This is a genomic window from Pandoraea anhela (genome assembly GCF_902459655.1).
In the GTDB taxonomy this organism is placed as follows: Bacteria; Pseudomonadota; Gammaproteobacteria; order Burkholderiales; family Burkholderiaceae; genus Pandoraea; species Pandoraea anhela.
This window is the reverse complement of sequence record NZ_CABPSB010000008.1, coordinates 1-230,686: the sequence shown is the minus strand read 5'-3', so window position 1 is coordinate 230,686 and position 230,686 is coordinate 1. Positions and strand designations below refer to the sequence as shown.

Sequence of the window (230,686 nt, the reverse complement as noted above, 5' to 3'; positions counted from 1 at the left end):
CACGACTATCATCATGACGACCGTCACTACAGCAGTGGGTATCGCGACGGCGGATACGCGTACGGCCCACCACCCGTGGTGTACGCGCCTGAGGCGTCGCCCGGTATCAGCCTTTTTCTGCCGCTGGAGTTTCGATAATGCGCGAGTGAAGTGACTAGCCGAAGCTGACTGTCGTGCGGGCTTGCCGGTGAGGCCCGCTTGGACGGTGGCGGTGTTGCGTCGTCCAGCGCCTCATCGACGATGGCTTGTGCCTCGCTCAGCAGTTGCTGCAGGTGATGCTCGCCCTGGAAACTCTCGCCGTAGATCTTATAGATCGCTTCCGTGCCGGACGGTCGTGCAGCAAACCAGCCATGATCGGCAACCACTTTCAGGCCGCCGATTGGCGCATCGTTGCCAGGCGCCCGCGTCAGAATTGCGTTGATCGGCTCTCCGGCGAGCCGCTTAGATCGTACTTTGTCAGCAGAGAGGGCCGCGAGTGCAGCCTTCTGGGCAGGTGTTGCACTTGCCTCGTGCCGCGCTTGCACTGGGAAGCCCAATGCGTACGTCAGTGTCTGGTATCGCGCGCCGGGGTCCTGCCCGGTGCGCGCCAACATCTCCCCCGCCAGCAATGCAGGTATCAGACCGTCCTTGTCGGTTGTCCAGGTGGTGCCGTCGCGCCGCAAGAAGCCTGTGCCTGCGCTTTCCTCTCCGGCGACTGCCAATGAACCGTCGAGCAGCCCGGCAGCAAACCATTTGAACCCGACGGGAACCTCGTACAGGCGGCGCCCGAGCTTCGATGCCAGACGATCGATCAACTGGCTACCGACAACGGTCTTGCCAATCGCGGCGTCGAGTGGCCAATCGGGACGGTGCTCGAACAAGTACTCGACCGTCGCGGCGAAGTAATGATTGGGGGCAAGCAAGCCCGCGCGAGGCGTCACGATGCCGTGCCGGTCATGATCGGTGTCGCAGGCGAAGGCGACGTCGAAAGCATCCTTTTGCGCGATCAGGCCCTGCATGGCATAGGCCGATGACGGGTCCATGCGGATTCGGCCGTCCCAATCGGCGGTCATGAAACCGAACGTCGGGTCCACGGTTGTGCGCGTGACCGTCAGGTTGAGTCCGTACCGATCGGCAATCGCAGGCCAATAGTGAACACCGGCTCCCCCTAGCGGGTCGACGCCCATATGAATGCAGGAAGCGCGCAACACGTCCATGTCGATGACGTTCTGCAGGTCGTCGACATAGGCCTTCAGGAAGTCATAGGGATGCGTTGTGGAGGCTCGCATGGCCTGCTCGACGCTGATCCCCGGCATCGTCCGCAGTCCACTGCGCAATAGCTCGTTCGCTTGCATCTCGATCCAGCGGGTCACCACAGACTCCGCCGGCCCGCCGTGTGGCGGGTTGTACTTGATGCCGCCATTATCGGGAGGATTGTGCGACGGCGTGATGACCACACCGTCGGCGAATCTTTCCGTGCGCCTGCGGTTGTAACTGACGATGGCATGTGACACCGCAGGCGTTGGCGTGTACTCGCCGCCCGCTGAAATCATCACATCGAGGCCGTTGCCTGCGAACACCCTCATGACGGTCGCGAAGGCCGGCTCGGACAAGGCATGCGTGTCGATACCGACGAATATCGGCCCATCGATGCCATGCCTTTGGCGGTAGCGGCAGATGGCCTGACTGATCGCCAGGATGTGCGCTTCGTTAAACGTTGTCAGGAACGACGAACCGCGGTGGCCGGAGGTGCCGAACGCTACGCGTTGCGCCAGGATCTCAGGATCAGGGGTGTTGCAGTAGTAGGCCGTCACTAGCCGGGAGACATTCACCAGCTTGTCAGGCGAGAGCGGTTGTCCGGCGTATGGGCTAACCGACCCGAGCCCCGAGGCGAGCGTCCTGGACTCGTTCATGACGATTTCCCATGCGACTTGATACCGTAACGCATGAGTTGCGCCTTGGCGGCAGTGACGATATGCGCCACGTCGAAGCCGAAATGACGCGCCAGCGCCTCACGCGGGGCTGACTTGCCAAACGTGTGCAACCCGAGAATAGCGCCTTCATGCCCGGCATAGCGCTCCCATCCAAAGGTCGATGCCTCCTCTACGGCGACTCGCGCGATGACCGAGGGCGGCAGAATGTGGTCGCGATAGGCCAAGGACTGGCTCTCGAATATTTCCCACGAGGGCATGCTGATCACCCGGGCGAAAATATCTTCGCGCTTCAGTTCGTCGTACGCCGCAGTGCATAACGCCACTTCGCTTCCCGTGGCCAGCAGCAGCACGTCTGGGGAGCCGTCTTCAACGCCCATTTCCTCGCAGGCATCGATCAGGATGTAGGCCCCTCGGGCAACCCCGGCGGCACTCGCGTAACGGTCTCGATCAAGTATTGGCACGGCCTGGCGGGTGAGTACGAGGCAGACCGGCCCGCGCTTGCGTTCCATGATGACGCGCCAGGCCTCGACCACTTCTCCGGCGTCGGCCGGCCGCAGCACGGTCATGCCCGGCATGGCGCGCAACGACGCGAGTTGTTCGATGGGCTGATGCGTCGGTCCGTCTTCCCCCAGGCTGATGGAGTCATGCGTCCAGATCGTGATGAGCGGCAATTCCATCATGGCTCCCAGCCGTAGTGCCGCCCGACAATAATCGCTGAAGATGAGGAAGCTGGCGACGAACGGTCTTAGCGACGACAGGCTCATGCCGTTGGCGATGGCACACATGGCATGCTCGCGAACACCAAAATGAAAGTTCCGACCCCGATAACTGCCGTCGGCCTGCGCTGCGGTGTTCTGAAAATCGCCTACGAGATCGAACGTCAGGCGAGTCAGCGTCGAGGGCGACAGATCGGCAGCGCCCCCGATTAACCAGGGAACGCGCTCGGCAATGGCGTTGAGCACTTGCCCCGATGCTGCGCGGGTCGAAAGACCAGCCGTCGTCGGGGCAAAAGCGGGCAGGGAGACGTCCCACTCGGGGGGTAGCTCCCGCGCCTGCATTCTCTCCAACGCATCGGTCAAGTCGGGATATTGGGCCCGATAGTCCGCAAAAAGCTCGAGCCAACGGGTGTGGGCGTCGCGGCCCCGACGGCCGAGGCCTTCGTGAAGATGTGACGTTACGCCACCGGGCACGTCGAACTGCTTGTCGGGATCACTGCCGAAAAATTCCTTCGCCAGACGGACCTCGGCCGCGCCGAGCGGCTCGCCATGTGCCTCGCGCGTGTCCTGCCGGTGGGGCGCGCCATAGCCGATATGGCTTTGCACAATGATGAGGGTTGGGGCGTCGCCGGTATCGAGAAAGCCCTGATATGCACGTGACAATTGCGTCAGGTCGTTGGCATCGCTCACGCGCTCGACATGCCAGCCATACGCGGCAAAGCGCGCACCGACGTCTTCGGTGAACGCCAGACGGGTAGACCCTTCGATGGTGATGTGGTTGTCATCGTATATCCAGCACAGATTGGCCAGCTTCAGATGGCCGGCCAGCGACGCGGCTTCCGCACCGAGCCCCTCCATCATGTCGCCGTCGCTGCAAAGCGCGTAGATGTTGTAGCGAAATAGCGGAAATCCGGGGCGGTCGTAGGTCGCGCTCAGCCATTGCCGCGCGATCGCCATGCCCACACTCGTGGCAATGCCTTGCCCAAGCGGACCGGTCGTGGTCTCAACACCCGTCGTCCAACCATACTCGGGGTGCCCGGTGCATCGGCTTCCCGGCTGGCGGAACGACTTCAGGTCGTCCATCGTCACGGCCGGTTCGGCGGCTCCATCGTCGCTCTTGACATCGCAAACGTGCAGCAAGCTGTACAGCAACGCGCACGCATGCCCGTTCGACAAGACAAAGCGATCCCGGCCCGCCCAGTGCGGATTTTCAGGGTCGTATCGCAGGAACCGCTGCCACAGACAATAGACCGTCGGGGCGGCGTCCATCGGCGTGCCCGGATGCCCGGACTGCGCTTTTTGCACGGCGTCGATCGACAAGGTGCGCAGGGCGTTGATGCACAACTGATCACGATCACTGGGCTGCATCGCTGATAACTCCATCGAAATGTGAAACGGTTGGCGCCTACGCCCTCTGACTCGTGAACCCGGGTTCGGGGCACCTGTCAGGCGGCGAGAACGACGTGATGTTGCGCCTTCATCATTTGCCTCTTGGGGTAACGGGTCGCACCGTCGTGCTTTGCCGATCAGGCGTCGCGGGGTGTTGCAATGTCCAGGTGACCGCCGAACGCGTAGCGCATGGCCGACAAGAGTTTATCTGCGAAGACCGATTGTCCTCGCGAGGCAAAACGCGCATACAATGCCGCACTCAGAACGGGAGCAGGCACTCCCTCATCGATGGCCGCTTCTACGGACCATCGTCCTTCGCCCGAATCCGAGACACGACCGGCGAACTGCGCCAGCGTCGGGTCGGTGCGCAGCATCTCGGCAACTTTTCCAAGTAGCCAGGAGTCGATCACGCTCCCGTGCCGCCACACTTCGGCGATATCGGCCAGATCGAATGTGTACTGGTAATACTCGGGATGTCGCAATGGAGTGACTTCGGCGCCGACCTCTTGTTTCTGTGTGCCGACGTTCGCGCATCTCAGAATATTCAGTCCTTCCGCATAGGCGGCCATCATGCCGTACTCGATACCGTTGTGGATCATCTTCACGAAATGGCCAGCCCCGTGAAGACCGCAATAGAGATACCCGGACTGGGCAGTAGCCGCGCTGCTATCCGTGGCGAGTCCGATATCGTGCGTCGCATGCTTCCCCGCATCCTCCCTCGCGTCGTGCGCATCGCAGGCGAGGGCGGTGAAGAGCGGCGTGAGATACACCACGACGTCCTCTTCGCCGCCGATCATCAGGCAGTAACCGCGCGCCAGACCAGAGGTCCCCCCGCTGATGCCAACGTCGACGAAATGAATCCCCTTGCTACCCAGTTCGACACTGCGTTTCATGTCGTCCCGGCAATAGGAGTTACCACCGTCAATGACGATATCCCCTGGCGCGAGCCGAGACCAGAGGTCTGCGAGCGCCGCTTCGACTGCACCGGCGGGCACCATCAGCCAGAGAATTCTGGGGCCCTCCAGCAGCGACATCATCTCGTCGATCGAAGCGGCGCCGACCGCGCCCGCATTCTGAAGCACGTCGATTGCCGCTGGCTGAACGTCATGGACAACACACCGGTGACCGTGGCGCATCAGGCGACGCACCAGATCGGCGCCCATGCGCCCTAATCCAATCATGCCGAGTTGCATGGTCTGCTCCGTTTGGTCTGTGAGTGAGAGGGATACGATCGCGCAACATCGTTCACTCGACACTAGGAGCGTTTGCCCGTCAGTTCTGTCCACTACCGAACAAAAGTCTATTGCCGCAAGACCCCGCCACGGCGCTAAGCAGGTACTTTCGATACCGAACGCTTTTCATTCGCGGCCTTCGTACGGCACCGAACCGACATGCCGCTACGGTGCAACTACCCTTCGGGTGAGGGTCGAGAAATCCCCCTCTAACCAACGCGGGGAGTGAATCATGTCTTTAAGTATTGTGGTGCTGATTGTTCTGGCGCTTCTGTTGGTGGGAGCATTTCCAGCCTGGTCGTACAACTCGGGTTGGGGATATGCGCCGAGCGGCGCAGTGGGATTGCTGCTGGCAGTCGTGGTTGTTCTGCTCTTGATGGGGCGACTATGAGGCGCGCGACCCAGGATTTGCTCGAGGCCGTCAATCGGCGCCTGAGGCATGTCGCCACGAAGGTGCGCGACACCCGAGCCCCGGTTAAGGGGCTCAATTTTTCATCTACTGAGAATGCAAATCATCATGAACAAAGATCAAGTGAAAGGCAGGGTCAAGGAAGCCGCCGGCAAAATCAAAGAGGTCACCGGTAAGGTGGTCGGCAACACGAAAATGGAGATCGACGGCAAGATCGAGAAGAATGTCGGCAAGGTCCAGTCAGTCGTCGGCGACACACGCCACGATCTGAAGAAACACAGGTAACGGGATAGCCCGACCCCGTCACAGGTGGCCCGTCGACCGTCAAGGGGTTCAGGACGTATCGTGTGTCACTGGGGGCGGGTGCCAGTCAATGCCATTCAGGCATGCGCTTGCCGGCAATGATCTGCATGAGTTCAGCCCATGCCTGCCGAAACGACTCGACGCCTTCGCGCTGAAGGCGTGCGGCGAGCGCTGCGACGTCGACGCCGGCGTGAGCGAAGTCTGCGAGCACCGGATCGGCGTTGCCACCATCCTCTCGCATTACGCTGATCAACTCGCCTCGCGTTGCAAAGGCCAGCAGGGTCGCCTCCGGCACCGTGTCTATCGTATCCGGTGCGGCAAGTGCCTCAACGTAATAGCCGGGTGAGAGTTCCCGGCTCTTCGCGCCCGTACTGGCCCACAAGAGGCGCTGAGTGCTTGCCCCCGCGTCGGACAATTCGCGCCACATTGGGTGCGACATGCGCTCACGGTAGGCGCCGTAAGTTTGTTTGGCCACCGCCACGCCAAGACGGTTACGCAAACCGAACGGCACCTCGCCTGTGATAGCGGTGTCCCAACGGCTGACGAATAGCGATGCTACGGATGCCACGTGCAGATCCAGCCCGGCATCACGCCTGCGCGCCAGGCCTCTCCAGTAAGCATTTGCCGCCTCTACGTATTGCTCGCGGGAGAAGAGGAGCGTGACATTGATTGGTATGCCGGCAAAGATCGCCTCTTCGATGGCGACAAGACCGATTGTCGTGCCGGGGATCTTGATGAATAGATTGGGGCAATCGGCACTTGCATGCAGGCTTTTGGCGGCCGCTACCGTCCCGACAGCGTCCTCAGCGAGCCACGGCGATACTTCCAGCGAGACCCATCCATCGATACCCCCGGTTTTTTGGTGCACCGGCAGGAACAGCGCTGCCGCCTGTTTCAGGTCTCTGATCGCCAGCGAAAAGAACAGCGCTTCGTCGGTGAGCGTCGCATCGGCAGGTTTTGCGATATCCATGTCGTACGTCGCCGTATCGCGGATCGCCTTGAGGAAGATGCCAGGGTTCGACGTCAAACCTGTGACGTTGTATTCATCGCGATAACGGGCCAGTGTCCCGTCACCGAGCAAGCCTCGCGTGATGTTGTCGAGCCAGAGACTCTGCCCGAGCGCCTGCAATTTCTGAGTGGCTTTCATGGAACCTCGCCGAAGGCGTTTCGCAAGACCTCATTGGGCGCCGCTATCCGGGCGAATGCCGTGATTGAAGTTATCGGGACCAGAGAAACGTCCGATGCGCGTGGCCCCGACTTGAGACGTTGACCGCATGCTTTTCCATGATTCCCTCGTAGCTCGCGGTCACCGTGTAGCGCCCGTCAGGCAGCGACGCCAGCATGAAAGGCCCGTCGGACTGTGTCGACAGAATCATGTTCCCACGGCGATCGGAAATCGTGACGGGGATATCCGAGAGGTATTCGTTGCCATTGGTTGCCGTCCTGCTGACAAATGTCAGAACGAGAGGGTAGTTGTGCATCGCAGCCTTGATGGCCAGAGACTGTTCCAGGCCGATGCCGCCTGACAAGTAGGTCACGGGTCCGGACTGCTGTGTCGGCGGCAGCGTGACTTCCGCCGCCATTGCCGCGCCGGTGCAAAGGCAAGCCCGATGGCCGCGCACGATCGCAAGATGTGTTGACGCCTCATATCCATCTCCCATTGGGTCGATCATGCATTCGGTAACGCCGGCAGTACATGATTCGCATTTGCATGTCGCTTTGACGGCTTTCCGTTATCAATCTCACGTTACACGGTGAACCGACGCCGATGCGGTACGTCAGCGTACCAATCCCGCCGACACGACCGGGGCGGGGATGGCGTCTCGCGCGGCTAGATCGACCGGCTCGGTGTTTGTCATATTCCGCAGAAATTTCCTCGTCGTCATGTGCGATACCGGACGGACACCTCATATCCCCACGAGCAAAGTGATGCCGAGACATGGGCGAGGGCACGCACTTGAGTCTACGGAGAGGGTTATGACACCGAGTCAGGTCAGAGAGCGAATCAGAGAGTTGGAAGCGAAATTCTCGCGCATCAAAGAAGAGTTCTACCAGGTCGTACATAGCCAGGAGGATGCGCCCCGCGACAATGACGAGGCGACGGCGTCAGGCGAGGCAGGTGAAATCGGGGAGGATCTCACCGGGGACCGTTAGGACAATCAGACGGTTGACCATTTTTGTTGAGAGAAGTACGGAAGACGTATGTGCCGGGCATCTCGGCGCAAGACGCCGTTCCCGGAGGAGGGCGCCATGAAAGCGGTTCGAAGTTTGTTGTTGATGTTTGTCGTCGTCACATTGGGCGGATGTTGGTGGGGGCCCGGCCCCGGATACGATCACGGGGGAGGTGGATATGGCCACGGCGGCTACGATCGCGAGGGCGGCCCGGGGCGAGACAGATAAGGGGATATGGCATCCACGCGAGTGAGCATGGATGCCCGACGTCGGGCGAGAGCGGGGCGCTCCCCTGTGTGCGCCGTTGGGAGAATACAGTCAAGTCGGATCACTCGCCCAACCGGGTGTCCGATGCAGGGGAGACAACATGCGAAACCTACTCGTTGCAGCCACCGTGCTGCTTTGCCCGGTGATATCCGTTCACGCACAGGTCGGTGTCAGCATCGTGTCCCCAGGCGTCAGCATCGGCATTGATCTGCCCGCGTATCCCACGCTGATTCAAGTCCCCGACTATCCAGTCTATTACGCGCCTCAAGTCGATTCGAACTACTTCTTCTACGATGGGCAGTACTGGGTGTACCAAGGTGACAACTGGTACACAAGCGGGTGGTACAACGGGCCGTGGCAGGTGGTGTTACCCGCAGCCGTCCCCTTGTTCATTCTGCGCATTCCGGTGCGCTACTACCGGCGCCCCCCTCGCGACTTCCGCGGTTGGGCGACGGATGCGCCGCCGCGATGGGGGCAGCATTGGGGGCCGCAGTGGGAGACGCAGCGCCGCGGATGGGATCAATGGAATCATCGCGATGTGCCGCGTCCGGCGCCTTTGCCGACGTACCAGCAACAGTATTCCGGCGCCCACTATCCGCACTCCGTCGCGCAACAGGACACGCTGCGCACGCAAAACGGCGACGATCGTTCGCGAACAGGACAGCATTCCGGACTGGCTAACACCCGTGGTGAACGTCAGTCGGGAGCCAACGGACACCCGTCAATGCAAACGGATCAGGCGCCGCAAGGGCGTCAGCGCGCACAGCAACCTCAGCCGCAGACACAACCTTGGGGCACCATGCAAGCGCCCCGTTCCGAGCCCGCGCAATCGTCGCACGGACAGCGAACGCAATCCGCTCCGGAGCAAAGAGGACAAGGGCCTCGTGATGGGCAGCAAGGCGGAGCAGACGAGGGACGCGACGCCGGACATGGCGAATCGCGCCGTTGACTCGGCCCACGGCAGACAAATACACCGGGATATTCTCCGCCTACAGCGGGTCAGCGCGAACGAACTACCTTTGCGGTACTCCTCGGGTGAGAAGCTCGTTGACGCTCTCGCTGGCGGAGAGACGCTGTCAAATGGCCTGAATATCGGGCAGTAATCGATCAAACTCCCGTTTGACCACGCCATAGCATTCACAAACGCGCTTTTCGAGCCCGGTCCGATCCAGCACTTCGATATGCCCATGGCTGTAGCGGATGAGTCCGGCGGTTTGGAGCTTTAGCGCGGCTTCCGTGACGCCGGATCTACGGACACCCAGCATGTTAGCGATCAACTCCTGTGTCATCCGCAGCTCGTTCGACGGCAGGCGATCGAGACTCAGTAACAACCACCGGCATAGTTGCTGGTCGATCGAGTGGTGACGGTTACAGACTGCCGTTTGCGCCATTTGCGTAATCAATGCCTGGGTGTAGCGCAATAGCAACCGCTGCATAGGGCCGGCGCGCTTGAACTCTTCTTTGAGCAACCGGGCGTTCAACCGATAAGCGTACCCGGCGCTTTGCACGATCGCTCGGCTCGGCGTGGTCTCACCGCCCATGAACAGGGCAATGCCAATAACGCCTTCCTTACCCACAATAGCAATCTCGGCAGACGAGCCGTCTTCCATCACATAAAGCAATGAGACGATTGCCGTGGTAGGGAAATACACGTGATCCAGCCGGTCTCCCGACTCGTAGATGACCTTGCCAAGCGGCATTTCGATCAACGTCAACTCTGGGGCGATTCGCGCCCACTCGCCGTCCGGCAACACGGACAGCAGATCGTTGGCGCTTTTGTTCGGTTGCGCAAGCATGCCTTTTCCCCTTCATGCCCTGCGATCGGACACGTGCGCGTCAGAATCGCTGCGCAATAAGTGCATTGAGTGAATCGATGGCGCCACCATGATTGAACGAGACGCCGCGTGGCAGGGCTCCCCGGCGGTTGCTCTGAGCCATTGCCGTGCAACAGCTCACGTTCGAATTTTTTTCCGCCGCAATGAAAATGTCAATCATCCACTGTCTTGGAGCCGTCGCTAATTCGTTCACATGCGATTGGAAAAATCCAAGGTGCGTAGCCATCGGGACGATCGTCCGCCTTCCTCTTCCCAAACAAGAACTGCAGCCTGATACAGATCACGCTCCTGCTTGATGAGAGAAATCCGCGTCTCGCGGATTGCTAGATGCAGCGCGATCATACGCTTGCTTAATCGCTTGTGGCCTCTCACGATCACTTGTCCTCGCCCTCAACTTCGGCGCATTAGTTCGAGTGAACTCATATTCTGAGTTTTCGTCGCAATCTTAACGATAGTGTCAATGCCGACTATGGTCAGTACGTAAGCGTACGAACACTGACCTGATCGGGCGTTTCCTGCGTCTGCCATCGAGCAGATACAGACGTCGGTGCTCGGCAACCCTTTCGTTGAACGGCATTGCCATCACGTCGCGCGTCCGCATGCAAGCATCTCACCGCCCCCACGTGGCGAACATGGTGAGGACTGCGCAAGCCATGGTGCCGGTAGCTAGCCAGCCCAGCGCCTTCAGCCGCAGACTGATCGCAAATTTACCCATCACGTCGCGCCTTCCCGCCATCAACATCAGGATGATCATGATCGGGACAGCAATGACGCCATTGACCACGGCACTCCAGAAGAGCGCCTTGATCGGGTCGATGGCGGTGAAATTCAACGCTACACCTAGCAGAGTGGCGAGCGTCAATATCATGTAGAACCCGCGCGCCTGCAGGACTTCACGTCCCAGACCGATGCGCCATTGGAAAGCCTCGGCGACTGCATAGGCCGATGAGCCCGCCAACACCGGCACCGCTAACAGCCCGCACCCGATAATGCCCGCCGAGAACAGCAGGAATGCGAACTCTCCGGCGAGCGGCCGTAGCGCAGCGGCTGCCTGAGCCGAAGTCTGGATGTCTCTCACTCCGTGCTGATATAGCGTGACAGCCGCCGTCAATATGATGAAGAAGGCGATCACATTCGAGAAAGCCATGCCGATGTAGGTGTCGAGTCTGATGCGCCGCAAGTTTCGCCAGGCCTGCGAAGGGGCGCTAGTCAGCGGCTCCTGCCCCTGAGTGGCGCGTTGCACTTCCACTTCCTGAGACGCTTGCCAGAAGAACATATAGGGACTGATAGTCGTTCCGAACACCGCGACAACCGCGACGATGTAGCTGACGTTGAACGACAGATCGGGGATGACGGTCCGATACAGCACGGATCCCCACGAAATCTTGACACTGAAGACCGTGGCCACATAGGCGAGCAGGGCAAGCGTAAGTGCCTTGAGAATCGGGGCGTAACGTGGGAACGGGATGAAGACCTGCAACGTGAGCGACACCACGCCGAAAGCAACCGCGTACCAGACAGCCGGACCGCCGATCAGGAGTTTCAATGCCGCGCCCATTGCACCGACATCCGCCGCGATGTTGATCGTGTTGGCGACAAGCAAGAGCCCCACTAGGACATACAGTATCCAGGAAGGGTAGTGCTTGCGAATGTTCGCCGCGATGCCGTCCCCGGTGACGCGCCCGATTTGCGCGCTCACGACCTGAATCCCGATCATGAGCGGATATGTCGCCAACGCCGTCCACAGCAAACCGTAGCCGAATGCGGCGCCCACCTGAGAGTAGGTGGCAATGCCGCTCGGGTCATCGTCCGCGGCGCCGGCGATGAGACCCGGCCCCAGCGTCTCCCAGAGCGATTGATTCTTGTGGAGGGCAGTGCGATTGAGCGACACGATATCCGCCGTGAGAAAGACTGACCGGTTGTCTCGGTCACCATAGACGGATCTGGCGGTCTCGTCGGTACGCTATCGGACGTGGCGCAAGCTGACACTGCACCGCTGCGGCGGTTTTCTTGTGAGCGGCAAGCGTTATTTTCCGATCACATTGCCAACGACGCCACCGACGACGGCGCCCCCGACTGTGCCCACCGCACTCCCGCCAGTCAGCACTGCGCCAGCCACGCCCCCCACACCTGCGCCTACGGCGGTATCTGTGCCGCGCCGCGACATTCCCGCGCAGCCGCTCAAACTGGACGCAATCACAAGCACGGAGAATCCGAAAGACAGCATACATTTGACGTTTTTCATTTAACTAGCCTCCCGGCGCCATCGTCTGGATGACGAATACGGCCGATCTCTTTCGTCGCCCCCTCAAGGAGTCCGGACTGAGAAATGGTGAACTGTCATAGTGTCGACGGCGGCCTGGGGCGAGTCATCAGCACAGTGCTTTCGTGCATGGGTGGAACAGATAGGTCATCCCGCTGCCCGCAGGCACGTCTGCGAAGTTCTGTGCGCCATGGCGATCGTCGTGCCGTAGCACCGCCGGTTTGGTGTGCACACCAAACCGGCATGGTTAAGAGCTTCACAATGCGTCATTTAACGAGGGCAATCGGTCCGGTAGCCGACGCGTGAGGACGAAATACCGTGCTTCGATGGTCACTGACTCCCGACAGTCGTTGCGATGTTCATGAGAAGCCGTTCGGTACCGGCGTGAGACCAAAGCAAAACCCGTCGTGTCACATAAGACACAACCCCATGAATTGAATGAGATTTTCATTTTTAGATCGATTCATGGGGTGTTCCTATGCACGTCACATCACCTCATTTCCATGGCTGGCGACCCGTCTTCTAGAACTGCGCGCGACGGGCACTGTCGGAGACGTTATCGACCACCTCCATAACGAACGCAAACCCCGACTTCCCGACGTGATCGAAAAGCGTGAGCGTGACTTGCGTGATTTTTATCGAACAGCGGGGGAGGACATGCCGGAAATCGCTGCGCCGTTTATCGCCTTTGGTCGGTAATATAGTTGGCACGTGAGCGCACCGCACCCGCCTGATGATCGAACTGATTTCAACCGCATCTATCACAAATGATTCGGAACAAGTCTGGATCGTTTGGCGGCACGCCAACCATGATGCATCGGCCAATTTACCGTCGAACGGAGAACAAGATGCTCCTCCCCGATACCTCCTATCGAGGCCCTCGCAGCACCTGGAAGACGCGTTATTTCATCGATACAGAATTCACTGATTTCAGGCTTGAGACCCGAGAACTGATCAGCATAGCGATCGTCAGTGAAGACGGGCGGGAGTTCTATGGGGAACGTTCGGATTTTGACCGATCGCTATGCACTGCTTTTGTGAGCGACGTGGTGCTCCCGCAGCTTGGCAGAGTCCCGTGCCGCTCCATGCCATTGACAAAATTGCGCGAGGAACTTCTCGCTTGGTTGCGTGCGATTCCGATCAAACCGAAACCAGTGCTCAGCTACGATTCCGATTGTGACTACCAGTTGATCTTCCAACTGTTGGGAGAACCGCTGCCAAGCGGGTGGAAGCATGAAAACGTGTTTCTAAAAATCAATCCGATACGGTTTGCCGAGTACATCGCTGCGAACGGCGGTGAGCATCATGCACTACAGGACGCTCGCGCGAACGCCTTCGCGTTCATCTGAAACGAAAAAGGAGCGGAGCCACTGAGTGCACGGCAGGCGGGGCGTATGTTTGCGCTTTCGTGAAAGCGCAATCCGACCCTGCGTGGCATCACGTGTCCTCGGCACCCGGTCGACTGCTGACCGGCAACGCCTACGTGTCATTCGCAGTTCAACTTGAGACTGCAAATTTCTGTTTTTTCAATGGGTTACGAAAAATCTCGCAACCCTCCGTGGGCCGACTTTCGCCGGTCAAATCGAGAGGTTTCCGCGTTTTCGCGATCCAGAATGAGATTCATCCGGTGTCCGATACCAGGCGTTCGCCTCGGCTCGCAGCCACGCCAGGCGGGCTTCCAGCCGTATTGCAAGCCGCCCGCAGCTCGCGACGACACGATAAGAACGGGGCGATCCTCTCAGGTTGAAGTGCGAGACTCTCAAGTTGTGTTGCGAACGACACTACGCTTGCCTCGGATAGGCGATCAATACCGTGGAACTTGCTGGGCTCATGTAAGTGCATTGATGATTAGTGCCGCAAGCATAGACCTCGATTCTCCAAAACAAAAACACATACATGCACGGTGCCTCCCTCAAACCCTGATGACGCTGATTCGAGGGTTCTAAAATCCACATCTAGTGAAAACGTCGGTAGTGCTTTGAACACTTCGGCTCTCTCATAAAAACCGCTTGCCTTTTGACACTTACCGACCTATCGATTAAGAGTAGGGCGCACCGTAAGCTGCCAGGAGATTCGACGACGAGATATTGAAATGGAAAACGGGCCATGTCGCGCGAACGACATAGCCCGTCAAAACTTCAACCAGACCTTAAGCCCATGGGTCCTTCGCTTTGACAATAGGTCGTTGCTTCGACCTTGTCAAGGCGGAGGTGGCTTGCGCGCTGTCGCGGAGAGAGGTTCCCATTTTGTTGAGCTCGCATTCGACTCTACTGGCTTGCGTCTGCTCCTCAACATCGACGAGGGAACGTCGCCATGCCAACAGAAAAATCAAAAGTCACCTCAAGTCGCATCGGCACTCAGATGAGAGGGGCTCTTGCCGCCGCATACAAATCGCGCGGACGAGCAATCGCGAATCTCTACTACGTCTACAGCCCCAAGACCGACCAAGACTGGGTACTAAGCGGTCTGCACCAGTTCACATACTTCGTCTTGATTGAGTCAAATCCGCAAATTGTCCACGCAAATTACGCGCCAGCAACCCACGAACTCTATTGCGGCGGACGAGTGGAGCAACTCACGTGGACGGCTGAAGTTGAATATCGAGACGGCCATCGCGAGTGGCAATTGATCGTCGCAGAGCGTGATGCGGAAGAACATCCAATCGATAGCCAGCAAGCGCGCGTCGTAGCTGCAACTGCTGGCGGTGCGATGCACCGCTCTGTCACCGGAGCAGACCTTTATCGAAATCGAATTCAGATCCACAACTGGATCCAGATCATCCATCGCCTCTCCCTTTATCGCGGGTACGCACTTCGGGATGAACATATTGAAGTCTGCACGCTACTCGACAGCAAACGTCAAATTCTGCTTCGCGACGTTATACGGCTTGCAAGAGGAGGGGAGAGCGATGCGTACATTGGTGCTGCGCTACGCGTAGCTGCTCGTGGAGGATGCTCAAACGATTTCGATTCCAACCCACTAAGTCAAGATAGCGTGCTCGCCGCAATCGGGAAATCCGTATGAGCCGCTTCTACACTTTTCGCACCGTCCCGCCTGAGCTGCGCGATGCGAGCCAGTGGCGGAACGTTGACGTCAATCAGCTCGACGACCAGACGCGCCGACGATTTGAACGACTTCGCGTCGGCCTAACCCATTACCTCGAAACGGGCCACGTCTCGGAAGCTGCACGCCTAGCCAGCGTATCTCGCAACACGATCTGCCGGCAGTTTAACCGTTGCGTGGCGACCGCCGCAGATGGACAACCTTTCGGCTGGGCCGGCATATTGCCACACATGCGGACCCAAGCATACCGTCGGCGTGCACCTGTGAATGGGGATGTACGCGGGTTCAGCGGTGCTTTCCAAAATTTGTTGGACGCCTTTCCGGGGATTCGAACAGCGCTAGATGATTTGATCCTTGGAAGAAGGGCAAAGGGAAGTGCCGTGGAGGCCAATGCAGCAAGCAAGACAGTTTGGCGGCGATTCCAGGCGCTATGCAAAGAAGCCGGCATGTGTGCAAGTGATTACCCGTTCAACACGGCCGACCAGGGGCGCCGGTCCATTGCTCGATACGTAGCATTCGTGCTAAACGATAACGCCTCCGAGGCCGCCGCAAACCGGTTCGGCCGAAATGCAGCTTATAGACTCAGGTTCGGGACAGAAAGATCGTCCGTGTCGTTTGCCACGACTCCTTATGTGGTCGGCCAATGCGACGCGCACCTCACTAACTGCATTGGCAGTATGGTCTTAGATGGTCCGATCGGCCCACAAGCGGTAGCCATCCAACGACTCTGGTTCATTGCCTACCTTGACGCCGCTTCGCGGTGCATTCTTGGCTATTCGATTGGCTTCGGCACCCAGGTTTCCGCCCTGAAAATCCAGGAGGCTTTCATTGAGGCAAATCGCCCGTGGACGCCTATGACGTCGTTGGTACCAGGCGTAACCTATGACGAGGGAGCTGGCTTCCCGTCGGGCTTGATACCGGAACTGCGTGGGTGCTCTCACTGCATCATCAATCTCGATAATGCTGTCCAACATTACGCGCGCGCAATCAAAACGCATCTTCGACGTCGACACGGATGTCATTTGTCATACAGCGCATTGGCGGATTGGGGACATAACGACTTGGTTGAGCGGTGGTTTAAGACACTTGAGGGTTATGGATTCCATCGAATTCCATCAACCACCGGGGGATCGAGCATCGATGCGCGTCGTAAATCGCCTGTCGAGCAGGCTATACGGCAGCACATCACGTATAAGCAGTTAATCTATCTGGCCGACGTGATTTGCGCAAACTATAACGCGCACCCTCACCGCGCGCTGGGTGGCAGGTCCCCACTAGATCTGCTTCGCGAGTTCGCGGTGGGCGCATCGATTCCACCGCCTAAACTTCCGCCGCCGAACATAGCGAACCCTGAACTGGGGGTAGAGGTCGTCACATGCACGGTAAGGGGTTGTTTGAAGGACGGTCGCCGTCCGTACGTTCAATATCTGGATGCGAGATACACGAGCGCAGCACTATGTGGGGAATGGAGCCTGATCGGCAATAAAATCCAGCTACATATTCAGACCGACGCACGATACGCAGAGGCTTATTTGCCAAACGGCTGTTCGATCGGCCAAGTAAAAATCACAGAGGATTCCAAATGGGGAAAGCACTCCCACCCGCTCGAAACACGCCGCAAAATTCGACAAAACTACGACCTGAATGAAGCTGTTCGACACGCCCCTGACGCCATCGGAACTGCCGCGCAAACGCTGGCTAACCAAGCCTATGAGCAAGCTCGTAAGAAGAGGAACCGCGTTTCTCGCCACGCCACTCAGTTGGCGAAACTCATGCACGAAACCCAAGTAGCGCAGCCGACTGCCGAAGCCCCACAAAAAATGGCGAAAAAGCTCGAGGAGCCAGACCTTCACCCCCTGACTCACACGCTTCGCCCGGTCACGTGGAAGGCGTAAGTTGGAGCCCCTCATGAGGATCACCACATCCAACATTGCTGAAAGCGCGACTCCTTCCGAGATTCGGCAATTGCGTGATGACACGTTGTATGACCATCCGCTGACCAAAGACGTCGTTGTTGTTCCGACCAACGCCATTCAAGAGGCATTTTCGGTAGTACAAGATGCGCTGCTGCGTTACGAGTCAGGCGTGTGCTTTCTTGGAGAGTCCCGCTTCGGAAAAACATCCGCAATTCGCGCCATCAATGCCGCGATTAATCAGAATTTTGAGTCAGTTCCACGCATCTTGTTCAATGCAAAAGAGCACGATCATGCGACCGAACGGGCGCTTTACACGGACATGTTGGTGGATCTGAATTACAGGGAGGCCGATCGAGGCACAGCGGTTGCGCGCCGCATCCGTTTATTCACATTGCTCTTGGACGCGGCTCAGTGCAAACGGAGCGATCGCATCTTGATGCTGATCGACGAAGCCCAGAATTTGCGGCGCGACGACTTTACGCATCTCCGTGACCTCTCCAACGATTTGGCGAGACATGGCGTCAAGTTAGTCACGGTACTCTTCGCCCATCCGATGCTAAACCAGTTGAGAAACGAACTGGTGGGCGAAGGGCGTACGGACCTGATTGGTCGCTTCTTGCTCAAACCGTACGCATTTCATGGGATCCGTTCGTCAGCCGACTTGGCCGACACACTGAATTGTTACGACGACCCTAATACGTTCAGTTACCCACCGAGTTCCAGAATCTGCATATCTTCATTCTTTCTACCTGAAGCATTTGCAGGGGGCTGGCGATTGAAAGGAGAGGCCAAAGTCTGCTGGGACGAGTTCGTCAAGGTTCGGGGGCATAGAGTTGACGACGATGGTGATATTGGCATGAATTGGATTGGCCGAGCAATCTCCGACTTTCTGTCATCGAACATCGAGGGAGACTCCCCCCATTTCTCGTCGGACCGGAGTTCGTGGGCGATGTCAATCGCGCGGAGTAAGTACGCCGCCACCATGTCGAACTATGGAGTCGCGCGATGACGACTGAGTCAGTTTTCGGCGCGCCCTCACAATTGCCGCTCGTTGGGGGGCTAATTTGGACAAACGACTGGAGCGTGCGAGGAGAGAGTGCGTATTCATTCCTCGCAAAACTCGGCGTCAAGAACTACCTTACAGCGAGAGATCTGTGCAGGGCCGTTTTTGGCCTCCCACTTGCTTCCGGCAACTACAGCCACCGCCACCCTCGCGAACTCCTGCACGGACGCTGGATGCAGAACTGCCCAGGATCGGGCCCACTGTCCACACACGCTCTCACTGGCGTCATCTCCCAAAGAAACTCCGTTTTAAGCGGCGCCATCGCTAATTCCGACCATCTTCGCTATTGCGCCGCTTGCCTTGCCAGCGGTTTCCATCATCCGACTCATCAGATAGAGGCGTTGCAACGGTGCCCCTTTCACCACTTTGTCCTGCAAGAGGCCTGCGCAAAATGCGGCGCTAAGACGCCGCGTTACGCACTCACTCCCGCACTACTGGATACACCGTTCCAATGCCCGACCTGTGGTGCGTGGTATGCCGGCCATTTCCGCTTTTTGACAGAAACCGCGGACGAGATTAGACGGGAAGGGCCTGATCGGGGAGATCAAATCCTCCAATGGATCTCTAACGTCGAACGCATTGCTCCGAATTGGCCCAACCTTAACGGGTGGGTTTGTTCTAGTGAAGATGTCGAGAGGTATCGGCGCATTGCTGTAATCCAAACGCTCAGAAGCGTCGAACCGCTATTATTGCCAGACGATGCGACGGTCAATCTCAGACGCCACTGGGTCGTTGAGGGTAAGCTGGCTCAAACTACAGGCGCACAATGCAGCCCGCCCGAGCTGGCGCGGAGAGACCGACGACGCGCTGTCCTCTATAAGGCGTTCAGGCGATGGCTATGGGGGGCTCTCGGACTTAATCGCTTTCGATTCAATCGCGGTCACCTAGATCGCCTGATGACCACAGAACCTCCCCTGGGCGTCGGCGAGGAATTTGCAACGACTAGTGAAGTCAAGGCCTTCGCCGTGTGGCGAACTCGCTTCGAGAATCTTAGAGACATAATTCCTGGCGAGCGTGCACCCAAAACCGAACTTCGTCTTGAAGTGTCCCGTTGGCCTGTCGAAGCCGAGGTCACGGATGCCACGTGGCTCATGTTTTGCGCACTTTGCTTTCTGGCAGATCTAGATTCGGTGAATACATGGACCATGGGTATTCTCCGCATGGAGCCCAAGGGCCCAGAGAACCCCCACTGGATAGCGTTGCTGAACGAAATTCGTCCCCAAATTGTCCCGAAACTATTCCCGCTGCCCCCTCATCTTACTTACGCATTTACCCGTCCCGAGCACGCACATCGAGGAAGACTTTGGATTTCAATATGTTCTGACTCGTTTGCATGTCCAGACCCTGACTTCTGCACGAAGTTCATCTCATCGACATCGATGGCAGTCACGCGACTCGCTGCCTCTCAGCTAGCCGCGCTCGACGAAGCAGATCAAACTCAAGGGGCTATTTGCATGACTCCGACGGGGTCAGCCATATCAATTGCCGAGCCTGCGCGATTATACGAGTTGAATCCAAGCGCGACGCTTGATGGCAGTTCCGGAACCTACAGAATGCCGATGGCACCGCTAATAGCTGTGAATAATGATTTGCAGGCAATTCGAGTATGGTTGAGGTCATACGACGCCAATCCACAAACACAGAGGGCATTTACGAATGCCATCGAGAAACTCGTCAATTGGGCATACGTCGCTCGAGGTAAACCTGTTAGCTCGCTGGACAAGACAGATTTCTTTGCCTTTGAAGCATTTCTGTCGAATCCACAACCTACCGCCCTGTGGATAAGGCATCCAAACCAGCACGCATGGAGGCCGTTTCGGCAGCCGCAATCTCCGCAGAGCATCCGTTTCGTAATGGACGTCGTTCGCACGCTATTCGTTTGGCTTCATCGAGTGCAATATGCATCGGTGAGCCGCGAGTTGCAGACGTTTATGACAGAGCGCCCTAGAGCTTCGAGCGCTCAGACAGCAAGCGAATTCGAGCGGGGCCATGATTCGGAGACAATGAAACCTGATGAAATCGAGTATCTTTGGCGTGCAGTAGAGCGAAACCCAGAACAATGTCCAATGGAGCACGCGCTCATTGCGAAATTATCCTTTTACGGAATGCTTTCGATACCAGAGATCCAACAACTTCGCTGCTCTGACGTAGGTATTCATAAAGGGGCCATACTGCTGTTTGTCCGCAGGCGCCGCCCAGGTAGGCAGAGCGTTTACGCAGTACCGCCACTCGCCGCTGCGCTTTTGGAGTGGCTTAGGTACAGCAACATGCGCCCCGCGAAAATCGAGAAATTTGACCTTTTCTCTCAGAAGCCCGGCGCCGCGCTTTTGGGGCTTAGCCAAGCCACGGTACGTGTAAAGTTGCGACACGCCCTAAACGTCGCAGCGCGGGTCGCAGAATCGGAGGGCGACGCGCAGTCGGCAAAGCGTCTGCCAAAAATCGGTACACGGTCACTGAAGAGGACATTCGCCGCCCAACTGACAGCGGTGGGCGCGGACAAATGGGGACTGTTTGGAGACGTTACCGACATCTCAAATTCGCTGTTGAAACGTGTCCCTGAACGAGGATTTCTTTCCGAAGCAATGGTGGCAGACCGGCTTGCAAGTCTGTCGCATTTATGGCCAGAAGAGCAAACATACTCTTTGGATGACTTACTCACTGAATTCACAGAGAGACGTACTTCGGCAAACGCGCCGTCAGCCGTTTAGTAGAACCGTATCGGAATCTAAGGCTGTCCATCACGGGGCGCGGAGGCGCACCCAGTCAATCAGACGGCAAATCTATACATTAATCGCAACACTCGTTGCCGCTCCTCGAAACTCCGATCTTTGCGACCGCTATCGGCCAGAAGCCGTCAGTGAACAACCCGCACAGCCAACAGTGGAGCCGCTGCTTCGCACCGAAAGCTGTCAAAATGCCAGCTCATGCAACGCCGTGGAAAAGCAATGCAAGGGTCACTAGTCAAGCCGGCGGCCATTCCTCTCGACACGCTCAGAGAGCAGATCGCACAGGCCATCGCCGCAGCCAAGGCCTATGAAGTTCCAGACGCCTGTGTCCGCATGGGGATTCAGCAGGCCGTCGAGGAAGGCGATGCGCAGGAGGCTTTCAACAGCAAACGGTTGTACGTCCGGCGACGCATCCTCTCGTGGAGTGAGGCGGACCTTCTCGACTTGGCAGCCCAGGTGCTGCGCGAGTACCCATCGGAGGATCTCGCGGACACCGTGAGCGAGACGACAATCCACGCCGAGCATCGAGTGAGTGCGTTGGTTCGGCGTGACGTGCTCAAGGCCCTCAATCCTTTGGCATCCCTGTTCGGCGAGCTGTCGCTGGTTGACGGCCTCAGAGAGGTGTTCGGGGTCTCGGGCATCCAAGACGATGCGACTGGGTTGCTCGGCAGCACCAGTCTGCACGGGCAGATAGTCCAGCACTGTTTGCGCAACGACGACTGGTCGCACGAAGAGTTGCTGACTCAATGCGGCGCGCTAACGTGCAGCCAGACACGCTTCTTCGCGTTGCTGACCAAGCTTCTGCATCCTATGACACGCCGCGACGCAGAGCAGGCGGAGCTGGCCACCGCGATTGGCGCGATACTGAGGCGGGATGGCTTCACGGTTCGGCAGACCAGTGTAGAGTCCGGGTACGCCATCTACGGGGTGGTACGGGCTCAGGCTGGCGTCGCCGGAACGATGAAGAACCTGATTTTCGCCTCGATCGGCGAGAAGCCTGAGCTGGTCTTTCGCGATGCTGTGAACAACGACGTCGAGATCGTCAAGCATGCCGACAAGGTGCTGGTCTTCGATCGTCTCTTACCCAGTTCAGGACTGCTGCTCTGGAAGGACCTGCGGGACTGGTATGCCGAACTTCAGGGCATCAGCGACCCGAGCATCGCGAAGGAGCAGTTGTTTCGACGGCTGCGCCAAACGGTGCTTGGTACCCGCTCGGCGGGTGAGTTTGCAGTGTTCCAAGGTTACTACGAGCGCTTCGGGGGCTCGCTTGGCGACCGGTTGCCGGCGCTGATTCCGCAGGTCTATCTGCACTACGACCCCTACACCAGGCGCCAACGCGGCGACGAGCAGTTCCTGGCACGCCAGCGCATGGATTTTCTGCTGATGCTGGAACAGGGCGTGCGCATCGTGATCGAGGTCGATGGTCGCCACCACTATGCAGTACCAGATCCCCTCGAGCCGGATCGGTTCGTCGCGAACGCACAGCGCTACGCCGAGATGGTTGTGGAGGACCGTCGGCTGCGGCTGATGGGGTACGAGGTCTACCGCTTCGGCGGGCACGAGTTTTTGGATGTCGATATGGAACAGCGCAAGGTCGGCCCACACGCTCAACAATACGTTGCCGAGTTCTTCGACAGGCTGCTGGCGCGGCATTGTGTACGGTGACCGGAGAAAGCTATGGCGAGTTTTGATGAAGTCGGTTTCCTGTCCGACGATTTTACGGGCTGGCAGACAGCAGCTCGTGAACGGTATGCCGGGCCCTTCCAGTTCGCCGAACGCGCGAACGAAATGGGAATGCGAATGCGGAAAGCCTTTGCTCTGGATGGGCTCACCGAGGAGGCGAAGTGGGCCATTGCCGGGTTCGTGCGGGCGTTGGGGGCTTTCCAGGGGTGCATTCTGATGGCCGAGCGCGGAGCGCTACCAGAAGCCCGCGCATTGGCACGCTTGTGCACAGAGTCCGTCATCGTCACGGCCGGATTGGTGAAGGTCGTGGGAACGCTCGAGCGCCTGCGCGAGGACGATGCAGCGCACGATCTCGGCGTATGTAACCGGGTTCTCGAACTCAATGAAAATGACGCGAACGACGAGCGGCTGAAAGTTTTCAGGAGAAGGAAGGCTGAGATCGAAGCGCAGTACGAACGGCCGCGATCACTGAAACTTGCGACGCTTGCACACGCTTCGGATCTGACGCTGCTCTACGAGCTTTCGTACAGGTTCACGTCCGGGAACGGGGCACACGCGACGCTGGGTGCATTCGTTCGCCACATGAGAAAGGGTATCGATGGGGAGCCAGACGTCTACTTCTTCGGTCCCGACACGTCCGACATGGCTTCGACGCTTTTATGTGCAAATGCCGCTGCCATCCACTTGATCACCCTCGCAGTCGAAAACATGGGGCTGGTTGAATTCAACGCCGAACGGCTCGATCTCGCTTTGCACTGGAACATCCTCAAGCCGGAACTCGAAGCGGCGAGCGCCGTGGAGGGGCAGGACTGAACCCCGGCGATCATTTACCCGTGCCGCGCTACCTGCACGCGCACACGCCGGCCCTATTCCGGAACAGCGTTCCTTGTTCTGTTACGGGCGGACGTCGCCAAGCCGCGCATCCGGTGAGCTCCATGAATTCGTGTTCGGGATACCGGATCACCCGCCTGACGCAGTCTGCCGCGATGGGCTTCACGCCGCTGTTGTCTTCGTGCTCCACTGGTTCGTCCGTCTCGTAGCCGCGGCTAATAAGGTAGATGCAAACGAGCTTCATTGCAAGGCCGGCACCGGGGGTGAGTGAGGCAACGGGCACGTCTGCCTCGATCACACACGGTGTCCCGATCGCACGCAGAATCGGTGAGGTCACCGGGTCGTCCTCATGCGAGTTATAGAGCGCCTCGCCGCCCCAATGGTGGAAAAAGCGCCCAATGCCATGTTCGCCTGCCCGATGCGGCGGGAAAAAGCAGAACCACAGCCGGCCAGCGCGGTTGCTCTCGTCAGCCTGATTGGCCGCTGCGAGGCGGTCACCAATGTCGCTCGGCAACTGGCCTGACGCGACCAGCGCATCGATGCGACGGCGCAGCATCGCACCGTCGGGCAGCTGCATGCCAGATCGGACGATCTGCGTGATCTCGACATCTGTGATGCGGGTGCAGTGCCAGCCTGTGATCGAATACGGCCTGAGAACATCGCCCACGGCAATGATCGCTCGGTCATAGTCCTGCGGGCTCACCTTCCACGGGGCGATCTGCCAGTTTAGAAACAATTCGTGGTGACCGTCCAGGAGAGACAGCAATGGAGCGGGCCACGCCTCCGGTTGATCAAGCGGGAGTAACACGCGGGTCATCAGGCCTTCTCTGTGTTCGTCGCTGCCGATATGGCAGGTTGCCCGATGAGCTTACCATGCGCAAAGCCGCTAACGATTTGCCAGCCGACTCGGAAGTGTGGATGGCAGTTAAACAAATCGAAACAGCCGTAGAGCTGAGGCCAGGTTCAAGGTCCGGAGAGGGCCGAAAACGGTCACGCGGTTAAGGCGGCCGCCAAGATATCTGTGAGCGGGACGTCACAGGCGCATGTAGCCCGGCTTTAGAGGGCGGTCCTCACGCGAAAGCCGTTACTAAAATTTGGACACAAAAACAGATCTATTGTGATAACTTTTCTTATCACAATAGTTTGACCGAATGTCAAAACTCGCTCCGCAATGAATATGCATCAGCCCTCATCGGTCGAAAACGACTTGCACTCAGACTTTCCGACAGGAGACGAATTAGCGGCCGTTCGCGCTTGGTTTGCCGGCATGTCCGTACGTTCAGCGACGGCACGGTATCTGCCAGATCAATTAGGGGAGGGCAGGTCCGCTCGTGGCGCCGTTGGCCGTATTCGGCGTAAGCTCATGAAAATCGCGCGACGTGTCCATCGTAACGATCTAGCGGCCATCTTCGGCAGCACTGTGCGCGGAAATGAAGCGGGGAGGGCCGCTAGCAACGCCATTGAAACGTTGCGTCGTGCGCATGCCCCGGCTCCACAGATTGCGGATTCGATCGAGATGTGGCTCCCCCGACGAGCGGTCGCGGCTCTCCACCAAAACGGTGTAACAACGCTCGCCGACCTCACGGTGCGAATTCCGAGGCGACGCCAATGGTGGAAAGCGATCCCCGGGCTCGGCCCGGCAAGTGCCCGGGCCATCGAGACATTCTTCGCAGACAATAGATCATTGACCGATCGGGCGCACCAGTTGATTACCGCTGAGCCTAGAGATTCGGTCGTCCCCTGGGAGCGGCTTCGTTTGCCACACGAGGTCGACGGCTCCCGAGGAACGTTTCGCGCCCCGAGTGCAAGCTGCACGCTTGATGCCACCAACGATTACGAGGCAGTGCAAGCTTGGCTTTCCCTGCAAGAGTCCACAGCAACGCAGCGAGCATATAGAAAAGAGGCCGAGCGCTTAATTCTGTGGGCCATCGTCGAGCGCGGACGGGCGATTTCGTCGCTCACGGCAGAGGACGCGACCGCATACCGCGCCTTCCTGCGTCAGCCGACACCTCGGGACCGATGGGTGGGCGCGCCCAGCTTTCGAGATTCAAATTCATGGCGCCCGTTCACAGGCCCTCTGTCCTCTCGCTCGGCTGCGTACGCACTCTCGGTTATCGGCGCATTGTTTCGGTGGTTGATTGAGCAACGCTACGTATTAGCCAACCCATTCGCAGGGGTAAAAATCAGGGAAGCTCAGCGCTCCGCCGCTCTAGACACGTCTCGAGCGTTCACGGAGGGGGAGTGGATGCTAGTCCGTACCATCGCGAATGGCTTGGAATGGTCGTATGGATGGACGCACGAAGCTGCACAGCGCCTACGATTTATTCTCGACATCGCCTACGCTACCGGCCTGCGGGCAAGCGAATTGGTCGCCGCTACGCTCGGTGCTATCGAGTTTGACTCGCAAGGTGATCACTGGTTAAAGGTAAGCGGGAAGGGCGCGAAAGTGGCCAAGGTTTTCCTACCGCCTCTTGCGCGCTCAGCGTTAGAACGCTACTTAATAGAGCGAAAACTCCCCATCAGCCCCAATCACTGGAAATCCAAGGTATCGCTAATCGCCCATCTCGCGGATGACACCCCAGGTTCGATCACGACTGCCCGTCTTTGGAGCATCGTGCGACGCTTCTTCATAGATGCTGCTGAGACCTTGAAAACAGATCGCCCACAACTGGCCGAAAAGCTACTCAACGCAAGCCCACATTGGATGCGGCACACGCATGCAACTCATGCACTCATTCGTGGGGCGGAGCTAACCACTGTGCGGGACAATTTAAGGCACGCATCAATTTCGACGACGTCAATCTATCTGCATACTGACGACTCCCGCAGAGCTCGCCAAATCGGAGCAGCGTTTGATTGAGAGCGATCAACGGACCCCGGTGTGCCTCGCATGCTGTACGTTGACAAATTTGGTCTTGTCGTGGACCGTGAAAAGCAGAAAAAGCCGAGCCTCCGTGCGCCGAGGGCATCGGCGCTGTTAATATCAAATGGCAGTTCGCTCATAGAAGCCCAATCTGTTCGCCCCTCTCTGCGCGCTCTTCCAGCACGTTTAGTCGATCTTTGGCCACGTGGCCGATCCAGTGCACAAAATCCGCCCACGCAGTTGCAGTCATAGCCATGCCTGCTGCTTGGTTGCCTGGCTCGATCTCAATGAGATCGCAATCCGGGGAGTCGTGTTCGACGCGGGCAGGTTGAACCATTAACCACCTAGGGATTATTTCGGACCACTCGTAAGGAACCTTGTCTAGCGCTATATACGAGCGACCGTTGCGCTCGAATGTGCGGAAGCCCGCAGGCATGAACTGACTTAGGAGGCGGACTTTTTCGCTTATTGCCATGTGTGTACCCTGGCTGGCCAGGTCCATCGAAGTGACTGAGACTTCATGTTTGGTTACTGCACATCTCCACCAAATCTTATAGCAATCACTAAGAAGAAACGCGGGTATCGACGCGGGCTCGCGAAAATTCGCCCCTCTGGACAGTTATCTGTGGATACGGACGGAATTTAGGTCCAAAAGTGCGATGCCGTTGAGGCTCGACAGAATGTTGAGCCTATCCGAGCAAACACCGAAAGCGCCAACATTCTGTCGAGAGCAAACCGAAGGAACACCTATATCGTGTCCGGTTACTACAACGTTGCGCAAACCAACGGCGACGCCGTCCCGTCTCCGCCCAGCGATTACATTATTTAACATAATGTACATTATGCGAATAACAAATACGACTTTGGCGCGGCACGTTATCGCTGGCTTCGACTGGCGGGACGCGCAACGGCTCGTGCAGTTGGTGTGAGATCTGCCGCCCATCCGCCGCGAGGCGTTGGTTGGCATGCATCCCGATTCAGGCATCGTGTTCGAATGGCTGCCGATATGCAATGACAGGCAATGACAGCGGCGGTCCCGGGCGACGGACGCTGGTTCGCCGCGAAAAAACACAAACTCTCCGTGACTGATTGCATCCGAATCGGCGCTTCGCGTGTAGAGGGGATGATGCTCCCGAATCCGAGACATCAGACTCATCAAACCGACACAGGAGTTTTGCCATGAAGCGCATTGTCTTTGTCAGCTTGGTCGCCCCCGCCCTCCTCGGTGCTTGCGCCGCAAACACGTCGATGCAGGGTCCTTCAGCGCCGGTTGCCGATGCAGTGAAGGTGCCCGATGGCCATCGCATGACCATGCAAACCGTGGGTAAAGGAGAGATCCTCTATGAATGCCGCGAGAAAAAAGATGCCGCAGGCCAGTTCGAATGGACCTTCGTCGGCCCGGACGCCATTTTGAGCGACCGCTCCGGCAACGCCGTCGGAAAGTATTACGGCCCGCCCGCCACATGGGAATCCCGTGACGGCTCCAAGGTGACAGCGACTCAGGTGGCCGTCTCGCCCGCCGGCTCGGGCAACATCCCTCTGCAACTGGTAAAGGCAAATCCCGCCACAGGCTCGGGAGCGATGCAAGGCGTCACCTATATCCAGCGACTCGCCACTCAGGGCGGCACAGCCCCCACCTCGCAATGCAGTGCGGCCAACAAAGGCGCCAAACAAACCGTCAAATATCAGGCCGACTACATTTTCTGGAAAGCCTCTTGACAGGATGTGACGCCAAAGGCATTTTCCGGAAAACGTAGCCGATCTTCGGCGGCATGCGCCAACATGCCGCCGAACGCTTCCGAGAGGTGCCTGTGCACGAAAAGACGGACGAGTTTGACTACGAATCTTTGATTGCCGCATGCGCCCGGCACGACGCCAAGGCATTGCGGCAACTCTATGAGCGCGACGCAGGCTATCTGCTAGGCGTCGCCCAACGCATCGTTCGCGAGCGCCAACTGGCAGAAGATGTTTTGCACGATGCATTCGTGAGTGTCTGGACGCAAGCCGCGACCTTCGATGCCGCTCGCGGCTCCGGTCGAGGATGGATCTTCAGCATCGTCAGACATCAGGCGCTCAACACCGTCCGGCGTCGGAACAAAGAAGTCGAGGTTGACGAAGACACGCTTGACGCCCATATGAACGCCACCACATCGCATGTCCCCAATTCGTTCTCGCTCGAAGCCGACCCGCTGATGCTAGGACGTCTGGCCCAATGCCTGGAACGGCTCGATGCGCCTCGCCGTGCCAGTATCCTCTACGCCTATCTCGACGGCTGCTCGCACAGCGAAATCGCGGAGCGACTCCGATCGCCACTGGGCAGCGTCAAAGCATGGGTGCGCCGCGGCCTGCAATCCCTTCGTGAGTGCATGGAATGACGCCCGAGGAACTCAGCGCGCTCGACGACCTGGCTGGCGAGTACGTCCTCGGCACCTTGTCCTGGGAGCAAAGGCAAGCCGTTGCGGCTCGGCTACCGCATGAACCGGTCCTGGCCGCAAAGGTTGCGCAATGGGAATCCCGGCTTCAGCCGTTAGCCGATACCGTTGCCCCGCTTGCGCCGTCTGCAAAACTCTGGCAACGCGTCAGCCAGAGCATTTCGCCCGCACGAGACTCGGTGTGGCGTCGCTACTGGGACGATATCCGCTTTTGGCGCCTGGCCTCCGGCGCCGTGACTTGTGCGGCGCTGCTTCTCGCTGTCACGCTAGGGGTGAAGGTCAACACACCCACTCCCTCTCCCCGCTTCGTCGTCGTGCTCGCATCTCCGCTCGATAAAAGTCCTGGTTGGCTGGTACAGGTTGGCGCCGATCGGAAATTGCGCTTGATTCCGCTAAAGCCCGAGCCGACGCAGGCGGACAAGGCCCTACAGCTATGGACGAAAGCCGATGGATGGACCGGCCCCGTTTCGCTAGGCTTGTTACGGGCAGGAGAACCCGTCGAAGTCTCTATCGACAATCTCCCGCCGCTCCAGCCCAATCAGCTGTTTGAAATTACCCTTGAGCCGCCTCAAGGATCGCCGATTGGCAAGCCGACAGGGCCAATTCTGTCGATCGGGCGTGCCGTGGCGACGTAATGAACGCCCCACGGCGACGGGCGAGCGGAACGCCGCAACCAACCGACAACCCCACGCCCGGCGACAGCCGCTAACGCCCGTTATTGGCTCTAACCGACCGTCAGCGAGCGTCAATGACCGTCAGACCGTCAATGGCCGTGCGGTGAATCCACCGGCGGCGTGCCGTCGTGAAAAAGCGTCTTCAGTTGCGAGCGCAATTCCGGCGAGTCGGTGTGCTTGTGCACCGTGACGGCATGCTGCACAGCCGCTTCAAGCAACTCGCCTTCGGAATCTGCGCACAGCGCAACGGAACAGTGCATCTCGCTCGGAAACTCCCGGCAGTCGATGTATTTGCGGGCCATGATGTTCTCCTCACACGAAAAGAAACAAGGGCTTAGGGAAAGAAAAGCGCGGCCGGATCCGCGACGTCCGTTGGGCTCGATTCCGCCAACTTCTCGCAACCGAACTCACGCAAAAAGTATAGGCGACAGACCATTGCGCCGCCCTGCCCGCTCCGGTGTTTCACCGAATTTTGCAAACCGGGTCGAAAAACCAACCGTCAATCAGTTGTCCTCGCCCCTCGCCCCTCAACCCCTCAACCCCTATGCGGTCCCTATGCAGTCTTGCCACCGCAGATTAAATTCCCCTCGCGCCGTCTCGTCGTGTAAATCAAGCGCGAACGCTTCCGAACTTCACCTCCGCGATCGCGTACCCTTTTATCAGTCGATGCAACGACAGCCCCAATGTCGGGTGTCTCCAGCCACGCTTAATCAGGTCTGAAGGTCAGCATGCCCATCCCCGTATCGAGGTTGATCCTTTACGTTCGCGATGTCGAACGGCTCAAATCGTTCTATCAGCAGTATTTCGCGCTTGCCGTGGTCGAGGAAATCGCGGGCGAATGGGTTGTCCTCAACGCCGGGGCAATCGAGCTGGCGTTGCATCTCGTCCGCCAGCCGTACCGGCAACAACCGCCATCGATGCACCCCCGGTCAAACGCCAAGATCGTCTTTTCGGTGACGTCAGGGCTTACCGAAATGCGCGAGCGACTGCTCAGGGACGGCGTGCGCATGCGCGATCTCAAACGGTTCGACGGATTCCCTTTCCTGATGTGCGACGGCGAAGACCCGGAAGGCAACGTGTTTCAATTGGCCCAGGCCGACTGAAGCCCGCTTATCGTCAACGGAACGACAGCGAGATCGGGAGCACTTTCGTGCTTTTCGGTAAACTAGCGGTTTCGGGCAGGCCCGCCCTCCCGCTGCTCAGCCAGTTTTCCAAGTCGTTCCCATGTCGAATACCCACGAAATCCGCCCCGGCCAGTCCGTCGAACTGCTCAAGGAACTGCATATCCTGACGCGCGACGGCAAGATGAATCAGGACAGCCGGCGCAAACTGAAACAGGTCTATCACCTGTTTCAGTTCATCGAACCGCTGCTCCAGGAAGTCAAAACCGAGAACGGTCGGCTCACGCTCGTCGATCACGGCGCGGGCAAGTCTTATCTGGGCTTCATTCTCTACGACCTGTTCTTCAAAGCGCTGGCCGACGATTCCCACATCTTCGGCATCGAAACCCGGGAGGAACTCGTCAAGACGTCACGTGCGCTGGCCGACCGCCTGGGCTTTACCGGCATGTCGTTCCTGAACCTGTCCGTGGCCGATTCGATCACATCGCCCGCATTGCCTGAGACGGTCGACGTCGTCACCGCGCTGCACGCCTGCAATACCGCCACAGACGACGCCATCCGCTTCGCCCTCGCAAAACAGGCGCGGCACATCGTGCTCGTGCCGTGCTGCCAGGCGGAAGTCGCCGCCGTGCTGCGCAAGAACAAGGGCCAGCAATTGGGCAGCAACCCGCTGACGGAAATCTGGCGTCACCCGCTTCATACCCGCGAGTTCGGCAGTCAGGTCACGAACGTGCTGCGCTGCCTGCAACTCGAGGCCCATGGCTATCAGGTCAGCGTGACCGAACTCGTGGGCTGGGAACACTCGATGAAAAACGAGCTGATCATCGCCCAGTACAAGAATCTGCCACGCCGTCGGCCGGCGCAACGTCTGGAGAGCGTGCTGGCGTCGCTCGGGCTCGAAGCCATGCGCGAGCGCTTTTTCACCGCCCCCGCCGAAACGAACGCCGACGCTTAACGCATCACTGCCCTGAATGCCGGAACGGATGCGCCAGCGCGAATTCCGGCATGCGCCCACCCGGGCGCCGCACCCGGATGCATCCGAATGCCGTCGTCATCCGTATTGAGTGGCATGTCCTCCCGTCCGGATGCCCCGATATGACGACCGCGACCCCACTTTCATCACACGCCGTGCGCCGTGGCGCATCGGGGGTGTTATATTGCGCGGAACGTCAACGCTATGGCCCACACGGGGGCCTCGTCCGCATGAACGACATGCCCGAAAGCGAGCATAGGGAACGTCTCACCAGCCGTACAGGCTTCGGGGACGACAACGTCAACACGAACCGGTCCGCCACACAGGACCAGACGCTGAACCGCACGCTGGCCGCCGTCGGCCAGTCGGATCGCGAAGCGTTTGCCGAGTTGTACCGGGCAACCTCCTCCCGGCTGTTCGGCGTCATTCTGCGGATGGTCCGGGATCGGGCCGAAGCGGAAGACCTGCTCCAGGACGTCTTCGTCAACGTCTGGCGACGGGCGGACGCCTTCGATCCTGCGCGCGGCAACGCCATGACGTGGCTCATGACGATGGCGCGCAACCGAACCATCGACCGTCTGAGGGAACACAGGGAGACGGCGCTGGACGAAGCGGATGCCCTGGCGATCCCCTCGGAAGACCCGACCCCGGCCGCGCTGGCCGAAGCCAGCGAGGCGCGTCGGCGCCTGGAACAGTGCATGCAGGGGCTTGAGCCGCAGCAACGCGGCGTAGTGCGCGAAGCGTTCTTTAGCGGTGCGTCGTACAGCGAACTGGCGACCCGTCTGAGCGTCCCCTTAGGAACCTTGAAAAGCTGGATCCGGCGCAGCCTGATGCAGTTGAAGGGATGCCTGGATCGATGAATTCGATGAATTCGATGAATACGCCCGCTAACCAAGACGACGATCTGCGCTGCGCCGAGTATGCGCTCGGGGTGCTCGACGCCACCGAGCGCCGCGCACTCGAGCAATCCGCCAGCGCCGACCCGCACCTTCAGACGAGTCTCGACCAGTGGCAGCAACGCGTCGCCCCGCTTGTCGAGGACGTTACGCCAGTCGAGCCGGCACCACGGGTGTGGCAGCGGATCCAGCGCGATCTCGGCTTCCCTGTGAACGCAGGACCGAAACCTGCCGTTACCGCATCGCTCTGGGATAACCTGAGTTTGTGGCGCTGGCTGGGTATGGGTGCGAGCGTCGCAGCGCTCGTGCTGCTCGCCGTGAACGTCAACACCCTGACCCACCCGACCTCGCCGGCGCAGCCGGGCGGCCCGGTGCCGGCCGCGACCAGCGCCTATATGGTCGCGACCATCGCCCGGCAGGACGGTGTCGCCCACTGGACCGCGACAGTCGACACGCGCCGTTCCAGCATGATCGTCGTCCCGGCCGTCAGACCGACGATCGCCGCCGGCAAGGCCACTGAGCTTTGGCTGATCCCGAAGGACGCGAAGCCCATCGCGCTGGGCGTCTTCGCCGCGGACCAGCCCGCCTCGATGGCGCTGCCGGCCGAGATCCTCGCGCAAATCGACAGCAATGCCGTGCTGGCGGTGTCCATCGAACCCCCGGGCGGCTCACCGACCGGGCAACCGACCGGCCCCGTGGTGGCCACAGGCGCGGTGCGTCCGGCCTGACCCTCTGCTAACCGTCTGCTGACCGTCTGATGAAGGGCTGCCACCTCCCTGCCGCCTGACAGGGCTGTCCGTTTCCCGGACAGCCCTCCCCGCGTTTTTCTCCCCGTCAAAAATTTTTTCCGAATCGTGCATCCGGTGGCGCATGCCGTCCGTATACCGTGATATCGCCTCCCGAATCCGCTCACGGAGCCCGCATGACAGTCGCCGTCGCTATCGCGTTTGCCGGAATGAGCCTCGCCCTGAGTGCTGCCTGGGTTTATCAATGGCGAACACGGAACGCCGGAATGGTCGACCCGATCTGGGCAGGTGCGCTCGCCGGCGTTGCGGTGCTGGCCGCTTGCCTGGGCACCGGCGACGCCATCAATCGTGTTTTCGTCGGCGTAGCCGGCGGCGTGTGGGGATTGCGGCTTGCCGTGCATCTCTGGCGTCGGAACTACGGCATGCCGGAGGACGCACGCTACCGGAAATTCCGCGACCAATGGGGCGATGCCGCCGGACGCAACCTTTTCTGGTTCTTTCAGTTGCAAGGCGTGATCGCCATGCTGCTCGCGATCGCTTTCTTCGTGCCGGCGTTCAGCCCAAAGAGTCCGTCCCCCCTCGCCCTCGCCATCGCCTCGCTCATCTGGCTGGCCGCCGTCGCCGGTGAAGCGTCGGCCGATCGGCAACTGCGACGCTTCACCGCCGATAGCCGTCATCGCACCCAGGTCTGCCAGACGGGCTGGTGGCGGTACTCGCGTCACCCGAACTACTTTTTCGAGTGCGTGCACTGGTGCGCTTACACCGCGTTGTCCGTGGGCGCGCCCGGCGGATGGCTGACACTCTTCCCCCCGTTACTCATGGCGTGGCTACTGCTGAAAGTCTCGGGCATCCCGCTTCTCGAAGCCCATCTGATGCAGTCGCGCCCCACCTATCAGACGTACAGGCAAACCACCAGTGCCCTCATTCCATGGCCGCCCCGGAAGGCCACGTCATCGTCCTGATTTGTCCTGATCCTGATCACGCCCCACGCCCCAAGGAGCCCGACCTCATGACCGCCTCCCTCACGCAACCGCCGGCAACCCCTGCATCGGTCCCGCCCGTCCCGGAGGAAACCGGCCTGATCCGTCTGTGCGAACTGGGCTTCGTGCCGGACATTGCGTTGCGTGCGGGCATGCGTGCCCTCATGCGCCAGCGGCTGCGCGAGGCTCATGCGCACGACCCCGGACGAGCCACCGCATCGCTCGCCAGGCTAGTGGACGATCTGCGCGCCAGCCCGATAGCCGTCGAGACGCAAGCGGCCAACACGCAGCACTACGAAGTGCCGAGTGAATTTTTCGCGGGACACCTCGGCCCGGCGATGAAGTATTCGTGTTGCTATTACCCCACCGGGAACGAGACGTTGGCGCAAGCCGAGCAGGCCATGCTTGCGCTTTACGCGGAGCGGGCGGGTATCCGGGACGGTCAGCGCATTCTGGATCTCGGCTGCGGCTGGGGATCGCTCTCGCTCTGGCTCGCCGCACGCTTCCCGCGCGCGCAGATCGTGGGCCTGTCGAACTCCCATGGGCAACGCCGGTTCATCGAAGCGGCGGCGGCGCAGCGAGGACTTGAGAATCTGCGCATCGTGACGGGCAATGTTGCGGATTTCGACTTCGACGGCAGCGGTGACGTGACGGCGGGCTTCGACCGAGTCCTGTCCATCGAGATGTTCGAGCACATGAAGAACTACGGTGCGCTGCTGGCCAAGATCGCCCGATGGCTCAATGACGACGGCAAGCTGTTCGTCCATATCTTCGCGCACCGGCAAGTCGCCTATCACTTCCAGAACGAGGACGGGAGCGACTGGATGTCGCGCCACTTCTTCACCGGCGGCACCATGCCGAGCGCCGATCTGCTGCTGCACTTTCAGGACGATCTGCGCATTGCCAAGCGCTGGTGGCTCGACGGCCGCCATTACGCGCGCACGGCCAACGACTGGTTGCAGGCGCTCGACGCGTCGCGCCCCCGAACCCTGCCGCTCCTAGAGACCGGCTACGGCAGCAAGGCCCGCGTCCAGTTCCAGCGCTGGCGCATGTTCTACCTGGCCGTCGCCGAATTGTTCGGCTATGCGAAGGGGCGCGAATGGGGCGTAGGCCATTACCTGTTCGAAAAACGCCTCCCTCGCGCCCCATCCGCGCGTACCGACGCCCGCGACACCCTTGACGTCTCCCTCTCCGACGTGAGGTCGCAATGATCACGCCGATCACGCCGATCACGCCGATCACGCCCCTGGCGCCCGGACAGCGCGTCGCAGTCGTCGGCGCAGGCATCGCCGGACTCGCCAGCGCCTATTTCCTTGCCCGAAAGCATCGCGTGACGGTGTTCGAGTCGAACCGTTACGCCGGTGGGCATACCAATACCGTCGACGTCACGCTGGATGGGGTTACTGCCCCCGTCGATACCGGCTTTCTGGTGTTCAACGACCGGACATACCCGAATCTGATCGCCCTGTTCGAAGAACTCGGCGTGCGCGCCGTGGCGAGCGACATGTCGTTCTCGGTGTCGGTGGACGGCGGCATGCTGGAATGGGCCGGCACGAATCTGAACACCGTGTTCGCCCAGCGCCGCAATCTGTACTCACCAAGCTTTCTGGGCATGCTGCGCGACGTGCTGCGCTTTAACGCCAGCGCGGAGCAGCATCTGCAACGCGCCATGCAAGAGCGGCAGTCCGTCGGTGATTTGCTGGTGGCGAACGGCTACGGTCAGCCATTTCAGCATCACTACCTGCTGCCCATGGCCGCCGCCATCTGGTCGAGCCGGGCCGCGGACATCCTGCAATTTCCCGCCGCAACGTTCCTGCGGTTCTGCCTCAACCACGCGCTGCTTCAGATCCGTCATCGTCCGCAGTGGAAGACGGTCGAAGGCGGGGGCCGGGAATACGTGCGTCGCATGGTCGCCAAGCTCGACGACCTCCGCTTGCATACGCCCGTGCGGCAGGTCCGGCGCGAACGCGACGGCGTGATCGTGGTGTACGGCGACGGCTTGCAGGAACGATTCGACGCGATCGTGCTCGCCGGTCACGCCCCGGACAGCCTGCGGCTGCTCGGCGATGCCTCGCCCGCGGAGCGTAAGGTCCTCGGCGCGCTGCGCTATCAGCCGAACATGGCTGTCCTGCACACCGATCCGAAGCTGCTGCCCGTGCGACGCCGTGTCTGGTCGGCGTGGAACTACGTCAGTCAGACGCGCCACGCCCGACAAGACGACCGGCCGGTCTGCGTCAGCTATCTGATCAATCAGCTTCAGGCGTTGCCGTTCCGCTCGCCAGTGGTCGTCACGCTCAACCCGGTTGACGAACCGGCACCTCACACCGTACTGGGCCGCTACGCCTACGAGCATCCGCTGCTCGACCTTGCCGCCGTGGACGCGCAAGCGCATCTGCCCGAACTGCAAGGCCGTCAGCGCACCTGGTTCGCGGGTGCCTGGACAGGCTACGGGTTTCACGAGGACGGCCTCAAGTCGGCCCTGCGCGTGGCCGTCGCCTTCGGCGTGTTGCCGACGTGGGCGAAACCATGACGTCGGCCGTCGAAGCGGGAATCGCCCACCCGCCCGCCGTCTGGCTGCTACGCGGTCACGTGATGCATGAGCGCTTGCATCCCGTGCGTCACGCATTCGTTTATCCGATGTTTCAGGTCGCATGCGAACTCGGTCAAACGGAAACGATGGGCACCCCGTGGTTCGCCTGGGACAAACGGCGCGCGCTCAGCCTGAGATCGTCGGACTACGGCCCGCATGACGGCAGCGCGCTGTTGCCGTGGATTCGGGCGCGCCTCGCCGAGGCAGGCATGGCGGTAGACGGCGCCATCTGGTTGCAGACCGTGCCGCGCATGGCAGGCTATGCGTTCAACCCGGTGAGCTTCTGGTATTGCCACGACCGCGAAGGGCATTTGCGCGCGGTGTATGCCGATGTGCGCAACACGTTCGGCCAGCGTCACGGTTACTTGCTCAGTGCGCCCGGTCACGGGGCGATTCACGGCGACACCCGGCTCGTGTGCCGCAAGGTGTTTCATGTCTCGCCATTTTGCGACGTCGAAGGTCAGTACGAATTTCGCATCCGGCGCCAAGGGAAGTCGTGGACCGTCGCCATCGACTACCGGGTCGGGGACGCGCTGCGCCTGCGCACCGCCGTGGTCATGCAAGCCGAACCCTTCACCGGCAAACGCGTGTTGGGCGCCGTGCTCGCGCAACCGCTCAACGCGATCAATGTAGTACTCCGCATTCATTGGCAAGCCCTGCGCCTGTGGTGCAAGGGCGTGCCCTTCTTTGGCAAAACACCGCCCTCCTTGTCCGCAACCTCACCGGAAACCGCCGCCCCCTCCGATCGGGAGATTCGCTCATGATGCCGCTTCGTCTGCTCTCGCCACACACCTCCGTACCGATTTCGGCGCGATGGTTTTTCACGCTCCTGCGCCGCATTCACACGGGGCATCTGACCTTGATCTGCCCTGACGGCACGCGTCATGTCTTCGGCGATCCGCACGCTCAGCCCGGGGCCACCTTGCAGGTGCACGACTGGCGCGCCTGCCGCCGGATATTGCAGTCAGGCGATATCGGCTTCGCGGAGGCGTTTCGGGCCGGCTGGGTGGACTCGCCCGATATGGTGACGCTACTGCGTCTGGCGGTGCGCAATATGGCCTCGTTGTCCGACACCGTGACGGGGTCCGCGCTCGCACGCGCGTGGTACCACCTGCGCCAGCGTCTGCGTCGCAACACCCGAGCCGGGAGTCGTCGCAACATTCATGCGCATTACGATCTGGGCAACGACTTTTACGAGCTCTGGCTCGATTCGACGTGGACGTACTCCAGCGGTCTGTTCGAGGGCGATGCCAACCGCTCGCTCGTTGCGGCGCAACAAGCCAAGTACCAGCACATCATCGACACGCTGCAGCTACGCCCGGGCGACCGTGTTCTCGAAATCGGCTGCGGCTGGGGCGGCTTCGCGCTGCATGCGGCACGTAAGGGGATCGCGGTTCACGGCGTCACCATTTCGCGCGCGCAATATACCCTGGCGAAGGCGCGTATCGACGCGGCCGGACTCGGCCATCTCGCGCAGATATCGCTCACCGATTACCGGGACGTGCAGGGCCGGTTCAACGCCATCGTCTCCATCGAAATGTTCGAGGCGGTGGGCGAGACCTACTGGCCGACGTTCTTCGACACCCTCAAATATCGGCTGCTGCCGGGCGCCAGCGCGCTGATCCAGTCGATCACCATCGACGACGGTGCCTTTGACGCGTACCGCCTGTCGAGCGACTTCATCCGTGAATTCATCTTTCCGGGCGGCATGCTGCCGAGCGCCGAGCGATTCGTCAGCACCGCCCGAGACTGCGGCCTGAGCGTCACCGAGACACTGAGCTTCGGGCTCGACTACGCCAGAACGCTGCAACACTGGAATGCGGCCTTCGAAGCCCAACTCGACAAAGTCCGTGCACAAGGGTTCGACGACACCTTCATTCGCACCTGGAAGCTTTACCTTCAATACTGTGAGGCCGCATTTGCCGAGCAGCGTATCGGTGTAAAGCATTTCGTGGTGACGCACGCTCCCGACAATACAGCGAATTGACCGACATTTATCAGTTCGGGGAATGAATGACAAACCTGCATATTTAGGCCAGAATTTCCCCGGCTCGCCCGGTTGGGTTCGACGCGTTTTGGCGTGCCATCTCCCCGATGCACCGACTAATTCAGCTGAGGGCTCAAGAAATGTCACATCCTGTCTTTCTCGAGAGTCCGCCGTGGCCACGCATGCCGCAGGGCCGTAAAGGCGAATTAAAGGCCTACTTTTCCGCCGACGGCCCGTCGTTAGAGGCAAACGCTTATCTCCCGCTTTTCTGGCGGGTGCTGTTCGCCGCAGAAGACATTCACTTCGCCTATGTCATCGACGACTTCGATCCCGACGACGACGCCGACGAGATCGAGGCGATTCTCAAAGCCTCACCCCCTGAAGAAAAGGACGCCCGCTACCCCTACCTGGTAACGACCCGCGCATTGGCCCTGGAACGCGCAGCGAGGCGGCGCGATAACGTCCTGGAAATGCTCGGCGAGCGCTATCGCCCGATCTTCGATGCGTTCGTCGATCATGTCGCCACCGCTTACGGCGGGTTCATCCTCGTTCGCACGAGCGGCCTGCCCGACGTGACCGACGCCACCGGGTGGCTCACCAACGAACTCGAACAGGTGGCCGCACTCGATCACGGCACACATCTGTCCGAGGAATTGGCCAAGGAGATCAACGATCTGAAGCGTATCGCCGACGCCGACGCGGTCTGGCGAACGACCGGGACTGGCAACCCGCGCGCCGACGTCGACCCGTGGCCGAGCCACGCACTTGTCGCTGCATTTCCGGCGTGTGCGCCGCGCGCGCAAGCGACGACTTCGAATCGCCGGCCCATGGCCGACAGGCCTCGGCATCGAACGCCGAATGCGCTCGACAAGATACTCGAATGGGTTGCGATTTTCGTGTTCGCCGGCGTGGCCGTCGGGACTTGGGCCGCGACACGCTCCGTGTGGAAGGCGGTTGTGGCGACGGCGGTCGTCACCGCCCTCATGGTGTGGCTGCTGGTGCGGGTGCGTCGCACCGACTAAGGGCGCTTCCCGTCACTTACGGCCGCGTGCCAAGGCAAGCGGCATAAAGAGGCTATCGATCTCGCATCGGGCCACATCACAGGCGGACTACTCCGGCAGACCCGCAGGGCCGGCGAGGTCCGACCATTCGCCGGCGCTGCGCCGCCCGGGATGGCTGAGCGCTTCGGCCAACGCCACCCGGGCGGCCATCAGCATCGCGGTCAGGGTTTCGGCCCGAACCCGCAAAGCGCGATTCTCCCCTTCCAGACGCTGCAAACGACAATAGGCGTGCGCCGCATCGAACGGCAGCTCACCGGCGTGACTCGTCGACAGCGCGCCACCGCCCTCCGGACTGAGCAGCGCCATCGCCCATGCCACGTGCTGCGCCAACGCCTGCTGCGTTGCGTCGAGCGTCGTTGCGTGCCCGGCGGCCTTCGGATCGACAGCGCCGGCCTGCGCTGCGCCCGTCATGCCATTGCGGACCCGCGTGATGGCTCGCTGCACCGTCCCGGCACTCGGCAAGCGCTCGACGCCCGCCTCTGCGAGCAGCCGCAAATACGTCTGCGCACTATGCAACCGGCGCGTCGTGCTTAGCGCGTCGCGAATGAACTGCTCAAGAAACGCGGTTTTCGAATCGTGGTGGGTCGCGTGGGCTTGCCGGGCCGCTGCATGCAACAGGCCCAGCGTAACGCGGTCGAAGTGCGGGGAAGAACGTGGCATCGGGGCTCCTCTTCGCGATTGGGCCGGCTTCGTTTCGCCGCACGGCAGTTGCGGTATCGCCTCGCCCGCCTTGCGCCGCCGGATACGTCATGAGTATTTTTTGAACCATTCGATTGCAAATTCACGAGAATCGATAATTTAAATTACTTTAAAAACGATTCACCACCATTCGCAGCATCCCAATAGCAGAAAAACATTAAGCAAACAACACATTCGCGTCAAATATTAATTCGAATAAATCGCAAATTTCAATTGTGCGGAATCAAATTAAATAATAGTCTTGAAGCCAATTCTGAGGATGACGATTCGAATGACTTTGGTCTTCGAGCGGAATATGCCGGTGCCTATTGCAGGAGGCGGGAGTTTCGGGACATGTCACGACGCAAACGAATCACGCACCAAGACACTTCGACAGTCAGGCCGCAGGGCATTGCACAGTCGATGCCGACACGAGATCGGCGCAGATTCCTGCTGTGGGCCGGTGCCGCCCTCGGCGTCTCGGTCGCCGCCGGCGGGGCGATGTCGTGGGCAATGAGTCGCAACCGGGCGTCTGCCGCGCACGACGTCAAGATCGTCATCGGTGACGGCATTCGGGGCCCCGAAGGCATGGCCTGGATCCCCGGCGGGCAATTTCTGATGGGTAGCGACAGCCGCATGGCGCAGGCCAATGAGAAGCCTGCGCACCCGGCACGCGTGCATGGTTTCTGGATGGATGCCCATCACGTCACGAACGCCCAGTTCCGCCGCTTCGTCGACGAAACCGGCTATGTCACGACCGCAGAACGCAAACCCGAGTGGGAAACGCTGCGTGTTCAGTTGCCCCCGGGCACCCCACGCCCGCCCGATAGCGCAATGGTCGCCGGTGCGATGGTGTTCGTCGGTACCGACAAGCCGGTGCCCTTGCAGGATTACTCGCGTTGGTGGCGCTTCGTACCCGGCGCCGACTGGCGTCATCCCGGCGGGCCGGGCACCCATATCGCGGGCAAAGACGACCACCCGGTCGTTCAGGTCTCCTACGAAGACGCACAGGCCTACGCCCGATGGGCAGGCAAGCGGCTGCCGACCGAAGCCGAGTGGGAGTTCGCCGCACGCGGTGGTCTTGAGCAGGCGACGTACGCATGGGGGGAGACCTTCGCGCCAGACGGCAAGCAAATGGCCAATGTCTGGGAAGGCGGGCAGCCGCAGCCGTTCCCGGTCGTCAATCCGAAGGCAGGCGGCGCTGTGGGCACCAGTCCCGTGGGCACGTTCCCGCCGAACGGCTATGGCCTGTCGGATATGACCGGCAACGCATGGCAATGGGTCGCAGACTGGTATCGCGCCGATCAGTTCCGGCGCGAAGCCGCAGCAAGCAAGCTCGCCGACAACCCGACCGGACCATCCGACTCCTGGGATCCGGCCGACCCCGGCGTCCCGGTGCAGGCACCCAAGCGCGTCACGCGCGGCGGTTCGTTCCTGTGCAACGAGGCGTATTGCCTGAGCTACCGACCCAGTGCACGGCGCGGCACCGACCCCTACAACAGCATGTCGCATCTGGGTTTTCGTCTGGTCATGGACGAGAGCGCCTGGCAGGCGTCGCGGCGCGCTTCGCAAGACAAGCTCGCCGCCAACACGCCCGCACGCTGAGGCGTTGCTCATCGGCATCGATACCCAAGCACCATCACGACAAACGAGGATGAGGATGGAGAGATCCGCTTTGCGCGCAACGTTCGCCGCCATTGCCGCTGCGCTTGCCCTGTCGCTCACGGCATGCACCACCGCGCCGACCTCGAGCGCATCGCATCCGTCGACAGCACAGTCGGCGGCAAACCCGGCAGCCTCGCCCGCAACGGTTGCCGCAGCGCTACCGTCATGGCGCGACACTGCCGCGAAGCAAGCCATCGTGCGCTTCGTCTCCGAAGTGACCCGCGAGGGATCGACAACCTATGTGCCGCCCGTCGAGCGGATTGCCGTATTCGATAACGACGGCACGTTGTGGAGCGAACAACCGCTGTACTTCCAACTCGCCTTCATGATCGATCAGGTGAAGGCGCAAGCGGCTTCGCATCCCGAGTGGAAACAGAATCCGGCGTTTCGCGCCCTGATGGCAGGCGACACCGCGGCCCTGAGCGCGCAGAAGAAACCGCTGCTGCAATTGCTCGCGACGGCCAACAGCGGCATGAGCGTCGAGGCGTACGACCGGCGCATCGAGGCATGGCTGGCGTCCGCCCGTCACCCCACGCTGCATCGCCCCTATTCATCGCTGGTGTTCCAGCCGCAACTCGAATTGCTCGCGTATCTGCGACAACACGGCTTCAAGACGTACATTGTCTCCGGCGGCACGACGCAGTTCATGCGGGCCTGGGTCGAGCGCGTGTACGGCGTGCCGCCGGAGCAGGTCATCGGCACGGAGGAAAGCGTGAAGTACGAGAGCCGCGATGCACGGGGGCAACTCATTCGCCAACCCAAGATCGACTTCGTCGACGACGGTCCCGGCAAGCCCGTGGGCATTTATCGGCGTATCGGCCGCAAACCGATTCTCGCGTTCGGCAATTCCGACGGCGATCTCCAGATGCTCGAATATACGACCACCGGCAAAGGCCCTCATCTGGCCCTGCTCGTGCATCACGACGACGCCGTGCGGGAATTCGCTTACGACCGCAAGTCGAAGATCGGCAAGCTCGACCGGGCATGGGACGCCGCCCTCGCCCGGGGCTGGACGGTCGTGAGCATGAAGGACGACTGGGCCACCGTGTTCCCGCCCCCCCCAACCACTCCGGCCACCCCGACCACCCCGGCCGCATCGCAATGACGCGGAAAACCCTGGCATTGACCGGCGTTGCGCGCCCCTCGGCGGACAGGCAACATCGCCAGTCCACGGCGTACGCCAAGACCACCGCGCCCTCGCTCGCATGGCCCGCGTTGCTGCTGGTGCTCTCCGGGGCATCGGCCCTCGTCTTCCAGATGCTGTGGATCCGGCAACTCTCGCTCGTCGTGGGTGTGGAAGTCCATGCCGTGTCCATTGCCATCAGCGCCTTTTTCGGCGGACTGGCCTATGGCGGCTGGTATTTCGGACGTCGTGCCGACGCCGTGCGCAACCCGATGCGGCTCTACGCCGCGCTGGAAGTGGCCGTGGCGCTGAGCGCCGTCGTCAGCACCCTGATCCTTGCGCGGGCCGCCGCGCCGTTCGTCTGGCTCGAAGCGCATGTGGGCGTCGTCGCGTGGGCGCTGCCGTTTGTCCTCGTCGGTCTGCCCGCCGTCTTCATGGGCGGCACGCTACCCGTGCTCATGCGCTCGCGCGGCACGCTCGACGGGCATATCGGGCGCGTCGGCGCGCGACTTTATGCCGCCAACACGGTCGGGGCGGTCATCGGTGTGCTCGCCGTGCCGTTCTGGCTGATACCTTCGTTCGGCATTCAGGGCGCGGCCATTGCGGCGGCCGCCGTGAACGTGCTGCTCGCGCTCGGGGCGCTCGTCGCGGCGCGCAGCGCGACGGCCACATTGCCGTTCGCACCGGTCAGCATCGAGAGCGACGTGCTGCCCTCGGCCGGCGAAGCCTTGGCAGCACGGCGCCGCGGCGCGTTGGCCGTCTGGTTGTACGCAGCGGCGGGCGGCGTGGCGCTCGGTTACGAAGTCATGTGGTCGCAGGCCATCGTCCAGTTCATCAGCACGCGCGCGTTTGCCTTCGCCATCGTGCTCGCGACTTATCTGTGCGGCCTGACGCTGGGCAGTGCGCTCGTCTCGCGCCGGGTGGAGCGCTCGCGCGATCCGTGGGGCGTGTTCGCCACCCTCATCGCGAGCGCAGGCGTCGTCGCCGCGATCACGCTTTACGGGCTGGGCGACTGGATCTTTCTCGCGCAAGCCAAACTGGCGAGTGCCGCCTACGCCGCGACGCAGAGCCCCACGCTGGCCATGTGTGCACGCTTTCTGGTCGCAGGCCTCGGGATCGTCTTCCTGCCGACGCTGCTGCTCGGCGCGGCTTTCCCGTACGTGCTGCGTCTGGCTGTCGATGCCGGGTATGTCGGCAGTGGCGTCGGACGCGTCGTCGCGCTCAACACGGCGGGCGGCATCGTCGGCTCACTGATCACTGGCTTCTGGCTGGTGCCGTCGCTCGGTCTCGTACGCACACTGGGGGTGCTGGCAGGCGTGGCGTGCGTCGTGGCGCTGATCGCCGTCTGGCGCGGCGCCGGCGTGGGCCGCGCGACACGCGGCGCGGTCGTTGCGCTGCCCCTCCTGCTATGTGCGGCGGCCCTCGCGACGCCCCCACAACGGCTGGCCACCCTCCTCGCCGAGGCGCGCGGCGGGGAGCTGCGGTTCTACGAAGAGGGACGCGGGGCAACGGTTGCGGTGCTGCGTCAGTCTTCGGGCACCCACCGGTTCGACCGTCTCTATATTCAGGGCGTATCGAACTCGGGCGACGCCATGACGTCGTTGCGCTATATGCGGCTTCAGGCATTGCTGCCGCTCGTCGTCGGGCAGAGCCAGCCGAAAAGCGCACTCGTGATCGGCCTCGGCACCGGTATCACAGCCGGGGCGCTGTTGCAGTATCCGGGGCTGACGCAGCGCGTCACCGCCGAATTGCTGCCGGGCGTGGTGCGGGCGTCGTCCCATTTCAAGGGAAATTACGCCGTGGCCGACGACAAACGTATGGACATCCGGGTTCAGGACGGCCGCCGTGCGCTGCTGCGCAGCCCCGAGCGCTACGACCTGATCACGCTGGAGCCGCCGCCACCGAGCGCGGCGGGTGTGGCGAACCTCTATTCCACCGACTTCTACCGATTGGCCTCGTCACGGTTGCGTGAGGGCGGCGTGGTGGCGCAATGGCTGCCGCTGCCCACGCAAAACGAAGCCGAGACGAAGGCGCTGATCGCGAGCTTCATCACCGTCTTCCCGCATGCCAGCCTCTGGACCACCGAATTGCACGAGATGCTGCTCGTCGGCGGACAGACGCCATTGGTGCTCGACGCCGCCTCGATTCGTCAGCGCTTCGCGCAATCCGGCGTCGCTCAGGCACTCACGGAGGTCGGTATCGATTCGGCGGGGGCCTTACTGGCCACCTGGATCACCGATCGCCCGGGGCTTGCTTACTACGTGGAAGACACCCGCCCCGTTACCGACAACCGCCCGGGAATCGAATACGCGCCGTGGGTCGGACGTCAGGCCTTCGCACCGACGTTGCGCCATCTGCTCGCCTTGCAGAGCGATCCGCCCGTCGTGGGCGCAGACGAGGCGCTCATGACCGAACTCACCCGCTCACGCGACGCGTTGCGTGCGTTCTACGGCGCATCGCTGGCCGCGCTCGATGGCGACCGCGATACGTGGGCGCGTCAGATCCGTCTGGCCATGCAACTGGACGGCGACAATCCGTACTTCCGCTGGTTCGCCAGCGAGCGCGAAGATCGCGACGATCGCAGCCCCCCTTCCCGCCAATGATGTCCGAGACCATCGACATGCCGCTATCGCGCCGACCGTCTGAAGCGTCAACCACGAATTGCGGTGCAGCGCGCCCATGCGTGGGGGCGTCAGTGACGCGCCGCGCTGCGCTGCCGGCACTCCTGGCGCTCATGACAGTAATGCCGTGCGCTCACGCAACGGAGGGCGCACTCGGACGGCCGGTCAGCGGCACCGGCGTGCAGCCCAATGCGGGCGTGGTTTCCCCGGAGCCGATCTGGGCGGTCAACATCGCGGAGATCTACTTCGACGGCAACATCGGCGGCAGCCGTCAGGTGCCGATCGCGGGCAAAACGTCGCTGGGTCTGGACGGCGAACTGTCGTTCACGCTCGCCACGCTGATGAAGACATGGGACACCGGCACGGGCGCATGGAACTTCGCGTCGAGCTTTACGCTGCCGTATCTCTGGGCGAAAACGACGGCGACGCTAAGCGGCGGCAGAGGGGGAAGCGCAAGCACATCGCAGAACGCATCGAACCTGTTCGACATCACGTTCACCCCGATCATCGCCGGCTATCACTTCTCGAAGACGGACCACATGTCGTTCTCGGTCGCGATCTGGGCGCCGACCGGGCGCTACGATCCGAACGCGCTCGCAAACCCCAGCCTGAATAACTGGACGTTCATTCCACAGGTGGCGTACACCAGGTTCGTGCCCGCCTACGATCTGGAATTCGATGTGATCGCCGGCGTGCAGTTCTACACGCGCAACACCGCCACGGACTATCAGAACGCACCGCTATTCACGCTCGACGTCATGGGGTTGAAGAAATTTTCGAACGGGCTGGGTGTCGGGCTGGTCATGGGGACGACCCAGCAACTGGGCGGCGACAGCGGCCCCACGGCCGATCAATTGAACGGCTTCCGGGGGCACGACTTCTCGCTCGGGCCGATCGTGACTTACGACACGAAGCTCGACGGCAAACATCCGCTGTCGTTCTCGGCGCGCTGGGTGCCGACCATCACCGCGACGAATCGCCTGAAGAGTACGAAGACCTTCATGGCGACCGCCACCCTCGTGTTCTGAGCGAGGCGCCGCAACGGTGGCCGGTAGCCGCCATTGCGGGCACCTCATGTCCTCACGAGCCTGTCAGACGCGCGACGGCGCATCAACTGAATCGCAACGATTGCTCGCTCACGCGGTTTTCCACGTTGTGCGTAATGCCCAGCAACCCGTTGATCCCCTTCGTATCGCTCGTGGACTGCACGTTAGCATTGATGATGAAGCGCCCTTCGCGATAGGCCGGATCCTGGTGAATGCGCTGCATGTCGCGCTCGGCTTCGGCCGCACGTGGCGTGTCGTTGAGCTTGCGAGAGAGGTCTGCGTCCGCCGCGAGCAGGTTCACGGTGTCGACATGTGCGCCCCACTCCCAGTACAACTGCGGCGCGGCCGTGAGGTCGCGCTGCGCCAGGACTTCGCCGGCGAACTCCCCCAGCACCCGCTTTTCGATCTCCACGGACTCGTCGGCCGCCCTCGCGTGGCGCGCCCCGAAGAACTTCTTCGACTTGTCGTCCGCAAAACCGTGAAAGTCCTCGGACAACGCGCCGACGAACGACGCCGGATCGTTGTACGTCGTGACCGCACAACTCGTGGGCAACTGTTTGCCGTCCACCAGAATGCGGTTGGTCGAACGGGTCTCGCCGCACTTGAAGAAGTCCATCGAACCGGCGCCGACCCGGCCTGCCACCAACTGCGTAAATCCCGTCAGATGCGCCCCCACCGAATGCGACGCCGCCTCGGTGGCGGAATGCGTCAGGTGCTCGGTGATCAGACCGCTGAACGTCGCCACGGTGCCGTCCACACTCGCCTTGAACGTGTGTGCGTCGGCCGTCTTGACGGTCTTCAGCGTGCCGGAGAGGTCCTGATAGTTCGTCGCACCGATCTTCATCTGACCGGACAGACGAATATTGGGGCCGAGGTTGAAATGGCCAGCCGTAATGCCGATGCCGCCGTTCACGCTCCCGGTCGTGGTGTGCGTCGGGCCGGTGATCTCGAAGCGACCGACCGAGATCCGGTCGCCGAAGGCCTGATAGGCCGCCTTGACCAGCGACCCCTGATCCTCCTTGTTGCCGGGACGCTGCAACGTCTCGTCACCACGCCCATTCCCGCCGCCGGCCACGTCGAGCAACAGGGCCACGAGCTTGGCCTTCTGCTCGGCCAGATCGCGGTCGCCGCCGACGCCCCCCGAGAGATGTCGGGGGAAGCCGAACACGGCGCCCTCGTAGTGAACGTCTTCGTATGCCTGTTGAAGATCGGCGCCGGCAGAGGCCGACACCTTGAGATCATGAGAGGCGGCGATATGCGGGCCAATCGAGCCGCCCGCGCCGCCTTGGCCCTGCGCCACCGTGGCGACGCCCATGCGAATGTAGCTGCGATCGGTGCCGACACCCGATTCAAACGTGACGTAGCGCTTGCGTCCCCCGCCGAGGTCGATGCGCACCGATCCCGTGCCAACGGTGAGAATGCCGGAGATGATTTCGGAAACGCCGCGCGTGGTGCCTTGCGTGTATCCGCCGTTGGTCATCGAGAAGCCCGAACCGAGTTCTTCGCCGCGCACCATGTCGGCAAGCACGGTAGCGACGTCTTCACGCGTCGCGCCCTTGATCGAGGGGGTTTCGACCACCGGCCGCGCGTTGCTCGCGGCGAGGTCGAAGCCCTTCGCGAACATCGCCCAGTCGGGTTGCCCTTGCCGAGCGGCTTTGCCGACGTGTGTTGCGAGCGCAGCCTCGTCCGCAGGGCCGCCCGCGTCTGCCGCCCATTGCAACAACGCGGCAGGCGTCATGCGCCCGCTTTCCTCGTCGAGCATCTTGTCCACGCGCTGTGCGAGCGCATCTCCCGTCGTCGCGCTGCTGCTCGCCTCCTGACGGATCATGCCCAACACGCCCGCACGCGCGGCGTCGCGCATCTGGGGGGTGGGTTCGTCCCCGCGCGCATATCGCGGCAGCAACACCGTGTTCGCCTTGACGGCCTGCAACACGGCGAGCCGAACAAGGCTGCGTAACGTCGCGTCGTCGGGCGACGACGTCGCCGTCTTGCCGTCCGCCTCCAGCAGGGGCCGTTGCCCCGGACCGCCGCTTTGCTTCAGCGCGCCTTCAAGCACGTCCATCATGTCTTTGACGGCGCGCCCCTCATGGATGCCGCCCTTATGCGACAAGCCGAAACCGATGTTTTGGCCATCCGACGAGATGACAGCGTTGTAGGCGTGGTAAGGGCTCTTGCCCTGATGCAGCCCGAAGCGTTTGAGCAACGACGTCAGCACGTTGCTCGTGCCGCTGCGCAGCGCACGATCCACATGCTTGCCGCAACTCTTGGCCGCGCGCGATTCCACGCGATGAAACTCGCTGGGGGTGCCGTCGGCGCTGCGACGCGCATCGGTCACCATACCTCCGCGCACCATCTGGACCGCGAAGGCACAACCGTGGCGCGCCGTGATGGCCGGATCGAGTTCGTCGTGCACGGCGAGCAGCGCCTTTTCCGCCAACGTGAGGGTCACACCTGCCGGCGTGGCCGTGCCGGCGCGGCCCGGCCACGCTGCACCGCCGCCATCGCCGCTGCCCTTCACCGCACGCACGGCGGTGGCGATCGCTCCCTGTCCGTAGATTGCCGCCGGGTCTACACGGTCGCTGCCAGCCGCGCGCGCCACCTCGGATGCCGCGCGCAGATAGGCCAGCACCAAGCCGCCCTGCGCTTCGGTCATGGCGGCGGGCTTTCCGTCTGCGCCGCCGGCGTGGGACGACACCTTATGCAACAGCGACAGGCCGATACCGCCCTCGACGTCGGCCAGCTTTGCCGCGAACTGCCAGCCCGCCTTGTTCGCCGCCGAGGCGCCATGGAAGTCCGGCGACGGACGAAGAATATCGTCGACCACGTGCAAGTCGCGCAGTCCGGTCAGCGCGTCTACGGCCTTGTCTGCCGAAGGGAACGCAATCGCCAGCGATTTGGCCAGCAAGGCCGTTTCCGCATGACTGAGTTGCGCCGTCTCGCGAATGCCGCCGAGCGTGGCGGTGAGCCGCTGCTTCTCCGCCGGCGTTCCCTGAAAATGTCTGTCGAGCACACGCGACAGCTCCGCTGCGGAATCGAGCTTCCGGAGCGCACCGCTGGGCGTGGCGTCGGGACGCGCGCTCGCCAGGGCCGCGTCGGCCATCTGGGCGGCCAGCGTCTTGGGCACCGGAGGGGCGTCCTTGCCCTCGTTACGCACCACACTCTGCATCTTGGGCTTCGCGGACGACGTCAGGGTGTGGAACGGTGTTATCGATCGGCTAGTTTGCGAGATACCGAAACCGTGCTTGTACGCACCGCTCTGCATCTGCTCCTTGACACGGCTCAGTTGGGCGCGCATGCCGCTTTTGCCCTTGGCGGGCGTAGCGTCGTTCCCTTGGGTGGCCTGTCTGCGACCGTTCAGGCCGCTCAGACCGGACAGCGACGGCGAACTCTCGCGGGTGCTGCCCTCCACGGCAGGCGCCGGCTGAGATGAATTCTTGTTGTCGCCGGGTGCAGTGGCGTGGCCTGTCAAAAAGCTGCCCAGCTTCCTCAGTTCGAAACTCACAATTGCCTCCGTATGAGGTCGCGCTCCGCGACGCCGTGAAAGCGTCGCGGAGACTTCAGGGGAAAAACGATGTCAGATGAAACCACAACCCGACGCGATCACGCGGCGCGAGCGGCTTGCGCCTCGGCACGCACGGTGGCGGCGCTCAGGGGTTGCTCGGCGTTCGGATTGATGAGGTGCTTCTGGTAGAACTCCGGCGTGAGCACCTTCTCTTCGAAGTCGCGCACCTTGTCCCGCGCGCCCGAGATGACGTTCTCGTACGTGTGGTTCAGGATGTTTTCCTTCGCTTGCGGCGACAACTGGGCAAGCACCTCGGTATACATCTTCTTCGTCTCGTTCCATTTTTCGACGTTGGCCGGGGCAAGCGTGTCCGATCCGAAGCAAATGCGGGTGCTGTTGTTCTCCAGGAACTTGACCCACGCCGCCTTCGTCTCGGGGTTGTTGACCTGCTTTGCGACTTCGCTCCACGAGATGTCGAGGAACAAGTTCGGACACTGCTTCAACACCCCTTCGAGCAATTCGAGATGCTTGGGGCCCTGTTGCACGAAACGCCCCAGGCCGCCGCCATGCGCCCAGATGATGTTCGTGTCCTTCAGACGCGGATTGGAGAAGAGTTGGACCAACCCCTCGAAGTTCTCCGGCAGACGCTCCGGCAGGTGCTCGTGCTGCGCGTCGGCAATCTGGGCATGGAGATTATCGATATCGCAGTGCAGAACAACCGGCATGCCGACCACACCCGCCATCTCCAGCAGATTCACCAGCCCGTTCAGGCCGTTGCCACGATTTTGCGTTGCAGGCGCCTGAGGCTGTGAGTGAGGTGTGCTGGCCGATGTGGATCCCGTGTCGTGGCTAGGGGTGGCAAGGCTGGTACCGCGCGTGCTCAATGCCGTTTTTGTCATGGAATCTCTCGGTCACAGAATCTTATGGTTATTCATGCCTGCGAAACCAATGTATCGACTCTCAAATCTTGACCTCAACAGCAATCCGAAGCTTTTGCGCAGGACCCGAACACCGGTTGACAATGGGCCGAAATGCACCGATTGCGCCCCCTCAAAACGCCCTCACGACGCCCCCACGGCACCGAAGTGGTGCGCCATAGCGAATCCCACGCTTTCGGTAGAAGAAATCACGCGAAACACTGTCGGGTTGACGACAGATCGCACGGCGCGCCCGCGCCCACAATGGTTCTGTGACGTCTGTCAGGGCCGACCTTCCCTGCCCTCGCTGATCGCTTGCAACGTCTGCATGTCCAGCAACGTGATGCGCCCGTAATGCACACGGACGAGTTGCCGCTCGAGGAACCAGCGGAATTCCCGGTTCAGATATTGACGCGAAGCCATCAGCAAGGCGGCCAGATCCTCCTGAGACAGCCGCAGGCTCAGGGTGACGCCCTGCGCCTCGGGCACGCCGTATCGTCGTGCGAGGGCGAGCAGTTGGTACGCGAGACGGGCGCGAAACGGCGCGAGGCTATGACGGCCGAGGCGGTCGTGCAAGCCGCGTGCCCGGGCGGCGATCAGCCGCAGCAGCGATGCCGTGAGCGTGGGGTCGCGTGAGAACTGGGCGTTGAGCGCCCGGGCAGGAATATGAAACAACCGGGTGAGCCCCCGGGCACGCTGATGATGCACCGACGTCTCGCCGGTGAGCACCGCGATGAAGTTGGCGACTTCGCCGGGCGGAATGAAGTCTTCGACGGCGCGGCCGCCGTCGGGGCTGGTCCATTCCCATTCGAGCACGCCCGAGAGAATGACGTGGATGTCCGGACACGGGTCGCCCGCTGCGTAAATGAGCGCGCCGTCGGGGTACGTCTGTAAATGGCCCGCGTCGATTAACGCGCCGAGCACCTCGTCGGACCATGTTTGCAGGGCGGCATTGTTGCGAAACGCGGTCCAGACGATGCGGCGTTGCTGCGCGGAAAGATCGCGCCCATGGGAGCGCAACGGCAAATGGGAGGCCGCCTGAACGGCGATGTCCTGACCTGCGTTGGCATAGCTGGCAGGCGATGCGGGGGAAAGCGAGGAAGGTGACTGCATGACGCCGCGTATTGAGTTTTGGGGGAAGGCCGACGGGATCGTCCACCGTACCGCGTTTCGTCCCCCACGCTAGGAATGAATCGGCATATGGAAATTCGACTCAGGAGTGAATGGAAATGACGCAAAAAGCGACACGACGCAAGGCGACCGACGCCTTCGCAGGCAAGCGCCACGACGTCGACGTTCTGGTCATCGGCGGTGGTCCCGCCGGCACATGGGCCGCGATCAGTGCTGCCGCCAGGGGCGCCAGGGTCGTGTTGGCGGACAAAGGCTATTGCGGCACGTCCGGCGCGACGGCGCCTTCGGGTACCGCCGTCTGGTATGTGCCGGACGACGGCGAGGCGCGCGAGCGCGCCAAGGCGAGCCGCTTCGAAATGGGGGGCCGGCTCGCCGAACACGAATGGATGGATCGTGTACTCGATCAGACATGGGACAACATCCAGCAACTGGCCGACTGGGGCTATCCGTTCCCGGTCGACGAACTCGGGCAGTCGCAACGCACGTCCGTACAAGGGCCGGAGTACATGCGGCTCATGCGAAAGCGCGTGAAGGAGAGCGGCGCGCGCATTCTCGATCACAGCCCCGCGCTGGAACTGCTGGTCGACGATGAGGGAACGGTCGCCGGGGCGACCGGCGTCAATCGTCAGACCGGTGAAACCTGGCAGGTGCGCGCAGGCGCCGTGGTGATCGCGACCGGCGGCTGCGCCTTTCTGAGCCGCGCGCTCGGCTGCAATGTGCTCACCGGCGACGGTCAGTTAATGGCCGCCGAAGCCGGTGCCGAACTATCCGGCATGGAATTTTCGAACGCCTATGGTCTGGGTCCCGCCTTCGCGTCCGTCACCAAATCGATGTTCTACAAGTGGGCGACGTTCTACGACGAAGCCGGCCAGAAGATCGAAGGCGCCGGTTCGGCGCGCGGACGCGGCGTCATCGCCCGCGAGCTGTCCACAGGCAAAGTGTTCGGCTGTCTGGATCAGGCCGATGAACAGGTGCGCGCCTGGATGCGCACGGCCCAGCCGAACTTCTTCCTGCCGTTCGACCGGCTGGGCATCGACCCCTTCACGCAGCACTTCCCTGTGACGCTGCGACTGGAAGGCACGGTGCGCGGCACCGGCGGACTCCATGTCACCGGTGACGACTGCGCCACCTCGGTGGCAGGCCTGTACGCCGCCGGCGATGCGGCCACCCGCGAACTGATCTGCGGCGGCTTCACCGGCGGCGGCAGCCACAACGCCGCATGGGCCATGTCGTCCGGGTTCTGGGCAGGCGCCGGGGCCGCCACGTTTGCGAAAGACCATCGTCGCGCGCCATCCGCCGCGCGGTATCACACGGGGGGCGTCACGTTGCAGGAAACGGCCGGGCAGGCCGACATCGACAGCGCTCAGATCGTGCGAGCCGTGCAGGACGAAGTCTTCCCGTTCGAGCGCAACTGGTGGCGCAGCGCCGACCGGCTCGACGATTCGCTCAGACGGCTCGACACCTTGTGGACACGCCTGCGCGCAAGCGCCCCGGTGCGCAACGCGCAGGACGCCGTGCGGGCGCGAGAGGCTGCCGCCATGCTCGCCACGGCGCGCTGGATGTACCGCAGCGCTCGGCAACGCACGGAGACACGCGGCATGCATCGGCGCGTGGAGTACACCACCACGGACGACACGCAGCATCACCGCTTGCTGAGCGGCGGGCTCGACGAGGTGTGGGTGCGCAAGCATCCGGTCGCGGCGCCCCCGACCCAGAAGCTCGTGCTGCAAGGAGTCGCCGCATGATCGAGATCGTGAACGAGGCCCGCTGCACGGGCTGCAACATTTGCGTGCGGGCCTGCCCGACCAACGTCTTCGATGCCGTCTCGGGGGGCATCCCCCGCATCGCCCGTCAGGACGACTGCCAGACCTGTTTCATGTGCGAACTCTACTGCCCCGAAGACGCCCTCTTCGTCGCCCCGCAAGCCGACCGCCCGGCCGGTGCCGAGCACGCGCAAGTGCTGCGCGATGCGACCTGGGGCAGCTACCGCGACGCCGTCGGTTGGGGGCCGGGCCGGCACTCCACCGCGTCGCTCGACGCCAGTTATGTTCTGTTGACGAAGGCACATTGATGACGAAAAACACCCGATCCGACGTATCCCGCGTGCGCCGCACGCTTCTGAAGCGCGCAGCAGCCGGAAGTCTCCTGCTCGCCGGCAGCGGCGTTCGCGCCGCAACCGGCAACGGCAAGACGCTGCGCTTCGGCGTGATCGGCCCGGCCCGCGCCCCGGCGGCCCCGACGGGTTACGCGCTCGATCGCGGCTATCTGCTGCGGGAGTTGGCGCCGCTGGGCTTCGATAACGCCCGTTTCGACATGTTCGCGAACGGCCCGGACCTGAACGAAGCGTTCTTCTCCGGCACGCTCGACGTCGGTATCTACGGCGATACCCCGGCAGTCGTGGCACGCTCGCAAGGTCTCAAGGCGCGCCTGATCGGGTTCGAGGAGATCGGTCTGGCGGCATGGCTGCTGACACCGCGCGGCGGCGCGGCGAACGTCAAGGCGCTCGAAGGCAAGACCGTGGGTGTGCCGCTCGGCTCGTACATCCACCGCTATCTGCTCGGTGTGCTCGACGGCGCAGGGCTCAACGGTCGGGTACGTGTCGTCCACATGCTCGGTCGCGATGCAGGCGCGGCGCTCGAACACGGGGCCATCGGCGCTTACGCCGCGCCATCGGACCTCGGACCGACGCTCGCCGCGCAGGGCTATCCCGTCATCGACAAAGCGACGCAGCATCCCGAGTTGCTCGGCTCGTCGGTCATCGTGGCGTCGAACGACCTGCTGGCGCGTGCGCCGGATTTGCCCGCAGCGTGGAACCGGGCCCGACGTGCTGCGCTCGCGGACATCGCGCGGGATCCGACGGCTTATTTCGATTTTCACCAGCGCACGAGCGGGGTTCCCGTCGAGACGATCAAGATTGCGCATCCCATCGCCAACTATCCGATCGACGCGATTCCGCCGTCGGGAATCGCGTTGCTCGATGGCGTCAAACGTTTCCTGCTCAACGGCCGGTTGATTCGCAACGACTTCGCGCTGCAACAGTGGCGCACCTGAGCGCGACAGCGCGACAGCCCGACGGCCCGCCGAAGACGCGGCCGTCGGCACCGTCGCTGCCCGTTTTACAGCGAGACCACTTCCAGAATCGCGTCGGCGAACGCCTTCGGGGCTTCTTGCGGCAGGTTGTGACCGACGCCGCCACCGATATCGCGGTGCTGATACTTGCCGGTGAACTTCTTCGCGTATGCCGCCGGCGCCGGATGCGGGGCGCCATTCGCATCGCCCTCCATCGTGATCGTCGGCACGGCAATCGTGGGCGCTGTGGCCAGACGCTTCTCCAGGGCATCGAAACGCGCCTCGCCCTGCGCCAGCCCCAGACGCCAGCGATAGTTGTGAATCACGATATCCACGTGGTCCGGGTTGTGGAAGGCTGCTGCCGAGCGGGCATACGTCGCATCGTCGAATTGCCACTTCGGCGAGGCGAGTTGCCAGATCAGCTTGTTGAACGCGTCGGTGTTGGCGGCGTAGCCCTTCGCGCCACGCTCCGTCGCGAAGTAGAACTGGTACCACCATTGCAGTTCGGCCTGCGGCGGCAACGGCACGGCATTGGCTGCCTGACTGCCGATGAGATAACCGCTCACGGACACCAGCGCCTTGACGCGCTCCGGCCACAGGGCCGCCACGATGTTCGCCGTGCGCGCGCCCCAATCGTATCCGCCGAGAATGGCCTGATCGATCTTCAGCGCGTCCATCAATGCGATGACGTCGGCGGCGACGACCGACTGCTGACCGTTGCGCGGCGCCGTGGCCGAGAGCAGGCGCGTGGTGCCGTAGCCTCGCAGATACGGCACGATGACACGATAGCCGGCGGCCGCGAGCAGCGGCGCCACGTCCACATAGCTGTAAATGTCGTACGGCCAGCCGTGCAGAAGAATCACGACCTTGCCGTCCTTCGGACCGGCTTCGGCATAACCGACGTTCAGGTCGCCCGCCTCGATCTGGCGAATGGCCTCGAACGACGTATGGCCACCGACCGTTGATGTTGCCGACGGCGATGCATTCGCCAGTTGCGACAGCCCGAGTTCCGCGAGCGTGACACCCGCGAGCGTCGTGCCAAGAAGACGACGACGGCGAAGATTGACCGGATCCGACATGACTGTTGACCTCTCTGAGTTATGGTTCGGCGTGTGCGCCGGGGTAGCGTCGTGGGCACGTTCAAGGGCTGATTCGATACGTTCAGCGTGTGAGTTCAGCGTGCGGTCCGAGCGCTTGCCCGTAGTTATATCTGCGAGTTCAACTCGGTTTATGTCCGAATGTATCTGTCCGGACAAGTGACACAAACGGATTCAAAAATCACGGCGGCCGGCCCGCAGAGCGGCAGTGCTGCGTTGCGCCGGCGCCCTCGGCGGCATGACGTGATGCCGTCATGCCCTGTTACTTGACGCTCGCCACCGCGTCCAGAATGACCTTCGCGACGTCGGCGGGGCGCGACTGTTGCGGCACGTGGCTCGTCGGCAACTCGGTCACCTTCGCGCCGATCTGGCGGGCCATGATGCGCTGCGCTTCCGGGTTGATCATGCGGTCGTTCTGGCTCACGACGAACCACGACGGTTTCTGATGCCACGACGCCACGCTCAGCTTGTCGCCGAACGCTGCGCCCTTGATCGGGCCTTGCGTGGCTGCCATCACACGGGCCTGCTTTGCCGGCACGTCTTGCGCGAAATATTTGGCGACATCGGCCGGCGGCAGGCTCAGCCAACCGCTGGCGTCGGCCACGATATGGTCGATGCCGGGGGCCTTGGGCAGGTCCTTCGAGAGCGTTTCGACCGACTGGCCGGCGTCCGGGGCGAAGGCGGCGACGTACACGAGGCTCGCCACCTTGTCGTCCTGACCGGCTTGCGTGATGACGGCGCCGCCCCACGAGTGGCCGACCAGCACGACCTTGCCCGGCTGGTTGTCGATGGCGCGCGTGGCCGCAGCGACGTCGCCCGCGAGCGAGTCGAGCGGGTTTTGCACCGCCGTGACCTTGACGCCCTTGTCCTGAAGGATACCGACGACCTTGGTCCAGTCGGAGCCGTCGGCGAACGCGCCGTGAACGATCACGACGGAGGGGGCGGTGTCGGCAGCGGCGGCCGAGGGGGCAGCCTGCACGGCGGCAGCGCCAAGAAGACCGGTGCTCAGCAGGATGGCGGCGAGAGTAGAATGGCGGTTCATCGAAAGCTCCTTGATTCGGGGTAAATTCGGGGTAAGTTGGCGTCGATTCGAAATTTGTTCGAAATTCATTCGAAAGGCACCCGTCGGACCGGGCCGGTGGGTTGGCTCGACGAGTTGCCAGTGTCGTCGTGCGGCGCCCGTCGCGGTATCGGACGATCGACCGATGCTCGCGCGCCGGTCGCCCCCGGCCCGAACGACGCCCGCTGCCGACAACCGTCTCCTGAACCGCTCGCCAACCGTCCGCTTGCCATCCTCCACGCCTAACATGCCCTCCAGCACCGCCGGCCTCACCGACGCGATTCTTGCGCTCGCTTTCATCGGCGACCTCAGCATGGGCCGCTCGACGGACCACTCCCGACGCACCGCCTGTCTTGCCGGCTGGCTCGCGCAGGCGTGCGGCGCCGATCTCGACGCGCAGAACCACGCACGCGCCACCGCCTTGCTGCGCTGGTCGGGTTGCACGGCGAACGCCAGCGGCTTTGCCGAGTTGCTCGGCGACGATGTCGCCGCTCGCGAAGCGATGATGGCGCAGACGCTCCCGCCGCTCACCGCACAGACGCAATCGCTCATCGTGCCGTTGGCCCTGATTCACTGCGAAGTCTCGGGCGACGTTGCCGCCACGATGGGCATGGCCCCGCGCGTGGTGGACGCCCTGCGCAACATCTTCGAGCGTTTCGACGGCAAAGGCATGCCCGCCGGGCACGACGCCGATGCGATTCCCGAGACGGTGTTCTTCGTCAACGTGGCGAGCGATCTGGAAATCCTCTCGCGCGCTCACGGGCGCGAGAACGCCCTCGCCTTCCTGCGCAGCCAATCGGACGCGAAGTATCCCGCCCGGCTCGTGGACATCGCGTGCCTTCACGCCGGACGCTGGCTCGACGCCCTCGATGCCGATGTTGCCGACGATGCCCTTATCGCCAGCGAGCGCGACACCCGTACGTGGCGACTCGCCCAAACCGGCAGCCACGCCGACGTCCCGCTCGCGTTACTGGCGGACGTGACCGAACTGAAACTGCCCTGGCTGGCGGGCTTCTCGCGGCGCACGGCAGATCTCGCATCGCGCACCGCGCAGAGTCTGGCGCTCGACGCCGACATGCAGACGCAACTGCACGCCGCGGCGTTGTTGCACGGCATCGGTCGCGCAGCATTGCCGAACCGGCTCTGGGAGACGGACGGGAAGCTTTCCGCCGATCAATGGGAGAAGGTCCGTCTCGTGCCGTACTGGAGCGCGCGCGCCGCCAAGCAGGTCGAGGGACTGCGACATGCCGCGGATCTGGCGTCCTATGCCTATGAACGGCTCGACGGCAGCGGATACTTTCGAGGCGTGGCGGGATCGGCGCTGACGACGCCGCAACGCATTCTCGCCGCGTCGGTGGCGTTCGAAGCGCTCCTGGCGGCGCGCCCGTGGCGGCAAGCCCATACCTTCGACGAAGCGGTCGACATCATCGAGCGTGAAGCGGGCGCCGGCAAGTTCGATCCGGAAATCGTCACCGCCATCGTCGCCACGGCGCAGGGGCAGACGGTGCGCGCGCGTACCGCGCCATCCGGCGCCAGCGCGCTGCTCTCCCCGCGCGAACTCGACGTGCTGCGTCAGATCAGCACAGGGCTGAGCAATAAGGAGGCGGCTCGCGCGCTGGCCTTGAGCCCAAGCACCGTGCGAACGCACGTCGAAAGCATCTTTCGCAAGCTGGATTGCTCCACGCGCGCGGCGGCAACACTCAAGGCGCTCACGGCGGGCATGCTCTGACGAATCGCGTGATAGCATGCCGGCTTCGACGCACATGATCGTGCGGGATCGGGCGTGAGCGCACGCGATAGGATAATCGCCGTCGGTCGTCGCGGTTTGGCATCGTGTATCCGCGGTGCCCGTTTTCCGCGTTTTCGCCGCTTTCCCGTTCGCCCCATCGACACCATCGTCTCCATCGTATCCATCGGCCCCGACGCATGTCCCTGACCGCCCGCAGACGCCTGACAGCATGGCTCGGCCTCGCCGCCATGTGGCTCGCCGTTGCCATGCCGGTCGTCAGTCAGGGGCTCGCCGCGCATCGGGCAGCGCAAGCGCGCCTGCTGGACCTGGCGTTCTGCACCGTCGATGGCGAGGCGCGTGCGCTGCCAACGCTGATGACCGTGACGTCCATGGCAGTCGTGACGACAGGATTGGGCCATGTGCACGACGGCAACGCCTCCGCGCCGAACGCCTCCCACATGGCCCACGCGTTGCATGCCGCGCATGATACGCAAGGCGACCTCTGCGGCTATTGCTCGCTGCTGGCCAATCATCCGCCGCTGGTCATGCCGGCGCTCGCCGGTGCGGTGTCGTTCGCGTGGATCGCCCGTGCCGGGCCGGTCGCGCCCGCACGGCCGTCCAACACTCCGCTTGCCTACACGCCGCCCGCGCGTGCGCCGCCTGCCGTTTCCTGACCTCGCGTTCAGTCCGATGCCTCACTGTCGCCAGTGACGGCGTCGTTCCCCATTTGCGCCCATGCCCGCCTGACGCTCGCGCCAGCGGCACGCGCACGCCGCTGCCGGACAGCGGCGACACGAGACGGAATCGTCGCACCATGCAGATCCCCTATTCCCATGCGCGCGAAGCGCAACCGGCGTCCGCCGCCGGGCAATACCGTACCCTCTGGCGCTGGCACTTCTATGCCGGTCTGTTCGTCATGCCGTGGCTGATGGTGCTCGCAGTGACCGGCACGATCTACGTATTCCAGCCGCAGATCGAACCCTGGCTCTATCACGACAGAATGGTCGTCGCGGCGTCCGATGCGCCGCGCCTCAGTGCGCAGCGGTTGATGGAGCGTGCCGCGGCCGCGCTGCCTGCCGGGTCGCAGATCAGTTCCGTCGAGGTCAATCGCGATCCTGCGCGCAGCGCGGAATTCATCTTTCGCCTGCCGGGCGGCGAGCGTGAAAGCGTCTATCTGAACCCCTACACCGGGGTGGTGCTGGGCACGCTGAGCGTCGAGCACCGGCTCATGGCTCAGGTGCGGGCGCTGCATCGGTCGCTCATGCTGGGCAAGCCAGGTGAGTTGCTCATGGAGCTGGCCGGATGCTGGACGCTCGTCATGCTCGTTACCGGTCTGGCCCTGTGGTGGCCGCGTGCCGGCGCGACTTGGGCCAACGCGCTACGCCCGCGTCTGCAATTGCGGGGACGCCCCTTGCTGCGCAATCTGCACGGCGTGGCGGGACTTTGGCTTGCGGCGGGCGGGCTGGTGTTCGTGTTGTCCGGGCTGCCCTGGTCCGGCTCGTGGGGCGCGCAGTTCAAGGTGCTGACGTCGAAGCTCGGCGTGGGGTCGCCGCCCGGTGCCTGGGGCGAAGCGCCGGTGCGCTCGCAAGTGCCCGCCCGACCGACGGTCGAGCCCATGAAGATGGACGATTTGCCCATCGCGCAAATGCCGTGGGCCGTGGGCAACACGACCGTCCCCGAATCGACACCGCCAGCGGCCCATGCTATGGCCGGGATGCCCGGGAGGCAAGGCATCGAACACGCCACGCATGACACGCCGGGAAGTGGCGACACGCATGCCGAGCATGCCGAGCACGCCGAGCACGTCGGGCACGGCGGCGGAGGCCGCAGCGGCTTGTCGCCCGCCGGGTTGCGCGCGCAAGGCGCACTGCCCGTCGACACCGTCATGGCGATCGCGTCGCGCCTCGGTGTCGAGAGCGGCTACAGCCTGGTCGCGCCGAAACGGCCCGATGGCGTCTACACCGTTTCGTACTTTCCTGCCGACCCGAAGGCGGAACGCACGATCCACATCGATCAGTACAGCGGCAAGGTGCTGCGCGATATCGATTACAACGCCTACGGTGCGGTGGCGCAGGCCGTGTCGTACGGCACGGCGCTGCACATGGGCCGTTACTTCGGCGCGACCAACCAGTGGTTGTGCGCGTTGATTTCGATGGGACTGTTCGCGATGGCGATGACCGGCGCGATCATGTGGTGGATGCGCCGTCCGGCGCGGTCGCTGGGCGCGCCGGCGCGGGCGCAATCCCGCCCGCCGATGCGAGGCTGGACGTTCGGCATGATCGCGCTTGGCTGCATTTTCCCGCTGATGGGCGCGACGATGGCGCTCGTCTGGGCAGGCGATCGCGCGGTGTTTGGCCGCCGTGCAAGGCATTGAGGCATCGATGAATCCGGACGGCAGATTCGCCCGGGCTTCTGCTCCGGCCGGCCGCCGCTAACGGCGCGATACCACAAGGATAGACAGCGGCGCGACACCGCAATGTGACACGGATAACGGTTCGAAACCGACCCGACGGACCCGACGGAGCCCGCCGAGACGTCGGCGCCACGGGGCGCGGCGTCAGGGCGCGGCGATGCCCCTGCCTCAGTCGATGGCGTGACGCCGGGCCTGTCGGGCCGCGTGCAGTTGACGCTCCGCCTGGCTGAGCAACGCCGAAACGTTCGTCGGCTCCCCCGTCGGGAGACCATCGGCGTCGTAGGTCATCGGGTCGGCCATGGCGATGCCGAAGCTGGCGGTCAGCGGCAGCACTTCGGCGTTCGGCAATGTCAACGCCGTGGCTTCGATGCGGCCGCGCAGCAACTCGGCGAACTGACGAGCCCGTGCCTCATCCAGCACCCGCGCGAGAATCACGAAGGCATCGGCGCCAAGCCGGGCGACGACATCGCCCGGCTGACACGTATTGAGACACACGGCACCCACGCGGCGCAGCACGTCGTCGCCGGTCTTGTGCCCCCAGGCCGCATTGATCTGAGTGAAGTTGTCGATATCGAACTTGATCAAGGCGATTTGTCCGGGCGTCGCCATCGCGCAAAGCGCCTGCGCCTGACGCTCGAACGCACGCCAGTTCATCAGCCGCGTGAGCGGATCGGTGTCTGCGCTCATCTCCAGCTCGCCCAGCAACCGCGAGCGCTCGCGCCGCAACTGCACCAACTCGACGGCATTAAGCCGCAAAACCCGTAAGGCGTCGAACAGCGAGATCACTTGCGGACGCTTCATCGGCAAGCCCTCGCCGGGAACGGAAGCGTCGAGGTTGCCACGTGCGAGGGCGTCGACGAAGCGCGTCGCCGCCTCGAACGGCAGCACGACGGTGCGCCGGAAGTTGCGCAGCGCCACGACGATGACGAGCACGAGCATCAGTTCGGCCACCGCCGTCAACACCAGCAACCGCACCGCTCTGGCGCGTCGCGCTTCGACGTTGCGCTGGGCATGCGCCAGCATGTTGTCGCGAAAATCGGTGATCGCGCTCATCGTCGGCACGTAACGGCTCGCGAACTCGGCGGTCGTGAGCGTCGGCGGTTGCGGCTGACTCGCCAGCGTGCGCACCGTCGCCACGTAATGCAGCCCCTCGCCGAAGTATTGCGCGTTCAGGGCGTTGAGCGTGGAAGGACCGAGTTCGGGCGGCTCGACCACACGCGCGGCAATCATGTCCCTGAGCTGGTCGATGCGCCCGAGCGTACGTTCAATGATGCGTTGATCGGCTTCGCCGAGCGTCTGACGGGTGGTCAGTGTTGCCGTGAAATGCGACCCGAGCTGCCCCGCATATTCACGCAGTTCGGAGGCAAGCCGCGCGAGAATGATGTAATGCAGCGCGCCGGGCGCGCCCCGCGAGACGATGTCGATACGCGACGACGCCACCGGCGTGAAGTCGGCGATGACGCGGATCATGCGGTCGACGGCGTCGCGCACCGCCGCATCGCTGCGCATCTCACGCGGGCGTTGCACCAGCAGATCGACGTTGGCACTGGCCGCCGCGAGGTCGAGCCGAGCGCGCTCGACGGCGCGCAGGCTGCCGGCACACTGATCGCAGGCATCGGACGAGAGCACCGTGAGCAATTCCTGGAGACGGGCGTTGGTCGCTTCGCGCGCGTTGCGCAGCGCGCTGACCGAGGCGGCGGGAAGTGGAAGGTCGGCGCCCAGAACGGCATTGGCCGGTCCTCGCTCGGCGGATGCCTTCTCCATCGCCAGCAATGTGGCGCGAAACGCTTCGAGAGCGAGCGTGGCTTCGTTCGTCTGCCGGTACGCTCCCCAGGCCAACGTCAGCAGGCCACTGCAAAGGATGACGACGGCGCAGACGATGGCGAGATTCTGCAACCGGAGACGGCCGGTCAGCGAACCGGCCGAAAGTAACTTGCGCTTCATTGACGATGACACCGTCGGCCACACGGTACAAACTCCCACTGAGGCCGCTACGGCAAACACCGTGACGGCGGCAATCCGCAGCGTGCTGCGGACACGTCGTGCCCGGCACTTGGCACGTACGCTTGGCATCGCAAAATCGCCTTCAGCAGGCGGGGTTCACGAGGCGCCATTGTCGCACAACGATATGCCGCCTCCCGCGTGGCTCCCTAAACTTATAGGTCGATCGCCAGCTCCGTTCCCTGCTTGATGGCGCGCTTTGCATCGAGTTCCGCCGCCACATCGGCCCCGCCGATGACATGCACGCGCATACCCGCCGTTCGCACCCCATCAGCCAATTCCCGCAAAGGCTCCTGCCCGGTGCACAAAACTACGTTGTCAACGGACAGGACGTGGGGCGCACCGTCAATCGTGACGTGCAGACCCTCGTCGTCGATCCGACGATACGTCACGCCGGGAATCATCTCCACGCCGCGATGTTTGAGCGACGTGCGATGGATCCACCCTGTGGTCTTGCCCAGCCCGTCGCCGACTTTCGAGGTCTTGCGTTGCATCAGGTAGACCTTGCGCGGCGACGTTTGCGGCGACGGCGCGCGAAGACCGCCTGCGTGCGCGTACGCCGGATCGATGCCCCACTCCGCATAAAACTTCTCGGGCACCCGTGTGGCGCTCTCGCCCGCCTGCGTGAGGAACTCGGCGACGTCGAAACCAATCCCGCCCGCGCCCAGCACGGCCACGGTCTTGCCGACCGTTGCACCGCCTCGCAGCACGTCGATATAGCTCAGAACTTTCGGATGGTCGATGCCGTCGATGGCCGGCGTACGCGGCACCACGCCGGTGGCGAGCACGACATCGTCGTAGCCGCCGGCGACGAGCGCGTCGACCGTGGCGCGCGTATTGAGCTGGACGTTCACGCCGGTCGCCGTCAGTTCATGGCGGAAGTAGCGCAACGTCTCGAAGAATTCCTCTTTGCCCGGGATGCGCTTGGCCATGTTGAACTGCCCGCCGATTTCGCCATCGGCTTCGATGAGCGTGACCGCGTGCCCGCGCCGGGCGGCGACCGTTGCGGCGGCCAGACCGGCCGGGCCTGCGCCGACCACCGCCACGCGACGCTTGCGCGCGGCGGGCTCGATGCGCAGTTCAGTCTCATGGCAGGCACGCGGATTGACCAGACATGAGGTGATCTTGCCGCTGAAAGTGTGATCGAGGCACGCCTGATTGCAGCCGATGCAAGTATTGATCGCCTCGGCGCGATCGGCCGCCGCCTTGTTCACAAACTCGGGATCGGCCAGCAACGGGCGCGCCATCGACACCATGTCGGCTTCGCCGTCCGCCAGAATCTTCTCGGCCACGTCCGGCATGTTGATGCGGTTCGTCGTAATGAGAGGAACGCCGACATGCGCCCTGAGCTTGCCGGTGACCCACGTGAATGCGGCGCGCGGCACGCTCGTCGCAATCGTCGGGATACGCGCCTCGTGCCAGCCGATGCCCGTATTGATCAGTGTCGCCCCGGCGGCTTCGACGGCGCGCGCGAGTGTCACGACTTCATCGAACGTGGAGCCGCCTTCGACGAGATCGAGCATCGACAGGCGGTAGATGATGATGAACTCACGGCCGACGCGCTCGCGGACACGGCGAACGATCTCCACCGGGAACCGCATGCGGTTGGCGAAGCTGCCGCCCCAGCCGTCGGTGCGATGGTTGGTACGCGCGGCAATGAACTCGTTGATCAGATACCCCTCGGACCCCATGATTTCCACGCCGTCGTAACCGGCGCGTTGCGCCAGCGCCGCGCAGTTCACGAAGTCTTCGATGGTCGCTTCGACTTCCTCGGACGTCAGTTCGCGGGGCCTGGCAGGCGTGATGGGCGCCTGCAACGCGCTGGGGGCGACGAGATCGGGATGGTACGCATAACGCCCGAAGTGCAGGATCTGCATGGCGATCTTGCCGCCGGCGGCGTGCACCGCTTCAGTCACGACACGGTGCTTGTCGGCCTCCTCCTCGGTGCTGAGCTTCGCGCCGCCTGCGTAGGGACGTCCCGCCTCGTTCGGCGCAATGCCGCCTGTCACCATCAACGCCACCCCGCCTCGGGCGCGCTCGGCGTAGAACTCGGCCATCCGGGCGAAGCCGTTGCGGGCCTCTTCCAGCCCAACGTGCATCGAGCCCATCAGGACACGGTTGCGCAAGGTCGTAAAGCCCAGGTCCAGGGGCTGCATCAGGTGGGGATAGCCGCTCATCGTTGTCTCTCTCGTCGTTCGGCGGGGCGCCGCAGTTTCTTGGGAATCCGTTCTTCTGTCCGGCTATGCAACTGGTTGCATAGTTCGATGACGGTGATTCTAAGCGCCCAAATGACTATGCAACACGTTGCATAGTGCGATTAGAGTCCCTAGACTAGCGGGCATGCCACTCGCCCATGCCCTGATGACTTCGTTGCTGGAAAAGCCCTCGTCGGGGTATGACCTGGCGCGCCGGTTCGACAAGTCCATCGGCTTCTTCTGGCGCGCCACGCACCAGCAGATCTACCGCGAGCTGGCGCGAATGGAGGCGGCCGGGTGGATCGAATCGTCGGCCGCCCCCGATGGCGGACGCACACGCAAGCGTGTCTACCGCGTGCTCGACGCCGGACGGGACGAACTGCTCGCCTGGGCGGCAACCACGACCGAACCGTCCGATCTGCGCGACGACCTCATGGTCCGTCTGCGGGCGGACGCCGCCATCGGCCCGCTCGGCCTCCAACCCGAATTACAGCGCCGCGTGGCACTCCATGCGCAGAAACTGGCCGCGTATCAGGCCATCGAAGCCCGCGATTTTCCGGCTGACGAAACCCGCGAGCCGTTGACGCGCGAGGCCGCGCTGCAACGTCACATCCTGCGCCTCGGCGTACGTTACGAACAGGGATGGCTCGACTGGACCCGCGAAGCCTTGCAGTTGCTGGTGCAATGGGATGGACCGGCGCATGGGGACCGTCAGGCCCCCTGATGCAATCTTGCGTACACGCGCTTTTGTCCCATTTTTTTGTCAACGGACGAGGTGTCTGGCGCGTTTAACGTGAGAATCGACGTTAAGCTTACCGGCGAGCGTCGCCGTTTTTCGCCCCACCTTAGGCATTCATGGTGTTTTCCTTCAAGCCCTCCAAGCTTTCCTGGCTTGCCAGCCGTGCCCGCGCCGCGTCCCGGCGCACCGCGCTTTCGATGCTGGTCGCCGCCACACTCCCGCTGGCTGTCTCGTCCGCCCATGCCGGCTCGGTCATCGTGCTTGACTCGGGGGCCGCACAACTTTCCCTGATCGATCAGGCGACGCATAAGGTCGTCGGCACGATGCCCACGGGCAAAGAGCCGCATCACCTGATGATCACGCCCGACAAACGCTCGCTGATCGTGGCCAATTCGGTCTCGAACAGCCTGATGTTTCTCGACCCGAACACGGGCAAGTTCCAGCGTCAGGTAGCCGATATCGACGACCCCTATCAGTTGGGCTTCTCGCCCGACCGCAAGTGGTTCGTGACGGCGGCACTGCGCCTCGATCGCGTCGACGTGTATCGCTACGACGGTGAAAACGTGACGGTCGCCAAGCGCATTGCGCTGGCCAAGACACCGAGCCACATGACGTTCTCGTCAGACAGCAAGACGGTGTTCGTCACCTTGCAGGATTCGAACGAACTGGTCGCCATCGATCTGCCCACGCAGACGGTGAAGTGGCGCATGCAGGTCGGCAAGACGCCGGCGGGTCTGTGGATGACGCCGGGCGACAAGTACCTGCTCGTGGGCATGACCGGCGAAGACGACGTGGCCGTGGTCGACTGGCGTACGCAAAAGGTCGTCAAGCGCATTCAGACCGGGCGCGGCGCGCACAACTTCCGCTCGCTCTCCGACGGTCGTCATATTGCGGTGAGCAACCGGGTGTCGAGCACCATCAGCATCATCGATTACGAAACGCTCACCAAGGTCGACGACATCACCGGCCTGATGCCCGGGCCAGACGACATGGAATTGTCTGCCGATAAACGCTATCTTTGGGTAACGTTCCGGTTTGCGCGCCATGTTGGCGTGATCGACCTGCCGACACGCAAGCTCGTCGATACCATTGCCGTGAACCGGTCGCCGCACGGCATCTACTTTGCCGACCGCGCGCCCGTACTTTCGCCGAACCCGGACTGACAGGGCCGAGAGATGATTCAGGAAGCCATCAATTTCGTCGATAGCGGCATCTCCGCCGTCCAGACCCTCGTCTATGTCGATGTGGTGCAGCCGTTTCTGTTCCACTTCAATCTGATGGGCTATGACGACGATATCTACGACGCGCTTTATCTCGTGATCATCGGCGTCTTGCAGGTCGGCCTCACCTACGTCTTGCTGCGTCCGCTCGAAGCGCTGCGCCCGATCGAACAGTGGCAAGACCGCAAGCAGGTCCGGGCGGACGTGATCTACACCTGGATCGCCAAGCTCGGCATTCTGAATCTGCTCTTCTTCGTGGTGCTGCAACCGGTCTTCAACGAATTGCAGAGCCAGATGGTGATCCATGGGTTGCCGAGCATCGATCTCGACGGTTTGTACCCGGGCGTGACCGATCAGCCGATCGTGTCGTTCCTGATGTACCTGACGGTACTCGACTTCGCCGGTTACTGGTATCACCGCTGGCAGCACCGTTTCGGCGTCTGGTGGGAGTTGCACGCCGTGCATCACAGCCAGCAGCAGATGTCGCTGTGGTCCGACGACCGGAACCACTTCCTCGACGACATTCTGCAAGCCGGGTTCTTCGCGGCCATCGCGCTGTTCATCGGCGTGCAGCCGGCCCAATATGTGGTGCTCGTCGCCGTGGGCAACTTCCTGCAAAGCGTGCAACATGTGAACGCCCGTCTGCCTTACGGCCCGGTGCTCGAACGCCTCATCGTGAGCCCGACGTTCCACCGCCGTCATCACGCCATCGGCTATGGTCACGAAGGCACACGTTACGGCTGCAACTTCGGCGTGCTTTTCCCGTGGTGGGACATGCTGTTCCGCACGGCGTCGTGGGAGCGGGCCGTCGAGCCGACCGGCATTCGCGACCAGTTGCCGGCGCCGGAAGGCCGCTCGCGCAGCTACGGCATTGGCGTGATCGCACAACAGGTGCGCGCCTTCGGACGTATCGCCAAGCGCCTCGCGCCGCGTCGCGCATCCCGCCGCCAGCCGGTCTAGGACCGGCTCACCGCCCTCACTCCTGCCCCGTCGCCGTCATTTCGGTCATTTCGGTCATTTCCGACCGGAAGACGTCGACGGCGCGCAACCCTGCGTGGCGTCGGCAGGCGTGCCGCGACACGCCGCCGCCGGATCCCGAGGCGGGACCGACGTAGGATCGAAGTCCGGGTCCGTGCCGAACGTCTTGCCGCGCGGCACGTTGGCGCACGCGGGCAGATCGCGCAAATCCGTACACAGAATCCGCCGGTCCTGGTACTGAAACCCACGCTCGATCATACAAAGCTCGCCCTTGGCCCAATCGTTCGTCGACATGGCTTTCGTGCTCACGTAGGCCGAGTCGGGAAAGCCGCAAGTCAGCATGGCGCGACGCACGCCCTGCTCGTCGACCCCCGGCTTTGCCCACAGCGTGTAGAGCGGTGGCGCTGGCTGAAACGGACGCGTCGTGCAGGCCGTCAATCCGAGCACGCCGACCAGCGCACCCAACATTGCCATGTTACGAAACGGACTCAAGCAACGCTCCGGCATATCGATCTCATGAGGGATTCCAAAGGAAATCGGCGTGCGCGAAAGGCTTCGAGGAGACATCGAGGAGACATCGAAGGGACGCCGAAGGTCTGCATTGTATCGTCGCCACTGCGCACCAGCGCGTCGACCACCGGGCTCACTTCCCTCGGAGACCTAACTTACGCTATGCTGCCCGGGAGTCACCATCGTCTCGTCGATCCACGCGCCATGCCGTGAGCCTGTTCGCGGCTGCCGCCGCACCGAGGGCCCATGATGCACCGCGACGACAACGCCTCCCAGCGCCCCCTGAAGCACCCCTGGCACACGTTTTCCGTCGAACACACCCAGCTTGAACTCCAAACCGGCCCCGACGGGCTGTCGGACACGGAAGCCCGGGCACGCCTCACCCGCTACGGCCCCAACCGGCTGACGGAGCCCTCCCGGCGCGGCCCGCTGATGCGGTTGCTCTCCCAGTTCCACAACGTTCTGCTGTACGCCATGATGGGCGCGGCCGTCATCACGGCCCTGCTGGGTCATTGGCTCGATACCGCCGTGCTGATGGCGGCGGTCGTCGTCAATGCCCTGATCGGCTTCGTTCAGGAGGGCAAGGCGGAATCGGCCCTTGCGGCCATTCGTGGCATGCTCGCCCCGCACGCGACCGTCGTGCGCGCGGGCGCCCGCTGCGAGATCGACGCCACCACGCTCGTTCCCGGCGACGTCGTCGTGCTCGCCTCCGGCGATCGCGTGCCCGCGGATCTGCGCCTGATCGCCTCGCGCGAGCTGCGCGTGGACGAAGCGGCCCTCACCGGCGAGTCCGAGCCTGTGCAAAAGACATTGGATACCGCCGAAGACGATGCCGCCCTGGGCGACCGCTGGTGCATGGCCTATGCCGGCACGGTCGTGGTGTACGGACAGGCGACGGGCATCGTTGTCGCGACCGGTGCCCATACCGAACTCGGCCGCATCAACCACCTGCTCACGGATGTCGACGGCGGCACCACCCCGCTCCTGCGTCAGATCGACCGCTTCGGCCACGGCCTGGCGGGCGCCATCGCGGTCGTCGCGGTCCTCACGTTCGTGCTGGGCTGGCTGTGGCGCGGCGAACCGGCGGGCGAGATGTTCATGGTCGTCGTTGCTCTGGTGGCGTCGGCGATTCCGGAAGGGCTGCCCGCCATCATGACAGTGATCCTCGCGCGCGGCGTGCAACGCATGGCGCGTGAAAAAGCCATCGTGCGACGCTTGCCCGCTGTCGAAACGCTCGGCTCGGTAACGGTCATCTGCTCGGACAAGACGGGCACGCTGACCCGTAACGAGATGACGGTGCAGCGTGTCGTCTCGGCGGGTCGCGTGTACCACGTGAGCGGCGTCGGGTATGCGCCGGACGGCAAGTTCTCGCGCGACGGCGCGGACATCGACCCGATGTCGCATCCCGAACTCGGCCTGGCCGCCCGCGCCGGCGTGCTTTGCAACGATGCGCGCCTGCTGGAGGACGCAGAAGGCCACTGGCGCATCGAAGGCGACCCCACGGAGGGCGCGTTGCTCGTGCTGGGCGCAAAAGCGGGCCTCGCGCGCGACGCCATGCAAGTCCAATGGCCGCGCCTCGACACCCTGCCGTTCGAGTCGCAACACCGCTTCATGGCGACTTATCACACGGACAGCACCGGCGCCCCGTGGCTGTTTGTCAAAGGCGCGCCGGAGCGCATCTTCGAGATGTGCCGACCGCAGGTCACGGGGTCGGACGGCCCCGTCGACGCGAGCGAAGAGAACGAGAACATCGACGACTGGCGACGCATGGTCACCGATACCGCCGCGCAAGGCTTGCGCGTACTGGCGCTGGCGTACAAACGGGCGAAACCGGCCGGCGCACGGCTGGCGTTCGGCGACTTCGACGGCGGCTTCACGCTGCTGGCGCTGGTCGGCATCATCGACCCGCCACGCGCGGAGGCGATTGCGGCGGTGGCCGAGTGCCATCGCGCCGGCATTCGCGTGAAGATGATTACCGGCGATCATGCCGAAACCGCCAGAGCGATCGGCGCACAACTCGATATCGGGGTGGGGAAACCCGCCGTCACGGGCGCCGAAGTCGCGCTCATGGACGACGCCGAGTTGCGACGCGTCGCCCTCGAGATCGACGTCTTCGCCCGTGCCAGCCCCGAGCACAAACTGCGGCTCGTGCAGGCGCTGCAAAACGACGGACAGGTCGTCGCCATGACCGGCGACGGCGTGAACGACGCCCCCGCGCTCAAGCGTGCCGACGTGGGCGTCGCGATGGGATTCAAGGGCACCGAAGCGGCCAAGGAAGCCGCCGACATCGTACTGACGGACGACAATTTCGCGAGCATCGCCAAGGCCGTGCGACAGGGGCGCGGCGTCTACGACAACCTCAAGAAGTTCATCCTGTTCATGCTGCCGACCAACGGCGGCGAGGCGCTGGTGGTCATCGCCGGGGTGATGCTCGCCCTCGGCGTGGTGCCGCTCACGCCCGCCCAGGTGCTGTGGATAAACATGGTGACGTCGAGCACGCTGGGCATCGCCCTGGCGTTCGAGCGGGCCGAACCGGGCATCATGACGCGCACGCCGCGCCCGCCCGGCACATCGCTGCTGTCATGGTTCTTCGTCTGGCGCGTCACACTGGTCTCGGTGCTGATGATGATCGGCACCTTCGGATTGTTCTATCTGGAATGGCGCAACGGCGCGAGCATCGAGGCGGCGCGCACGATGGCGGTCAACGCGCTGGTCGTCGCGGAGATGTTCTATCTGATCAGCAGCCGCTCGATCTTCGCCTCGTCGCTCAGTTGGCAGGGCGTGTTCGGCAATCGTATCGCGCTGCTGACCATCGCCGCCTGCCTGATGCTTCAGATGGTCTACACCTACGTGCCGTTCATGCAGACGACGTTCGGGTCCGCTGCGCTCGATGTGGGCGAATGGTTGGAAGTCATCGGCGCCGGTCTGCTGGTATTCTTCGGCGCTGAACTGGAAAAATGGGTGGTACGCCGCGCGGGTTGGGCCGAGCGGCTGGCAACACAGTAGACGGGGCGCTTCACAGCGGCCGGCACCGTCTCACAGTTGAACCTCGGATCTGCTCGACGGCCGCCGCCCCGGATCGAACTCTGCAAAACATGGTGCATCTGCAATCCCACGCCGGCGACGCGCTCGCCGGCCATCACATCGCGTGGTACGTATACGTCCTTCGCGGCTTGCTCGCCCTGCTCGTGCTGGGCGCCTGCGCATGGGGGGCGATGGCCCTCGCCTATCGTTGCCCGGGCCCCGCACTGCTGCGTTATCTCGTGATCGCCCTGTGGGTATCGCTCGGCGTGGCCGCCGTCGTCGCACTGGTGCGCGTGCATGCCGGCGCGCCGCTGCGGGGCTGGCCGCTGGGATTCCTGATCGCGCTGATTCTGCTGGTCGGATGGTGGCAGACGATCCGGCCGTCCAACGACCGTGCGTGGGCCGCCGACGTCGCCCAGCGGCTCGACTCGAAAATCGATGGCACGCACGTCACCCTCCACAACGTGCGCAATTTCGAATGGCGTACCGAAACCGACTTCACCCCTCGTTGGGAAACGCGTGAGTACGACCTCGACAAGCTGGTGAGCGCCGATCTCGTTTTGTCGTACTGGATGGGTCCCGCCATCGCGCACACCCTGGTGTCGTTCGGCTTCTCCGACGGCCAGCGCGTGGTGTTCTCCATCGAGATCCGAAAGCAACAGGGGCAGAAGTTCTCGGCTGTCGGCGGCTTCTTCAAGGACTTCGAAGCGACGCTGGTCGCCGCCGACGAGCGCGACATTCTGCGCGTGCGCAGCAACGTGCGGGCGGAGACGACTTATCTTTACCGTCTGAACATTCCGCCGAAACAGCTGCGCGAGGTGTTCCTCGGCTATCTGGCGCGCGCTCGTGAACTGCACGACGAACCCGCCTGGTACAACACGCTCACGAGCAACTGCACGACCATCGTCTTCGAGATCGCGCGGCTCATCGCACCGGGGTTGCCGCTCGACTATCGTCTTCTGCTGTCGGGCTATTTCGCCGAATACGCCTACGATCAGGGCGGCCTGACACCCGGCTTCACGTACGCGCAACTCCATGAGCGGGGCAACTTCGTGCAGCGCGCGCTGGCCGCCGGCGATTCGGCCGACTTCTCGACACGTATCCGTCAGGGCGTGCCCGGCGACGATCCGGCGGTGACGCCATGATGTCCGCCCGAACGCACGCGGGCCTTCGTCGTGCCGGTTTGCTCGCCGCGGCCTTATGGCTGACGGGGCTCTCGGGCTGTGCGATGGTGGAAGTCCGCTCGCTCGGCCCCGAGCAGTACATCGCCATGAAGCGCGGCGACATTCTGTCGACGGGCAAGCTGAGTGCCTCGACAGACGAAACGATCCGGGTCGCCGGGTTGGACGACACGATTTGCGCCAAAACGTCGCTCGACTGCATCGATGCACTCGGCCGCGCCAAGGAGATCGACGTCGACCGGCGTCTGGCAGCGATGGCGGAAATCTCGATGCAGCTCGCCATCGCACAGACGTCTCCCGGCGATAAGGCATGGAATGACGCGCAGTTCGATCTGTGGCTTCGGGCCGCGCGCTACTCGTATGCGTATCTGTTCTACAGCGACCGGCCATCGAGCGAGCGGGCGTTCGAAGACCGTCAGACGCAGGTCCGGGACTATTACAACTACGCGGTGCAGAATTTCTCGGTCGCCCTGTTCCGCCGGGTGCAGCAGACGGGCAACGACGAGATTGCCGGTTGGACGCTTCCCGTGGACGCCAGCAGCGTGCGATTCGCCGATAACCGCACCCAGCCGCGCGAAGTCCTGCCGGCATCCACGCTCTCCTTCGCGGGATTGCGCAGTCCGTATCGGCGCGACGGCTTCGGCGCCGAACTCGTTGCCGTGCTCGACGACAAGTCCGCCGCCGATGCACTCTCGGCCGCCAGCCGCCATGCCGTGCAGCGCGGCGACGCCGCGACAGGCCCCGAGGAGAACAGCGCCTACGCCGGGCAGAATCGCAACGACCGAGGCGAAAGAGAAGACCGAAGCGACCGAAATGACCGAAATGACCTAAGCGACGGGGCCGACCTGAGCGCCGCGGGCTCGCGCAGCGCGCTCACTGCACGGGAAAACCGCGCCTCGCGCGATTTCCGGCGCGCCACCGACCCCAACGCCGGCCCGGTCTTCAGTGAAATGCCCTCCCCCTCGATCACGCTGCTGCTGCGCTTTAACGGCACGACGCTCGACGAAGTGCTGACCACGAAGATCGCCACGCTGGTCGTCTACGACCCCTACCGGCAGTCGTCGGTGGAGATCAATCACCAGTTGGTGCCGCTCGCGGGCAACTTCACCGCCGGTTACGGTCTGTGGCTCGCGCGCTCGGGGTTTGCCGAGCAATCGCTGCGTACGCTGTTCGGGCGCGACCGTGGCATCGTGCGTCCTCATATCTATCTGATGCAGCCGTTCGATCCGGGACGTCGCGTGATTCTGATGCTGCATGGTCTGGCAAGCAGCCCGGAAGCCTGGGTGAACCTGGCCAACGAGATTCAGGGAGACGCCACGCTGCGCGAGCATTTTCAGGTGTGGCAGGTGTACTACCCGACGAACGCGCCGATTCTCGTCAACGCAATGGCGATTCGCAATGCGTTCGAGACGACGCTCAGGCATTTCGACCCCGATGGGTTGTCCGCCGCGTCGCACGACGCCGTCATCATCGGGCACAGCATGGGCGGCGTGATCGCCCGATTGATGGTCTCGCGCTCCGACGACGACCTGTGGGACGCCTTCCAGAACGAATATCACCTCGACGACGCACAGATCGACCGCGCCCGCGACCGGCTCGACCCCCTGTTCAACTTCCGCCCGGTGCCGCAGTTCGGACGCGCCATCTTCATCGCTGCGCCGCATCGCGGTACGCCGTTCGCCCGCAACCGTCTGGGACGCTGGATTTCGAACCTCATCAAGCTCCCCGTCACGTTGCTCTCGAGCATCGACGATGTCCTGCACTTCGCGACCGGTTCCGAGGACGACCCGTCGGAGGGAAAGACACGTTACGTGCCGAACAGCATCGACCAGTTGCGCGATACCGATCCGTACGTGATGGCCGCCGCCGGACTGAAGATTTCGCCGTCGGTGCAGTACCACTCGATCATCGCGCGACGCAGCGCCAAGGGGCCGCTGAACGCGTCGACCGATGGCGTGGTGCCTTACGCCAGCGCGCATCTCGCAGGGGCACAGTCCGAGCGTGTCATCGTCGCGGGCCATAGCGTGCAGGAGACGCCGCAGGCCATTCTCGAAATCCGCCGGATCCTGCATGAAGATGTGGACGAACTCGATCCGGTCAGGCAGCCCGGGCGGGTGAGCCCGTTCCAGCCTATCGATCCCTCGCCGTTATCGCCTTCGCCGCCCGGGCGCCCGACCTCGCACTGAGGCCATGCCCGTCAGGACACCGCGTTGACCTGAATGTGATAGACGCCCCACGGGCACAGGGTGAACCGCTCCTTGAGCGGTTTGCCCGCGAGCGCGGGAATTCCTGCCGGGTCATACACCGCCCATAGCGGCCCGAGCCCGCCCAGCGCAAGCGGTTTGTCGTCGATATGCGTGGCGAGCAAGAAGCCGTACTCACGCACCTGACCGAGCGTGGTCGCAACGACGTACCCGTCGATCGCCCGCAACAGGACTTGCGTCAACGGGTTCGCCGGCACGCCCGCCTGCGTCAGAACGTCGGCCAGACGCGGGCCGCGCAGCGCATGCGTCTTTGCGTCGTACTCCAGCGTCGGGCGAATCGTTCTTGCAGGCAGGCGCGTCAGCATGGCGAAGTCGAGCGCGTAACCCGCGTCGAATTGCACCAATTGCTTGTGAAACAACTGATCCAGCGCCGGATCGACGGGACCGCGGTTATGACGCTCGACAGCGCCGGAGATCGTGACGAGCGGGGTTGATGCTGGCGCAGCCGGCGCAGCCGATGCCGCAGATTTGGCAAACACGGGCACCGATGCACCCAGTGCCACGGCACCGGCAAGGAATTCACGTTTTTTCATGGCGTTGGCAAAAGCGGATGAGACGATGGCATGTGCGGCCGGCGCCCTCGCGCCGAGGGCCGAACCGACGCACGAGCGTACCATCGATGTCGCCCGATCTGACGATGGCGACGACCTGCCGGGCATCAATGCCGCATCAATGCCGCATCAAAGTCGTCGAGGCGCGTCAGGACATCGCCGCAACGCGCCTCGCCCCTAATCATGAATAAAATTAACGTTAATCACAAATAAGACCATTTTCATTCATAAATCGAAATCTCTATGATCGACGTCACGATTTCATTCATCTGACGGCAGCCGTCATTAGAGAACATGGCAAAGACACATAACCTGGGATTTCCGCGCGTCGGCGCGAAGCGTGAGCTGAAGTTCGGTCAGGAGGCTTACTGGAAGGGGCAATCGTCGCGCGACGAATTGAAAGCGCTCGGCGCTTCGCTGCGGTTGCGTCACTGGCGCGATCAGGCGGCGCTGGATCTGGCACCCGTCGGCGATTTCGCGTTTTACGATCAGGTACTCGACATGAGCTTCACGCTGGGCAACCTGCCCAGGCGCGTGCAGGGCTTCCAGGGCGACGTGCTCGACAACTACTTCCGCGTGGCGCGTGGCCGCTCCGCCCAGCGCACCGAAGCACATGCCGGATGCTGTGACGGTGTCGCCGCCGGCGAGATGACTAAGTGGTTCGATACCAACTATCACTACATCGTCCCGGAATTTACCGCTGAGACGACGTTCACGCTAGACGCTTCGCGTCTGGTCGAACAACTCGCGCAAGCCCACGCTGCGGGCGTGAAGGCCAAGCCGGTCATCATCGGACCGGTCACCTATTTGTGGCTCGGCAAATCGAAAGACGACAGCGACAAACTGGCCCTGTTGCCGCGTCTGTTGCCGGTATATGTCGAGTTGCTGGAAACGCTGGCCGCACAGGGCGTCGAGTGGGTGCAGATCGACGAACCGACCCTCGTGACCGAATTGGGCGCGCCATGGCAAGAGGCCTTCGAGGTGGCCTACGCCGCGCTGGCCGCAGCGCCGGTCAAGCGTCTGCTCACCACGTATTTCGGCGAACTTCAGGACAACCTGCCGCTCGCGTGCCGCCTGCCGGTCGACGGTCTGCATCTCGACGCCGTGAATGCGCGTGGCGAAGTAGACGAAGTCATCGCCACGCTCCCCGCCGACAAGGTGGTCTCGCTGGGCGTAATTAATGGACGCAACATCTGGAAAGCGGATCTGGCCGCCGTGCTCGACTGGCTGGCGCCGATCGCCGGAACGCTCGGCGAGCGTCTTTGGATCGCGCCGTCGTGCTCGTTGCTTCACGTGCCGGTCGACCTCGACAGCGAGCAAAAGCTCGACGCCGACATCAAGTCATGGCTCGCCTTCGCCAAACAGAAGCTGGCGGAACTCACCGTGCTGGCGCGCGCGATCAACGAGGGGCGCGACGCCGTCGCCGCCGAACTGAGCGCCAATGCCGCCGCCATCGCCAGCCGACGTGCGTCGTCGCGCGTGCACAACCCTGCCGTGAAGGCGGCGCTGGGCAAGATCGAAGCGGCACTGGGTCGTCGTCAACGTTCCTATGCCGAGCGTGCACCGAAGCAGGCCGCCAAGCTGAACCTGCCGCGCTACCCCACGACGACCATCGGTTCGTTTCCGCAGACTGCCGAAATCCGCAACGCCCGCAGCCAATTCAAGTCGGGCGAACTCGATCGCGCCGGCTACGTTGCCGCAATGCAAAAGGAAATCGAGCGCAGCGTGCGCGAGCAGGAAGCGCTGGGGCTGGACGTGCTGGTGCACGGCGAAGCCGAGCGCAACGACATGGTCGAGTATTTTGGGGAACAGCTCGAAGGCTATGCGTTCAGCCAGTTCGGCTGGGTGCAGTCGTACGGCTCGCGCTGCGTGAAGCCGCCCATCATGTTCGGCGACATCCGTCGTCCCACGGCCATGACGGTCGAGTGGATCCAATACGCGCAGTCGCTGACCGACAAGCCCATGAAAGGCATGCTGACGGGCCCCGTCACGATTCTTAACTGGTCCTTCGTGCGCGACGATCAGCCGCGCTCGGTCTCCTGCTTCCAACTGGCGCTGGCGATTCGCGAGGAAGTACTGGATCTGGAGCGCGCCGGTGTCCGGGTGATCCAGATCGACGAAGCGGCGCTGCGCGAGGGATTGCCGCTGCGTCGCGCCCAATGGCAGACGTACCTGGACTGGGCGGTCGAGTCCTTCCGCATCGCGGCCAACGGCGTGCAGGACAACACTCAGATCCACACGCACATGTGCTATTCGGAGTTCAACGACATCATCGCCGCCATCGCCGACATGGATGCCGACGTGATCACCATCGAGACGTCGCGCTCGGATATGGAGCTTCTCGATGCCTTCGACTCGTTCCAATACCCCAACGAAATCGGGCCGGGCGTGTACGACATCCACTCGCCGAACATTCCCACGCAAGCGCACATGGTCGCGCTCATGCAGAAGGCGGCCCAGCGTATTCCGGCAGAGCGGCTGTGGGTCAACCCGGACTGCGGCTTGAAGACACGCCAGTGGGCAGAAGTCATTCCGGCGCTGCAAAACATGGTGGCGGCCGCGAAAACCCTGCGCGCACAGTAAGCCGTCGACGCGACGTTGCCAATACGCGGCAATTCAGTCCGCGAAAAGCTACGACAGGCCGGGATTGTCCGGCCTGTTTGCGTTGTGCCGCCCGCGCTTGTTGGCGCAAGGCGCTGCCCCTTGGCGGCGGAACCACATGAGAAATCCAGCCTAAACCATTGATTAAAATTGGATTTTTATGGCATATTCGCGCCACCGTACTTTGGCGCACACTAAGTGTCTCCTAAGTTTCGCGCGCTATCTTGCGCCCGTGCCGTGCCTGTGAACGGCAAGGATTGGGGGGTGGCTGCCCAGGCCACCCCGGAATGCGTTTAGAGAACCATGCGGATATTGCTCGTAGAAGACGACTCCATGATCGGAGAGGCCATGATGCAGGCGCTCAAGGACGCCTCGTACGCGGCCGACTGGTGTCGTGACGGCGATGCCGCGCTGGCCGCCCTCGCCGCGCATGCCTACGACCTGATGCTGCTCGATCTCGGCCTGCCCGGGCGCGACGGCTGGGAAGTCCTGCGCGCCCATCGCGGTGCGGGCGGACGCACCCCGATCATCGTCGTGACGGCGCGCGACGGCGCCGAAGACATCATTCAGGGACTCGATCTGGGCGCCGACGACTTCGTCGTGAAGCCGTTCGAAGTCGGCGAGTTGCTCGCGCGCATGCGTGCCGTCATCCGGCGTCATGCCGGCGTCGCCGTTCCGGTGCTGACCAACGGGGCACTCGCGCTCGACCCCGCCACGCACCAGGCGACCTACGGCGAGAACAGTTGTGTGCTGTCGGCACGCGAATACGCGCTGCTGCACGCCTTGATGCTGCGCCCCGGCACGATCCTCTCGCGCGACGCGCTCGAACATCGTCTGTACGGTTGGGGGGAGGAGATCGAGAGCAACATGATCGACTTCCTGATTCATTCGATTCGCAAGAAGCTCGGGGCAGACGTCATCCGCAATATCCGGGGCGCGGGCTGGCTGGTGCCCAAGGCATGATGCGTTCGCTGCAGTCGCGTCTGGTGGTCACGCTCTCGGCTTGCGCGCTGGGGCTGGCGATCGTCGCGGGTCTCGTGTCGTACGCGGCGGCGTTTCGTGAAGCCTACCGGTTTCAGGACGACCAGTTGTTGCAACTTGCGGCCCTCGTCGATACCCGTAATCTGGCCGGTGCCGACAACGCCATGCACGGCCTGCCGATTCAGGATCACGACTACCGTCTCACCGTGCAGCGCCTCGGCGGCACCTTTCCGGTGACGCTCTCCGACGGATTTCACACCGTCAACACGGGCGACCACACCTGGCGCGCTTTCGTGCGCACCATCGGGCCGGAACTGCGCATCGTCGTCGCGCAGCCCACTGAGGGGCGTAACGAGATTGCACGCAACAGCGGCCTGCGCACCGCGCTGCCGTTCGTCGTGTTCGTGCCGCTGCTCATTGCCGCCATCGTGTGGACGGTCCGCCGGGCGTGGCGACCGGTACAGCAGCTGGCCGCCGAGGTCGACAAACGGCGCGATACCGATCTGCGTGGCCTCGATACACAGGGCGCGCCGACGGAAATCGAGCCGTTCATCGTGTCGATCAACCGTCTGCTGTCCCGGCTGGACAAGGCGCTCGACGAGCAACGTCGCTTCGTGGCCGACGCCGCGCATGAACTGCGCTCGCCGGTCACGGCCCTGGTGATTCAATCGGAAAACCTCGACCGCGCGCTGGAACCGGCCGGGCTCGACGCCGAAACGCGCAATCGCCTGACCAAGCTCAAGAGCGGGCTACGCCGCACGCGCGCGTTGATCGAGCAATTGCTGACGCTCGCTCGCGCCCAGAGCGCCCCGACCGTGCCCGCCACGCCGCTCACGCTGTTGCCCGCCGTGCACGAAGCACTGGAAGACGTGTTCGTGCTTGCCGACCGCAAGCAGATCGTGCTCGATCTCGTCGACGCTTCGTCGAACGTGCCTGCCATCCCGCCTGCGCGCTCCAGCCTGCGGGTCGCGGGCGCAAAACGCGATATCGTCACGCTGCTGGGGAATATCGTCGGCAACGCCGTGCGTTATACGCCGGCGGGCGGCACGGTATCGGTTCGTCTGTCGTCCACCGGCCGCGATGTCGCCATCGACGTGATCGATTCCGGCCCCGGCATCGATGCCGACAAGCGCGGGCGCGTGTTCGACGCGTTCTACCGGGCCACCGATCATCGCGAATCCCGCGATCATGGCGGCGAAGGCACCGGGCTGGGACTGGCGATCGTGCGGGCCATCGTCGACCGCCTCGGCGGACAGGTCACGTTGCAAGACGCCAGCCCTTTCCCCCCACGTGGCCTGCATGTCAGGGTCACGCTCCCTAACCCCGATGCGATGCCGGATGCGCCGCGTGCGCACCCGTCGTCGCAAACCACCAGCGTTTAGCCGCCTTTTCATCCTATTCATCAAGACGGGAAGCTTCGCATTCATGTCCACACGTCATCAACGTGACGCCGGGTTAGACCCCTGGCCGATTTCTCCAACCGCCCTGCTCTGGCTAGTCGTGGTGTTCGCGCTGGTCTGGTTCGGCGTGCTGAATCTGCGCCATCTGATTTCCAGCGATGAAGGCCGTTACGCCGAAATGGCGCGCGAAATGCTCGCGACGGGCGACTGGGTCACCCCCCGCTACAACGGTTATCTTTACTTCGAGAAGCCGCCGTTCCAGACCTGGATGAACGCGCTTACCTTCATGGTCTTCGGCCTTGGCGACTGGCAGGCGCGTCTGTGGACAGCGCTCACCGGCTTCGGCGGCGTGCTGCTCGTGGGTTACACCGGCCGTCGCGTATTCAATGCCCGTGCCGGGTTCTTCGCCGCCCTCGCGCTGGCGAGCGCCCCGCTGTGGAGCCTGCTCGGCCACTTCAACGTGCTCGACATGGGCCTGTCGTTCATGATGACGCTGGTGCTGTGCTCGCTGCTGCTCGCCCAGCGCCCGGGCCTCACCGACACCCAGACGCGTCATTGGATGTGGTTGTGCTGGGCGGCAATGGGGCTGTCGATTCTGAGCAAGGGCCTGATCGGGGTCGTACTGCCCGGCGCCGTGCTCGTGATCTACACGCTGATTTCGCGTGACTGGGCCTTGTGGAAGCGCCTGCACCTCGTGAGCGGCCTGATCGTGCTGCTCGCCGTTACGGTGCCGTGGTTCGCCGCCGTGATGTCTCGCAACCCGTCGTTCTTCGAGTTCTTCTTCGTCAACGAGCACTTCAACCGCTTTCTGAAGCCGGACCACAATCGCCCCGGCGCGCTGTGGTATTTCGTGCCGGTGCTGATCGTCGGCTTCCTGCCGTGGCTGTCGATGATCCCGCGCGCCTTTGCGGGCTCGCGCGCGGTACCGCGCCAGGCGAACGGATTCCGTCCGGTGCTGATGATCACGGTCTGGGCAGTCTTCATCTTCTGCTTCTTCTCGCTCTCGCACTCGAAGCTGATTTCTTACGTGCTGCCGATCGTGCCGGCCATCGCCTTGCTGTTCGGCCTAGGGCTGGCCGGCATCACGCGCGAATCGCTGCGCAAGCATCTGATCGTATCCGTCTTGCTGTTCCTGGCGACGATCGTCACGGGCCTGGTATTCCTCTCGCATCATGCCGACAGCCGTAACCCGGTCGAGGCGTATCGCGCGTTCACGCATTACCTGTACGCGGCAAGCGTCGTCGGCCTGATCGGTATCGGCATCACCCGCTGGCTGAGCACGCGCAGCACCAAACAGGCGCTGATCGCCTACGCGGGCACGTGGCTGGTCTTCGCGATGATCGGCGGCTCGGGCCACGAAGCCTTCGGACGCGCCAGTTCGGGTGTCGATCTGGTGCCGGCCGTGCGCGCGGAGATGGACCGACTGGGACCGGACACGCCGTTCTACTCGGTCGGCACGCTGGATCACACCATGCCTTACTACCTGCGGCAGCCGATGATCATGGTCGCGGTGCAGGACGAACTGGCGTTCGGTATCTCGCAGGCGCCGGACAGTTGGGTGCCGACACTGGAGAAATTCGTGGATGTCTGGATGGCCGCGCCCAAGGCGCTGGCGCTGGTCGACCCGGAGAAGTTCCCGGTCCTCGAGACGCTCGGTCTGCCGATGAAGGTCATTGCGCGCGACAACCGCCGCATCATCATCGAAAAGCCGGTGAGCACACCGGCGTCGACCGCATCCCCCACGCAACCCTGAACGACAACGCCGGGCTGCCCTGGCGACATCGTCAACATCGCCGGCCGGAGTCCCCTCCGGCCGGCGCCTTATGGGCGCAGCGATTGTGCGCCTGGACAGCACGCCGGGACGGCGCGCGAATGCCGGGAATCAGAAAGCCGTCGTCTTGATCTTCGTCGTGTCGACGCCTCGCGACTCCAATTCGCTGAGCATTTGCTTGGTGTGGTTGTTCGTCGGCGCGTAGTGGCCGCTGAAGTTGTTCATCGTCTCGATAACGCCACCGTGTGCGGTCAGCTCGCCTGCGGCGGCCGCAGGTTCCCCACGAAGAAACGACGTGTGATTATCGGGGAACGGCACATCGCCCCGGTCGGGGCGGTCGGCGAACATCTTGCCGTCTGCGCCCATGACGAATCGCGTTTCTTCCCACTCGCCGGTGGAGAACCGGCGATTATTCTGATACACGAGTCCGTTCTTGACTTGCAGTTCATGCGTTGCTTGCTGCTCCGCACGCACGGGAAACGTCGTCGGGCGGGCGATCGTGAGCGAATGCGGCTGTCGCGGCGCGGCGCCATTGCCGGACTTGGGCGCCGGACGCAAATGGCTCAATTGCGCACTGGTCGAAGCGGCGGCATTGGATGCCGTGGAGGTAGAAGCGGCAGCCTTCGAGTCGGTGCTCGACTCGGGCTTCGAGAATAAAGTCGTTAGCTTGGAAGAGAGTTTCATGATTCGCACCATCGTAATGAGACAGCCGCGAGTGGACGATGAGGTCCCCCTCACAGCGTTATCTGACGGGACGATTCTGCCGACTTTCTTATCGCCGATAGGCCTGAGCGCGCATCTCTGGCGCACGCAGCGAAGCGCGAGCGCACCGACGCTACCGGGTCGCGATCTCCAAAGGCGCTCCCCGGTCAACGCATCCGTCGAATCGCATGCCCTTGCACGTGCTTAGGGTATGCGGTCCGTCATTTTCATGTGCGCTGTATTTGCGCGCCGTTTTTGCACGCGGTAGTTGCGCACTGTAGTTGCGCGCTCTCTAAAACGAAAACACCGGCGAGGGATTTCCCCCGCCGGTGCCGTCACACCTACCCGCCAAGCGCGTCTTCGACGCAGCGGGCGATCAACACCCGCTCACGACTCATGGCGCCGAGCCGGTGCGTTACTTGCCCTTCGTCTTCCTCGCCGAGACCGATACCCCGGCTTCCGCCGTCAGCATCAGGAACGTGAAGGTCTCTTCCAGATACAGGCGCACGCTGGTGGCGTTGTGATCGAGATAGCCGATCGAGACGTCCTGACCGATGTGCATCTCGTAATCGCCGCCGCGCGTCGATACCACCACGCCGCCGTCGAGGGCCGGCGCCCAGATGATCTCGCCGCTCACGATGTGGCTGATGTGTTCCAGAATCGGATAGCCCTGATCGTTCGCTTCGGCAACCGCCGTGTAGGCGTCTGCGCCGAGCAAAACGTTGTACGGGCCGTCAACGCCTTCCAGTCGCAATTGCTGAAGCGCCTTCGCAATGACCGTCGGATATTCGGCGATATCGGCCGGCAGCGGCAGCACGGGATTCGATGACCCCTCGCGTACGCCCGTGATGTGCGCGGCTTTGTAGCCGTCGAAGATCGCACGGTCTTCCGCGTAAGCCAGCTTGATCGCGGCATCCTTGGCGGGTTGCCAGTCGGAATCGTTGGCGCCGCGCTCCACGTCGTCGATCGCCTCGCGCGAAAGTTCGAACGGCACGCGCAGCACGACCAGCGGTTGCACCTGACGTTGGCGCGCGTCCACGCCGGCCAGCGGCGCATCGATGGCTTTCTGATGGCCGGTGCCCACGCCCGCGAGCGCGAGACCGCCCGGGCCCTTCACATCGACCACACGACGGCCGGCCACGGTGCGCTTGAATGTACGGGCCACCTCTTCTTCGATCTGCGCCCACGCGGCGCTCGAAATGGGGGCTAGTTCGCGATGCAGGTTGTTCATGCCTGAGAAACTCCTTTGAGCGATCCGATTTGCAGCGAGCCGTCCGCTACGGCGGGGCTTGCCTGATGAGAATGTGTTGTCGCCGTCGTCGATGCGGCGTCCAGGACTTGGACGCCGGACGGCTGTGCGTCGATCAACGTCTCGATGACGTTGCCGGATTCGGCGCCGGCGGCTGCCGGCACACGTTCGGCCAGCGACTCCAGCAACGGCGCCGAGGGCACGAAAAACAAGCCCCCCGTCACCGCCGTACTGAAGTCCAGCAGACGGTCGTAGTTGCCGGGCGGCTTGCCGACGAACATGTTTTCCAGCATCTGTTCGATCGGCCACGGCGAGCGCGCATAACCGATGAAGTACGTGCCGAACTCGCCCGAGCCGGGGCGACCGAACGGCATGTTGTCACGCAGGATCTTCACTTCCTTGCCGTCCACTTCGAGCGTGGTGAGCGCGCTATGCGAATTGCTCGGCTTGACGTCTTCGTCCAGCTCGACATCCGAGAACTTGGTGCGGCCGATGATGCGCTCCTGCACCTCGACCGGCAAGGCGTTCCAGCCGGTCATGTCATGCAGGTACTTCTGCACCAGCACATAGCTGCCGCCCGCGAATTCGGGATCTTCGTCGCCCATCACCGTGAAGTCGAGCGCCTCCTGACCTTCCGGGTTCTCGGTGCCGTCGACGAAACCGATCATCGCGCGCATGTCGAAATAGCGGAAGCCGTGCACCTCGTCGACGACCGTCACGGCGTCGCCCAGCTTGTTCAGCATGAGGGTGGCGAGGTCGAAACACAGGTCCATCTGCTCGGCGCGGATGTGCAGTAACAGATCGCCGGGGGTGGCCGGCGCGTGGCGCTTGCCGGCGCCGAATTCACGGAACGGATGCAATTGCGCCGGGCGCGGGTCGCCGAACAGGCGGTCCCAGGCGTTGTCGCTGAAGCCGACCACGCAGGACAGATTGCCGCTCGGCACGCGCTTGCCGACCGAGCGGACATACGCGGCGGCGTCGGCGCACCAGCTACGTACGGCCGCATGCGCCGCCGCGTCGTCGCGAATGGTCGCCACAAGGAAGATGGCGCTGCGGGTGACAGTGCCGGACACGGGCTGGGGTTCGGGGGCAGGGTCGGAATTGGATTCGGGACGAGAAATCGGGCGTTCGATCATTGCTTTCCTGCTTGGGACTTGAGTTCTTGCCACCGGCGACGACCGCTGCGCTCGACAGGCAGCACCGCAGACTATCGGACAGTGACTTTTGGTGTGTCAACGTTATAACGCAACACACCGTAATATGCCACTCCCATCGACATCCCGCCCCGCCGATCCTTATGCGACGCGGGTTTGCGGGCGATCACACCGATTCTGTCAATTTCGCCATATTCGCGCCATTTTGGCGTTGGCGGCGCACTCATAACATGGCGGCGTTCCTTCCGGTACCGGTGGCGCGCCCGCGAGCGCACATCGGACGGCCCTTGTCCGTACGCCTGCGACTGCGCCCGAGCGCGTCTGAATCATGTGGATTGTCAACGTTGCGCTCAAACGGCCCTACACGTTCATCGTGATGGCCATTCTGATTCTGCTCGCCACGCCGCTCGCGCTCCTGCGCACGCCCGTGGACGTGCTACCGGAAATCAATATCCCTGTCATCAGCGTCATCTGGACCTATAACGGCCTGTCCGCACAGGACATTGCCGAGCGGATGCTCTCCGGCAACGAACGCGCGTTGACGACGACCGTCAACAATATCGAGCACACCGAATCGCAATCGTTGCCCGGTATCGGCATCATCAAAATCTTTCTGCAACCGACGACCAACATCCAGACCGCCATCGCGCAGGTCGTCGCCGTGGAACAGGCACAGCTCAAGCAGATGCCGCCGGGCGCCACGCCGCCGCTGGTCGTCAGCTATTCGGCCTCGTCGATCCCGGTCATGCAACTGGGGCTGTCGAGCCCGAGTCTGTCGGAGCCGGCGCTCAACGACACGGCGCTCAACTTTCTGCGCCCCCAACTCGTCACGATCCCGGGGGCGGCAGTCCCCTATCCATATGGGGGCAAAACACGCCTCATCTCCGTCGACATCGACACGCGCGCCCTGCTCGCCAAAGGCCTGACGCCGCAGGACGTGGTCGCCGCCGTCAACGCCCAGAACCTGATTTTGCCCACCGGCACGGCCAAGATCGGGCCGCGCGAGTACACCGTCGACATGAACGGCTCGCCGCCGACGGTCGAGGGGCTGAACGACATTCCGGTGCGCACGGTCGCCGGCGCGACGACCTACCTGCGAGAAGTCGCGCATGTGCGCACGGGCTTCTCGCCGCAGACGAACATCGTGCGGCAAAACGGCCAGCGCGGCGTGCTCATGTCGATCATGAAGACGGGCGATGCCTCCACGCTGTCGGTCGTCGACTCGCTCAAGGCCCTGCTGCCCGAAGCCCGGGCGGCGTTGCCCGCCGACCTGCACGTCTCCGCGCTGTTCGACCAGTCGGTGTTCGTGAAAGCCGCCGTGCAGGGCGTGATCCACGAAGCGCTGATCGCCGCCGCGCTCACGGCCGCCATGATCCTGCTGTTCCTCGGTAATTGGCGCAGCACCTGCATCATCGCCATCTCCATTCCGCTCTCGATCCTCTCCTCGCTCCTGGCGCTGCACGCCCTCGGCCAGACGATCAACATCATGACGCTGGGCGGTCTCGCGCTCGCCGTAGGGATTCTGGTCGACGACGCCACCGTAACCATCGAGAACATCGAGCGGCATTTACACATGGGCACGCCGCTGCATCAGGCGATTCTCGACGGCGCGGGTGAAATCGCCATCCCGGCACTGGTCTCCACGTTGTGTATCTGCATCGTGTTCGTGCCGATGTTCTTCCTCACGGGCGTGGCTCGCTATCTGTTCGTGCCGCTGGCCGAAGCGGTGGTGTTCGCCATGCTGGCGTCGTACGTCCTCTCGCGTACCCTGGTGCCCACGCTGGCCATGCTGCTCATGGGCCGCGCGCATCCGGTCGATCCGAACGCCAGACCCGGCATGTTCCGTCGCCTCTACCTGCGCTTCGATGCCGGTTTCGAGCGCATGCGCGCCGCGTACATCGTCTTGCTGTCGACCCTGCTGGTCCGTCGCCGGGTGTTCGCCACGGGCTTCCTCGCATTCTGCGTGCTGTCGATGGGGCTGGTGTTCGCCCTCGGGGCCGACTTCTTCCCGGCGGTCGACGCGGGCAATATCCGTCTGCACATGCGCGCGCCGACCGGCACGCGTATCGAGGAAACGGCGCGTCTGGCGGACGAGGTCGAAAAGGTGGTGCGCGAGGTGGTGCCTGCCAACGAACTCGAAACCATCCTCGACAACCTCGGCCTGCCCTATAGCGGCATCAATCTCGCTTACAGCAACTCGGGCACGATCGGCACGCTCGACGGGGAAATCCAGATCGCGCTCACACCGGACCATCACCCCAGCGCGGGTTACATCGACAAGCTGCGCGCCCTGCTACCGCAGCGCTTCCCCGGTGTGGAGTTCTTCTTTCAGCCGGCAGACATCGTCACGCAGATCCTCAATTTCGGCCTGCCTGCCGCCATCGACATCCAGATCACCGGCAACCAGCAACTGGCGAATTTCGACGTGGCGACAAAGCTGCTCAAGCAGGTGCGCCAGGTGCCGGGGACGGTCGACACGCACATCCAGCAACGCGTGAACGCCCCGACGATCCACCTCGACATGGACCGCACGCGCTTGCAGCAGTTGAATCTGAACGCCAATGCGGTGGCGCAGAACGTGCTGATCTCGCTCTCGGGGAGTTCGCAGACGTCGCCGGGCTTCTGGTTCAACGAACAAAACGGCGTGGAATACAGCGTGTCGGTGCAGTCGCCCCAGTACCGTATCGGTTCGATCGACGATCTGCTGCGTCTGCCGGTCGCGGGTACGGCGAACAACGGCCAGCCGCAGTTGCTCGCCAACTTCGTGAAGGTCGAGCCGACGCAGCGCTTCGCCGTCGTGAGCCACTACAACATTCGCCCGGTGATCGACATCTTCGTGAGCGTGGAAGGCCGGGATCTGGGTAGCGTGGCCGGCGACATCGACAAGCTCGTCGCGCAAGCGCGCAAGGACCTGCCGCGCGGCAGCCAGATCGTGGTGCGCGGTCAGGTCAGCACGATGCAAAGCTCGTATCTGGGGCTGGGTATCGGCGTGGCGATGGCCATCGTGCTCGTCTACCTGCTCATCGTGGTGAATTTCCAGTCGTGGGTGGATCCGCTCATCATCGTGAGCGCCCTGCCCGCCGCACTGGCTGGCATCGTCTGGATGCTGTTCCTGTCCGGCACGCGTCTGTCCGTGCCGGCGCTCACCGGGGCCATCATGACCATGGGGGTCGCGACCGCCAACAGCATTCTCGTGGTGGCCTTCGCGCGACAGCGCATGGCGGCGGGCATGGCGCCGCTCAAGGCGGCGCTCGAAGCCGGGGCGAGCCGGATCCGTCCGGTACTCATGACCGCACTGGCGATGATCATCGGCATGGTGCCGATGGCGCTCGGCCTCGGCGAAGGCGCGGAACAGAACGCACCGCTGGGCCGCGCCGTCATCGGCGGCCTGATGTTCGCCACGGTCTCGACGCTCTTCTTCGTGCCGCTGGTCTTCGCCGGGGTTCATATACGGCTCGCGCGGCGCAAGGCGCGCCGGGACGGCAATACCGGCAACACCAGCAGTCACGCCTCTGGCGACCGTAGCCACCATAGCGACCGTAGCCACCATAGCGCCCCTGGCGACAACGGGTCCGCGCCGACACAAGGCGACGACCACGACAGCGCCCCGCGATAACACGGCCAAACGTGACCGAGGCGCACAAACGGGCGCCTCCCTACCAGATACCAAGATTTGACGGGTTGAACGACATGACCGAGAAACATCACGCCGAACTGGCCATTCCCGAGCACGACCCTGCCGACGGCCGGCAGTTGCCCCCGCGTCGCGGAGAGTTCCGCCGCGCCAGGATCGTGCTGATCGTCGTCGCCGTGCTGCTGGTTGCCGGCGCGGCGCGCACCACCCTCTCCAATGCGCTGCAACGCCGCGAAGTGGCCGGTGTCACGGAGCAAAACGCGAAGCAATATGTGAGTGTCGTGACTCCGCAGGCCAGCGAGGCCAGCGAGACGCTGCTGCCGGCGACCCTGCGCGGCGCGGTGGAGTCGCCCATCTATGCCCGTGCGACAGGTTATCTGCTGCATCGCTATGTCGATATCGGCGCCCGGGTCAAACAAGGCCAGTTGCTCGCCGATCTCGATACCCCGGAAATCGATCAGGAACTCGCCCAGGCCATCGCCCAGCGCAATCAGATCCATGCCAGCCTCGGACTCGCGAAGTCGTCGCTCGAGCGCTGGCAGCAGTTGCGTGAGCGCGACGCCGTGTCGCAGCAGGAACTCGACGAGCGCCAAAGCACCTATTCGCAAGGTGTGGCGAACCTTGCCGCGGCAGACGCCAACGTCAAGCGACTTGCCCAACTGGAGTCCTTCAAACGGATCGTCGCGCCGTTCGACGGCGTGATCACGCAACGCAACGTCGATATCGGCGACCTCATCGCTGCGGGCAGCGGCAACAGTCAGGCGCTGTTCTCGCTGGCGCAGACCGACCCGTTACGCGTGTACGTGCAAGTGCCGCAGGCGTATGCGCAAGGCGTGGCGGTCGGTCAGCCTGTCGTCGTCACGCAGGCCGAACTGCCGGGCCAGCACTTCCAGGGCAAGATCACGCATGTATCGGGCGCCATCGACGTGACGACGCGCTCGCTCCAGATCGAGGCCGCGCTACCGAATCCCGACGGCAAACTGCGGCCCGGCGCATACGTGCAACTGTCCTTGCCGAGCGCCGTGCAGGCACATCTGAGCGTGCCGGCCAACGCCCTGCTGTTCCGCGCCGAGGGGCCGCGTGTGGCGGTCGTCGACGATCAGGGCATCGTGCATCTGCACCGCATCGTGATCGCGCAGGATCTCGGTCAATCGCTGGAACTGGCCGAAGGGGTCTCGCCGACCGATCGCGTGATCGTCAACCCGAGCGACTCCATCGACGACGGCGATCGCGTGCAGGCCAAAGCGCTCGTCGTCAAAGCGGCTCCGGGGGGCAAGCCGGGGGGCGGCGCCGCGAAACCGCAAGGAGCCCAATCGTGAGTGGGACCCTGCGCAGCGCCCGGTTCGGCGCAATGCTGCTCGCCATCTCCGCACTGAGTGCGTTGCTCGGTGCATGCGCCGTCGGACCGGACTACCACCGCCCCGCAGTGTCGACGCCGCCCGACTGGAAAACGCACGGCTACTGGAAGCTCGCGCAGCCTTCGCACGCGGCGTTGCAGCCCGACTGGTGGAAGGCGTTCCAGGAACCGGCGCTCGACGCGCTGGAGTCGCAGGCGCTCGCCCAGAGCCAGACGCTCGCGGCAGCCGTTGCCCACTACGATCAGGCGCAGGCATCGCTCTCCGGCCTCTCGGCGCAACGTCTGCCGGAAGTCGATGCGTCTTTGGGTCTGGCACGACAGCGCATTTCCGCCGATCGGCCCGTGACCAGCTATTCGTCGAAAAGCATGTCGACGGTGCAGAACAATGTGCAACTGGGCCTCGGCGTGAGCTACGACACCGATCTGTTCGGCCGCATCCGCCGTCAGATCGAAGGCGCACAGGCGTCGGCCGAACAGGCTGGCGACGATCTGGCGAACGCGCGTCTGGTGCTTACGACGCAACTGGCCACTGCATACTTCCAGTTGCGCGCGCTCGACGCCGAGATCAAGGTGCTCGATCAGTCCGTCGCATTGCAGCAAAAGGCGCTCGACTATGTGAGCGCACAGCACGATCTGGGCGCGGTCTCGGGACTGGACGTGCTTCAGCAGCAATCGCAGCTCGACACCACGCGTGTGCAGGCGCGGCTGCTGCATCAACAGCGCGATCAGTACGAGCATGCGATCGCCGCGCTCGTCGGGGTTCCCGCGCCGGCGTTCTCCGTGGCGCCGGGGCCGCTGCCCGACACGCTGCCGCCGATTCCGCTCGGCGTGCCGAGCGACATCCTGCAACGACGCCCCGACGTCGCCTCGGCAGAGCGCAGCATGGCCGCTGCAAACGCACAGATCGGCGTAGCGAAGGCGGCCTTTTTCCCGAGCCTGATACTCAATCCGAGCCTCGGCTGGCAAAGCACCGAGTTCGCCAACCTGCTCTCCGCCCCGAGCCTGCTCTGGACGCTGGGCACACTGGCGTCGCAAGCGATCTTTGACGGCGGACGGCGCCAGGCCGCCGTCGACTTCGCCAGCGCCGGTTATCGCGGGGTCGAGGCCAATTACCGCCAGACGGTGCTCACCGCGTTTGAGCAAGTGCAGGACGGCGTGACCGGCCTGTCGGTGCTCGACGCCGCCGCGCGCGAGTCGCACGCTGCCGTGGTCGACGCCGAACGCCTGCTCAGCCTTGCCAACGATCGGTACGCCGGCGGTCTGACGGCGTACCTGAGCGTGATCACGGCGCAGCAGGCGGCACTCGCGAGCGAGCGTCAGGACGTACAGATTCGTGGCCAGCAACTGGTGCTGTCGGTCGCGCTGGTCAAGGCGCTGGGCGGCGGATGGCAACCGTCCGAAACAGCAACCGCCTCATCCACCCAGACGCCCTCTGACTCGTATAATGCGCACAGATGAGGTGACGACATGAAAGTTCTGATCGTTGAGGACGAACAAAAGGTAGTGGACTATTTGCGCTCTGGGCTGACCGAGCAAGGGTGGGTGGTCGACGTGGCGCTCGACGGCGAGGAAGGCACGCATCTGGCGCTGGAGTTCGACTACGACGTGATCGTGCTCGACGTCATGTTGCCCAAGCGCGACGGCTTTGCGGTGCTCGGCGCGTTGCGCGAGCGCAAATCGACCCCGGTCATCATGCTCACGGCGCGCGATCACGTGAACGACCGGGTACGTGGCCTGCGCGAAGGCGCCGACGACTACCTCACGAAACCGTTTTCCTTCATCGAACTGGTCGAGCGCCTGCATGCGCTCGCCCGTCGCACCCGGGTGCAGGAGTCGACGCTGATTTCGGTCGGCGACCTGTTCGTCGACCTGATCGGACGTCGCGCCACACGCGACGGCCACCGGCTCGACCTCACCGCCAAGGAGTTTCAGTTACTGTCGGTGCTTGCGCGCCGCCAGGGCGACATTCTGTCGAAGACGGCCATTACCGAACTGGTCTGGGACGTCAATTTCGATAGCCACACAAACGTCGTCGAGACCGCCATCAAACGCCTGCGCGCCAAGCTCGACGGCCCGTTCACCACCAAACTGCTTCACACCGTGCGCGGCATGGGTTACGTGCTGGAGGTTCGCGACGCGTAGCACACAGGCGCGCACCCGCCAGGCGAACCGATGCCGACCATTGCCGTGAAACACTCGATCTCCCGCCGCCTTGCCGCCATGTTTGCCGTGGTGGCGCTGTCGGTGTTCGCCCTCGTGGGCGCGGCGCTGTATCTGGTGTTGCGGGTGCAACTGGAACGGCACCTGCGGGAGTCGCTCGACGACCGCGCCCAGATCGCACACATCATCGTCTATCACGGCGGCACGCCCGAGAAGTGGCAGATGGTGCGCGAGAAACTGAGCGACATGACGCCGCGCGACGGCACCACGACCTACGCCATCACCAGCGACGACCCGAGATACACATTCGGCACCCCGATCAGCGGCATGTTCGTCAAACGACTATCCAACGGGTACGTGCGTCTGCGCCCCGACAACGGTGGCGACGACATGCTGACCACGCGCGAAATCCTGCCGCCCTACGGCGCACGGCCCGCCGTCGCGCTGCAAGTCGCGGCGAGCTACACCCCGAACGAGCAGACCTTGCAAGCCTTCGGCCTGAGTCTCGCCGCACTGTCGGGCCTGGGCGCACTCGGCGTACTGCTGCTCACCCTTTCCGTCACACGGCTCGGCCTGTCGCCGCTGCGGCGGCTCACGCGCGAAGCGTCCGAAATCCGTCCCGATAATCGGAAGCAGCGCCTCGTGACCCGCTCGCTCCCGGTCGAACTCGACGATCTCGCGCATTCGTTCAACGGTGCGTTAGCGCGACTCGACAGCGCTTACGAGCGCCTGGAATCGTTCAACGCCGATGTCGCGCATGAGCTTCGCACGCCGGTCACCATCCTGATCGGGCAGACAGAGGTCGCGCTCACACGCGAGCGGCCCGTCGAGGAGTTGCGCGGGCTGCTGCAATCGAACCTCGAAGAACTGGGCCGCATGCGCACCATCATCAATGACATGCTGTTCCTGTCGCGGGCCGATCAGGGCGAACGCGCCACGGGGCTCACCGCCGTATCGCTCGGCAGCGAGGCAGCGCATACGCTGGAGTTTCTGGAGATCCCGCTGGAGGAAGCGCAGGTGAGCGCGCGTCTGCACGGCAGCGCGTTCGCGCACGTCAACAAGGCGCTTTTCGGCCGGGCGCTGGCCAATCTGGTGATGAACGCCATCGAGCATTGCGCGCCGGGCGCGAACATCGACGTGCGCATCTCGCCGCGGCCGGACGATGGGCGGCAAGTCCATATCGAAGTCGTCAACCCGGGCGAACCGATCCCGCCGGACGTCCTCAAGCACCTGTTCGACCGCTTCTACCGTGCGGAGGCGTCACGCACGAACAGCCGGGAGAACCACGGGCTGGGACTGGCCATCGTGAAGGCGATTGCCGAAATGCATGGCGGGACGGTCTGGGCACGCAGCGCGAACGGCTTCAATGCGTTCGGCTTCTCCGTGACCGCCACGGCGGGCGGCCAGGACGAGGACGGCGCCTGTGCGCCGTCATCTGCCGCTGCAATGGCGGCAACATCGACCGCATCGGCGACGTCCTCCCCGACGTCGCTGGCCCGTCAAACGCCCTGACGGCCGAGGCTGCCCGTGTGCGCCATGGCATGCGGCGCGAAAACGGTCAGCGTCTCGCCCAGCGCCTCGCGGGCGTATGCGGCAGCCACCGTCATCTGTGCGAGACGCGCGCGCAGCTCCAGATTTTCACGTTCGAGATGCTGCACGCGCCGCATGGCGTCCGCGGCATCGGTCGTGCCGTCGCCCAGCGCATGGTGGCTATCGGGCATGGCGTCGAGCAGCGTCATGGCGCGAGCCAGATTCTGTTCGAGTTGCTGCGCCCAGACGGACCCGCCGGCCCCGGGCAGCGCGCCAAAGGTCGGAATGACGGGCGTTTCGAACATCGCGCGAGTCCGCACGATGGCTTTCTGCACCGTACCGGCGCTCGGGCGACGCGTGACGCCGGCCTGCGCCATGAAACGCAGGTAGGTCTGTGCGCCGTAAATCCGGTGCGCGACTTTCCACGCCTCGGACAGGAAGGCATCGAGGAAGGCCGGATTGTTGTGAGGGTGTACTGCGTCCGCATCGCGTGCGGCACCGAGCAAGGCAGCATAGGTTGCATCGTCGAATTTCAAGGCGGACCGTGCCATGGCGATCTCCGGGTGCTTGCCGTATCAGGGGGCGTCGTGGGTCGATGGGCCGATGGACCGGTGCGCCGCAGCGGCGACACCGGCAACACGACGGAATATGACGGTCATGCCGTCACGACGACAGCGGGCAGCGCGCCGCCGCCGTCGGGCGAAACATCAGGGCTTCGGCGCCGATGCCGGAACCGGCGGCACGCGGGGCTTCGAGCTGCTCTTGACCGACGTATCCGGCGTCACGGCAATCGCGATCGCTTCCGTGTAGTTCACGGTAACGGAGTCGCCGACCTTCACGCCTTCGAGCAGTTTCGGGTCTTCGACATTGACGTCGACGGTGCGCTGCGGGCCTCGCAGCGTCACGATATTCGACTTGCGGTCGATGCGTTGCACCGTGGCCACCACCTTCAGGTTGCGGGCCGCGTCCGCAGCGGGCTTCTGCCCCGGCGCGGCGCGATCTGCGCCTTCGGTCAGGACACGGCTGCGAATGCCGTCTCCCGGCGCCACGGAAATGGCGACGGAGCGCTCATACGCGACGATGATCTTGTCGCCCTTGCGCAGTTGCTCGAAGTTCTTTACATCCGGGCCGACAAGAAACGTCACCGGTTTGCCTTGTTCGTCTGCAACCTTGATGCTGCGATTCTTCGTATCGACGCCGAGCAGCGTCGTGCGATATTCGACAACGCCACCCGCGACGATCGGCGCCGGACGCGCCGCATCCTGTGCATGAACCACCGTTCCCAACGACAGCAAACCAGCCAGCAACATGGCATTCGTGAGCTTCATGGTGAGTCCTTTTGTTATCGATGAATGCGACTCCCGCAGCCGGGATCGCAAATTAGTTAATTATCCAAAGTAAAACATCGGGACTTCCCGACCGCGTAGAAACCCGCACGTTTCAAGCGGATAGTAACAAAATAATTCAAAGCCGCAAGTTCATTTGGAATTGCATACCAAATATCTAAATCAATTTACGTAATTAAAATTACTTTCGATTTCCATACATGATCGCCAAATTCCCCACACATGCGCTCATTTACTGGGAATACGGGCCTTGCTATTTGATAAGGATCAATGTTTTCCAACCACGCTCCTCGCGAAAAATTCACTGCAAGGCGCAACCGAGATACACCTTGTTACAAAAATACTTACGGATTTCGAGTAATTCTTAATCCATTAGGATGATGCCGTCGATGCTTGACAGTTTGCAATCCGAATCACTATTCTGATTCCGTGGATTGCGCCCGCGACCGCACCGGCATTGCGTTTGGGCGGCGTCCCTATCGTGAGAAAAGACGAATGTCGAGAGCGAACCCCTCGCCCGATTTCGCCTGAACGTCATGCGCTCGCGCCATCTGGCGCCGCACCCTGCACGTCGTTGTCGTCCCGTTCAATTCCACCATTCGAATGAGGTCACACAGTGCCTTTCCAGTCTTCCCGACGCACATCCCGACGAAAACCACCTCGCAACATCGTACTGACCGTACTGGCCGGCGCCCTGCTCACTGCCGCACCGGTGCTGGCGCAAGCGCCCGGATCGGACAGTTCACCGCCGGTTCAGGGCATGCCGGAAATGCAGCAAGGGGCGGTCGACGCGCTGACCAAAATGAGCCGATAATTGCTCTCGCTCAAGCGCTTTCATGTCGATGCCGATACGGTGACCGATGCCGTGTTGAGTACCGGACAAAACATCGGTTTTTTGCATCGCACCGAACTTTCCGTTCAGCGCCCCGATAAAGTGCGTGCCGTGGTAAGCGGTCAGGCGCGTAATCGCGGCTTCGTCTATGACGGCAAGACTTTTACGCTTTACGAACAATCGCAAGGCAAGCGCTTTTATAGTCAGGTAAGCGCCCCGCCGACCATCGACGAGTTGATTCGCGATATCGATGAGAAGTACCGCGTCGGCATGCCGCTCGCGGATCTCTTCTATTGGGGGATGGATCCCGATGACGTCGCGCAATTGCGTTCGGCACTGTTTATCGGACTCGACCGCGTAGGGGGCGAATGGTGCAACCATTACGCTTATCAGCAACCCGACGTCGATTGGGAATTGTGGATCAGCGCCGGTTCGCGGCCGCTGCCGTGCCGATTCGTCATCACGGATACGTCGCAACCGTCGCGGCCCCGGCATTCGGTGAATTACCGCTGGAATGTGAATCCGACGTTCCCGGCCGGAACGTTCACCTATACCGTGCCGGCCGGTGCGCAGCGCATCGAAATGCGCCCCCCGTCGGCGACAACCCAAAGTGAACCTGCTGCGGGAGGCCGGAAATGACGCAAACGACCTCTCGTCCGTCCACGACGGCGCAGTCCCACTCACTTAAACCGGCGCGTAAGCCTGGTGTTGCCGCCATGGCCAGAGCCACCTGTCTGGCCGCAGCAACGGCGCTTGTTCTCACGTCGACGGCCAGTCACGGCTTCGGTTTTCACGGCGGCGCACGTACCAGCCTGCATGGCGGAGGGGGCGGTTTTCATGGCGGCGGGGTGCCGCACGGGGGCGGATTTCAAGGCGGTGGCGCACCGCATCAAGGCAATCTGAGTGGCGCGACGCGCGGAGGTGCGCCGATGCACGCCAACGCCGGCGGCCCCTCCGGTGGCCCGCCGCATGCCGGCGGAGCGTCAGGCGGGCCTGCCGGGGGGCAACCTCATGCTGGCGGACAACCGCCGGGTCCGGGCCCTCATCCGCCCGGACCACCGCCACCGCCGCCACCGCCGCCCTTGCCGCCGCCTCCTCCGCCCCCACCGCCTTACTGGGGTGGCGGATGGTATGACCCGGTTGCCGCAGCCGTCACCATCGGGGTGTCGGCGGCCATCATCGGCTCGACGGTGGCATCGTTACCGCCGAGTTGCGTCAGTACCGTGGTCAACAACGTCGCCTACCAGCACTGCGGCTCGACGTGGTATCAGCCGGTATATTCCGGCACCACCGTCCAGTTCGTTGTCGTGGCGGCGCCACACTGATATCAAGCCGTCTGCGCTCGACCGGTGCCGGAGACACCATCCGGCGCCGGTCCCCTCCCGCACATTCGCCCCCGCTTGTGAACGCCGCCGCGGGAACGTTATCCTTGCGTCCATGAACCGTCGTATTCTCATTGCCCCCGAAGACGTCGAACTGACCGCCATGCGTGCACAAGGCGCGGGCGGGCAGAACGTCAACAAGGTCTCCAGCGCCATCCATCTTCGCTTCGACGTGATGCGCTCGTCCCTGCCCGACGAGGTCAAGGCACGCCTGCTCTCCCGTCTCGATCACCGCATTACGCAGGACGGCGTGATCGTCATCAAAGCCCAGCAACATCGCTCGCAGGAACTCAACCGCGCCGATGCGCTGGCGCGCCTGCAAGCCTTGGTCGATGCTGCCGCAGTCGCGCCCCGGCGGCGCGTCGCCACCCGCCCCACACTCGCCAGCCAGGTACGCCGCAGAGACGCCAAACAGGTTCGCTCGCGCGTCAAAGCGTCCCGGGGCAAAGTCCACGCGGGACGCGACGACTAAAGCTACCCATCATTATCATTTTCAAATGAAAGCTAATTAAAATTAGCTTTTTGGTCGCCCTGCGCTGAGAAAAATGCTAATATAAAGCATCATTTTTTGATAGAAGCATACGAAAATGAGCTTTATGGAATCGCTGATCGCTGCACGCAAGGACGCCGGCCTCACGCAGGCCGAGCTGGCCGACCGCGCCGGCCTGTCCCGCATGACCGTGCAGAAAATGGAAGCCTGTGCGCTCGACCCGCGTATGTCGACGGTGCTCGAGATAGCCCGCGCCGTCGGACTTGAACCCATGCTCGTACCCGCAGCCCTTCGCCAGGAAGTGGAGGCGTTCCTGCGCTCAGGAGGCAAGTACCTTGCCCAGCCGAGCGGGGTGTCCGCGCCGCCGTCCATCGTCGAGACGCTCGGCGGCTGATCCCGCCGACATGCCTGCCTCGTGACGTCATCGCCCACATCGACCGACAGGAACTCTCGCCATGAACATCAAGTACTTACGCGCCTATCTGCATCAGCCTGACGGAACGCGTCGCGCCATCGGCTATCTCTCGCAGTACGGCGACATTCTCCGGATGTCGTTTGACGAGGACTACATCGCCGACGCCCGGCGGCCCGTGCTTTCGCTCGCCTATCGCGGAGCCAACGAGACGGCCACGCGCGAGATTCTGGCGTCTCCGCAAGATGTGCGCCTCGTGCGCACCGACGGTCGCTGGCCGGTCTACTTCGAAAACCTTCTGCCGGAAGGTCACAACCGCGAACGTCTCGCTGCCGAGCGTCATTGCAGCCCCGACGACGAGTTCGAGCTGCTCGCCGCAGCCGGACACGACCTGATGGGCGCACTCGAAGTCGAACCCGTGCCGGCGCGTGAAGGCGTGCCGGATATCGTGCATCGCTGGCATACGGCGCTGGGCCTCGAAATGGTCGAGCCGGGCTTCGTCGATACGCCGGTGGAAGACGCTGCATCGCTGCCCGGCGTCGTCACCAAGTTCTCTGCGATTCGCGACGGGCGGCGCTATATCGTGAAGCGTCAGGGCCGGGCAGGCTCGGTCATTCTCAAGTTGCCGACCACGCGCCACCCCGATCTCGTCGAAAACGAATTCACCGGTTACCGGCTGTGCGAGGCACTCGATCTCGATTGCGCGAAGGCCGAGATCATCTCTCGTCTCGATGCCGATCTGCCCGAGCAGGTGCCCTTCGATCACATTCTCGCGGTGCCGCGATTCGACCGTCTGCCCGATGGGCGGCGCGTGCATATGGAAGAGTTTGCGCAAGTGCTGCAATACCCGCCGCGCAGCAAATACGGGCGCGGACTCGACATCGACTACGCCACGATGCTGCGCGTGCTCGATCAGCTCTCCGCTCAACCGGTGCGCGATGTGCGCGAGTTCCTGCGACGTCTGATCGCCTTCATCCTGCTCGGCAACACGGACGCCCACCTCAAGAACTGGGCGCTGATCTATCCCGATGGCCAGACGCCGCAACTGGCCCCCGTCTACGATCCGGTATGCGTCGCCGCGTTTTTCCAGGACGTTCCCGCGTCGCACTACGGCGTGAACCGCGCCATCGACAAAACGCTGCGCGCCTTCGACTGGCCGGCGCTCGAAGCACTGCTCAAGAGCGCGGGACTGTTGCGTGTCGGCCGGCTGATGACCATCGCCCGCGAGACGGTGCGCGATGCCCAAGCCCACTGGCCCGCACGATTAACCGACGCCCCGGGCGCTGTGCGAACCACCGTGCTCGAACGTCTGAACGGCGGCGTTGCACTGACGGCCTGACGTCGACCGCCATCCCCCCGTCCTCGCAAACCGTCATGAACCTCCACGACCTCAAAAATATTACCCGGGTGATATTGCATTTCAAATAACACCCGGGTAATATTCGCCGGTATCGACATCACCTTATCGCTACCGGAGTTTGCCGTGACACACTCCTCGCCGGGCTATACCGTCTTTCGCGACAAGCGCCGCATCGCTGCGGGCTCGCTTGCCGATGCCGCCATCGCCTTCCAACAGGCCATGCTCGCCGATCCCCATGCGTCGGTCCTCATCTTCGACAATCTGACGGGCGACACCCGCGACGTGGATGTGCGCGGTAGCGCCGCCGACATCCGCGCACGATATCCCGCACCGCAAGTAACGGTGCCGGACACGGCCAGCGAATCGGACGACACGCCCAAGGGCCGGGGTCGCCCCAAGCTAGGCGTGGTCGCGCGAGAGGTCACGCTGCTGCCGCGTCATTGGGACTGGCTCGCGGAACAACGCGGCGGCGCGTCCGTCGCCTTGCGCAAGCTCATCGACGAAGCGCGTCACGCCAATGTCGAGCGCGACATGCAACGCCGCGCGCAAGAGCGGGCGTATAGCTTCATGTCGACGATGGCGGGCGACTTGCCGCAATTCGAGGAAGCCTCTCGCGCCCTCTTCGCAAACGATATCGACGCGCTCCGGACGCGCATCGCCGCGTGGCCCGAAGACGTGCGTATGCATCTGTTGCAACTCACGTCCACCGACGATCTGGTCGACGCGACCGCCTCAGGCGCGTAAGACCGACGTGTAAGACCGACGCGTAAGACCGACGTGTAAGACCGGCGCGCCACCCCTCCCGGGCCTACCGGGCGGGGGGCGCGGGCGGGTGCAGAACCACACCGTCGTCGCTACCTGCGCTTCAGGATGTCCTGAAGCGCCGGGCTTCCGACGCCTGGCGGTTCTTGCGCTCACCTCGCTAACCCCTTGATTTCACTGCTCACCGGGCGGACCGCCGTCCCGGACGGGCCTCGCTTTGCCTGTCGTTTTTGTTCATCACGTTCATCAAACTCGCCCAAGGAAAGGAATCATGACGCAACCGACCTCGCCACCAACGCCCCCCTTTCAGCCGCCCCGGCCGCTCTGGAAAACATGGCTGCTGATCGCCGTGCCGATGATGCTGACCAACGCGCTCCAGTCGCTCGCCGGCACGATCGACGGCATCTACCTCGGTCATCTGATCGGCACCGACGCCATCGCAGCCGTCTCCGCCTTTTTTCCCGTGTTCTTCTTTCTGCTCGCGATCGTGATCGGCCTGTCGGCCGGCGCGACCGTGATGATCGGTCAGGCGTGGGGGGCGAAAGATCTGGTGCGCGTGCGCCGCATCGCAGGCACGGCACTCATCATGATGTTCGGCGCCGGTGCGATCATCAGCGTGCTCGGCGGCTGGTTCGCCACACCGCTCATGCACGCGTTCGGCACCCCGGAGCGCGTGTTCGACGCCGCCACGGATTACGCCCGCGCCATGCTCATCGGCATGCCCATCGTGTTCCTGCTCTGGCTGACGACTTCGATGAGCCGGGGAACGGGCGACGCCCTCTCGCCACTGCTCGCCCTGCTCATCGCCACGCTGCTCTCGCTCGGCCTGACACCGGCGTTCATTCACGGCTGGGGCCCCTTCCCGGCGCTGGGCGTAGGTAGCGCCGTGGCGTCCACTTTGATCGCTTTCACCGTCGCGCTGCTCTGGATGGCCATGTACTGGCGACGCAAAGGACATCCGCTCGCCCCCAATCAGGACCTCTGGCGCGCCATGCGCTGGCATCCGGCGATCGCGCGCGGCATCCTGCACATCGGGGTCCCGACAGCCATACAGATGCTCACGATGGCAATTGCGGAAATGGCGCTGCTCAGCATGGTCAACCGTCACGGCGCGAACGCAACGGCGGCATACGGCGCGGTCACGCAAGTGATGAGCTGGTTGCAGCTTCCCGTCATGACGTTGGGCATTACCGCGTCCATCCTCTGCGCACACGCCATCGGCGCGGGACGCAGCGAACGCGTCGGCGCCATCGTGCGCACCGGCCTGCTTTGCAATCTCGGACTGACCGGCGTCCTCGTCATCGGGGTCTATCTGGTCGCGCCGACGATCCTGCGCGGCTTCCTGACCGATCCCGATGTGCTGTCGCTGGCAACGCACCTGCTCTACATCGTTGCCTGGAGCGTGCTGGTGATGGGCACCACGGCCATCATGACCGGGGCGATGCGGGCGAGCCGCAAGGTGTGGGTGCCGACGCTGCTCGGCATGATCGGACTGCTCGGCGTCGAAGTGCCGGCTGCGTGGATGTTCGAGCGGATCGCCGGACTCACCGGCATCTGGTGGGCGTATCCGCTCGCGTTCATCGCCATGCTGGCGATGCAGGGAATGTGTTACCGGGCCTTCCGCCGCGCATCGTGTCGGGCCCAGACGAACATGACCATGCCCGCGCAGGACAGCAAAGCGCCGACCCAACCGGTCGACGTCCAGCCGTAACCGGCCGTGATCGCCACGCCGCCGAGCCATGCGCCGGCGGCGTTGGCCATGTTGAACGCCGAATGGTTGAGCGCCGCCGCGAGCGTTTGCGCATCGCCGGCCACATCCATCAACCGGATCTGCAACGCCGGGCCGATGATGATGATCGTGCCGATGGCCAACACGTTGACGCCCGCCAGCCACGGATTGGTGGACGTGAACGTGAAGGCGACCAGCAGCAGCGCCGACCAGATCAGCGTGCCGCCGATGGCGCGCATGAGCGAGGCGGCAGCGACCAGCCTCGGCCCGACAATCGTGCCGCCCACCATCCCCACGCCAAAGAGCGCGAGATAAAACGGCACCCATGTCTCCGGAACGCCGGCGACTTGCATCAGCGTCGGCTTGATGTAGCTGAACACGGCGAACATGCCACCGAAGCCGATCGCCCCGATGCCGAGCGTGAGCCACACCTGCGCGTTGCGCAACGCACCGAGCTCGCGCAGCGGGCTCGCCCCATGGGGGGCCGGGGCGTCCGGAATCCAGCGCCAGACGAGCAAGGCCGTCAGCGCCCCAATGGCGCCGACCATGACGAACGCCGCACGCCAGCCCAGCCACTGCCCCAGACCGGCGGCCAACGGCACGCCGAAGAGCGTCGCGAGCGTGAGACCCAGCATCACCTGCCCGACGGCATGCACGCGTCGATGCGGCGGCACCAGCGAGGCGCCGACCAGCGCCGCCACGCCGAAGTATGTCCCGTGCGGCAAGCCGCTCAGGAATCGCAGAACGATCAGCGAGATGTAGCTCGGGGCCATCGCGCTCGCGAAATTACCGATCGCGAACATTGCCATCAACGCAATCAGGAATGCGCGACGCGGCAACCGCACGCCGAGCACCGCCAGCACCGGCGCACCGATCACCACGCCCAGTGCGTACGTGCTGATCGCGTGACCGGCCTGCGGAATAGTGATGTCCAACCCTTTCGCGACGTCCGGCAACAAGCCCATGATCACGAACTCGCCCGTACCGATACCGAAGCCGCCCATGGCGAGGGCCACGAACGACAGCCAGACGGGAATGGACGATGGCGGCAACGCTTCGGTCGCCTCGGCGGGGAGGATTTGGGGGGTACTCATGGGAATTCGATCATGACGGCCAGTGCGGCACTGGCGAGGTTTGCCGAACGGCAGCGCGGCACGCGCGCTCGTTCAAAGACGCCGATTCTACGCTAACCCCGGACTTCATGCAGACTCACCGCCGCAATGCAACATCATCAAAACGTCACAATTGCGCGCAATTTGCATCGATTCGCACCGATTCGACAAGTATTTCACCGCACCGCAACATTTCCCCGAAGGCATTATGCCGTGACGCCCCGCCAACCATGCACACGCGTGCATCGCACGAAAAAAAGCCGGCCCAGTGGGTGGGCCGGCAAGCTACGGTTGCACTCCGGTTGCGGGAACCGAATACAATCGTATTGGGGGTCAGCGCAGTGCAGTCGCCGTCTCGGCCATGTCGGCCATGTCGCGGCCTGCACCCCGGAACCACCGGTCAGTGACGAGACTTCGAATGCCACCGACCGGATTTGTCATCCTTTTCGTACGTTTGTTTCACGGCGCTCCATGCGACCTTATGCGCCGTCTCCTCGCGCGATTCGTGACCGCGCCGCTCGCCGGGATCTTTGTATTCGTCCCAGGCGGCATTGAATGCCTTGAGATAAATCTCCTGAGCGTGTGCCGGCAGATGGTCTTTCACACTGGCCGGCAATTCATGAGTCTGTCGATACGGCATGACGGGTTCTCCTTGTGCGGGGTCAGATATGCCCCATCACCACGAGCAACACCACAATCAGGACGATCAGCCCGATACCCCCCGACGGGTAGTAGCCCCATGCACGACTGTGCGGCCAGGCGGGTAACGCGCCAACTAACAACAAAATTAGAACAATCAACAAGATGGTGCCAAGCATATCTTTCCTCCCTTGCCGCGCCGGCGGTGTCCGACGACGAAGGTCCCCGGACACCGCCTGCTAACACCGCCTGCCCTGGCCCACGGACCACGGCACAGATGCCTGACGTACTTCCCCGGAGGCCGCGTGGGCGGCTCTTCCACTGGCGGGTCCAGCGGCCTGTCGGGCGGTGGCATCGGCGTGGGCTCGCCCTCGTCGGGCGGCGATTTCGGCGGCGGCGTTCCCGGCGGCTTGCCCGGGTCGAACGGCTCGGGCAGATGGGCGTACACGCGCGGCCCCAGCGTTATGGCACGGGTGGCACGGGACACCGTCTGGCGGGTTTGGCTCGGCATGCGCACGTGCCCGCCCGGTTCAGTGCCAATAGGGGTCGACGGTGTAATACGTATGCACCTGCTCGGCCCAATGCATGTCGGCCATACTCGGCCAATGATCCTTGTCGAAGCCCGGCGCTTTCTTGAGGGCTTCCTTGTCGATGTCCAGAATGAACCGCTTGTTCTCGACATCGAGTTGCAGCGCATGCCATGGAATGGCGAACAGTTTGTCGCCCATCCCGAGAAAGCCGCCGAACGACAACACGGCATACGCCACAGTGCCGCGCTGCACGTCGAGCATGATGTGTTTGACCTTACCGAGGCTCTCGCCTGCGGGGTTCACGACGTCCTCGGCGTCGAGCGTGTCGGCAGCCATCACCGACGGGCCCGGGCCATCGGGCAGCTTGTGCGACGCGCCGACGATACGGGCGCCTGATTGACCTGCTTGGGGCGTTTGCCCCCGGTCGGATTGCATTGTCATGATTCCTTCCTCCTTCGCTGATGAAGTCGGCGGGCGCGTGCCTCGAATGCCATCCAACGATAGCGAAATAACGTCGAATAACGCCGGATCACGCGCCGCCGACATGGCGAGAGTGCGGTCTCGAATGTGCGACATGGCACGCCATCACGCGATGCCTTGCGGTGCGGTGCGGTGGCACCGCCGACACCGACGTGATGACGCTGCGTTCTGCAAAAATACTGGCGCTTCAGCCATCGAACCCCTTACCGGCTATCGTTACTTGCCCGATACCTGGATGTCGTTCTTGACTTCGACCACGCCGTCCACGCCCTTGACCGTATCCTCGACGAGGGTCTTCTGCGCCGACTGCGGCACCGAACCCGTGAGGTGCACCACACCGTTGATCGTCTTCACTTTGACCTTGGTCGACGGCACATCCTTCTTCGCGAGCAACTCGGCCTTTACCTTCGCGGTCAGCGCCGAATCGCTGATCTTGCGACCGGTATCGCTCATGACGCCACTGGCGCCGGCGTTATCGGCGATCTTGATAATCCCGCCCTGATCGAGTGCATGGGCCGCAATACCGGTGGTAGCGAGTGCGCCCGCCATCACGAGCTTGAGCAGATTGGCTTGTTTCATTATTGACCTCCCGAAATAAGTCGTCGCATCGCCGGCATGACTGCCTCGGGGCGTCACCTTCTGCACATTCCACGTGCGGCGCCCATACGACGACCGAGTCTTAGGTGATACATCCCCTCGCCCGGAGATGCCCGGTCCTGCCTTGCGACCGGCCTCTGCGATACGTGTCTCGCATTGCAGCTGCCGAATGTCCATTTGCGTCTATTCGCATTCGTTCGCGCTTATTCGCATTCGTTCGCGTTTATTTGCGTTTATTGACGACGTATGATTTACCGCTGACCGCCCAGAAGGCCGGTATCAAATCTTGTGGCCTTCCTGGCTTTCGCCGGGACGGCTCATTGCTTTCACCCGCCGCTCGTGCAAGCGGTTGTCGACGCCAAGCACGCCCTGGACCTTCGCCACCTCGGTCTGCACCACGTGCTGCATCCATCGCTCCGGCACAAAGCCCGTGAGCAGAACCCGCCCGGCGGTCACCGTCACCTCCACGTGCGCGACATCGAGATCGATGGCATCGGACAACGTTTTGCGGATGTCGTCGTGAATCGCCGTATCGGCCCTTGACGAGTCACGCGAGCGGGTTTGCACCCAAGCGTCTGCCGTCTCTCGCGACTGGCTTTCTGCGCCTGCGCTCGCATGACTCCTCGCGTGTTCCCGCTTGCGGCTCCCTGTTGCCTGACCGGCGTCGCCCTCGACATCCGGGGCGTGCGCGACCTCCTTCGCACCGACCGTGCCCTGCGGCCAGTCGACGCGCCTTGACTTCGCGGGGTTATTGGCCGGCGGGTTGTCGCCTGAGGCGTCCCGGCCGGTGCCCGCGTAATCGTCGTGAGGTCCGTAAGCACTTTGCCGACCGAACCTCGGATGCGCGCCCGGCGCGGCGTCCGCAGGCCCGTAACCGCTCTCTTCACCGTGGGCGATCTCGGGCGCGTACCCGTGACCGCCCGAACCGCCTGCCGACTGCCTGCCACCCTTCGGCGCCGACGCACCCAGCCACTTCGGGTCGCGTTGCTCATGCGCCTGCGCCGCTTGCGCCTCGCGCTCCGCCGCCTGCCGGGTCTCGTGCGTCTGGGCCTTGCCGGCGGCGTCCGCGCCATGCGACGCAGACACGAGAGGCCCCTCGGCGCCGCTCGTCTCGGCGTCTCCATCCTCGTGCGTGAGCGCATGTTGCTCACGCTGCGACGCGTCCTGCGCTTCGTCATCGTCCGCCGGACGCATCGCAGACAGCTTCGGTGACGGGGGCGTCTGAGGTCTATGAGGTATCTGCTTCGTATGCGTCGTGTGCGTCGTATGCTTCGCCATGACAAACTCCTTGGCTGCAATCCGTGCTTTCGAGACTCGCACCGGACTTGTTGCAATCGATTGTAGAGAGACGGTCTCGTTCGGCGAATCGGCGGAATCTGAAAGACGTGTAGGCGGGCGCTGGCAAAACGCCGTCCCCCGAATGCAAACGGCACAAGAGAAAAAGAATAGACCTACAGATCAACGACTTGGCGTCGCCTCCTAAGGTCTTGCAGGAACGGGGGAAGTTGGGGAGAAACGGTGTCGGGTGCGTGAAAAGCGCGCCCGTCATCGCCGACGAATCGGACAAATCCTACGTATGGAAGCCGACGGCCGGACAGCGTGAGCGCAGAGCCATGCCGCAGCGGCCCATGCCCGGGCGCAAGCGACGCCTGGCTAGGCGATCTCGTCTGCGTCGGACGCCACGATGACGCGATTGCGTCCGGTCGCCTTTGCGCGATAGAGCGCGTCGTCCGCCGCTTTGACAAGCATGTCGACACTCTGCCCGGCCTGCGGCGTGCGGCACGCGACACCCACGCTCACCGTCACATGGCCGAAGTCGCTCGATGCGTGCGCGAGATTCAGACGATCGACCGCCAGCCGAATCCCTTCGGCGACCCGCTGTGCGCCGAGCACATCGGTATCCGGCAGCACTGCGATGAATTCCTCGCCGCCGTAGCGTCCTGCGGCATCGGACGGCCGTTGCAACGCTGCCCCAACCGCCCTTGCCACCGCCGCCAGCGCAACATCGCCCGCCTGATGCCCATGCGTGTCGTTATAACGCTTGAACCAGTCGATATCGATGAACGCCACCGCCATCGGGCGTCCGGCACGACGCATGCGGCGCCACTCGTTCGCAAGGATCTTGTCGAGCGAGCGGCGGTTGGAGAGGCCCGTCAGACCGTCGGTCCGGGCGAGCAGGCTCAGTTCGCGCTCGGCCCGCAAGCGCCGCCGCAACTGCGCCGCCAGCAGCATCGAGGAGACGACGAACCCGATATTGAGCAGCAGGAACAGACCGCCGAATTCGATCACTCGCCGGTGCCACGGCGCGAGCGTCTCGTCGCTGGACGTCACGACGATCAACGTGAGCGGCACGTTGCTCAGAAACCGTCGCGACATCAGGCTGTCGCGTCCAAGGAAGCGAATGGGGTAAATCTTGTGGTCGTCTCGCCCGGGCGGCAGCGCCTCGTAGCGTCCGGTTTGCGCCATCGTGAGGCCGATCACGCCCGGGTCGAACGGCTTGCGCATGAGAATCGCGCCGTCTTTGCCCAGCAGCAGAATCACGCCGTCGCGCCCGACTTCGATGTGATCGAACAGATGCCGGAAATACTCGGTATCCACGGCAAGCGACACCACACCGCCAAACGAGCCGTCCGCACGCGTAATCCGGCGGCTCAGCACCATCGTGGGGGCATTGGCCCGAAGCCTCGACTGAAGGAAACCGCTGACGAACAACCCGACGGCCGGGTCGTCGCGATGCACCGTGAAGTAGTCCCGGTCCGAAAAGTTGAATTGGCGCGGCACCTCGCTTTCGGCGTCGATGACGATGTTCCCTTGCGGATCGAGCACCACCAGCGAGCCGATATAGCGCGACGCGCCGGCCCGCTCGAAGATCAACTCGCGACGCAACGCGGGCGTGAGCGCCTCGATATCGGGCCGCGCGAGCAGCTTCACAACCGCGTCGAGCGACATCTCGTACACATGGAAATTGAGCTCGAGGTCGCGCTCCATGACCTCGGCGATGTTGCGCTGGTTATCCGCCGCGCGAGCGAGCACCAGCAGGCGCCCCTCGTAGAGCAACGCCACGGCGACCACCATGACCAGCACGGAAATCCCGACACCGCTCCAGACGATCAGCGTGGGCGTGCGGGACACCCAGCGCACCGCCATACTTACCGCAACCGCCAAGCGTGCCTGCCACCGATGGATCGGCATCCTGATGCGCTCTCCTGTCTTCGATTCCCATGGGTTCGGCTCAGGGGCACGTCCGCTCGCGCCACGACCGATGGACCGATGTCATGCCACAAACCGCTACGCCATGAAGTCGGCAGCCATGTCGGCATCGGTGCGCGCCTCGAGCCGCCCGTCGCGGCAAGCCTTGCGGAACACCTCGTAATCGCGCTCGACCTGATCGGCGTAGTCCGTCGCGTAACGGATCAGCGCTTCGCCCAGCCGAATGCCCTTGCCGACGTAACCGACCAGTTCGGCGGCGCACCCGCCCGCCTTGGCATGCGCGCGCGCCAGCACCCAGCCGCACAGGCTCGCGTACTCCCGGAAGCCGTCGGCACGGAACAGTTCGAACTGCGCCGAGATCTTCATGTCGCGCAACTGGCGTCCATAGATCGCACGACCGAACGGCCCGGAGCCCCAGCCGAGGAAGGCGTCGGAAGCCGCCTGCATCAGGCGCTGCCCCTCGACCACACGACGCCCGTCGTGCTTTGGCGTCGCGTACTTGAAAAAACGCGAGACGACCGACTTCGACGCTTCCTTGAATTGCAGGAACAGCGGCTGATCGTGGGTATCCATCATGAGCAGGACCAGACACCGGGTGCCGACGCTTCCCACCCCCACCACCTTGAATGCCAGATCCTGCTGCGTATAGCTGTCGAGCATACGAGCGCGGTCGGGGGACAATGAGCCGAGGTAACTCTTATAAACGGGAGCGAACAGGGTGCGCCAGTCGCCCAGACCGAGCCAGTCGTCCTGCGCCCCGAACAGGGTCGTGGCGCCGTGCACGTGAAAAACCGTCGGCGGCGTATCGCGAATCTGCCAATGGTCGCCCACCTGCTGGGCAAACTTGGGCAGCACATTCTCATGCGTACGCCCCGACGCGCGGGCGATGCCGCGCTTCACCCCTTCCCTGACCCGGTCGGTGCCGGCCAACGCCAGCATGCGCTCGAAAGTGATCTGTTCGTGCCACAGCTCGATGGTCGGCATGTGGGCATATTGGTCCAGACGTCGCGCGTAAGTATCGACCGCCGCCCGGACCATCTCCACGCCCAACGTGTCGCCGAACCCGAACTGCCGCGCCGCCAGCACCAGACTGGCGCACAACCGCTTCAGGTCCCATTCCCACGGCCCGGGCGCCGTCTCGTCGAAATCGTTCAGATCGAAGATCAGGGTGCGCTCGGGTGTCGCGAAACCACCGAAATTCGCGAGGTGGCAGTCGCCGCAAATCTGCATCGTCAGGCCGCTGTTCGGCGTGCCCGCCAGATCGTGCGCCTGAACGATGGCGCTGCCCCGGTAGAACGCGAACGGCGACGCCAGCATGCGCCCATAGCGCAACGGCACGAGCGCCGCCACCCGCCCCTCGCTACTCGTGCGAAGCAGCTCGACGATATCCCGGTCGGTATTGCCGAGATGCGAATGACTGCTGCGGGGGGTCGTCTCGCGCAGGCGGCGGCCCGCGGCAACGCGGGCTTCAAAGGGCACGACCGGGCCGACCGGGGCCGTCGGTTGCCCGGCGGGCGTGGGCGTGCCCGTCACTGCAGACCCCGAGGCTGCGCCGCGGACCGAGGAATCTGCCGAACTTGTCTTTTTCGTCAACGACTTCAGGGGCATGATCCACTCCTTATGCTTGTGGCGACTGGGATGCCGGCGCGGAGGACGCCGGTACGGCCTCGTGCGACGGTGGCTGCGCAGGCGCCGGATACCAATGTTCCGGACGAATCGTCAGTGGCGACGCCGGCTGCTCTTCGAAATGCGGCGACATGATTTGTACGCCGTAACGGTTGAAGACGTCCTGAATCCCCTCATGCAAGGCGGAGATCGCGGCGAATCGGGTGGAGGGATCACGCAGCGTGGCGAACACCTCGTACTCGACATAGAAATCGGACAGCGCCCGTTGCAGCACATATGGCGCGGGGTACGCAGCGACTTGCGGCACCGCAGAGGCGGCTTCGATCAGCATCGCATGCACCTGCCGCCACGGTGTGTCGTAGCCGATGGTCAGCGTCGTGCTGATGGCGACGCCCCGCCCGCGGCCCTGGGCGGAAAAGTTGCGCACCGTCGACGCCACCACCACCGCGTTCGGAATCGTCAACTCCTCCTGGGCGATGTTGATCAGCTTCACGGACAACGCGTCTACGCCGACCACGACACCCGTCGCGTCGCCGATCGACACGAGATCGCCCTTCTTCAGCGAGCGGCTGTAGATCACGATCATCCCGCTCATCAACTGGTTGACGATCCCGCTCGACCCCAACGTCACCATCAGACCCAGCAGCACCGATAGCCCCTTGAAGACGTCGCTCTGCGCCCCCGGCATGTACGGATAGGCGAAGGTCAGGGCCAGCCCCCAGACGACGACCGAGACCACTCGCCGTGTGGCGCCGGCGGTCTCCGGGTGCATGCCGGGAATGGAGAGGCGTCCGCTTTGTACCGCGTCGAAGACGTTGTTGATGAGGCTTTGCAGCGCGCGCGTCAGCAAGAAGATGACGATGACCGTCAGGATGCCCGGGATGGCGCCCGCCACGCCGATCCCGAACTGGTCGACCAGCGACCAGAGGAAATCGGACATACGTCCCGCCATCGGCTGACTGGCGGGAAACTGCATCAGCATGAAGATCAGGTAGAGATAGGCGAAGGCCAGGGCAACGCACACGGCGCCGATCTGTACGATCTGATGGACGAGGTGGAAAGCCGATCCCGTCCAGTCGAAGGTGCGTGCCGTGCGCTTCAGGACCCGCTTCTCCAACGTGGTCTGCAACCACGCTTCGAGACGCGTACGGGCGCGTCCCACGGTGATCACCAGTATCACGAGGACGACGGCCCCGAGCGCGCTGAGGGCGATGCCGCGCAGGATCGTCGGCCAATGCAGCTGCTCTCGGCGCGCGGCGAAAGCGACCTGAAGGTTTTTCTGAACGTCGGCGGCGACGGCGTCGAGCGTGCGGGGGTCGCCGGGCGCGAGATCGTCGGCCGTGAGCGCGAAAAGGATCCGGTCCTGAAGGCGGAACGCCACGCCGGAGACCCCGCCGAGGGATGCGTGCAGCACGTCGACCGGCGAATCGAAGGCGCGTCCGGACAGGCTGTCGAGCACCGCCCTGGCCCGTGCCGAGCGCACTTCGGGCGCAGCGCCGCCGAGCACGGCGCGAAACGTCACGACCGGGCGATCCATGAAGCGCAGCTCAACGCCATCATGCATGTCGCCGGCACGCGGGTTCGCAGTTGCGACATTCGCCGCACTCGCCGCACTCGCCGCACGCGCAAGGGTCGGCGCGGACCCGCCACCAGAGGTCGGCGTTGCGTCCGCGGCGATCGGGACGCCAGCCCCGGACGACGCGCTTTCAGACGTCGCCGCGATCGCCCAAAATGCGGGCGACGCGGCAATCCCAATTACCACCAGCACTTGCAACAGCCCCATGCGAATGCGCATATCACGGCTCCTGCGGGCAAGTTGGTCACCAAGATTGCACTCAGTGAGAGGAAATCCTACGGAAATCAGGCAAAATCTAGGGCTGCTGTATTTCGCCCCCTATCGTGTCTCTGAAAGCTTCCTGAATCGCGCCCGATTTCGTAGTCCCGACGGGTTGCCTCCGGCGCATCGAAGCACGACGCCACACGACGCCGACGGTGAGTCACCGAAGACGCTGCGGCGGCGTTGGCCGGGGCGGGTATGGACGGATTATTCACTATGGCATCGGCACTGTCGAGCATCGACGCGGATCGACCGGGATCGACATCGATATCCGTCGATCCCCTCGGGACGAGGGACGAAAGACGTATTCGCGTCAGCCGATGCCGGAGTTCTCGGAAATATTCCACCGCAATCCTCAACTATCGGCCCGATGTGCCGATAACCAGTTAAGCGGGACTTTTCGGTCGGTTTTCTTATGTCCAGTTCGTACAGTGGTTGGCTCGTTGCGTTATCGCTGGCCGTGGCAGTACTGGCGTCGTTCACGGCGCTCGACCTTTCCGGTCGCATCTATCTCCTGACCCATCGTGGCATGCGTCACGCATGGCTCGCCGTGGGCGCGACCGCAATGGGGATCGGTATCTGGTCGATGCACTTCATCGGCATGCTCGCGCTCTCGCTGTCGCCCTCGTGGTCGCCGATGGACGCAAGCGCCACGTTACCGCTCGGTTACGATCCGGCCATCACGGCGGCGTCGCTCGCGATTGCGATCGTCATTTCCTGGGCCGCGCTCTGGCTCGTGGCGAGCGAGCATTTCACGCGGTGGCGCCTCGGCTGCGCCGGCCTCACGCTGGGACTGGGCATCGCCACCATGCACTATTGCGGCATGGCGGCCATGAAGATGGATCCGGACATCAGCTACAATCCGACACGCTTCACCGCCTCGATTGTCATCGCGATTGCCGCAGCGACGGCGGCGCTCTGGATCGCCCGCACGTTGCGCGACGGCAGCCTGCGCTACGTGATGGGCAAGCGCGTCGCCGCCGCCGGCGTCATGGGACTGGCCATCACGGCCATGCATTACACGGGCATGTCGGCGGCGACCTTTGCCGCCGGCGCGGTGTGCACGGCGGCCAATGGCGTCAGTTCGTCGTGGCTGGTCACGACCGTGAGCCTCTTCACCTTCCTGATTCTGGTCACCACCCTGATCGTCTCCCGCCTGGACGCCCGCACCAGTTTTCTCGCCACGTCCGTTCTGCAACTGAACACCCAGATTGCACGCATGGCGACGTACGACGCGCTCACCGACCTGCCCAACCGCCGCGCCCTGCACGACGCCGCCGCGCGCATGCTGATCAACTCCCGTCGCGATCAACGCCGTTTCGCCGTTCTGTTCATGGATCTGGACGGCTTCAAGACCATCAACGATTCGCTCGGCCACAACGTGGGCGACGATGTGCTGCGCGCCTTCGCCAAGCGTCTGCGCAAGAACGTGAACGGCGACGACGTGGTGGCCCGGCTGGGCGGCGACGAGTTCGTGGTGCTGCTGGGGTCGTTGTCCTCGCCGGAAGTCGCCGGCCGGGTGGCGCAGCGGCTGCTCGACGATATGCGCGACGGCCTGAAGGTCGGCAACCAGTCGCTGCACGTAATGCCCAGCATCGGCGTGGCGCTCTTCCCGGACGACGGCGACAGCATCGACCTGCTGCTCAAGCATGCCGACACGGCCATGTACGAGGCCAAGCGCGCCGGCCGCGGAATCTTCCGGTACTTCGAGCCGCGCATGAATGCCGCCGCCCAGCGCACGTGGGAGATTCAGCAAGCGCTGCACGACGCCGAGAACGAGCAGTTCTTCTCGCTTCACTTCCAGCCGAAATACCGGGGCGATACGGAGGCCCTGGCCGGTGCGGAAGCGCTGCTACGCCTTTCGCACCCGACCTTCGGCGAATTGCAGCCGGCGGATTTCATTCCGGTGGCAGAGCGCACCGGCCAGATCGTGCAGATCGGCTACTGGGTCGTGCGCGAGACCTGCCGGCACATCAAGGAATGGGATGCGGCCGGGCTGCCGCCGGTCAAAGTGGCGATCAATCTGTCACCGCGTCAGATGGCGCAATCGCTGCTCGTCGAGAACATTGTCGAGATCGTGCGGGACGCCGATATCGCCTGCACACGCCTGATGTTCGAAATCACCGAAACGGTGGCGATGTCCGATGCGCAACATACGATCGACGTGATCCGCGCGTTTCAGGAGTACGGCTTCGAGGTCGCCATCGACGATTTCGGCACGGGGTATTCGAGTCTGGCGTACTTGCAGCGCTTTCGCGTCAAGCAGCTCAAGATGGACCGTTTCTTCACCAACGGTCTGGACACCTGCGGACGTGAGGGCAGCGCCGTGGTCTCTGCCATCATCGCACTGGCGCACTCGCTCGACATGGATGTGGTGGCCGAAGGTGTCGAGACGGCATCGCAACGCGAAGCCCTCAAGACCCTCGATTGCGACGAACTGCAAGGCTTCCTGCTGGGCAAGCCCCTGACGAGCGACGCATTCGCACGCCTGCTCGCGAACTTGCCCGGCATTCCCGGCACACCAGCAATGGCGTAATCGACGGTGCGGGCGGGTGACGCATCGGCGCCACTCGTGACTTGAAGTTCCAGATAATTCAGATAAAAATCAACGACTAACAGGCACTTCCTCAGAAGTGTCTTCCACTTGCCGGGGCGACGCATCACCGCATGTCGAAGGCTGCCCCGTCGCAAATTCGGCCGCACGCGCCAGTCTTGCCCGCATATTGTCGTTCGCCGCCGGTCCCGCAGTGGGCACGTGACGTTTCGGGTCCAGGCGCATGCCGGTCACCGCATCGACGACGACCGGCTCGACCACCTTCCCCGTCTCGCGATCGACCAACTGCGCTGCGATGCCTTCCGGCGCAAAATGCCGATTCCCCCACGCCAACAACGCCCACAGCACCGGGCGGAAATCACGCCCTGCGTCGGTGAGCACGTATTCGAAGCGCGGCGGACGGTCGCAATACTGACGTCGCTCGAGCAGTCCTTCCTCGACCAGCGCATTCAGTCGCCGCGTCAACATATTCGGTGCGATGTCCAATCGACGCTGAAAATCGTCGAAGCGCGTAGTGCCGTAACCGGCCTCGCGCAGGATCAGAATGCTCCACCATTCGCCCACACGCTCCAGGCTTCGGGCAATGGGGCACTGCATATCGCGGAAAGTTTTTCGGTGCATAAGGATGCCTCGCATTCAGGGACGCCGCGAACGACATGCCCTGCCTATTAGCATGCAAGCGAGCATAAGCGCGTCGACGCCGGCGGGCAAGCCGCTCTACGCCGATGCCACCTCGAACCTCGGGCCCAATGTCCGAACCGACCGGAGGCGATACTTGCAAATCAATGACTTACCCATTCATTGCGAAGTCATTTCTTTAAAGTGAATTCTGCTGCCGGTGGCTTGCCCGTGCTTCAATGCGCGTCCGCACTCGGTGCTTTCGGCGGGGCGATTTTGCGCATGAACGGCACCATCAACGTCACGCCGAGGAAAATCACCCCCAGTCCGGCGAAGATGTCGCCGTAGGTGATGGTCTGCGCTTCACGCAACGTCAGGAGCCAAAGCTGACGAAGCGCCGCCGTCTGCGCGTCGACGCCGTCGAGCCCCGCGGCGCTCATGCGCGCCCCTACCCCGGCCAGCCACTGCCCGACGGCAGGATTGCCGGCCCCCATGTTTTCCGCGAGCCGGAAGAAATGCAGATTCGTCCGGTCGTTGAGCACCGTTGTACACACGGCAATGCCGATAGCGCCGCCCAGATTTCGCATGAGATTGAACAACCCCGACGCCAGACGCAATCGGGCAGGCGGCAGACTCCCCAGCGTCAGTGTCACGATCGGCGCGACCGCGAACTGCTGCGCCGCGCCACGTAACGCCTGCGGCAACAGCAACTGCGCCGTCCCCCAGTCGTGCGTGATCGGTGCGAACTGCCACATCGACAGCCCGAATCCCCCGATGCCGAACATCATCAGGATGCGCAGATCGACGCGATTCGCAAGCATCGTGTAGAGGGGGATCGACAGCAACTGGAAGACGCCCGTCGAGAAAACGGCCATCCCGATCTCGAACGCCGAGAAACCCCGCACCCGGCCGAGGAACAGCGGGGTGAGATAGATCGTCGCGAAAATCCCGATCCCGGTCGCGAACGAAAAGAAGCATCCGAGCGCGAAATTACGCTGCCTGAGAGCGCGCAAATCGACGATCGGCTGCGAGTACACCAGACTGCGCCAGATGAAGGCCACCCCACACAGCGCCGCCAGCCAGGCGGTGGTGCGAATCGTGTCGTCGCCGAACCAATCCCAGCGCGGCCCTTCTTCCAGCGTGTACTCCAGGCAGCCGAGACTCACCGCCATGAGCACCATGCCGAGATAGTCCGCACCGCGCAGCAGGGAGATATCGGGACGGTCGATGCGCACCATCAGCGGCACCGTGACGGTCACGAAAATACCCGGCACGATGTTGATGAAAAACAGCCAGTGCCAGGAATAGTTGTCGGTGATCCAGCCGCCGATCGTCGGGCCCAATGTCGGCGCGAGCGACGACAACCCGCCGATCACCGCCGCCGCCACCACGCGCTGCGGTCCGCTGAAAAAAGCGAACGCCGTCGTGAACACCAATGGAATCATGGAGCCGCCCAGGAAACCTTGCAGCGCCCGAAACGCAATCATGCTCTGGATGTTCCACGCGGCGCCGCACAGCAGACTGGCCAGCGTGAACCCGGCCGCCGACGCCGCGAAGATCCAGCGCGTCGACATCACGCGCGAGAGCCAGCCCGAGAGCGGAATCACGATGATCTCGGCGATCAGATAGCTCGTCTGCACCCACGCGGTCTCGTCCGCCCCCGCCGACAGGCCACCGCCAATGTCCCTGAGCGACGCCGACACGATCTGGATGTCGAGCAGCGCAATGAACATACCGACGACCATCGTGCCGAATGCAATGATCTTGGCAGGCGTCGACATCGACTCCGCCGAGAAGCCGCCGCCGGCGGGTGGTGGCGCCGCGCGAGGACGCTCGTCGTTCGCCGAATGTGCGGGCTTGTCGCCGGGTGCCCGTTGCGCCCCGGCGGGCAGCGGCTGCGCTGCGCCGACTTGCGCGGCGCTCATCTTGCCGCCACCTTGGTAGCCGACGGCGCGCGGCTGTCGCCCGCGTTGGCGTTGGCGTTGGCGTTGGCATGACGCTCACCGTCGCCGTCGCCTCGGGAGTCGACCTGCGCCGTCACCGACAGCCCCGGGCGCAACGTGCCCAGACGGCCATCCGCCTCATCGAGCAGCACCCGCACCGGCACGCGCTGGACGATCTTGGTGAAGTTGCCCGTCGCATTTTCCGGCGGCAGCACACTGAACTGCGCCCCCGTTGCAGGCGCGAGGCTCGCCACACGGCCGTGAAAGACACGGCCCGGCAGCACGTCGGCCTCGATCTTGACGGGCATGCCGGGGCGCAGGTGCGCCACCTGCCCTTCCTTGAAGTTCGCGTCGACCCACAAGCCGTGCGCAGGCACGACGGCAAGCAGTTGCGTGCCCGCTTGTGCGTAGGCCCCGGCACGAGCGCGGCGATTGCCCACGGTGCCGTCGACCGGGGCACGCAGCACCGTGTACTCGAGATTGAGCTTGGCGATGTCGCGCTCCGCGACCGCCTGCGCCAGCGCCGCCTGCGCCTGCTGTTTTTGCGTGGCGATCACGTCCAGTTGACGCTCGGCCGCCACTGCCCCGGCCTCCGCGCGCTCGCGGTTCGCCACGATCTGCTTGTAATCGGCATCCGCTTTCTGTGCGCTTTGCACCGACACCGCCGCCTTGGCCACGAGATCCTGATAACGCACCTGATCGTCATGCGCCCGGCGCGCGTCCGCCGCCACCGCCACCACGCTCGCGCGCGCCTGCGCAATGACCGCCGCCTGCAATTTGGCCGTCGCATCCAGATTCGCCAGCAACGCCTGTTGCGCGGCGACCGCGCCTTCCGCCTTCGCCAGCGCAGCGCGGTAATCCCGATCGTCCAGACGTACCAGCACGTCGCCTGCGCGCACCGCCTGGTTATCCGTGACCAGCACCTGCGCGATGTATCCCGGCACCTTCGGACCGAGCACCGTGACGTCGCCGCCCACATAGGCATCGTCCGTGGACTCCAGATAGCGCGCGGTCGTCCACCAGTAAGTTCCATAGCCAAGCGCCGCAATCGCCGCAACGACCAGCGCGCCGCGCAAAGCAAGACCGCGCGGGAACGCACGCTTCTCGGAGGGGCCGCCCGGCTGGCTGGCGTTCTGGGCGGGAGTGCTCGGGGATGTCATGTGGGGATCCTTCTTCGCGCTAAGAGTGAAAACAGGGATTATCGAAACTCGCAACGAGGGGTTGCTTTCATAATGGAAGTGAGTATAGAGTTGCAACTATCATATTGCAAGTAACTCATTAAATTCCATGAACACGACCTCGCTGACGATCCCCGGCACGCCTCCTTCGATCCTGCGCAATGCCTTGCTGGCATTCGCGGTCAGCGCATTGTCGGGCTGCGCTGTCGGCCCCGACTACGTCTCACCGAAAGCCGACTTGCCCGCCCGTTTCGAAGGCAGCGCCCGGTTGTCGCAGCGCGATGCCGGCCACGTAGGTGCGACGAAAACCGTCGCACTGGATACGTGGTGGACGAGTTTTCACGACCCCGTGCTCACGGGCATCGTCGAGCAGGCGCTCGCGCAGAATCTGGATTTGCAGGCGGCGATGGCCCGCGTGGCGCAAGCCCGGGCGCAGGCCCGCGAAGCCGGGGCGCAGCGGTTGCCCTCCTTGACGCTCGACGGCAGCGTCACGCGCGAGCACCAGTCGCTGGAAGGCCCCCTGGGCGTGGTGGCGCGCACCGTCCCCGGCTACAACCGCAACATGACGATTTACGACATCGGCGCGGGCGCGAGTTGGGAACTGGACCTGTTCGGCGGCCTGCAACGCTCGGCGCAAGCGGCCGGCGCGCTCGCGCAGGCAGCACAAGCGCAGCGCGACGGCGTGCGTGTGAGCATCGTGGCGGAAGCGGCAGACGCCTATTTCCGTGTGCGTGCGGCGCAACGGCGTCTGGCCATCGCCCAGGATCAGATCGATACCGACGCGCGGCTGATGGAAATCGTGCGTCTGCGCCTGAAAGACGGATTGGCGACAGCGCGTGAGCTGGCGCAGTCCGAGGCCCTGCTGGCGCAGGCTCGCACGACCCTGCCCCCGTTGCGCATCGAGCGGGAGACGCAACTGAACCGGCTCGACGTGCTGATGGGCGCGGCGCCCGGCACCTACGCACGCCGCATGAGCGTCAACACACAGGACGACGACCTGAAAGCCCGCCCGCTGACGATTCCCGCCATTGGCGACGCCAGCGCCCCGGCCGATCTGCTACGCCGACGCCCCGATGTCATCGCCGCGGAGCGCAAGCTGGCGGCGTCGAATGAGCGTATCGGCGCATCGCTCGCGGAGTACTACCCCAAACTGTCGTTGTCCGGCATGCTGGGCTTCGACACGCTGGCCGGCGCACGGGTGCCGAGCGCAGCCACGTTCCAGCCGCTGGCGACGCTGGGCCTGCGCTGGCGTCTATTCGACTTCGGACGCATCGATGCCGAAGTCGAACAAGCGCGCGGCGCAAATGCGCAGGCGCTGGCGGAGTACCGTCTGTCGATGTTGCATGCGACGGAAGATGTGGAAAACGCGATCGTGACGCTCGTGGAACTGGAGCAACAGCGCAAGGATCTGGCCAGCGCGGTAGACGCGCAGACCCGCGCTCGCGACAGCGCTCAGGAGGCCTACACGGGCGGGACCGTCAGTCTGTACGAAGTACTCGACGCCGACCGGCAACTGCTGACGGTGCGCGATGCCGATGCCCGCGCACAGGCCGATAACGCGCGCGCGGCCGTGGCGACCTTCCGGGCGTTAGGCGGCGGCTGGGCGTCCGGCGCACCGGCGTTGGCGCAAACAGACGGCGAGCCGTCAAGTCGTCGTTAATATCGCTATGGATATCGCTATGGTCTCGACGAGGTATCGATAAGGTCTCGACAAGATCCTGGCAATGCCCGGATAACGTCATCGGTGAGGCGCTGACCGGGGCGCTCGCCTCCGACCCCCTGAGTACTGAGCCGCCCGCGAATCCTGTGGACCGTGCTCAGGGCCGACGCGCGCGCCTCAGCACCGAGGTTGACGGCGTGAGTGTGCTGCTGACCCGGCGCCTGAGCCCCGCCGTCGCACCACGCCCCGAAGTGGCCGACGGCGCCGCAGGCGCTGCCAGCATCGACTGATACGTTGCGGTCAGCGCCTCCTGCGCACTCACCTGCTCGCGCAACCGGGCGACGACAACGTCCTGCAAGGCCTTGGCCGAGCGCATTTCATGCTGCGCTTCGGTCATCGCCGCCAGCGCCGCTTCCGCCTGCTCGCATTGACGCTGCGACTGCTTGCGCTCCTGCTGCAACGACTTGATCGACTCGCGCGCCGCGTCCAGTTCCAGCATCAATCGCCGCTCGTTCGCCTCGGCGCGTTCGGCGAGCTTGCCTCGCTCGACGTCCCAATGAGCACGGTGGGCCGCATGCTCCTCTTGCAACGCCTGCATCGCATCGCGCGCGACGGAGACCGCCTGACGCGAAGCGACGGCGTCGGCCTGCGCCTCGATCAGCAAGGCTTCGGCGCGTCGCGCCTGCGCTTCGTCTCTTGCCTGACGGGCGTCGGCCGCCGCCGTCTCTGCGGACGCGATCCGCTCGTGCAACACCGCGCGCGCCTGCTCCAGCGACTCCCGGTCCGCCGCCAGCGCCGCGTCGCGGGCATCGAGCGCAGCACGACGGGTCGCAGCCTCCTCGGCAAGCGCCGCCCGACCTTCCTCGAGCGCCAGCGTCCACAAGTGCAGCGCGGCATGCGCCACAGACGCCGGCATCGCCACGCCCTCCGGCAGGTCGGCAACGCCGTTCACCCCCCCCTGCAAGCGCGCGCCCAACCCCGCGAACCACGCGTCCAGATAAGGGCTGACGGTATTCGGCGAACCTCGCCCCAGTTGCTGGCGAATGCGCTCGATGGTCGGGCGCTGGCCGGCCATCAACAACGTATCGGCCGCCGTCCAGACGTCATGCTCGGAAATCCCCCGCCCACCCTGCCGGGGCGACGGCGTGAGCGTGGCGGATTTCGATGTTGAAGGCGCAGTCATCGCAAAGCACTCCTTGAAGTCGACGGCATTGCCAAATAACTCACGATAATGGAAGATTATCGTTACTTATTTAGCACTAACGTTATATTTACTACATATTACATATGAAATCATATGCCAGGTAAAAAAATCATGTCTCAGGGCACGAAATCGTCGAAATCCAACGGTAGCGGCCTCACGAAAAAGTCGTCAGGGCCCGGACTGCCTGCCCCGCTCAATCCCGAGGGGCTCGACGCCGATGCACGTGCGGCGGCACAGGCCCTCGCCCGCGAGGGCGACTCGGTCAATACGCGTCAGAGTTATCAATCGGCCATGCGCTACTGGATGCGCTGGTACCACCTACGCTATGGCGAGGCGCTCGCCGCCCCCTTGCCGCCGGCAGTGATCGTGCAGTTCGTGGTGGATCATGCGCAGCGACAGAGCCGACACGGGCTGACGACCGAAATGCCGGCCGCGCTCGATGCCGCGCTCGTCGCCCAGGGGGTCAAGGCCCGCCCCGGACCGCCGGCGCTCGCTACGTTGCTGCATCGGCTCAGCGTCATCGCCAAGTTGCACACGTCGCGAGACCTGCCCAATCCCTGCGCAGAGCCTGCCGTGCGCGAATTGGTCACGAAAACGCGTCGGGCATATGCAAAGCGCGGCGTGCGCACGGCCAAAAAAGATGCGCTCACACGAGAACCGCTCCTTGCGCTGCTGGCGACCTGCGACGACTCCCTGCGAGGCAAGCGCGACCGGGCGTTGCTGCTGTTCGCGTGGGCCAGCGGCGGGCGCCGCCGCTCCGAAGTCGTGCGGGCCACATGCGAGAACGTGCGGCGCAGCGGGCCGGCGCATTACGTCTACACGCTGGCATGGTCGAAAACGAACCAGCAGGGCGCGGATCTCCCGGAGAACGAAAAGCCGGTCACGGGCGCCGCAGCCGCCGCACTGACCGATTGGCTCACGGCATCCGGCATCGAAGACGGCCCGATCTTTCGTCGCATCAGACGCGGCGGGCACGTCGGCGAAGCGCTCTCGGAGGCTGCCGTGCGCGACATCGTGCGGGATCGATGCGCCCTCGCCGGTCTCGAGGGCGACTTCTCCGCGCACTCGCTGCGCGCGGGCTTCGTCACCGAGGCCGCCCTTCAGCAGGTGCCCCTGGCCGAGACGATGACGATGACGGGACACACCAGCGTCGCGACCGTCATCGGCTACTTCCGGCGCGCGGATATGCAGCGTTCACGCGCCGCCGACCTGATGGGCGCGGTCGACGAACCGGAAGACGATTCCGCGAACCGACAACCGCACCGGCAGCGCGCCGACGCATGACACATGGCCCTGACGATCTCAGGAGGTCTGGCATAAAGATGCATTTAAGTGGTATCTTTTGTCGCGCCGGGCGTATGCCATAGTGGACATACTGCCTGCGGTGACTGCCGTTGTTCCCCCCATTGAACACTCATAGGTGCAGATCGTCATGTCTAGCTCCAACGCTTCCCCCTCCCGCAATCGCACACTGATCGAACGACTGGGTCTGTTGACGCCGATCATTCAGGCGCCGATGGCAGGCACCTCCACGCCCGCGCTCGCCGCCGCGGTCTCCAATGCCGGCGGGCTCGGCTCGGTCGGTGTGGCGGCCGTGGGCACCGAAGCCGCCCGCAAGGTCATTCACGAGACGCGCGCCCTCACGCGCAAACCGTTCAACGTCAACGTTTTCTGCCACGCCCCCGCCAAACTCGACGCCGCACGCGAGGCCGCCTGGCTCGCCTGGCTCGCGCCGGAGTTCGCCCGCTTCGATGCGACGCCGCCCGCCACGCTCAGCGAGATCTACACGAGCTTCGTCGCTGACGATGCGATGTACGCGATGTTGCTGGAGGAGCGTCCGGCGGTCGTGAGCTTCCATTTCGGATTGCCGTCGCAGGAAAAGATCGACGCCCTGCACGCCGCAGGCATCACGCTGTTCGCGACGGCCACGAATCTGGCGGAGGCCAAAGCCGTCGAAGCCGCCGGGATCGACGCCATCGTCGCGCAGGGCTATGAGGCCGGCGGCCATCGCGGACGCTTCGAGGATCTCGGCGACCGCGTCCCGACAGACGACGAGCAACTCGGCACGCTCGCACTCGTGCGCCTGATCGTCACGCATACGTCGGTGCCGGTAATCGCCGCGGGCGGCATCATGGACGGTGCGGGTATTGCCGCCGTGTTGTCGCTCGGCGCACAGGCGGCTCAGTTGGGCACAGCGTTCATCGCGTGTCCGGAGTCGTCGGCAGATGCGGCCTACCGGGAGCGTCTCACCGGCGCGAACCCGCCGCGTACCGCACTGATCCGCGCCATCTCGGGACGCCCCGCACGCGGCTTCGTCAATCGTCTCTACGCGATCGAACAGACGACGCAACGCCCCGACCTGCCCGCCTATCCGGTCACCTACGATGCCGGCAAGGCGCTCAACGCAGCGGCCAAAGCCAGGGGCAACAGCGATTACGCCGCGCAATGGGCGGGACAGGCCGCACCGCTCGCCCGCGCCATGCCGGCGGCGGAACTCGTCGGTGTGCTGCGGGCGGAATTGCACGAGACGTTCGACGCGCTGCGCGATTTAGCCGCGACCTTCTGAGCGGGGGCCGTCACGATGCCGCGCATCACGCAACGCCTGGGCATGTCCACGCCGATCATTCAGGCGCCGATGGCCGTGGCGTCGACACCGGCGCTGGTCGCCGCCGTGTCCGACGCGGGCGGACTCGGCTCGCTCGCCGTCGGCAACATGGATGCCGCCGCCGCGCGTCACGCCATCCGGCAAACGCGCGCACTGACCCACCGGCCCTTCAACGTCAACGTATTTGCCCACGCACCAGCGCGCGCCGATGCTGCGCGGGAGGCGGCATGGCTCGACTATCTCGCGCCGGCATTCGCGCGCTACGCAGCGTCGCCGCCCGCATCGCTGCGCGAGATCTATCTGAGCTTCGTCGAAGACGTCGCCATGTACGAGATGTTTCTCGAGGAGCGTCCGGCGGTCGTCAGCTTTCATTTCGGTCTGCCGCCACAGGCGTGGATCGATGCTTTGAAAGCGGCCGGCATCCTACTCTTTGCGTCGGCAACGAACGAAGCGGAAGCCGACGCCATCGAAGCCGCAGGGATCGATGCGATCGTCGCCCAGGGTTGGGAAGCCGGCGGTCATCGCGGGCGCTTTCACGACGAAGGCGACCGTGCGCCCAGCGAAGACGAGCAACTCGGCACCTTCGCGCTCGTGCGTCGATTGGCCTCCCGGAGTGCGCTGCCGATCATTGCGACCGGCGGCATCATGGACGGCGCGGGCGTGGCCGCCGTGCTGGCCCTCGGCGCGCAGGCCGCGCAAATGGGTACCGCCTTCCTGGCCTGCCCGGAGTCGAGCGCAGACGCCGCCTACCGCGAGACCCTGCTCAGCGAAGCACCGCCGCGCACGGCGCTCATCCGGGCGATCTCGGGACGGCCGGCGCGCGGGTTCGTCAATCGCTTCTGGGCGTTGGAGCAAGTCCCGGGGCGGCCCGCCATCCCCGATTACCCTATCACGTACGATGCCGGCAAATCGCTCAACGCCGCAGCCAAGGCACACAAGGAGAGCGGCTATGCGGCACAATGGGCCGGTCAGGCTGTCCCGCTTGCACGGGCTATGCCAGCCGCGCAACTCGTCGACGTCCTGACTCGGGAAACGCGCGAGGCGATTGCGAACGCCATCACCGACACTCTCGGTCGGGCATCGTCGCAGCCGCTCGCGCGCGACGATCGCGGGCAGCGCTCCGGAGGTTGACCGGTCTGCCCCTTCCGCCTATCCGCTTCGGAGACACCCAGGCATGTTCAAGGCAATCTTGTTGACGCAGTCCGACGGCGCCACGCTCGCCACCGTGACCGAATTGCAGGACGACACACTGCCCACCGAAGGCGATGTCCTCGTCGCCGTCGACTACTCCACCATCAATTACAAAGACGGTCTGGCCATCACCGGCAAAGCCCCCGTCGTACGCAAATGGCCACTGGTTGCCGGCATCGACGGTGCCGGCACTGTGCTCGAATCGTCGCACCCGGCATGGCGCCCGGGCGACCGCGTGGTGCTCAACGGTTACGGCATGGGCGAAACCCACTGGGGCTGCCTCGCGCAAAAGGCTCGCCTGCGAGGCGACTGGCTTGTGCGCCTACCCGAGCGCTTCACCCCGCGTGACGCCATGATCATCGGCACCGCCGGCTACACGGCCATGCTCTCGGTGATGGCCCTGGAGCGCAGCGGCGTGGCGCCACACCATGGCGATGTGCTCGTCACGGGCGCGTCCGGCGGTGTGGGATCAGTGGCCATCGCGCTGCTCAGCTCGCTCGGCTATCGCGTGGTGGCGTCGACCGGCAAGCTTCACGAGGCCGAGTATCTGCAAGTGCTCGGTGCGGCCGAAGTCATCGACCGCACCGCGCTGTCCGATCCCGGCAAGCCGCTGCAAAAGGAGCGCTGGGCGGCTGTGGTGGATTCGGTGGGCTCGCACACGCTCGCCAACGCCATCGCGCAAGTGCGCTACGGCGGTGTGGCGACGGCCTGCGGTCTCGCGCAAGGCATGGACTTCCCGGCGAACATGGCGCCGTTCATTCTGCGCGGTGTGACGTTGCACGGCATCGATAGCGTGATGGCCCCGCGCGAGTTACGCGAAGAAGCCTGGCAGCGGCTCGCGCGCGATCTGGAGCCGCAGAAGCTCGGCGGTATTTCGCACGATGTCGGTCTGGCGGACGCCATCGGCATCGGTCGACGTATCGTGAACGGCGAGATCCACGGGCGTGTGGTGGTGGATGTCAATCGCTGACGTACTGCATGCCACACGCCGGAAGGACAAAGGGCAGCCAAGCGGCTGCCCTTTGCATTTCATCCGACGCCGACCGGCGCAAGCCTCGCGCCGTCACTCAGTGACTGCCGCCCAGATAGGCCGCCCGCACCTTGTCGTCGTTACGCAAACTCTGCGCCGGACCGTGTACGGAGATACTGCCGTTCTCCAGCACATAGCCGTAGTCCGCAACGGCCAGCGCCGCGGCGGCGAACTGCTCGACCAGCAACATCGTCACGCCTTCGGCCTTCAGGTTGCTGATGATGCGGAAGACCTCGTCGACCAGAATCGGCGCCAGCCCCATCGACGGCTCGTCGAGCAGCACGATATCGGGACGCAGCATGACGGCGCGCGCCATCGCCAGCATTTGCTGCTCGCCACCCGAGAGCGTGCCGGCCAGTTGATTGCGCCGCTCCTTCAAGCGGGGGAACAGGTCCATCGCGCGCTCCAGATCGGCGGCCACGTCGCCGCGCGGCCGGCTGCCGGTCAGCCGTGGGAATGCGCCGAGCCGCAGGTTGTCCGTCACCGACATGGTGGCGAACACGCGACGACCTTCCGGGGAGTGCGCCAGACCGAGTTTTGCGATGCGATGCGAATCGAGCCCGTCGATACGCTTGTCGCCCAGCGTGATTTCGCCCGAGGACGGCTTGATCATGCCTGACACGGCACGCATGGTCGTCGTCTTGCCCGCCCCGTTCGAGCCGATCAGGGTGACGACCTGACCGCCCGGCACGTCGATATCGATGCCGTGCAGCACCTGCACCTTGCCGTAGCCGGCTTGCAGATTACGAATGGAAAGCATAGTGGTTCCGTTGGTTCGTCTGTCCGTCGTGGGGGTCTCAGTGCGTCGTCGACGACCCACCCAGATACGCTTCGATCACCTTCTCGTCGGCCTGAATCTGCGCAGGCAGACCCTCGGCAATCTTCTGCCCGAAGTCCAGCACCGACACGGTCTGGCAGGTGCTCATCACCACGTCCATGTGGTGCTCGATCAGAATCACCGTGATGCCGTGATCGCGAATCTTGCGGATGATGGCGAGCAGTTCCCGAATGTCGGGCGCCGTGAGACCTGCGGCCGGTTCGTCGAGCAACAGCAAGCGCGGATCGAGCGCCAGCGCGCGCGCAATTTCGAGCAGGCGCTGCTTGCCGTACGGCAGGTTGCGCGCTTCTTCGTCGGCCAGCGAGGCCAGCCCCACGAACTCCAGCAATCGCATGGCGCGGGCACGGGCGCCGTCTTCCTCGCGCTTGTATCGTGGCAAGCGCAGGGAAACGTCGATCAACGTCGAGTCGAACGTATGGTGCAGGCCGACCAGCACGTTTTCCAGCGCCGTCATTTCCCCGAAGAGCTGTACGTTCTGGAACGTACGCGCCACGCCCGAGAGCGCGATGTCGGAAGACGTGCGTCCGGCGAGCGACTGCCCAGCGAACTCGATCGTACCCGCCGTGGGGACGTAGATCCCCGTCAGCACGTTCATCATCGTGCTCTTGCCGGAACCGTTCGGGCCGATGAGGCCGTGAATCGTGCCGCGCCTGACCGTCAGATCGACCTGATTGAGCGCCTTGAGCCCATCGAACTGCATCAGCAACTGACGTACTTTGAGCAATTCGTCGGGTCCGCTGGCCGCCGACGCCAATACCGGGTCGTTGCTGCCGGCAGCCGATTCGTCGACCTGCGTGGCCGAGACCGTGAGGGTGCGCCGACGATGCAGAACGCGCGAGCGCAGGAAGCCGATGATGCCGTCCGGCAGGTAGTACACGACGAACAGGATCATCAGACCGAAGATCGTCAGACGCCAGTCGGTGATGCTCTCGCGCCACCAAGTCACCCCGGCAAGCGCGATCGTGCCGATGACCGGCACGGCCGCCTTCGCGAGCGTCGTGCGCCCACGCGCGACCGCCGTAACGGCAGCGACCGTCGTGACGGCGGCAATCAGCGACGCCACGATGCGGAAGATGTGGATATCGTCGAGCAACTGCGGCAGCAACACGATGATCGCCGCCCCCAGCAACGAGCCGCTGCGCGTCTTGCGCCCGCCCATGATGACGGCCAGCAGGAACAGGATCGTCAGCTCGAAGTTGTACGTGTTCGGCGAGATGTACTGCTCGGAATACGCGTAGAGACTGCCTGCGAGACCGGCAAAACCCGCGCTGATCACGAACGCGTATACCTTGTAGCGATACACCGACACGCCCATACAGTCCGACGCCACCGGCGAATCGCGCAGCGCTTCGAACGCACGACCGAGGTGCGACTTCAGAATGCGGTGCGCCACGAGCATGCTCAGCAGCAGCAGCACGGCCACGATCCAGTAGTACTCGGTCTCGTCGATGGGATGGCCGCCGATGACCGGCTTCGTGAGTTTGATGCCCAGCGGCCCGGACGTCAGGAAGTCCATCTCGTTGATGAGAATCTGGATGATGGTGCCGAACGCCAGCGTCACCATGGCCAGATACGGGCCGATCACGCGCAGCGCCGGCAGGGCGAGCACCGCGCCGAACGCCGCCGTCACGAGAATCGCGGCCGGCAGCGCCAGCCACAGCGAGAGCCCGAGCTTGGCGAAAAACACGCCCGCGACATAGGCGCCGATGCCGAACAGGCCTGCGTGGCCGAGCGACACCTGCCCTGTGTAACCCACGACGATGTCCAGCCCGAAGAGCAGGATCGCGTAGATCATGATCGTCTCGATCATGTGGATGTAATACGGATTGCTGACGGCGAGAGGAAAGCCGAACAGCGCGACGATACCGAGCACGGCGGCGAGCTTCGTCGTCACGCCCAGGCCGCCGAGATCGCCGGCCCCGCGGGCAGAGGAGGTCTGTGCGGTCATGGTTACACCTTCTTGATGGCGGTCTTGCCGAACAGGCCCGCCGGCTTCACGGCCAGCACGAGCAGCAGCAGTACGAGACCCGGCACGTCTTTGTAGCCGGTCGAGAGGTAGAACGCGGTCGTGGTCTCGGCCACACCGAGGATCACGCCACCCACGAGCACGCCCATACCGCTCGACAGCCCGCCGATGATCGCCACGGCGAACGCCTTGAGACCGAGCACCGCGCCCATCGTCGCGCCGGTCAGCGTGAGCGGTGCCACGAGCACGCCCGCGAATGCGGCGGCCATCGACGACAGCGCGTACGAAAACGTAATCACCAGACTGGTGTTGATGCCCATGAGCCCCGCAGCGTCGCGATCGTTCGCGGTCGCGACCACGGCCTTGCCGTAGATCGAGCGACGGTTGAAGAACTCCACGGCGGCCATCATGAGCAATGCGCCCACGACGACGAGCAGTTCCATCGGCAGCACGTTCGCGCCCATCAGCTTGAGCGGCGCTTCAGGCAGCGGCGACGGGAACTTGAGATCGTCGCGCCCCCACAGGTTTTCCGCGACGTTCTTGAAGATGATGCCCAGCGCAATCGTGGACATGATCCAGCCGAACTCCGACTTGATGCGTAACGCCGGTTTCACGCCGATGCGCTCGACGAATGCGCCCTGGACAAGACCGAACAGGCAGACGATGGGGATCATCAGCCAGTAGTTCAGCCCGAGGGTGTCGACCAGCGTCAGGCCGACCAGTGCGCCAAGCATCAGCGCTTCGCCCTGGCCAAAGTTCAGGGTGCCGGACGTCGCGAACGTCAGTTGGTAACCGAAGGCGATCACGGCGTAAATCATCCCCAGCGCGATACCGCTGTAGATGAGTTGAATCAGGATGGTCATGCGGTCCTCTCTCGCGAGTGCGAGCCTACGAGCGATGCTCGGGAGGCATTCGATGCGTGCGCCGCACGCCGGTCCCGAGTGCCGGCGGCGGGCAACGGTGGTGTGAAGACAGCGCGCGCGCCCCGCCCCCGTGCCCCCATGTCAGGGGCGCGGAGCGAAGGCGACGCGCGCCGTCGTTCACCCGTCATGGCTGCAAAATGCAGCGCCGGGAGGAGTGAGACTTACTTGGCAGTCGACTTTTCGCGAACCTTGCTGCCCGCCTTGAGATCGGTGTCGTAGGCGTACACGACGCGGCCGCCCTTCACTTCGCCGAACACCGGAATGTTGGCGGTAATGGCGTCGTGATCGTCATGCGTGAACGGACGATCGTAGGTCGTGACCACGCCCTCCACCGGCGTCTTCAGGTCTTCGAGCGCCGCGCGGATCTTCGGGCCTTCCGTGCTGCCTGCCTGCTTGATCGCCGCGGCCAGCAAGTAGATCGAATCGTAGCCCTGCGCTGCCGAGACCGCCGAATCGATGCGGTTGTTCTTCGGCTTGAACATCGCCAGATAGCCGTCGATGAAGGCCTTGCGCTTCGGCGTATTCGGCTCCTGAATGAACGTCTGCGGCATGCGCGCGCCTTCGCCGTTCGCGCCCGAGTTGTCGATGTAGTTCGCCATCGCGAGCGTCCAGCTGCCGATGATCGGCAGCTTCCAGCCGAGCTTGCCCATGCCGTTGGCGATCTGGGCCAGTTCCGGTCCGATACCGTACGTGAGGATCACGTCGGCGCCGGCCTGCTTGGCCTTGAGCAACTGGGCCGTCATGTCGACGTCCTTGATGTTGAACTTCTCGACGGCGACCGGCGTAATGCCCTTGGCCTTGAGCGCTTTTTCCAGGTCCTCACGACCGAGCTGACCGTAGTTGGTCGAGTCGGCGAGAATCGCAGGCTTCTTGAAGCCGCGACGCGTGATGGCTTCTTCCACGATCATCGGCGCCTGAATGCTGTCCTTGGCCGAGTTGCGGAAGACGTAGTTGTCCGGGTACTGAGGCGGCTTGAACTGATCGGTGATGACCGTGCCAGTGGCAACGTTGTTGAACACCGGAATTTTGGCATCCTGATAAAAACGCTGCGACGCCAGCGCCACACCGGTGTTGATGTAACCGACGGTGGCGACCACTTTTTCCTTGTTGATCAGTTCCTGCGCGACCTGCACGCCGCGCTCGTTCTTGGCTTCTTCGTCGCGCTCGACCAGCAAGATCTGACGACCGAGCACGCCACCCGACTTATTGATTTCCGCAGCGGCCAGACGCACGCCGTCGCGCATGGACACGCCCATCGACGACGAGCCGCCGGTGAACGGACCGGACACGCCGATCTTGATCGGATCGGCGGCGATGGCCATCGAGGCGGACAGGGCGAAAGCTACAGCGCCGGCCATGAGCTTGAATCGGAATTGCATAAGGGTCTCCTTCGGTGCGATGCGTTTCGATATGACGCTTTTTGCTGCGATTTTCCTTGGTGTCGCAGGCCCTGCCGTGGATGCGCGATTCACGGGTGTCTCCCCCCGGAAGTCTCCCCGTCGCACCGCCCCGGTCCTTGTAATTCGTGTCGGGGCGATACCGTCAAGCACGCGTCGAACGACCAACCTAGCGCGCCGATTATGTGATCGCTGAGTTTCGCCCGCAAAGGCGGGAATACCCCTACGGAGACGCGGGTTTGCGCCCTGTTAGCGCCATTTGGCGCGGGTTTCCAAGGAGTTTGACGGCACGCGCCCTTGTACGGCGCGTGTCCTGAGAACGGCACGGAGTGCCAAAGAGTTCGACTCGATCGACGGGTCGTAAGGGAGTTGTAAGCGAAGGCGATTATTCGCCGGGCGCGACCACTTCCCGGGTGCCGTTCCGGCCCATCGGCGTGACGAGCCCGGCCGCTTCCATCTGCTCGATGAGGCGCGCGGCACGGTTATAGCCGATGCGCAGTTGCCGCTGCACGGCGGAGATCGACGCTCGGCGGGAATTGAGCACGAACGCGGCGGCTTCGTCGTAGAGCGGATCCGCCTCGGCATCGCCAGCCGATTCGCCGAACAGATCTGTTGTCGCCGCATCCGCAGGGTCTCCCGCGAGAATCGCGTCATCGTAGTCGGGTTCGCCGTACTGCTGCCAGTGCTCCACGACGCGATGCACCTCGTCGTCGGCCACGAAGGCGCCGTGCACCCGCTGCGGATATCCCGTGCCAGGCGGCAGGAACAGCATGTCGCCCTGTCCCAGCAGCGACTCCGCGCCCATCTGGTCGAGAATCGTGCGCGAGTCGATTTTCGACGACACCTGAAACGCGACGCGCGTGGGAATGTTCGCCTTGATCAGGCCGGTGATGACGTCGACGGACGGACGCTGCGTCGCCAGAATCAGGTGAATGCCGGCGGCGCGGGCCTTTTGCGCGAGACGCGCGATCAGTTCTTCGATCTTCTTGCCCGCCACCATCATGAGGTCCGCCAACTCGTCGATCACCACAACGATGAACGGCAGGCGATCCAGCGGTTCGGGCGCGTCCGGCGTGAGCGAGAACGGGTTGCCCACTTTCTCGCCCGCAGCCCGCGCTGCGTCGATCTTCTCGTTGTAACCGGCCAGATTACGCACGCCGAGCGCAGACATCAGGCGATACCGCTTTTCCATCTCGCCGACACACCAGTTCAGCGCGTGAGCGGCTTGCTTCATGTCCGTCACGACCGGTGCGAGCAGATGCGGAATGCCGCCGTAGACGGACAGCTCGAGCATCTTCGGATCGATCATGATGAGACGCACGTCGTCCGGCGTCGCCTTGTACAGCAACGACAGGATCATGGCGTTGACGGCCACGGACTTGCCCGAGCCGGTCGTGCCTGCCACCAGCAAATGCGGCGCGCGCGCGAGATCCGCGACGATCGGCTCGCCGGTAATGTCCTTGCCCATCGCCAGCGCCAGACGCGAGCGATGCGTATCGAACACGGGCGCGGTGAGGATCTCGGACAACCGAATCATCTGACGCTGGGCATTGGGCAGTTCCAGCCCCATGCAGGTCTTGCCGGGGATGGTCTCCACGACGCGAATCGACGTCACACCCAACGCGCGCGCCAGATCCTTCATCAGACCGACGACCTGCGCACCGCGCACGCCAACGGCCGGTTCGACCTCGAAACGGGTGATCACCGGTCCCGCCGACGCGCCCACGACCGTCACCGGCACCTTGAATTCGGCCAGACGCTGCTCGATCAACTGACTAACGGCGGCGAGTGCGTCGGCGGACACGACGTTGGCATGGTCCTGCTGCGTTGCGGGCGAGAGAAGATCCAGCGACGGCAGGTCGTAGTCGATCGCCACGCGCGGCGGCGGCAACTCATAGGGCGTATGCGCAGAGAAATTAGCCGTTTGCGGCGCGTCCGAAGCGGCCATGCCGAAGGACGGCGACGGCGTTGCCGCAACGAACGACGGGATGGCGGGTATCGCCGATGTCGCAGGCGATGCCGGAAGTTGCGCGACGGCAGACGCAGATTCTGATGCAGATTTGGGCGCGACGTCGTGCGGTTGCGGCGTCGGATCGTCGTGCGCAAGCGGCATGCCGTCGGCCCGTGCCCAGGTGCCATCGGCGCGCAAAACGTAATGCGGTTTCGACATCGGCGCAATGTCGTCGTCGACGCTCGGCGACAATGCGGCGGCGGAATCAACGATATCGGAAGCCTCGGAAACGTCGAACGGCGGCGACGCATCCATCGTGTCGAACGGTTCCCGCGACTGCGCCGCCACCCCGTCGGGCGCCTTCACCGGCCCGGCGACCGGCAGGTCGATCCCGCCGACTTCCGGTGAGGCAAGTGGAACAGGCGGGACTGGCTGGACCGGCGGGACCGGCGGGAGTGGCGGGAGTGGCGGGAGTGGCGGGACCGGCATATCGTAAGCCTCGACGCTTGCCAGCACGTCGGCGAACAGGAACCGACGCGGCGGCGCCGAAGACGATGACATCGACGTCGCAGGCACGGTGACGGCAGCCTTCGGCAACAGGACCGTCGGCGGCAAATTCAGCACGTCGGCCGGCGAGAGAGGTGCCGACGAGGTGGACGAGGTGGGCGAGGCGGATGGTGCCGTTGGCGCACGAGGTGCCGCCGCCGGCGTGAGGGTCGTCGGCTCGGCGCAGGCGTCGACGGGCGCCGACTCGCGCGGTGTGGAAACGACGTTCGCCGGATCGCCGTCGACTGTCGCAGCGGCCGCTAGCGACGATGCCGCCGATCGCGCCTCGGAAGCCGGCGCACCGACATTCGCTGTCGCGTCGGCACCGCTCCACTCGCGCAGATCGCGAAGCAGTGCCTCGGCCTCGCTGCGCAATGCCGCCAGTGCATCGAGACGCGCCTGCTCGGCGGCACGCGCCGCTTCCTGCTGCGCAAGCATTTCCGGTGTGGGACCTTCCGGCTCGACTTCCACAGACGTCGGCTCGACATCGTTCACCGACCAATCGATGGGAGAAAACTCGGAGACGTCGGCAGACAGCGGCCTGGCGGCGTCGGCTGCCGACCAGGAGGCGGCGCCTCGCATGACGGGCGCCGTCGCAGGACGCGGGGCAGCCACGTGTGGCGAAGGGAGCGCAGATCCGGCAGATCCGGCACTCGACGTCGTTGGCGATGCCGTCGGTACGGTAGGTGCCGGGGAACGGGAAACCAGCGACGCAGCGGCACCCCCATCGGCATCCATATCCGCATCGGTATCGGTATCGGTATCGGCAAGCGGCGGCTGCGCACCGAGGGCCTGCGCCCGCGGCGCCACCGGCGGCGCGCCACGCGGCGGGATATCTTCCAGTCCCAGTTGCGGTTTGCGGAACGGGCTATGAACGATCGTGCCGCGCAAGTGGGCGGGTGCCATGCCGACAGGTCGACGATATCCCGTCGCCCCCGGAATCGAGGTGGAATTCAGCGGATCAGCCGACGGCGAAGGCGCGGGCGATCCCGGGGTCCTTAATGCGGATGAAGCGGATGACGCGCCCGTCGCGCCCGTCGCCGGCACCGATGCTGCGGGCCGAGCCGCCATCGGCGCGGCACCCGACGATGGCGGCGACGCCGTCATTCGAGGCTCGCGGGACGCCAGCCCCGGCTCGGCGCGCACGAACTCGGTCATTCGCAGCGTGTCGCCGCGACTCGTGCCTGCGGCGTAGGCGCCGCGCGGCAGAACGGGACGCGTTCCTGCCGCAGCACTACCTGCCGCTCCCGCCGCCCCGGCGGAGGCCAGCGTGGCCGCCGCCGCAACGCCGCCTCGCCCGAGCGACGTCCCCTTCCCTGCCGGACGCAGCAAGCCCGCCCCGCCAAACGACGGCTCTGCGCGCGGTGCACCGCGTGTCGTCAACGGCGGCGGCTGCATCGCGTCGAGTCGCGCCCGCTCCTCCTCCGACAATTTCCAGCGCGGCTGCGCGGCAAGTCCACGACGGCGCGGCACGGGCGATTCCGTGAGACTGCCGACGTTGTGATGGCCTTGGCCGAGCGTCGGCGTGAAACCGCCGCGCGCTGCACGGTCACTGCGATCCACAATGTCGAACGACATCTGCGAAAGCCCGCGCACGGGTTCTCGTCTGCCGACATCGGCACGCACATCCCGGGATTCACGTGATTCGCGCGGCTCGAACGATGTCGTATCGTCTTCGTCGTCGGCGGATTTGCCGCGCGAGAACATGCCCCACCACGTGGTGCCGAAAACGAGAGGAAGCGAGAAGATAAGGACGAAACCTGCGACGCCCATTGCGAGCGAGCCGCCCAGCGCGACGTGCAGGCCGTGAGAGAGGGATTGGCCGACGCTGCCGCCAGCCGTATTGCCGTCGCCACCGGTGAGCGCGGCCAGCGTGGCGCTCGACACCATCGCGAGCGGAACGCCAAGCAGCATACGGAGCGTGCCGGGGCCGAAGATTCTTATCTCACCGCCAAGCAGACCCCGTACGCCAGGCCAGCACAACGCCAGCAACCAAAACGTCGACAGTCCGAACCAGCCAAACCCCATAATCGCTCATTGCTTCAGGAAAACCCGGAGAGCGATTGTAGCAGGTAGGTCACAATGCAGCGGGCCTCCCGCACGGACTTTTGCGCACCGGGCGTGGCGGGCGCGATGCTCAGACGTGGCCGTGTGTGCCGGTCGGGCGCAGCGTGTCGGCAGCCTCGGCCGAGAAGCGATCGAGGGCGGCGAGCGGCAGCGCCTCGTCGGGCACCACGAGGCTCAGGTTACGGCGGCGCAACGAGCGCCAGTCGACCTTGGTGAAGATATCCTCGCCCAGGGCACTTTCCCGGGACAGATTCTCGACGCGCACACCACGCGCGCGCAAGACTTCCGACGCATGACGGAACGACGGCTCGATCAGCGTCGCAAACTCGGCATCGAGACGCGTGGGCGCGCGCGTCTGCATCGTCTCGTAAAAGCGTGGCGTGTGCGACGCGTCGCGCAGATCGAGACCGTGCAGGTACATCTCGGTGAAGCCCAGCCATGTCGCCACTTGCAGCGCGAAATACGCCACCGTGCCGCCATGGAAGAATCCGTTGTCGATGTCGAAGCTGAAACCGAGTTCGCTCTCATCGCTGACGAACGATGCGCTGGCCGCGATCCGCAGGTCTGCCCGCAACGCCCGGGTCGTGCGCGCCGCTTCGAGACCTCGCTTGAAAATGTCGTCCACCAGATAGAACCGGCAACCGAAGGCCGACATCGGGAACATTTCGAGCAGACGCGCGAGCACCACCGGCGTGACGAACAACACCAGATCGCGCGCCACGATGCGGCGCGCCAGATCCGGCCGCTGACGCACGAAGCCGGCGTCGAGAATGCAGTAGTAGTCGAATTTGACAGGCGCGACGTGAATCAGCGCAATGGCCCCGTTCACGCCCATGACGTGATGCATCGGCAGCGCCTCGTAATCGATCTCGGCAATCGACGGGCCGCTCGCGATGATGTGGCAAGGCAGGCGTCGCAGCCGTTGCAACTCGGCACGACGCGCGAGCGGCACGTGATGCCCTCGCCAGGTGAATCGTTCGATGGCCCCCATCGCATCGCGCTCGATACGCGCGTGCGGCCAAAGCCGTTCGTTGTGCCGCCACTTCGCCGAATGGCTGTGGCGGTAAACGAGTTTGAGGATAGTCGAAAGCATTGCCGTTGTTTTGGTTAGGTGTTCTGGTTGCGCCGCCTTCATCTTGTGGATGCGCGGTCCTAACCCCGTTACGAATCGCGCGTCGGTCGATTGCCGAGCCTGCGTGAGCCATTTTTCCGCCCTTCCCCTCAGCGTGCGGCGGTGCCCCAGCGTCCATGGAGACCTTGCCCCATCGCGTCGATGCTCAAATTCTGCCATCCGGACTTTGCCCGGGACAAGATTTATTCCAATTGGAAATCTTACGTCGAGTTACCTTTACGCACAGTCCAGAATGAAAGCGCTTGACACGGAAAGCCCCTGTTTATGCGGGTTTTCCAAGCATCACACAGGAAGAAACCGAGACGGAAAGGAAATGTGATGAGAAATGGAGCATTGCGTGAAATACAGACAATGCTGAGTGAAAAACGATGACGGACGTGCGTCCCGCAGCGCGCACCGACCGCGACTGCATGGCAAGCCGCGCTCGGTGCGATGGGAGACGGATGGGAGACAGACGGGAGATGGACGGAGACGATCAGTGCAGCGTCGCGCTTCCGCTGGGATGCGGATAGAAGGACTGCCCGAGTTCGACAAGCAAGGCGCTCAGTTGTGGATCGCGCACGAAGCTCGCAGCCGACTCGGCGGCGAGAATGGCTTCGGGCGTCTGCGGGCGTGCAATCAGGAAGCCCTGCACGTAATCGACGCCCAGCTCGGAGAGCGCTTCGAGCGTCGCGGCGTCTTCCACCCACTCCGCCACGCTGCGAATACCGAGGTTTTTCGCCAGGGCGACGATCGCCTCGACAATCGCCAGATTGGCGGGATGCGCCGCCATGCTCTTGACGAACGCGCCGTCGATCTTGATGGCGTCGACGGCCAGATCCTTGAGATACGAAAACGAACTGAAGCCCGCGCCGAAATCGTCGAGCGCGATGCGCCCGCCCAACTGATGGATGCGATCGACGAAGCGTCGGGTATTGTCGAGATCGTGAAGCGCCACCGTCTCCGTGATTTCGATGCACAGCAGGCCGACCGCGCGTTCATGGGCGGCCAGCGTGGCGAAGATATCTCTCACGAAGTGCTCGTCGTTGAGCGACGCACCGGAGAGATTCACGCAAACGAATCGCGTCTTCGACAGTTGGTCGCGGTGCGCATCGATCCACGTCAGCGTATTCGTCAGCACCCATTTGTCGATCATGCCGATGGTGCCGTTCTCTTCGGCTGCGCTGATGATGCGCGACGCCGGCACGATATTGCCGTCCGAATCGCGCATGCGCAGCAGCACCTCGAAGTTCAGCGAGTCCCCCGGCGCCGCCATCTCCATGATCGGCTGCATTTCGAGGAACAGCGTGTTCGGCGTGAGGCCGGCGTCGAGCGCATCGATAAGACGCAACTCTGCCAGCCGCTCGCGGAACGCCGCCGCCCCGCGTTCGTAGACGACCAGTTCCCTGCGGCTTTTCTTGGCTTCGCGGCAGGCCCGGTCGGCAGACGAAATGGCGTCGGGCACGCGCATGTCCGCCGTCAGTTCGATGACCCCGGCCGACGCCCGCACCTGAAACGCCCGCTCCCCGATCTGATACGGCTCGCCGGCGATGGCGTCGACGAGACGGCGCGCCACGGCCGCCGCTTCCTTGATGGTGGCGTCGCGGAATACGACGATGAACTCGTCGCCTCCGGTACGCCCGACACTCTGCTCCGTCGAGAGCCGTGCGCGCATGCGGTCGCATGCCTGACGCAGCACCTCGTCGCCGGCCGCGTGTCCGAACAGATCGTTGACGAGCTTGAACCGGTCCAGATCCAGATAAGCCAGCGCCGCCGGACGTGCGTCCGACAACGTGCGGATAGCCTCTCCCAACGACTTCTCGATGCCGCGCCGGTTCGAAACCCCGGTGAGCGGATCGTTTTCCGCCAGATAACGCAGTTGCTCCATCGTGCGGGCGCGTTCGGTGATGTCCTGCAACGAACCCTCGATGCGCCCGTCGGAGAAGATCGCCTTGACCAGATAGCGGCTCACCCGCCCGTCATCGCGCGGCAACGACAAAATTTCCAGCTCCGATTCGTCGCTGTGCTGCGCCACGTCGAGCAGCATGCGCCACGTGCTCTGGCCGAAGAACTGGTCCCAGCGGAAGGTGCGTCCCTCGGTGCTGGGAATGCCGAGCATGGTGTGGAGTGCGGCATTGCCGCGCACGAACACGCCCTGATCGTTGAGCGTGAAGAGCCCTACGGGCGTGACATCGTAGGCATTGCGCAATTCGGTCTGGGCTTCGAGCTTGCCCTGATGCTCCAGACGCATCTGCTCGGCGATGGCCAGCGCCGCCATCAGGCTCGAGAAGAGCGCCGCCGTCACGCTATTGAGCGCCGACGACAAGGCACGGGCATTGAACGCCGCCGCGATCACTTCGGAAAACGTCGCGAACAGCACGATGGCGAGCGAGGCGCTGTACCAGACGGCGACCCGTGAGCGCGTCAGCACGAGAATGCGCGCCAGCAGGACCAGCACGATCGCGATGCCCAGCGCAGCGACGGCCCACAGCACGGGAATGAAATGCGCATACGGCAAGGCGATCGCCGCACAGCAAAGCACGACACCGGCCCATTGCAGCACCATCACCATCCACCGCATGCCGATAAGCCGCAGCTCGCGCTTGAACAATTGTGTGAACAGCGAATAGGTCAGCACGTAATAGATCGCGAACGTCGCCTTGCGCACCAGCGCGTCCCAATCCATGGGAATGGCCCGCTCCAGCCATTGCGTGTCCGCGCCCAGCGAGTTCGCCGCGAGCCGCAAGTTGCCGATCAGCCACGCGGCGAACAGCACGTAAAGCCATTCCTTGTTGATGATGGCCGTGACCAGGACAAAAGCCGAGAGCGTGAGCAAACCGCCCTCGAGCAGCCCGTTGCTACGGTGAAATTCTTTCTCCGAGATGCGCAGTTCCGGGGCCGGCCAGGCGACGAGCGTCAGATGCGCCGGGCCGGAGAACGTGCCCTGACAGAGCAGCGTGACCGGCTCGACGAGATGACCGAGGTCGATCGCGAAGCCGGCCTTCGACATGCGAATCGCCCCCGTCACGCCGCTTCGGTCGGCGCGGCCGATGGCCGGACTGTCGGGGCTGCGCCAGCAGGCGAGCGTCTGCGCGTGGCGCGAGGGAAATTCGATGACGGTCCGTTCCTGATCGCCCACGGGCGGCACCGTGAAACGGAACCACACGGGGCCTTCGGACAGATGCGTGCTGAATTGCTGGACGGGCCTGACGCGCTCGAGCGCGCCCTGCGCCATCGGTGGATTGAACGTTGCGGGAAAATCGCCCTGCGCCTGAAACGACAGCGTGGTTGCGCCGCGCACGGCGTACTGGCTTTCCTGGAACATGAGCACAATGCCCGAGAGCAGCATGATTGCTGCGGGCACGGCATACAGGGAGATACTGCGGAAGAGTTCGTCGAGTCGCGCCGTGATGCGCCAACGGCGCCGCGCGCCGGTGAGTTCGTTCAACTCATCGGAGAAATCGTTCGTGTTACGGCCGTGATCGTCACGCTCGTTGCCGAGTTCCCCCGCCATATGACTTTTGTGCCCTTATCTCGTTGGTCGCCCCCGTGGTGAACCCCGGTCGAGGCTCGCACGCAAGCTCGCCTCACCGGCCGGGCCGGCCCTGTCCCGTGCCGCCGTTGTTCCGGCTGGCACGGGCAGGTGTCTCTTGCCCGTCGTACTCGTGACTCCCGTTAGCCCCGTCGTCGCAGTCGCTGCCGATGGCACCCTCTGCCGACGACGGGATAACGTTAATTCGCATAACGGCATTACACCGCCAGGCTGTAGCCCGCTGCTACGCATCGTACCTCGTCGGCACCAAAAGATAAATCCCGCAAATGCGCGCCAACACTGGCTTCGACCGGTTCCGGCCCGACTTCGGCCCGACGCTGCGCTACGTCCGGCTCAACCGGCCTATCCTGCTCGCCCGGCATACCGAGTCGCAAGTCGGGATGATGGGTGAGGCACATGTAGGCAAACAACGGGTGCCCAGCCGCCTCCCAGCGCGTGCGCGCCTGCGCCACGTCGAGCGCCAGCACACGGTGGCCGATGCCGCCGACGTGCGCCATCGGAATCAGGTCCTGAGACGGAAAGACGTCGGTAAACATCAGCGCTTCGTATTGGCGATGCAGCGGCGGGCGTGCCGTGATCACCATCCAGTCGATACCCGAGAGCAGGCAGTATTGGTAGAACGCTTTGAACAGCGCCGTCTTGACGACCCGGCCCACCGGCCCGGCCGCGACGCCCAGGCGCGTCGCCTCCGCCAGCGCTGCACTGCCGAGCCATTCGGGCAACGGCGCCGAGTCCTCGAGATGCAATGCGTGAAAGCGGTTGGTCTGAATGCGCATCGTGCCGAGCACGGCCCCGTCGAGCCGGGCGCGCGCCACGAGCACAATGGCCCCCGGTTCGCGATCGCTGGCCTCCGGCTCGCTCAACGTGGCAGCGAGTTCGGGCAGATGACGCCCATAAGCCGCCTGACGCATCGCGACGGCATCGCGCAACGCCGGTTCGTCGCTCGCAATGGAGACGACGAAAGGCAGACGTTCCTCGCGCAATGCCCCCGTATCGAACTTGACAGCCACCGACGGACGGGCGGCGGGCGACGTCGCCCGATGGAGGCTGCCGGTCGGGCGGTCGGCGTTAGTGATCGACAGGACATCCGAAGCTTGTGCAAGATCAAACATGATTGACACTCCTTAGGGTCAAGTAAAGGGTGGGTGCCGTGCAAGGGCGAAGGCGCCGGTGCATCGCACAATTCCTTTCTTGATCCGCTTGAGCGAAGTGTCAAGTGCTTATTTTCGTTGAGTTTTTCACACTCCCGGAGGGAGTGCGACACACATCACCCATTCGTCGTGCCAACGGCCCGGAAAGCCCCGTCGCACCGTATGAAACGGCGCAAAAGCACACGGCGACCGCCTTTCGTCGTCTCCCGGCCCCCCTCTGTTGTCACCTATTTGAGACAGTTGCCGTCCGAAGCATGACGCGGGCAAACAATAACCGCGTTGACGAATTGCCTTGACCGACAGGGTTCGGCATGAGACGACGGGCCTAATGGCCCAGGCCCCGGCCTCGGCCTCTGTCTCGACGGCGACATCCCGACAATCGACGGGTCGTCCCGGTTCGGCACTGGTCCACGATGTCGCACGCGAGCCTTCGCGACGGTTCGACCGACGTGCGCGGCGCAACCTCGACCTCAAGCGAGCGCAATGCCGCCGTGTCATTCGGGCAGCTTGCGCACGCGCTTGCCGGTCGCGTTGCCTGGCTTGATCGACTTGCGCGGCTTGCGAGGCTTACGCGGTTTCGGCTCGATGCCGATGCGTGAATCGCCTGCGAGCGCCAGTGCCGCCAGGCGCTCGGCAACGGCTTCGAACGTGTCCTCCGACTGCGGGAGATAGAGCCATTTCCCGAGCACAGGATGCGGGCGCAACGCCGGAATCTCCTCGATAAGCGACGCATGGTGTTCGTGCGACGTACAAACGAGCAGCCCGTCCCACGGCGCATCCCGATCGATCACGGCGAGGCATTGCCGGCCGTTCAAATAAGCGACTTCAGCGCCGAACATTCGCCTGTGCAAATAAGTCTCGTTGTGCTCGAAAGCATCGAAAATCCAGACAAGCGAATTGCGAATGGAAGATGGCATTGAGGACGACTCGATAAATCCGATTGAGGGATCACACTCTACAACAGGCTCGCAAACCCCGCCACGCTTGCATTACAGACGACATCACAGAAGGCAATTCAAAAACATATTTAACAGGACAATCAAATTTTATTAGCCAAAAACATTCCTTAGAAAATCGAGATAACCGTAACAACTTATTACAACTCACAAAAATACAACGTCGATATTTGTAGTTATCGAATTAAGCATCTAATTTGAACTCAGCCGAACTGCGCCATATGGATTGAACATTCACCACACTCGTTCAGGAGTGCGATATGACGACCCCGCCTCGTGCAGTTGCGTCCGCCAGACCCGCGCAGTGCCCGCTTCCTCTCAAGCCGCTCATTCTCGCGCTTTCACTTTGTGTCATCGGTCAGGCGCGCGCGGCTTGCGACAACGTCGCGCCTGCGAGCGGTACGACCGTGACCTGTACCGGCACCGACGGCGTGGTCGCTGCGCAGCCCGGCAGCACAGGCGTCACGGTCAACGTGCAGCAAGGTGCCAATGTGTCGTCGGTGCGCGCCACGGCCGATGTCGCCACCATCACCGTCGATTCCTCCAGCACCATCAGCAACTCGGGCACGATCGGGATGACCGGCAACAACACATCCGGGCGCGGCGCCGCCATGCTCGGTGCGAACGACAACAACACGCTGGTGAACACCGCGACCGGGGTCATCACCACGTCCGGCTTCGAAAACGACGGGATGGCCAGCAACGGCAACGGCGGCAAGCTCACCAACAACGGCACCATCACCGTCGGTGGCCCGAACGCCTTCGGTATGACGGCGGCGTGGGGGCAATCGTCCGGGCTCGGCCTGAACAGCACGATGGTCAATACAGGCACCATCACCGCGAATGGCGGGGGCAGCCGGGCCATCAGCGTCGTGGGCGGTCAAAGCACAGTGACGAACAGCGGCACACTGATCACGACAGGCGGCACGGCGTCGAACCGCTCGTTCACCGTCTTCATGCAAGGCAACAACAACCGCCTCACCAACAGCGGCAATATCGAAGCCCGTGGGGTGAACAGCGACGCCGTCGTGTCGAACACCGCTTCAGGTTTCACCACGTCGATCGTGAATCAGGCGGGCGGCCAGATCATCAGCCGTCAGGGATTCGGCGTTCGTACGGTCAACGGCACGGTCTCGATCACCAATGCGGGGCTGATACAGAGCGACGTCGGCACCGCCATTGCCATGAACGCCGCCGCGCGCTCGAACAACCTGACGCTGCAAACCGGCTCGCAGATCATTGGCACCGCAGACGGGGGCAACAGCGCGGTGAGCACGGTCAATCTGCAAGGGGCCGGCACCGCGAGCAACCCGTTCGCGAACTTCGGCACGCTCAACATGCAAGGCGAGAACTGGACGTGGACCGGCAGCGGCAACTTCACGAGCGCGCAGTTTCAGAGCGGCGTGTTCGCATTGAACAGCGCGCTCGGCGGGGCGACGTCTCAGGTCGCCTCAGGCGCGACGCTGACCGGCACGGGCACGCTCACGGGCAACCTGACCAACGCCGGCACCGTTCGCCCGGGGGACGGCAGCGGCAACGGCACGCTGACCGTCATGGGCAATTACACGGGGCAAGGCGGCAAGCTCGCCATCGACACCGTTCTCGGCGACGACACATCGAAAGTCGCGCCCCTCACCGTGAGCGGCGGCACGATCGGCGGCACCACGACACTTGCCGTCAACAATATGGGCGGCACCGGCGGCGTGACGACGGGCAACGGCATTCCGATGGTCAACGCCGTAGGCGGCGCAACGTCGTCTGCCGGCGCGTTCACCTTGAACGGTGCGGTCAGTCAGGGCGCCTATACCTACTATCTCTATCGGGGCGGCACGACGCCCGGTTCGGAAAACAGCTGGTTTCTCCGCTCCACCGTGCCTGTCGCGACTGCCGTGACTTTCGTCGATCCGGTCACCGGCCAGACAGTGAACACCGTCCTGTCGCCGGTCGGCGCCGCCGGCAGCCCGCCGACCGCGCCCGAAGGCTCGACGCCGATGCCCATATATCGCGTGGAAGTCCCTGTGTACTCGGTCATGCCGGAAATTGCGCGCGTGGCCGGTTTTGCGCAAATGGGGACCTTCCACGAGCGGCAGGGCCAACAGGGCCTGCTCGACGAGAACGGCTGGTTGCCCGCAGGCTGGGCACGCGTGTGGGGACAAACGGAACAGTTCCGCCCCAAGGGCGGCGTGTCGCCGCAGTTCGACGGGAACATCGGTGGCGTGCAAGTCGGGCACGACATCGTCTCGCGTCGCACGGACAGCGGACACCACGATCACGTCGGGATTCTGGGCGGGTGGACGCGTGCGTCGGGCGACACGCAAGGCAGCGCACTCGGCGCGATGGACACCCATACCGGCTCGCTGGGCCTGGACATCTACAGTGCCGGTCTGTACTGGACGCACGTGATGCCGAACCTCGCGTACATCGACGCGGTCGTGCTCGGCTCCACACTTCAGTACGACTCGAAGCCGGTCAGCGGCATGAACACCAGCACGCGCGGCAAAGCGATATCCGCCTCGCTCGAAACCGGGTGGCCCACCCGCCTGACATCGACCCTGACGCTGGAGCCACAGGCGCAGATCGTCTACCAGCACCAGTCGCTCAACGACCTGACCGACGCCGTCTCCACGGTCTCGTTCGCCAACACCAATAGCTGGCTCGCCCGCATTGGTGCGCGACTGGAAGGCAACTACGACGCAGACCGCGGTTTGCTGCGTCCGTATCTGCTGTTCAATCTGCTGCATACGTTCGGCAACGAGGGCCGCGCGATCTTCGGCGGCACGACGCCGATCGTCTCCAGCGCCAACACCACGGCGGCGCAATTCGGCGTCGGCGTCGCCGGCCGCTTCAACAAGCACGCGAGCGTGTACGCCTCGCTCGCATACCTCACGCAAATCGACGACACGCGCCAGCAGAGCGTATCCGCCACGCTCGGGCTGCGCTGGCGCTGGTGAGCTTAACGCCGCCCGAACCGGCGGCGTTGTCCCGACTGGCTACTGTCGCACGATATCGCCCGGCTTCCACGTCTTGTCGAACGCTGCCGCTTCCGGCCCGTAGATCCGGAAGTAAGCAAACCATCCGCGGCCGGGCACCGTTTTGATCCAATGCGACGCGTCGCCCTTCGGCGGATTCGGCCCGAAGCTGAGCACCACCGGCTTGCTGGTATCGATGTCCTTCAATTCGAACAAGGAACGCAAGGCGGCCTTATCCTGATCGGTCTGCACCTGCGAGCGCGTCTGCGCGTCGTAAACCGTCACGGACCAGAACAGTTTGCCGGGCACCGGCTGGGGCACCGTGAGCGAGTACGACTTTCCGCCGTCCAGATAAACGCCCTGACTGTCGCGAGCACTCAACCAGTAAAGCGACCCGGCACCGGCATCGCGCCGGAACATGGCCGGCGATGTGACGATCGCTTGTGCGAACCAACGGTCGCGCGCATCGAGATCGATACCCGCCGGCGTTTCAAATTGCGCCGCGCCCGGGACCAATCCGACCCATTCCCAATGACGGTCCGCCCAATTCCTGATCTCCGACCTGTCACTGTCGAATGCGGACACCAACATCTGCCCCCGCGCCAGACGCGCTGCGCGCACGAGCAGGTCTTTCGCCTTCGCATCGGGCGCGAACGGCTTGCCCTTCTGAATGCCCACTTCGGAGAGCACACCGTACATCGGCAAAAACTTCTCCTGAATGGGCTCTTCCTGAATGACCTTGTCGAGTTTTTCCCAGAATTGGATGTTGTCTTCCCACTTCAGCAGCGAACTGTCCATCGCGCGCTTTGACGTATCGACGCTTTGCAACGCAGGACCGATAACGCCCTCCGGGCTCCAGCGCTGAACCTTGACGTTCGCGAGCGCAGCCATCGCCTTGGGCACATCACCGCCGACAGGCATAGACCGCAGCGCCAGCAGGTTCTTGAGCGACGGCGATTGCGCGACGTAGTATCCCTCGGACGGGTCCGGCACCTTGCCTTGATAACCCGGCGGCAAGATCAGGTGCTTGCCGCCCTTGCCCGCGTCGGGACCGGGCAACCCCAGATCGGCAACCCACCCCTGGTTGTGATCGTTGACAAGGCCGATGAATGGCCCCGGCGGCAAGTCGATCAGCATCGGGCCACCCGAAAGATCGAGTACCGCCGAGCCGTAAGGGGTATCGGAGTTCAGCGTGAAGCCGACCTGTCGCGGCCCCGTCGCGGCAATCCCCCACTGCTTGCCCTCATCGATCCCCACAGCACGATTGCCGTTGAAGATGCCTTCCATCGACACCGTCGGGTACCAGAACCGATACGCCACCACGGCCCGCTGCAACGCCTCGTCGGCACGGGCATGCTGAGACGCCGCCGGTGTCGGATAGCCCTGCTGAAATGGGTAAGGGTTGGCATCCGCAGCGTGCGACAACGAACTGCTTGCCGACCACCCGAGGACCGCGACCGCGCACAGAAAACGATTCACTCGATTCATTCCCGACACCTCCGCCCTTTATGCAAACGATTGAAAATTACACCTGACAAATAATTAAAATTACGATGAAAAAATCCAAATCCAAATCCAAATCCAAATCCAAATCCAAATCCAAATCCAAATCCAAATCCAATCCAATACTCTTTTACTCACCATAAAAAGTCAAACACCCATTTCTTATAATCCCATTCAACCAAGTCCGCATGCCGGCATCACGCCAACTCCATCGAAAACATATGCCCTCGTGCGGCTCCCGGGGCATCTCAACCGCGCCTCCTGCCCGCAACTGATGCACTTGCGAAGCCACGCCCCGGGCGGCGCCATCAGCGCGCACGCCTCAAGGATCGTTCCGCCACCGTCGAATCGGATAATTTCAATTATCCAGAATTACTCAAACCAAATATTCATCGCAATTAGCTATCAACGAGCCTAAAATCAGACTCCATTACCGCGATTTAAAACCGATCATCGGATAAAGGGGCCACTCATGACGCCAAGCCGTCGATGCGTTGTAACGGGGATGTTGCTGGCCGGCGTTTCCTGCGCTCAGGCGCAGACGTCGGCGGAGGATGCCAACAAGAGCAATAACCCGCTCAACCCGGCCGCATCGTTCAACTTGCAGAACTACTACACGCCATCGATCTTCGGCACCGGCACCCACACCAACGACTTTCTCTTGCGCCCGACCGTCCCCCTCGCGCCGAACGGCATCGTGCCGGTACCGCAGATCCTGCGCGGGACGATCCCGATCAGCACACGTCCCGATCCGAACGGCGGTTACACCACCGGACTCGGCGACATCAACCTGTTCGATATCTTTTTGCTCAATCCCGGGGCGGCCATGGAATTCGGCGTCGGTCCGCTGGTGACAATACCGACGGCGACCGACAAGTCGCTGGGAACGGGGAAATGGCAGGCGGGTCTTGCCGCCGTTGGGGTGCACGCCAGCAAGACCGGATTGCTAGGGGCACTGGTGCAGTGGCAGCATTCGTTCGCGGGACAAGGCGACCGGCCTACGGTGCAGACGCTCACCGGACAGCCGTTCCTCATCTACAACCTGCCCGAGGGATGGTATCTGCGCTCGACCGGCATCTGGACGTTCGACTTACAGCACGGGAGCTACTACGTCCCCGTGGGCCTTGGCGCCGGCAAGGCATGGAAGACGGGCAAGACGATCGTCAACGCGTTCGTCGAGCCGCAGTACTCGGTCGCACATTCGGGCAACGTCCCCAAATGGCAAATCTTCGCCGGGTTGAATTTCACGTTCGGACACTGAGGAAGGCTGCCGATCGGCTTCGTTACCCGCCCGCCGCCGCCCGCAGCGTTTGCGACGAAACGTCGGCGCGAGGATCGATGACGGGCATGGCCGTCTCCGGCGTATAGCGCATGCAGCGATTGCGCCCTGCGGCCTTGGCCTGATACAGCGCACGGTCCGCCCGCTGCACCAGCGACGACAACTCGCCACGTGAACGTTCGTCGCAGGCAATGCCGATGCTCACCGTCGCGGCGACCGCCTCCCCTTGTACGACACGCGCCGCCCGCTCGAACGCCTCGCGCACGCGCTCCGCAATGGCCTGCGCCTCGTTGGCGCCCACGCCAGGCAGGAACAGCGCGAATTCCTCGCCGCCGTATCGCCCGAAGATATCGTCCGCGCGCAGTTGCTGCGACGCCGTACGTGCGAACAACAACAACACGGTGTCGCCGAACGGGTGGCCGTAGGTATCGTTGATTCGCTTGAAGTGATCGAGGTCCAGCAGAAGCAAGGCGACGGGCGCGCGCGCGGTGCCGTGGCGTCGCAACTGCTCGCGCGCGAGACGGGTGAATTCCGGGCGGTTGAAGGCCTGCGTCAGACCGTCGCGGGTGGCGGCGCGATGCAATGCGATCTCGGAACGCTCTTTGCCCAGCGACACCATGAGAAAACTCGCCACGACGATCAGCACCAGCATTTCGGTCGTGGACACCTGCGGGCCGAACCATGCGAGGAATTGCGCGTCGGTCGGACCGAACCAGACGAGCGCGACCGCGCGCGCCGTGTAAAACGAACCGTGCAGTACCGCGACGACGGCCAGCACGATGCTGCTCGGCAGCCGCAGTCCGGACGCCTGCCAGAACTCCTTGGCCGCCATCAGGCTATAGAACGCGAGCAACGAGAAGAACAATACCCCGCCGCTCCATGCATCGAGCGGCCGGGCGAACAGCCATGTCCCCCACAGCAACACGGCCGGTCCGCCGAACACGGCGACCCATTGCACGCTACGACCGTAAAAGCGCCGCGCCCCGCTCCATACCATGGCGAACGCCAGTATTGCGACGGCATTGCCCAGCGGATAAAGCACCGCCAGTTGCGAGCTTCGCGCAGCCAGCAGATAAAGCACAGGCGAGAAGGTTGCGAGCAGGAACGCCAGACTCCACCAGCGCGGAGATTCGGCTTCGTCGCGGCGCAGGGCATCGAGCATGAACAGGATGCCGGTCGCGATGCTGAGCAAAAAGGTCACAAACTGTAGTGTCGGCAGGTCTAACGCCGGCAGCGACAAACCAAGAGCCATAGCTCCGTCCCCCGCACGCATCGCAACACGGACGGTCACCTCCGTCCCGAGCCCAATGCGCAGTTTGAAGTACGGGGGAGAAAACCCTGACTGAACGTTCAGCGGTTCTCAGCGGTTCGTGATGTTGGAGATGGACAAACGCGGCAGCCGCTTGCGCGCCTTATGCGGCGCACCGTCTGGCCGCCCCGGTCCGGCCATCGGTTTCGTGTCTCCATACCCATGGGGCGGGATTCTAGCACGTCAATTTGGGACGGCAACCCGCGCCGAGGCCCACCTGCAAAGGCCGTCTCAACCCACCTTACACTGTCTTTCCGGCAAAGCGCCCGGCCTGGCGGTCTGCGCCATGTACGGCGCGGTGTGTCACATCTCCTGACGACGTCGTGCGGACAGGGCCCCCGCGGTCTGGATCACAAGATCGGCAAAGCGGCGCTCATCGCGCTCGGCGTTCCAGCGCACACGCGGCACGGCGATGTTGATGGCACCGATGGCCCGGCCGTCCTGATTGACGACGGCCGCCGCCGTAGAAATGTCGCCCATGAAGAACTCGTCTTCCGTGTGCGAATAACCTTGCTTGCGGATGCGGGCGAGCCGCTCCTTGATCTTGCGTGGCTGCGCGACGGTCGCCGGCGTGAACTGGACGAGATGGGTGCGCGCGAGGATGTCGTCGATTTCGGCGTCGTCGAGTGTGGCGAGCATCGCGAGCCCGGGCGCCGTGCAGTACGCCGGCAGGCGCGACCCCACGATCACGTTGGCATTGAATACACTACGGCTCACGATACGCAGCACGAAGACGATATCGGTATCGAGCCGCACGGTCAGGTTCGTCGCCTCCTCCGTTTCCGCCGCCAGTTGCTGAAGATACGGGGCGGCGCGACTCACCAGTTCGTTCGAGACGAGATAGTGATAGGTGAAGTCGAGCAGCTTCGGTGAGAGTTCGTACTTCTTGCTCTGCGGATCCTTGAGCAGATAACCCAGCGCCGAAAGTGTGAACGTGAAACGCTGCGCCGCACTGATATCGAGGCCCGTGGCGGCCGCGATTTCGGACAGCGACAGGTGCCGCTTCGATCCGTCGAACGCCGTCAGCACTTTCATCGCCTTTTCGACGGAGTTGACATATAGCGTGGATTCGGTCGACGCGATCGCCCCTGACGTCGCCTCCGCAGTCACGGTCTTGTCTTTGGCTCGGCTGCGAGGTGTTTTGGTGGTGGCCACGGTGATATCGGTGTTGAACGAGTTTGACGGAATTATCTCATAAAAATAACTTCCTATCTTTATGCGATAACCCGTCGCACCACATTCCGCTCACCTGAGCGCGCTCGCCTCCCATGCGCCATGCGTGTCGCGCGACAACAGGTGCTTGCGGATCCGCTCGGACGGCGTCGTCTCGAAGTGCGAGGTCTCGCGGTAATAACGCGGCCGCTGGTAGCTGGGAAGACGCACCGACGCCCATTGCGACAGCGTCTCCCAATCGGGCGCCGTGTCGCGAAATTGCACGTAGAGCATGACATCCTGCTCGCCGATCTCGCTCGCCACGCCGATCGCCGCGCACGCCGCCACCGCCGGATGCCGCGCGAACACGCGCTCGATCTCCCACGCCGACACGTTCTCGCCGCGCACGCGCATGCTGTCGGTGCGACGGCCAATGAAGACGAGACTGCCGTCGGCGCTGCGTCGCGCACTGTCGCCGGTGTAGAGTTTGCCGTCGCGCAACGCCTTGGCCGTGGCTTCGGGATTGTCGAGATATCCCGGCAAGAACACGCCTTCGACATCGCTCGACAGCACGATCTCGCCCGGCTCGCCGTCCGCGACCGGCTGCCCGTCATCGTCGAGCAGCGCAAGCGTCAACCACGGCAAGGCGTGGCCGATGGACCCCGGACGATCGGCGTCGTTGAGCGTCGCGAAGCTCGAACACTCCGTCATGCCGTAGCACTCGCGCAAGGCACATCCGAGACGGTCGCGCGTGGCGTCCCAGGCGCTCGCCGACACCCCCGCCCCCCAGGCCACCCGCAGCGTGTGGGTCGCCGGCTGGGCGTCTCGCGGCAGTTGCATGAGGATATCGAGAATACCGCCGAGGTAATGCAGATGCGTCGCCCCCGCCTGCTCGCACTGTTGCCAGAAGCGGCTTGCAGAAAATCGCTCGACCACGTGCATCTCCACGTCCGCAAGAAAAGGCAGCAACAGCATTTGCGCCCCCCCGATGTGACACAGCGGCTCCCACAGGAACAGCCGGTCGCCATCGCCTGCGTCGGCCACGCGCAGCGCGGCTTCGCTGGCGATGCGCATCATGCGATGCGTGAACAGCACCCCTTTCGGCGCACCGGTCGTGCCCGAGGTGTAAATAATGCACAGCACGGAGGCCGGCGTGACGTTCGCCGCCACAGGCGCAGCGCCGGCATACGCGCCCGCCTGCGCCATGACGTCGGTCAGCCAGTGACGTGCGACCTGGGTGCCGTGATGTCCCGGCTGCCCGGCGGCCAGCGCGACGCCGGCATCCAGCACCGCCGCGAACGACGGCTCCGAGATCAGTACTTTGGGCTTCGCATGGCTGAGCAGATACTCGATGCCGTCGCCCTTCAAGCGCGTGTTGACCGGCACCCATACGAGTCCGGACAACATGAGCGCATAGATCAGCGCAATCTGCGCGGCGCTGTTGCCCAGCATGACGGCCACGCGGTCGCCGGGCGCCAGCCCCTGCGCGGCGAACCACGCCTGCATCGCACCGACACGCGCGGCCATCTGCGCGCGATCGATCGCCTCGCCCTCGAAGACGACAACCGGCTTCGTCGACGTCCCGCGAAGCCCCGCCATGAGCAGCGGCACAACGTCGAGCCGGTCGCCCTCGGCCCGCTGCGGGAAGTATTGCGTATAGGGATGTGAGGGATGTGAAGCCGGCTGAGAAGACGACGTCTGCGCATTCACCGGCGCGACTCGGACAACGTTGGACATAGGCATACGAGAATCCGCAGATATCAATAGCGCTTGCGTTTGAAGAGAGAGGACAGCCAGACGACGAGCACCATCAGGAACACGAGCGACGTGGCGACAGCGGCCAGCGTCGGCGTCACGGCCAGTTGGATGTCGTCCCACATCTGTTTCGGCAGCGTGGTGTTGATCCCGCCGGAGACGAAGATGGCGATGGTCAGGTCGTCGAACGAGACGATGAACGCGAACAGGAACGCCGAGCCCAAGCTCGCCGCGAGCAACGGCAACAGCACGGTCCGCACGCGGGTGAAGGCCGACGCGCCGAGCATCTTGGCGGCGTCGTCGAGTCGCCAGTCGAAGCGCTTGAAGCTCGCCGACAAGGTCACGACGACGTAGGGAATCGCCAGCACGGTATGACCGATGACGAGGCCCGCATTCGTGCCCGCCAGCTCCCAGCGGGCGAACAGGTACAGCAGGCCGACGGCAACGACGATGCGCGGCACGATCAGCGGGGCGATGAACACGGCGAACAGCGGCTTGCGCCAGCGCGACGGCAACCGCACAAGCGCGAGACTGGCGCCGAAGCCGAGCACGAGCGCCAGGGCCGCCGTCGCGAAACCCACGCCGAGCGAACGCAGCAAGGCCGCCTGCCACACGCTCGATTCGAGAAACGCCACGAACCATTTGACGGTGAAGAGTTCCGGCGGGAACGCCACGAAGGATTGCCGGGTGAAGGCGAGCGGCACGACAAACGCAATCGGCAGCACCAACGCCAGCACCACCGCCCACGTGTACGCTTTGAGACCCAGCCCTCCCTCCACCCGCTCCCCGCCTCGCGAGAACGACAACTTGCCGGCGATACGCCCCACGGCGATCAGCGCCGGCAGCATCCGGCCGCCCGCCCCGGCGGGTCGCTCAGGCGCTTCGCCGGCCAGCGACGACAGCCCCACAACCCGGTCGTAGGCGAAGAACACGACGATCGAGCACAGCAGCAAGACAGTTGAGAGCGCCCCGGCGAATCGCAGGTCGAACAACTCCAGCACCGACGAGATGACCAGTTGCGCCACCATCGATTCGCGCGGCGACCCGAGCAGCGCGGGCACGATGAAGAAGCCCAGACTCGTGATGAAGACGAGCAGCCCTGCCGCCGCAGCGCCCGGGCCGGAGAGTGGCAGGAAGACCGTGAAGAAGCCCGTCGAACGATCGGCACCGAGCGTTTGCGCGGCCTGCACGAGTTGCATGTTGATGCCGCGCATGATCGGCAGCATCGTCATGACGGCCAGCGGCAGCATCGCATGCACCATGCCGATCAGCACACCGGTCAGCGACGGCGCGAGCGTGCCCGACATGTCGATCAACCCGAGATGCGCCGCCACGGTCGTGAGCAACCCCGTGCGGGACAGCAGCAGCATCCATGCGTAAGTCTTCACGAGGTAACTGGTCCAGAACGGCAGCACGATCCACAGCAACCAGCGCTCGCGCGAGCGCGCCGACAGCCGGGCGAGCAGATACGCCACCGGATAGCCGAGCAACACGGACAGCGCGGCCGTCAGAAACGCGATCCAGAACGTGGAACCGAGCACCTTGACGTAGACGGCCGAGTGCGTCATGCGTGCGAACTGCGCGACGGACAGCGTGCCTTCGCCATCGTAAAGACCGCCTTGCAGAATCTCCACGACCGGCACGATGAAGAAGACGGCCAGGAACAGCAGTGCGGGCAAAGCCGGCAACCCGCGGGCCAGATGTTTCGGCCAGGCAAAACGAGGCCCCGCCTGAGGCAGGCGTTGAACAAGCCACATGGCAAATACTCCTGAAGCGAATGACCCGGGCGCGTGCTCGCACGCCCGGAAGGCAGCTCAGCGCGTGAGCAACGTGGCGCGACTCTGGTCCCACGCCAGTCCGACGCGATCGCCAACGCGGGGGGTCAGCTCGCGCGGGCAGCGCACGGTGAAGTCCGCGATGCCGCCAGCGGTGCCCGACGCATCCCCCGGGCCGCCCTGCCCCAGCGACACAATGGCGCGCGTGTCGGCGCCGAGAAAGACGACCTCGCGGATCGTGCCGGCGAGCGCGCCCGCTTCGGGCGACGTCAGACGCGCAGCCTCCGGGCGCACCAGCAGACTGGCCGCGCCCGCCGCCGGCAGATCGGGGCTTGGGCCGATCGGCACGAGACGCGTCCCGTCGTTTTCACCCACGTTGTTTTTGCCCCCGTCTTTTCCACCGACCCGCAGGGCTACGCGACCGTCCGGCAATCGCTCCACCACACCGTCGAGCAGATTGGAATGCCCGAGGAAATCGGCGGCGAAACGCGTCGCCGGACGGTCGTACAACTGCGCAGGCGTGCCGATCTGCTCGATGCGCGCCTGATTCATCAGACAGATGCGATCGGACAACGTCAGCGCTTCATCCTGATCGTGGGTGACATAGATGAACGTCGCGCCCAATTCCTGATGCAACCGACGGATCTCCAGTTGCATGTGCTCGCGCAACTTCTTGTCGAGCGCGCCGAGCGGTTCGTCGAGCAGAATGATCGACGGGCGAAAGGCGAAGCAGCGCGCCAGCGCGATCCGTTGCTGCTGACCGCCCGACAACTCCGAGGGCAGACGTTGCGCAAACGCCTGCATCTTGACCATCGCGAGCGCCGCATCCACGGCCGGGGCGAGCTCGGCGCGAGGCAGTTTGCGCATGCGCAGGCCGTAGGCCACGTTCTCCCAAACCGTCATATGCGGAAACAGCGCGTAGCTCTGGAACACCATCCCGATGCCGCGTTTGCCCGGCGCTTCCCGCGTGGCGTCGCGCCCGTCGATGAGCAGTTGACCGGCGCTGGGTTCGACCAGCCCCGAGATCATCTGCAACAGCGTGGTCTTGCCCGAGCCGGAAGGCCCGAGCAACGTGAGAAATTCCCCTGCCGCGACCCGCAGGTCGGTCGGCAGAAGCGCCGGGGTCTCGCGATATGTCTTGGCGAGACCGATAGTTTCCAGTTTGGTACTCATGTTCGTGCTCATCCTGCTTCGCTACTCCGGGGTTCGCGACGCTTACGACAACAACCACGCATTGAAACGCTCGGTGGCCCTGGCACGGTTCTCGGCCCACCACTGCGGGCTCGGCAGACGCATGCCCTTGAGGTTGGCAGGCGCGGTCGGTAACAACGGTGCACGCGCTTTGGGAATGCCGTCGAACGCCTTGAGGTTGGTCGGGCCGTACGCCAGATCCTGCGTGATAAGCGCCTGTCGCGCCGGGTCGCCGCAAAAGCGCACGAACTGACGCGCGAACTCGGCTCGTGGCGTGCCCTTTGGAATGCCCCAGCCCTCGATGGAGTACAGCCCCTGGTTCCACACGATCTTCACCGGCGCATTGTTGTCGATGGCCGCCTGCGCCCGCCCGTTCCACGTCGACATCATGTCGACGTCACCGCTTTGAATCGCCTGCATGGCCTGCGCACCCGAGGTCCACCACAGGTTGATGTGCGGTTTGATCTTGTCGAGCGACTTGAATGCCCGGTCCAGATCGAGCGGATAGAGCTTGTCGATAGGCACACCGTCGGCCATGAGCGCCTGCTCCAGCGTATCGAGCGGGCTGCGGCGCAGCGAACGGCGACCGGGGAAACGCTTCACGTCCCAGAAGTCCGCCCACGTTTGCGGAGCGTCTTTCGGGAATTTGTCGGTGCGGTACGCCAGCACCGTCGAGTACACGTCGACACCAAGCCAGTCGGGTGTCACGGCTTCGGGCATGATGCCGGGGAAGTCGCTGGCCTTCATGCCGACGGGTTCGAGGAAACCCTTCGATTCGAGATAGGGAATATCGGCCGAGAGCGTGAGCGTGGTCACGTCCCACACGAAGTTTTTCGTCTGCACCATTGCCGCGAACTGCGCGACCGGCTGCGAGTCGCGCGCCACACTGACCACCTTGATACCGGTCGCCTTCTCGAACGGATCGTAGAAGGCGCGACGATACGCCACGGTGTACGGGCCGCCCGGGTCCGAGACGATCAACTGCCTGGCCTGTGCGAACGCGGAACGCGACGCCGTCAGCGGCAATGCGCCAGCCAGCGCGGTAACGCCGGCCACTTGAAGCAGGCGGCGACGGGACGGGTTTTGCGGGTCGTGCGATTCAGACATAAGAAACTCCGCTTTGCAGCAGGCACGCGCGCCGCGCATGCCCTGTGTGGGGAGTCACGGCGTGCCGCGCATGCCGCGCGCCGTGACGGCACTTCATTCGATGACGATCGCCTCAGGGCACGCCTTCGGTGTCAGGCCTTCGCGCCTTCGGCCTTGGCCGCACGTTTGGCGAAGAAGGCGGCCATCATGCGCGCCGGCTCACCCGACTCGTACGACTCGCGCTGAATGCGCATGCCGGCTTCGATGGCGTCCTGAAACGTACCTTCGGTCATTTCGCGAAAGCGCTGCTTGTCCAGGCGCATCGCCACCGGCGGCTTCTCGGCGAGTTCCGTGGCAATCTCCAGCGCCTTGTCGAACACCTTGTCTTCCGGCACGAGGTGATGGATAAGGCCCAGACGGTGGCTCTCGTCGGCGTCCATCAGCCGACCGGTGAGCGTGAGTTCGATGGTGCGCGACAACCCCAGCATGTGATTCATGATCCACGGGCCGGTCGTGCTCGCGATCCCGGCGTTGATCTCCGGCTGCCCCATGCGCACCCCCGGATGCCCCACACGGATATCGCCCAGCAACGACACCTGGAACGCCGAGCCTGCGGCCGTGCCGTTGAGCGCCATCACCAGTGGCTTCTTCAGACGGCGAATCACGTCGTAGTAATGCTCCCATCCCTTGATCCACTCGATGGCGGTGTCACCGTCGAAGTGCTTCGCTTCGGCCAGATCCTGCCCGGCAGAGAAAGCACGCCCCGCCCCCGTCATGATCACGGCAGCCACGTTGTCGTCGGCATTGAAACGCTCAAGCGCATCGATGATCAGTTCGCGCATGGCGATGGTCCAGGCATTGAGCGCCTGCGGGCGATTCAACGTGATCACGGCAACCTTGCCCACCTGCGTAAAGAGAACTTCCTGTTCCGATTGCTTTGCTGTCTCGCTCATTTGAACTCCATGGACATCGACGCGTGACATCACGCGTGCATTGAGATGACGACAATGCGGCCAACGCATTTTTTCGCTAAACAGTTATCTCAGTGCAATAACTGTTATTTGAAAGAAATATAGTTATTTCAAAAAAATGGTGCAAGCTGAATCGATTCAGGGTTTACCTCAGGCGGTTGCACCTGCCGACGCCCGCGGTGCATTGCCGTACCGCGGGCCCGACAACCTTGACGGTTGTCAGCCGCCGGGTTCGACCTTGCCGGGGAAACGATCGACGAGAAGGCATTTAAGGAGGAAATCCCGATGCTTTCGGGATCGACGCGCGTGCGCTTTCCTATACCCATGCCCTGTGAGCATTGGGCGACGCAGCGTCGGGAGATTCCTGGATTGGCGCGCGGCGCGCGAGAGGAGGAAGAGGAAGAGGAAGAGGAAGCGAAAGAGGAGGAATGTCCGGCACGCGGCGTGCGCTCGGCGTGGCACGACTTCAAGGCGCGCCATGACGTCTCAGCCAGGGCCTTTGCGGCCCGGATGAGCACGCCGGCATCGCAAAATAGAAAATGGAAAACGAAAAAGCGTAACGCAAAGCAGCGTCGTTAGGGCCCGGCATCCGGGCAGGCGCAACGCGTCAGCGCGACGCTTCCTTGTGCTTGCGCAGGCGCCGGATCGCCTGCAACTGCGCCACCGCTTCGGCCAGTTCGCCCTGGGCCTTGGCGTAATCGATGTCGCCCGTCTGCTGCTCCAGCAGCGCTGCGGCAGCCTCGCGGGCGCGCTCGGCGCGCGCCTGATCGAGACTTTCCGCACGCATCGCGGTATCGGCGAGAACCGTCACCCGATCAGGCTGGATTTCGACGAATCCGCCAGCGATATACAGAAACGTTTCCGTGCCGTCGGACGCCTCGATGCGCACAGTGCCCGGGCGCACGCCCGAGAGCAACGGCGTGTGCCCGGGAAGCACACCCAACTCGCCCGCCGAGCCGGGCACCTCCACGAAACGCGCCTCTCCCGAGAAAATCGACCGTTCGGTACTGACCACGTCCACCTTGAGTAAAGCCATGTGTTTCACTTCTCCCTGCGTTGCGCCGTCGACGACGCGCATTGCCTAAACCTGCCGCGGCGCCGTCGCAACGCCGTCATTGTCGTATTGACAGCATAACGCGGGCACGGCGAGAACCGTGCCCCGTTGATTACAAAGTCCGTGGCGTGGCCACACCGAGGTCCGTCGCCATGTTGAGCAACGATTCCCAGATCGGCGGCGTCAGATCGACATGATCGTGATGCTTCTTGCGATTCTCCGCCTCGTACTCGCCCGGGTATTGCACCCGGTCGAAGCCCGGTTGCGGCGGGCACGACGTCAGATAATCGATGAACGCTTCCACCTCGTGCGAGCGCCACGTCGCCGCGAAGTCGACCTGCGGATTGAGAACGATGGCGAACATGTTGTTCGTCGCCACCCCGGCACGCGGATGCTCGGGTTGAATCGTGCCGCCGCCAGACAGCACACCGGCGAGCAACTCCGTCACGATACCCAGCGCGTAGCCCTTATGTCCGCCGAACGGCAGCAGCGCACCGAACGGCTCGGTGAAGAGCGCATTCGGATCCGTGCTCGGATTGCCGTAGCCGTCGATCAGCGATCCGGGCGGCGCCTGCTTGCCCTCCGCCGCCAGCACGCGCGCCTTGTTGATCGCGATGGCGCTGGTGGCCATGTCGACCACCAGCGGCGGACGATTGTTCGGCAGCGGCCCGGCAAAGCACAGTGGGTTGGTCGTCAGACGCGGCTCGCTGCCGCCGAACGGCGCGACCATTGGCTGACGGTTCGTCACGTTCGTGAACGCCATGAACACCAGCCCCTGATGCGCCGCCATCTCGCCGTACTGCCCCATGCGCCCCAGATGGTGACTGTTGCGTAGCGTGAGAATCGCCACCCCCTTATCGAAGGCTCTCGCAATCGCGTGCTCGACCACGAACTTGCCCACGTGCTGACCGAACCCGCGATTGCCTTCATACAGCAACAGGTTGCCGTGGTCGGTGAGCACGGTCGGGCGGCCGCTCGGATTGACCTGCCCGTCCTCCAGCACCTTGCGGTACGTCGGCAGAATCGACAGGCCGTGACTGGCATAGCCGACGCGATCCGACTCGACGAGGTGTTGCGCGACGTCGAGCGCGATGTCGTCGGGCACGCCTTGCGCGAGTAACAGTTGCTTGCCGAAATCGACGGCATCTTTCAGGGGAATTCGCATTGTGACTCCTTGTTCAGCGCACGCGTGATTACAGCCAGCCCAGCCAGCGCCAGTACGTTGCGGCGAAAACGAGCAGCAAGGCGTAACCGATGACCGTCACCACGATCCCGACACGCGCGAACTGCTTCGCGGTGAACGTGTCGGTTCCCAGACAGACCATGTTTTGCGGTGCATTGATCGGCAAGATAAAGCCGAAGCTGACGGTAAAGCCCAGCAGCATCGTCATGCCAAGACGGTTGAAATCGCCCGGCAAGGTTTGCAGCACCGCGATCAGAATCGGCAGCATGGCCGAGGTCAGCGCGGTAGCGCTGGCGAAACCAAGGTGAATGAGAATGAGGAATGCCGCCAGAATCGCGAAGATCCACAATGTCGGCAGCGAATCGAGCCCGGTTGCTGCAACGACGTGGTTGCCGAGCCACTGGCCCGCCTGAGTCGTCAGCAATGCGGTGCCGAGGCTGATCCCCACACCGAACACGATCACGGTGCCCCAGGGAATGCGCGACTGCACGTCCTTCCACGTCATCACGCCAAAGCGCGGGAGCATCAGCACGACGAGACCGACATAGGTGACCGACGTCGTATCGAAGCGATGCAGCTTGCCTTCCGTCGCCCAGAACAGCAGCAGTCCGATCGACACTGCGAGCAAACGTTTCTGGGCGCTCGTCATCGGCCCCATCTCGCGCAACTGCGCTTCCACCGCTTCTTTGCCGCCGGCGATGGCGTCGGCCTCGGGCGGCATCATCTTGAGCACCAGCACCACGAGAATCACCGACATGATGACGGCCCACGGCGCCCCCGCGACCAGCCACTCTGCCCACGTGATGCGGTCGCCGAGCATCTTGTCCATGAAGCCCACGGTCAGCAGGTTCTGCGCGGCGGCCGTCTGAATGCCGACGTTCCAGATACTGGTCGCCTGCGCCACGATGATCATGACGCCGGCCGCGATGTTCGAGCGCTTGTCCACGCCGAACGCAGCGATCACGCCCATCATGATCGGCACCACACAGGCGCTTCGGGCCGTGGCGCTGGGAACGACGAGCGACAGAAGAATAGTGACGGCGACCGCACCGATCATCACGCGGCGCGTGCTGGTGCCGATCTTCGAGAGCGTGACGAGCGCGATGCGCCGGTCGAGCCCGGTGAGCGTCATGGCCGCCGCGATGAACAACGCGCCGGCGACGAGCGCAAGCGCAGAGTTCGAGAAGCCCGCGAGCGCCATGCTGATGGCGCGCGACGTTCCGTACTCGACGCCGGGATCTTGCACGGTGGGCGCGGTGCCCACGAGGAATGCCATCAACGACGTGATGATGATGGCGCTCGCTTCGTACGACACGGCTTCGGTAATCCACACGACCACGGCGAAGGCGAGAATCGCCAGCATGCGGTGGCCCGCGACCGGCAGGTCGTCGGGCATGGGAATCAGGAGCACGGCAATCATCACGATCACACCGGCGATCAGACCGATGGGAATCGCTTTCTTCTGGGGGGGGCTTTGCACAGACACGTCAGGCGTGCTCATAAGGGGGCTCCAGAACGGAATGGCATGCCGGCAGCCGGCATGCCTTGAGGAAATGCCACGCTTGAACTGCGGAATAATCCTAACCGCATTGAACTTCGCGAGGCAAGCACGAGGCAAAGGCATGCACCGCGGGCTTTGGGGTCCGAACGATGCATGGATGCGATGCGCACGAGTGCGGGGCAGAAATCACGAAGCGCCACCACTCGTACGTCATTCGCACGAGGTGTCGAAAGCCGGTCAACGTGGCGGTGAATGGCGCATGCGCGGCGGTGCGTCGGCAACATTGGGGGCAAGCGGACACACGGTGTGCAACGACTGCGCCGAAGGTGCGCGTTGCAGCGAGTGCACTCACTGTACCTAGTGCGTTGAGCGCATTGAGTGTGCTGAATGCGCCGCTGCGCAGTCGGTTGCCGACATACCGTGAAGACGGGAACGTTTAGAAGTGCAGTCCGAAGTATTCCGGCGCCCCGGCGAAGAGCTGGGTGCTCAGTACGGGATGCGTGAGTGCACGATGCCACACGGTCTGATACAACCCCGTGAGTCCGGCGCGCGGCCCGGTGACCATGCCGTCCGCCCCCATCGTCAGCCCGGCGTTGCCCAACGTTCCGCTCAGCGTCCGACCGCTGACGATGACCGGATCTGCTGCCCACGCCCCCGCTTGCGCAAACACATCGCGCCATGGCGCGGGCGCCGCACCGACGAGTGCGGGCGGGGGTGAGCCGGGAGGCGCGTAGGCCGACGCCCGGGCCGCACGCTTCGCGCGTGCGGCCCGCGACGGCCGGACGCCATGACCCGCACTGGCGGCGGTGGGCTTCGTCGCCACCGGCGCACCGGTTTGACTCGCGGTACCCGGGGCGTTGGCGGCATGTGCCGATGCCGCCAACCAGAAGCCACACAACAACGCCAGCGCCGACGTGGCGCCCATCAGAGGGGTAAGCGACTTCGTCATGACATCCTCGTGTGCCGGCGGTGATTCCCGCCTGTCCTGATGAGAACAGAGCAAATTTCGGACCACGAGGGACAACCTGTTGATTTTTATGCACTTCCAATTCCGCCATTCGCGTGAAGTCCGAAAAATTTCCGAGAAGTGTTTCATTTCAGAAACATTCGGCAGCCGCGATCGATCATCGGCGTCACGCGCGCAAAAGCCTTGTGGGCCGGTGCACACGCGCGCCGGTGAAGCACCGATCGACTTTCGACACCCTCGATTGTCGGCTTGCGTTTTGCCTGGCGCATTGACGTGGATCAATGAAAGTGCACGACCGTGCGCAAACCCCGATTGACGGGCACCGGACCTTATGGCGCATCCATCGCTCGGTGAAACGGCAGATGAGCATCGGATCGGTGCTGGACAGGCGCGGGACAGGCGTGGGACAGGCGCGGGACAGGCGGTGTGCGGCATGCGGCGAAGACCGATCCGGACATCGGACGTCTCCGAAAAGCGGGGGCTCGTCCGATGTAAGGCGCTTGTCTCTGGCACAATCGCTCAACGCTAGCAGCACAGGGCATCGACACGCAGGTCGCGACAGTTCGCACCCGTGCGATGCGCCAAATGACAAAAGGAGTCAGCAATGTCCCAGTTCGATGTGGATCTGTTCGTCATCGGTGCCGGTTCGGGGGGTGTGCGCGCCGCGCGCGTCGCCGCGCAGTATGGCGCCCGGGTAAAAGTGGCCGAGGAGTTTCGCGTCGGCGGCACGTGCGTCATTCGCGGATGCGTGCCGAAGAAGCTGCTCGTGTACGCAAGCCGCTTTGCCGACGAGTTCGAAGACGCCGCCGGTTTCGGGTGGCAGGTCCCCTCGCCCACGTTCGACTGGAAAACGCTGATTGCCCGCAAGGACAGTGAGATCGCGCGACTCGAAGGCATTTACACGACCAATCTGGAACGCGCAGGCGCGGAACTCGTCGCCGCGCGCGCTGTGGTGGAAGGCCCGCATACGGTCGTGCTGCCCGCCACCGGCGAGCGCATCACGGCACGCCACATTCTGATCGCCACCGGCGGTCGCCCGGCCGATCAACCGCACTTCGTCGGGCGCGAGCACGCCATTTCCTCCAATGAGGTGTTCCATCTCGAAGCGCTGCCCGAGCGCATCACGATCATCGGCGGCGGCTATATCGCATTGGAGTTTGCCGGCGTGTTTGCCGGACTGGGATCGAAGGTCACGCTCGTGCATCGCGGCCCGCATCTGCTGCGCGGTTTCGACGAAGAAGTTCGCACGTCGCTCGAATCGGCTTACCGCGAACGAGGCATCGAGATCGTGCTCGAACGCACCATCGAGCGTGCGGAGAAAATCGGGGAGCGTCTGCGCATCACCCTCTCGGACGGCAGCGCACACGATGCCGATGTGCTGCTCAGCGCTGCGGGGCGCATACCCTACACACAAGGGCTCGGGCTGGCTGCCAGCGGTGTGGCGCTCAACGATAAGGGCGCGGTGATCGTGGACGAGTTCTCACGCACGAACGTGCCGTCGATTTTCGCGGTCGGCGATGTCACCGATCGCGTGAACCTCACACCGATGGCGATTCGCGAAGGTCAGGCGTTTGCCGATACGGTATTCGGTGAGCGTCCCACACGCGTCGATCACAAGCTGATTCCGACGGCCGTATTCAGCACCCCGGAGATCGGCGTCGTAGGGCTGACGGAAAGCGAAGCCCGTGCGCAGTATGCGCAGCTCAAGGTGTTCAAGGCGTCGTTCCGTCCGCTCAAGGCGACACTGTCGGGCCGGCAGGAGAAGATTCTGATGAAGTTGCTGGTGGATGGCGCAACCGACAAAATCGTCGGTGCGCACATGGTGGGGGATCACGCAGGCGAGCAGGTGCAGTTGCTCGGTGTAGCGCTCTCGATGGGCGCCACGAAGGCCGACTTCGACCGCACGCTGGCCGTGCATCCGACCGCCGCCGAAGAATGGGTGACGATGCGCACGCCGGTCGCCTGAGTTGCCGTCAGAGGCTCTGGTACCACACGCCGAAAATCGCGATCGGCGTGAGCACGAGCAGTAGCAAACGCCACAGGGGGATGAACCACTGCGCGCGGGAACCTTCGAGCACGGTGCGCGCTTCGGGCCAGATGCGCGCACCGACGAAGACCGCGATGCACAAACCGCCGGCGGGCATCAGCAAATTGACGGTAACGTAGTCCATCAGATCGAAAATCGTCCGGTCGAAAATTCGCACATCCGACCAGATGCCGAAGGACAACGCGGCAGGCGCGCCGAAGAGGAACGTCGCGACGAGCACCGCAACGACTGCCCGACCACGGCGCCACCGGTACTCGTCGATGAGAAATGCCGTGACGGGCTCGAACAGCGAGACCGCCGACGTGATCGCCGCGAAAAGCAGCAACGTGAAGAACGCGATGGCGATAGCATGACCGAACGGCATCTGCGCGAAGATCGCCGGCATGGTGATGAACGTCAGCCCGGGGCCTGCGTCGGGGGCGACGCCGAAAGCAAAAACGGCAGGAAGAATCATCAGTCCGGCAAGGCAACACGCCAGCGTGGCGAGCGTCGCGACCCAGACGGCGGAGCCTGCGAGCCGGGCGTCTTTAGGCAGATAGGAGCCATAAACCACGATCATGCCCGCGCCCAGGGACAGCGAGAAAAACGCCAGTCCAAGCGCCTGAAGCAACGTAGCGCCGGAGATTGCCGAAAAATCCGGCGTGAGAAACCAGGCGACGCCGGCCATCGCCCCCGGCAGCGTGAGCGCCCGGAAGATCACCAGCAGCATGAGAAAAAACAGGGCAGGCATGAGCCACTTGCCGGCGCGCTCGATGCCCTTCTGCACGCCAGCGGCCACGATGAGCGCCGTGAGTCCGAGAAAGACGCCCATGCTGGCGAGCGACGCGACCGGATCTGCGGTGAATGCGGAGAACTCGCCGACCAGACGCGCCGTGTCATTCTCCAGCACGGAGCCGGTGATAGCGCGCAACAGATACGTCACCGTCCAGCCGCCCACGACGACGTAGAACGACAGGATGGCAAAAGCGTTGAATGTCGCCACGCGACCGACCCATGCCCAGCCGCGTCCGCTCAATGTGCGCAGTGCCGTCGTGATCGATTGGCCCGTCAGGCGGCCGACGGTCATCTCTGCGAGCAGCAATGCGACGCCCAGCGTCAGGACACATCCCAGATAGACGGCGAGAAACGCGCCGCCGCCGTGTTGACCGACCACGTACGGGAACTTCCACACTGCACCGAGCCCGACCGCGGAGCCGGCAGCGGCCAGAACGAACCCCAATCGCGATCCCCAGGTGGCACGCCTGAGGTCGCCGGGCGCCTCCGATGCGGCAGCGGGGGCGGCTGGGGTAATGGGTAAATGGGACACGTGTCTCCTCCGGAAACGGACCTGCACGCCGCACGGCATGGCATCCGTAGGGGCGCGACACGTCACTTGTTCATGGAATGGCGTCAGGCAGATTACTGGGGCGGCACGGTATCGACAGCAGGTCGATACGGCTCACAAGCGCCAGCGCCCGACATCACAAGGGTGGCCGAAGAGTCTACGCGGGAAAAGGTGCTTATCGCTTTAGGAAAGCACCCAAAATGCCGGCATTCGCCGAGAACAGCGCGCCAATGGCGGCTGACACAGGGGGGATCGACCACGCATCGAGCACGCACCGAGTACGCACCGACCACGCATCTCCAAGCGTCACCACGCGTCTTCACGTGGAGGCATGCCGCCGATGCACCGAAGTACGACTGGCCGACCGACGCGCGTCAGTGGCCGAGCGCCACCTCACCCGCCGACGCGGAACGTGTGCCGGGCTTCGGGGGATTGCTCTCACCACGATAGGCGAAGACGACGGAAAATTTCGTGGTATGGCCTTCGTTCCGACCTGCCGCATGGAACAGGCCGCTGTGGAACAGCACGACATCGCCCTGGGCGAGTTCGACCTGCTTGCCGCGTGCGACGAGCGGCTGATTGTCCGGTTCGTCCGGGCGCAGGAAGTCGAGAGAATCGAGTTGATGCGGCTTGAGTTGCTCGCGGTGCGAGCCCGGAATGAAGCGAAGCGCACCGTTATCGCGCGTTTCCGGCCCCAACGCGAGCCATACCGAGACGAGCGAGTTTTCGGGGAACGACCAATAGCGAATGTCCCGGTGCCAGCCGGTCGCCGTGCCGAAATGCGGATGCTTGGTCATCACGCAGTTGTGATGCGCCAGCGTAAGGACGACGTCTTCACCGAAAATCTGGGCGAGCGACTCGACGAGATCCGGGCGCGTGGCCCAACGGCGCAGCGCATCGCCGCGGTCATAGGCCTTGAGCAGACGCCGGACTGTCTGGCCCCCTTCCGCATCGCGCGACTGCGGCGCTCCCTCGTAGCCGACATCCGCTTCGAATTCGAGCGGTAGCGTTGCCGCCGCCAACTGCGCTCGCACGTCCGTCAGAATCGCCTCGCAGTCGGCCTGCGCGACGTAGCGCGGAAGGATCAGATAACCGTCGTTACGGAAGGTTTCGAGTTGCGTTGCGGTAAGCGCCATGATGGTCGGCGAAGCGGGCAGAAAGCTGGCTGTTAATCGGAACGGGACTTTTTTAAACTTTTTTGAGACTTTCGGATACGTCGGAAAATTCGCTAATGTCACCAACTGAATCGGGAGGCTGGCACATCGTGGCCGGGACGGAAGACAGGGCCGTCGCGGCAATGCCGCTCAGGCGGCGCGCTTACGTCGTCGGGGCGGTAATTCGGCGGCGGGTTTGCGTTCAGGCTTCGGCTCGGGCTGCGGCACGTCGGTGCCGGGCAAGGACGCCTGCGGATTGCCGGCGGGACGCGGCGTGTCGACGACGGTGCGCAAGCGATCGAGTTCTCGCGTGAGCTTCGCCAACTGGTACTCGAGCTGGCAGTTACGACGGTAAAGCGTGCGCATCTTCTGGCTGAGCGCCTGCGTCTGTGTCCAGTACTCCGGATACATGACGAAACGCCCGTCAGGGCGCTCGACGACGCCAAGCCCGCTCTGTCCCATCACGTCGATGGTTTCCAGCGCGTAGCGTCGAACTTTTTTTACCGTACCTGCCGCCATTTATTTTTTACAGTCCCAGCCTGAGAGAGTCAGGCGCGGCATTTTGCCACGAATTCGGTCAGACCGGGCGGCAAACCCGCGCCGGCGCCGAGATTTATTTTCGCCCACGGCCCCGCAGGACGGGGCTGTGGGCGAAATCCGGAAGCTTTGCGCCGAAATCCGCCCGCATCCCGCAAGCCGCATTAGCGCTTCGGCGTCTTCCCGGTATCGATGGACACAGGGTCGCTCGCGGGAAAGGTTTCCTCGAGCCCTTCGTCCAGACGTTTCGTCACTGAAGATTTCGTCGCAGGGGCACGCTTCGGCTTATCGATCTCGATGGACACAGGATCACTCGCCGGAAACGTCTCCTCGAGGGCCTCATCGAGGTCGCGCTCCACTTCGTCCTCCCGGTGAGGCTGCTGTGGACCGGGCTTGCGCGTGGGGGTATCGCTCATCAAGTCCTCCGCTAGGGGGTGGCCGCAGTTACACAACCGACACCCCTACTATACCGCGAGCTGCGTAGCTTCGCGCCAAACCCGCCGCGACCGGAGAACGAGCGTCGGCGGTGTCGGACACGATCCTGCACGATCAGCTCAGCTTCGGGCAACGGGGGTCAGCCGCGCGCGATAGCGCGCGAGCGCCTCACGCACCAGCGTGTGCATGTCGTCGCCAGCCGGCGTATCGGCAAGCGCCAGAATCTGGGCGCGCATGCGCGGATCCCAGAACTTGTGCAGATGCGTGGCCACTTCGCCCATCGCCTCCTCCCGATCGGGCAACGATTCGAAGAAGTCTGCAATGCGATTCGCCATCCGCACGAGATTATGACCGTCCATCGAAAATCTCCTGCCGCTTCATTGACTTCGCCTGGGTGCGACGCTCATGCCTGCGCATCGAGCGTCGCACCGCCGGTGTAGATGACACACTGCTCCGCCCGCACAAAGCCGACGAGCGTGACGCCCGCCGCCTGCGCCGTGCGCACCGCCAGCGCCGTAGCCGCGGAGACGGCTGCGACCATCGGAATGCCCACTTGCGCGGCCTTTTGCACGATTTCGACGCTCGCACGACTCGTCATGAGCACAAAGCCACCGTCGAACGCCCGCCCTTCGCGCGCCAAAGCGCCGATGAGCTTGTCGAGTGCGTTGTGACGGCCGACGTCCTCACGCAGAGAAAGGATCTCGCCCTGCGGGGAGCACCACGCCGCGCCGTGCACCGCACCCGTCACGCCGTTGAGCGGCTGACGCGCGGCCAATCCCGCGTGCGCGGCCGCCAGCGCGGCATGCCTCACGCGCAACGGCTCGCCGGCCGAGGGCAGCGGCCGCAGCACCTGATCGAGGCTTTCCGTGCCGCAAAGCCCGCAGCCGGTGCGCCCCGTCAGGTTGCGACGGCGCTCCTTGAGCCCCGCGAACGCCCGCGACGAGATGTCGAGATGCGCGGTAATGCCCAACGACGTGGCCGAGACATCGACGCCGTAACATTCGCGGCGATCATTCAGAATGCCCTCCGACAACGCGAAGCCCAACGCAAAATCTTCGATATCGGCCGGCGTCGCAAGCATCACCACATGAGAGATGCCGTTGAACTCCAGTGCGACGGGTACTTCTTCGGCCAATTCGTCGCTCGCTTGCTGCCAGCCGCCATGGCGAAATCGCCGCACGGCGAACGACGCCTGCGGCGACAGGCGCTCCGGGTCGATGGCCGCGGGCGCCACATCGCACACGGGCGCAGGCATCCCATCGACGCCGTCGACGGCGCCGCTCTCATGAGCTTGGCCAGTTTCGCGGATCACGCCGGTGTTATCCGCGCCGGCGGCTTCGCTGGTTTCGTCGACCGCGACAGCGCCGGGCTTTGCTGCCTTATCACGCACACCACCGGCACCTCCTGCATCGGCTGCATCGGCCTCACTCACATCCGCCAGTTCACGTAAAGGGTTGGACATCGTCTAACGCTGACTCCACTTCATTCCAGAATTCGCGCCCCTACTTCGCCGTGACAGGTTCGGCAGGATTGCGGGCCGCATCGAGCAGTTCGAGCTGCGTGCGGTTGAACGTCGAATATTTGGCTTGCCACGCCGAGGGCTGCGCCACCGGCAGCACCTGCACCGCCGTCACCTTGTACTCCGGACAGTTGGTCGCCCAGTCCGAGTTGTCCGTCGTGATGACGTTCGCCCCCGACTCGGGGAAGTGGAACGTCGTGTAGACGACGCCGGGCTGCATCCGCTCGCTGAGCACCGCGCGCAACACCGTCTCGCCCGCGCGGCTGCGAATCCCGACCCAATCGCCGTCGTTGATACCCCGCTCTTGCGCATCGTGCGGATGGATTTCGAGCCGGTCTTCGTCATGCCAGTGGACATTGTGCGTACGGCGCGTCTGCGCACCGACATTGTATTGCGAGAGGATGCGCCCCGTGGTGAGCAGCAGCGGGTAGCGCGGCGTGACCTTCTCGTCCGTCGGCACATAGCGCGTGATGATGAAGCGTCCCTTGCCGCGCACGAAGCCGTCGACGTGCATGATCGGCGTGCCGTCGGGCGCGTCGTCGTTGCACGGCCATTGCAGGCTGCCCGCCTCGTCGAGCCGCCGGTAGCTCACGCCACGGAACGTCGGCGTCAGGCGCGCGATCTCGTCCATGATCTGAGACGGATGCGAGTAAGGCATGTCATAACCGAGCCGCCTGGCCAGGGCGATCGTGACTTCCCAGTCCGCCATGCCGGGCAGCGGCGCCATGACGCGCCGCACGCGGGAGATGCGCCGCTCCGCGTTCGTGAACGTGCCGTCTTTTTCGAGGAAAGTAGTGCCCGGCAACAGCACATGCGCGTACTTGGCAGTCTCGTTCAGGAAGATATCCTGCACGACGATGCACTCCATCGCTTCCATCGCCGCCGCCACATGCTGCGTATTCGGGTCGGACTGAACGATGTCCTCGCCCTGGCAGTAAAGCCCCTTGAAGCTGCCATGAATCGCCGCGTCGAACATGTTCGGGATGCGCAGCCCCGGCTCGGCCTGCAACGTGACGCCCCAGGCGGCCTCGAATTCCTCGCGCACCAGCGTATCGGCTACGTGACGATAGCCCGGCAACTCGTGCGGGAACGACCCCATGTCGCAAGAGCCCTGAACGTTGTTCTGCCCGCGCAGCGGGTTCACGCCCACGCCTTCGCGCCCGACGTTGCCCGTCGCCATCGCCAGATTGGCGATGCCCATCACCGTCGTCGACCCCTGCGCATGCTCCGTGACGCCGAGTCCGTAATAGATCGCCGCATTGCCCCCCGTCGCGTAAAGCCGCGCCGCACCGCGAATCTGATCGGCAGGCACACCGGTCACGACGGACACCGCTTCCGGCGAGTTTTCCGGCAACGCCACGAAATCGCGCCACTGGGCGAACGCGCGGTCCTCGCAGCGCTCGGCGATGAACGCCTCGGCCAGCAGACCCTCGGTCACGATCACGTGCGCGAGGGCATTGACCATCGCCACGTTGGTGCCGGGACGCAGCGGCAGGTGGTACGCCGCCTTCACGTGCGGCCCGTCCACGATATCGATGCGCCGCGGATCGATCACGATCAGCTTCGCCCCTTCGCGCACACGGCGCTTGAGCCGCGAAGCGAACACGGGGTGCCCGTCGGTCGGGTTCGCCCCCATCACCAGAATGACGTCGGCATGCTCGATGGACTTGAACGTCTGCGTGCCGGCCGACTCGCCGAGCGTTTGCTTCAGGCCATAGCCGGTCGGCGAGTGGCAAACCCGGGCACAAGTGTCCACGTTGTTGTTGCCGAACGCGGCGCGCACGAGTTTCTGCACGAGATACGTCTCTTCGTTCGTGCAGCGCGACGACGTAATGCCACCGATGGCGTCGACGCCGTACTTCGCCTGAAGACGGCGAAACTCGGACGCGGCATAGTCCAGCGCCTCGTCCCACGACACCTCGCGCCACGGATCGGTGATCTTGCTCCGGATCATCGGCTTGGTGATGCGCTCCTTGTGCGTGGCATATCCCCAGGCGAAGCGCCCCTTGACGCAGGCGTGCCCTTCGTTGGCCTGACCGTCCTTGTACGGCGTCATGCGCACGACTTCGCCGCCTTTCATCTCGGCCTTGAACGCACAGCCGACGCCGCAATACGCGCAAGTCGTCACCACCGCATGCTCCGGCTGCCCCATCTCGATGACGCGCGTCTCCTGCAACGTCGCCGTCGGACACGCCGCAACGCACGCGCCGCACGACACGCACTCCGACGCCATGAACGGCTGATCCTGGCCGGCCGAGACACGCGCCTCGAAGCCGCGCCCCGAGATCGTGAGCGCGAAGGTGCCCTGCGTCTCTTCGCAAGCCCGCACGCAGCGATTGCAAACGATGCACTTCGACGGGTCGTACGTGAAGTAAGGATTCGATTCGTCCTTGACACTGTTGAGGTGGTTATCGCCGTCGAACCCGTAGCGCACTTCGCGCAGCCCTGTCACGCCCGCCATGTCCTGCAACTCGCAGTCGCCGTTAGCCGCGCAGGTCAGGCAATCGAGCGGGTGATCGGAGATGTAGAGTTCCATCACGTTGCGCCGCAGTTCCTGCAATTTCGGCGACTGCGTGCGCACCTTCATGCCCGGCTCGACCGGCGTCGTGCATGACGCGGGAAAGCCGCGCCGCCCCTCGATTTCGACGAGACAGAGCCGGCAGGAGCCGAACGGCTCGAGCGAGTCGGTGGCGCAGAGCTTGGGGATGTTGACGTCATTGCCCGCTGCGGCGCGCATGATCGACGTGCCGGCCGGCACCGTCACGCTTTGGCCGTCGATCTCCAGCGTGACGCCCACCTCGCTCATGCGCAGCGGCGTGCCCATGTCGGGGCCATGGCCCGGGGAAACTTGTGCGTTCGGATGGATCATCTGTTGTCGTCCTCCTGGGTGTGCCGATCGGTCGGGCCATCGGTCATGCGATGCGCCGATATCGTCGACATTGCCGATATCAGGCAGCCTCGGCGCGTCGCGCGCCATCGGGCAGACCGAAATCCGCCGGGAAATGTTCGAGCGCGGAACGCACGGGGAACGGCGTCATGCCGCCCATCGCGCAAAGCGAGCCCGAGACCATCGTGTCGCAGAGGTCGTGCAGCAACGTCACCTGACGCGAGGACGTATCGCCGCGCCGGATCCGCTCGATGACCTCGACGCCTCGCGTCGAACCGATACGACACGGCGTGCATTTGCCGCATGACTCGTGCGCGCAGAACGCCATCGCGTAGCTCGCCAGTCCGGCCATGTCGGCCGTGTCGTCGTGAACCACCACACCGCCGTGCCCTACCACGGCCCCCACTGCCGCATACGCCTCGTAATCCATCGGCAAATCCCACTGCGCATCGGGCAGATACGCCCCGAGCGGGCCGCCGACCTGAATCGCCTTGGCCGGACGTCCGCTCGCTGTGCCGCCGCCGAACTCGTCGAGCAACGTGCGCAGCGTCACCCCGAACGCCAGCTCCACCAGACCGCCACGACGGATATTGCCTGCGAGTTGCACGGGCAACGTGCCTTGCGAGCGCCCCATGCCGAACTCCCGATAGGCCTGTGCGCCGTGCGCGAAGAGGTACGGCACGCTGGCGAGCGTGATGACGTTGTTGATGAGCGTCGGCTGCCCGAAGAGGCCGGACAGCGCCGGAATCGGCGGTTTGGCGCGCACCACGCCACGCTTGCCTTCGAGACTTTCGAGCAGCGCCGTTTCTTCGCCGCAGATGTAGGCTCCCGCCGCCTTCGCCACACGCAACTCGCAGGCGCGCCCCGAGCCGAGCACGTCCGCGCCGAGCCAGCCCTCGCCGCGCGCCACGGCAATCGCCGCTTCCAGCATCGCGATGGCGTGGGGATACTCGCTGCGCACGTACACGATGCCTTCGGTCGCGCCCACGCTGAGCGCGGCGATCGTCATGCCCTCGATGAGCACGAACGGGTCGCTCTCCATGATCAGACGATCGGCGAATGTGCCGGAGTCGCCCTCGTCCGCATTGCAGACAACGTATTTCTGCGTCGCTTCGGCGCGGCTCACCGTGCGCCATTTGATGCCGGCCGGGAACGCAGCGCCGCCGCGTCCGCGCAGCCCCGAGTCGAGCACCGTCTGACAGGCGGCGTCCGCATCGAGTCCGAGACAGGCGCGCAGTCCGGCAAGGCCGCCATGCGCGAGATAGTCGTGCGGACTCAGCGGATCCGTCACGCCGACGCGCGCGAACGTGAGCCGCTGCTGCTTCGCGAGATACGGGATGGCGTCCACGCGACCGACGCAGGCCGGCATCGCGTGCCCCCAACTCCCGTCCGGATTCTCGCTCGACGTCTCGCGCTCAGCGTCCCGCATTGCGCAGACGGGCCATCCGGCGTCGAACCACGCGGCGACCTGCGACGCCTGCACATTGCTATAGCCGACGCGCCCGCACGGCGTCGCCACTTCCACCAGCGGCTCCAGCCAGAACAGCCCACGCGAGCCGTTGCGAACGATGTCGACGGCAATCCCGCGGCGGGCCGCTTCGGCTGTCACCGCCGACGCCAGCGTGTCGGCCCCCAACGCCAATGCCGACGAGTCGCGAGGGATAAAGATGCGGTAAGGGGGAGTCTGCAACGCCAACTCAGTCATGACGGCCTCCCTCGCGCACCGACGCGAGCAATGCGTCGAAGCGCGCAGGTGTCACGCGAGCATGCAACTCGCCATTGATTGTTACGGCCGGGGACAACGCGCACTGCCCAAGGCAATACACCGACGCCACGCCGACGTCGTTGCACGGCGCCGCGTCGATACGCGCGCCGGTACAGGCTTCGACGTGCGCCACGAGCGCCTCCCCATCGCGGCTGCGGCACGCCTCCGCACGGCATAACTGCACGACGGTCGCGGGAGGCGGTGCACTGCGGAAGTGGTGATAAAACGTGATGACGCCGTGGACTTCGGCGCGGGAAAGATTCAGCGCTGCGGCAATCGCCGGCACATGCGCCGGATCGACGTAGCCTTCGCTGTCCTGCAATGCGTGCAGCAGCGGCAACAACTCGTGTGCGCGGCCGGCGTGGCGAGCCAGCAGCGGCACGAGCGTCGCATGAGGGGTGGGCACCATCTCGAATTGTCTCCTGGGGCATGACGGCATCTCATATGTTCTTAATTGCATATGATGACAACGCGCCTTTTGGGGGCTCAGTCCTTAGGACATTAGTCCAAACACCGCGCCCCAACAAGCCTCGTGGAAACACCGATAGCCCTAGCCTGCCGGATTCGCTGCATGGCAATATGCCGCCAACGCCCGAGCCAGGCGGGCCGGGCAGTTTCCTCGGGAAAAGCTTGCACACCCCATATGCAATTCAATGCATATGATTTATCACCCCAACGACGGGAAAGCCTCCGACAGCGACGTCACCCGCCCGGTCGCGCCTTCACCGTAACCGGGAATGGCATGAACCGCCTGCCGGTAAGCCCCGCTTTGGAGAATGCTCAGCAACGCCTGGAGATGCGGCGACTCGCTGCCGCTCTCCGGAAACATCAGGCAGTAACGCTCGGTGAGGATAGGAATGAAGTCGAGTCCGAACTGACTTGCGGCCGCCTCGATGGCGAGGCCGGCGTCCGCGCGGCCGCTGGCGATGTAGGCCGCCACGGCGGCGTGCGTGAACTCGATGTTCTCCGCACCCGCGACGGTCGAAGGGTCGATACCGTCGCGCGCGAGCAGTAAATCGAAGATGATGCGCGTGCCCGACCCTCGCTCGCGGTTCGCGAAGCGCGCACCGGTACGCGGCAGATCGGCCAGCGTATGGATGCCGAGCGGATTGCCGCGCGCTACCAGCAGACCGAGGCGACGCGACGCCACATCCGCCACGCGATAGGCCTTGCCCTTGAGCAGCGGCACATACTGATCGAGCACCGGCTCCGCGAGCGCCCCGATAGGCACATGAAAACTCGCCACCTCGCACTCGTGCTTGGCGAGCGCGGCAATCGCCTCGATGCTGCCGCGATAGCTGACGTCGATCGGCAAACCGGCGCGCCCGGCGAAATCGACCAGCGCAGCCACCGCCAGCCCATGGCTCGCAAAAAGACGCAACTGACCGCTCTCCTGAAGCAGCAAGTCATCGAGTTCCGTCTGCAATTCGGAGGCCATCGTCTCCAACAACGGCCCGAGCCGCGCCTGCAAACGCTTTTGCCCCCACAACAGCCGTTGCGCCAGCGGCGTGAGCACCGCACCGCGTCCGCGCGCCATCGTCAGCAAGGGTGCGCCCACGAGCGATTCCACCTCTTTCACGTGCCCCCAGGCGCCCCGGTACGACTGGCCGAGCACCTGACTGGCCGCCTGCAAGTTGCCATGCGTCTGCACCTCCGTGAGCAAGGACAACACTTTGTCGAGCGGCACGTCGGCGCCGTCATGGCGAAACCGCAGTTGCGGTGCGATGGAGATACGCTTCATGGACTCACCATATGCTATTCATTGCATAAATCAATCTATGCAAATTCCTGATAAGATGCTGAAAAACGTCGATTTAACGGGCTTCTTCGCATCGACATTCGCACAAAACTCGGAGTGTGATGTCTCGCAATTATGCATAAATTTGCCTATTTGACGTGAAATGTTTCCTTTGGCGGTCGTGCGCCCCAGCATCGCGCGACGCGCCGACCACCCCCTTGCCGGAACACGCGTCATGTCTGCCCCGAAAATTGCCCCGTACGATCGCCCCGCCGGCGGTTGGGGCGCCCTCAAGAATGTGGCCATCCAACTCGTCACCCAAGGCATTCCGCTCAAGGGCGCGCGCACGCTGCTTAGCGCAAACCAGCCCAGCGGATTCGACTGTCCGGGGTGCGCCTGGCCGGACCGTGAGCACGCGTCGACGTTCGAGTTCTGCGAGAACGGCGCCAAAGCGGTCGCCGCCGAGGCGACCAAGCGTCGCGTCACGCCGGCGTTCTTCGCTTCGCGCAGCGTGACCGAACTGCTCGAACTCGACGACTACACACTGGAGGGGTTTGGCCGTCTCACGCATCCGATGCGTTACGACGCGGCCACCGATCGCTATCTGCCGATCGCGTGGGACGCCGCATTCGCCATGATCGGCGAGCATTTGCGCGCCCTGCCCGACCCCGATCAGGCGGCGTTCTACACGTCCGGTCGTACCAGCAACGAAGCGGCGTTCCTGTACCAGTTGTTCGTGCGCCAGTACGGCACGAACAACTTTCCCGATTGCTCGAACATGTGCCATGAACCGACGAGCGTAGGTTTGCCCCCGGTCGTCGGTCTCGGCAAGGGCACCGTCACGCTCGAAGATTTCGAGCAGGCGGACACGCTGCTGCTGTTCGGCCAGAACCCCGGCACCAATCATCCGCGCATGCTCGGCGAGCTTCGCGAAGCGGCAAAGCGCGGCGCGACCATCGTATCGATCAACCTGCTGCACGAGCGCGGCCTCGAACGCTTCGCCGACCCGCAAAGCCCGGGCGAAATGCTGAGCATGGGCGGCACGGCGATCAGCGGCCACTACGTCACGCCGGCCAGCGGCGGCGACTTCGCCTTCGTGAAAGGCGTTATCAAGCACGTGCTGGCGCGAGACGCCGAGGCGCGCGCCAACGCTCGGACGCCCCTGCTGGACGATGCCTTCATCGCGGAACACACACACGGTTTCGACGACTTCGCAGCCGACGTGCGCGCCGAGCGCTGGGACGATCTCGAACGCGCCTCGGGCGTATCGCAAGCGCAGATGTGCCAGATCGCCGACGTCTATCTGCGCGGCGAACGCGTGATCGCGACATGGGGCATGGGCATCACCCAGCACAAGCAGGCCGTGGCGACCATTCAAATGATCGTGAACCTGATGCTCCTGCGCGGCAACATCGGCCGACCGGGTGCGGGTCTGTGCCCCGTGCGCGGGCACAGCAACGTGCAGGGCGACCGCACCGTCGGCATCAACGAAAAACCGTCGGCGGCCTTTCTCGACCGTCTCGCCGAAGTGTTCAACTTCGCGCCGCCACGCCGTGAGGGGTTAGGCGTGGTCGACACGATTTCGGCCATGCTCGCCGGGCGAATCAAAGTCTTCATCGGCATGGGCGGCAATTTCGCGATGGCAACGCCCGACACGCCTCGTACCTGGGAAGGCCTGCGCCAATGCGAGCTGACCGTGCACGTGGCGACGAAACTCAACCGCAGCCATCTCGTGCACGGGCGCGAGGCGCTGATCCTGCCATGCCTGGGCCGCACCGAAATCGACATGCAGAACGGCACGGTACAAGGCGTAAGTGTCGAGGATTCGATGAGCATGGTGCACCTGTCTTACGGGATCAATGCGCCGGCATCGGACGATCTGCGCTCGGAGCCCGCCATCGTTGCGGGCATCGCTCAGGCCACGATGGGCTGCGCGCCCGGCGGGCACGACGACTGGCACTGGTACACGCAAGACTACGATCGCATTCGCGACGCGATTGCTGCCACGTTCGACGACTTCGCCGAATTCAACCGTCGCGTGCGGCACCCGGGCGGGTTCCGACTGCCGGTGCCGCCGTCCGGACGCCAATGGCTCACGGCCACCGGACGCGCCAACTTCACCACGCATCCACTGCCTGACGAACGCCCCATCGACGTGGCGCGCAGGCAGGCGGGCGCACGCGGGGCCGAGGTACTGCAACTCGCCACCATCCGCTCGCACGATCAGTACAACACCACGATTTACGGACTCAACGACCGCTATCGCGGTGTGTTCGGGCAGCGCCGCGTCGTTTTCATCAACGTCGAGGATCTGGATGCGCGGGGACTGCGTGCGGGCGAACGCGTCGACCTCGTGGGGGTGTGGCACGACGGCATTGCGCGTCGTGCCGACGATTTCCTGCTGGTCGCCTATGACATTCCGCGCGGCAGCATCGCCGCCTACTATCCCGAGACCAACGGACTCGTGCCGCTCGACGCGGTTGCGGACGGCGCCGGCACGCCGACGTCGAAATCGATTCCCGTGCTGCTGGAGCGCCGTCTTGACTGACTTGGCTGACTTGGCTGACGCTGCGGCACATAAAGACGACTTCACGCAGGCGACGCAAGACCTTGCCCGCCTGCTGCAAACGCTGGCCGACGGCAGGCATGAAGGCCGCGAGTCGATGTCGCTGGCGCGCCTGGCCAAGCGCTGCGCGTTGCCGATGAGCACGTTACTGCGCTATCTGAGCGTGCTGACCGAAACGGGCTGGGTCTCGCTGGAAGACGGCGAGCGTGGCCTGCAACTCGTGAGGCTCACCGCAGCCGGTGCGGCGCAACTGGATAGCCTCGGCACGGCCTGAAACGTTGCCGTAACCCGTTACCAACGCGGTGCATGACGGAAATGCGACGAAAGTAAGGTACTGCAACACGACTGACATATTCCCTTCCCGGAGGGCGGCATACACTCCTGTCGCGACATGCCGCGACATGCCGAACGCACTCCGATTTGCATAACACATGCCATGCAGGACGTTCGGCATGCCCGCTTGCGTTGTCACGTTGCACGCTGCTTTCAGTCACGTTACGTCACGGAGACCTCATGGAGAACGTTGTTGCGCGCCCGGCCGGGATCGACGCCGCCACGCCCCCAGTTCCAGCACCCGCTGCAACTTCCGCAGTATCGCCAGCCACCCCGTCAGCCAACTCGCCGACTACCGCTACGGCCGACGCCTCAGCCGCCGCCTCCGTTTCCCCCTTCGTTTCCCCCTCCGTTTCTCCATCGATCACCCCGCCCTTCACCGCGCCCTTCACAGCGCCAGTCCCGCCATCAGGCAAGCCCTCTACCACGCCGACGGTCAGCGCCACGCTCGCCAACGATGCCATGCCGTCCCCCGCGCTATGGCGTCACGCCAAGCCGTCTCGCTGGAACCCATGGCTCATCGGCCTGACGGGGCTCGCAGGACTCTGGCAATGGCTTGGCCTGGGCTATGCGCTGCGCCATTGGGGCGATATCGCCGCGCTGACGGTGCTGCCCGTGCTGCTCCTCACGCCTATGCACTGGGGACTGATTCACGAGTCCATTCATGGCCAGTTGCGCGTCAAGCCACGCGCCAACGAACGCACCGGTCGCGCGCTTTCCTTTTTTCTCGGGCTGCCGTTCGAGATCATGCGTTTCGGGCATCTGATGCACCATCGTTTCACGCGTCAGCCGTACGACCAGCCTGACATTTCGACGTTGCCCGCCAACGCGCCGCGCGCCCGACGCGTCAGCCGCTGGCTCGGCTACCAGTCGCGTCTGCTCGGCGGCATGTGGGCCACGGAAGTCTTCGCACCGCTGATCGCCTGGATTCCGGTCAGGCGTCTGCCTTCGCTGGCACTGAGCGCCCTCGGCGCCGATCCGCAGGACGCCGACGTGCGTCGCCGGGTGGTGATGTTCGCCTCCGATCCGGTGCGTCGCCACCGGATCCGGCGCGACTTTCTGCTCATGCTCGTCGCGCTCGGGCTGGCGCTGTGGGCTTACGGCCCGTGGTGGCCGGTATTCGTGGCGACGTTCGTCGCACGCGGCGTCTGGCTGTCGATTGCCGATAACCTGCCGCACTTCGGCGTCACGATGAACGAACCGGCGCGTTCGCGAAACTTCCATGCACCGGCGCTCGGCGGCGTGCTGGTGCTCAACCATCATCTGCACCGTGTTCACCATCAGTACCCGACAGCGCCATGGCATCTGCTGCCGGAAATCAACGCGGCGCAACCGACCGCCGGCCCGGTGATTCCATACTGGCGCGCGATCGTTCGCCAGTTCCGCGGGCCGTTGCCGACCAGCAGCCTCGTCGGCGACGCGATGCAGGCGTCCTGAGCGCGCGCACGGCGCAGCGTGCCGCGGGCGTCACTGCGGTCACTGCATCATGCGGTCATTCCGACAGTGGGACGTAAGCGGCTCCCGCCATCCCGGCAAGCGTGACAGGCAGCGATACCTCGCGAGTCGTTGCCTGTCCGCCACGCCCCACACGCCATGCCTCAAGCTCCACGGTTCATGCTCCACGGTTCATACTCGATATATGGGATTTCGGACGACGGCTTTCAGGATTTGCCAGAATCGTGATATAAATGCGAATCGTTTTCGTTAACATTTACAAAATCAAGCCTCCTGACACCTTGCGGGAGTGCGCGACTGTCGTCATCGAGCGCGTCTGATCGAAACCGTTTATGGATTTGCTTCGCCAGCCACGTCGCCTAAGGGCGGCGTTTTCGTTTTCTGTTCCCGCGACTAACGTTAACCACGTTGCGTTCAAGGCTGGCGCAGCTGCATTTTCAGCGATTCCCTAGCATGTTGATTGCATTGGCCATTGCACTGGCATGGCTGGCAGGCGGGGCCTGCTACCTCACTTCCGAACACCAGCGATTGCGCGCGCAGCGTCTGGCAGCCCGGCCCACGCGCGCGATCTCCCTGATCGCGGCCATCGCCAGCCTCGCGTGCTGGTGGCTGGCCGCCGGCGCATCGGCGGGTATCGCGTCGGCTTTCATGTCGTTGTGCTTCGGCCTGCTCTTCTGGCCGTACGCCGCGGGTGGTTTGTGCTGGCTGCGGGGACACGCCCATGTGGAGTAGAACCTTCGCGGGTCTTGTGCCCGGCTTCTTCGCGGCGATGGCGCTGTGTGGGGCCATCGCCTACATGACACCGGCCGGCTGGCAAAGCGCCGCCATCCCCGTCATCGCCCTCTTCCCGCTCGTGTGGCTCGGCCTGTTCGCGGTGGTCTTCGCGAGCCGCACCACGACACGCGCGTGGATCGGCATGGGCGCCACCACCGCCGTTTGCTGGGCCGCGCTGTTGTTGGCGCGCGCCGTGGGGTAAGGATCGCCCGATGCGCGCCCAAACCCTTCGTCAGTACCTCAGCGTCCACACGTGGGCCGGCATCGTGGCCGGCTTCGCCCTGTTCGTCGCCATGCTCGGCGGCGCCCTGACCGTCTTTCATCACGAGATCGAACGCTGGGAGCAACCGGCAACGCGTCACGCACCGCTCTCGCTCGCCCAGACGGAACAACTCGCCGAACGGGTTCGCGCGCAGTTCCCGGCCGCACGTGAGCAGATGGGCGTGGTGCTACCCAGCCACTCGCCCGTGCCCTTCGCTTACTGGCAGCAGCCTGACGGCGAATGGATGCAGGCGCGGCTGCGTCTGAACGCCGACGGCACCGCGACATCGCTCATCACCGGCGACGCTCGCCCCGGCTTGTCGAACACCGTCAACGCCCTGCACTACTCGTTGTCGATCCCGACGTACGGCCTCTATCTGATGGGCGTCGTATCGCTGTTTTACGGCATGGCGCTCATTTCCGGCGTGATCGTCCATCTGCCGCGCGTGACACGCGACCTCTTCGCGCTGCGCCCCGGCCGCAACCTCAAACGATTCTGGCAAGACGCGCACAACGCCATCGGCGTGCTGAGTCTGCCATTCCACATCGTGTTTGCCCTCACCGGCGCGCTGCTGTGCCTGAGTCTGCCCCTGATGATGGCGTTCAACGTGGTGGCGTTCGAGAACAAGCTGGCGCCGCAGTTCTTGCAGATGACAGGCTCGGTGCCCGCGAAAATCGCGCCGGTCGACGGCACGCCGCTCGACCTTCAGACCATCCTCGCTCGCGCCGAACACGCCGCCCCCGAGATGGAAACGACGGCGGTCGCATGGTCGCGTTACGGCAAGCCCGACGCGGTGGCGGAAGTCTACGGCGAAGCCCGCGACTCGCTAGGTGTCTTCGCCGCCGTGGCGGTGCGCCTGAACGACGGCCAGATCGTCGGGCAGCACCGCCCGGGCGCACGCGACACAAACCACGCCGTGCTCAGCATGATTTACGGCGCGCACTTCGGCAACTTCGCCGGCGATGTCATGCGCTGGGTGTACTTCGTTCTCGGCCTGATGGGCGCGGTGCTCGTCTACAGCGGCAATTTGCTCTGGCTCGAATCGCGTCGCAAACGCAATACCGCGCTTCAGCCCGCGAATCTGCGCTGGATGGCGAAAGCCACGGCCGGCGTCTTCCTCGGCACGTGTCTGGGCATTGCCGTAGCGTTCGTCGGCGCGGTGATTGCCCCGAGCGCAACGGCGCTATCGATCTTCGTCGTCACGTTGCTGCTGTCGATGGTCTTCGCCGCGTTCACCGCGCCGCCAGTGGCCGCGACCGGGCTGCTGATCGCGACGACCCTCGCCTGCCTCGCCATTCCCGCCGCCGACGCGATATTCACCGCCGACAACCTCGTGCGCACCGTCGCCGACGGCGACTGGGTACTCGCCAGCGTCGACCTGATCGCGCTCGTCAGCGCCGTGAGCTTCGCGCTATTTGCGCGCGCCACGTGGCGGCGCGCCCGGCGTGGCGATCCGAACAGCGTCTGGGCCTATCCGACGGCGATGGCGGCAGCCGTCACGTCCATCGCGCAAAGCGAGGACGCCGGCCACGACAAGGTCGCGACAGCGCATCCCCAACCGCCGGACCCGGCACGCAGCTGATCGCACGCGCGCCTGCGGTGGGCCGTGTCGCGTCCACCGCAAACTCCCCACATCCGATAGAAAACCATTCACGAATCCTCGGATTCACGACAAGGCGCGTCGGCACACGGCGCGTCGACAACAGGGAGATTGACCGATGTTGCACCACCGTCCGCTCGCAGGGCGCGGATCCGTTCGTCCGAACGCTGCGCATGACCTTACGCCCTCGTCCATCACACGCGCCGTAGCCGGCAGGTTCGCGATCTGCGCGGCGTCGCTGACGCTCGCGTCCGGCATCGCCCACGCCCAGCAGGCACCGCAGACGGCAGACGTACCGCCGGCAGCCGATACGGCGGCAGACCCGGCGAAGGACACCACGAAAGACATCACGAAAGTTACCGCAAAGAACACGGCCGCACTGCCCGCAACGACCGTATCGGGCCATCGCGACGACGACACCAAAGTGGAGCGCGTGTCGGGCGGCGCGCTGGGCACGCGCCGGGCGGTCGACACGCCGTTCTCGGTCGTCGCCGTGAACAGCGAGCAGATCAGAAACCAGATGGCGCAAACGGCGACGGACGCCTTCAAGTGGGACCCCGCCGTCACGACGCTCTCGGAAAACAAGCGCAACGAAAACTCGTACTTCGCCGTGCGCGGCATGCGGGTCGACATGCTCGACGGCACGAAGATCGACGGTCAGAACTTCGTGTCCTGGCAGGCCGATATTCCGCTCGAACCGTTCGAGCAGGTCGAACTGCTCAAAGGGCTGTCCGGCTTCATGTACGGCTTCGGCGCACCGGGCGGCATCGTGAACTATGTGTTGAAGCGTCCGACGGACGAGCCGCTGCGGCAGTTCTCGGTCGGTTATGAAGCCAGCAACGTATGGAGCGAGAAGCTCGATCTCGGCGGCCGCTTCGGCCCTGACGATCGCTTCGGCTATCGCCTGAACCTCGTCAACGAAGCAGGCAATACCGCCGAGCCGAACAACCATGTGCGTCGCAAAACGATATCGTTCGCCACGGATTTTCGCATCACGCCGGATCTGACATGGTCGGCGGACGTCGCGTACTGGAAGCGCCAGACCACGGGTACGCTCTTCGGCATGAGCTTCGCCGATACAGGCGCGGTGCCCGACGCCAACAAGGTCGCCCGCAATCTGGCCCAGCCTTTCACGTACTACGAGACCGACACGCTCACCGCCGGCACCGGTCTCGACTATCGCATCGACGATCGGTGGAAAGCGAACTTCAAGTACCGCTTCGCACGTCAGAACCGCCTGAACGGCGACAGCTTCCTCAATGTGACGAACCCCGCTGGCGATTACACGGACACGCAATACAAGTGGAAGACCGCCTACTACTACCAGGCGTGGGATGCCATGCTACAGGGCAACTTCGTCACCGGCCCGCTCAGTCATGACGTGGTGTTCGGACTCGCATATCAAAGTCAGGTCAAACGCAACGACAACGGTCCGGGCGGCAACGGCATCGTGCTCGGCACGAGCAACATCTATCACCCCTCGTTGCTGCCGAATCAGGACATCGGACTGAACTACCAGCCATACCGCAGCGAGAAGATCTCGCAACGCGCGATCTACGCCAGCGACACCGTCGGCATCACATCGCGCCTCTCCGCCCTCGTGGGCCTGCGCTACACGCAGTTCAGCGATGATCTTTACGACACCTCCGGGCAGACAACGACGTCGTACTCGGCCAAGCCCGTCACACCGACGCTCGCGTTGATGTACAAGACGGACAACGATTCGACCGCCTATGCCAGCTACGTCGAATCGCTGGAGCCGGGTGGCTCGGCGAGCATCACGAACAGCAACTATCCGCAGACGTACGGGCCGCTAAAGAGCAAGCAGTACGAGGTGGGCTGGAAGGCAGACAAGTCGTCGTGGGGCGAGAATCTGGCACTCTTTCGTGTCGAGCGCGGCTACGGTTACACCAATCAGTCCAACTTCTATGTACAGGACGGCACGCAGCGCTTTCAGGGACTGGACGCCAGCGGCTGGGTGCGCGTGGCGCGCGACTGGCGCGTGATGGGCGGGGTGTTGTTGCTCAACACGAAGGCCGTGGATATCGACGATCCGGCGGTGTCCGGCAAGCGCATTTACGCCACGCCGCGCTACGTCGTCACCGGTCGCGTCGAGTACGACACGCCGTTCGTGCGCGGCCTGACCGTGGCGGCGGGTGTCAAGGTCACGGGCGATCAGGTGGTCGATGCGGCCAACGCGCTGTCGATTCCGTCGTACACCACTATCGATCTGTCGGCGAAGTACGCCACGCGCCTTGCCGGCAAATCCGTGGTGTTCCGTGCCGCGATCAACAACGTGACGGACAAGCACTACTGGACGACCACATACAACGGGTTTGTGCTGCCCGGCTCGACCCGCACGTTCCTCGCGAGCGCCACAATGGATTTCTAAGCGACGTCTGAGGATCCCGCACCACGAAAAAGGCCGCTCGATGAGCGGCCTTTTTCCCTTCCGTTTCCTTATCCCTTGTCTTCACCGACGGGACTTGCCGGGCCGGCTACCGGGTTGGGCGCCGCAGCCGATTTAGCCGATTTAGCCAACGAAGGCGCGCTCGACCAGATAGTGGCCCGGTGCGTGGTTGTGGCCTTCCACGAAGCCGCGCTTTTCGAGCAGCTCGCGGGTATCCTTGAGCATGGCCGGGCTGCCGCACAGCATCACGCGATCATGCTCCGGCGAGAACTCCGGCAGACCGATGTCCGTGAAGATCTTGCCCGACTCGACCAGTTCCGTGATACGGCCCTGATTCTCGAACTCTTCACGCGTGACCGTCGGGTAGTAGATCAGCTTGTCGCGGACATACTCGCCCAGATACTCGTGCTCCGGCAGATGCTGCGTGATCAGATCGCGATACGCCAGCTCGCTCGTGAAACGGCAGCCGTGCACCAGAATGATGTGCTCGTAGCGATCGTAGACTTCCGGGTCGCGGATGATGCTCATGAACGGCGCGAGACCCGTGCCCGTCGAGAGCAGATAAAGGTTCTTGCCCGGCAGCAGGTTGTCGTCGATGAGTGTGCCCGTCGGCTTGCGGCCCACGATCACCTTATCGCCCGGCTTGATGTTTTGCAGACGCGAGGTCAGCGGGCCGTCCTGCACCTTGATGCTCAGGAACTCCAGCTCTTCCTCGTAATTCGCGCTCGCCATGCTATAGGCGCGCAGCAGCGGCTTGCCGTCCACTTCCAGGCCGATCATGGTGAACTGGCCATTGACGTAACGGAACGAAGCGTCGCGAGTGGTCTTGAAGCTGAACAGCGTGTCGGTCCAGTGATGGACTTCCAACACGGTTTGTTGATTCTGAATGCTCATATTGACTTGACGTTTAACGGAGGCCGGCGACACTGCGCTTTGACCCGCGCGAACCCAACGATATCGGCCGGGATCGCCTGAGACGCGCTTTCGCGGGCCATCCCTGACGGCCCTGATGCCAGAACTCCAGGCGCATCAGGTATACGCACTATCGGTTATGGACGGGAAAACCCCGCTATTTTACCCCAATTGGGAATAGCTTTCATTTGTCCCCTGAGTCATTTAAGGCATATCGATATACCCGTCGGGCATATCGGACGGGGCTGCCGGCGGATACGAACCGGCCTTCTCCCGGACCTTGGACTCGACCTTCGCCGCTGTCTTCACCGCGATCCCGCCCCCTGCGGCGAGTCCTGCCGGATCAGCGGTAGCCGTTCGGGTTCCGATGCTGCCAGCGCCAGTGATCGACACACATGCGCGCCAGATCGTACTGCGCATGCCAGCCCAGCAGCGCGTGCGCCCGGGCAGGATTGGCGTAGGACACGCCGATATCGCCCGACCGGCGCTCGACGATCCGGAACGGGACCTCGCGGCCGCTGGCGGCCTCGAATGCGCGCACGACTTCCAGCACGCTGCTGCCCGCCCCGGTCCCGAGATTCACGGTGAAACCCGCGTCGAGCGTTTTCAGGCCCGCCAGCGCCGCCAGATGCCCGCGCGCCAGATCCACCACGTGGATGTAATCGCGAATGCCGGTACCGTCCGGCGTTGGCCAATCCCCCCCGTAGACCTTCAGCAACGGCTGTTTGCCTACGGCAACCTGCGCGACGAACGGCATCAGATTATTGGGCGTGCCGCCCGGATCCTCGCCGATCAGACCGCTCTCGTGCGCACCGACCGGATTGAAATACCGAAGCACGCCGATGCGCCAGCGCGGGTCAGACTTGACGGTGTCGGTGAGCATCTGCTCGGCCATGAGCTTGGTATGGCCGTAGGGGTTGGCCGTCGCCAGCGCAGCCGTCTCGTCGACGGGGACGACCGCCTGATTGCCGTAGACCGCAGCCGACGAGCTGAACACCAGATGCCGCACGTCGTGACGATCCATCGTCTCGATGAGCGTGAGCAGACTGCCGAGGTTGTTGCGGTAATAGAGAAACGGCTTGTCGAGCGACTCGCCGATGGACTTCAGCGCGGCGAAGTGAATCACACCGTCGATGCGAAACCGCGTGAAGATGTCCTCCATCACGCTCGCCGAACAGGCGTCGCCTTCGACAAACACCGGCGCGCGCCCGGCGATGCGCCCGATGCGGGCTACCGCCTCGCGATGACCGTTGGAGAGGTTATCCAGAATAACGACGTCGAAACCGCCCGCCAGCAGTTCCACACACGTATGCGAGCCGATATAACCGGCGCCGCCGGTAACGAGAATGGTGCCCTGATTCTTCATGAAGATGCCTTGGTGACGCCCGCTTCGGCGTGACCCGATGCACGCATGTGCAGCATGATGTGCGACGATTGCTGCCGAGAGACCCGGCATCTTACTCCAGCCGTCGCTTGCATGCCATTCGCGCACATACTTCGCGGCGGAGGCTTCCGGCCGGATGCCCCGACGTCGCGCCGGGTACGCAGGCGAGCGCGTCAACCATGCGTGCCCATGTACGTGTCGTATTCGAGCGCGCCCAGACGCCGCGACAGCCGATACGCGCCGAGTCCCAGCACGCATGACAAGGCCAGCGCAAGCCCATAACCGTACGTCGCCGGACCGGCGTACAGACTCACCCCGGTAAAGAGTGCGTTGAGCACCACCAGCAGCGACGTGAGAAGCAGCACGTCGCGCCGCCGGTCGAGATAAAACAGCACGTTGAGCACCCCGAGCAGCAGGACCTGTAACCCCGCCGAGATGACGTCGATACGCAGCAACGACTGCCCTTCAACGGGCACGCCGACCCGCCGCAGCAAGTCGTCGCCGAAGGCGAACACAAGCAGCGTCACCCCGGCCTGCACCTTGAGGATTTCGAACAGCCCGATACGCACCGCACGCACCATCAGCACGCGCGACGCCGAAATCTGACGCAACGTGCCGCCGCGGCGCACCGCGTCGAAAAACCCGGTATAAGCCTCGGCGAAGTCCGTCTCGATACGCAGCAGGAACACCGCCATTCCCGGGATGACGCACAGATAGGAGAGGAACACCGGCAAGTCGTAAAGCGGCGCGGCGCGCAACGGGCCGATGACGCTCACGCCGGTGGCCGGCCACAGCCAGAACATCAGCTTGTCGATCCAGACCCCGAGTCCGAAACACACCCCGACACCCACCAGCGAGAAACGCAGATTGCGCGGCACGAAGACAGCCCATGACAGCCACGTGGATGTCCGGTAGTTTCGGGCGACGACAACGGTAAAGCCGAGCAGCAGCGCCGTATGGCCGATGACGAATCCCGCCAGCAGTCCTGTCAGGCCGAAGCGCCCCAGCAGCACGGCGCAAATCACCGTCAGGCTGTAACCCGCACAGAAAACGCCGAGAATCACCCGGTACTGTTTCACGCTCGTCAGGAAGAGCACCACGATCCACAGGTTGCCGAGCAACACGAACCCTATCCACATCAGCCAGCGATACGCCAGCGGCTGATCGGCGAATACCGTCTGCGACAGCGCCAGACCGACGCCGCCGAGCACGACCGTCGTCACCAGCGTCACGGCATTGAACGACGGCATGACAGCCTGCGCTTCGCCCGCGAACAGGCGGTCGCTCAGGTATCGCATAAAGGCCAGTTGAATCAGGCCGGTCGCGATGACACTCGACGCGATCAGATACGTCACCGACACCTGAAACTGCGTGAGAACCGATGACGGATGGACATGCGCCAGACTCATGAGGCCGACGAGCACCACGCCGACCATCGACAGCACCAGCGGCCCGGCGCTGATCACACCTGCATAGCTGTAGGCCGCGAACGTGCCCGAGAGCGTATCGCTGCGCAGCAGGCGCCGCAATTCGAAACCGATCCCGGCCATCAGCGAGGGTCTCCCCGCTCAGGTGCAGGCGCCGTCTCGTCGGCCGTCAGGCGACGGTAGAGCGTGCGGTAGGCGTCGCGCATGGTATCGAGCCGGTAAAACCGCTCGACGCGGGCGATGCCCGCACGGCTGGCGGCATGCCATGTGTCGGGCTCCAGCACGTCGACGATGGCCGCCGCCAGCGCTTCGGGGTCCGCCATCGGTACGATGCGCCCGGCGTGGCCGAGCGCGCAGTCTTCCGGATCGTTGCCTTCGATCAGTTGACGACACGCGCCGACATCCGTCGCCACGACCGGCACTCCGGCGGCAGCGGCTTCGAGCATGACCAGCGGCAAGGCCTCGGAGACGGACGACAGCGCGAGCACGCCGATTTGCGGCAGCACCGATTCGACGGCGCGATATCCCATGAATCTCACCTGATATTCCATCCCCAGACTGGCTGCGAGATCGCGGCACTCCTGTGCGTAGGCCCGGTCTTCCGTTTCCGGGCCGACGACCCAGCCCTGCAAGTCCGGGCGCGCGCGATAAGCGAGAAACACGGCGCGCAGGAAGGTCTTGATGTCCTTGACCGGCACCACGCGCCCGATCAGCGCGACGACCGGGGCAATGTCGGCACGCTCGCGATGCACCGGGCGCAGTGCCGCGAAGCGGGCGATGTCGACGCCGTTGGCGATGCAGCGCGTCTTGTGCGCAGGCGCGCCGTCGCTCACCTGACGCTGACGGCTGCCCTCGTAGAGCGACACAATGTCGTCCGCCGTGTCGTAGCAAACGCGGCCGATGGCTTCGAAAAACCGCATCCACAAATTCTGGAAGTAGCCCACCCGCGAGATGTCGCGTTCGAACGGGCCGCGATTGTCGCGCAGCCACTCGCTTTGCAGCAGGTCGAGCTTGCGTTCCTTGGTGTAGTTGCCGTGTTCGGTCACAAGCAGTGCGCGCCCCGTCGACATGCGCAGCATCGCGCCCAACAGCCCCGCGTACCCCGTCGACACGGTGTGATACATCTTCGCGGCCGGCATGGCGGACGCGATCCGCGCGAGTTGCCAGATCGGTTTGTGCATCGCCCGGATCGTCCAGAAGTAGTCCGTAAACGACGGGTCATGGCAATACTGCTCGTACCGTTGCGTCATGAACTCCCAGGACCGCTCGCTATGCAGGAACGCCGCCTGCGACAGCGGCTGACCGTCGCGCAGCATGGGCACCAGACGCTCGAGCATGCTGCGCAAGCCGTCGACCCGCATGTATTTGGCCATACCGATCCCACCGGGCGGCCCGTCGTGACGACGACGGAACAAGTCATGCAGCCGGGCAATGCCGGCGAAGGCGTCCGCGTCGCTGGCATCGGGTCCGGGCGACTTCGCCGGCCTCGCATCCGAGGCGGCGGCGGGCGTCGCGCCGGACGTCTCGTACAGGTAATGCGCCTCGAAGTGCGTGACGTTCGGTGGCATCGGATACACCGGCGCCCCATAGTCGCTGCGGCGACTGCCGATGAAGACGACCGCGAAAGTCAGTTCGGGAAAGGCGCGGATCAGTTGATCGACCCAGGCGGATACGCCCCCGCGCACATAAGGGAAGGTGCCTTCGAGCAACAAGGCGATGTCCGCCACAACCGCCGCGCTGGCCGGGGCAGGCTCAGGCTTGTGGGGGAAATCGTTGCGCCGGACCGATGCCATTGCGCTCACCGTGTCCAGAAACGTACGGCAGGCTGCACCGCGGGCGACGCCGCTGCACCCTTGGCACCCCTAGCACCCGCTGTGCCAGTTGTGCCAGTTGCACCCTTTGCGCCGCTCGCCCCGGCGACGCCGCCGCCGAGCCCGCCAAGCAGATACGCGACCCGATCGTAGCGACGCTTCTGAAACGCCGCTTCGGCCAGCCATGGCAGCAACCGCTCCGTCGGGAAACTGTGAAACTGCGCCTGACGCAGATGCATTTCGGCCGCATCCGGGGTCTCGCGCAACAGCGCGCAACGTCCGAGCAAGTACCACATGGAGGCATCGTCCTCATGCTGCTCCAAAGCCTCGCGCGCGAACTGCTCGACGCGCCCCAGCGTAAAACGCAGGACTTCGCCGCGCACCAGATTCTGGTAAATCAACTCCCAGTAGAGCTGGGCGAGACAAACGCACGCGTGCGCGCGCTCGTCGTCGTCCTGCGCGGCCGTGTGGCGCTCACGCATGGCGAAGATCTGCTGCATGATGCGTTTCTCCAGCCCGTCGAGAATGCCGTATGCGAGCAAGCGCACCTCCTCCACCGGATCGCCCAGCAGGTCGCGCGCAATCTCACTCGTCACGCGCGACGGCAGCGCCTGCACCGAGATCAGCGCCGCCACGCGATCGTCTCGCTCGCCATGGAGGTTGCGCAGCCGTGCCCGCAGCCGTATCCCGGCGCCATGGCGAACCCGCGTGAGCAGATGCGAGACGAATCCGGGCGTCGCCACCCGCCCCGCGACAGGCAGCGCGCGGGGCGGCGGGAACAGGCAGCCGATCGCCAGCACGCCCATCACGACGACCATGCCCGCCACCGGCAAGAAGAACGTCACCAGCGCGATATGCCAGAACACGCCACGCCGCTCGCGATAACCGGACGGCAACGCCAGCGTCATGAACCCACCTGCAAGCAATGCCGCAACGGCTTGCCACGCCAGCACGTAAGGCATGGCGTCAGCGGCCAGGGCGGAGGGATCGGTCACACGGGTCGCAGCGCTCAGTGCGCTCAGTGCGGGAGTGGCCTGCACAGCCCCCCACGTTTCGCTTAGCAGCACGACACGCGCCGCCTGCCACTGCGCCGTCAAGGCAAACACGGCAAGGCCCAGCGTCAGCGCCCATCGCAGCAGACGAAACCCCCGCGCGGCGCCACGCTGCCGTAGCCGCCAGGCGGGTTTCGCGGTACCGCGTTCAGGCTTGTGCTCAGGCATGCTCGACACAACGCTCCATGAGTTTGCGCAAGCCGTCGCCGGGTGCTTCGGCGTCGATGTGTGCGGTATGCACCGCGACGTGAGCGCTCTGAAAATCCACGTCGTATTGCTGGCGCAGCAGGGTCTCGACGCGCATCAGATACCCGTCGATGCCATGCTCGTCGGTAATCGGCATCAAGGCGATGGCGATCTGCTTGCGCGGCGTGCCGATGGTCCACAACGCATCGAGCGCGCGCCGTTGGCGAACCGTCTGCTCGAACAACGAATCGCCACGCGCCCCCCGGGGGAATGCCAGCGCCACCAGCGACGACTCGATGCCGCTCGCGCGCTTGAGCCGGGCCAGTCGCCCCAGTTCAAGGGCAAAGTCGTACGGTGCTTGCGGCACCGAAGCCCTCACTGCGGCGACCAACGGCTGATGCGCGACGCCATCCGCGTAGTAGGCAAGCAGTACCAGCAGCAGTTGCAGGTTGTCGTGGTTGAGCGCGAGGAACGGCATACGGCGCACGATCAGGACGCTGGTCAGGGTGCCGTCGGCGTCGAGCACCGGGGCACAGGCGAGGTAGGGGCTGTCCTGGGTCGCAGCGTTGTCCGCCCTGACATGGGCCAGCGTGCCTTCGTTCAGGCAATGGCGCACGAGCGGATCGTCGGCATCCGGTTCGAACCCCTCGCCGACCCGCGCGACAGGCGTCGTCGCCAGCCGTGCGCCGCGCACCGAGAATAGCGAGGCGACTTCGATCTGGCAGGTGAGCGCGGCAAATTCGAGCATCGGTTGCGCATTGGGCAACCCGCCGGGGGCGCCGTGCGCGTCGGCCGAACGGCGAACCGTGAGATCGCGCAGACGGGTGAGCGCATCGCGCAACGTCACCGGGCGCGCCAGCAGGTCGCGCTCCAGCCGTTCGTGCGAGACGCGCAACAGATAGTGGTTGTGGGTGATCGCGACGAGGCGATCGCCGTAATAAGCGTTGATGCCTTGTGCGCGATGCGCGCGATGCGACCAGATATCGCAGAAGTGACCGGCGACTAACGCCAGCGTCATACCACCCGCGAAATGCGCCATCGGGAACGCGCCCCCCGCCAGGCCATAGAAGACGTGCCACGCCGCCATGAGCAGCGCTCCGCTCGCCACACCCGCCAGCGAGCCGTAGCGCAATGCCGCGACGAGCGTCACGAGCCATAGCCACGGAAATTGCGCGGTGAGCAGCAAGGGGTCGTCGGGGCGCAGCCGCCACGCGATCAGCACGGCAAGCAGCGTGAGGCTCACCACCTCCAGCAGCGCGAAGGGGCGCGCGATGGCCGGCGCGACTCGCCGCCCCCACCGCCCCAGATTGCCGAGCGGCTGGGAACGCCGCACGCGGGCAGCCGTTGCCGACGCGGCAGAAGCGTCGGATGGATGCGACGATGACGATGCACGCGCCGAATCGGTGTCGTTGGGCGTGGCGGCAGTCACGTGGCGTTCGCGGCAATCGGGATCCACCGGGTACCCGCGTGCCGACTCTCACACGCCGCGCGATTGCCAGCCATCGAAATGCCCGCGCAATGCGGGCGAACGCGCAAGAAATGCGCGATGGCGGTCTGCATGATTCCCCGTTATCAGAAGGTGCCCTGCCCGGCCTTTTCGTTCATGCCTGGGTCTGGGCCACGGATCGACAGTGCCTTTGGAAAGACCCGTCGCTCGCGTCCCGCGAATCTTGCGTACCGGGACAGCCTTTGACTGCTGATCCGAACTGATCTTGTTTGTTTGATGGCAATGCACTTTACACACGCGCAGTCCTACTTTCGTCCCCATTTTTTCTGCCCGCCAACCCGCATGAATCCTTCAGGATAACGATTTACCCTCGAACGTGAACGGGCCTTCATGGGGGCCGACATAGGCCAGGTGCGTGCGCAGTCCGGCGCCCGGTTGCCACAGGTGCATCGCGAAGCCAGGCGGCTCAAGCGTGATCGATCCGGGCGCGTGCGGCGCGAGTCCCAGCGTGATCTGATGCGCCGTCGACACGCATGTGCTTGCCATGATGCCGGGCGCGCCCTCCACCCTCGCGTGAATGCTGCGGTGCAGATGACCGCAGATCACCCGCTCGATGTGACGGTGGCGTGAACTCACGCGACCGAAGCCCGCCCGGCCTTGCGCCGAGAGGCCGTAGCCGTCCATGAAGGCGATGCCGGTATCGAACGGCGGATGATGCATGGCGATGATGGTGGGACGGCCTTCGCACGCCATGAGTTGTTCGTCGAGCCAGTGCAGGCGGGCGTCGTACAAATGGCCGCCGGCGCCGGGCGGATCCTGCGTATCGAGGACCAAAACCGTGAGCGGTCCCAAGTCGATCCGGTACTGGATAAATTCGTTGCCGGTGCGCAGATAGCCATGCGCCGGAAAAGCCTCGCGCAGTCCTTCACGATGATCGTGATTGCCGACGGCCAGATACACCGGAATTTCAAGGTCGGAGAGACACTCGCGAAGTCCTTCGTATTCCGATAGATATTCCGGTAGATACGGGGTGTCGATCAGGTCGCCGGTGGCAATAACGGCGTCGGGACGCGGGGTCCAACGATTGATCGTGGCGATCGCCCGACGCAAGGCGCGAGCGGTATCGACGCGACCGCACGACAACACGCCGGGGCGCGTGATGTGAAGATCGGTGATCTGACAGAGCAGCATGAAGGCGATTCCTTGAGCGTTGACGGCGGCGCAACGCTAGCCATCGCAGATGACACCCGAATGAATTTCAGGCGTCCCCCGAAAAGTCGCTGCCAATGCCAACCAAAAGACACCTGAATGCGCAAGCCCCAAAACGCTAGGGAAACTCCCAAAGCCCGCCCAGCAAGGGATTGCGAGGAGGTATGACCGGAGATGCCCGCAGTTGCCGGGGTTTTATCGTCAAGAACGAGAAAGTACGGGGCATCGCACAACAAAATCGCCGCAAACCGTTGTCAGGACTGGCCCACAGCCCGCCGAAGGCTCTATAATGCGGCTGCCCGGCCAGTGCCGGCGCCCTCGCGATACGTGACAAAAGCGGTCCTCGGATCGCGTTTGCGTAACGTGCCGTGAAGGCGACATTCTGGCGTGTGCCGCGTGCCATATGGCGCGGATACAACACCGACACTCGTCAAATGGCGAAAGTGTTAGAGTTGTCGCCGGTATTCACCACCTCTCAAGGGAAACACACATGAACAAACAGGAACTGATCGACGCCGTTGCCGGCCAAACGGGTGCAAGCAAGGCTCAGACGGGCGAGACCATCGACACGTTGATCGAGGTTGTCAAGAAGGCTGTCGCGAAGGGTGATACCGTCCAGTTGATCGGCTTCGGCTCGTTCGGTTCGGGCAAGCGCGCTGCACGTACGGGCCGCAACCCGAAGACCGGCGAAGCGATCAAGATCCCGGCAGCCAAGACCGTGAAGTTCACGGCTGGTAAGGCGTTCAAGGACGCTGTGAACAAGAAGTAAAACCAGTTGCGCGCAGGCCGGCCTCCGTGCCGGCCTATCTTTTTTGCTCGCCTCGGCACACGTTGTCACGTGGCGCGATGGGTGGCAATGAGAAGCGTCACGTCATCCTCTCGCGAGGACCACGACTGATGTGACGCTGCGTGCCTCGCGGGTGTCCTGCGCACCGCTCCCGGAGACCGGGCGCCCGCGACGCGTATCAATCTGACGCGAGCCATTGCCGTTATGCTATGTTGCGTAACATGACACGCGTGCCGACAGCGGCTCCCGCCGCAGCTTCCCAATCCTTTCATGCATCCCACGACGCACGTGCCGGCGTTGCGGAAGACGTCGTTTTGCCGAGCGCTGCCGAGATGCGCAGCATGTCGGCTTCCCGCCTGCTCATCTCCCTCGCCGCGTCTGCGTTGACGCAATGGCCGCCGTTGCCAACGGCATGCGCGCCGGCATCGGAAGACGACAGCCGTGTCGTGGACATCTCACCGGAATCGGTACATCAATTACGCATTGCGACGCGCCGTCTTCGCGCATTGATCGACGTTTTCTCGCCGTGGCTCAAGCCCCGCTGGCATCGTCGGTTGAAAGCCGAGTTGCGCTGGCTCGGCCACGCGATGGGACCGGCACGCGACGCCGATGTGCTGGCCAACGAGACGCTCCCTGCGCTGCGACTCGAATACCCTGACGTCGACTGGATCGCGGTCGATGCGCACCTTACACGCCTTCGCAGCACTGCCCTCGAACAAGCCACGCAAGCCCTGACCAGTGAGCGACAAGGCGCATTGCATGGGCTGCTGATCGAGGCCTTCGGGGTTCGGGATGACGGCCGTGCGGATGTCGGCACCGCCAAAGCGCTGCGACGCCCGTCGCGAACACCGGGGAAAAAGCCGCGCGCACTGGCGAGACATGCTCACAACGTGGTGCGCGAACGCTACATTGCGCTCTTTCCCGACTGCCGCCAGTTGGCGATGCTCGACACGGAGCAGTTGCACGCGTTGCGCGTGAAGATCAAGCAGGCCCGCTACAGCGCCGAGGCACTGACACCATGGATGCGCAAGTCGATTCGTGCGCCGTATCAGGACACGCTGCGAGCCGCGCAGACCTTGCTGGGCCACCTCAACGACGCCGTTGTCGCACAGCGGATGCTGGAGGACCTGCCGATTGCCGTTGCCCAGCGCGACATGCTGTCGGGACGTCTCGATACGATCATCGTCAACGCCACGAGCCGCGCCGCGCACGTGCTGTGCCAGTTGCCTGACGCACAGGCCCTCGAGCGCGGCATGCGCCGTGGTTGAGCGACGGACAGGCTCACGCACCGTCGCATCGCTCCGCGCACAATACCTCGCTTCACCTAACTGCCTTACATCCCGCCTCACCCGCTGCCTCACACCACTCTCGTACGCAGCAGGCGCATGCCGTTGGCGATTACCAGCAGACTGGCGCCAACGTCCGCGAACACCGCCATCCAAAGAGACGCCAGCCCGACGAACGCCAGCGCGAAGAACACGGCCTTGATCGACAGCGCCACCGCAATGTTCTGCCTGAGCACCGACGCCGAGCGCTTCGACAGCGCCAGAAAAGCCGGCAGTTTGCGCAAATCGTCGTCCATGAGCGTTACGTCTGCCGTCTCGAGTGCGCTATCGGTGCCTGTCACACCCATCGCAAATCCAACATCTGCCGCCGCGAGCGCAGGCGCATCGTTGATGCCATCGCCCACCATCCCGACGTGACCGTATGTCTCGCGCAGTGACGACACCGCTTGCCACTTGTCTTCCGGCAGCATCTCGGCACGTACGTCCGACACCCCCGCCTGCTCGCCGATCACCTGCGCGGTCGCGCGGTTGTCGCCTGTCAGCATGACGGTGGCCACCCCCATTTTTGCCAGTCGTGCGATCGCCTCGCGGCTTTCCTCGCGCAGGGTGTCGGCCACCGCGAGCACGGCAATCGCCCGGGTTTCATCGGCCAGCACGATCGCGGTACGCGCCTGCGCTTCGAGGCGCGTCAGTTCCGCCTCCACGTCGGCGTTGCACACACCGAGCGACTCGATCAGACGGTGATTGCCGAGGTAATACAGCGTCTGGCCAACCCGTCCCTTCACGCCCATGCCGGCAAGCGCTTCGAAGTCGGTCACGGACGGCAGCGCGCCCAGCCCCGCCTGCGTGTGGCCGTCCACGACGGCGCGCGCAATCGGATGCGTGGTCTGGGCATCGAGCGCTGCGGCCAGCGTCAGCGCTTCATCGCGCGACGTCGCACCGAGCGGCACAATATCCGTCAGTACCGGCTCGCCGCGGGTGAGCGTGCCGGTCTTGTCCAGCGCGACTGCCCGAATCAGACGTCCGCTTTCCAGAAAGGCCCCTCCCTTGATCAGAATGCCGGCACGCGCCGCCGCCGTCAGACCGCTGACGACGGTGACCGGTGTGGAAATCACGAGCGCGCACGGGCAGGCGATCACCAGCATCACGAGCGCCTTGTAGATCCACGGCGACCACGCGAGACCGAACGCCAGCGGCGGCACCAGCGCGACCAGCAACGCGCAGAGGACAACGACCGGGGTGTAGATGCGCGAGAACTGGTCGACGAACCGCTGTGTCGGCGAGCGCTGTTGTTGCGCCGTCTCGACGATTCGCACAATGCGGGCGAGCGTCGTATCGCCGGGAGCCACGTTCGTGCGATACACGATCAGCCCGCTTTCGTTGATGCTGCCGGCGAAGACTTCGTCGCCCACCGTCTTGTCGACGGGCACACTCTCGCCGGTGATCGACGCCTGATTCAGCGCGGAACTGCCTTGCTCGATCACACCGTCGATCGCGATCCGCTCGCCCGGACGGGCGCGCACCCGGGAGCCGACTGCCAGCGATGCCGCCGGGACGTCGGCCCAACTGCCATCTGCCTGTTCGACCGACGCCTGCTCCGGCGCGAGCCGCATGAGCGCCTCTACGGCGCGGCGCGCACGAGTCAGCGACGCCGCTTCGAGCTTCTCGGACAGCGCGAAGAGCACGATCACCATCGCGGCTTCCGGCCACTGGCCGATGAACATCGCGCCGGTCACGGCCAGCGACATCAGGAAGTGGATATTGAGCGTGAAGTGACGCAGCGCAATCCAGCCCTTTTTGAGGGTCGGCAGGCCACACGCCAGAATCGCGGCGACGACCATCGCGCCGACCCAGGGGCTGTGCTCCGGCACGCCCGACCAGACAGCGATTTCGCTCGCGGCGGCAAGCACGCCACCGGCGACAAGACGTGCGACATCGCTTTTGCGGCCAGCAGGCGCCGGCGCGGCATTGGCGTGTGCGCCACTCAGCGACACGGGCGTCATGCCCAGTTTGCGAAGCGTCTGCGCCGCCGCATCGCTCTGGCGACTCACCTCGTCGGCCGACGCGCCCGCATCGAAAACGACCGTCAACTCACGCTTGAGCAGATTGAAATACAACGCGTCGATACCGGGCTGACGTTCGAGCTGGTCGCGAATCAGACGCTCTTCCGTCGGGCAGTCCATCTGATCGATACGGAAGCGGGCTTGCGGCGCGCCCGTCTCGGGTGCCGGCACGGGCGGCGCGAGAGTGGCCGCACCGGCGCAACAGGACGTGCCGCCGTGTGTGTGAGCCGCCGCCCCGCTCGCGCCGGCATGGTCGTGCGCGTGATCATGACCGTGGTCATGACCATGCCGGTGGTCGTGGTCGTGGTCGTGGTCGTGGTCGTGACCATGATCGTGATCACGCGCGTGATCGTGCGAAGGAAAGTGAGGATCGCGATCGTGCGAGTGTCCGCCGTCGCAGCACTGCGGCTGACCGGCGATGTCCGCGTAGCCGGGCGTCTTGCGTGGCGCCGTCGTCGCGCCCGCCAGACGGACCGGATCCGAGGGGTTGGACATGTGAACTCCTGGTGACTTGATTCGTGTTACCCTCCATTCAAAACCCTGTAGTGACTACGGAGTCAAGCATGAAAATCGGCGAACTGGCCCGCGCGGCGGGAACCGATGTCGAAACCATCCGCTACTACGAGCGCGCCGGCCTGCTGCCGCCGCCGCCGCGTACCGATGCGGGTTATCGCGCTTACGGCGACGAACATGTGGAAGCGCTGCGCTTCATCCGTCATTGCCGCTCGCTCGATATGCCGCTAGCCGACGCCAAACGGCTCGGTGAACTCGCGCACGACACGAGCGTCACATGCGAAGACGCCAATCAGCTCATCGAAGCGCATCTGGCGCGCGTGCACGCCCGCATCCATGAATTGCAGGCGCTGGAGCAGCAGCTGCTTCATCTGCAAGCGCAATGCCAGAGCCGTCACGGCACGAGCGACTGCGGCATCCTTCGCGCGCTCATGCAAGGCGCCCACGGGGAAGCGTGCGCCTGTCACAGCGACACTGACCCTATCGAAGTTTCGTGCGATCACGACCCGCTGCATTCGTGACATCGCGCGTGATCGTGCGCGCGCAAATGCGATGCGGGCAGGCCGTCATCGAGGCACACCGGGCGACATGGCGATGGCGCCCCGGCACGCGCACCGCAATCCGCTCTGTACCTCGTCCTGTACCTCGTCCGTTAGCTCGTCCGTTAGCTCGTCCTTTAGCGCTTCCTCCCCCTGCGGCAATTCCGTGCGCGACGCGATGACCGCACGTCCGCCTGCCAAACTGCCGCCGCGCGTTTTACCGGACGTGACGAAGGGAAGTGTTTGCGCAAACCCATCGAGTCGCGCCGTTTTCACCGCGAAAACAGGGGCAAAACGGCATAGTTTCTATACAATGTCCCGCACACATCGTATCTGCCGTCGTTTGTGCATCATGTGAGACGCTGCGCAGCGATCGCGATACGCTTCGATATCTCGTAATCCGTTTCAATTTTTGCTCACCTCATTTGCCGGAGACCGTATGTCCAGCGATGTATCCGCTACGCCAGCACCCGCGACGCAAAGTAGCGCCGACATCGTCATCATGGGCGCAGGGGCCGCAGGCATCTCGGTCGCCGCAAGCCTGCGACGACGCCGTCCGTCGCTCTCGATCACGATCGTGGATCCGGCCGACACGCACTACTATCAGCCGGCATGGACGCTGGTCGGCGCAGGCGAATTCGATGCGGCCCGCACAGCGCGTCCGATGTCGAGCGTCATTCCCGAGGGCGTGAACTGGGTCCAGGCGGCGATCACGGCATTCGCGCCGGAACATCGGCAAGTCCTGCTCTCGGACGGTCGCCGTCTCGGCTACCGATTTCTGATCGTCGCGCCCGGCCTGCAATTGAACTGGGAGGCCATCGACGGGCTGAGCGAAACACTTGGCCGCAATGGCGTGACGTCCAACTATCGCTTCGATCTCGCGCCCTATACCTGGTCGCTGGTTCGCGAATTCAAAGGCGGAAACGCGCTGTTCACACAGCCGCCGATGCCGATCAAGTGCGCGGGTGCGCCGCAGAAGGCGATGTATTTGTCGGCCGATACATGGCGGCAACATGGCGTGCTCGACAAGACGTCGATCGAGTTTCATCTCGTGGCACCTGCGCTCTTCGGCGTGAAGGATTACGTGCCCGCGCTGATGGAATATGTGCAGCGATATCGCATCTCGCTCAATCACCTCTCGCATCTGCGCGCCGTGGACGGCGAGCGTCGCGTTGCACGCTTCGAAATCTTCGACGCCGACGGTCAATCGCAGTTTATCGACAAGCCTTTCGATTTTCTCCATGTCGTGCCGCCGCAAAGCGCGCCCGATGTATTGCGTGCGAGCCCGCTGGCCGACGCTGCGGGCTGGTGCGAAGTCGATCCGGCAACGCTGCGCCACGCACGCTACGCCAATGTGTTCGGCCTCGGCGATGCGATATCCGCACCGAACGCCAAGACCGCAGCGGCAGCGCGCAAACAAGCGGTCGTCGTCGCCGAGAATCTGCTCGCGACAATGGACAACCGTCCCCTTTCCTTGCATTACGACGGTTACGGCGCCTGTCCGCTTACCGTCGAGCATGGCAAGATCGTGCTTGCGGAATTCGGCTATGGAGGGAAACTTCTCCCTACATTCCCCGTCGATGGTACGCATGCGAACCGTTTTGCCTGGGTACTGAAAAAGTACGTGCTGCCAAAAGTTTATTGGGACTTCATGCTGAAAGGGCGCGAATGGTTTGCGCGTCCGCGCTAAGCCGGCCATAGGTGAAACCCGCACTCAATTTTCAGGCGCGGGTGCCGTTAATGGTCAAAGGACCCGGTTTCGCAATCGGGCACGAGCATCTCGTCGGACCACGCCTTGCGCGCGGTCTGCCTGAAAGCCAGAAGTGACAGCATGCCGACGGGCTTGCCGGTTCGCTCCAAGCCACCCGGCCGACATATTTACGCGTCTTATGCAGAACATGATTCAAGGTTTTTCTGGCGGCACGACCTGTTCGACGCGTGGGCTTTTCCTGCTCGGGGGCCTCGCCGGCCGCATCGTCGGCATCACCGCTGTTGAATGCGGCGGTGACAAACGTTCAACCGTTCAGGCGACGTTTGCCTGCCTGCCGAGATGAACGATACCAACGCGCTGCGACGGCAAGTCGTCCTCGCCGATCTGCTGCTGGATCGCCAGCGGCTGTTGCGCGCCCTCAGCCTCGAGTTGCGCACCCCGAGTCCGCCCAATAGTCACAGCGCGCTGATCGTGCTGCACGTGGGCCGGGGCCAGCGCACGGCGACCAGCCAACCCGCCATTTCCGACGCCGACCTGCTCGCCACGGTGGCGTTTCGCATCGGCTCGCGCATTCGCCGCCGCGACCTCATCGGTCGCGTCTCGGATCAGCAGATCGCCATTCTGTTGCGCGACCTCGGCAGCCGGGAGGCCGCCGTTCAGATCACGCGCCGCTTCATCCGGGCGGGCGAATCGCCGGTGCCTTGCGGCAATGGGCTGCTCTACCCGATCATCTCGGCCGGGATCACGCATTTGCCCCAGGTGCCTGTCTGGCCGGCCACGTTGCTCGAGCATACGTCGGACGTCGCGGATCAGGCCATTCGCGAGAGCGCGTCGCGTTTTCTCGTCACGGACGCGCCGGCCGCGCCGACCGAAGGCATCGCGCCGCCCGACGACGCGGGCAACGAACATTACTGGCGCAATGCCATCGGCCGCGCCTTGTCGGACTCCGAGTTTCGTCTTCACTATCAGCCCCAGATCGACATGCGCAGCCACCGGCTGACCGGGCTGGAAGCGCTCATTCGCTGGCAACGCGACGACGAACTGATCATGCCCGGCGAATTCATTCCTGCTGCAGAGCGTTGCGACGTCATCGGCCCGATCGGCGACTGGACGCTGCACGAGGCCTGCCGGCAACTCGACCAATGGCACACGGCCGGCGAGGAGTATCCTCGCGTGGCCGTGAATCTGTCGGCACAGCAAATGCGCGTGCAGACGCTCGAGACGGTTCGCTACGCGCTCAAGCATCATCGCGTGCCGCCGGACAAGCTCGAAATCGAGATCACGGAATCGTCGCTGATTTCGCATCTCGACGAGGCCGCCACGCTGATGAACGAACTCGTCGCGATGGGCGTTCGCCTGTCGCTCGACGATTTCGGCACCGGCTACTCCAGCTTCGTGCGCCTCAAGCGCTGGCCGTTCGGCACGGTCAAGATCGATTACCAGTTCGTGGCCGGCGTGTTGCTCGGCGGCTACGACACGGAACTGATTCGCGCGATCATCGCCATCGCCCGAAAGCTGGAAATCGAGACGATAGCCGAAGGCGTGGAGACCAGTGCGCAACGAGATGCGCTCGCCTCTATGGGCTGTCACGCCTGGCAGGGGTATCATTGCACGCGTCCCTTACCGCCCGGGCACATCGAAACGTTCATTCGAGACTGGCACGGGCGCCTGTAAACGCGTCAGCAACCGCCTCAGCCGTTGGTCAACGCTCTTCTCAACCGCCACCATGCCGCCTCCGCTTTTCTGCGCGGTATGGTCGCCCTCGTCTGCGTTCTCATCGCGTGGGCGCTGGCGCGCTTCGCTGCCGACCAGCTCGTGGCGAATCGTGCAGCGCGTCTGCTGTACGAAGAGCGCAGCATCGCTACCCGGCTCGCCCACGGTACCGTCCATACCGTCAATCAGGATCTGACGCTCATTCGCGGCATCCCGCAGGTGCTGGCCGAGATCGAGCAGATCCAGCAGGCGGCAAGAACGATCGCCACACATCCGTTGACGGACGTCCCTCAGGACAAGGCGCGCGAAATCCTGCTCGCCGACCCCGTTCTTAAACCCGTCAATGAGCTTCTGCGTGCGGCGCAGCTGTACTTCGGTGCGGACATCGTCTGGCTGGGCACGCCCGACGGCACCACGATCGCGTCCAGCGACTTCCATTCGTCGAACCCCCTGGTCGGCGACCGTTACGGCGACCGCGCCTACTTTAATGCTGCGGTGCTCGGCGGCTCCGGCCAACAGTATGTGACAGGCCGCAAGACGGGGATGCCGGGCATCTTCTTCACCGCGCCTGTCTATGCCGACGGCATGCTCGTCGGCGTGGTGGCCGTAAAGCTCGGCATTCGACGCCTGTCGCACTGGGTCGACAGCGGCGCGTCGTTCATCACCGACGTCAATGGCGTGATCGTACTCGCCAACGACCCGACATTCACGGGTCTCGCCGTGCCGGGCGCCGCCGTGTTCAAGCTCTCGCGTCCGGAGCGCCGCCACCTCTATCAGCAGGAAGACTTCACCGTCGTTCCCATCGAGAGCTACGACCTTGCCCCCGGGACACCCGGCTTTCTGCAACCGGTGCCGGCCGCCGAAGAAAGCGCGCACAACGCACGGCTGGTGCGTGTACGCCCGGATAATCAGCCGTATCTGCTGGAGGCCGAGACGTCGTCCGACGGCGAAATGGTGATCTACACGATGAGCGAGGCGCCAACGCTCGGCAGCCTCTCCGTGGAGCGGCGTCGTTACGCCGCGCTGGTCTTCGCCCTGCTGCTCAGTCTGGCGGGAGCCTCGTATTTGCTCGTTCGCTATCTGAGACGCGAAAAGCTTCATCTGAGCGATACGCTGGCCAAGAACGCGGCGCTGGAACATGAGGTCAAATACGACACGCTCACGGGCGCGCTGTCTCGCGGACACTTCCTCAAACGCCTGCGCGCCGAAGTGATACGGGCCGAAACGACCGAAGTACCGACCTGCGTCATTCTCATCGATCTCGACCATTTCAAGCAGATCAACGACACGTGGGGCCATGCGCTCGGCGACACCGTGCTCGCCACCTTTGTCCGTCTTTGTCACGAATCGTTACGCGAAGATGACATCTGCGGTCGTTTGGGCGGCGAAGAATTCGCTATTATCCTGAGTGGCGCCAACGAGGCACGCGCTTTCGACGCCGCAGAACGCTTGCGCGAGGCCGTTCGCGCGGCACACATCCATGCGGACGGCCGCACGCTACAGTTCACGATAAGTGCCGGCATCGCCCAGTGGCACAAGGGGGACGACGACAATGCGTGGCTGCAACGGGCCGACGCAGCACTGTACCTTGCCAAATCTCGCGGACGCGATCGCTGCGCCCGCGAATCCGACCTCCGGGTGCTCACCCGAGGCGAGCCGTAACCGACTTCGGGCATTGCCGCCTGAGGTTGCCAACTCATCAACTCAGACCGGACCGATGCTCAAGACGAATCTCACCACGTTCGCCCCATCGCCGCGACGCGCCATTCAGATCGGCGCGGCAGCCCTCTGCCTGGCCCTGAGCGGTGCTGCACGCGCCGACCTGTCGCTGTTGCAACCGCCTCGCGCGCTCACCGGCGGCGCCCCGTTGCAACTGACCCTGCTGGCGACGCAAGACTCCCCGGGGCGAAAAACCATCCGGTTACCGGATGAAATCGTTGTCCGGATCTCCAACGACGACTTCAAGCCCACGTTGTTGCGCCTGAAACGCGAAGCCGTCGCGCCAGCGCAAGTCACACTCGCCAACGGTCAGTTCCGTCGCGTCGCTTACTCTGCCGTACTGCCAAAGGAACTGCGCGGCGCCGTGCGCATCGAGCCCGTCGACTGGGATGCCTCCACGACGACCATCGTCCTCGATCGCGCCGCGCCCGCCGAGGCCATGGTCGCCGCGTCCCCGCGCCCGGCAGATAGCGATACCGCCACTGCCGCAGGCACCGCTGGTGCTGCCAGCGCCGGTGCAATCGCGGCATCGTCCGCATCCGGCACGGTGGCAGCCACGTCGGCCGATGCCATCGCACCAACGGCCGACGCCGAATTCGCCCGCATCTCGTCCAACGAACCGATGTACATCGCCTTCGGAAAAAATGGCGATGCGAACGCGCGCTTTCAACTGAGCTTCAAGTTCCACATCCTGAAGCCGGACAATCCGGCATCGAAGTCATTCCTCGACAACCTGTATTTCGGCTACACGCAGTTGTCGATATGGGATCTGGAAGCCGAGTCCGCACCGTTTCGCGACTCCAACTATCGTCCGAGTCTGTTCTACTACGTCCCCGATACCGGCGTGCGGGCCGGCTGGTTCTCCTCGCTGGGCGTCGCCGCCGGTATCGAGCACGAATCCAACGGCAAGGCCGGCGACGACTCCCGCAGCATCAACACCGTTTTCGTCAAACCGATCCTCACATTCGGCAATCCGTCGGAATATCACTGGACGGTCGCCCCGAAGCTCTATGCCTATCTGGAGAAAAAGGACAACGCCGATATCCAGAACTACCGCGGCTACATGGATCTGCTCGTCCTTTGGGGCAAACCCAACGGCTGGCAGATCGGAGCGACGTTGCGTAAAGGCATGAAGCGCAACTACGGCAGCGTGGACGTGCAGGTGACCTACCCGCTCGGTAAGCTGATTCCGGGCACCGGCGGCTACATCTGGCTCGGTTACTTCACCGGCTACGGCGAGGACCTGCTCGACTACAACCGCCATTCCCCATCGCAGGTGCGCATCGGCTACAGCGTATTCCGCTGGTAATGCTCGTAATGCTCGTAATGCTGGTCGTGCTGGACAAGTCGGGAGCGCGGATGATGCTGGGGATGTCGACGATCGTAGCCAGCCTCCAATGGTGCTCACGAGTGGCGATAATGAGCGGCAGTCATGAGTGACGGTGATTATTGCCGGTGATTGTTGCCGGTGACAATTGCCGGTGACAATTACCGCTCACTATTGCACGGCCCTCGATGCCGCAACCTCGGGAAGCGGCCATCCGTCATGGCGATGGCGCGCCTGAACCGGAATTCGGCGCGAATGTCCACCGCCCGCACCAGGCCGTAGGGGAATCGAAACCGGTCTCGGTCTTCGATGCGATAATGGCGACATTCTCCGACACGCCAGCCAACGCTGGCCGACTCTGCCCCTATGTCCGAACTGCACGACCGCCCCGACAGCCCCTGCATCGGCGTTTGCTCGACCCTCTTCGACGACGTCTGCAAAGGGTGCGGCCGCACCGCCTACGAAGTCTCCAACTGGGTGTTTTTCACCGACCAGGAGAAAGCGGCGGTATGGGAGCGCATCGCGCGCGACGGCACGGCAATGCGCTTTTGCGATAGCAGTTCTACGACTTCGCGGACTTGAACTGAAGCGACTTGTATTCGAGGAATTCCTCGAAGCCGTACACGCCGTTTTCGCGGCCGTGCCCCGATTGCTTGAAACCGCCGAACGGGGCCTGCACATTGAACTCCCCACCGTTGATGTCCACCTGCCCGGTGCGGATCCGGCGCGCCACGCGCACAGCGCGCGCTTCATCGCCCGACCAAACGCCGCCGCCCAGCCCATAGATGGAGTCGTTGGCGATGCGCACGGCGTCGGCTTCGTCCTGATACGTGATGATCGAGAGTACCGGACCGAAAATCTCCTCTTGCGCGACCGTGGCATCCGGCGCCACGCGGCCGAGTATCGTCGGCTGAACGAAGAATCCTGACTCGAAGCCCTCCGGCACCGTCTCGCCCCCGGCGATGAGTTCGGCCCCCTCCGCCAATCCCTTGCGGATATAGGCCTGCACGCGCTCACGCTGCGCCGCCGACGCGAGCGGGCCGAGACGTGTCGTTTCCTCACGCGGATCGCCCAGCGCGAAGCGCGCGACAGCGTCCTTCGCCAATGCTTTGACCTCCTCATAGCGCGACGCCGGCACGAGCATGCGCGTGTGCGCCGAGCAAGTCTGTCCCGAGTTCAGATAGCAAGCGTTGAGCGTGCCCTTCACCGCCGCCGCCAGATCGGCGTCGTCGAGCACCACGGACGCCGACTTACCGCCCAGTTCCAGCGCCACGCGCTTGACCGTCTGCGACGCCACTTCGGAAACCCGCTTGCCCGCGCGCGTCGAGCCGGTAAACGACACCATATCCACATCCGGATGACGTGCCAGCACCTCGCCCACCACTGGCCCAAGTCCCGTGACAAGATTGAAGACGCCGGGCGGCAGCCCGGCCTCGGCGATGACTTCCGCGAGGATGAAAGCGTTGAACGGCGCCACCTCGGAAGGTTTGAGCACGACCGTGCACCCCGCAGCCAGCGCCGGTGCGACCTTCAGCGTAATTTGATTGAGCGGGTAATTCCACGGCGTGATCGCGCCCACCACGCCGACGGGTTCGCGCACCACGAGCGAGTTGCCCACGCGCGCTTCGAACGCGAACGATTCGACCAGTTCGGCGTACTGGTTCCAGTGATAGACCGGGCCGCCGACCTGAATGGCGCGCACGAGCTTGATCGGCATGCCCGTCTCGCCCGTCATGACTTGCGCCAGCACCTCGGTACGCGCCTTCAAACCCGCCGCGATCTTGCGCAGATAACCGGCACGCTCCGCCGGTGTTGTGGCAGCCCAGCGATCGCGCGCCTTCAGCGCCGCCGCCACGGCGGCTTCGGTATCTTCTGCCGCCCCCTCGGGAATGCGTCCCATCAGCGTTGCGTCGGCCGAGTGGAAGACGTCCAGCATGCCGCGTCCGACCGGCGTCACCCACTGCCCATCGATAAAGAACTTGTCGTATGTCTTCATGCAAAGTCTCCTGCTGACGTCGTAAGAATGAAATGGCGATGAACAATCGACGAACGGCCATTGTAGTCCGCGCTACGTCGCGCCTCTCACGCCTCGGGGGAAATCGGCTTTCTCCGACGCGTGCCTTCCTGAATTCCGAGACCGTCTTCGGACAGCCGGAATCCCGCAATCGAATCGCGCAATCGAATCACGTCATCGTGCGACGTCGACCGAGGTCGCACTCACGACAGGTAACGCCCACCGATATACATCAAGACCCTGAACGCAACGTGAGCAAATCAGGCAACGTATACGCAAACAGGGCGCCTGCCATGCAAGCGCCCTGTCGGGGATTACGGGGTAGAACGCGCGGTGTCAGGGGTCAGACTTCCACGCCCTGGCTGGCCAGATACTCGTCGTAAGTGCCCGCATAATCGACCAGCGTGCCATCGTTCTTCACTTCGATGATGCGCGTGGCCAGGCCCGACACGAATTCCCGGTCATGCGAGACAAAAATCAGCGTGCCCGGATACTTGTCGAGCGCGATCTGGAGCGATTCGATCGACTCCATGTCCATGTGGTTGGTCGGCTCGTCCATCATCATGACGTTGTGACGGCCAAGCATCAGCTTGCCCCAGATCATGCGTCCCTTCTCGCCACCGGAGAGCACACGCACCGACTTGCCCACATCGTCGCCACCGAACAGCAGACGGCCGAGCGAGCCACGAATGACCTGATCGTCGTCGCCTTCCTTGCCCCACTGCGTCATCCAGTCGGTCAGCGTCATGTCTTCCGGAAATGCCTCGGACGTATCCTGCGGCATATAACCGATGTTCGCGTTCTCGGCCCACTTCACGTTGCCCGAATCGACCGGCAGGTCGGCCATCAGGCTACGCAGCAGCGTGGTCTTGCCTGCACCGTTCTCACCAATGATCGCCACACGCTCACCCGCGCGCACGGCGCCCGAGAAGTTCTTGAAGATCTGACGGTCGTAAGCCTTCGAAATGCCCTCGAATTCGAATGCGAGGTTGTGCAACTTCTTCTCGAACTCGAAACGGATGAACGGGTTCTGACGCGACGACGGCTTGATGTCCTCGACCTTGATCTTGTCGATCTGCTTGAGACGGCTCGTCGCCTGACGCGCCTTCGACTTGTTTGCCGAGAAGCGGCGCACAAAGTCTTGCAAGTCGGTGATGCGTTCCTTGGCCTTCGCGTTGGCCGCCATCTGACGCTCGCGCGCCTGTGCCGACGCCAGCATGTAGTCGTCGTAGTTGCCCGGGTAGATCTTCAGCGTGCCGTAGTCCATGTCCGCCATGTGCGTACACACGGCATTCAGGAAGTGGCGATCGTGCGAAATGATGATCATGGTGGAGTTGCGCTCGTTGAGCACGTCTTCCAGCCAGCGGATCGTATTGATGTCCAGGTTGTTGGTCGGTTCGTCGAGCAGCAGCACGTCCGGGTTCGAGAACAGCGCCTGCGCGAGCAGCACACGCAGTTTCCAGCCCGGTGCGACGTTGCTCATCGGCCCCTGATGCTGTTCCGTGGGAATGCCCACGCCCAGCAGCAGTTCGCCCGCGCGTGCCTCAGCCGTATAGCCGTCGTACTCGGCGAACTTCGCTTCGAGTTCCGCCGCGTGCATGTAGTCGTCGTCCGTGGCGTCCGGATTCGCGTAGATCGCGTCGCGCTCGCTCATGGCGGCCCACATTTCGGTATGGCCCATCATCACCACGTCGAGTACACGCATGTCCTCGTATGCGAACTGGTCCTGTTTGAGCTTGCCCAGACGCACGTTGGGTTCGAGCATGACGTTGCCGGCGCTCGGCTCCAGATCGCTGCCGAGAATCTTCATGAACGTCGACTTGCCGCAACCGTTGGCGCCGATCAGGCCATAGCGGTTGCCCCCGCCGAACTTGACGGAGATGTTCTCGAAGAGCGGCTTGGCGCCGAATTGCATCGTGATATTGGCGGTAGACAGCACAGGCGGTATCCGGGAGATGAGGTGCGGCGGCACGAAATCGCGCCACGAAACCTGACATTTTAGCACCGATGCGTGTCACGCGCCCCTCGTCCGACCCACCGGCTTAGGAACGGTCCTATTCATGACGTGACTTCCGCCTGCCGGATTTTGCCGACTTTAGACTACGCCGAGCCGTGTGCGAATCCATTCGGATGCCAATGCAACGACACCCGAAGACCACTCGCAAACGGCCGCCGGCCGGGGCGGAGCGACGCACGACCTGTCGCAATTTTTCGCGTCAGACGTTCCGTCCGGTCATACCGCCGTGTCGATTTTTCGAGCTTTCGATATCTCGACTTTTCCAGCTTTCGAGCTTTCGACTTTTCGACCGGTTTCTTTTCCGCTCTCCAACTCACCTTTGAGCTCTGATGACGACCCACCCCAATTCCGCTTTCCCCCAACGTCATACCACCCGCCGCACCCCGCTGCTGGCCGTCGCGCTGACCACGCTTGCACTGCTGAGCGCGCCGATGCGCGCGCTGGCGGACCTTCCGCCGCCGAAGAAGCAAGCCGCCGCACCTGCCGCGCCAAGCGGCGTCGCCACGGAAACGCTCGCCAAATCCACCACGGCATGGGATCAAACACGCTACAAGGCCTACCCCGCCGGCGTGCCGGAGCCGACACTCGTGCGCATTACCATCGCCCCCAACACCCGTCTGGACTGGCACACGCATGCGATGCCGGTCGTGGCGTACGTGGCAGCGGGCAATCTGAGCGTCGAGCGGGCCGATAACGGTGCACGACGCGCCTTCGCCGCCGGTCAGACGATCACCGAACTGGTCGACGTCCCGCATCGGGGCGTGACGGGCGACACCGGCGCCGAACTGCTCGTGTTCTATGCTCGCGAGGCACAGCAACCGCTGTCGGTCGCCAGTCCGGCTGCGGCAAAACTCGCCAAGGACGACAAGGCGAAGCCCGCACAGCTGGTCGTCGACTGACGCGCCGCCCGACGGCCGCCCATAAAAAAACCGCCGGCACACACCGGCGGTTTTTCCATTGCGCTTTTCACTTTCGCGGCCTGAAGCCGCTCCGAACCGCCTGAAGCCGCTTGAAGCCGCTTGAAACCGCTTTAAGTCAACTAAAGCCGAATCAAGCCGCGAAACGTCAGGCCGCGGCAAGCCGCCTCGCACGGCATGACGGCATGACGGCATGACAACGTTACTGCTTCGGCAGCGACCCCTCGACACCTTCCACGAACCAGTTGATCTGGTGCTTCTCGTCGTCGTTGAGCGTTTTGCCGGCCGGCACGATTTCCTTGCCGTCCTGCCCCTTGATCGGGCCGGTGAACGGGTCGTACTTGCCGTCGCGAATCGCATCGTGGCGCGCGGCCACTGCCTTGCGCGCCGCTTCCGGCACCGCCTTGTCGTTGATGGCCACGAGATTGATCTCGTCTTCCTTAATGCCGCCCCAGACCGGCGTGTTCTTCCACTTGCCCTGCATCACTTCGTCGACCGTGCGGACGTAGTACTTGCTCCAGTCGATGGCTGCCGAGGCGAGATGCGCGTTCGGGCCGAACTTGCTCATGTCCGAATCCCAGCCGAACGCGTGAATCTTCTTTTCTTCGGCCACTTGCATGACGACGGCCGAGTCGACGTTCTGCATCAGCACGTCCGCCCCCTGCCCTACGAGCGATTCCGCCGCCTGACGCTCCTTGCCCGGATCGAACCAGCTATTGATCCAGACAACCTTGACCTTGACCTTCGGATTGACTTCGCGTGCGGCGATAGTGAACGCATCGATATTGCGGATCACTTCGGGAATCGGCACCGACGCCACGTAACCGATCACGTTCGACTTCGTCACATACCCGCCGACCACACCGGCCAGATGCGCGCCTTCGTAGGTACGAACGTCGTAGGTGCCGAGGTTCGGCGCCGACTTGAAGCCCGTGGCATGCTCGAACGTCACATCCGGGAAATCGGCGGCGGTCTTCACCATCGAGTCCATGTAACCGAACGACGTCCCGAAGACCAGCTTGTTGCCCTTGCTCGCCAGATCGCGGAACACACGCTCCGAGTCGGCGCCTTCCGGCACATTCTCCACGCGCGTCACAGTGACCTTGTCGCCGAACCTGGCTTCGACGGCCTTCGCGCCCTGCTCGTGCGCGTAGGTCCAGCCGGCATCGCCCGGGTTGCCGATGTAGACGAATGCCACGCCCATCGGGCCTTTGCCCGCCGGCGCGGCCGACGCCTGCGCATCGGACGCCGCTGCCGGGGCGTTCGCCGTCGTGTTTTCCTGCTTGCCGCAGGCGGAAACCAGCATGGCGGCCGCCAGGCTTGCCATCGTGATCAGGACTTTACGTCGCATCGATTTTCTCCTCGTCATCGATTGTTTCAGTTGAATTCATGCAGCGCTGCGCAATACCCGAAAGCTTGCCCGGCACTCAGGACCCTGCAAAGAACGGCTTCCCCAGCGACGCGGGGGCATTCAGGCGAATCGTCTGACGATTGCGCGAGATGATCACCAGCACGACGATGGTCGCGAGATACGGCAGGCTCGCCAGCGCTTGCGACGGAATACGGATGCCCATCGCCTGCGCCTGAAACTGCAAGGCCATGACCACGCCGAACAGCAGCGCACCGAGCGCGGTACGCCCGGGACGCCACGTCGCAAACACCACCAGCGCCAGCGCGATCCAGCCGCGCCCCGCCGTCAGATTTTCTTGCCAGAGCCGCAGATAGCCCACGGCGTAATACGCACCGGCCAGCCCCGACATCGCGCCGCCGAACAGCGTCGCAAGATAGCGAATCCGCACGACCGGGTACCCGATCGCGTGCGCCACCGAGGGCGCTTCGCCGATCGAGCGCAGCACCAGCCCCGCACGCGAGCGATACAGGAACCACGCAATCGCCGCGAGGAGCACGACCGAGAGGTAGCCCAGCGGGTTGAGCGAGAAGATCGACGGCCCGAGCACCGGAATCGACGACAGGCCCGGAATCGGCATGTCGCGCAGCATCGGGATCGTGGCGTCGGTGTACGGACGGCCGACGTAGGCCGATAGGCCAATGCCGAAGATCGTCAGCGCCAGGCCCGTTGCAACCTGATTGGCCATGAGCGTGAGCGTGAGCCACGCGAAGATGGCGGACATCGCCACGCCCGCCGCAACGCCCGCGAGCACGCCGAGCCAGAGGTTGCCCGTGTGCACGGTCACGGCGAAGGCGCCGATCGCGCCCATGAGCATCGTGCCTTCCACGCCGAGGTTGAGCACCCCCGACTTCTCCGTCACGAGTTCGCCGAGGGCGGCGAGCATCAGCGGGATGGCCGCGATCACGGCACTCGCGGCCAGCGGCGTGAGCAGATTGATCCAGTCCATGCCGCGCTCCTCAGGCGCCACGCGTCAGCGCGCGGGCGCGACGTCGCAGGCGGTAGTTCACGAATACGTCGCAGCCCAGCAGGCTGAACAGCAGCAGCCCCTGAAACACGCCGCTGATGGCCTTGGGCAATTGAAGCGATGTCTGCACTGCTTCACCGCCGAGATACAGCAGCGCCATAAGCAGGCTCGCGAGCACGATGCCCACCGGATGCAGACGGCCGACGAACGCCACGATGATCGCGGTAAAGCCGTAGCCCGGCGCCCATGTCGCCTGCAACTGGCCGACCGGACCGGCCACTTCACCGGTGCCTGCCAGTCCCGCAGCCGCACCGCCGATGAGCAACGCCAGCCAGACGGCGCGCGGCTCGGAATATCCGGCGTAACGCGCGGCGAGCGGCGCCAGCCCGCCGACTTCCATCCGATAACCCGCGAAGCTCTTGCGCATGAAGCACCATGCTGCGGGCACGGCAAGCACCGCCATGAAGACCGACGCATTAAGCCGGGTCCCCCGCCATGCCGCCCAGTGCCAGTTGCCGAAAAAGCGCGGGAACAGCGCGTCGCGGCTGAAGTTGATCGATTGCGGAAAGTTCATGCCATGCGGGTCTTGCCACGGGCCGCTGACCAGATAGATCAGCAACTGCGTGGCGACGTACGTAAGCATCAGGCTCACCAGGATCTCGTTGGCGTTGAAGCGCACGCGCAGCAGCGCCGGAATGGCCGCCCACAGCATGCCGCCGAGCGCCCCGGCCGCCATCATCAACGGCAGCAGCCACGGGCCGCCATGACCGTCGAAATGAATGGCGACGCCCGACGCGAAGATGCCGCCGAGCAGCAGTTGGCCCTCCGCCCCGATGTTCCAGACGTTGGCGCGATAGCCGATGGCCAACCCCAACGCGATCAGGCACAACGGCGAGGCCTTGAGAAGCAACTCCGACCAGCCGTTCAGGCTGCTGATCGGTGCGAGGAAAAACGCAGCCATCGCCTGTGCGGGATGCTTGCCGAGGAAGCTGAAGATGAGCACGCCGCCGGCAAGCGTGATGAGCGTGGCCACCAGCGGCATGGCGAGCCGCATGGTGTGCGAAGGACTTGGCCGTGGCTCAAGCGTGAAGTCGAACATGGTGTCTGGAAATCGATGAAAACGTTACAGTGACGGTGACAGCGTCGGTGCCGGGCAGTATGGGCCGATGGTACCCGCGGCCCCCACACCGACAACCGTGTGAACCGTGTGAACCGTGTGAATCAGGCAGCGCGCTCGCCGGGACCGCCGGGGAACATCCCCGCCATCCATAAGCCGATCTCGCGCGCATCGGTCTGCTCCGGCTTGCGCACGGGCGACAAACGCCCCTGCGCCAGCACGGTGATCCGGTCGCAAATCTCGAACAGCTCGTCCAGCTCTTCGGACAGCACCAGCACCGCAACGCCACGGGCCGACAAGTCCAGCAACTGTTGACGAATGAAAGCCGCCGCGCCCACATCCACCCCCCAGGTCGGCTGCGCCACGACGAGCACGCGCGGCTCTTGCAGGATTTCGCGTCCGACGATGAACTTCTGCAAATTGCCGCCCGAGAGGCTTTGCGCCGCCGCGTCCGGCCCGCCAGCCTTCACATGGAAGCGTTCGATGCACAGCGACGCGAATTTGCGCAGCGCACCGCGACGAATCCATCCACCGCGCAGCAGTCCGAGATGCGCCGTGCCGGACGCGCCGAGCAGGGCATTGTCGGTCAGCGACATGCCGGGCACCGCGCCGCGCCCCAGACGCTCTTCGGGCACGAACGCCAGTCCGAGACGGCGACGTGCCGCGGCGCCCATGCGTCCGACGGCCCGGTCGTTCAGGGCAATGGCGTCGGCATTCGGCGCCCGCGTCTCACCGGAGAGCGCCGCCAGCAGTTCGGCCTGTCCATTGCCGGACACCCCGGCAATCCCGACGATTTCCCCGGCGTGCACATCGAGACTGACGTCGTGCAGCGAGGTGCCGAACGGATCGTCGCTCGCCATCGACAGATGGCGCAGCGACAACAGCACGTCGCCCGGCTGATGCGCGCGCCGCTCGATCTGCGGCAGCGCCCGCCCGATCATCATCTGCGCGAGCGTCTCGGCCGTCTCCTCGCGCGGCACGGCGTGCCCCGAGACACGGCCGCCACGCAGCACGGTCGCGCGATCGCAGAGATCGCGGATTTCGTCGAGCTTGTGACTGATGTAGACGATGCTGCACCCTTCGGCCGCAAGCCGGCGCAGCGTAGTGAAAAGCTTCTGGACGGCCTGCGGCGTGAGCACCGACGTCGGCTCGTCCATGATTAGCAGACGTGGGTTCTGCAACAGGCAGCGCACGATCTCCACGCGCTGGCGCTCGCCGACCGACAGGTTGTGCACATGACGCGCCGGATCGACTTCCAGACCGTATTGCGTCGACACGTCGCGAATACGATGCGAGAGCGCCTTCAAATCGTGACCGGTGTCGTCGAGCGCGAGGGCAATATTCTCGGTAACGGTGAGCGTCTCGAACAGCGAGAAATGCTGAAACACCATGCCGATGCCGAGCCGGCGCGCCGCCGCCGGACTCTCGATGCTCACCGGCTGACCTTCCCAGCGGATCTCCCCGGCATCCGGGCGCACGGCGCCGTAGATGATCTTCATCAACGTGCTCTTGCCTGCGCCGTTCTCACCCAGTACGGCATGAATCTCGCCAGGTAATACGCTCAACGCGATATCGTCGTTGGCCACCACGCTCGGATAGCGTTTGGTGATGCCGGTCAGCGCCAGGCGTGGCGTTGCTTGCATGGAAATGGTCACTGGCGGAGGTTAAGAAATCTGCGATGCCCGAGTTGCCGGTGTTTCGGTCAGGGCGGTCCGAAAATACCCAATTCGTGAAGAAATGTCGAGCCTGCGTCAATAACACGGCATTCAAGCGCGTCTTGCCAACGGAAAACCCGCGGGCAACGGCTATGCTGACGCTAGGGGCTTTCCGCTATGGAGCCGCAAGGCCTTGTCCTTCATAATGATTTCCTTATGCACTACAGGGTCCGACATATTCGGATCGTTATATTTCTCATGAGCCAAAACCGCGAACCGATCGACACTTATTTGCTGCGCGTTCTTCACACCCTGTTGATCGAGCGCAGCGTGACGCGTGCGGCCGTCAAACTGAATCAGTCGCAACCGGCGATCAGCGCAGCGCTGCGTCGTTTGCGCGATATCACCGGCGACCCGCTGCTGGTGCGCGGCAAGTCAGGCATGGTGCCTACGGAATACGGTCAATCGCTGCTGGAGCCAACGCAAAACGCATTGCGCGAAATCGAACGCATCACGGTCCAGCAATCGAACTTCGATCCGGCCACTACCGTACGGACGTTCCGTATCGGCTCGCCCGACTATCTGAATACGCTGTTCGTGCCGACGGTCGTCGAGCGTTTCCGTCAACAGGCCCCGAACGCCCAGTTGGAACTGCACTCGCTCGGCCCCGCGTTCGATTACGAGCATGCCCTCGAAGACGGCAAAGTCGATATCGTCATCGGCAACTGGCCCGAGCCGCCCGAACAGTTGCACCTCTCGAATCTTTTCGTCGACCAGATCGTGTGCCTGGTGCGCAATACGCACCCGTATGCGAAACGCGGCCTGACGCTGGAGCAGTATCTCGGCAGCCCGCATCTCGCTCCGACGCCCTACTCCGTCGCGCAACGTGGCGCCATCGACATGCATCTCGCACGTGAGCGTCTCAAGCGCAACGTGGTCGTAACGATTCCGTACTTCAACCTTGCGCCGTACGTGTTGCTGAAATCCGATTTGATTTTCACGACGACGCGCCTGTTTGCCGACCATTACGCGGAGTTCCTGCCGCTCACGGTGCTCGAAACGCCCATCGACTTTCCGCCGATGCAGTACTACCAGTTGTGGCACGAGCGCACGCACTACTCGGACGAGGTGCGCTGGCTGCGCAGCGTGATTTCCGACGCCACGCGCACGTTGCTCGAATCGCACACGCAGCCGTAATTCGTCGACGGCGACCGGGAGCCGGGGTCAGAGGCCATGTCGCCGCAATCCCGGCATTTTTACCGGCGGAGCGGCCCCCACCGCTCCGCCGAACCGCATGGCGGCGTTCCCCATGCACAGGAACGCCGCCGCGACTTCCCGCCGGCCCATTGCCACCCAGGGCCGGCTCACCGCAATCCGGAGATTGGGGTGAGCGGCCCGCCGGCCACTTACCATGAATGGACGGCCGGTGCGGCAGCGCCTTATCGGGAAGCCTCGGCCAGTTGCCGCGCCAGCGCGTTGTGACGCGTGACGAGCGCGGGCAGATCGAGCGTCTCCAGACGCCCCTGCCGCACCACCACCCGACCGTTCACCACGCTGTACGCCGCTTGTCCAGGGTTACAGAAGACGAGCGCCGCCACCGGATCGTGCAGACCGCCGGCCATCCCGACGCCACGGGTATCGAACGCCACGAAGTCCGCCGCCATGCCCTCGGCGAGCGCGCCGATGTCATCGCGACCCAGCACGCGTGCGCCGCCCACGGTTGCGATCTCCAACGCCTCGCGCGCCGTCATGGCGCTCGGGCCGAACCCGACGCGTTGCAGCAGCAACGCCTGACGTGCTTCGTTGATCATGCTCGCCGCATCGTTCGACGCCGACCCATCGACCCCCAGCCCGACCGGCACCCCGGCGTCGCGCATGCGGCGGATCGGTGCGATCCCGGAGGCAAGGCGCATGTTCGAGCAAGGGCAATGCGCCACGCCGGTGCCTGTCCTCGCGAAGCGCGCAATCCCGGCGTCGTCCAGTTGAACGCAGTGGGCATGCCAGACGTCGCGGCCGACCCAGCCCAGATCCTGCGCGTATTCGGCGGGCGTCATGCCGAACATCTCGCGGCTGTAGGCGATGTCGTTGACGTTCTCGGCCAGATGGGTGTGCAGCGACACACCATAGTGACGCGCCATCGCAGCCGACTCGCGCATCAGGTCGCGGCTCACCGAAAACGGCGAGCACGGGGCGACGACCACCCGCAACATCGCGTAACGGCCTTCATCGTGGTAGGTCTCGATGAGACGCTGCGTGTCCTTAAGAATGTCCGCCTCGCGCTCGACCACGCGATCGGGCGGCAATCCCCCCTGACTCTGCCCGACGCTCATGCTGCCGCGGCTCGCGTGAAACCGCATGCCGATCTCGGCGGCCGCTTCGATACTGTCGTCGAGCTTGCAGCCGTTCGGATAGATGTAGAGATGATCGCTCGACGTGGTACAGCCGGAGAGCAGCAGCTCGGCCATCGCCGTCTTGGTCGAGACGCGGATCATTTCCGGCGTGAGGTTCGCCCACACCGGATAGAGGTTCGTCAGCCAGTTGAAGAGTTCGCCGTCCTGCGCGGCCGGAATCGCGCGCGTGAGGCTCTGGTACATATGGTGATGCGTGTTGACCAGACCGGGGATGACGACATGACCGCTCAGATCGAGCACTTCGTCCGCCGTGGGCGGCAGCGTGTCGCTGGCGCCCACGGCCACGATCCGGTTGTCCTCCACGTACAGTCCGCCATGCGCAATTTCGCGACGGCCTGCGTCCATCGTGACGAAGACCTCGGCATTCTTGACGAGCAACGTTTTCATCAGTGCGCCTCCAGCCCCATCCCTGAACCGTTCTTGTTGCCATGGCCGTCCACCGCCGGGGCTTTGAAGCCATTGAAATAGGCGTTCAGGATCACGGCGGACAACGTGGCGAGCAGAATCCCGCTGTGGAGCAACGGGGCGAGTTGTTCCGGCATCTTCGCAAAGAACTTGTTGGACGCCACCGGAATCATCGCCATGCCGATGCTGATCGCTACGATATACAGGTTGTAGCGGTTATGCGAGTAGTCCACTTTCGACAGAATCTTGATGCCCGTGGCGAGCACCATGCCGAACATGACCACGCCGGCGCCGCCCAGCACGAATTGCGGAATGGAGGCCACGACCACCGACATCTTCGGAATCAGGCCGAACACCAGCAGGATGACCCCAGCGGCCGCGCACACCCAGCGGCTCTTCACGCCCGTCACGCCGACGAGGCCGATGTTCTGCGAAAACGACGTGTGCGGGAACGTGTTGAACACGCCGCCGATTACCGTCGCCACCCCATCGACACGCAAGCCCGCCACCAGCGCCTTCTCGTCGACCGGCTTGCCCACGATCTCGCCCAGCGCCAGGAACATGCCCGTCGATTCGATGAAGGTAATCAGGATCACGATCGTGAGCGTCGCGATGGCCCACGGGTCGAACACCGGCATGCCGAAGTGGAACGGCAGCACGACATCGAACCACTTCACCTGATCGAGACCGTCGAAATTCACCTTGTGCAGCATGAGCGCGATCACGAAGCCGAACAAAATGCCGAGCAGCACGGCGATGTTCGAAAAGAACCCCTTGACGAAACGTGTGACCAGCAGGATGAAGATGAGCACCGCGAACGACACGCCGAGATACACCGGATCGCCGTAGTCGGGGTTGCCAACGCCGCCGGCCGCCCAGTTGATGCCCACGCCGATGATCGTCAGGCCGATCGACGTAATGACGATGCCGGTCACGATCGGCGGGAAGAAGCGAAGCAGCTTGCCCACAAGCGGCGCGATCAGCGTGCCGATGATGCCGGACGCAATCGTCGCACCGAAGATGCCGGGCAGCCCGAGCGAGGGATTGGTGCCGATAGCGAGCATCGGACCCACAGCGGCGAACGTCACGGCCATGATGACCGGCATACGGATCCCGAAGCGGCCCACGCCGACGCTTTGTATCAGCGTCGCGATACCGCAGCACATCAGATCGGCAGAAATCAGAAACGCAATTTGATCCTTCGGCAGCCCGAGTGCACCGCCGATGATGAGCGGCACGGCGACCGCTCCCGCATACATCACCAAAACGTGTTGCAGGCCCAGCATGAACAATTTTCCGATCGGCAGTCGCTCGTCGACCGGATCCACGGCATTGGTTGTCACACTCATTGCGTCTCCGTCCCTCGGGGGGCTGTTTGATGTCTATTTTTAGGGTGACTCAATGGTGCAGGTCGACGCCTTTTGCGGCAAGACCACGCCGGGCTATAGTGTTTTTTTCATAGAACGTATGCATGAATGCTTATCTTGCGTTTCGGGTTTTCCCCAAGCATGTACGTCGTCATTGGGCTTTCCGGGCGAGTCGTCTCCTGTCGCGATAACGGCTCATACGCGCGACGTTATATAGCGGATAACAGAATCGAATAGTGGTCCAAAAAATCCCAATTCCGGTGCATACGGCGTACGCTCGAGACATCGGCATGCCATATTGGGGCGCTGCCGCTTTCTGTCTGGCGTGACCGGGTATGTGCGCGTTTTTATCTTTGTTATTGCGCGCGTCGCCAGGCCGCCATCTCCCTACAATGCACCCATCCATTACAGGAGACATCATGGGACGACTGACTACCCACGTACTTGATACATCGCACGGCAAGCCCGGCGCGGGCATCCGTGTCGAGTTGTGGCGTGTGGACGGCGAGCGCCGTGCACTGCGTGACGTAAAGACCAATGCCGACGGCCGTTGCGACGCGCCGTTGCTCGAAGGCGAGGCATTCGTCGCGGGCGAATACGAACTGGTGTTCCATGCCGGCGACTATTTCGCCGCACAGGGCGTGGAAGTGCCCTCGCCGCGCTTCGTCGATCGCGTCGTGCTGCGCTTCGGCATTGCGGAGCCTTCGCAGCATTACCACGTGCCCCTTCTGGTATCGCCGTGGAGCTTTTCCACGTATCGCGGTAGCTAAATCGCGAACGTGAACGTCAGGCAGTTGAGGAGAACATAAGATGGAAGCGTTTATTACCGACTGGGTCAATCTGTTGCTGCGCTGGCTGCACGTGGTCGCGGCCATCGCCTGGATTGGCGAGTCGTTTTATTTCGTAATGCTGGACAACGGGCTGAAGCCGCCCAAGGCCGCCGAAGACAAGCAAAAAGGGGTGTACGGCGAGATGTGGTCGGTGCACGGCGGCGGTTTCTACCACGCCCAGAAGTATCTGAACTCGCCGCCGCAGATGCCGGAAGACCTCCACTGGTCGAAGTGGAAGTCATATACCACCTGGCTTTCGGGCTTTGCGCTGTTCTGCGTGCTGTATCTGCTGCAACCGCAGACGTACCTCATCGACAAGAACGTGATGGATCTGCAACCGAATCAGGCCGTGGGTCTTGCGGTGGCGTTCCTGATCGGCGGCTGGTTCGTGTATGACTTCCTGTGCCGCCTGCTGGGCAAGAACGAGCGCGTGCTGGGGATCGCCGTCGCCCTGTTCGTGGTGGCCGCCACTTACGCCACGACCCACATCTTCGCCGGACGTGCCGCGTTCCTGATCGTGGGTGCCATGATGGCGACGTCGATGTCGGCCAACGTGTTCTTCTGGATCATTCCGGGGCAGCGCAAGAGCGTGGACGCCCTGTCCAAAGGAGAAGTCCCGAACCCGATCTGGGGCAAGCTCGGCAAGCAACGCTCGGTGCACAACACGTACTTCACGTTGCCGGTCGTGTTCATCATGATCAGTAATCACTACGCGTTCACGTACAGCAATCCGTACAACTGGGTGATGCTCACGATCATCATGGCGGCAGGCGCCATGATTCGTCAGTTCTTCGTGCTGCGCCACGCGGGCAAAAATCTGTATGCCCTGCCCGTGGCGGGCGCCGCCCTGCTCGCAGGCGTGGCCGTGTTCGCCGCACCGCGTACCGCGCCGGTGCCCGCCGCCGGTGCGCATGGGGAAGCTGCCGCACCGGCCCTGAAGCTCTCGGAGATTCAACCGATCGTCACGCAACGTTGCGCCACCTGCCACTCGGCCAAGCCGACCATGATGGGCAGCGCGCCGGCGGGCGTGATGCTCGACACGCCAGCGGAAATTTCCCAGAATGCCCAGCGGATCTATCAGCAATCGGTCACGCTCAAGTCGATGCCGCTGGGCAATGTGACGCAGATGACCGATGAAGAGCGCCAGAAGATCGCGGCGTGGTTCAACGGCGGCGCACAACAGTAAAGCCGACCGGCTTGCCGGACCCATGTTGGGGCGCTTCGGCGCCCTTTTTTTATTTGGGGAACTCCGGCACATGCCTCGGGTCTGTCTCTTGCGCCCGGCAGTCCGGGTGTGACGTCCTTCGAGGCACAGCGTCGCGAAATCGACCGCACCTTCCCACGACGTCAAACGACCGGCGCGATGCTTTCACAGCAGGCGCGTCAAGTGCGAGACCCTATGAATTTCCTTTTGTTTTCCGCTTCCCGACAAGGCGTCGTCTGGGTGCATCTGCACCAGGCGATGTTCCCTCCGTCCGCCTGACTGCCTCGCCGGCATCCCCCTCACGGGTGCGATGTCGTTGCGGGGCGGAGCGCTCACGCCATCGCTTGCGCGTGAGCGGCAACACTCCCCATCGCGAAGTCTCTGAAGTCTTTGATGTGCAAGCCACGGTGAGCCGCGTCCCGACACGATGCGGTGCGAAGTCATCGGGGGGACCATGTCTCTTTCCTCGTCTACTCATTCAAGCAACTCGTTGCAGGGCACAAGGACGTCCCTGCTCAAGCAATTCACGTCGCTCGCCATTCCGACGATCCTCTCCGGCTGGGTCTACACGGTCTATACGCTGATCGACGGCATCTTCATCGGCCGCTATGTCGGCCAGCAGGCGCTTGCGGCGCTGAACCTCGTCGTGCCGCTGCTTTACGTGCCCTATGCCATCAGCGTGATGATCGGCGTGGGCGGCGCCACGCTTATCGCCCGCCTGCTCGGCGAGCAACGGCAGGCGGAAGCCCGACGCGCGTTTTCCCAGGTGCTTTGGGTCATGCTCGTTGCGGGGATCGCGATGAGTGCGGGCGTCCTCCTCTTCACACATGAAATTGCCGAGGCGCTCGGTGCGCAAGGGGCGATCACGGCAGACATCGTGGCGTATCTGTCCGGCTGGGGCTGGTTCGTGCTGTTCGCCAACGGGCTCTACGCGATGGAACTGTTTCTGCGCGTCGAGGGTGCACCGGCGGCGCGTTTCGGCTTGTATGCAATGTTTCTGGGCGCCCTCGCCAACGTGGCGCTCGACTACTGGCTCATCGTCGTTCTTGAGATGGGAATGTATGGGGCGTCGCTGGCGACCGGCTTGTCGATGATGGTGTCGAGCAGCGTCATGCTCGCTTATCACTTCGTGCTGGCCAGGCAGGTCGTGCCGGCGCGCCGCGCGTTCGGCAGCGGAGAAATCCACGTCTGGCGGGCGATGTACAACGGCGCGTCGGAATTCCTCGGCGCTATCGCGCCGGCGGTGACGGTATTCGTCTTCAACCGCGTGATTCTGACGAACTTCGGTGAGCCGGGTCTGGCGGCCTATGCGATTCTCGAGTACATGACGCTCGGGGCAACGGTCACGATGGGCGCGCTCGTGCAGAGCATGCAACCGATGATCAGCTACTACCGGGGTGCGCGCGATCCGAAGGCGCTTCAGGGATCGTTCCGTCTGGGCGTGATCGCCGTCATGGGCTTCTCGTTGCTCGTCGCGGTGGCGATGGCGACGCTGGCGCGCCCGCTCACGTTCCTGTTCCTGCCTGCGGGGGGGGAAGCGTGGTCGATTCTGGAACACGCAGTCATCTGGTACGCCCTCGCGTTTCTGCCTGCGGCCGGCAACCTGATCGTGGCCGGGTATCTGACGGCCGTGGAAGCCCCGGGGCCGTCCGCCGCCATCGCTATGATGCGCAGCTGGATTCTGCTATTGGGCATTCTCTGGCTGCTCGACGCGCTGGTCGGCGGCGACGCCATCTGGTACACGCTGCTGGCAACGGAAGCGGCAACGCTCGCGGTGAGCGCATGGCTGTACCGGAAGCAGCATCGCGCGCATGCCCTCATCTGACGCGCCGGCGGGCGCAACGTCGCTGCTGCCGCCCCGCCCGCCGTCTTCCCGTCGCGTCAGGACGGCATCTTGAGCGACACCGTCTGCGCGAGCGACTGAAGGCTTCCCGCCTCGTGCACACCAGGCATGCCTTCGGGCGGCTCGGCGCGCGGCGGCAGCGACGCCGGCACGCTCGCCGCGCTGCTCGTCGCCCATTGCGGCTCGGGCAGTTCGTCGAACACCTGACGCAGGCGCAATCCCCACGTGTCGTGGATCATTTTGTAGTAGACGTTCTCGTCGTCGAGCGAGGCGAAGCGTGTCACGCGCAAACTGTCTTCTTCGTAGACGAGCAAGTCGAGCGGCAGGCCGACGGAGACGTTGGAGCGCAGCGTGGAGTCCATCGAGATGAGCGCGCACTTGGCGCCGTCGTCAAGCGATGTCGCGGGCGTGACGAGCCGGTCGATGATCGGTTTGCCGTACTTCGACTCGCCGATCTGGAAGTACGGATTGACGGACGACGCTTCGATGAAGTTGCCTGCCGAGTACAACTGGAACAGACGGCTCTTCGCCCCGGCGATCTGTCCGCCGAGCAGAAAGCTGCAATTGAAGTCGACGCCGAAGGCTTCGAGCGACTTGGCGTCTCGGGCATAGACGTCGCGGATGGCCTGTCCGACGACACGCGCCACATCGCCCATGGACTTGGCGGTCCAGAGCGTCTCGGTGTCGCGAGCGTCGACGAGTTGCTGCCGCACGGCTTGCGTGAGCGCAAGATTGCCCGCCGAGAGCAGCACGATCACGCGCTCGCCCGGACGCTCGAAGACGAGCATTTTGCGGAAGGTGCTCACATGATCGACCCCCGCGTTGGTGCGGGTGTCGGAGAGAAAGACCAGCCCGGCATCGAGCTTCATGGCCACGCAGTACGTCATGTCGTTCCTGTCTTGCCGCGACGAGGCGCGTCGCCTCGTCACGTGAAAAGCTATTGTTGTTGGTCCGGCGGTGCCGTATCGACACTGACCGATACGTGCAGCGCTTCGCTCGCCCCGCCGCTGCGCATGCCTCGCACGGGCGCGGCGGATTCGTAATCGCGGCCCACCGCCAGACGACAGTAGTTGCCGCTCGCAAAGCACGCATGGGTCACGTCGATACTCACCCAGCCCGCCCCGTCCACCCACACATCGACCCACGCGTGACTCGCCGCGTGCGGCACGTCGCCCGGATCGAGGTATCCGCTGACGTACCGCGCCGGCACGCCCCGCGCCCGGCACACGGCCAGCATGAGATGCGCATGGTCCTGACAAACGCCCCGCCCCAGCGCCAAGGCCTGCGCGGCAGTGCTGGTCACGGCGGTAATGCCCGACTCGTAGTCGACCTGCTCGCAGATGGCCGCAGCCAGCGCGAGCAACTCGCCCGGCGTGGCGACGCCGGCGTCGGCGGCCAGGGCGTCGATGCCGTCGCTGCGCCCGGTCAGCGGTGTGGGGCTGGCGAAGCATAACACTGGTACGGCATGCGTCGTTTCGCCGAGCCTGCCGTCGACGAGTGGCGTCGTCTCGACCTCCCCCTCGGCCAGCAGGTGAATCTCGTCGTGCGGCTGGTGCAGCACGAGCGTGTGCATATCGTTGCCGAACGCATCCCGCGAGGGCGTGAGCTTGCCCGGTGCGCTCAATCGCCATTGCACGATGCGCTGCACCTCGGACGCCGCCGGCGTGAGCCGAAGCTGCTGAATGGTGTAACGCACCGGCGTGTCGTAGCGGTAGGTAGTCTCGTGACGGATGATCAGGCGCATGGCATCAGGCGGCGAGCGGAATCAGGAAGGTCTGGCTGATCTTGTTGCCGAGCACGGAGACTCGCTCGAGGAACTCGGTCAGGACGGGGTGCAAGCCTTGCTGCTGAATCTGCTGGATGTCGGTGTATTTGAGATCCGCCTGAAGTTTACCGGCATAACGCTCGACGTCGCCGGATTGTGCGTTGGAGAGCGTGGCCAGATTCTCGCAAACACCGTTGAGCGAGGCGAGCAGCGAACGTGGCATGTGCGCGTTGAGCATGAGCAGTTCGACGACGCGCTCGGGCGTGATCACATCCCGGTAGACCTTCCGGTAGATCTCGAACCCGGAGACACTGCGCAACACGGCAGACCAGTAGTAAAAGTCCGTGGGATGCGAGGCGTCGGGACCGGCCTTGTCGGCGCGCACGGCTTCGTGGAAACGCACGTCGAGGATCCGCGCCGTGTTGTCCGCGCGCTCCAGGAAAAGGCCCAGACGCGTGAAGTAAAACGCATCGTCCTGAAACAGCGTGCCGAAGCTCACGCCGCGCGAGAGATGCGAGCGCACCTTCACCCATTCGAACAGATGGGCCGGATCGCGCTCCAGCAAGTCGAGCATGCGCGGGAATTCGAGCCACGTACTGTTGACGGTCTCCCACAGTTCCGTCGTCAACGTACCGCGCACGGCGCGGGCGTTCTCGCGTGCGGCGGCCAGGCAGCAGGCGATGCTCGACGGGTTGTCGCGATCGCGCACGACGAAGTCGAGCACGTTGGCGCGGGTCGCACGTGCATGTTTGCGGTTGAACGCAGGTTCCAGTTCCGAGATACGCAAGGTGGCGCGCCACCCGGCTTCGTTGTCGATGCCGCCGGCAAGGGCATGTGCGATATCGGTGTCGTCTTCGTCGTCGAGGTTATCGATGGCGTCTTGCGGAAGCAGCAGGTTTTGCAGGTTGACGTCGAGCAGGCGTGCGGTATTCTCGGCCCGCTCCATGTAGCGGGCCATCCAGAACAAGTGGTCGGCGGTACGGCTGAGCATGATCTCTTCCCGATAGGTTGTCTTCTGTCTCTGGCGGACGCCGCTTATTTCTCGAGGACCCAGGTATCTTTCGTTCCCCCGCCCTGCGAGGAGTTGACGACGAGCGACCCTTCGGTGAGCGCGACACGCGTGAGGCCCCCCGGCACCATCGTCACGCCTTTGCCGGACGACAGCACGAACGGCCGCAGGTCGATGTGCCGCGGCGCGATACCGGCGTCGACGAAAGTCGGGCACGCGGAGAGCGCCAATGTGGGTTGCGCGATATAGCCGTCGGGTTTCGCGATGAGCCGTTGCCGGAAGGCTTCGATCTCGGCTTTGGTCGACGCCGGCCCGACGAGCATGCCGTAACCGCCCGCCCCGTGGACTTCCTTGACCACCAGTTCACCGAGGTTGTCGAGCGTGTAGGCGAGATCGTCGGCGCGCCGGCACTGGTACGTCGGCACGTTGTTCAGAATCGGCTTTTCCCCCAGGTAGAACTCGATCATGTCGGGCACGAACGGGTAGATCGACTTGTCGTCCGCCACACCGGTGCCGATGGCGTTCGCGAGCGTGACGCGCCCCGCCCGATAGACGCTCAGCAAGCCCGGCACGCCCAGCGTGGAGTCCGCGCGGAACGCGAGCGGGTCGAGGAAATCGTCGTCGATACGTCGATAGATGACATCGACACGCTTGGGGCCGTTCGTCGTTCGCATGTAGACAAGATTGTCCTCGACGAAGAGGTCCTGCCCCTCGACCAGTTCGATGCCCATCTGCTGGGCGAGGAACGCGTGCTCGAAGTATGCCGAGTTGTAGATGCCCGGCGTCATGACCACGACCGTCGGATCGTCCACGCCCATCGGCGCCACGGCGCGCAGGCTGTCGAGCAACAGATCCGGGTAGTGTTCGACCGGCGCAATGCGGTTTCTGGCGAACAACTCGGGGAACAACCGCATCATCATCTTGCGGTTTTCCAGCATGTACGAGACGCCGGACGGCACCCGCAGGTTGTCCTCCAGCACGTAGAACACGCCGTCGTCGCCGGTGCCCGCGCGCACGACGTCGACACCGGCGATGTGCGAGTAGATATCGCCGGGAACGTCGACCCCCTGCATCTCAGGCCGATACTGCGCGTTCTTCAACACCTGTTCCGCCGGAATGACGCCGGCGCGCAGGATGTTCTGGTCGTGATAGACGTCGTGGATGAATTTGTTGAGCGCCTCGACGCGCTGCCGCAACCCGGTCTGCAAGGTCTGCCATTCGTGGGCCGGGATGATTCTCGGGATCAGGTCGAACGGGATCAGACGCTCCGTTCCCGCTTCGTTGCCATAGACGGCAAAGGTAATACCGACGCGCCGGAACGCCAGATCGGCTTCGGCTCGCTTATGGTGCAGGACATCTTCCGGCTGACACTTCAGCCAATCGTCGAACCGCCGGTAGTGCGAACGCGTTGCACCCGTGATGCTCGCCATCTCGTTATAGCTCTCGACCATACGCTTCTCCGCAGATTGCCGTGTCGAGATCGAGCAATATCCATGCCCGAGCTGTTTTTCCGACTTTTTTGACGCGCCACGCACGATTTCGGTGCGGCGCCCGTGCGAGCGCACCGATGCACCCGTGATGCGCACCCGCCGCACCGTGTCGTGATCGCCGGAATGCACCATATCGGTGTTTCGGCGATGTTTGGAGTATAGGAGCTGTTTTTTCTCCCCTGCGATTGTGTTTACCCCGCTTGCCAGCCCGGCCCTTCCGGCGGCTTGACGGTCTTGCGCGCGCGCCTTTCCCGCTTGGTGCGGTGCGGCAATGTGCGGCGCGCTCCGGCAACATGGCGGTGCATTTTTGCGCCGCTGTCATGAAAAACGCCGAGCGACTGCCCGGCGTTCTTTTGTCTGCGTTGCGCGCGTGGATCAGCAGGTCCGGCTGATGCGCGGCGTCACGACCGCACCCGAGGCCCTCGGCGCTGCGATTCGGTGCTCAGGAAAAGCGCCGCGTGGCTCACGCCGCCTTCGGCTTGCCCTGCACGGCGTCCAGCGCCGCCTGCGTGAGCCAATACGTGCCGGGCAAGTCCT

At 63.8% G+C, this 230,686-nt stretch carries 179 protein-coding genes; 89 read left to right on the top strand and 90 right to left on the bottom strand.

Annotation, left to right across the window (positions count from 1 at the left end):
- Window positions 1–26: 26 nt before the first annotated feature.
- The 3 genes from pgm to gnd all read right to left on the bottom strand — a co-directional run bounded on the left by pgm (window position 27) and on the right by gnd (window position 5,211).
- Window positions 27–1,892 (bottom strand): phosphoglucomutase (alpha-D-glucose-1,6-bisphosphate-dependent), encoded by a 1,866-nt coding sequence (gene pgm / locus PAN31108_RS13675; protein WP_150669387.1) that lies wholly within the window; start codon window positions 1,890–1,892, stop codon window positions 27–29.
- The gene (gene tkt, locus PAN31108_RS13670) at window positions 1,889–3,997 is read right to left on the bottom strand and encodes a transketolase (RefSeq protein ID WP_150669386.1); all 2,109 of its coding nucleotides are present in this window, start codon (window positions 3,995–3,997) and stop codon (window positions 1,889–1,891) included. Before tkt ends, pgm begins: the two co-directional genes overlap by 4 nt.
- 158 nt (window positions 3,998–4,155) lie before the next feature.
- A complete protein-coding gene (gnd, locus tag PAN31108_RS13665) occupies window positions 4,156–5,211 on the bottom strand; it encodes a phosphogluconate dehydrogenase (NAD(+)-dependent, decarboxylating) (protein WP_107338470.1) in 1,056 nt (351 codons plus the stop codon).
- A 271-nt stretch (window positions 5,212–5,482) separates the two neighbouring features.
- Between gnd and PAN31108_RS13660 the strand changes: the two genes are divergently transcribed.
- Both PAN31108_RS13660 and PAN31108_RS13655 read left to right on the top strand, forming a co-directional pair.
- On the top strand, window positions 5,483–5,641 hold the full coding sequence (locus PAN31108_RS13660; protein ID WP_107338469.1) for a DUF3309 family protein: 159 nt from the start codon (window positions 5,483–5,485) through the stop codon (window positions 5,639–5,641).
- Window positions 5,642–5,767: 126 nt separating this feature from the next.
- Window positions 5,768–5,944, top strand: coding sequence for a CsbD family protein (locus PAN31108_RS13655; protein WP_107338482.1), 177 nt, complete (start codon window positions 5,768–5,770; stop codon window positions 5,942–5,944).
- A gap of 85 nt (window positions 5,945–6,029) precedes the next feature.
- Here PAN31108_RS13655 and tal read toward each other — a convergent pair whose 3' ends face one another.
- Entirely contained in the window at window positions 6,030–7,109 is a 1,080-nt protein-coding gene (tal, locus tag PAN31108_RS13650; protein WP_107338468.1) for a transaldolase, read from the bottom strand.
- Between the two features lie 70 nt (window positions 7,110–7,179).
- Entirely contained in the window at window positions 7,180–7,635 is a 456-nt protein-coding gene (locus PAN31108_RS13645; RefSeq protein WP_244916916.1) for a carboxypeptidase-like regulatory domain-containing protein, read from the bottom strand.
- A 304-nt stretch (window positions 7,636–7,939) separates the two neighbouring features.
- Between PAN31108_RS13645 and PAN31108_RS26380 the strand changes: the two genes are divergently transcribed.
- Complete coding sequence (locus PAN31108_RS26380; RefSeq protein ID WP_174994977.1) at window positions 7,940–8,116, top strand: hypothetical protein; 177 nt, start codon at window positions 7,940–7,942, stop codon at window positions 8,114–8,116.
- A gap of 385 nt (window positions 8,117–8,501) precedes the next feature.
- A complete protein-coding gene (locus PAN31108_RS13640; RefSeq protein WP_150598614.1) occupies window positions 8,502–9,350 on the top strand; it encodes a hypothetical protein in 849 nt (282 codons plus the stop codon).
- Between the two features lie 127 nt (window positions 9,351–9,477).
- Here the strand turns inward: PAN31108_RS13640 and PAN31108_RS13635 are convergent, their stop codons facing one another.
- The 4 genes from PAN31108_RS13635 to PAN31108_RS27185 all read right to left on the bottom strand — a co-directional run bounded on the left by PAN31108_RS13635 (window position 9,478) and on the right by PAN31108_RS27185 (window position 12,463).
- Window positions 9,478–10,197, bottom strand: a complete 720-nt coding sequence (locus PAN31108_RS13635) for a Crp/Fnr family transcriptional regulator (protein ID WP_107338464.1) — start codon at window positions 10,195–10,197, stop codon at window positions 9,478–9,480.
- A gap of 40 nt (window positions 10,198–10,237) precedes the next feature.
- Window positions 10,238–10,462: a hypothetical protein gene (locus PAN31108_RS13630; RefSeq protein ID WP_124988586.1), complete on the bottom strand. Its 225-nt coding sequence runs from the start codon at window positions 10,460–10,462 to the stop codon at window positions 10,238–10,240.
- Window positions 10,463–10,846: 384 nt separating this feature from the next.
- Window positions 10,847–12,127, bottom strand: a complete 1,281-nt coding sequence (locus PAN31108_RS13625; protein ID WP_217426305.1) for an Nramp family divalent metal transporter — start codon at window positions 12,125–12,127, stop codon at window positions 10,847–10,849.
- A 135-nt stretch (window positions 12,128–12,262) separates the two neighbouring features.
- Window positions 12,263–12,463, bottom strand: a complete 201-nt coding sequence (locus tag PAN31108_RS27185; RefSeq protein WP_181321509.1) for a YMGG-like glycine zipper-containing protein — start codon at window positions 12,461–12,463, stop codon at window positions 12,263–12,265.
- Between the two features lie 474 nt (window positions 12,464–12,937).
- On the opposite strand from PAN31108_RS27185, the gene PAN31108_RS13615 reads away from it, so the two are divergent.
- The 8 genes from PAN31108_RS13615 (at window position 12,938) to PAN31108_RS13580 (ending at window position 23,763) form a co-directional block, all read left to right on the top strand.
- Window positions 12,938–13,198: a hypothetical protein gene (locus tag PAN31108_RS13615; RefSeq protein WP_125033584.1), complete on the top strand. Its 261-nt coding sequence runs from the start codon at window positions 12,938–12,940 to the stop codon at window positions 13,196–13,198.
- Window positions 13,199–13,347: 149 nt separating this feature from the next.
- Complete coding sequence (locus tag PAN31108_RS13610) at window positions 13,348–13,848, top strand: 3'-5' exonuclease family protein (protein ID WP_174994976.1); 501 nt, start codon at window positions 13,348–13,350, stop codon at window positions 13,846–13,848.
- 964 nt (window positions 13,849–14,812) lie between these two features.
- Window positions 14,813–15,523 carry a hypothetical protein gene (locus PAN31108_RS13605; RefSeq protein WP_124988738.1) on the top strand — a complete coding sequence of 237 codons (711 nt, stop codon included), beginning with the start codon at window positions 14,813–14,815 and terminating at the stop codon, window positions 15,521–15,523.
- Window positions 15,520–17,457 carry a hypothetical protein gene (locus PAN31108_RS13600; RefSeq protein WP_124988737.1) on the top strand — a complete coding sequence of 646 codons (1,938 nt, stop codon included), beginning with the start codon at window positions 15,520–15,522 and terminating at the stop codon, window positions 17,455–17,457. The genes PAN31108_RS13605 and PAN31108_RS13600 overlap by 4 nt, the downstream gene beginning before the upstream one ends.
- Window positions 17,458–17,470: 13 nt before the next feature.
- Entirely contained in the window at window positions 17,471–18,487 is a 1,017-nt protein-coding gene (locus PAN31108_RS13595) for an ATP-binding protein (protein WP_124988736.1), read from the top strand.
- A gap of 950 nt (window positions 18,488–19,437) precedes the next feature.
- On the top strand, window positions 19,438–21,249 hold the full coding sequence (locus PAN31108_RS13590; RefSeq protein WP_150669384.1) for a site-specific integrase: 1,812 nt from the start codon (window positions 19,438–19,440) through the stop codon (window positions 21,247–21,249).
- A 237-nt stretch (window positions 21,250–21,486) separates the two neighbouring features.
- Complete coding sequence (locus tag PAN31108_RS13585; protein ID WP_150669383.1) at window positions 21,487–22,932, top strand: AbiJ-related protein; 1,446 nt, start codon at window positions 21,487–21,489, stop codon at window positions 22,930–22,932.
- Between the two features lie 12 nt (window positions 22,933–22,944).
- Window positions 22,945–23,763, top strand: coding sequence for a DUF5677 domain-containing protein (locus PAN31108_RS13580; RefSeq protein ID WP_124988665.1), 819 nt, complete (start codon window positions 22,945–22,947; stop codon window positions 23,761–23,763).
- Between the two features lie 28 nt (window positions 23,764–23,791).
- Here the strand turns inward: PAN31108_RS13580 and PAN31108_RS13575 are convergent, their stop codons facing one another.
- A complete protein-coding gene (locus PAN31108_RS13575; protein ID WP_124988666.1) occupies window positions 23,792–24,598 on the bottom strand; it encodes a hypothetical protein in 807 nt (268 codons plus the stop codon).
- Between the two features lie 360 nt (window positions 24,599–24,958).
- Here PAN31108_RS13575 and PAN31108_RS13570 point away from each other — a divergent pair, with 360 nt between their 5' ends.
- The 4 genes from PAN31108_RS13570 (at window position 24,959) to PAN31108_RS13555 (ending at window position 29,711) form a co-directional block, all read left to right on the top strand.
- A complete protein-coding gene (locus PAN31108_RS13570) occupies window positions 24,959–26,641 on the top strand; it encodes a site-specific integrase (protein WP_246183953.1) in 1,683 nt (560 codons plus the stop codon).
- A 1,182-nt stretch (window positions 26,642–27,823) separates the two neighbouring features.
- Complete coding sequence (locus tag PAN31108_RS13565) at window positions 27,824–28,363, top strand: DUF3455 domain-containing protein (protein ID WP_150669381.1); 540 nt, start codon at window positions 27,824–27,826, stop codon at window positions 28,361–28,363.
- A 53-nt stretch (window positions 28,364–28,416) separates the two neighbouring features.
- Window positions 28,417–29,019 carry a sigma-70 family RNA polymerase sigma factor gene (locus PAN31108_RS13560; protein WP_150669380.1) on the top strand — a complete coding sequence of 201 codons (603 nt, stop codon included), beginning with the start codon at window positions 28,417–28,419 and terminating at the stop codon, window positions 29,017–29,019.
- Complete coding sequence (locus tag PAN31108_RS13555) at window positions 29,016–29,711, top strand: anti-sigma factor (RefSeq protein WP_150669379.1); 696 nt, start codon at window positions 29,016–29,018, stop codon at window positions 29,709–29,711. Before PAN31108_RS13560 ends, PAN31108_RS13555 begins: the two co-directional genes overlap by 4 nt.
- 128 nt (window positions 29,712–29,839) lie before the next feature.
- Here PAN31108_RS13555 and PAN31108_RS13550 read toward each other — a convergent pair whose 3' ends face one another.
- On the bottom strand, window positions 29,840–30,052 hold the full coding sequence (locus tag PAN31108_RS13550; protein ID WP_150669378.1) for a DUF1059 domain-containing protein: 213 nt from the start codon (window positions 30,050–30,052) through the stop codon (window positions 29,840–29,842).
- 426 nt (window positions 30,053–30,478) lie between these two features.
- On the opposite strand from PAN31108_RS13550, the gene PAN31108_RS13545 reads away from it, so the two are divergent.
- The 10 genes from PAN31108_RS13545 to PAN31108_RS13500 all read left to right on the top strand — a co-directional run bounded on the left by PAN31108_RS13545 (window position 30,479) and on the right by PAN31108_RS13500 (window position 40,065).
- The gene (locus tag PAN31108_RS13545; protein ID WP_150669377.1) at window positions 30,479–30,853 is read left to right on the top strand and encodes a VOC family protein; all 375 of its coding nucleotides are present in this window, start codon (window positions 30,479–30,481) and stop codon (window positions 30,851–30,853) included.
- 121 nt (window positions 30,854–30,974) lie between these two features.
- Window positions 30,975–31,826, top strand: coding sequence for a class I SAM-dependent methyltransferase (locus tag PAN31108_RS13540; RefSeq protein ID WP_150669376.1), 852 nt, complete (start codon window positions 30,975–30,977; stop codon window positions 31,824–31,826).
- A gap of 248 nt (window positions 31,827–32,074) precedes the next feature.
- Window positions 32,075–32,704, top strand: a complete 630-nt coding sequence (locus PAN31108_RS13535; RefSeq protein WP_246183943.1) for a sigma-70 family RNA polymerase sigma factor — start codon at window positions 32,075–32,077, stop codon at window positions 32,702–32,704.
- Window positions 32,705–32,718: 14 nt separating this feature from the next.
- Complete coding sequence (locus tag PAN31108_RS13530; RefSeq protein WP_150669375.1) at window positions 32,719–33,468, top strand: anti-sigma factor; 750 nt, start codon at window positions 32,719–32,721, stop codon at window positions 33,466–33,468.
- A 194-nt stretch (window positions 33,469–33,662) separates the two neighbouring features.
- A complete protein-coding gene (locus PAN31108_RS13525) occupies window positions 33,663–34,448 on the top strand; it encodes a DUF1295 domain-containing protein (RefSeq protein WP_150669374.1) in 786 nt (261 codons plus the stop codon).
- 47 nt (window positions 34,449–34,495) lie between these two features.
- Complete coding sequence (locus tag PAN31108_RS13520) at window positions 34,496–35,677, top strand: SAM-dependent methyltransferase (protein WP_150669373.1); 1,182 nt, start codon at window positions 34,496–34,498, stop codon at window positions 35,675–35,677.
- Window positions 35,674–36,996 (top strand): NAD(P)/FAD-dependent oxidoreductase, encoded by a 1,323-nt coding sequence (locus tag PAN31108_RS13515; protein ID WP_150669372.1) that lies wholly within the window; start codon window positions 35,674–35,676, stop codon window positions 36,994–36,996. The genes PAN31108_RS13520 and PAN31108_RS13515 overlap by 4 nt, the downstream gene beginning before the upstream one ends.
- Entirely contained in the window at window positions 36,993–37,820 is an 828-nt protein-coding gene (locus tag PAN31108_RS13510; protein ID WP_150669371.1) for a DUF1365 domain-containing protein, read from the top strand. Before PAN31108_RS13515 ends, PAN31108_RS13510 begins: the two co-directional genes overlap by 4 nt.
- On the top strand, window positions 37,817–39,043 hold the full coding sequence (locus PAN31108_RS13505; protein WP_150669370.1) for an SAM-dependent methyltransferase: 1,227 nt from the start codon (window positions 37,817–37,819) through the stop codon (window positions 39,041–39,043). Before PAN31108_RS13510 ends, PAN31108_RS13505 begins: the two co-directional genes overlap by 4 nt.
- 140 nt (window positions 39,044–39,183) lie before the next feature.
- Window positions 39,184–40,065 carry a hypothetical protein gene (locus PAN31108_RS13500; RefSeq protein ID WP_150669369.1) on the top strand — a complete coding sequence of 294 codons (882 nt, stop codon included), beginning with the start codon at window positions 39,184–39,186 and terminating at the stop codon, window positions 40,063–40,065.
- Between the two features lie 87 nt (window positions 40,066–40,152).
- On the opposite strand, the gene PAN31108_RS13495 is transcribed toward PAN31108_RS13500, so the two are convergent.
- A complete protein-coding gene (locus PAN31108_RS13495; protein ID WP_150669368.1) occupies window positions 40,153–40,764 on the bottom strand; it encodes a hypothetical protein in 612 nt (203 codons plus the stop codon).
- Between the two features lie 441 nt (window positions 40,765–41,205).
- On the opposite strand from PAN31108_RS13495, the gene PAN31108_RS13490 reads away from it, so the two are divergent.
- From PAN31108_RS13490 to PAN31108_RS13475, 4 genes are all read left to right on the top strand, one after another.
- Complete coding sequence (locus PAN31108_RS13490; protein ID WP_150669367.1) at window positions 41,206–42,387, top strand: formylglycine-generating enzyme family protein; 1,182 nt, start codon at window positions 41,206–41,208, stop codon at window positions 42,385–42,387.
- Window positions 42,388–42,442: 55 nt separating this feature from the next.
- A complete protein-coding gene (locus PAN31108_RS13485) occupies window positions 42,443–43,552 on the top strand; it encodes an HAD family hydrolase (protein WP_150669366.1) in 1,110 nt (369 codons plus the stop codon).
- Entirely contained in the window at window positions 43,549–46,173 is a 2,625-nt protein-coding gene (locus PAN31108_RS13480; RefSeq protein WP_150669365.1) for a fused MFS/spermidine synthase, read from the top strand. The genes PAN31108_RS13485 and PAN31108_RS13480 overlap by 4 nt, the downstream gene beginning before the upstream one ends.
- Before the next feature lie 131 nt (window positions 46,174–46,304).
- The gene (locus PAN31108_RS13475; RefSeq protein WP_150669364.1) at window positions 46,305–47,219 is read left to right on the top strand and encodes a SphA family protein; all 915 of its coding nucleotides are present in this window, start codon (window positions 46,305–46,307) and stop codon (window positions 47,217–47,219) included.
- Window positions 47,220–47,301: 82 nt separating this feature from the next.
- Here PAN31108_RS13475 and PAN31108_RS13470 read toward each other — a convergent pair whose 3' ends face one another.
- From PAN31108_RS13470 to PAN31108_RS13460, 3 genes are all read right to left on the bottom strand, one after another.
- Window positions 47,302–50,739: a hypothetical protein gene (locus PAN31108_RS13470; protein ID WP_150669363.1), complete on the bottom strand. Its 3,438-nt coding sequence runs from the start codon at window positions 50,737–50,739 to the stop codon at window positions 47,302–47,304.
- A gap of 98 nt (window positions 50,740–50,837) precedes the next feature.
- A complete protein-coding gene (locus PAN31108_RS13465) occupies window positions 50,838–51,638 on the bottom strand; it encodes an amidohydrolase family protein (protein WP_150669362.1) in 801 nt (266 codons plus the stop codon).
- Window positions 51,639–51,938: 300 nt separating this feature from the next.
- Window positions 51,939–52,769: a Crp/Fnr family transcriptional regulator gene (locus tag PAN31108_RS13460; RefSeq protein WP_150669361.1), complete on the bottom strand. Its 831-nt coding sequence runs from the start codon at window positions 52,767–52,769 to the stop codon at window positions 51,939–51,941.
- Between the two features lie 116 nt (window positions 52,770–52,885).
- Here PAN31108_RS13460 and PAN31108_RS13455 point away from each other — a divergent pair, with 116 nt between their 5' ends.
- Genes PAN31108_RS13455 through PAN31108_RS13445 form a run of 3 tightly spaced genes read left to right on the top strand, consistent with a single transcriptional unit; the run spans window position 52,886 to window position 55,838 of the window.
- The gene (locus tag PAN31108_RS13455; RefSeq protein WP_150669360.1) at window positions 52,886–54,532 is read left to right on the top strand and encodes an FAD-dependent oxidoreductase; all 1,647 of its coding nucleotides are present in this window, start codon (window positions 52,886–52,888) and stop codon (window positions 54,530–54,532) included.
- Window positions 54,529–54,858: a 4Fe-4S dicluster domain-containing protein gene (locus PAN31108_RS13450; RefSeq protein ID WP_150669359.1), complete on the top strand. Its 330-nt coding sequence runs from the start codon at window positions 54,529–54,531 to the stop codon at window positions 54,856–54,858. The genes PAN31108_RS13455 and PAN31108_RS13450 overlap by 4 nt, the downstream gene beginning before the upstream one ends.
- Entirely contained in the window at window positions 54,858–55,838 is a 981-nt protein-coding gene (locus PAN31108_RS13445) for an ABC transporter substrate-binding protein (protein ID WP_150669358.1), read from the top strand. Before PAN31108_RS13450 ends, PAN31108_RS13445 begins: the two co-directional genes overlap by 1 nt.
- A gap of 65 nt (window positions 55,839–55,903) precedes the next feature.
- On the opposite strand, the gene PAN31108_RS13440 is transcribed toward PAN31108_RS13445, so the two are convergent.
- Both PAN31108_RS13440 and PAN31108_RS13435 read right to left on the bottom strand, forming a co-directional pair.
- Window positions 55,904–56,935, bottom strand: a complete 1,032-nt coding sequence (locus PAN31108_RS13440) for an alpha/beta fold hydrolase (RefSeq protein WP_150669357.1) — start codon at window positions 56,933–56,935, stop codon at window positions 55,904–55,906.
- A gap of 280 nt (window positions 56,936–57,215) precedes the next feature.
- Window positions 57,216–57,995 (bottom strand): alpha/beta fold hydrolase, encoded by a 780-nt coding sequence (locus tag PAN31108_RS13435; RefSeq protein ID WP_150669356.1) that lies wholly within the window; start codon window positions 57,993–57,995, stop codon window positions 57,216–57,218.
- Window positions 57,996–58,260: 265 nt separating this feature from the next.
- Between PAN31108_RS13435 and PAN31108_RS13430 the strand changes: the two genes are divergently transcribed.
- From PAN31108_RS13430 to PAN31108_RS13420, 3 genes are all read left to right on the top strand, one after another.
- Window positions 58,261–59,742, top strand: coding sequence for an HD domain-containing phosphohydrolase (locus PAN31108_RS13430; protein WP_150669355.1), 1,482 nt, complete (start codon window positions 58,261–58,263; stop codon window positions 59,740–59,742).
- Between the two features lie 197 nt (window positions 59,743–59,939).
- Window positions 59,940–60,416, top strand: a complete 477-nt coding sequence (locus PAN31108_RS13425; RefSeq protein WP_150669354.1) for a DUF2946 family protein — start codon at window positions 59,940–59,942, stop codon at window positions 60,414–60,416.
- A gap of 140 nt (window positions 60,417–60,556) precedes the next feature.
- Window positions 60,557–62,116, top strand: a complete 1,560-nt coding sequence (locus PAN31108_RS13420) for a PepSY-associated TM helix domain-containing protein (protein ID WP_150669353.1) — start codon at window positions 60,557–60,559, stop codon at window positions 62,114–62,116.
- A 207-nt stretch (window positions 62,117–62,323) separates the two neighbouring features.
- Here the strand turns inward: PAN31108_RS13420 and PAN31108_RS13415 are convergent, their stop codons facing one another.
- Window positions 62,324–64,099, bottom strand: coding sequence for a GGDEF domain-containing protein (locus PAN31108_RS13415; RefSeq protein WP_174994975.1), 1,776 nt, complete (start codon window positions 64,097–64,099; stop codon window positions 62,324–62,326).
- 212 nt (window positions 64,100–64,311) lie between these two features.
- Window positions 64,312–66,333 carry an NADPH-dependent 2,4-dienoyl-CoA reductase gene (locus PAN31108_RS13410; RefSeq protein WP_150669351.1) on the bottom strand — a complete coding sequence of 674 codons (2,022 nt, stop codon included), beginning with the start codon at window positions 66,331–66,333 and terminating at the stop codon, window positions 64,312–64,314.
- A 163-nt stretch (window positions 66,334–66,496) separates the two neighbouring features.
- Here PAN31108_RS13410 and PAN31108_RS13405 point away from each other — a divergent pair, with 163 nt between their 5' ends.
- The 3 genes from PAN31108_RS13405 to PAN31108_RS13395 all read left to right on the top strand — a co-directional run bounded on the left by PAN31108_RS13405 (window position 66,497) and on the right by PAN31108_RS13395 (window position 69,270).
- Window positions 66,497–67,075 (top strand): PadR family transcriptional regulator, encoded by a 579-nt coding sequence (locus PAN31108_RS13405; RefSeq protein ID WP_150669350.1) that lies wholly within the window; start codon window positions 66,497–66,499, stop codon window positions 67,073–67,075.
- Window positions 67,076–67,287: 212 nt separating this feature from the next.
- Entirely contained in the window at window positions 67,288–68,253 is a 966-nt protein-coding gene (locus tag PAN31108_RS13400; RefSeq protein WP_246183951.1) for a YVTN family beta-propeller repeat protein, read from the top strand.
- A 12-nt stretch (window positions 68,254–68,265) separates the two neighbouring features.
- The gene (locus PAN31108_RS13395) at window positions 68,266–69,270 is read left to right on the top strand and encodes a sterol desaturase family protein (RefSeq protein ID WP_150669348.1); all 1,005 of its coding nucleotides are present in this window, start codon (window positions 68,266–68,268) and stop codon (window positions 69,268–69,270) included.
- A gap of 54 nt (window positions 69,271–69,324) precedes the next feature.
- Here the strand turns inward: PAN31108_RS13395 and PAN31108_RS13390 are convergent, their stop codons facing one another.
- Window positions 69,325–69,780, bottom strand: a complete 456-nt coding sequence (locus tag PAN31108_RS13390) for a hypothetical protein (protein ID WP_174994974.1) — start codon at window positions 69,778–69,780, stop codon at window positions 69,325–69,327.
- Between the two features lie 264 nt (window positions 69,781–70,044).
- Here PAN31108_RS13390 and PAN31108_RS13385 point away from each other — a divergent pair, with 264 nt between their 5' ends.
- The 3 genes from PAN31108_RS13385 to PAN31108_RS13375 all read left to right on the top strand — a co-directional run bounded on the left by PAN31108_RS13385 (window position 70,045) and on the right by PAN31108_RS13375 (window position 76,189).
- Window positions 70,045–72,804: a cation-transporting P-type ATPase gene (locus PAN31108_RS13385; RefSeq protein WP_150669347.1), complete on the top strand. Its 2,760-nt coding sequence runs from the start codon at window positions 70,045–70,047 to the stop codon at window positions 72,802–72,804.
- An 89-nt stretch (window positions 72,805–72,893) separates the two neighbouring features.
- Entirely contained in the window at window positions 72,894–73,967 is a 1,074-nt protein-coding gene (locus PAN31108_RS13380) for an Lnb N-terminal periplasmic domain-containing protein (protein ID WP_150669346.1), read from the top strand.
- Window positions 73,964–76,189 (top strand): esterase/lipase family protein, encoded by a 2,226-nt coding sequence (locus PAN31108_RS13375; protein WP_150669345.1) that lies wholly within the window; start codon window positions 73,964–73,966, stop codon window positions 76,187–76,189. Before PAN31108_RS13380 ends, PAN31108_RS13375 begins: the two co-directional genes overlap by 4 nt.
- An 11-nt stretch (window positions 76,190–76,200) precedes the next feature.
- Here the strand turns inward: PAN31108_RS13375 and PAN31108_RS13370 are convergent, their stop codons facing one another.
- Window positions 76,201–76,800 carry a putative pterin-binding protein gene (locus PAN31108_RS13370; protein ID WP_150669344.1) on the bottom strand — a complete coding sequence of 200 codons (600 nt, stop codon included), beginning with the start codon at window positions 76,798–76,800 and terminating at the stop codon, window positions 76,201–76,203.
- 312 nt (window positions 76,801–77,112) lie between these two features.
- Here PAN31108_RS13370 and metE point away from each other — a divergent pair, with 312 nt between their 5' ends.
- The 4 genes from metE to PAN31108_RS13350 all read left to right on the top strand — a co-directional run bounded on the left by metE (window position 77,113) and on the right by PAN31108_RS13350 (window position 83,553).
- Window positions 77,113–79,401 (top strand): 5-methyltetrahydropteroyltriglutamate--homocysteine S-methyltransferase, encoded by a 2,289-nt coding sequence (metE, locus tag PAN31108_RS13365; protein WP_150669343.1) that lies wholly within the window; start codon window positions 77,113–77,115, stop codon window positions 79,399–79,401.
- 321 nt (window positions 79,402–79,722) lie between these two features.
- The gene (locus PAN31108_RS13360) at window positions 79,723–80,382 is read left to right on the top strand and encodes a response regulator transcription factor (RefSeq protein ID WP_069343793.1); all 660 of its coding nucleotides are present in this window, start codon (window positions 79,723–79,725) and stop codon (window positions 80,380–80,382) included.
- Window positions 80,379–81,782 (top strand): sensor histidine kinase, encoded by a 1,404-nt coding sequence (locus PAN31108_RS13355; RefSeq protein WP_150669342.1) that lies wholly within the window; start codon window positions 80,379–80,381, stop codon window positions 81,780–81,782. The genes PAN31108_RS13360 and PAN31108_RS13355 overlap by 4 nt, the downstream gene beginning before the upstream one ends.
- A 43-nt stretch (window positions 81,783–81,825) precedes the next feature.
- Window positions 81,826–83,553: a glycosyltransferase family 39 protein gene (locus PAN31108_RS13350; protein ID WP_150669341.1), complete on the top strand. Its 1,728-nt coding sequence runs from the start codon at window positions 81,826–81,828 to the stop codon at window positions 83,551–83,553.
- A gap of 129 nt (window positions 83,554–83,682) precedes the next feature.
- Here the strand turns inward: PAN31108_RS13350 and PAN31108_RS13345 are convergent, their stop codons facing one another.
- The 3 genes from PAN31108_RS13345 to PAN31108_RS13335 form a co-directional block, all read right to left on the bottom strand.
- The gene (locus PAN31108_RS13345; protein ID WP_150669340.1) at window positions 83,683–84,255 is read right to left on the bottom strand and encodes an IQM protein middle domain-containing protein; all 573 of its coding nucleotides are present in this window, start codon (window positions 84,253–84,255) and stop codon (window positions 83,683–83,685) included.
- A gap of 433 nt (window positions 84,256–84,688) precedes the next feature.
- The gene (locus PAN31108_RS13340) at window positions 84,689–85,504 is read right to left on the bottom strand and encodes a family 1 encapsulin nanocompartment shell protein (protein ID WP_150669339.1); all 816 of its coding nucleotides are present in this window, start codon (window positions 85,502–85,504) and stop codon (window positions 84,689–84,691) included.
- The gene (locus tag PAN31108_RS13335) at window positions 85,501–86,658 is read right to left on the bottom strand and encodes a Dyp-type peroxidase (RefSeq protein ID WP_150669338.1); all 1,158 of its coding nucleotides are present in this window, start codon (window positions 86,656–86,658) and stop codon (window positions 85,501–85,503) included. The genes PAN31108_RS13340 and PAN31108_RS13335 overlap by 4 nt, the downstream gene beginning before the upstream one ends.
- A gap of 346 nt (window positions 86,659–87,004) precedes the next feature.
- Here PAN31108_RS13335 and PAN31108_RS13330 point away from each other — a divergent pair, with 346 nt between their 5' ends.
- The 5 genes from PAN31108_RS13330 (at window position 87,005) to PAN31108_RS13310 (ending at window position 95,339) form a co-directional block, all read left to right on the top strand.
- A complete protein-coding gene (locus PAN31108_RS13330; RefSeq protein WP_246183942.1) occupies window positions 87,005–90,292 on the top strand; it encodes an efflux RND transporter permease subunit in 3,288 nt (1,095 codons plus the stop codon).
- Window positions 90,293–90,366: 74 nt separating this feature from the next.
- Window positions 90,367–91,629, top strand: coding sequence for an efflux RND transporter periplasmic adaptor subunit (locus PAN31108_RS13325; protein WP_150669337.1), 1,263 nt, complete (start codon window positions 90,367–90,369; stop codon window positions 91,627–91,629).
- Window positions 91,630–91,661: 32 nt separating this feature from the next.
- On the top strand, window positions 91,662–93,125 hold the full coding sequence (locus PAN31108_RS13320) for an efflux transporter outer membrane subunit (RefSeq protein ID WP_150669401.1): 1,464 nt from the start codon (window positions 91,662–91,664) through the stop codon (window positions 93,123–93,125).
- A gap of 9 nt (window positions 93,126–93,134) precedes the next feature.
- Entirely contained in the window at window positions 93,135–93,809 is a 675-nt protein-coding gene (locus PAN31108_RS13315) for a heavy metal response regulator transcription factor (protein ID WP_150669336.1), read from the top strand.
- A gap of 45 nt (window positions 93,810–93,854) precedes the next feature.
- Window positions 93,855–95,339, top strand: a complete 1,485-nt coding sequence (locus PAN31108_RS13310; RefSeq protein WP_150669400.1) for a heavy metal sensor histidine kinase — start codon at window positions 93,855–93,857, stop codon at window positions 95,337–95,339.
- On the opposite strand, the gene PAN31108_RS13305 is transcribed toward PAN31108_RS13310, so the two are convergent.
- The gene (locus PAN31108_RS13305) at window positions 95,327–95,908 is read right to left on the bottom strand and encodes a hypothetical protein (RefSeq protein WP_150669335.1); all 582 of its coding nucleotides are present in this window, start codon (window positions 95,906–95,908) and stop codon (window positions 95,327–95,329) included. The genes PAN31108_RS13310 and PAN31108_RS13305 overlap by 13 nt on opposite strands.
- 156 nt (window positions 95,909–96,064) lie before the next feature.
- The gene (locus PAN31108_RS13300; RefSeq protein ID WP_150669334.1) at window positions 96,065–96,685 is read right to left on the bottom strand and encodes a hypothetical protein; all 621 of its coding nucleotides are present in this window, start codon (window positions 96,683–96,685) and stop codon (window positions 96,065–96,067) included.
- Between the two features lie 832 nt (window positions 96,686–97,517).
- Between PAN31108_RS13300 and PAN31108_RS13295 the strand changes: the two genes are divergently transcribed.
- From PAN31108_RS13295 to PAN31108_RS13265, 7 genes are all read left to right on the top strand, one after another.
- Window positions 97,518–98,174, top strand: coding sequence for a DUF2092 domain-containing protein (locus PAN31108_RS13295; RefSeq protein ID WP_150669333.1), 657 nt, complete (start codon window positions 97,518–97,520; stop codon window positions 98,172–98,174).
- Window positions 98,175–98,251: 77 nt separating this feature from the next.
- The gene (locus PAN31108_RS27010; RefSeq protein WP_150669332.1) at window positions 98,252–98,860 is read left to right on the top strand and encodes a hypothetical protein; all 609 of its coding nucleotides are present in this window, start codon (window positions 98,252–98,254) and stop codon (window positions 98,858–98,860) included.
- A 112-nt stretch (window positions 98,861–98,972) separates the two neighbouring features.
- Window positions 98,973–99,389 carry an alternative ribosome rescue aminoacyl-tRNA hydrolase ArfB gene (arfB, locus tag PAN31108_RS13285; RefSeq protein ID WP_150669331.1) on the top strand — a complete coding sequence of 139 codons (417 nt, stop codon included), beginning with the start codon at window positions 98,973–98,975 and terminating at the stop codon, window positions 99,387–99,389.
- Between the two features lie 115 nt (window positions 99,390–99,504).
- Window positions 99,505–99,801 carry a helix-turn-helix transcriptional regulator gene (locus PAN31108_RS13280; RefSeq protein ID WP_150669330.1) on the top strand — a complete coding sequence of 99 codons (297 nt, stop codon included), beginning with the start codon at window positions 99,505–99,507 and terminating at the stop codon, window positions 99,799–99,801.
- Window positions 99,802–99,862: 61 nt separating this feature from the next.
- A complete protein-coding gene (locus PAN31108_RS13275; RefSeq protein WP_150669329.1) occupies window positions 99,863–101,158 on the top strand; it encodes a type II toxin-antitoxin system HipA family toxin in 1,296 nt (431 codons plus the stop codon).
- Window positions 101,159–101,302: 144 nt separating this feature from the next.
- Window positions 101,303–101,923, top strand: a complete 621-nt coding sequence (locus tag PAN31108_RS13270) for a DUF2239 family protein (protein ID WP_150669328.1) — start codon at window positions 101,303–101,305, stop codon at window positions 101,921–101,923.
- Between the two features lie 289 nt (window positions 101,924–102,212).
- Complete coding sequence (locus PAN31108_RS13265) at window positions 102,213–103,652, top strand: MATE family efflux transporter (RefSeq protein WP_150669327.1); 1,440 nt, start codon at window positions 102,213–102,215, stop codon at window positions 103,650–103,652.
- Here the strand turns inward: PAN31108_RS13265 and PAN31108_RS13260 are convergent.
- The 9 genes from PAN31108_RS13260 to PAN31108_RS13220 form a co-directional block, all read right to left on the bottom strand.
- Complete coding sequence (locus tag PAN31108_RS13260) at window positions 103,550–104,764, bottom strand: MFS transporter (RefSeq protein ID WP_150669326.1); 1,215 nt, start codon at window positions 104,762–104,764, stop codon at window positions 103,550–103,552. The genes PAN31108_RS13265 and PAN31108_RS13260 overlap by 103 nt on opposite strands.
- A 418-nt stretch (window positions 104,765–105,182) precedes the next feature.
- Window positions 105,183–105,422 (bottom strand): ChaB family protein, encoded by a 240-nt coding sequence (locus PAN31108_RS13255; protein ID WP_150669325.1) that lies wholly within the window; start codon window positions 105,420–105,422, stop codon window positions 105,183–105,185.
- Between the two features lie 22 nt (window positions 105,423–105,444).
- Window positions 105,445–105,600 (bottom strand): DUF3309 family protein, encoded by a 156-nt coding sequence (locus tag PAN31108_RS13250; RefSeq protein WP_150669324.1) that lies wholly within the window; start codon window positions 105,598–105,600, stop codon window positions 105,445–105,447.
- A gap of 351 nt (window positions 105,601–105,951) precedes the next feature.
- A complete protein-coding gene (locus PAN31108_RS13245; RefSeq protein WP_150669323.1) occupies window positions 105,952–106,392 on the bottom strand; it encodes a PRC-barrel domain-containing protein in 441 nt (146 codons plus the stop codon).
- A 255-nt stretch (window positions 106,393–106,647) separates the two neighbouring features.
- The gene (locus PAN31108_RS13240) at window positions 106,648–107,010 is read right to left on the bottom strand and encodes a BON domain-containing protein (protein ID WP_174994973.1); all 363 of its coding nucleotides are present in this window, start codon (window positions 107,008–107,010) and stop codon (window positions 106,648–106,650) included.
- A gap of 297 nt (window positions 107,011–107,307) precedes the next feature.
- Window positions 107,308–108,306 carry a BON domain-containing protein gene (locus tag PAN31108_RS13235; RefSeq protein ID WP_150669321.1) on the bottom strand — a complete coding sequence of 333 codons (999 nt, stop codon included), beginning with the start codon at window positions 108,304–108,306 and terminating at the stop codon, window positions 107,308–107,310.
- A gap of 375 nt (window positions 108,307–108,681) precedes the next feature.
- Window positions 108,682–110,220 (bottom strand): GGDEF domain-containing protein, encoded by a 1,539-nt coding sequence (locus PAN31108_RS13230; RefSeq protein WP_150669320.1) that lies wholly within the window; start codon window positions 110,218–110,220, stop codon window positions 108,682–108,684.
- 96 nt (window positions 110,221–110,316) lie between these two features.
- Complete coding sequence (locus PAN31108_RS13225) at window positions 110,317–111,771, bottom strand: DUF2252 domain-containing protein (protein WP_246183941.1); 1,455 nt, start codon at window positions 111,769–111,771, stop codon at window positions 110,317–110,319.
- Between the two features lie 85 nt (window positions 111,772–111,856).
- Window positions 111,857–113,659: a mechanosensitive ion channel family protein gene (locus PAN31108_RS13220; RefSeq protein ID WP_150669318.1), complete on the bottom strand. Its 1,803-nt coding sequence runs from the start codon at window positions 113,657–113,659 to the stop codon at window positions 111,857–111,859.
- 457 nt (window positions 113,660–114,116) lie between these two features.
- Between PAN31108_RS13220 and PAN31108_RS13215 the strand changes: the two genes are divergently transcribed.
- Entirely contained in the window at window positions 114,117–116,237 is a 2,121-nt protein-coding gene (locus PAN31108_RS13215) for a putative bifunctional diguanylate cyclase/phosphodiesterase (protein WP_150669317.1), read from the top strand.
- A 69-nt stretch (window positions 116,238–116,306) separates the two neighbouring features.
- Here the strand turns inward: PAN31108_RS13215 and PAN31108_RS13210 are convergent, their stop codons facing one another.
- The 3 genes from PAN31108_RS13210 to PAN31108_RS13200 all read right to left on the bottom strand — a co-directional run bounded on the left by PAN31108_RS13210 (window position 116,307) and on the right by PAN31108_RS13200 (window position 119,976).
- Window positions 116,307–116,876: a winged helix-turn-helix transcriptional regulator gene (locus PAN31108_RS13210; protein ID WP_150669316.1), complete on the bottom strand. Its 570-nt coding sequence runs from the start codon at window positions 116,874–116,876 to the stop codon at window positions 116,307–116,309.
- 233 nt (window positions 116,877–117,109) lie between these two features.
- Window positions 117,110–118,654, bottom strand: a complete 1,545-nt coding sequence (locus PAN31108_RS13205; protein WP_246183949.1) for a DHA2 family efflux MFS transporter permease subunit — start codon at window positions 118,652–118,654, stop codon at window positions 117,110–117,112.
- Between the two features lie 140 nt (window positions 118,655–118,794).
- Window positions 118,795–119,976 (bottom strand): HlyD family secretion protein, encoded by a 1,182-nt coding sequence (locus tag PAN31108_RS13200; RefSeq protein ID WP_150669314.1) that lies wholly within the window; start codon window positions 119,974–119,976, stop codon window positions 118,795–118,797.
- 127 nt (window positions 119,977–120,103) lie between these two features.
- Between PAN31108_RS13200 and PAN31108_RS13195 the strand changes: the two genes are divergently transcribed.
- Window positions 120,104–121,654, top strand: coding sequence for an efflux transporter outer membrane subunit (locus tag PAN31108_RS13195; RefSeq protein WP_150669313.1), 1,551 nt, complete (start codon window positions 120,104–120,106; stop codon window positions 121,652–121,654).
- Window positions 121,655–121,811: 157 nt separating this feature from the next.
- On the opposite strand, the gene PAN31108_RS13190 is transcribed toward PAN31108_RS13195, so the two are convergent.
- On the bottom strand, window positions 121,812–122,837 hold the full coding sequence (locus PAN31108_RS13190; RefSeq protein WP_150669312.1) for a DNA-binding protein: 1,026 nt from the start codon (window positions 122,835–122,837) through the stop codon (window positions 121,812–121,814).
- Window positions 122,838–122,969: 132 nt separating this feature from the next.
- On the opposite strand from PAN31108_RS13190, the gene PAN31108_RS13185 reads away from it, so the two are divergent.
- The 4 genes from PAN31108_RS13185 (at window position 122,970) to acuI (ending at window position 127,624) form a co-directional block, all read left to right on the top strand.
- Window positions 122,970–124,142: a site-specific integrase gene (locus PAN31108_RS13185; protein WP_150669311.1), complete on the top strand. Its 1,173-nt coding sequence runs from the start codon at window positions 122,970–122,972 to the stop codon at window positions 124,140–124,142.
- 148 nt (window positions 124,143–124,290) lie between these two features.
- On the top strand, window positions 124,291–125,424 hold the full coding sequence (locus PAN31108_RS13180; RefSeq protein ID WP_150669310.1) for an NAD(P)H-dependent flavin oxidoreductase: 1,134 nt from the start codon (window positions 124,291–124,293) through the stop codon (window positions 125,422–125,424).
- 15 nt (window positions 125,425–125,439) lie between these two features.
- Window positions 125,440–126,594: an NAD(P)H-dependent flavin oxidoreductase gene (locus PAN31108_RS13175; protein WP_150669309.1), complete on the top strand. Its 1,155-nt coding sequence runs from the start codon at window positions 125,440–125,442 to the stop codon at window positions 126,592–126,594.
- Between the two features lie 43 nt (window positions 126,595–126,637).
- Complete coding sequence (gene acuI / locus PAN31108_RS13170; protein WP_150669308.1) at window positions 126,638–127,624, top strand: acrylyl-CoA reductase (NADPH); 987 nt, start codon at window positions 126,638–126,640, stop codon at window positions 127,622–127,624.
- Window positions 127,625–127,721: 97 nt separating this feature from the next.
- Here the strand turns inward: acuI and PAN31108_RS13165 are convergent, their stop codons facing one another.
- From PAN31108_RS13165 to PAN31108_RS13125, 9 genes are all read right to left on the bottom strand, one after another.
- On the bottom strand, window positions 127,722–128,444 hold the full coding sequence (locus PAN31108_RS13165) for an ABC transporter ATP-binding protein (RefSeq protein WP_150669307.1): 723 nt from the start codon (window positions 128,442–128,444) through the stop codon (window positions 127,722–127,724).
- A gap of 37 nt (window positions 128,445–128,481) precedes the next feature.
- The gene (locus tag PAN31108_RS13160) at window positions 128,482–130,470 is read right to left on the bottom strand and encodes a branched-chain amino acid ABC transporter ATP-binding protein/permease (RefSeq protein ID WP_246183940.1); all 1,989 of its coding nucleotides are present in this window, start codon (window positions 130,468–130,470) and stop codon (window positions 128,482–128,484) included.
- 2 nt (window positions 130,471–130,472) lie between these two features.
- On the bottom strand, window positions 130,473–131,351 hold the full coding sequence (locus tag PAN31108_RS13155; protein ID WP_150669306.1) for a branched-chain amino acid ABC transporter permease: 879 nt from the start codon (window positions 131,349–131,351) through the stop codon (window positions 130,473–130,475).
- A gap of 221 nt (window positions 131,352–131,572) precedes the next feature.
- Window positions 131,573–132,790 (bottom strand): ABC transporter substrate-binding protein, encoded by a 1,218-nt coding sequence (locus PAN31108_RS13150; RefSeq protein ID WP_150669305.1) that lies wholly within the window; start codon window positions 132,788–132,790, stop codon window positions 131,573–131,575.
- 403 nt (window positions 132,791–133,193) lie between these two features.
- Window positions 133,194–137,333, bottom strand: coding sequence for an FtsK/SpoIIIE family DNA translocase (locus PAN31108_RS13145; RefSeq protein ID WP_150669304.1), 4,140 nt, complete (start codon window positions 137,331–137,333; stop codon window positions 133,194–133,196).
- A 109-nt stretch (window positions 137,334–137,442) separates the two neighbouring features.
- On the bottom strand, window positions 137,443–138,465 hold the full coding sequence (locus tag PAN31108_RS13140) for a WaaZ-like lipopolysaccharide core biosynthesis protein (RefSeq protein WP_150669303.1): 1,023 nt from the start codon (window positions 138,463–138,465) through the stop codon (window positions 137,443–137,445).
- Window positions 138,466–138,979: 514 nt separating this feature from the next.
- Window positions 138,980–141,997: a putative bifunctional diguanylate cyclase/phosphodiesterase gene (locus PAN31108_RS13135; protein WP_150669302.1), complete on the bottom strand. Its 3,018-nt coding sequence runs from the start codon at window positions 141,995–141,997 to the stop codon at window positions 138,980–138,982.
- 236 nt (window positions 141,998–142,233) lie between these two features.
- Window positions 142,234–143,148 carry an N-acyl amino acid synthase FeeM domain-containing protein gene (locus PAN31108_RS13130; RefSeq protein WP_150669301.1) on the bottom strand — a complete coding sequence of 305 codons (915 nt, stop codon included), beginning with the start codon at window positions 143,146–143,148 and terminating at the stop codon, window positions 142,234–142,236.
- Between the two features lie 533 nt (window positions 143,149–143,681).
- Window positions 143,682–144,104, bottom strand: coding sequence for a hypothetical protein (locus tag PAN31108_RS13125; RefSeq protein ID WP_150669300.1), 423 nt, complete (start codon window positions 144,102–144,104; stop codon window positions 143,682–143,684).
- A 299-nt stretch (window positions 144,105–144,403) separates the two neighbouring features.
- Here PAN31108_RS13125 and PAN31108_RS13120 point away from each other — a divergent pair, with 299 nt between their 5' ends.
- A complete protein-coding gene (locus PAN31108_RS13120; protein ID WP_150669299.1) occupies window positions 144,404–147,094 on the top strand; it encodes an autotransporter family protein in 2,691 nt (896 codons plus the stop codon).
- A 39-nt stretch (window positions 147,095–147,133) separates the two neighbouring features.
- Here PAN31108_RS13120 and PAN31108_RS13115 read toward each other — a convergent pair whose 3' ends face one another.
- Window positions 147,134–148,600, bottom strand: a complete 1,467-nt coding sequence (locus PAN31108_RS13115; RefSeq protein ID WP_150669298.1) for a DUF1254 domain-containing protein — start codon at window positions 148,598–148,600, stop codon at window positions 147,134–147,136.
- 487 nt (window positions 148,601–149,087) lie between these two features.
- Between PAN31108_RS13115 and PAN31108_RS13110 the strand changes: the two genes are divergently transcribed.
- Entirely contained in the window at window positions 149,088–149,876 is a 789-nt protein-coding gene (locus tag PAN31108_RS13110; protein WP_246183939.1) for a hypothetical protein, read from the top strand.
- 22 nt (window positions 149,877–149,898) lie between these two features.
- On the opposite strand, the gene PAN31108_RS13105 is transcribed toward PAN31108_RS13110, so the two are convergent.
- From PAN31108_RS13105 to PAN31108_RS13075, 7 genes are all read right to left on the bottom strand, one after another.
- Entirely contained in the window at window positions 149,899–151,146 is a 1,248-nt protein-coding gene (locus tag PAN31108_RS13105; RefSeq protein ID WP_174994972.1) for a GGDEF domain-containing protein, read from the bottom strand.
- A gap of 360 nt (window positions 151,147–151,506) precedes the next feature.
- Window positions 151,507–152,313: an IclR family transcriptional regulator gene (locus PAN31108_RS13100; protein ID WP_246183948.1), complete on the bottom strand. Its 807-nt coding sequence runs from the start codon at window positions 152,311–152,313 to the stop codon at window positions 151,507–151,509.
- Window positions 152,314–152,448: 135 nt separating this feature from the next.
- The gene (locus PAN31108_RS13095) at window positions 152,449–154,098 is read right to left on the bottom strand and encodes an AMP-binding protein (protein WP_150669296.1); all 1,650 of its coding nucleotides are present in this window, start codon (window positions 154,096–154,098) and stop codon (window positions 152,449–152,451) included.
- Between the two features lie 17 nt (window positions 154,099–154,115).
- Entirely contained in the window at window positions 154,116–155,867 is a 1,752-nt protein-coding gene (locus PAN31108_RS13090) for an ABC transporter permease subunit (RefSeq protein ID WP_150669295.1), read from the bottom strand.
- 57 nt (window positions 155,868–155,924) lie between these two features.
- The gene (locus tag PAN31108_RS13085; RefSeq protein ID WP_150669294.1) at window positions 155,925–157,058 is read right to left on the bottom strand and encodes an ABC transporter ATP-binding protein; all 1,134 of its coding nucleotides are present in this window, start codon (window positions 157,056–157,058) and stop codon (window positions 155,925–155,927) included.
- A 42-nt stretch (window positions 157,059–157,100) separates the two neighbouring features.
- Window positions 157,101–158,183: an ABC transporter substrate-binding protein gene (locus tag PAN31108_RS13080; RefSeq protein WP_150669293.1), complete on the bottom strand. Its 1,083-nt coding sequence runs from the start codon at window positions 158,181–158,183 to the stop codon at window positions 157,101–157,103.
- A gap of 131 nt (window positions 158,184–158,314) precedes the next feature.
- Window positions 158,315–159,115, bottom strand: coding sequence for an enoyl-CoA hydratase/isomerase family protein (locus PAN31108_RS13075; RefSeq protein WP_150669292.1), 801 nt, complete (start codon window positions 159,113–159,115; stop codon window positions 158,315–158,317).
- Between the two features lie 234 nt (window positions 159,116–159,349).
- On the opposite strand from PAN31108_RS13075, the gene PAN31108_RS13070 reads away from it, so the two are divergent.
- Complete coding sequence (locus PAN31108_RS13070) at window positions 159,350–159,712, top strand: hypothetical protein (RefSeq protein WP_150669291.1); 363 nt, start codon at window positions 159,350–159,352, stop codon at window positions 159,710–159,712.
- Between the two features lie 28 nt (window positions 159,713–159,740).
- Here the strand turns inward: PAN31108_RS13070 and PAN31108_RS13065 are convergent, their stop codons facing one another.
- From PAN31108_RS13065 to PAN31108_RS13050, 4 genes are all read right to left on the bottom strand, one after another.
- Window positions 159,741–160,169 (bottom strand): F0F1 ATP synthase subunit epsilon, encoded by a 429-nt coding sequence (locus PAN31108_RS13065; RefSeq protein WP_150669290.1) that lies wholly within the window; start codon window positions 160,167–160,169, stop codon window positions 159,741–159,743.
- 130 nt (window positions 160,170–160,299) lie between these two features.
- A complete protein-coding gene (locus PAN31108_RS13060; protein WP_150669289.1) occupies window positions 160,300–161,352 on the bottom strand; it encodes an Ldh family oxidoreductase in 1,053 nt (350 codons plus the stop codon).
- Window positions 161,353–161,380: 28 nt separating this feature from the next.
- Window positions 161,381–162,871 carry a DASS family sodium-coupled anion symporter gene (locus PAN31108_RS13055; protein WP_150669288.1) on the bottom strand — a complete coding sequence of 497 codons (1,491 nt, stop codon included), beginning with the start codon at window positions 162,869–162,871 and terminating at the stop codon, window positions 161,381–161,383.
- 436 nt (window positions 162,872–163,307) lie between these two features.
- On the bottom strand, window positions 163,308–163,820 hold the full coding sequence (locus PAN31108_RS13050) for a hypothetical protein (RefSeq protein ID WP_150669287.1): 513 nt from the start codon (window positions 163,818–163,820) through the stop codon (window positions 163,308–163,310).
- Window positions 163,821–164,442: 622 nt separating this feature from the next.
- Here PAN31108_RS13050 and gor point away from each other — a divergent pair.
- Entirely contained in the window at window positions 164,443–165,804 is a 1,362-nt protein-coding gene (gene gor, locus PAN31108_RS13045) for a glutathione-disulfide reductase (protein WP_150669286.1), read from the top strand.
- A gap of 7 nt (window positions 165,805–165,811) precedes the next feature.
- On the opposite strand, the gene PAN31108_RS13040 is transcribed toward gor, so the two are convergent.
- The 10 genes from PAN31108_RS13040 to PAN31108_RS12995 all read right to left on the bottom strand — a co-directional run bounded on the left by PAN31108_RS13040 (window position 165,812) and on the right by PAN31108_RS12995 (window position 177,247).
- The gene (locus PAN31108_RS13040; RefSeq protein WP_246183938.1) at window positions 165,812–167,191 is read right to left on the bottom strand and encodes a sodium-dependent transporter; all 1,380 of its coding nucleotides are present in this window, start codon (window positions 167,189–167,191) and stop codon (window positions 165,812–165,814) included.
- A 392-nt stretch (window positions 167,192–167,583) separates the two neighbouring features.
- On the bottom strand, window positions 167,584–168,345 hold the full coding sequence (locus PAN31108_RS13035) for a phytanoyl-CoA dioxygenase family protein (RefSeq protein ID WP_150669284.1): 762 nt from the start codon (window positions 168,343–168,345) through the stop codon (window positions 167,584–167,586).
- A gap of 168 nt (window positions 168,346–168,513) precedes the next feature.
- Complete coding sequence (locus tag PAN31108_RS13030) at window positions 168,514–168,882, bottom strand: hypothetical protein (protein ID WP_150669283.1); 369 nt, start codon at window positions 168,880–168,882, stop codon at window positions 168,514–168,516.
- 182 nt (window positions 168,883–169,064) lie between these two features.
- The gene (locus tag PAN31108_RS13025; RefSeq protein WP_150669282.1) at window positions 169,065–169,316 is read right to left on the bottom strand and encodes a hypothetical protein; all 252 of its coding nucleotides are present in this window, start codon (window positions 169,314–169,316) and stop codon (window positions 169,065–169,067) included.
- A gap of 138 nt (window positions 169,317–169,454) precedes the next feature.
- Window positions 169,455–169,694, bottom strand: a complete 240-nt coding sequence (locus tag PAN31108_RS13020; protein WP_150669281.1) for a formate dehydrogenase subunit delta — start codon at window positions 169,692–169,694, stop codon at window positions 169,455–169,457.
- Between the two features lie 44 nt (window positions 169,695–169,738).
- The gene (gene fdhD / locus PAN31108_RS13015; RefSeq protein ID WP_246183937.1) at window positions 169,739–170,797 is read right to left on the bottom strand and encodes a formate dehydrogenase accessory sulfurtransferase FdhD; all 1,059 of its coding nucleotides are present in this window, start codon (window positions 170,795–170,797) and stop codon (window positions 169,739–169,741) included.
- Window positions 170,798–170,837: 40 nt separating this feature from the next.
- Window positions 170,838–173,723, bottom strand: a complete 2,886-nt coding sequence (gene fdhF / locus PAN31108_RS13010; RefSeq protein WP_150669280.1) for a formate dehydrogenase subunit alpha — start codon at window positions 173,721–173,723, stop codon at window positions 170,838–170,840.
- Between the two features lie 79 nt (window positions 173,724–173,802).
- The gene (locus PAN31108_RS13005; RefSeq protein WP_150669279.1) at window positions 173,803–175,446 is read right to left on the bottom strand and encodes a formate dehydrogenase beta subunit; all 1,644 of its coding nucleotides are present in this window, start codon (window positions 175,444–175,446) and stop codon (window positions 173,803–173,805) included.
- Entirely contained in the window at window positions 175,439–175,915 is a 477-nt protein-coding gene (locus PAN31108_RS13000; RefSeq protein ID WP_150669278.1) for an NAD(P)H-dependent oxidoreductase subunit E, read from the bottom strand. The genes PAN31108_RS13005 and PAN31108_RS13000 overlap by 8 nt, the downstream gene beginning before the upstream one ends.
- Before the next feature lie 258 nt (window positions 175,916–176,173).
- Complete coding sequence (locus tag PAN31108_RS12995) at window positions 176,174–177,247, bottom strand: substrate-binding domain-containing protein (protein ID WP_150669277.1); 1,074 nt, start codon at window positions 177,245–177,247, stop codon at window positions 176,174–176,176.
- Between the two features lie 232 nt (window positions 177,248–177,479).
- Here PAN31108_RS12995 and PAN31108_RS12990 point away from each other — a divergent pair, with 232 nt between their 5' ends.
- From PAN31108_RS12990 to PAN31108_RS12960, 7 genes are all read left to right on the top strand, one after another.
- Window positions 177,480–179,792 carry an FdhF/YdeP family oxidoreductase gene (locus PAN31108_RS12990; RefSeq protein WP_150669276.1) on the top strand — a complete coding sequence of 771 codons (2,313 nt, stop codon included), beginning with the start codon at window positions 177,480–177,482 and terminating at the stop codon, window positions 179,790–179,792.
- Window positions 179,785–180,084: a helix-turn-helix domain-containing protein gene (locus tag PAN31108_RS12985; protein ID WP_174994971.1), complete on the top strand. Its 300-nt coding sequence runs from the start codon at window positions 179,785–179,787 to the stop codon at window positions 180,082–180,084. The genes PAN31108_RS12990 and PAN31108_RS12985 overlap by 8 nt, the downstream gene beginning before the upstream one ends.
- 239 nt (window positions 180,085–180,323) lie before the next feature.
- Window positions 180,324–181,580: a fatty acid desaturase family protein gene (locus PAN31108_RS12980; protein ID WP_150669274.1), complete on the top strand. Its 1,257-nt coding sequence runs from the start codon at window positions 180,324–180,326 to the stop codon at window positions 181,578–181,580.
- A gap of 471 nt (window positions 181,581–182,051) precedes the next feature.
- A complete protein-coding gene (locus PAN31108_RS12975) occupies window positions 182,052–182,330 on the top strand; it encodes a hypothetical protein (protein WP_150669273.1) in 279 nt (92 codons plus the stop codon).
- Complete coding sequence (locus tag PAN31108_RS12970; RefSeq protein WP_150669272.1) at window positions 182,320–182,574, top strand: hypothetical protein; 255 nt, start codon at window positions 182,320–182,322, stop codon at window positions 182,572–182,574. The genes PAN31108_RS12975 and PAN31108_RS12970 overlap by 11 nt, the downstream gene beginning before the upstream one ends.
- 10 nt (window positions 182,575–182,584) lie before the next feature.
- Window positions 182,585–184,216 (top strand): PepSY-associated TM helix domain-containing protein, encoded by a 1,632-nt coding sequence (locus PAN31108_RS12965; RefSeq protein WP_150669271.1) that lies wholly within the window; start codon window positions 182,585–182,587, stop codon window positions 184,214–184,216.
- A gap of 136 nt (window positions 184,217–184,352) precedes the next feature.
- Window positions 184,353–186,626 carry a TonB-dependent siderophore receptor gene (locus PAN31108_RS12960; protein ID WP_150669270.1) on the top strand — a complete coding sequence of 758 codons (2,274 nt, stop codon included), beginning with the start codon at window positions 184,353–184,355 and terminating at the stop codon, window positions 186,624–186,626.
- 141 nt (window positions 186,627–186,767) lie between these two features.
- Here PAN31108_RS12960 and PAN31108_RS12955 read toward each other — a convergent pair whose 3' ends face one another.
- The 7 genes from PAN31108_RS12955 to PAN31108_RS12925 form a co-directional block, all read right to left on the bottom strand.
- Window positions 186,768–187,538, bottom strand: a complete 771-nt coding sequence (locus tag PAN31108_RS12955) for a ferredoxin--NADP reductase (RefSeq protein ID WP_044455659.1) — start codon at window positions 187,536–187,538, stop codon at window positions 186,768–186,770.
- A gap of 361 nt (window positions 187,539–187,899) precedes the next feature.
- On the bottom strand, window positions 187,900–188,922 hold the full coding sequence (galE, locus tag PAN31108_RS12950) for a UDP-glucose 4-epimerase GalE (RefSeq protein WP_150669269.1): 1,023 nt from the start codon (window positions 188,920–188,922) through the stop codon (window positions 187,900–187,902).
- A 191-nt stretch (window positions 188,923–189,113) separates the two neighbouring features.
- Window positions 189,114–190,490: an exopolysaccharide Pel transporter PelG gene (pelG, locus tag PAN31108_RS12945; RefSeq protein ID WP_150669268.1), complete on the bottom strand. Its 1,377-nt coding sequence runs from the start codon at window positions 190,488–190,490 to the stop codon at window positions 189,114–189,116.
- Window positions 190,490–192,160 (bottom strand): GT4 family glycosyltransferase PelF, encoded by a 1,671-nt coding sequence (gene pelF / locus PAN31108_RS12940; RefSeq protein ID WP_150669267.1) that lies wholly within the window; start codon window positions 192,158–192,160, stop codon window positions 190,490–190,492. Before pelF ends, pelG begins: the two co-directional genes overlap by 1 nt.
- A 5-nt stretch (window positions 192,161–192,165) precedes the next feature.
- Window positions 192,166–193,398 (bottom strand): lipopolysaccharide N-acetylglucosaminyl transferase, encoded by a 1,233-nt coding sequence (locus tag PAN31108_RS12935; RefSeq protein WP_150669266.1) that lies wholly within the window; start codon window positions 193,396–193,398, stop codon window positions 192,166–192,168.
- Window positions 193,391–194,845 (bottom strand): PelD GGDEF domain-containing protein, encoded by a 1,455-nt coding sequence (locus tag PAN31108_RS12930; protein ID WP_150669265.1) that lies wholly within the window; start codon window positions 194,843–194,845, stop codon window positions 193,391–193,393. Before PAN31108_RS12930 ends, PAN31108_RS12935 begins: the two co-directional genes overlap by 8 nt.
- 369 nt (window positions 194,846–195,214) lie before the next feature.
- Window positions 195,215–196,054 (bottom strand): phosphodiesterase, encoded by an 840-nt coding sequence (locus PAN31108_RS12925; protein ID WP_150669264.1) that lies wholly within the window; start codon window positions 196,052–196,054, stop codon window positions 195,215–195,217.
- A gap of 508 nt (window positions 196,055–196,562) precedes the next feature.
- On the opposite strand from PAN31108_RS12925, the gene PAN31108_RS12920 reads away from it, so the two are divergent.
- Both PAN31108_RS12920 and PAN31108_RS12915 read left to right on the top strand, forming a co-directional pair.
- On the top strand, window positions 196,563–196,841 hold the full coding sequence (locus PAN31108_RS12920; protein ID WP_150669263.1) for an HU family DNA-binding protein: 279 nt from the start codon (window positions 196,563–196,565) through the stop codon (window positions 196,839–196,841).
- A 359-nt stretch (window positions 196,842–197,200) separates the two neighbouring features.
- The gene (locus tag PAN31108_RS12915) at window positions 197,201–198,127 is read left to right on the top strand and encodes a CHAD domain-containing protein (RefSeq protein WP_174994970.1); all 927 of its coding nucleotides are present in this window, start codon (window positions 197,201–197,203) and stop codon (window positions 198,125–198,127) included.
- A gap of 89 nt (window positions 198,128–198,216) precedes the next feature.
- Here PAN31108_RS12915 and PAN31108_RS12910 read toward each other — a convergent pair whose 3' ends face one another.
- A complete protein-coding gene (locus PAN31108_RS12910) occupies window positions 198,217–200,703 on the bottom strand; it encodes a heavy metal translocating P-type ATPase (protein ID WP_150669261.1) in 2,487 nt (828 codons plus the stop codon).
- Between the two features lie 68 nt (window positions 200,704–200,771).
- Between PAN31108_RS12910 and PAN31108_RS12905 the strand changes: the two genes are divergently transcribed.
- The 7 genes from PAN31108_RS12905 to PAN31108_RS12880 all read left to right on the top strand — a co-directional run bounded on the left by PAN31108_RS12905 (window position 200,772) and on the right by PAN31108_RS12880 (window position 208,312).
- Window positions 200,772–201,242, top strand: coding sequence for a Cd(II)/Pb(II)-responsive transcriptional regulator (locus PAN31108_RS12905; protein WP_150669260.1), 471 nt, complete (start codon window positions 200,772–200,774; stop codon window positions 201,240–201,242).
- 457 nt (window positions 201,243–201,699) lie between these two features.
- A complete protein-coding gene (locus PAN31108_RS12900) occupies window positions 201,700–202,950 on the top strand; it encodes an NAD(P)/FAD-dependent oxidoreductase (protein WP_150669259.1) in 1,251 nt (416 codons plus the stop codon).
- A 199-nt stretch (window positions 202,951–203,149) separates the two neighbouring features.
- A complete protein-coding gene (locus tag PAN31108_RS26375; RefSeq protein WP_174994969.1) occupies window positions 203,150–203,314 on the top strand; it encodes a hypothetical protein in 165 nt (54 codons plus the stop codon).
- Entirely contained in the window at window positions 203,311–204,645 is a 1,335-nt protein-coding gene (locus PAN31108_RS12895; protein ID WP_150669258.1) for a putative bifunctional diguanylate cyclase/phosphodiesterase, read from the top strand. Before PAN31108_RS26375 ends, PAN31108_RS12895 begins: the two co-directional genes overlap by 4 nt.
- Window positions 204,646–204,669: 24 nt before the next feature.
- Window positions 204,670–206,346: a sensor domain-containing diguanylate cyclase gene (locus PAN31108_RS12890; protein WP_150669257.1), complete on the top strand. Its 1,677-nt coding sequence runs from the start codon at window positions 204,670–204,672 to the stop codon at window positions 206,344–206,346.
- A gap of 55 nt (window positions 206,347–206,401) precedes the next feature.
- Window positions 206,402–207,712, top strand: coding sequence for a phospholipase A (locus PAN31108_RS12885; protein ID WP_150669256.1), 1,311 nt, complete (start codon window positions 206,402–206,404; stop codon window positions 207,710–207,712).
- A gap of 384 nt (window positions 207,713–208,096) precedes the next feature.
- Window positions 208,097–208,312: a DUF1289 domain-containing protein gene (locus tag PAN31108_RS12880; RefSeq protein ID WP_150669255.1), complete on the top strand. Its 216-nt coding sequence runs from the start codon at window positions 208,097–208,099 to the stop codon at window positions 208,310–208,312.
- Here the strand turns inward: PAN31108_RS12880 and PAN31108_RS12875 are convergent.
- Entirely contained in the window at window positions 208,293–209,726 is a 1,434-nt protein-coding gene (locus PAN31108_RS12875; protein WP_150669254.1) for an aldehyde dehydrogenase family protein, read from the bottom strand. The two genes, PAN31108_RS12880 and PAN31108_RS12875, sit on opposite strands and share 20 nt — an antisense overlap.
- Window positions 209,727–210,087: 361 nt before the next feature.
- The gene (locus PAN31108_RS12870) at window positions 210,088–211,683 is read right to left on the bottom strand and encodes an ABC-F family ATPase (protein WP_150669253.1); all 1,596 of its coding nucleotides are present in this window, start codon (window positions 211,681–211,683) and stop codon (window positions 210,088–210,090) included.
- 407 nt (window positions 211,684–212,090) lie between these two features.
- On the opposite strand from PAN31108_RS12870, the gene PAN31108_RS12865 reads away from it, so the two are divergent.
- Window positions 212,091–212,660 (top strand): cupin domain-containing protein, encoded by a 570-nt coding sequence (locus PAN31108_RS12865; RefSeq protein ID WP_150669252.1) that lies wholly within the window; start codon window positions 212,091–212,093, stop codon window positions 212,658–212,660.
- Between the two features lie 220 nt (window positions 212,661–212,880).
- On the opposite strand, the gene PAN31108_RS12860 is transcribed toward PAN31108_RS12865, so the two are convergent.
- The 4 genes from PAN31108_RS12860 to PAN31108_RS12845 all read right to left on the bottom strand — a co-directional run bounded on the left by PAN31108_RS12860 (window position 212,881) and on the right by PAN31108_RS12845 (window position 217,813).
- A complete protein-coding gene (locus PAN31108_RS12860) occupies window positions 212,881–214,029 on the bottom strand; it encodes a BMP family ABC transporter substrate-binding protein (protein ID WP_150669251.1) in 1,149 nt (382 codons plus the stop codon).
- A 76-nt stretch (window positions 214,030–214,105) separates the two neighbouring features.
- Window positions 214,106–215,035, bottom strand: a complete 930-nt coding sequence (locus PAN31108_RS12855) for an ABC transporter permease (RefSeq protein ID WP_150669250.1) — start codon at window positions 215,033–215,035, stop codon at window positions 214,106–214,108.
- Window positions 215,036–215,045: 10 nt separating this feature from the next.
- A complete protein-coding gene (locus tag PAN31108_RS12850; protein WP_246183936.1) occupies window positions 215,046–216,152 on the bottom strand; it encodes an ABC transporter permease in 1,107 nt (368 codons plus the stop codon).
- 122 nt (window positions 216,153–216,274) lie between these two features.
- Window positions 216,275–217,813 (bottom strand): ABC transporter ATP-binding protein, encoded by a 1,539-nt coding sequence (locus PAN31108_RS12845; protein ID WP_150669249.1) that lies wholly within the window; start codon window positions 217,811–217,813, stop codon window positions 216,275–216,277.
- 270 nt (window positions 217,814–218,083) lie between these two features.
- On the opposite strand from PAN31108_RS12845, the gene PAN31108_RS12840 reads away from it, so the two are divergent.
- Window positions 218,084–219,022: a LysR substrate-binding domain-containing protein gene (locus tag PAN31108_RS12840; RefSeq protein WP_150623573.1), complete on the top strand. Its 939-nt coding sequence runs from the start codon at window positions 218,084–218,086 to the stop codon at window positions 219,020–219,022.
- Between the two features lie 242 nt (window positions 219,023–219,264).
- Here PAN31108_RS12840 and PAN31108_RS12835 read toward each other — a convergent pair whose 3' ends face one another.
- Window positions 219,265–220,623, bottom strand: coding sequence for an 8-oxoguanine deaminase (locus PAN31108_RS12835; protein ID WP_150669248.1), 1,359 nt, complete (start codon window positions 220,621–220,623; stop codon window positions 219,265–219,267).
- Entirely contained in the window at window positions 220,623–221,990 is a 1,368-nt protein-coding gene (locus PAN31108_RS12830; RefSeq protein WP_150669247.1) for a nucleobase:cation symporter-2 family protein, read from the bottom strand. The genes PAN31108_RS12835 and PAN31108_RS12830 overlap by 1 nt, the downstream gene beginning before the upstream one ends.
- Before the next feature lie 437 nt (window positions 221,991–222,427).
- Between PAN31108_RS12830 and uraH the strand changes: the two genes are divergently transcribed.
- The 3 genes from uraH to PAN31108_RS12815 all read left to right on the top strand — a co-directional run bounded on the left by uraH (window position 222,428) and on the right by PAN31108_RS12815 (window position 225,867).
- Window positions 222,428–222,778, top strand: a complete 351-nt coding sequence (gene uraH, locus PAN31108_RS12825; RefSeq protein ID WP_150669246.1) for a hydroxyisourate hydrolase — start codon at window positions 222,428–222,430, stop codon at window positions 222,776–222,778.
- Window positions 222,779–222,818: 40 nt separating this feature from the next.
- The gene (locus PAN31108_RS12820) at window positions 222,819–224,024 is read left to right on the top strand and encodes a urate hydroxylase PuuD (protein ID WP_150669245.1); all 1,206 of its coding nucleotides are present in this window, start codon (window positions 222,819–222,821) and stop codon (window positions 224,022–224,024) included.
- Window positions 224,025–224,532: 508 nt separating this feature from the next.
- Window positions 224,533–225,867 carry an MATE family efflux transporter gene (locus PAN31108_RS12815; RefSeq protein WP_246183935.1) on the top strand — a complete coding sequence of 445 codons (1,335 nt, stop codon included), beginning with the start codon at window positions 224,533–224,535 and terminating at the stop codon, window positions 225,865–225,867.
- Between the two features lie 56 nt (window positions 225,868–225,923).
- On the opposite strand, the gene PAN31108_RS12810 is transcribed toward PAN31108_RS12815, so the two are convergent.
- The 4 genes from PAN31108_RS12810 to PAN31108_RS12795 are packed head-to-tail and all read right to left on the bottom strand — an operon-like array spanning window position 225,924 to window position 230,110.
- Window positions 225,924–226,772, bottom strand: a complete 849-nt coding sequence (locus tag PAN31108_RS12810; protein WP_150669243.1) for a proteasome-type protease — start codon at window positions 226,770–226,772, stop codon at window positions 225,924–225,926.
- Window positions 226,773–226,822: 50 nt separating this feature from the next.
- Window positions 226,823–227,629: a transglutaminase family protein gene (locus tag PAN31108_RS12805; RefSeq protein WP_150669242.1), complete on the bottom strand. Its 807-nt coding sequence runs from the start codon at window positions 227,627–227,629 to the stop codon at window positions 226,823–226,825.
- A 4-nt stretch (window positions 227,630–227,633) separates the two neighbouring features.
- A complete protein-coding gene (locus PAN31108_RS12800) occupies window positions 227,634–228,641 on the bottom strand; it encodes an alpha-E domain-containing protein (protein ID WP_150669241.1) in 1,008 nt (335 codons plus the stop codon).
- Between the two features lie 44 nt (window positions 228,642–228,685).
- Window positions 228,686–230,110, bottom strand: coding sequence for a circularly permuted type 2 ATP-grasp protein (locus PAN31108_RS12795; RefSeq protein ID WP_174980779.1), 1,425 nt, complete (start codon window positions 230,108–230,110; stop codon window positions 228,686–228,688).
- Window positions 230,111–230,686: the final 576 nt, after the last annotated feature.

Bases quoted from the DNA above. Each gene is read 5' to 3' on its own strand.
- PAN31108_RS13430 (WP_150669355.1), top strand. From the start codon at position 58,261: ATGCCCTCCAGCACCGCCGGCCTCACCGACGCGATTCTTGCGCTCGCT.
- PAN31108_RS12915 (WP_174994970.1), top strand. From the start codon at position 197,201: ATGTCGGCTTCCCGCCTGCTCATCTCCCTCGCCGCGTCTGCGTTGACG.
- PAN31108_RS13445 (WP_150669358.1), top strand. From the start codon at position 54,858: ATGACGAAAAACACCCGATCCGACGTATCCCGCGTGCGCCGCACGCTT.
- PAN31108_RS13150 (WP_150669305.1), bottom strand. From the start codon at position 132,790: ATGCAATTCCGATTCAAGCTCATGGCCGGCGCTGTAGCTTTCGCCCTG.
- PAN31108_RS13320 (WP_150669401.1), top strand. From the start codon at position 91,662: ATGCTGCTCGCCATCTCCGCACTGAGTGCGTTGCTCGGTGCATGCGCC.
- PAN31108_RS13490 (WP_150669367.1), top strand. From the start codon at position 41,206: ATGCCGACACGAGATCGGCGCAGATTCCTGCTGTGGGCCGGTGCCGCC.
- PAN31108_RS12865 (WP_150669252.1), top strand. From the start codon at position 212,091: ATGACGACCCACCCCAATTCCGCTTTCCCCCAACGTCATACCACCCGC.
- PAN31108_RS12990 (WP_150669276.1), top strand. From the start codon at position 177,480: ATGTCTGCCCCGAAAATTGCCCCGTACGATCGCCCCGCCGGCGGTTGG.
- PAN31108_RS13515 (WP_150669372.1), top strand. From the start codon at position 35,674: ATGATCACGCCGATCACGCCGATCACGCCGATCACGCCCCTGGCGCCC.
- PAN31108_RS13220 (WP_150669318.1), bottom strand. From the start codon at position 113,659: ATGCGCATTCGCATGGGGCTGTTGCAAGTGCTGGTGGTAATTGGGATT.
- PAN31108_RS13335 (WP_150669338.1), bottom strand. From the start codon at position 86,658: ATGATCGAACGCCCGATTTCTCGTCCCGAATCCAATTCCGACCCTGCC.
- PAN31108_RS13085 (WP_150669294.1), bottom strand. From the start codon at position 157,058: ATGAGTACCAAACTGGAAACTATCGGTCTCGCCAAGACATATCGCGAG.
- PAN31108_RS13075 (WP_150669292.1), bottom strand. From the start codon at position 159,115: ATGAGCGAGACAGCAAAGCAATCGGAACAGGAAGTTCTCTTTACGCAG.
- PAN31108_RS13105 (WP_174994972.1), bottom strand. From the start codon at position 151,146: ATGGCTCTTGGTTTGTCGCTGCCGGCGTTAGACCTGCCGACACTACAG.
- PAN31108_RS12970 (WP_150669272.1), top strand. From the start codon at position 182,320: ATGTGGAGTAGAACCTTCGCGGGTCTTGTGCCCGGCTTCTTCGCGGCG.
- PAN31108_RS13340 (WP_150669339.1), bottom strand. From the start codon at position 85,504: ATGAACAACCTGCATCGCGAACTAGCCCCCATTTCGAGCGCCGCGTGG.
- PAN31108_RS13525 (WP_150669374.1), top strand. From the start codon at position 33,663: ATGACAGTCGCCGTCGCTATCGCGTTTGCCGGAATGAGCCTCGCCCTG.
- PAN31108_RS13175 (WP_150669309.1), top strand. From the start codon at position 125,440: ATGCCGCGCATCACGCAACGCCTGGGCATGTCCACGCCGATCATTCAG.
- PAN31108_RS13600 (WP_124988737.1), top strand. From the start codon at position 15,520: ATGAGCCGCTTCTACACTTTTCGCACCGTCCCGCCTGAGCTGCGCGAT.
- PAN31108_RS13185 (WP_150669311.1), top strand. From the start codon at position 122,970: ATGTCTCAGGGCACGAAATCGTCGAAATCCAACGGTAGCGGCCTCACG.
- PAN31108_RS12845 (WP_150669249.1), bottom strand. From the start codon at position 217,813: ATGCAAGCAACGCCACGCCTGGCGCTGACCGGCATCACCAAACGCTAT.
- PAN31108_RS13145 (WP_150669304.1), bottom strand. From the start codon at position 137,333: ATGGGGTTTGGCTGGTTCGGACTGTCGACGTTTTGGTTGCTGGCGTTG.
- PAN31108_RS12895 (WP_150669258.1), top strand. From the start codon at position 203,311: ATGAACGATACCAACGCGCTGCGACGGCAAGTCGTCCTCGCCGATCTG.
- PAN31108_RS13405 (WP_150669350.1), top strand. From the start codon at position 66,497: ATGCCACTCGCCCATGCCCTGATGACTTCGTTGCTGGAAAAGCCCTCG.
- tkt (WP_150669386.1), bottom strand. From the start codon at position 3,997: ATGCAGCCCAGTGATCGTGATCAGTTGTGCATCAACGCCCTGCGCACC.
- PAN31108_RS13315 (WP_150669336.1), top strand. From the start codon at position 93,135: ATGAAAGTTCTGATCGTTGAGGACGAACAAAAGGTAGTGGACTATTTG.
- PAN31108_RS13020 (WP_150669281.1), bottom strand. From the start codon at position 169,694: ATGGACGGTCATAATCTCGTGCGGATGGCGAATCGCATTGCAGACTTC.
- PAN31108_RS13460 (WP_150669361.1), bottom strand. From the start codon at position 52,769: ATGCAGTCACCTTCCTCGCTTTCCCCCGCATCGCCTGCCAGCTATGCC.
- PAN31108_RS13030 (WP_150669283.1), bottom strand. From the start codon at position 168,882: ATGGCGGCAGGTACGGTAAAAAAAGTTCGACGCTACGCGCTGGAAACC.
- PAN31108_RS13605 (WP_124988738.1), top strand. From the start codon at position 14,813: ATGCCAACAGAAAAATCAAAAGTCACCTCAAGTCGCATCGGCACTCAG.
- PAN31108_RS12920 (WP_150669263.1), top strand. From the start codon at position 196,563: ATGAACAAACAGGAACTGATCGACGCCGTTGCCGGCCAAACGGGTGCA.
- tal (WP_107338468.1), bottom strand. From the start codon at position 7,109: ATGAAAGCCACTCAGAAATTGCAGGCGCTCGGGCAGAGTCTCTGGCTC.
- PAN31108_RS12980 (WP_150669274.1), top strand. From the start codon at position 180,324: ATGGAGAACGTTGTTGCGCGCCCGGCCGGGATCGACGCCGCCACGCCC.
- PAN31108_RS13425 (WP_150669354.1), top strand. From the start codon at position 59,940: ATGTCCCTGACCGCCCGCAGACGCCTGACAGCATGGCTCGGCCTCGCC.
- PAN31108_RS13180 (WP_150669310.1), top strand. From the start codon at position 124,291: ATGTCTAGCTCCAACGCTTCCCCCTCCCGCAATCGCACACTGATCGAA.
- PAN31108_RS13000 (WP_150669278.1), bottom strand. From the start codon at position 175,915: ATGGTGCCCACCCCTCATGCGACGCTCGTGCCGCTGCTGGCTCGCCAC.
- PAN31108_RS13245 (WP_150669323.1), bottom strand. From the start codon at position 106,392: ATGACAATGCAATCCGACCGGGGGCAAACGCCCCAAGCAGGTCAATCA.
- PAN31108_RS13120 (WP_150669299.1), top strand. From the start codon at position 144,404: ATGACGACCCCGCCTCGTGCAGTTGCGTCCGCCAGACCCGCGCAGTGC.
- PAN31108_RS13410 (WP_150669351.1), bottom strand. From the start codon at position 66,333: ATGAGCGGCTATCCCCACCTGATGCAGCCCCTGGACCTGGGCTTTACG.
- PAN31108_RS13125 (WP_150669300.1), bottom strand. From the start codon at position 144,104: ATGCCATCTTCCATTCGCAATTCGCTTGTCTGGATTTTCGATGCTTTC.
- PAN31108_RS13520 (WP_150669373.1), top strand. From the start codon at position 34,496: ATGACCGCCTCCCTCACGCAACCGCCGGCAACCCCTGCATCGGTCCCG.
- PAN31108_RS13540 (WP_150669376.1), top strand. From the start codon at position 30,975: ATGTCGAATACCCACGAAATCCGCCCCGGCCAGTCCGTCGAACTGCTC.
- PAN31108_RS13495 (WP_150669368.1), bottom strand. From the start codon at position 40,764: ATGCCACGTTCTTCCCCGCACTTCGACCGCGTTACGCTGGGCCTGTTG.
- PAN31108_RS13615 (WP_125033584.1), top strand. From the start codon at position 12,938: ATGAGATTTTCATTTTTAGATCGATTCATGGGGTGTTCCTATGCACGT.
- PAN31108_RS13265 (WP_150669327.1), top strand. From the start codon at position 102,213: ATGACGCAACCGACCTCGCCACCAACGCCCCCCTTTCAGCCGCCCCGG.
- PAN31108_RS12875 (WP_150669254.1), bottom strand. From the start codon at position 209,726: ATGAAGACATACGACAAGTTCTTTATCGATGGGCAGTGGGTGACGCCG.
- PAN31108_RS12795 (WP_174980779.1), bottom strand. From the start codon at position 230,110: ATGGTCGAGAGCTATAACGAGATGGCGAGCATCACGGGTGCAACGCGT.
- PAN31108_RS12860 (WP_150669251.1), bottom strand. From the start codon at position 214,029: ATGCGACGTAAAGTCCTGATCACGATGGCAAGCCTGGCGGCCGCCATG.
- PAN31108_RS13235 (WP_150669321.1), bottom strand. From the start codon at position 108,306: ATGGCGAAGCATACGACGCACACGACGCATACGAAGCAGATACCTCAT.
- PAN31108_RS13060 (WP_150669289.1), bottom strand. From the start codon at position 161,352: ATGCGAATTCCCCTGAAAGATGCCGTCGATTTCGGCAAGCAACTGTTA.
- PAN31108_RS13595 (WP_124988736.1), top strand. From the start codon at position 17,471: ATGAGGATCACCACATCCAACATTGCTGAAAGCGCGACTCCTTCCGAG.
- PAN31108_RS13550 (WP_150669378.1), bottom strand. From the start codon at position 30,052: ATGGCCCGCAAATACATCGACTGCCGGGAGTTTCCGAGCGAGATGCAC.
- gor (WP_150669286.1), top strand. From the start codon at position 164,443: ATGTCCCAGTTCGATGTGGATCTGTTCGTCATCGGTGCCGGTTCGGGG.
- PAN31108_RS12925 (WP_150669264.1), bottom strand. From the start codon at position 196,054: ATGCTGCTCTGTCAGATCACCGATCTTCACATCACGCGCCCCGGCGTG.
- PAN31108_RS13645 (WP_244916916.1), bottom strand. From the start codon at position 7,635: ATGATCGACCCAATGGGAGATGGATATGAGGCGTCAACACATCTTGCG.
- PAN31108_RS12810 (WP_150669243.1), bottom strand. From the start codon at position 226,772: ATGACGTACTGCGTGGCCATGAAGCTCGATGCCGGGCTGGTCTTTCTC.
- PAN31108_RS13050 (WP_150669287.1), bottom strand. From the start codon at position 163,820: ATGACGAAGTCGCTTACCCCTCTGATGGGCGCCACGTCGGCGCTGGCG.
- PAN31108_RS13250 (WP_150669324.1), bottom strand. From the start codon at position 105,600: ATGCTTGGCACCATCTTGTTGATTGTTCTAATTTTGTTGTTAGTTGGC.
- PAN31108_RS12800 (WP_150669241.1), bottom strand. From the start codon at position 228,641: ATGCTCAGCCGTACCGCCGACCACTTGTTCTGGATGGCCCGCTACATG.
- PAN31108_RS13065 (WP_150669290.1), bottom strand. From the start codon at position 160,169: ATGGCTTTACTCAAGGTGGACGTGGTCAGTACCGAACGGTCGATTTTC.
- gnd (WP_107338470.1), bottom strand. From the start codon at position 5,211: ATGCAACTCGGCATGATTGGATTAGGGCGCATGGGCGCCGATCTGGTG.
- PAN31108_RS13110 (WP_246183939.1), top strand. From the start codon at position 149,088: ATGACGCCAAGCCGTCGATGCGTTGTAACGGGGATGTTGCTGGCCGGC.
- PAN31108_RS13155 (WP_150669306.1), bottom strand. From the start codon at position 131,351: ATGACCATCCTGATTCAACTCATCTACAGCGGTATCGCGCTGGGGATG.
- PAN31108_RS13500 (WP_150669369.1), top strand. From the start codon at position 39,184: ATGTCACATCCTGTCTTTCTCGAGAGTCCGCCGTGGCCACGCATGCCG.
- PAN31108_RS13420 (WP_150669353.1), top strand. From the start codon at position 60,557: ATGCAGATCCCCTATTCCCATGCGCGCGAAGCGCAACCGGCGTCCGCC.
- PAN31108_RS13255 (WP_150669325.1), bottom strand. From the start codon at position 105,422: ATGCCGTATCGACAGACTCATGAATTGCCGGCCAGTGTGAAAGACCAT.
- PAN31108_RS13135 (WP_150669302.1), bottom strand. From the start codon at position 141,997: ATGGCGGGGGAACTCGGCAACGAGCGTGACGATCACGGCCGTAACACG.
- PAN31108_RS12855 (WP_150669250.1), bottom strand. From the start codon at position 215,035: ATGGACTGGATCAATCTGCTCACGCCGCTGGCCGCGAGTGCCGTGATC.
- PAN31108_RS12975 (WP_150669273.1), top strand. From the start codon at position 182,052: ATGTTGATTGCATTGGCCATTGCACTGGCATGGCTGGCAGGCGGGGCC.
- PAN31108_RS13530 (WP_150669375.1), top strand. From the start codon at position 32,719: ATGAATACGCCCGCTAACCAAGACGACGATCTGCGCTGCGCCGAGTAT.
- PAN31108_RS13300 (WP_150669334.1), bottom strand. From the start codon at position 96,685: ATGAAGCTCACGAATGCCATGTTGCTGGCTGGTTTGCTGTCGTTGGGA.
- PAN31108_RS13475 (WP_150669364.1), top strand. From the start codon at position 46,305: ATGACAGTAATGCCGTGCGCTCACGCAACGGAGGGCGCACTCGGACGG.
- PAN31108_RS13480 (WP_150669365.1), top strand. From the start codon at position 43,549: ATGACGCGGAAAACCCTGGCATTGACCGGCGTTGCGCGCCCCTCGGCG.
- PAN31108_RS13305 (WP_150669335.1), bottom strand. From the start codon at position 95,908: ATGGCACGGTCCGCCTTGAAATTCGACGATGCAACCTATGCTGCCTTG.
- PAN31108_RS12805 (WP_150669242.1), bottom strand. From the start codon at position 227,629: ATGCGCCTGATCATCCGTCACGAGACTACCTACCGCTACGACACGCCG.
- PAN31108_RS13280 (WP_150669330.1), top strand. From the start codon at position 99,505: ATGAGCTTTATGGAATCGCTGATCGCTGCACGCAAGGACGCCGGCCTC.
- fdhF (WP_150669280.1), bottom strand. From the start codon at position 173,723: ATGATCCATCCGAACGCACAAGTTTCCCCGGGCCATGGCCCCGACATG.
- PAN31108_RS13660 (WP_107338469.1), top strand. From the start codon at position 5,483: ATGTCTTTAAGTATTGTGGTGCTGATTGTTCTGGCGCTTCTGTTGGTG.
- PAN31108_RS13535 (WP_246183943.1), top strand. From the start codon at position 32,075: ATGAACGACATGCCCGAAAGCGAGCATAGGGAACGTCTCACCAGCCGT.
- PAN31108_RS13655 (WP_107338482.1), top strand. From the start codon at position 5,768: ATGAACAAAGATCAAGTGAAAGGCAGGGTCAAGGAAGCCGCCGGCAAA.
- PAN31108_RS13210 (WP_150669316.1), bottom strand. From the start codon at position 116,876: ATGCACCGAAAAACTTTCCGCGATATGCAGTGCCCCATTGCCCGAAGC.
- PAN31108_RS12960 (WP_150669270.1), top strand. From the start codon at position 184,353: ATGTTGCACCACCGTCCGCTCGCAGGGCGCGGATCCGTTCGTCCGAAC.
- PAN31108_RS13035 (WP_150669284.1), bottom strand. From the start codon at position 168,345: ATGGCGCTTACCGCAACGCAACTCGAAACCTTCCGTAACGACGGTTAT.
- arfB (WP_150669331.1), top strand. From the start codon at position 98,973: ATGAACCGTCGTATTCTCATTGCCCCCGAAGACGTCGAACTGACCGCC.
- PAN31108_RS13345 (WP_150669340.1), bottom strand. From the start codon at position 84,255: ATGAAACTCTCTTCCAAGCTAACGACTTTATTCTCGAAGCCCGAGTCG.
- PAN31108_RS13355 (WP_150669342.1), top strand. From the start codon at position 80,379: ATGATGCGTTCGCTGCAGTCGCGTCTGGTGGTCACGCTCTCGGCTTGC.
- PAN31108_RS13380 (WP_150669346.1), top strand. From the start codon at position 72,894: ATGGTGCATCTGCAATCCCACGCCGGCGACGCGCTCGCCGGCCATCAC.
- PAN31108_RS13635 (WP_107338464.1), bottom strand. From the start codon at position 10,197: ATGCTTGCGCAACCGAACAAAAGCGCCAACGATCTGCTGTCCGTGTTG.
- PAN31108_RS12900 (WP_150669259.1), top strand. From the start codon at position 201,700: ATGTCCAGCGATGTATCCGCTACGCCAGCACCCGCGACGCAAAGTAGC.
- PAN31108_RS27010 (WP_150669332.1), top strand. From the start codon at position 98,252: ATGGCCAGAGCCACCTGTCTGGCCGCAGCAACGGCGCTTGTTCTCACG.
- PAN31108_RS13450 (WP_150669359.1), top strand. From the start codon at position 54,529: ATGATCGAGATCGTGAACGAGGCCCGCTGCACGGGCTGCAACATTTGC.
- PAN31108_RS13325 (WP_150669337.1), top strand. From the start codon at position 90,367: ATGACCGAGAAACATCACGCCGAACTGGCCATTCCCGAGCACGACCCT.
- galE (WP_150669269.1), bottom strand. From the start codon at position 188,922: ATGAAGAATCAGGGCACCATTCTCGTTACCGGCGGCGCCGGTTATATC.
- PAN31108_RS13215 (WP_150669317.1), top strand. From the start codon at position 114,117: ATGTCCAGTTCGTACAGTGGTTGGCTCGTTGCGTTATCGCTGGCCGTG.
- PAN31108_RS13115 (WP_150669298.1), bottom strand. From the start codon at position 148,600: ATGAATCGAGTGAATCGTTTTCTGTGCGCGGTCGCGGTCCTCGGGTGG.
- PAN31108_RS13190 (WP_150669312.1), bottom strand. From the start codon at position 122,837: ATGACTGCGCCTTCAACATCGAAATCCGCCACGCTCACGCCGTCGCCC.
- PAN31108_RS12820 (WP_150669245.1), top strand. From the start codon at position 222,819: ATGGAAGCGTTTATTACCGACTGGGTCAATCTGTTGCTGCGCTGGCTG.
- PAN31108_RS13640 (WP_150598614.1), top strand. From the start codon at position 8,502: ATGCGAAACCTACTCGTTGCAGCCACCGTGCTGCTTTGCCCGGTGATA.
- acuI (WP_150669308.1), top strand. From the start codon at position 126,638: ATGTTCAAGGCAATCTTGTTGACGCAGTCCGACGGCGCCACGCTCGCC.
- PAN31108_RS12910 (WP_150669261.1), bottom strand. From the start codon at position 200,703: ATGTCCAACCCCTCGGATCCGGTCCGTCTGGCGGGCGCGACGACGGCG.
- PAN31108_RS13140 (WP_150669303.1), bottom strand. From the start codon at position 138,465: ATGCTTTCGACTATCCTCAAACTCGTTTACCGCCACAGCCATTCGGCG.
- PAN31108_RS13330 (WP_246183942.1), top strand. From the start codon at position 87,005: ATGTGGATTGTCAACGTTGCGCTCAAACGGCCCTACACGTTCATCGTG.
- pelF (WP_150669267.1), bottom strand. From the start codon at position 192,160: ATGGCATCGGTCCGGCGCAACGATTTCCCCCACAAGCCTGAGCCTGCC.
- PAN31108_RS13350 (WP_150669341.1), top strand. From the start codon at position 81,826: ATGTCCACACGTCATCAACGTGACGCCGGGTTAGACCCCTGGCCGATT.
- PAN31108_RS13200 (WP_150669314.1), bottom strand. From the start codon at position 119,976: ATGACATCCCCGAGCACTCCCGCCCAGAACGCCAGCCAGCCGGGCGGC.
- PAN31108_RS26375 (WP_174994969.1), top strand. From the start codon at position 203,150: ATGCAGAACATGATTCAAGGTTTTTCTGGCGGCACGACCTGTTCGACG.
- pelG (WP_150669268.1), bottom strand. From the start codon at position 190,490: ATGGCCGGGATCGGTTTCGAATTGCGGCGCCTGCTGCGCAGCGATACG.
- PAN31108_RS13415 (WP_174994975.1), bottom strand. From the start codon at position 64,099: ATGAAGCGCAAGTTACTTTCGGCCGGTTCGCTGACCGGCCGTCTCCGG.
- PAN31108_RS13465 (WP_150669362.1), bottom strand. From the start codon at position 51,638: ATGACAAAAACGGCATTGAGCACGCGCGGTACCAGCCTTGCCACCCCT.
- PAN31108_RS13005 (WP_150669279.1), bottom strand. From the start codon at position 175,446: ATGACTGAGTTGGCGTTGCAGACTCCCCCTTACCGCATCTTTATCCCT.
- PAN31108_RS13160 (WP_246183940.1), bottom strand. From the start codon at position 130,470: ATGACCGCACAGACCTCCTCTGCCCGCGGGGCCGGCGATCTCGGCGGC.
- PAN31108_RS12840 (WP_150623573.1), top strand. From the start codon at position 218,084: ATGAGCCAAAACCGCGAACCGATCGACACTTATTTGCTGCGCGTTCTT.
- PAN31108_RS12905 (WP_150669260.1), top strand. From the start codon at position 200,772: ATGAAAATCGGCGAACTGGCCCGCGCGGCGGGAACCGATGTCGAAACC.
- PAN31108_RS12965 (WP_150669271.1), top strand. From the start codon at position 182,585: ATGCGCGCCCAAACCCTTCGTCAGTACCTCAGCGTCCACACGTGGGCC.
- PAN31108_RS13435 (WP_150669356.1), bottom strand. From the start codon at position 57,995: ATGAACCGCCATTCTACTCTCGCCGCCATCCTGCTGAGCACCGGTCTT.
- PAN31108_RS12885 (WP_150669256.1), top strand. From the start codon at position 206,402: ATGCTCAAGACGAATCTCACCACGTTCGCCCCATCGCCGCGACGCGCC.
- PAN31108_RS13455 (WP_150669360.1), top strand. From the start codon at position 52,886: ATGACGCAAAAAGCGACACGACGCAAGGCGACCGACGCCTTCGCAGGC.
- PAN31108_RS12995 (WP_150669277.1), bottom strand. From the start codon at position 177,247: ATGAAGCGTATCTCCATCGCACCGCAACTGCGGTTTCGCCATGACGGC.
- PAN31108_RS12935 (WP_150669266.1), bottom strand. From the start codon at position 193,398: ATGCCTGAGCACAAGCCTGAACGCGGTACCGCGAAACCCGCCTGGCGG.
- PAN31108_RS13165 (WP_150669307.1), bottom strand. From the start codon at position 128,444: ATGCTTTCCATTCGTAATCTGCAAGCCGGCTACGGCAAGGTGCAGGTG.
- PAN31108_RS13485 (WP_150669366.1), top strand. From the start codon at position 42,443: ATGGAGAGATCCGCTTTGCGCGCAACGTTCGCCGCCATTGCCGCTGCG.
- PAN31108_RS13240 (WP_174994973.1), bottom strand. From the start codon at position 107,010: ATGAAACAAGCCAATCTGCTCAAGCTCGTGATGGCGGGCGCACTCGCT.
- PAN31108_RS27185 (WP_181321509.1), bottom strand. From the start codon at position 12,463: ATGCTGTCTTTCGGATTCTCCGTGCTTGTGATTGCGTCCAGTTTGAGC.
- uraH (WP_150669246.1), top strand. From the start codon at position 222,428: ATGGGACGACTGACTACCCACGTACTTGATACATCGCACGGCAAGCCC.
- PAN31108_RS13360 (WP_069343793.1), top strand. From the start codon at position 79,723: ATGCGGATATTGCTCGTAGAAGACGACTCCATGATCGGAGAGGCCATG.
- PAN31108_RS13510 (WP_150669371.1), top strand. From the start codon at position 36,993: ATGACGTCGGCCGTCGAAGCGGGAATCGCCCACCCGCCCGCCGTCTGG.
- PAN31108_RS13565 (WP_150669381.1), top strand. From the start codon at position 27,824: ATGAAGCGCATTGTCTTTGTCAGCTTGGTCGCCCCCGCCCTCCTCGGT.
- PAN31108_RS13560 (WP_150669380.1), top strand. From the start codon at position 28,417: ATGCGCCAACATGCCGCCGAACGCTTCCGAGAGGTGCCTGTGCACGAA.
- PAN31108_RS13195 (WP_150669313.1), top strand. From the start codon at position 120,104: ATGAACACGACCTCGCTGACGATCCCCGGCACGCCTCCTTCGATCCTG.
- PAN31108_RS13080 (WP_150669293.1), bottom strand. From the start codon at position 158,183: ATGTCTGAATCGCACGACCCGCAAAACCCGTCCCGTCGCCGCCTGCTT.
- PAN31108_RS13370 (WP_150669344.1), bottom strand. From the start codon at position 76,800: ATGAAAAAACGTGAATTCCTTGCCGGTGCCGTGGCACTGGGTGCATCG.
- PAN31108_RS13090 (WP_150669295.1), bottom strand. From the start codon at position 155,867: ATGTGGCTTGTTCAACGCCTGCCTCAGGCGGGGCCTCGTTTTGCCTGG.
- PAN31108_RS13395 (WP_150669348.1), top strand. From the start codon at position 68,266: ATGATTCAGGAAGCCATCAATTTCGTCGATAGCGGCATCTCCGCCGTC.
- PAN31108_RS13055 (WP_150669288.1), bottom strand. From the start codon at position 162,871: ATGAGCACGCCTGACGTGTCTGTGCAAAGCCCCCCCCAGAAGAAAGCG.
- PAN31108_RS13025 (WP_150669282.1), bottom strand. From the start codon at position 169,316: ATGAGCGATACCCCCACGCGCAAGCCCGGTCCACAGCAGCCTCACCGG.
- PAN31108_RS13260 (WP_150669326.1), bottom strand. From the start codon at position 104,764: ATGAGTACCCCCCAAATCCTCCCCGCCGAGGCGACCGAAGCGTTGCCG.
- PAN31108_RS13230 (WP_150669320.1), bottom strand. From the start codon at position 110,220: ATGCCGATCCATCGGTGGCAGGCACGCTTGGCGGTTGCGGTAAGTATG.
- PAN31108_RS13570 (WP_246183953.1), top strand. From the start codon at position 24,959: ATGCATCAGCCCTCATCGGTCGAAAACGACTTGCACTCAGACTTTCCG.
- PAN31108_RS13440 (WP_150669357.1), bottom strand. From the start codon at position 56,935: ATGTCGGATCCGGTCAATCTTCGCCGTCGTCGTCTTCTTGGCACGACG.
- PAN31108_RS13275 (WP_150669329.1), top strand. From the start codon at position 99,863: ATGAACATCAAGTACTTACGCGCCTATCTGCATCAGCCTGACGGAACG.
- PAN31108_RS13130 (WP_150669301.1), bottom strand. From the start codon at position 143,148: ATGTTTGATCTTGCACAAGCTTCGGATGTCCTGTCGATCACTAACGCC.
- PAN31108_RS13505 (WP_150669370.1), top strand. From the start codon at position 37,817: ATGATGCCGCTTCGTCTGCTCTCGCCACACACCTCCGTACCGATTTCG.
- pgm (WP_150669387.1), bottom strand. From the start codon at position 1,892: ATGAACGAGTCCAGGACGCTCGCCTCGGGGCTCGGGTCGGTTAGCCCA.
- PAN31108_RS13590 (WP_150669384.1), top strand. From the start codon at position 19,438: ATGACCACAGAACCTCCCCTGGGCGTCGGCGAGGAATTTGCAACGACT.
- metE (WP_150669343.1), top strand. From the start codon at position 77,113: ATGGCAAAGACACATAACCTGGGATTTCCGCGCGTCGGCGCGAAGCGT.
- PAN31108_RS26380 (WP_174994977.1), top strand. From the start codon at position 7,940: ATGACACCGAGTCAGGTCAGAGAGCGAATCAGAGAGTTGGAAGCGAAA.
- PAN31108_RS13585 (WP_150669383.1), top strand. From the start codon at position 21,487: ATGCAAGGGTCACTAGTCAAGCCGGCGGCCATTCCTCTCGACACGCTC.
- PAN31108_RS13575 (WP_124988666.1), bottom strand. From the start codon at position 24,598: ATGACCCGCGTGTTACTCCCGCTTGATCAACCGGAGGCGTGGCCCGCT.
- PAN31108_RS12955 (WP_044455659.1), bottom strand. From the start codon at position 187,538: ATGAGCATTCAGAATCAACAAACCGTGTTGGAAGTCCATCACTGGACC.
- PAN31108_RS12835 (WP_150669248.1), bottom strand. From the start codon at position 220,623: ATGAAAACGTTGCTCGTCAAGAATGCCGAGGTCTTCGTCACGATGGAC.
- PAN31108_RS13580 (WP_124988665.1), top strand. From the start codon at position 22,945: ATGGCGAGTTTTGATGAAGTCGGTTTCCTGTCCGACGATTTTACGGGC.
- PAN31108_RS12850 (WP_246183936.1), bottom strand. From the start codon at position 216,152: ATGTTCGACTTCACGCTTGAGCCACGGCCAAGTCCTTCGCACACCATG.
- fdhD (WP_246183937.1), bottom strand. From the start codon at position 170,797: ATGTCCAACCCTTTACGTGAACTGGCGGATGTGAGTGAGGCCGATGCA.
- PAN31108_RS13400 (WP_246183951.1), top strand. From the start codon at position 67,288: ATGCTGGTCGCCGCCACACTCCCGCTGGCTGTCTCGTCCGCCCATGCC.
- PAN31108_RS13375 (WP_150669345.1), top strand. From the start codon at position 73,964: ATGATGTCCGCCCGAACGCACGCGGGCCTTCGTCGTGCCGGTTTGCTC.
- PAN31108_RS13205 (WP_246183949.1), bottom strand. From the start codon at position 118,654: ATGTCGACGCCTGCCAAGATCATTGCATTCGGCACGATGGTCGTCGGT.
- PAN31108_RS13630 (WP_124988586.1), bottom strand. From the start codon at position 10,462: ATGGCTACGCACCTTGGATTTTTCCAATCGCATGTGAACGAATTAGCG.
- PAN31108_RS13610 (WP_174994976.1), top strand. From the start codon at position 13,348: ATGCTCCTCCCCGATACCTCCTATCGAGGCCCTCGCAGCACCTGGAAG.
- PAN31108_RS12880 (WP_150669255.1), top strand. From the start codon at position 208,097: ATGTCCGAACTGCACGACCGCCCCGACAGCCCCTGCATCGGCGTTTGC.
- PAN31108_RS13095 (WP_150669296.1), bottom strand. From the start codon at position 154,098: ATGCCTATGTCCAACGTTGTCCGAGTCGCGCCGGTGAATGCGCAGACG.
- PAN31108_RS13385 (WP_150669347.1), top strand. From the start codon at position 70,045: ATGATGCACCGCGACGACAACGCCTCCCAGCGCCCCCTGAAGCACCCC.
- PAN31108_RS12830 (WP_150669247.1), bottom strand. From the start codon at position 221,990: ATGAGTGTGACAACCAATGCCGTGGATCCGGTCGACGAGCGACTGCCG.
- PAN31108_RS13555 (WP_150669379.1), top strand. From the start codon at position 29,016: ATGACGCCCGAGGAACTCAGCGCGCTCGACGACCTGGCTGGCGAGTAC.
- PAN31108_RS13545 (WP_150669377.1), top strand. From the start codon at position 30,479: ATGCCCATCCCCGTATCGAGGTTGATCCTTTACGTTCGCGATGTCGAA.